At 61.1% G+C, this 230,686-nt stretch carries 194 protein-coding genes, 3 tRNA genes, 4 pseudogenes and 2 riboswitches (1 of these 203 cut by a window edge); of the genes and pseudogenes, 102 read left to right on the top strand and 99 right to left on the bottom strand.

Annotation, left to right across the window (positions count from 1 at the left end; translation table 11 throughout):
• From AC0R79_RS18025 to AC0R79_RS17990, 8 genes are all read left to right on the top strand, one after another.
• Positions 1–80 carry the final stretch of an MFS transporter gene (locus AC0R79_RS18025; RefSeq protein ID WP_007957417.1) on the top strand. 1,243 nt of this gene lie to the left of the window's left edge, so 80 of the gene's 1,323 nt are visible here — the last part of the coding sequence; its start codon lies beyond the left edge, outside the window; the stop codon is at positions 78–80.
• Positions 81–102: 22 nt separating this feature from the next.
• Positions 103–1,095, top strand: a complete 993-nt coding sequence (araD1, locus tag AC0R79_RS18020) for an AraD1 family protein (RefSeq protein ID WP_127798399.1) — start codon at positions 103–105, stop codon at positions 1,093–1,095.
• Between the two features lie 9 nt (positions 1,096–1,104).
• Positions 1,105–2,685 (top strand): aldehyde dehydrogenase (NADP(+)), encoded by a 1,581-nt coding sequence (locus tag AC0R79_RS18015; protein ID WP_474731010.1) that lies wholly within the window; start codon positions 1,105–1,107, stop codon positions 2,683–2,685.
• 229 nt (positions 2,686–2,914) lie between these two features.
• Positions 2,915–3,223, top strand: a complete 309-nt coding sequence (locus AC0R79_RS18010; protein ID WP_085605117.1) for a DUF5629 family protein — start codon at positions 2,915–2,917, stop codon at positions 3,221–3,223.
• The gene (locus tag AC0R79_RS18005; protein ID WP_085603082.1) at positions 3,220–4,395 is read left to right on the top strand and encodes a lactonase family protein; all 1,176 of its coding nucleotides are present in this window, start codon (positions 3,220–3,222) and stop codon (positions 4,393–4,395) included. Before AC0R79_RS18010 ends, AC0R79_RS18005 begins: the two co-directional genes overlap by 4 nt.
• A gap of 156 nt (positions 4,396–4,551) precedes the next feature.
• Positions 4,552–4,731, top strand: a complete 180-nt coding sequence (locus AC0R79_RS18000; protein WP_007941320.1) for a hypothetical protein — start codon at positions 4,552–4,554, stop codon at positions 4,729–4,731.
• A gap of 255 nt (positions 4,732–4,986) precedes the next feature.
• Positions 4,987–5,199: a hypothetical protein gene (locus AC0R79_RS17995; protein WP_085746241.1), complete on the top strand. Its 213-nt coding sequence runs from the start codon at positions 4,987–4,989 to the stop codon at positions 5,197–5,199.
• Positions 5,196–5,453 carry a hypothetical protein gene (locus AC0R79_RS17990; protein WP_085603086.1) on the top strand — a complete coding sequence of 86 codons (258 nt, stop codon included), beginning with the start codon at positions 5,196–5,198 and terminating at the stop codon, positions 5,451–5,453. Before AC0R79_RS17995 ends, AC0R79_RS17990 begins: the two co-directional genes overlap by 4 nt.
• A gap of 5 nt (positions 5,454–5,458) precedes the next feature.
• On the opposite strand, the gene AC0R79_RS17985 is transcribed toward AC0R79_RS17990, so the two are convergent.
• From AC0R79_RS17985 to AC0R79_RS17935, 11 genes and pseudogenes are all read right to left on the bottom strand, one after another.
• Positions 5,459–6,043, bottom strand: coding sequence for a glutathione S-transferase (locus AC0R79_RS17985; protein ID WP_375747310.1), 585 nt, complete (start codon positions 6,041–6,043; stop codon positions 5,459–5,461).
• Complete coding sequence (locus tag AC0R79_RS17980; RefSeq protein ID WP_474731004.1) at positions 6,040–9,681, bottom strand: AAA family ATPase; 3,642 nt, start codon at positions 9,679–9,681, stop codon at positions 6,040–6,042. Before AC0R79_RS17980 ends, AC0R79_RS17985 begins: the two co-directional genes overlap by 4 nt.
• Positions 9,678–10,922 (bottom strand): exonuclease SbcCD subunit D C-terminal domain-containing protein, encoded by a 1,245-nt coding sequence (locus AC0R79_RS17975; RefSeq protein WP_127798394.1) that lies wholly within the window; start codon positions 10,920–10,922, stop codon positions 9,678–9,680. The genes AC0R79_RS17980 and AC0R79_RS17975 overlap by 4 nt, the downstream gene beginning before the upstream one ends.
• Positions 10,923–11,137: 215 nt before the next feature.
• A pseudogene (locus tag AC0R79_RS17970) lies at positions 11,138–11,611 on the bottom strand (BatD family protein); the annotation flags it as partial.
• A gap of 118 nt (positions 11,612–11,729) precedes the next feature.
• Complete coding sequence (locus AC0R79_RS17965) at positions 11,730–13,370, bottom strand: BatD family protein (protein ID WP_474731002.1); 1,641 nt, start codon at positions 13,368–13,370, stop codon at positions 11,730–11,732.
• Positions 13,367–15,103, bottom strand: a complete 1,737-nt coding sequence (locus AC0R79_RS17960) for a vWA domain-containing protein (protein ID WP_127798392.1) — start codon at positions 15,101–15,103, stop codon at positions 13,367–13,369. The genes AC0R79_RS17965 and AC0R79_RS17960 overlap by 4 nt, the downstream gene beginning before the upstream one ends.
• Positions 15,100–16,179, bottom strand: coding sequence for a vWA domain-containing protein (locus AC0R79_RS17955; protein WP_085603098.1), 1,080 nt, complete (start codon positions 16,177–16,179; stop codon positions 15,100–15,102). Before AC0R79_RS17955 ends, AC0R79_RS17960 begins: the two co-directional genes overlap by 4 nt.
• Positions 16,172–16,669, bottom strand: a complete 498-nt coding sequence (locus tag AC0R79_RS17950; protein ID WP_474730997.1) for a DUF4381 domain-containing protein — start codon at positions 16,667–16,669, stop codon at positions 16,172–16,174. The genes AC0R79_RS17955 and AC0R79_RS17950 overlap by 8 nt, the downstream gene beginning before the upstream one ends.
• Positions 16,666–17,610 (bottom strand): DUF58 domain-containing protein, encoded by a 945-nt coding sequence (locus AC0R79_RS17945; RefSeq protein WP_007959332.1) that lies wholly within the window; start codon positions 17,608–17,610, stop codon positions 16,666–16,668. The genes AC0R79_RS17950 and AC0R79_RS17945 overlap by 4 nt, the downstream gene beginning before the upstream one ends.
• A 5-nt stretch (positions 17,611–17,615) precedes the next feature.
• Positions 17,616–18,575: an AAA family ATPase gene (locus AC0R79_RS17940; protein WP_007913915.1), complete on the bottom strand. Its 960-nt coding sequence runs from the start codon at positions 18,573–18,575 to the stop codon at positions 17,616–17,618.
• Between the two features lie 280 nt (positions 18,576–18,855).
• The gene (locus AC0R79_RS17935) at positions 18,856–19,209 is read right to left on the bottom strand and encodes a hypothetical protein (RefSeq protein WP_003225678.1); all 354 of its coding nucleotides are present in this window, start codon (positions 19,207–19,209) and stop codon (positions 18,856–18,858) included.
• A 516-nt stretch (positions 19,210–19,725) separates the two neighbouring features.
• Here AC0R79_RS17935 and AC0R79_RS17930 point away from each other — a divergent pair.
• Complete coding sequence (locus tag AC0R79_RS17930) at positions 19,726–24,612, top strand: NAD-glutamate dehydrogenase (RefSeq protein WP_474730993.1); 4,887 nt, start codon at positions 19,726–19,728, stop codon at positions 24,610–24,612.
• Positions 24,613–24,696: 84 nt separating this feature from the next.
• Here AC0R79_RS17930 and AC0R79_RS17925 read toward each other — a convergent pair whose 3' ends face one another.
• The 5 genes from AC0R79_RS17925 to pdxR form a co-directional block, all read right to left on the bottom strand.
• A complete protein-coding gene (locus AC0R79_RS17925) occupies positions 24,697–25,242 on the bottom strand; it encodes a hypothetical protein (protein ID WP_085603102.1) in 546 nt (181 codons plus the stop codon).
• 243 nt (positions 25,243–25,485) lie between these two features.
• Positions 25,486–26,199: an ATPase gene (locus AC0R79_RS17920; RefSeq protein WP_474730990.1), complete on the bottom strand. Its 714-nt coding sequence runs from the start codon at positions 26,197–26,199 to the stop codon at positions 25,486–25,488.
• Between the two features lie 228 nt (positions 26,200–26,427).
• On the bottom strand, positions 26,428–26,847 hold the full coding sequence (locus AC0R79_RS17915) for a cupin domain-containing protein (protein ID WP_127798388.1): 420 nt from the start codon (positions 26,845–26,847) through the stop codon (positions 26,428–26,430).
• A 224-nt stretch (positions 26,848–27,071) separates the two neighbouring features.
• Positions 27,072–27,365, bottom strand: coding sequence for a putative quinol monooxygenase (locus tag AC0R79_RS17910; RefSeq protein ID WP_007959339.1), 294 nt, complete (start codon positions 27,363–27,365; stop codon positions 27,072–27,074).
• Positions 27,366–27,485: 120 nt separating this feature from the next.
• Complete coding sequence (gene pdxR, locus AC0R79_RS17905; protein WP_207982991.1) at positions 27,486–28,922, bottom strand: MocR-like pyridoxine biosynthesis transcription factor PdxR; 1,437 nt, start codon at positions 28,920–28,922, stop codon at positions 27,486–27,488.
• 198 nt (positions 28,923–29,120) lie between these two features.
• Here pdxR and AC0R79_RS17900 point away from each other — a divergent pair, with 198 nt between their 5' ends.
• Positions 29,121–29,561: a carboxymuconolactone decarboxylase family protein gene (locus AC0R79_RS17900; protein WP_096820026.1), complete on the top strand. Its 441-nt coding sequence runs from the start codon at positions 29,121–29,123 to the stop codon at positions 29,559–29,561.
• A gap of 147 nt (positions 29,562–29,708) precedes the next feature.
• On the opposite strand, the gene AC0R79_RS17895 is transcribed toward AC0R79_RS17900, so the two are convergent.
• Entirely contained in the window at positions 29,709–30,023 is a 315-nt protein-coding gene (locus tag AC0R79_RS17895; protein WP_443576418.1) for a hypothetical protein, read from the bottom strand.
• Between the two features lie 195 nt (positions 30,024–30,218).
• On the opposite strand from AC0R79_RS17895, the gene AC0R79_RS17890 reads away from it, so the two are divergent.
• From AC0R79_RS17890 to AC0R79_RS17880, 3 genes are read left to right on the top strand one after another with little or no spacing between them, the layout of a single operon-like run.
• Positions 30,219–30,893 carry an STN domain-containing protein gene (locus tag AC0R79_RS17890; protein WP_474735138.1) on the top strand — a complete coding sequence of 225 codons (675 nt, stop codon included), beginning with the start codon at positions 30,219–30,221 and terminating at the stop codon, positions 30,891–30,893.
• Positions 30,890–31,441: an RNA polymerase sigma factor gene (locus tag AC0R79_RS17885; RefSeq protein ID WP_474730983.1), complete on the top strand. Its 552-nt coding sequence runs from the start codon at positions 30,890–30,892 to the stop codon at positions 31,439–31,441. Before AC0R79_RS17890 ends, AC0R79_RS17885 begins: the two co-directional genes overlap by 4 nt.
• 33 nt (positions 31,442–31,474) lie before the next feature.
• Positions 31,475–32,413 carry a FecR family protein gene (locus tag AC0R79_RS17880; protein WP_474735136.1) on the top strand — a complete coding sequence of 313 codons (939 nt, stop codon included), beginning with the start codon at positions 31,475–31,477 and terminating at the stop codon, positions 32,411–32,413.
• Here AC0R79_RS17880 and AC0R79_RS17875 read toward each other — a convergent pair whose 3' ends face one another.
• Complete coding sequence (locus AC0R79_RS17875) at positions 32,414–33,022, bottom strand: prepilin-type N-terminal cleavage/methylation domain-containing protein (protein WP_474730982.1); 609 nt, start codon at positions 33,020–33,022, stop codon at positions 32,414–32,416. It abuts the gene before it with no gap.
• Positions 33,019–33,471, bottom strand: a complete 453-nt coding sequence (gspH, locus tag AC0R79_RS17870) for a type II secretion system minor pseudopilin GspH (protein WP_011334577.1) — start codon at positions 33,469–33,471, stop codon at positions 33,019–33,021. The genes AC0R79_RS17875 and gspH overlap by 4 nt, the downstream gene beginning before the upstream one ends.
• 132 nt (positions 33,472–33,603) lie before the next feature.
• Between gspH and AC0R79_RS17865 the strand changes: the two genes are divergently transcribed.
• The 4 genes from AC0R79_RS17865 to AC0R79_RS17850 all read left to right on the top strand — a co-directional run bounded on the left by AC0R79_RS17865 (position 33,604) and on the right by AC0R79_RS17850 (position 36,647).
• Entirely contained in the window at positions 33,604–34,035 is a 432-nt protein-coding gene (locus tag AC0R79_RS17865) for a type II secretion system protein N (protein ID WP_474730980.1), read from the top strand.
• Between the two features lie 102 nt (positions 34,036–34,137).
• A complete protein-coding gene (locus AC0R79_RS17860) occupies positions 34,138–34,743 on the top strand; it encodes an AlbA family DNA-binding domain-containing protein (RefSeq protein ID WP_474730977.1) in 606 nt (201 codons plus the stop codon).
• Between the two features lie 131 nt (positions 34,744–34,874).
• Positions 34,875–35,786 carry an ATP-binding protein gene (locus tag AC0R79_RS17855; protein WP_474730974.1) on the top strand — a complete coding sequence of 304 codons (912 nt, stop codon included), beginning with the start codon at positions 34,875–34,877 and terminating at the stop codon, positions 35,784–35,786.
• A gap of 147 nt (positions 35,787–35,933) precedes the next feature.
• Positions 35,934–36,647: a hypothetical protein gene (locus AC0R79_RS17850; RefSeq protein WP_474730972.1), complete on the top strand. Its 714-nt coding sequence runs from the start codon at positions 35,934–35,936 to the stop codon at positions 36,645–36,647.
• A 142-nt stretch (positions 36,648–36,789) separates the two neighbouring features.
• On the opposite strand, the gene AC0R79_RS17845 is transcribed toward AC0R79_RS17850, so the two are convergent.
• The 3 genes from AC0R79_RS17845 to AC0R79_RS17835 form a co-directional block, all read right to left on the bottom strand.
• On the bottom strand, positions 36,790–37,377 hold the full coding sequence (locus AC0R79_RS17845) for a hypothetical protein (RefSeq protein ID WP_474730969.1): 588 nt from the start codon (positions 37,375–37,377) through the stop codon (positions 36,790–36,792).
• An 84-nt stretch (positions 37,378–37,461) separates the two neighbouring features.
• Entirely contained in the window at positions 37,462–38,211 is a 750-nt protein-coding gene (locus tag AC0R79_RS17840) for an HNH endonuclease (RefSeq protein ID WP_474730967.1), read from the bottom strand.
• 235 nt (positions 38,212–38,446) lie between these two features.
• Complete coding sequence (locus AC0R79_RS17835) at positions 38,447–38,929, bottom strand: GNAT family N-acetyltransferase (protein WP_474730964.1); 483 nt, start codon at positions 38,927–38,929, stop codon at positions 38,447–38,449.
• A 548-nt stretch (positions 38,930–39,477) separates the two neighbouring features.
• On the opposite strand from AC0R79_RS17835, the gene AC0R79_RS17830 reads away from it, so the two are divergent.
• On the top strand, positions 39,478–39,837 hold the full coding sequence (locus AC0R79_RS17830; protein ID WP_474730962.1) for a DUF6124 family protein: 360 nt from the start codon (positions 39,478–39,480) through the stop codon (positions 39,835–39,837).
• A 176-nt stretch (positions 39,838–40,013) separates the two neighbouring features.
• On the opposite strand, the gene AC0R79_RS17825 is transcribed toward AC0R79_RS17830, so the two are convergent.
• From AC0R79_RS17825 to gspI, 5 genes are all read right to left on the bottom strand, one after another.
• Entirely contained in the window at positions 40,014–40,583 is a 570-nt protein-coding gene (locus AC0R79_RS17825) for a LemA family protein (protein ID WP_474730959.1), read from the bottom strand.
• A gap of 3 nt (positions 40,584–40,586) precedes the next feature.
• The gene (locus tag AC0R79_RS17820; RefSeq protein WP_474730956.1) at positions 40,587–41,696 is read right to left on the bottom strand and encodes a hypothetical protein; all 1,110 of its coding nucleotides are present in this window, start codon (positions 41,694–41,696) and stop codon (positions 40,587–40,589) included.
• A gap of 763 nt (positions 41,697–42,459) precedes the next feature.
• A complete protein-coding gene (locus AC0R79_RS17815) occupies positions 42,460–42,822 on the bottom strand; it encodes a DUF6124 family protein (protein WP_007959368.1) in 363 nt (120 codons plus the stop codon).
• A gap of 445 nt (positions 42,823–43,267) precedes the next feature.
• Entirely contained in the window at positions 43,268–44,419 is a 1,152-nt protein-coding gene (locus AC0R79_RS17810) for an integrase core domain-containing protein (RefSeq protein ID WP_474730954.1), read from the bottom strand.
• Positions 44,420–44,719: 300 nt separating this feature from the next.
• Positions 44,720–45,100 carry a type II secretion system minor pseudopilin GspI gene (gene gspI / locus AC0R79_RS17805; RefSeq protein ID WP_474730952.1) on the bottom strand — a complete coding sequence of 127 codons (381 nt, stop codon included), beginning with the start codon at positions 45,098–45,100 and terminating at the stop codon, positions 44,720–44,722.
• Between the two features lie 146 nt (positions 45,101–45,246).
• Between gspI and gspG the strand changes: the two genes are divergently transcribed.
• The 9 genes from gspG to AC0R79_RS17760 all read left to right on the top strand — a co-directional run bounded on the left by gspG (position 45,247) and on the right by AC0R79_RS17760 (position 67,471).
• On the top strand, positions 45,247–45,705 hold the full coding sequence (gene gspG / locus AC0R79_RS17800; protein ID WP_474730950.1) for a type II secretion system major pseudopilin GspG: 459 nt from the start codon (positions 45,247–45,249) through the stop codon (positions 45,703–45,705).
• A gap of 8 nt (positions 45,706–45,713) precedes the next feature.
• Complete coding sequence (gene gspK / locus AC0R79_RS17795; RefSeq protein ID WP_474730947.1) at positions 45,714–46,667, top strand: type II secretion system minor pseudopilin GspK; 954 nt, start codon at positions 45,714–45,716, stop codon at positions 46,665–46,667.
• Positions 46,664–47,809 carry a type II secretion system protein GspL gene (gspL, locus tag AC0R79_RS17790; protein ID WP_474730946.1) on the top strand — a complete coding sequence of 382 codons (1,146 nt, stop codon included), beginning with the start codon at positions 46,664–46,666 and terminating at the stop codon, positions 47,807–47,809. The genes gspK and gspL overlap by 4 nt, the downstream gene beginning before the upstream one ends.
• Positions 47,802–48,347 carry a type II secretion system protein GspM gene (gspM, locus tag AC0R79_RS17785; RefSeq protein WP_474730944.1) on the top strand — a complete coding sequence of 182 codons (546 nt, stop codon included), beginning with the start codon at positions 47,802–47,804 and terminating at the stop codon, positions 48,345–48,347. Before gspL ends, gspM begins: the two co-directional genes overlap by 8 nt.
• Positions 48,344–50,695, top strand: coding sequence for a type II secretion system secretin GspD (gene gspD / locus AC0R79_RS17780; protein WP_474730941.1), 2,352 nt, complete (start codon positions 48,344–48,346; stop codon positions 50,693–50,695). Before gspM ends, gspD begins: the two co-directional genes overlap by 4 nt.
• The gene (gene gspE, locus AC0R79_RS17775; protein ID WP_039768906.1) at positions 50,692–52,098 is read left to right on the top strand and encodes a type II secretion system ATPase GspE; all 1,407 of its coding nucleotides are present in this window, start codon (positions 50,692–50,694) and stop codon (positions 52,096–52,098) included. Before gspD ends, gspE begins: the two co-directional genes overlap by 4 nt.
• Positions 52,098–53,309 (top strand): type II secretion system inner membrane protein GspF, encoded by a 1,212-nt coding sequence (gene gspF / locus AC0R79_RS17770; protein ID WP_085603127.1) that lies wholly within the window; start codon positions 52,098–52,100, stop codon positions 53,307–53,309. The genes gspE and gspF overlap by 1 nt, the downstream gene beginning before the upstream one ends.
• Positions 53,310–53,658: 349 nt before the next feature.
• Positions 53,659–54,768: a substrate-binding domain-containing protein gene (locus AC0R79_RS17765; RefSeq protein ID WP_375747285.1), complete on the top strand. Its 1,110-nt coding sequence runs from the start codon at positions 53,659–53,661 to the stop codon at positions 54,766–54,768.
• A gap of 190 nt (positions 54,769–54,958) precedes the next feature.
• Positions 54,959–67,471, top strand: a complete 12,513-nt coding sequence (locus tag AC0R79_RS17760; protein ID WP_474730937.1) for a filamentous haemagglutinin family protein — start codon at positions 54,959–54,961, stop codon at positions 67,469–67,471.
• A gap of 48 nt (positions 67,472–67,519) precedes the next feature.
• On the opposite strand, the gene AC0R79_RS17755 is transcribed toward AC0R79_RS17760, so the two are convergent.
• From AC0R79_RS17755 to AC0R79_RS17745, 3 genes are all read right to left on the bottom strand, one after another.
• Positions 67,520–67,861, bottom strand: a complete 342-nt coding sequence (locus AC0R79_RS17755) for a type II toxin-antitoxin system RelE/ParE family toxin (protein ID WP_096820007.1) — start codon at positions 67,859–67,861, stop codon at positions 67,520–67,522.
• Positions 67,794–67,988 (bottom strand): type II toxin-antitoxin system RelB family antitoxin, encoded by a 195-nt coding sequence (gene relB / locus AC0R79_RS17750; RefSeq protein WP_085745848.1) that lies wholly within the window; start codon positions 67,986–67,988, stop codon positions 67,794–67,796. Before relB ends, AC0R79_RS17755 begins: the two co-directional genes overlap by 68 nt.
• Positions 67,989–68,241: 253 nt before the next feature.
• Complete coding sequence (locus tag AC0R79_RS17745; RefSeq protein ID WP_085603133.1) at positions 68,242–69,189, bottom strand: SphA family protein; 948 nt, start codon at positions 69,187–69,189, stop codon at positions 68,242–68,244.
• A 212-nt stretch (positions 69,190–69,401) separates the two neighbouring features.
• Between AC0R79_RS17745 and AC0R79_RS17740 the strand changes: the two genes are divergently transcribed.
• From AC0R79_RS17740 to AC0R79_RS17690, 11 genes and pseudogenes are all read left to right on the top strand, one after another.
• Entirely contained in the window at positions 69,402–70,436 is a 1,035-nt protein-coding gene (locus AC0R79_RS17740) for an AraC family transcriptional regulator (protein ID WP_007959404.1), read from the top strand.
• Positions 70,437–70,492: 56 nt separating this feature from the next.
• Positions 70,493–71,380, top strand: coding sequence for a Dyp-type peroxidase (locus AC0R79_RS17735; protein WP_474730933.1), 888 nt, complete (start codon positions 70,493–70,495; stop codon positions 71,378–71,380).
• 9 nt (positions 71,381–71,389) lie between these two features.
• Positions 71,390–72,358, top strand: coding sequence for a Gfo/Idh/MocA family protein (locus AC0R79_RS17730; RefSeq protein WP_474730931.1), 969 nt, complete (start codon positions 71,390–71,392; stop codon positions 72,356–72,358).
• A 95-nt stretch (positions 72,359–72,453) separates the two neighbouring features.
• Positions 72,454–73,200 (top strand): GntR family transcriptional regulator, encoded by a 747-nt coding sequence (locus tag AC0R79_RS17725; protein ID WP_085603142.1) that lies wholly within the window; start codon positions 72,454–72,456, stop codon positions 73,198–73,200.
• A gap of 2 nt (positions 73,201–73,202) precedes the next feature.
• On the top strand, positions 73,203–74,933 hold the full coding sequence (locus AC0R79_RS17720) for a fumarate reductase/succinate dehydrogenase flavoprotein subunit (RefSeq protein ID WP_127798366.1): 1,731 nt from the start codon (positions 73,203–73,205) through the stop codon (positions 74,931–74,933).
• 25 nt (positions 74,934–74,958) lie between these two features.
• Positions 74,959–75,204: a 4Fe-4S dicluster domain-containing protein gene (locus tag AC0R79_RS17715; RefSeq protein ID WP_007959413.1), complete on the top strand. Its 246-nt coding sequence runs from the start codon at positions 74,959–74,961 to the stop codon at positions 75,202–75,204.
• Positions 75,205–75,314: 110 nt separating this feature from the next.
• Positions 75,315–76,718 carry an ABC transporter substrate-binding protein gene (locus tag AC0R79_RS17710; protein ID WP_375747282.1) on the top strand — a complete coding sequence of 468 codons (1,404 nt, stop codon included), beginning with the start codon at positions 75,315–75,317 and terminating at the stop codon, positions 76,716–76,718.
• Between the two features lie 125 nt (positions 76,719–76,843).
• Positions 76,844–77,617 (top strand): ABC transporter permease, encoded by a 774-nt coding sequence (locus tag AC0R79_RS17705; protein WP_375747281.1) that lies wholly within the window; start codon positions 76,844–76,846, stop codon positions 77,615–77,617.
• Positions 77,617–78,465 carry an ABC transporter ATP-binding protein gene (locus AC0R79_RS17700; RefSeq protein ID WP_375747280.1) on the top strand — a complete coding sequence of 283 codons (849 nt, stop codon included), beginning with the start codon at positions 77,617–77,619 and terminating at the stop codon, positions 78,463–78,465. The genes AC0R79_RS17705 and AC0R79_RS17700 overlap by 1 nt, the downstream gene beginning before the upstream one ends.
• Positions 78,462–79,424 (top strand): HEAT repeat domain-containing protein, encoded by a 963-nt coding sequence (locus AC0R79_RS17695; RefSeq protein WP_474730927.1) that lies wholly within the window; start codon positions 78,462–78,464, stop codon positions 79,422–79,424. The genes AC0R79_RS17700 and AC0R79_RS17695 overlap by 4 nt, the downstream gene beginning before the upstream one ends.
• Positions 79,421–79,690, top strand: a pseudogene (locus AC0R79_RS17690) (DUF971 domain-containing protein); the annotation flags it as partial. The gene AC0R79_RS17695 and the pseudogene AC0R79_RS17690, both read left to right, overlap by 4 nt.
• A gap of 7 nt (positions 79,691–79,697) precedes the next feature.
• Here the strand turns inward: AC0R79_RS17690 and AC0R79_RS17685 are convergent.
• The 3 genes from AC0R79_RS17685 to AC0R79_RS17675 all read right to left on the bottom strand — a co-directional run bounded on the left by AC0R79_RS17685 (position 79,698) and on the right by AC0R79_RS17675 (position 84,115).
• Positions 79,698–81,356 carry a phosphoethanolamine transferase gene (locus AC0R79_RS17685; protein WP_474730924.1) on the bottom strand — a complete coding sequence of 553 codons (1,659 nt, stop codon included), beginning with the start codon at positions 81,354–81,356 and terminating at the stop codon, positions 79,698–79,700.
• A 164-nt stretch (positions 81,357–81,520) separates the two neighbouring features.
• Entirely contained in the window at positions 81,521–82,258 is a 738-nt protein-coding gene (locus AC0R79_RS17680; protein WP_474730922.1) for a TorF family putative porin, read from the bottom strand.
• Positions 82,259–82,360: 102 nt separating this feature from the next.
• Positions 82,361–84,115, bottom strand: coding sequence for an amidohydrolase (locus AC0R79_RS17675; RefSeq protein WP_474730921.1), 1,755 nt, complete (start codon positions 84,113–84,115; stop codon positions 82,361–82,363).
• Positions 84,116–84,218: 103 nt separating this feature from the next.
• On the opposite strand from AC0R79_RS17675, the gene AC0R79_RS17670 reads away from it, so the two are divergent.
• From AC0R79_RS17670 to AC0R79_RS17635, 8 genes are all read left to right on the top strand, one after another.
• Positions 84,219–85,136, top strand: coding sequence for a LysR family transcriptional regulator (locus AC0R79_RS17670; RefSeq protein ID WP_273901140.1), 918 nt, complete (start codon positions 84,219–84,221; stop codon positions 85,134–85,136).
• 206 nt (positions 85,137–85,342) lie between these two features.
• Positions 85,343–85,960, top strand: coding sequence for a transcriptional repressor LexA (gene lexA, locus AC0R79_RS17665; RefSeq protein WP_007959430.1), 618 nt, complete (start codon positions 85,343–85,345; stop codon positions 85,958–85,960).
• Positions 85,960–86,577 (top strand): translesion DNA synthesis-associated protein ImuA, encoded by a 618-nt coding sequence (gene imuA / locus AC0R79_RS17660; protein ID WP_011334534.1) that lies wholly within the window; start codon positions 85,960–85,962, stop codon positions 86,575–86,577. The genes lexA and imuA overlap by 1 nt, the downstream gene beginning before the upstream one ends.
• Positions 86,578–86,584: 7 nt before the next feature.
• Complete coding sequence (locus AC0R79_RS17655) at positions 86,585–88,000, top strand: Y-family DNA polymerase (protein WP_474730918.1); 1,416 nt, start codon at positions 86,585–86,587, stop codon at positions 87,998–88,000.
• A complete protein-coding gene (locus tag AC0R79_RS17650; protein WP_474730916.1) occupies positions 87,976–91,074 on the top strand; it encodes an error-prone DNA polymerase in 3,099 nt (1,032 codons plus the stop codon). The genes AC0R79_RS17655 and AC0R79_RS17650 overlap by 25 nt, the downstream gene beginning before the upstream one ends.
• A gap of 285 nt (positions 91,075–91,359) precedes the next feature.
• Entirely contained in the window at positions 91,360–92,046 is a 687-nt protein-coding gene (locus AC0R79_RS17645; RefSeq protein WP_162130490.1) for a CsgG/HfaB family protein, read from the top strand.
• 29 nt (positions 92,047–92,075) lie between these two features.
• On the top strand, positions 92,076–92,438 hold the full coding sequence (locus AC0R79_RS17640) for a DUF4810 domain-containing protein (protein ID WP_007959442.1): 363 nt from the start codon (positions 92,076–92,078) through the stop codon (positions 92,436–92,438).
• Positions 92,435–93,094, top strand: a complete 660-nt coding sequence (locus AC0R79_RS17635; protein WP_127798354.1) for a DUF799 domain-containing protein — start codon at positions 92,435–92,437, stop codon at positions 93,092–93,094. The genes AC0R79_RS17640 and AC0R79_RS17635 overlap by 4 nt, the downstream gene beginning before the upstream one ends.
• Positions 93,095–93,271: 177 nt before the next feature.
• Here the strand turns inward: AC0R79_RS17635 and AC0R79_RS17630 are convergent, their stop codons facing one another.
• The 7 genes from AC0R79_RS17630 to AC0R79_RS17600 all read right to left on the bottom strand — a co-directional run bounded on the left by AC0R79_RS17630 (position 93,272) and on the right by AC0R79_RS17600 (position 100,628).
• Positions 93,272–93,931 carry a flavin reductase family protein gene (locus tag AC0R79_RS17630; protein WP_011334531.1) on the bottom strand — a complete coding sequence of 220 codons (660 nt, stop codon included), beginning with the start codon at positions 93,929–93,931 and terminating at the stop codon, positions 93,272–93,274.
• Positions 93,932–93,942: 11 nt separating this feature from the next.
• Entirely contained in the window at positions 93,943–95,430 is a 1,488-nt protein-coding gene (locus tag AC0R79_RS17625; protein WP_474730913.1) for an amidohydrolase family protein, read from the bottom strand.
• On the bottom strand, positions 95,427–96,623 hold the full coding sequence (locus tag AC0R79_RS17620; protein WP_474730911.1) for an amidohydrolase family protein: 1,197 nt from the start codon (positions 96,621–96,623) through the stop codon (positions 95,427–95,429). Before AC0R79_RS17620 ends, AC0R79_RS17625 begins: the two co-directional genes overlap by 4 nt.
• A 144-nt stretch (positions 96,624–96,767) precedes the next feature.
• A complete protein-coding gene (locus tag AC0R79_RS17615; protein ID WP_474730909.1) occupies positions 96,768–97,820 on the bottom strand; it encodes an extracellular solute-binding protein in 1,053 nt (350 codons plus the stop codon).
• 18 nt (positions 97,821–97,838) lie between these two features.
• On the bottom strand, positions 97,839–98,627 hold the full coding sequence (locus tag AC0R79_RS17610) for an ABC transporter permease (protein WP_064597101.1): 789 nt from the start codon (positions 98,625–98,627) through the stop codon (positions 97,839–97,841).
• A complete protein-coding gene (locus tag AC0R79_RS17605) occupies positions 98,624–99,541 on the bottom strand; it encodes an ABC transporter permease (protein WP_007959454.1) in 918 nt (305 codons plus the stop codon). Before AC0R79_RS17605 ends, AC0R79_RS17610 begins: the two co-directional genes overlap by 4 nt.
• 1 nt (position 99,542) lies before the next feature.
• Positions 99,543–100,628, bottom strand: coding sequence for an ABC transporter ATP-binding protein (locus tag AC0R79_RS17600; protein WP_474730906.1), 1,086 nt, complete (start codon positions 100,626–100,628; stop codon positions 99,543–99,545).
• A 141-nt stretch (positions 100,629–100,769) separates the two neighbouring features.
• Between AC0R79_RS17600 and AC0R79_RS17595 the strand changes: the two genes are divergently transcribed.
• The 3 genes from AC0R79_RS17595 (at position 100,770) to AC0R79_RS17585 (ending at position 106,362) form a co-directional block, all read left to right on the top strand.
• Positions 100,770–101,459 (top strand): GntR family transcriptional regulator, encoded by a 690-nt coding sequence (locus AC0R79_RS17595; RefSeq protein ID WP_085603191.1) that lies wholly within the window; start codon positions 100,770–100,772, stop codon positions 101,457–101,459.
• Positions 101,460–101,591: 132 nt separating this feature from the next.
• Positions 101,592–103,703 carry a hybrid sensor histidine kinase/response regulator gene (locus AC0R79_RS17590; protein ID WP_474730904.1) on the top strand — a complete coding sequence of 704 codons (2,112 nt, stop codon included), beginning with the start codon at positions 101,592–101,594 and terminating at the stop codon, positions 103,701–103,703.
• A 28-nt stretch (positions 103,704–103,731) separates the two neighbouring features.
• Positions 103,732–106,362, top strand: a complete 2,631-nt coding sequence (locus AC0R79_RS17585) for an excinuclease ABC subunit UvrA (protein ID WP_474730902.1) — start codon at positions 103,732–103,734, stop codon at positions 106,360–106,362.
• A gap of 122 nt (positions 106,363–106,484) precedes the next feature.
• On the opposite strand, the gene AC0R79_RS17580 is transcribed toward AC0R79_RS17585, so the two are convergent.
• The 7 genes from AC0R79_RS17580 to AC0R79_RS17550 form a co-directional block, all read right to left on the bottom strand.
• Positions 106,485–108,428, bottom strand: coding sequence for a response regulator (locus AC0R79_RS17580; protein WP_474730900.1), 1,944 nt, complete (start codon positions 108,426–108,428; stop codon positions 106,485–106,487).
• Positions 108,418–109,293, bottom strand: coding sequence for a sensor histidine kinase (locus AC0R79_RS17575; protein ID WP_085603199.1), 876 nt, complete (start codon positions 109,291–109,293; stop codon positions 108,418–108,420). Before AC0R79_RS17575 ends, AC0R79_RS17580 begins: the two co-directional genes overlap by 11 nt.
• Positions 109,286–110,296: an ATP-binding protein gene (locus AC0R79_RS17570; protein ID WP_085605127.1), complete on the bottom strand. Its 1,011-nt coding sequence runs from the start codon at positions 110,294–110,296 to the stop codon at positions 109,286–109,288. The genes AC0R79_RS17575 and AC0R79_RS17570 overlap by 8 nt, the downstream gene beginning before the upstream one ends.
• Positions 110,293–110,697, bottom strand: coding sequence for an anti-sigma regulatory factor (locus AC0R79_RS17565; protein WP_085603201.1), 405 nt, complete (start codon positions 110,695–110,697; stop codon positions 110,293–110,295). Before AC0R79_RS17565 ends, AC0R79_RS17570 begins: the two co-directional genes overlap by 4 nt.
• Complete coding sequence (locus AC0R79_RS17560; RefSeq protein ID WP_007959463.1) at positions 110,694–111,056, bottom strand: STAS domain-containing protein; 363 nt, start codon at positions 111,054–111,056, stop codon at positions 110,694–110,696. The genes AC0R79_RS17565 and AC0R79_RS17560 overlap by 4 nt, the downstream gene beginning before the upstream one ends.
• A gap of 3 nt (positions 111,057–111,059) precedes the next feature.
• The gene (locus AC0R79_RS17555; protein WP_085603203.1) at positions 111,060–111,911 is read right to left on the bottom strand and encodes an STAS domain-containing protein; all 852 of its coding nucleotides are present in this window, start codon (positions 111,909–111,911) and stop codon (positions 111,060–111,062) included.
• 229 nt (positions 111,912–112,140) lie between these two features.
• Positions 112,141–112,662: a DUF4142 domain-containing protein gene (locus AC0R79_RS17550; protein ID WP_221534878.1), complete on the bottom strand. Its 522-nt coding sequence runs from the start codon at positions 112,660–112,662 to the stop codon at positions 112,141–112,143.
• Between the two features lie 205 nt (positions 112,663–112,867).
• Here AC0R79_RS17550 and AC0R79_RS17545 point away from each other — a divergent pair, with 205 nt between their 5' ends.
• Positions 112,868–113,110 (top strand): HP1242/YdcH family protein, encoded by a 243-nt coding sequence (locus AC0R79_RS17545; RefSeq protein WP_007959466.1) that lies wholly within the window; start codon positions 112,868–112,870, stop codon positions 113,108–113,110.
• A gap of 109 nt (positions 113,111–113,219) precedes the next feature.
• Positions 113,220–113,390: a hypothetical protein gene (locus AC0R79_RS17540; protein ID WP_007959467.1), complete on the top strand. Its 171-nt coding sequence runs from the start codon at positions 113,220–113,222 to the stop codon at positions 113,388–113,390.
• Positions 113,391–113,405: 15 nt separating this feature from the next.
• Here AC0R79_RS17540 and AC0R79_RS17535 read toward each other — a convergent pair whose 3' ends face one another.
• The 4 genes from AC0R79_RS17535 to AC0R79_RS17520 form a co-directional block, all read right to left on the bottom strand.
• Positions 113,406–114,422, bottom strand: a complete 1,017-nt coding sequence (locus AC0R79_RS17535) for an SMP-30/gluconolactonase/LRE family protein (RefSeq protein WP_474735133.1) — start codon at positions 114,420–114,422, stop codon at positions 113,406–113,408.
• A gap of 56 nt (positions 114,423–114,478) precedes the next feature.
• Positions 114,479–115,624: an SRPBCC family protein gene (locus tag AC0R79_RS17530; protein WP_474730895.1), complete on the bottom strand. Its 1,146-nt coding sequence runs from the start codon at positions 115,622–115,624 to the stop codon at positions 114,479–114,481.
• A 109-nt stretch (positions 115,625–115,733) separates the two neighbouring features.
• Complete coding sequence (locus tag AC0R79_RS17525) at positions 115,734–116,597, bottom strand: LysR family transcriptional regulator (protein ID WP_474730892.1); 864 nt, start codon at positions 116,595–116,597, stop codon at positions 115,734–115,736.
• A gap of 60 nt (positions 116,598–116,657) precedes the next feature.
• Positions 116,658–118,376, bottom strand: coding sequence for a hydrogenase maturation protein (locus AC0R79_RS17520; RefSeq protein ID WP_474730890.1), 1,719 nt, complete (start codon positions 118,374–118,376; stop codon positions 116,658–116,660).
• A 298-nt stretch (positions 118,377–118,674) separates the two neighbouring features.
• Here AC0R79_RS17520 and AC0R79_RS17515 point away from each other — a divergent pair, with 298 nt between their 5' ends.
• The 10 genes from AC0R79_RS17515 to AC0R79_RS17470 all read left to right on the top strand — a co-directional run bounded on the left by AC0R79_RS17515 (position 118,675) and on the right by AC0R79_RS17470 (position 132,782).
• Positions 118,675–119,181 (top strand): sigma-70 family RNA polymerase sigma factor, encoded by a 507-nt coding sequence (locus tag AC0R79_RS17515; protein WP_127798342.1) that lies wholly within the window; start codon positions 118,675–118,677, stop codon positions 119,179–119,181.
• Positions 119,178–120,125, top strand: a complete 948-nt coding sequence (locus AC0R79_RS17510) for a FecR domain-containing protein (RefSeq protein ID WP_375747265.1) — start codon at positions 119,178–119,180, stop codon at positions 120,123–120,125. The genes AC0R79_RS17515 and AC0R79_RS17510 overlap by 4 nt, the downstream gene beginning before the upstream one ends.
• A gap of 91 nt (positions 120,126–120,216) precedes the next feature.
• Positions 120,217–123,141, top strand: a complete 2,925-nt coding sequence (locus tag AC0R79_RS17505) for a TonB-dependent receptor domain-containing protein (protein WP_474730888.1) — start codon at positions 120,217–120,219, stop codon at positions 123,139–123,141.
• Between the two features lie 254 nt (positions 123,142–123,395).
• Positions 123,396–123,887 carry an antitoxin Xre/MbcA/ParS toxin-binding domain-containing protein gene (locus tag AC0R79_RS17500; RefSeq protein WP_474735131.1) on the top strand — a complete coding sequence of 164 codons (492 nt, stop codon included), beginning with the start codon at positions 123,396–123,398 and terminating at the stop codon, positions 123,885–123,887.
• Positions 123,884–124,387 (top strand): RES family NAD+ phosphorylase, encoded by a 504-nt coding sequence (locus AC0R79_RS17495; RefSeq protein WP_474730886.1) that lies wholly within the window; start codon positions 123,884–123,886, stop codon positions 124,385–124,387. The genes AC0R79_RS17500 and AC0R79_RS17495 overlap by 4 nt, the downstream gene beginning before the upstream one ends.
• Positions 124,388–124,504: 117 nt before the next feature.
• The gene (locus tag AC0R79_RS17490; RefSeq protein ID WP_474730884.1) at positions 124,505–127,159 is read left to right on the top strand and encodes a TonB-dependent receptor; all 2,655 of its coding nucleotides are present in this window, start codon (positions 124,505–124,507) and stop codon (positions 127,157–127,159) included.
• Positions 127,160–127,273: 114 nt separating this feature from the next.
• Positions 127,274–129,124 carry an extracellular solute-binding protein gene (locus AC0R79_RS17485; RefSeq protein WP_474730883.1) on the top strand — a complete coding sequence of 617 codons (1,851 nt, stop codon included), beginning with the start codon at positions 127,274–127,276 and terminating at the stop codon, positions 129,122–129,124.
• On the top strand, positions 129,111–130,175 hold the full coding sequence (locus AC0R79_RS17480; RefSeq protein ID WP_039768842.1) for a microcin C ABC transporter permease YejB: 1,065 nt from the start codon (positions 129,111–129,113) through the stop codon (positions 130,173–130,175). The genes AC0R79_RS17485 and AC0R79_RS17480 overlap by 14 nt, the downstream gene beginning before the upstream one ends.
• The gene (locus AC0R79_RS17475; RefSeq protein WP_474730880.1) at positions 130,175–131,197 is read left to right on the top strand and encodes an ABC transporter permease; all 1,023 of its coding nucleotides are present in this window, start codon (positions 130,175–130,177) and stop codon (positions 131,195–131,197) included. The genes AC0R79_RS17480 and AC0R79_RS17475 overlap by 1 nt, the downstream gene beginning before the upstream one ends.
• Before the next feature lies 1 nt (position 131,198).
• A complete protein-coding gene (locus tag AC0R79_RS17470; RefSeq protein ID WP_127798334.1) occupies positions 131,199–132,782 on the top strand; it encodes an ABC transporter ATP-binding protein in 1,584 nt (527 codons plus the stop codon).
• Positions 132,783–132,834: 52 nt separating this feature from the next.
• Here AC0R79_RS17470 and AC0R79_RS17465 read toward each other — a convergent pair whose 3' ends face one another.
• Positions 132,835–133,152, bottom strand: a complete 318-nt coding sequence (locus AC0R79_RS17465) for an SCP2 sterol-binding domain-containing protein (RefSeq protein ID WP_127798333.1) — start codon at positions 133,150–133,152, stop codon at positions 132,835–132,837.
• Between the two features lie 48 nt (positions 133,153–133,200).
• Positions 133,201–133,911: a histidine phosphatase family protein gene (locus AC0R79_RS17460; RefSeq protein ID WP_127798332.1), complete on the bottom strand. Its 711-nt coding sequence runs from the start codon at positions 133,909–133,911 to the stop codon at positions 133,201–133,203.
• Positions 133,912–134,118: 207 nt separating this feature from the next.
• Here AC0R79_RS17460 and sohB point away from each other — a divergent pair, with 207 nt between their 5' ends.
• A complete protein-coding gene (gene sohB / locus AC0R79_RS17455) occupies positions 134,119–135,141 on the top strand; it encodes a protease SohB (protein WP_127798331.1) in 1,023 nt (340 codons plus the stop codon).
• Between the two features lie 193 nt (positions 135,142–135,334).
• Complete coding sequence (locus tag AC0R79_RS17450; protein WP_474730876.1) at positions 135,335–140,212, top strand: NEL-type E3 ubiquitin ligase domain-containing protein; 4,878 nt, start codon at positions 135,335–135,337, stop codon at positions 140,210–140,212.
• Between the two features lie 42 nt (positions 140,213–140,254).
• Here AC0R79_RS17450 and AC0R79_RS17445 read toward each other — a convergent pair whose 3' ends face one another.
• Both AC0R79_RS17445 and AC0R79_RS17440 read right to left on the bottom strand, forming a co-directional pair.
• Positions 140,255–140,749, bottom strand: a complete 495-nt coding sequence (locus tag AC0R79_RS17445; RefSeq protein ID WP_007959510.1) for a DUF934 domain-containing protein — start codon at positions 140,747–140,749, stop codon at positions 140,255–140,257.
• On the bottom strand, positions 140,733–142,391 hold the full coding sequence (locus AC0R79_RS17440) for a nitrite/sulfite reductase (protein WP_127798329.1): 1,659 nt from the start codon (positions 142,389–142,391) through the stop codon (positions 140,733–140,735). Before AC0R79_RS17440 ends, AC0R79_RS17445 begins: the two co-directional genes overlap by 17 nt.
• 524 nt (positions 142,392–142,915) lie before the next feature.
• Between AC0R79_RS17440 and AC0R79_RS17435 the strand changes: the two genes are divergently transcribed.
• Positions 142,916–143,989: an ABC transporter substrate-binding protein gene (locus AC0R79_RS17435; RefSeq protein ID WP_127798328.1), complete on the top strand. Its 1,074-nt coding sequence runs from the start codon at positions 142,916–142,918 to the stop codon at positions 143,987–143,989.
• A 5-nt stretch (positions 143,990–143,994) separates the two neighbouring features.
• Here AC0R79_RS17435 and AC0R79_RS17430 read toward each other — a convergent pair whose 3' ends face one another.
• Complete coding sequence (locus AC0R79_RS17430) at positions 143,995–144,213, bottom strand: DUF2970 domain-containing protein (protein WP_127798327.1); 219 nt, start codon at positions 144,211–144,213, stop codon at positions 143,995–143,997.
• 123 nt (positions 144,214–144,336) lie between these two features.
• Positions 144,337–148,047, bottom strand: a complete 3,711-nt coding sequence (gene metH, locus AC0R79_RS17425; protein WP_474730873.1) for a methionine synthase — start codon at positions 148,045–148,047, stop codon at positions 144,337–144,339.
• A gap of 158 nt (positions 148,048–148,205) precedes the next feature.
• On the opposite strand from metH, the gene AC0R79_RS17420 reads away from it, so the two are divergent.
• The 3 genes from AC0R79_RS17420 (at position 148,206) to nfuA (ending at position 152,237) form a co-directional block, all read left to right on the top strand.
• The gene (locus tag AC0R79_RS17420; protein WP_474730872.1) at positions 148,206–150,500 is read left to right on the top strand and encodes a fatty acid cis/trans isomerase; all 2,295 of its coding nucleotides are present in this window, start codon (positions 148,206–148,208) and stop codon (positions 150,498–150,500) included.
• A gap of 59 nt (positions 150,501–150,559) precedes the next feature.
• Positions 150,560–151,561 (top strand): acyltransferase family protein, encoded by a 1,002-nt coding sequence (locus tag AC0R79_RS17415; protein ID WP_474730870.1) that lies wholly within the window; start codon positions 150,560–150,562, stop codon positions 151,559–151,561.
• Between the two features lie 91 nt (positions 151,562–151,652).
• Positions 151,653–152,237 carry a Fe-S biogenesis protein NfuA gene (gene nfuA, locus AC0R79_RS17410; RefSeq protein ID WP_474730868.1) on the top strand — a complete coding sequence of 195 codons (585 nt, stop codon included), beginning with the start codon at positions 151,653–151,655 and terminating at the stop codon, positions 152,235–152,237.
• 106 nt (positions 152,238–152,343) lie between these two features.
• Here the strand turns inward: nfuA and cobM are convergent, their stop codons facing one another.
• The 4 genes from cobM to AC0R79_RS17390 form a co-directional block, all read right to left on the bottom strand.
• Complete coding sequence (cobM, locus tag AC0R79_RS17405; protein WP_474730866.1) at positions 152,344–153,090, bottom strand: precorrin-4 C(11)-methyltransferase; 747 nt, start codon at positions 153,088–153,090, stop codon at positions 152,344–152,346.
• 91 nt (positions 153,091–153,181) lie between these two features.
• Entirely contained in the window at positions 153,182–153,595 is a 414-nt protein-coding gene (locus AC0R79_RS17400; RefSeq protein ID WP_011334491.1) for a cobalamin biosynthesis protein, read from the bottom strand.
• Entirely contained in the window at positions 153,592–154,293 is a 702-nt protein-coding gene (locus AC0R79_RS17395; protein WP_375747255.1) for a CbtA family protein, read from the bottom strand. The genes AC0R79_RS17400 and AC0R79_RS17395 overlap by 4 nt, the downstream gene beginning before the upstream one ends.
• An 11-nt stretch (positions 154,294–154,304) precedes the next feature.
• A complete protein-coding gene (locus AC0R79_RS17390; RefSeq protein WP_007959524.1) occupies positions 154,305–154,502 on the bottom strand; it encodes a CbtB domain-containing protein in 198 nt (65 codons plus the stop codon).
• A gap of 122 nt (positions 154,503–154,624) precedes the next feature.
• Positions 154,625–154,846: riboswitch (cobalamin riboswitch) on the bottom strand.
• A 710-nt stretch (positions 154,847–155,556) separates the two neighbouring features.
• Positions 155,557–155,766, top strand: a riboswitch (cobalamin riboswitch).
• 99 nt (positions 155,767–155,865) lie between these two features.
• On the opposite strand from AC0R79_RS17390, the gene cobW reads away from it, so the two are divergent.
• Genes cobW through AC0R79_RS17365 form a run of 5 tightly spaced genes read left to right on the top strand, consistent with a single transcriptional unit; the run spans position 155,866 to position 164,078 of the window.
• Positions 155,866–156,939: a cobalamin biosynthesis protein CobW gene (gene cobW / locus AC0R79_RS17385; RefSeq protein ID WP_064381326.1), complete on the top strand. Its 1,074-nt coding sequence runs from the start codon at positions 155,866–155,868 to the stop codon at positions 156,937–156,939.
• A 3-nt stretch (positions 156,940–156,942) separates the two neighbouring features.
• The gene (gene cobN, locus AC0R79_RS17380; RefSeq protein ID WP_474730864.1) at positions 156,943–160,716 is read left to right on the top strand and encodes a cobaltochelatase subunit CobN; all 3,774 of its coding nucleotides are present in this window, start codon (positions 156,943–156,945) and stop codon (positions 160,714–160,716) included.
• 8 nt (positions 160,717–160,724) lie between these two features.
• Positions 160,725–161,726, top strand: a complete 1,002-nt coding sequence (locus AC0R79_RS17375; RefSeq protein ID WP_474730863.1) for a magnesium chelatase ATPase subunit I — start codon at positions 160,725–160,727, stop codon at positions 161,724–161,726.
• A 2-nt stretch (positions 161,727–161,728) separates the two neighbouring features.
• The gene (locus AC0R79_RS17370) at positions 161,729–162,391 is read left to right on the top strand and encodes a vWA domain-containing protein (RefSeq protein ID WP_240665010.1); all 663 of its coding nucleotides are present in this window, start codon (positions 161,729–161,731) and stop codon (positions 162,389–162,391) included.
• Between the two features lie 40 nt (positions 162,392–162,431).
• Positions 162,432–164,078, top strand: a complete 1,647-nt coding sequence (locus tag AC0R79_RS17365) for a phospholipase D-like domain-containing protein (protein ID WP_127798319.1) — start codon at positions 162,432–162,434, stop codon at positions 164,076–164,078.
• Here the strand turns inward: AC0R79_RS17365 and AC0R79_RS17360 are convergent.
• Positions 164,075–165,298, bottom strand: coding sequence for an NADH:flavin oxidoreductase/NADH oxidase family protein (locus AC0R79_RS17360; RefSeq protein ID WP_474730861.1), 1,224 nt, complete (start codon positions 165,296–165,298; stop codon positions 164,075–164,077). The two genes, AC0R79_RS17365 and AC0R79_RS17360, sit on opposite strands and share 4 nt — an antisense overlap.
• A gap of 79 nt (positions 165,299–165,377) precedes the next feature.
• Here AC0R79_RS17360 and AC0R79_RS17355 point away from each other — a divergent pair, with 79 nt between their 5' ends.
• Together AC0R79_RS17355 and AC0R79_RS17350 are read left to right on the top strand one after the other, a co-directional pair.
• The gene (locus tag AC0R79_RS17355; protein WP_474730858.1) at positions 165,378–165,782 is read left to right on the top strand and encodes a MerR family transcriptional regulator; all 405 of its coding nucleotides are present in this window, start codon (positions 165,378–165,380) and stop codon (positions 165,780–165,782) included.
• A gap of 301 nt (positions 165,783–166,083) precedes the next feature.
• Positions 166,084–167,640, top strand: a complete 1,557-nt coding sequence (locus AC0R79_RS17350; RefSeq protein ID WP_127798317.1) for a TerC family protein — start codon at positions 166,084–166,086, stop codon at positions 167,638–167,640.
• A 5-nt stretch (positions 167,641–167,645) separates the two neighbouring features.
• Here AC0R79_RS17350 and AC0R79_RS17345 read toward each other — a convergent pair.
• The 5 genes and pseudogenes from AC0R79_RS17345 to wecB form a co-directional block, all read right to left on the bottom strand.
• Positions 167,646–168,722: pseudogene (locus tag AC0R79_RS17345) on the bottom strand (GGDEF domain-containing protein).
• Entirely contained in the window at positions 168,706–169,584 is an 879-nt protein-coding gene (locus tag AC0R79_RS17340) for a DUF4434 family protein (protein WP_375747250.1), read from the bottom strand. Before AC0R79_RS17340 ends, AC0R79_RS17345 begins: the two are co-directional and overlap by 17 nt.
• Entirely contained in the window at positions 169,584–172,742 is a 3,159-nt protein-coding gene (locus tag AC0R79_RS17335; protein ID WP_474730855.1) for an NfrA family protein, read from the bottom strand. The genes AC0R79_RS17340 and AC0R79_RS17335 overlap by 1 nt, the downstream gene beginning before the upstream one ends.
• Complete coding sequence (nfrB, locus tag AC0R79_RS17330) at positions 172,739–174,913, bottom strand: cyclic di-3',5'-guanylate-activated glycosyltransferase NfrB (RefSeq protein WP_474730854.1); 2,175 nt, start codon at positions 174,911–174,913, stop codon at positions 172,739–172,741. Before nfrB ends, AC0R79_RS17335 begins: the two co-directional genes overlap by 4 nt.
• Positions 174,910–176,064 (bottom strand): non-hydrolyzing UDP-N-acetylglucosamine 2-epimerase, encoded by a 1,155-nt coding sequence (wecB, locus tag AC0R79_RS17325; protein WP_127798312.1) that lies wholly within the window; start codon positions 176,062–176,064, stop codon positions 174,910–174,912. The genes nfrB and wecB overlap by 4 nt, the downstream gene beginning before the upstream one ends.
• 612 nt (positions 176,065–176,676) lie before the next feature.
• On the opposite strand from wecB, the gene AC0R79_RS17320 reads away from it, so the two are divergent.
• From AC0R79_RS17320 to AC0R79_RS17285, 8 genes are all read left to right on the top strand, one after another.
• The gene (locus tag AC0R79_RS17320; protein ID WP_085603277.1) at positions 176,677–177,525 is read left to right on the top strand and encodes a transporter substrate-binding domain-containing protein; all 849 of its coding nucleotides are present in this window, start codon (positions 176,677–176,679) and stop codon (positions 177,523–177,525) included.
• Between the two features lie 51 nt (positions 177,526–177,576).
• A complete protein-coding gene (locus AC0R79_RS17315) occupies positions 177,577–178,239 on the top strand; it encodes an amino acid ABC transporter permease (protein ID WP_474730850.1) in 663 nt (220 codons plus the stop codon).
• Between the two features lie 9 nt (positions 178,240–178,248).
• A complete protein-coding gene (locus tag AC0R79_RS17310) occupies positions 178,249–178,911 on the top strand; it encodes an amino acid ABC transporter permease (RefSeq protein ID WP_007960241.1) in 663 nt (220 codons plus the stop codon).
• Positions 178,908–179,705, top strand: a complete 798-nt coding sequence (locus tag AC0R79_RS17305) for an amino acid ABC transporter ATP-binding protein (protein WP_007960239.1) — start codon at positions 178,908–178,910, stop codon at positions 179,703–179,705. The genes AC0R79_RS17310 and AC0R79_RS17305 overlap by 4 nt, the downstream gene beginning before the upstream one ends.
• A gap of 31 nt (positions 179,706–179,736) precedes the next feature.
• Positions 179,737–180,126, top strand: a complete 390-nt coding sequence (locus tag AC0R79_RS17300) for a RidA family protein (RefSeq protein ID WP_039768794.1) — start codon at positions 179,737–179,739, stop codon at positions 180,124–180,126.
• Between the two features lie 78 nt (positions 180,127–180,204).
• Positions 180,205–180,969: an IclR family transcriptional regulator gene (locus AC0R79_RS17295; protein ID WP_085745508.1), complete on the top strand. Its 765-nt coding sequence runs from the start codon at positions 180,205–180,207 to the stop codon at positions 180,967–180,969.
• A 39-nt stretch (positions 180,970–181,008) separates the two neighbouring features.
• Positions 181,009–182,229 (top strand): amino acid deaminase, encoded by a 1,221-nt coding sequence (locus AC0R79_RS17290; RefSeq protein WP_474730845.1) that lies wholly within the window; start codon positions 181,009–181,011, stop codon positions 182,227–182,229.
• Positions 182,229–183,164 (top strand): sugar kinase, encoded by a 936-nt coding sequence (locus AC0R79_RS17285; protein WP_474730840.1) that lies wholly within the window; start codon positions 182,229–182,231, stop codon positions 183,162–183,164. Before AC0R79_RS17290 ends, AC0R79_RS17285 begins: the two co-directional genes overlap by 1 nt.
• 49 nt (positions 183,165–183,213) lie before the next feature.
• Here AC0R79_RS17285 and AC0R79_RS17280 read toward each other — a convergent pair whose 3' ends face one another.
• Together AC0R79_RS17280 and AC0R79_RS17275 are read right to left on the bottom strand one after the other, a co-directional pair.
• Entirely contained in the window at positions 183,214–183,489 is a 276-nt protein-coding gene (locus tag AC0R79_RS17280) for a peptidylprolyl isomerase (protein WP_007952044.1), read from the bottom strand.
• Between the two features lie 50 nt (positions 183,490–183,539).
• A complete protein-coding gene (locus AC0R79_RS17275) occupies positions 183,540–186,077 on the bottom strand; it encodes a PAS domain-containing hybrid sensor histidine kinase/response regulator (RefSeq protein ID WP_474730834.1) in 2,538 nt (845 codons plus the stop codon).
• Positions 186,078–186,204: 127 nt separating this feature from the next.
• Here AC0R79_RS17275 and AC0R79_RS17270 point away from each other — a divergent pair, with 127 nt between their 5' ends.
• Positions 186,205–187,314, top strand: a complete 1,110-nt coding sequence (locus AC0R79_RS17270; RefSeq protein WP_433897875.1) for a PilT/PilU family type 4a pilus ATPase — start codon at positions 186,205–186,207, stop codon at positions 187,312–187,314.
• 6 nt (positions 187,315–187,320) lie between these two features.
• Here AC0R79_RS17270 and AC0R79_RS17265 read toward each other — a convergent pair whose 3' ends face one another.
• The 10 genes from AC0R79_RS17265 to AC0R79_RS17220 form a co-directional block, all read right to left on the bottom strand.
• Positions 187,321–189,276 carry an acetoacetate--CoA ligase gene (locus AC0R79_RS17265; RefSeq protein WP_474730830.1) on the bottom strand — a complete coding sequence of 652 codons (1,956 nt, stop codon included), beginning with the start codon at positions 189,274–189,276 and terminating at the stop codon, positions 187,321–187,323.
• Positions 189,277–189,339: 63 nt separating this feature from the next.
• On the bottom strand, positions 189,340–190,113 hold the full coding sequence (hbdH, locus tag AC0R79_RS17260) for a 3-hydroxybutyrate dehydrogenase (protein WP_474730827.1): 774 nt from the start codon (positions 190,111–190,113) through the stop codon (positions 189,340–189,342).
• Between the two features lie 7 nt (positions 190,114–190,120).
• Positions 190,121–191,512, bottom strand: a complete 1,392-nt coding sequence (locus AC0R79_RS17255; protein WP_007952055.1) for a GntP family permease — start codon at positions 191,510–191,512, stop codon at positions 190,121–190,123.
• Between the two features lie 273 nt (positions 191,513–191,785).
• Positions 191,786–193,201 (bottom strand): sigma-54 interaction domain-containing protein, encoded by a 1,416-nt coding sequence (locus AC0R79_RS17250; RefSeq protein ID WP_474730822.1) that lies wholly within the window; start codon positions 193,199–193,201, stop codon positions 191,786–191,788.
• Positions 193,202–193,241: 40 nt separating this feature from the next.
• Complete coding sequence (locus AC0R79_RS17245) at positions 193,242–194,816, bottom strand: ABC transporter ATP-binding protein (RefSeq protein WP_474730817.1); 1,575 nt, start codon at positions 194,814–194,816, stop codon at positions 193,242–193,244.
• Between the two features lie 13 nt (positions 194,817–194,829).
• Positions 194,830–195,852: an ABC transporter permease gene (locus AC0R79_RS17240; RefSeq protein ID WP_007952058.1), complete on the bottom strand. Its 1,023-nt coding sequence runs from the start codon at positions 195,850–195,852 to the stop codon at positions 194,830–194,832.
• Positions 195,852–196,913 carry a microcin C ABC transporter permease YejB gene (locus AC0R79_RS17235; protein ID WP_007952064.1) on the bottom strand — a complete coding sequence of 354 codons (1,062 nt, stop codon included), beginning with the start codon at positions 196,911–196,913 and terminating at the stop codon, positions 195,852–195,854. The genes AC0R79_RS17240 and AC0R79_RS17235 overlap by 1 nt, the downstream gene beginning before the upstream one ends.
• Positions 196,913–198,781 carry an extracellular solute-binding protein gene (locus tag AC0R79_RS17230; protein ID WP_127798303.1) on the bottom strand — a complete coding sequence of 623 codons (1,869 nt, stop codon included), beginning with the start codon at positions 198,779–198,781 and terminating at the stop codon, positions 196,913–196,915. The genes AC0R79_RS17235 and AC0R79_RS17230 overlap by 1 nt, the downstream gene beginning before the upstream one ends.
• A gap of 135 nt (positions 198,782–198,916) precedes the next feature.
• Complete coding sequence (locus AC0R79_RS17225; protein ID WP_007952068.1) at positions 198,917–199,198, bottom strand: peptidylprolyl isomerase; 282 nt, start codon at positions 199,196–199,198, stop codon at positions 198,917–198,919.
• 97 nt (positions 199,199–199,295) lie between these two features.
• Positions 199,296–200,165, bottom strand: coding sequence for an esterase/lipase family protein (locus AC0R79_RS17220; RefSeq protein ID WP_474735128.1), 870 nt, complete (start codon positions 200,163–200,165; stop codon positions 199,296–199,298).
• 334 nt (positions 200,166–200,499) lie between these two features.
• On the opposite strand from AC0R79_RS17220, the gene AC0R79_RS17215 reads away from it, so the two are divergent.
• On the top strand, positions 200,500–201,621 hold the full coding sequence (locus tag AC0R79_RS17215) for a hypothetical protein (protein WP_474730811.1): 1,122 nt from the start codon (positions 200,500–200,502) through the stop codon (positions 201,619–201,621).
• Between the two features lie 66 nt (positions 201,622–201,687).
• Here AC0R79_RS17215 and AC0R79_RS17210 read toward each other — a convergent pair whose 3' ends face one another.
• Positions 201,688–202,758, bottom strand: coding sequence for a 3-deoxy-7-phosphoheptulonate synthase (locus AC0R79_RS17210; protein ID WP_375747237.1), 1,071 nt, complete (start codon positions 202,756–202,758; stop codon positions 201,688–201,690).
• Positions 202,759–203,407: 649 nt separating this feature from the next.
• On the opposite strand from AC0R79_RS17210, the gene AC0R79_RS17205 reads away from it, so the two are divergent.
• The 7 genes from AC0R79_RS17205 (at position 203,408) to AC0R79_RS17175 (ending at position 207,578) form a co-directional block, all read left to right on the top strand.
• Positions 203,408–203,851, top strand: coding sequence for a GNAT family N-acetyltransferase (locus AC0R79_RS17205; protein ID WP_085605134.1), 444 nt, complete (start codon positions 203,408–203,410; stop codon positions 203,849–203,851).
• A 127-nt stretch (positions 203,852–203,978) separates the two neighbouring features.
• Positions 203,979–204,620, top strand: coding sequence for a response regulator transcription factor GacA (gene gacA, locus AC0R79_RS17200; RefSeq protein ID WP_032829778.1), 642 nt, complete (start codon positions 203,979–203,981; stop codon positions 204,618–204,620).
• Between the two features lie 2 nt (positions 204,621–204,622).
• Complete coding sequence (gene uvrC / locus AC0R79_RS17195) at positions 204,623–206,446, top strand: excinuclease ABC subunit UvrC (RefSeq protein WP_085603310.1); 1,824 nt, start codon at positions 204,623–204,625, stop codon at positions 206,444–206,446.
• Positions 206,447–206,478: 32 nt separating this feature from the next.
• Entirely contained in the window at positions 206,479–207,039 is a 561-nt protein-coding gene (gene pgsA / locus AC0R79_RS17190) for a CDP-diacylglycerol--glycerol-3-phosphate 3-phosphatidyltransferase (protein WP_007958898.1), read from the top strand.
• Between the two features lie 60 nt (positions 207,040–207,099).
• Positions 207,100–207,175: transfer RNA gene (locus AC0R79_RS17185), tRNA-Gly, on the top strand.
• Between the two features lie 47 nt (positions 207,176–207,222).
• Positions 207,223–207,296 (top strand) — tRNA-Cys (locus tag AC0R79_RS17180).
• 195 nt (positions 207,297–207,491) lie between these two features.
• Positions 207,492–207,578 (top strand) — tRNA-Leu (locus AC0R79_RS17175).
• Between the two features lie 82 nt (positions 207,579–207,660).
• Here AC0R79_RS17175 and AC0R79_RS17170 read toward each other — a convergent pair.
• The gene (locus tag AC0R79_RS17170; RefSeq protein WP_474730804.1) at positions 207,661–207,888 is read right to left on the bottom strand and encodes a site-specific integrase; all 228 of its coding nucleotides are present in this window, start codon (positions 207,886–207,888) and stop codon (positions 207,661–207,663) included.
• 297 nt (positions 207,889–208,185) lie between these two features.
• Here AC0R79_RS17170 and AC0R79_RS17165 point away from each other — a divergent pair, with 297 nt between their 5' ends.
• Positions 208,186–208,572 carry a hypothetical protein gene (locus tag AC0R79_RS17165; RefSeq protein ID WP_474730802.1) on the top strand — a complete coding sequence of 129 codons (387 nt, stop codon included), beginning with the start codon at positions 208,186–208,188 and terminating at the stop codon, positions 208,570–208,572.
• 227 nt (positions 208,573–208,799) lie between these two features.
• Positions 208,800–208,946: a hypothetical protein gene (locus tag AC0R79_RS17160; RefSeq protein WP_474730799.1), complete on the top strand. Its 147-nt coding sequence runs from the start codon at positions 208,800–208,802 to the stop codon at positions 208,944–208,946.
• A 37-nt stretch (positions 208,947–208,983) separates the two neighbouring features.
• Here AC0R79_RS17160 and AC0R79_RS17155 read toward each other — a convergent pair whose 3' ends face one another.
• Complete coding sequence (locus tag AC0R79_RS17155; RefSeq protein WP_127798298.1) at positions 208,984–209,322, bottom strand: YceK/YidQ family lipoprotein; 339 nt, start codon at positions 209,320–209,322, stop codon at positions 208,984–208,986.
• A gap of 235 nt (positions 209,323–209,557) precedes the next feature.
• Between AC0R79_RS17155 and AC0R79_RS17150 the strand changes: the two genes are divergently transcribed.
• A complete protein-coding gene (locus AC0R79_RS17150; protein WP_127798297.1) occupies positions 209,558–209,851 on the top strand; it encodes a hypothetical protein in 294 nt (97 codons plus the stop codon).
• A gap of 85 nt (positions 209,852–209,936) precedes the next feature.
• Here AC0R79_RS17150 and AC0R79_RS17145 read toward each other — a convergent pair whose 3' ends face one another.
• The 9 genes from AC0R79_RS17145 to AC0R79_RS17105 form a co-directional block, all read right to left on the bottom strand.
• On the bottom strand, positions 209,937–210,221 hold the full coding sequence (locus tag AC0R79_RS17145) for a hypothetical protein (RefSeq protein ID WP_127798296.1): 285 nt from the start codon (positions 210,219–210,221) through the stop codon (positions 209,937–209,939).
• 83 nt (positions 210,222–210,304) lie between these two features.
• Complete coding sequence (locus AC0R79_RS17140; protein ID WP_007958902.1) at positions 210,305–210,535, bottom strand: hypothetical protein; 231 nt, start codon at positions 210,533–210,535, stop codon at positions 210,305–210,307.
• A 120-nt stretch (positions 210,536–210,655) separates the two neighbouring features.
• A complete protein-coding gene (locus AC0R79_RS17135) occupies positions 210,656–210,886 on the bottom strand; it encodes a hypothetical protein (protein WP_127798295.1) in 231 nt (76 codons plus the stop codon).
• Positions 210,887–210,957: 71 nt separating this feature from the next.
• Entirely contained in the window at positions 210,958–212,583 is a 1,626-nt protein-coding gene (locus AC0R79_RS17130) for an ABC-F family ATP-binding cassette domain-containing protein (protein WP_474730793.1), read from the bottom strand.
• Between the two features lie 142 nt (positions 212,584–212,725).
• The gene (locus AC0R79_RS17125) at positions 212,726–213,763 is read right to left on the bottom strand and encodes a DNA topoisomerase IB (protein WP_474730790.1); all 1,038 of its coding nucleotides are present in this window, start codon (positions 213,761–213,763) and stop codon (positions 212,726–212,728) included.
• 73 nt (positions 213,764–213,836) lie between these two features.
• Positions 213,837–214,916 (bottom strand): molybdenum ABC transporter ATP-binding protein, encoded by a 1,080-nt coding sequence (gene modC, locus AC0R79_RS17120; RefSeq protein WP_474730787.1) that lies wholly within the window; start codon positions 214,914–214,916, stop codon positions 213,837–213,839.
• Positions 214,917–214,919: 3 nt separating this feature from the next.
• Entirely contained in the window at positions 214,920–215,600 is a 681-nt protein-coding gene (modB, locus tag AC0R79_RS17115; protein WP_474730784.1) for a molybdate ABC transporter permease subunit, read from the bottom strand.
• On the bottom strand, positions 215,601–216,356 hold the full coding sequence (modA, locus tag AC0R79_RS17110) for a molybdate ABC transporter substrate-binding protein (protein WP_127798291.1): 756 nt from the start codon (positions 216,354–216,356) through the stop codon (positions 215,601–215,603). It abuts the gene before it with no gap.
• Between the two features lie 173 nt (positions 216,357–216,529).
• Entirely contained in the window at positions 216,530–217,591 is a 1,062-nt protein-coding gene (locus AC0R79_RS17105; RefSeq protein WP_474730781.1) for an NAD(P)H-dependent flavin oxidoreductase, read from the bottom strand.
• 214 nt (positions 217,592–217,805) lie between these two features.
• Between AC0R79_RS17105 and acuI the strand changes: the two genes are divergently transcribed.
• Positions 217,806–218,789: an acrylyl-CoA reductase (NADPH) gene (acuI, locus tag AC0R79_RS17100; protein ID WP_474730777.1), complete on the top strand. Its 984-nt coding sequence runs from the start codon at positions 217,806–217,808 to the stop codon at positions 218,787–218,789.
• Here the strand turns inward: acuI and ada are convergent, their stop codons facing one another.
• The 5 genes and pseudogenes from ada to AC0R79_RS17075 form a co-directional block, all read right to left on the bottom strand.
• Positions 218,790–219,863: a bifunctional DNA-binding transcriptional regulator/O6-methylguanine-DNA methyltransferase Ada gene (gene ada, locus AC0R79_RS17095; protein WP_474730774.1), complete on the bottom strand. Its 1,074-nt coding sequence runs from the start codon at positions 219,861–219,863 to the stop codon at positions 218,790–218,792.
• A gap of 88 nt (positions 219,864–219,951) precedes the next feature.
• A complete protein-coding gene (alkB, locus tag AC0R79_RS17090; RefSeq protein ID WP_474735126.1) occupies positions 219,952–220,617 on the bottom strand; it encodes a DNA oxidative demethylase AlkB in 666 nt (221 codons plus the stop codon).
• Positions 220,618–220,619: 2 nt separating this feature from the next.
• Positions 220,620–221,332, bottom strand: a pseudogene (locus AC0R79_RS17085) (2OG-Fe(II) oxygenase).
• A 90-nt stretch (positions 221,333–221,422) separates the two neighbouring features.
• Complete coding sequence (locus tag AC0R79_RS17080; protein WP_007958927.1) at positions 221,423–221,593, bottom strand: hypothetical protein; 171 nt, start codon at positions 221,591–221,593, stop codon at positions 221,423–221,425.
• A gap of 34 nt (positions 221,594–221,627) precedes the next feature.
• Positions 221,628–221,930 (bottom strand): DUF1883 domain-containing protein, encoded by a 303-nt coding sequence (locus tag AC0R79_RS17075; RefSeq protein ID WP_007958929.1) that lies wholly within the window; start codon positions 221,928–221,930, stop codon positions 221,628–221,630.
• Between the two features lie 211 nt (positions 221,931–222,141).
• Between AC0R79_RS17075 and AC0R79_RS17070 the strand changes: the two genes are divergently transcribed.
• Both AC0R79_RS17070 and AC0R79_RS17065 read left to right on the top strand, forming a co-directional pair.
• Positions 222,142–222,498, top strand: coding sequence for a hypothetical protein (locus AC0R79_RS17070; RefSeq protein WP_007958931.1), 357 nt, complete (start codon positions 222,142–222,144; stop codon positions 222,496–222,498).
• 73 nt (positions 222,499–222,571) lie between these two features.
• Positions 222,572–222,802 carry a hypothetical protein gene (locus AC0R79_RS17065; RefSeq protein WP_011334337.1) on the top strand — a complete coding sequence of 77 codons (231 nt, stop codon included), beginning with the start codon at positions 222,572–222,574 and terminating at the stop codon, positions 222,800–222,802.
• A gap of 2 nt (positions 222,803–222,804) precedes the next feature.
• Here the strand turns inward: AC0R79_RS17065 and AC0R79_RS17060 are convergent, their stop codons facing one another.
• The gene (locus tag AC0R79_RS17060) at positions 222,805–223,101 is read right to left on the bottom strand and encodes a hypothetical protein (RefSeq protein WP_007958935.1); all 297 of its coding nucleotides are present in this window, start codon (positions 223,099–223,101) and stop codon (positions 222,805–222,807) included.
• Between the two features lie 140 nt (positions 223,102–223,241).
• Positions 223,242–223,430, bottom strand: coding sequence for a hypothetical protein (locus AC0R79_RS17055; RefSeq protein ID WP_007958936.1), 189 nt, complete (start codon positions 223,428–223,430; stop codon positions 223,242–223,244).
• Between the two features lie 247 nt (positions 223,431–223,677).
• Between AC0R79_RS17055 and galU the strand changes: the two genes are divergently transcribed.
• The 3 genes from galU to gorA all read left to right on the top strand — a co-directional run bounded on the left by galU (position 223,678) and on the right by gorA (position 227,783).
• Positions 223,678–224,517, top strand: a complete 840-nt coding sequence (gene galU / locus AC0R79_RS17050) for a UTP--glucose-1-phosphate uridylyltransferase GalU (RefSeq protein WP_007958937.1) — start codon at positions 223,678–223,680, stop codon at positions 224,515–224,517.
• A 342-nt stretch (positions 224,518–224,859) separates the two neighbouring features.
• Positions 224,860–226,320, top strand: coding sequence for an MFS transporter (locus AC0R79_RS17045; protein ID WP_474730766.1), 1,461 nt, complete (start codon positions 224,860–224,862; stop codon positions 226,318–226,320).
• 104 nt (positions 226,321–226,424) lie between these two features.
• Complete coding sequence (gorA, locus tag AC0R79_RS17040) at positions 226,425–227,783, top strand: glutathione-disulfide reductase (RefSeq protein WP_474730764.1); 1,359 nt, start codon at positions 226,425–226,427, stop codon at positions 227,781–227,783.
• Here the strand turns inward: gorA and AC0R79_RS17035 are convergent.
• Positions 227,780–228,784 (bottom strand): DNA-binding protein, encoded by a 1,005-nt coding sequence (locus AC0R79_RS17035; protein WP_474730761.1) that lies wholly within the window; start codon positions 228,782–228,784, stop codon positions 227,780–227,782. The genes gorA and AC0R79_RS17035 overlap by 4 nt on opposite strands.
• Positions 228,785–228,961: 177 nt before the next feature.
• Between AC0R79_RS17035 and AC0R79_RS17030 the strand changes: the two genes are divergently transcribed.
• Both AC0R79_RS17030 and ahpC read left to right on the top strand, forming a co-directional pair.
• Positions 228,962–229,900, top strand: a complete 939-nt coding sequence (locus tag AC0R79_RS17030; protein ID WP_474730758.1) for a site-specific integrase — start codon at positions 228,962–228,964, stop codon at positions 229,898–229,900.
• Between the two features lie 136 nt (positions 229,901–230,036).
• Complete coding sequence (gene ahpC / locus AC0R79_RS17025) at positions 230,037–230,600, top strand: alkyl hydroperoxide reductase subunit C (RefSeq protein ID WP_003224621.1); 564 nt, start codon at positions 230,037–230,039, stop codon at positions 230,598–230,600.
• Positions 230,601–230,686: the final 86 nt, after the last annotated feature.

The raw sequence follows: 230,686 nt of genomic DNA, 5'->3' as shown, positions 1-230,686 counted from the left end.
TCTATCGCTTGCTGGAGCGCAAGCATGTGCTGCCAGTCGAGCAATTTGCAGCGAGCGCACGCGGTGCGACACGCACCTGATTTGTTTTAACAGGAGAACATCATGCATCTGGTTCAATTCGAATTGAGTAGCGGCGAGCGCCGTGTCGGGGTGGTCGAGGACGGTCTGGTGCGTGAAGTGCAGGATGCGCGCACGGTTCGCGATCTGGCCCTGGCCGCGATCGAGGCCGGTAGCACCCTCGCGCAGCAAGTACAAACCCTCGGCCTGGGCATCAGTCACGATTACGCCGAATTGCTCGCCAAACTGCGCATCCTGCCGCCGTTGGACCACCCAGACCCGGCGCACCTGCTGGTCAGCGGCACCGGCCTCACGCACCTCGGCAGCGCCTCGGCCCGGGACAAGATGCACCAGCAGGCTGGCGATGAAGCGGCGATGACCGACACCATGCGCATCTTCAAGTGGGGCGTGGAGGGCGGAAAACCGGCGGCGGGGCAGGCCGGCGTGCAGCCGGAATGGTTCTACAAGGGCGACGGCAGCATCGTCGTGCGCCCCGGTCAGCCGTTCCCGCTGCCGCCGTTTGCCGAAGACGCCGGCGAGGAACCGGAAATGGCCGGCCTCTACATTATCGGCCACAACGGCAAGCCGTATCGCCTCGGTTTTGCGGTGGGCAACGAGTTCTCCGATCACGTCATGGAGCGCAAGAACTACCTGTACCTGGCCCACTCGAAACTGCGCAGTTGCAGCTACGGCCCGGAACTTCGCACGGGTGAATTGCCTCAACACCTGGCGGGCACCAGCCGCATCCTGCGCGACGGCGAAGTGCTGTGGCAGAACGAGTTCCTCAGCGGCGAGGCCAACATGTGCCACAGCCTGGCGAACCTCGAATACCACCACTTCAAGTACAGCCAGTTCCTGCGTCCCGGTGACGTGCACATTCACTTCTTCGGCACCGCGACCCTGTCGTTCGCCGATGGCATTCGCACTCAGCCCGGCGATGTATTCGAAATCAGCCAGGCCGAATTCGGCGCCCCGCTGGTCAACGGCATCGCCCCGGTCGCAGCGGCATTCGAACCGGACAGCATCGGCACCCTTTAAGGAGATCCCATGACTCAGATTCTCGGTCACAACTACATCGGCGGCCGTCGCAGCGCGGCGGGCGACGTCAAGCTGCAAAGCGTCGACGCCACCACGGGCGAGGCACTGCCTCACGACTTCATTCAGGCCACGGAAGCGGAAGTAGACGCCGCCGCCAAGGCCGCTGCGGCGGCATATCCGGCGTATCGCAGCCTCAGCGCCGAACGCCGCGCGCAGTTTCTCGATGCGATTGCCGATGAGCTGGACGCACTGGGCGATGATTTCGTCGCCGTAGTCTGCCGCGAAACCGCACTGCCGGCCGGGCGGATTCAAGGTGAAAGAGGGCGCACCAGCGGCCAGATGCGCTTGTTCGCCAAAGTCCTGCGGCGCGGCGATTTCTACGGTGCGCGCATCGACCTGCCGTTGCCGGATCGTCAGCCGCTGCCACGTCCGGATCTGCGTCAGTACCGCATCGGCCTGGGGCCGGTGGCAGTGTTCGGCGCGAGCAACTTTCCGCTGGCATTCTCCACTGCCGGCGGCGATACCGCATCGGCGCTGGCGGCCGGTTGCCCGGTGGTGTTCAAGGCCCACAGCGGCCACATGGCCACCGCTGAGCTGGTCGCCGATGCGCTGATCCGTGCAGCAGAAAAAACCGCGATGCCGGCCGGTGTGTTCAACATGATCTACGGTGGTGGCGTCGGCGAATGGCTGGTCAAGCATCCGGCCATTCAGGCGGTTGGTTTTACTGGTTCGCTGCGGGGCGGACGGGCGCTGTGTGACATGGCCGCCGCGCGCCCTCAGCCGATCCCGGTGTTCGCCGAGATGTCGAGCATCAACCCGGTGATTGTGTTGCCTCAGGCACTGGTCGAGCGTTCGGAAATCGTCGCCCGCGATCTGACCGCATCGGTAGTGCAAGGCTGCGGTCAGTTCTGTACCAACCCGGGTCTGGTGATCGGCATCCGCTCGCCACAATTCACGGCATTCGTTGAGCAAGTCGCGGCGCTGATCGGTGATCAACCGGCGCAAACCATGCTCAATGCCGGCACGCTGGGCAGCTACGGCAAGGGCCTGGAAAAACTCCTGGCGCACGCCGGCATCGAGCATCTGGCGGGCAATTCGCAACAGGGCAATCAGGCGCAGCCGCAGTTGTTCAAGGCGGAAGTCAGCCTGCTGATCGATGGCGATGAAGTGCTGCAGGAAGAAGTGTTCGGCCCGACCACGGTGATCGTCGAAGTGGCCGACAAGGCGCAGCTGAGCGCGGCGTTGCAGGGCCTGCATGGACAACTGACGGCGACAATCATCGGCGAGCAGGCGGATTTCGAACGCTTCCCGGAGCTGACGCCTTTGCTGGAGCAGAAGGTCGGGCGAATCCTGCTCAATGGTTATCCGACCGGTGTCGAAGTCTGTGATTCGATGGTTCACGGCGGGCCGTATCCGGCGACGTCCGATGCCCGCGGCACCTCGGTGGGTACGTTGGCGATCGATCGTTTCCTGCGTCCGGTGTGCTTCCAGAACTACCCCGACAGCCTGCTGCCGGAACCGCTGAAAAACGCCAACCCGCTGCGCATTCAGCGGCTGGTCGACGGCAAACCATCGCGCGACGCCCTCTAACTCACGCCACATGATCGTTCCCACGTCGAGGCGTCGAACCGTCCGCGTGGGAATGCCTCGAGGGACGCTCCGCGTTCCAGCTCTGGAAGGGACGCGGAGCGTCCCGGGCTGCATTCCCACGCAGAGCGTGGGAACGATCAAGAGCTGGAGCGTTGGAGCGATCAGGGCGGGAGCTCGGCGGCTGCTTTGAGCTATCATTGGCCCTTTCCCCCTGAAAGACATGATTGCCATGACTGCCGTAACCGACACCCTTCTCAACGCCCTCGAACACTGCGGTATGGTCGAAATCGACGGCCTGCACGCTTTCGAATTCGCCCTCGACGAAGACGACAACCTGCACATCGAATGCATCGATGGCCGGGCAGCCAAGCATTGGGAGTTCACCCCGGCGCAGGTGGCAGCGGCGACGTTTGATGAAGATCTGCAGAGCTGGCTGATCGTCGGTTTTTCCAGCGACACCAAAACCGTTGGCGAACACCGTCTGGTCTGCCTCGGCGATGTACTCAGCAGCGCCGACGACGAGGATGAAACCGAATGAACATGCGTAAATTCTGGCCATTGTTGATGGCCGGCAGCGTTGGCGCGATGGGCCTTTCCAGCGCCTCGGCCGAAAGCTTCCAGTTGCTGGTCGGCTCCTACACCGCCGGCACCAGCGAAGGCATCTACCGGATGAACTTCGACAGCGCCACCGGCCAGATCGACGCCAAGCCGCTGCAAGTGATCAAGAGCGAAAACCCGTCGTGGCTGACCCTGTCCAAGGATCAGCACCGGGTGTTCGTGGTCAATGAAAACGGTCCTGGCCAGACAGATCCGGTCGGCCGCGTCAGCAGTTATTCCATCGATCCGAAGACCCACGCGCTGACCCTGATCAATCAGGTCCAGAGCCTGGGCAACGAGCCGACCCATTCGAGCCTCAGCGGCGACGCCAGCCATCTGTTCGTCAGCAACTACTCGGTGGTTGAAGATCCGGGTGGCACCCTCGCGGTATTGCCGGTGGGCAGTGACGGCAAGCTCAAACCGGTGGTGCAGATGAGCGCGCACCCGGCGAGCCGGGTCAATCCCGAGCGTCAGGCCTCGAACCACGTGCACTCGACGGTGTCCTCGCCGGACGGTCGTTACGTGTTCTCCAATGACCTGGGCGCCGACAAAGTCTTCATCTACCAATTCGACCCGAAAGCCAACCCGGACCTGCCGCTGACCCCGGCGAAAACCGCGTCGGTGCAACTGCCAGCCGGCAGCGGCCCGCGTCATCTGCTGTTCAGCGCTGACGGCAAACATGCCTGGCTGACCATGGAAATGAGCGCTCAGGTCGCGGTATTCGACTACAAGGACGGCGTGCTGACCCAGACGCAAATGGTCGATCTGGCTGCCGGCCAGCCGACTTCGGACAAGGCTGCCGCCGCGCTGCACGCGTCCGCCGACGGCAAATTCCTCTACGTCAGCAACCGTGGCACCGCCAATCAGTTGCTGGTGTTCGCCATCGACCCGGCCAGCGGCCAGCTCAAGGAGCTGCAACGACGTTCGGTGGAAGGCGATCACCCGCGTGAGTTCAGCCTCGATCCAAGCGGCAAATTCCTGCTGATCGCCAACCAGAAGAGCAACCAGATTGTCGTGGTCGAGCGCGACGGCAAGACCGGTCTGCTGGGCAAAACCGTGCAAAAACTGCCGATGGACGCCCCGAGCGATCTGAAGTTTCTCGTGCGTCAATAAGCCGCAGGCCCCGGTCTACGGGGCCTGAAGCGTTGTATTAATCCTGCTGATAACAGGTAATGTTGCAAAGCATTTCAAGCGATCAACCCTCGAGCGTTAAGTTTGCTTCACGGCCCAACCGGGCAAGCAAGCCAACTGAACACGAGGGTTACCGCCATGAACTTCAATCTCTTCTCCGTGATTGCCGCTTCCGCCATCTCCGCCACCGTGGCCCTGCCTGCCAGCGCCAACGTTGAAATCAGCGACAAAAAATCCCACACCCAGAGCTACACCCAGAAATACCTGCAACAAAGCGCCAACTTCTACGCCGCGCTGGATCACAAAGCTCAACACTGAAATTTCCGTCACGCCCTGGAACTGCCCAAGGCTGCGATCCTTTGATCTTGTTTCTCAAAAAGCAAAATCAAAAGATCGCAGCCTTGGGCAGTTTTTTGCCTGCGTAATGACCGGCGATAGCTATTTTCAAACGGCGAGATACGCCGGCTAAATAATCAACGAAGCTGATGGTTACTATGGAAAACCCTGAGTGGTTACCCCGGCTTTTTTGATCGATTCTGTGGACCTCGAAACATTGTCCACGGAGCACACATCATGGCCAGTTCAATCATCACTTCCGCCAAACGCGGCGCCTACGTGGCCATCGGTCTGTACCTGGTCATGGTGCTGTTTGTCAGTCTGGCGTCGCAGTCGCAACACAGCTTCGAAGCACCGATCGACGTCGCCCATCCCGGCATCCAGTTTGAACTCCGCTCGCAAAACGCGACGGTGGATTCAGCTGAACTCGCGGGAGTCGGCGGAGCATGAAAGGCTACAGACTCTGGGTCATCGCCGGACTGGCGTTCATGACCAACGGCGCTTCCCTGTTGGGATTCGGCCAGGGTTCAGTCGGCGGACTGGCCCGGGCCATAGAGGCCAACCACAGCATCGCTCACAACATCGAACGGGCCAATGCGCTGGGGCTGCTGGCCGGCAATCCGCCGGTGAAAACCCCCAGCGGTTTTCTCGGCCCGTTCGAAGTGGATTGCTCGGCCATCGGCATGTGTGAAGTGCTGGCGTAACGCGCTTACTTCTTCATGATGCCGGTGAACAGCTCCGACTCCAGAAACCGCTGCAACCAGGCCTGCAACCGCACGTAAGGCGTCTGCGCAAACCAGTCACGATCGACATGGGCGAACTGGCGAACGAAAGGCAGCAACGCGATATCGGCCAGGCTCGGATGATTGGCCAGCAAGTAATCGCGTCCTTCGAGCAACTCATCGAGCTGCTGCAAGAACAACGCACCTTCCGCCCGATAAACCTCCATCGGTTGTTCCGGATAACGCTCGGCGTACTTGTAGCGATTCAAGTGAACCTTGAACACTTGATCGTTGGCTTCGATCAACTCGGCGATCCTTGAATCGCCACCCAGCAACCAGTCATCCGGATCGTTCTGCGCCAGCGCCCAGCGCATGATCTCCAGGCTTTCATCGATCACCTGACCGCCCGCATCCAGCACCGGCACCGTGCCCTTGGGCGAGATCGCCAGCATCTGGGCCGGTTTGGCTTTCAGGCTGACTTCGACGATCTCCACCGGCACACCCGAATAACGCAGGGCCATCCGCGCCCGCATCGCGTACGGGCAGCGGCGGAAGGAATACAGCGTGTTCATTTCACCTCCAGTGTGCTCAGACCGTTGCCCTGGCGCTGTACCTGAATCTGCACCGGAATCCGCTCGTGCATTTCCTGCACGTGGGAAATCACCGCGACCTTGCGGCCCTGCGCCTGCAAGCCGTCGAGGGCGTCCATCGCCAGTTGCAGGGATTCCGGATCGAGGCTGCCGAAGCCTTCGTCGATGAACAGTGATTCGATCTTCAATGTGCTCGACGCCATCGAGGCCAGACCCAGCGCGAGGGCCAGCGACACGAGGAAGGTTTCGCCGCCGGACAGCGAATGCACCGAACGCAGTTCGTCGCCCATTTCGGTGTCCATCACCAGCAGGCCGAGCATGCTGCCGCCACGCTTGAGGCGATAACGCTTGACCAGTTGTCGCAGCTGCACGTTGGCGTGGTGCACCAGCAGGTCGAGGTTGTAGGCCTGGGCGATCTTGCGGAAGGTATCGCCGGTGGCCGAGCCGATCAGCGCATTGAGCCGCGCCCAGCGCTGATACTCGGCATAGGCGTCGGCGATCTGCTGCGCCAGCGCCTGATTGGCGTTCTGGCGGCGCTGGTCTTCGGCCTGCTCGGCGCGCAGTTCGGCGCATTGTTGTTCGCTGGCCGTGCACTGGTTTTGCAGGTCGGCGAGGGCGCTGGCGAGTTGTTCGGCATCCAGATTGCCGTTGTGTTGAGCCTGATGATCGAGCAGGCGCTGATCGCGTTCCTGCAACAACACCTTGGCCTGCTCAACGGCTTTTTCGTTGCGCTGCAAGCGCTGGCGCAGTTCATCGACTTGCGCGTCATCGACCCGCAACAAGTCTTCGAGGCCGCCGTCATCCAGTTCCGGATGGCGAGCGCGCCAGTCGGCAATCTTGCCGGCCAGATCGCGGTCTTCGGTTTTCAGCGCTTGCAGACGCTCTTGCTGCGCTTTGAGCTCGGCGGCGATTTGCACGAGCTGCGTACGCGCGTCTTGCAGCGCCTGAGTCGTCGTGGATTCGGCGTTACGCGCCTGTTCTACCGCCTGTTCCAGTTGCTGCTGCCAATGCTCGGCGCAGGTGTGCTCGCCCAGTAATTTCGCAAGCTTGTGCTGGCTGGCGAGTTGCTGTTCGGTCAGCGCGTTGAGCTGCTGCTCAGCGTTTTGCAGCTGTTGCACACGGCCCTGTTGGCGATCCTGTTCTTTCTCTAGCGTTTGCTGGCGTTGTTGCTGTTCGGCCAGCTCTTCCTTCTGCTGATCGACTTGCGCCAGACGCTCGGCAATCTGCCGGTCAAGCTGCATGAAGGTCGCGGCCGGTTCGGCGCGCAAGGCGTCGAGGGTGTCGCTCGGCAGCAGGGTGGCGAAGGCCGCCAGTTCTTCGTCCAGGCGCTGGCGGTCAGCGCTCAGCTCGCGCTGCTGATTGCTTAGATGCTGGTCCGCTTGCAGGTGCGCCGTCTCGGCCTGACGCAATTGCTGGGTCAGCCGCGCCGCATCCTGTTGCAGCGTGAGCAGGGCGGTCTGGCGCTGTTCGTCCTGGGTGATGCTTTGATTTAGCTGTTCATTTTGGCGGGTGAGCCACGCAGCGCGTTTGTCACTGTCCTGACTCAGCAACGATGCCGCCAGCGGATGCGCCTTGATGCTTGGCGTCAGCGTTTGCTGTTGTGCCGCCAGTTGTTCCTGCTGTTGCAGCAACTCTTTCTGTTGGGCAATCACGCCACCGACACTGGCACGTAGCTCGGTCAGTTTTTCTTTCAACTGATCGACCGCTTGCTGCGCGCTGGCCTGCTCGCTTTCATCGTGACGGCCGAGGCTTTGCAGCAGGGCCTCTGGCTGGTGATACGGGTGCTCGTTGCTGCCGCAGACAGGGCATGGCTGGTCGTCCTGCAACTGCGCGCGCAGCTCTTCGACACTGGCACTGCGGGCCAGACGCTGACGCTCGAGCAGTTCACGGGTGACGCTAAGAGTCTGTTCGGCGACGGTCAGCTCGGACTTGGTTTTCACCCCGTCCTGGGTCAGGCGCTCGCGCTCCTGTTGCGCATCAAGCTGACGTTGTTGCAGCTCGGCACTGCGCTTGTCCAGATCCTGCTGACTGGCCCACAGGCGCGTCAGGTCTTCGATAGCGCGCAGTTGTTTGCGGTTGTCCTGCAACAGAGTGCCGAGAATGCCGATCTGCTCGGCGACCGCGTCCGGTTCGGCGCCAGCTTCCTTGAACAGCACTTCCAGTTGCTGCTTTTGCGTGGCGAGCGCTTCGCTGGCGCGGGTGGCGTTTTCTTCGAGGGAAGCGAGTTCGCCTTGGCCCTTGTTCAACCGATTGCCGATCAGCATCAGTTGCTGCAAGCGGTCGCGATAGGCATTCCACGCTTCGCTCAACGGTGCCAAGTGAGCGCTTTGCTCAAGATCGGCGGCAATGCGCTGCAAGCGATCGGCGACCTGTTTTTGCTGATCGAGCAGGGCCTGAATCGTGCTCTGGCCCTGAGTGCAGGCTTGCTCAGCGGCTTGCTTCGCTTCGGTGCCGGACGCGACATCCTTGGCGAGGCGGGCGAGGGTGCTTTGCTCCTCGAACGCCTGACGCAACAGCGGCGCGCTTTCGCTTTGCTGCGTTTGTGCCTGGGTCAGAGCGATCTGCGCTGTGGCGAGATCCTGTTCCAGCCGCGTCTGGCGCTCAGCCAGTTCGCCTTGTTGCCGGGTGTGCGCATTGATCTGTTCCGCCAGCGGCGTCAGCTGTGCATCCAGTTCGGTTTTGCGGGCGAACTGGTGCCGTTGCGGGGCGAGTTGTTCGAGGCGGGTGAGCTTCAGACGCTCACCGGCCAGCGACTCCTGTTCGTGCTCGGCGCTGCGCAGTTGTTCGGCGGCGGCTTGTTGCGAGTCTTGCAGCCGCAGCAGTTCCTTGAGCCAGTCGTGCTGCTGCTCGATTTGCTTGAGCTGCGCCTGCTGCAACTTGAGTTGTTGCTGGGCGGCATTGAAGCGCTCGTCCAGTTCCGCGCGAGCCTCGGGGGCCAGCGGGGTCACGCCGGTGGCTTGATCCTGCAACTGCTTGTGGGCTTCGCGGGCCTCTTTGGTCTTGTCGAATGCGCGCCGGCCGAGGCGGGTGTAGAGCGCGGTGTCGGTGAGTTTTTCCAGCAGTTCGCTGCGGTCGTTGTCGTCGGCCTTGAGGAAGGCGCTGAACTCGCTCTGGGCCAGCAGCACGGCGCGAGTGAACTGTTCGAAGTTCAGGCCCAGCGCAGCTTCGAGCTGAGTCTTGTACTCGCCTTTCTGGCTGGCGAGCAGTTGATCCTGATCGATGTCGCGCAGGCTCTGACGGCTGGCCTGCAACTTGCCGCCGGCCTTTTCCCGAGCGCGGTTGGCTTCCCAGCGCGCGCGATAGCGACGGCCATCGACGCCGACAAAATCCACCTCGGCAAAACCTTCGCCGGTGCCACGACGCAGCAGGGTGCGCGGGTCGCCGGTGGCGATTTCGCCGTCGGCGTCCGGCACCTTGGCGTCACGGCTAGTGTTGTTCAAACGCGGCACAGAGCCAAACAACGCCAGGCACAGCGCATCGAGCAAAGTACTCTTGCCGGCGCCGGTCGGTCCGGTGATGGCGAACAGGCCAGCGCTGGCCAGCGGTTCGGCGGTGAAATCGATCTCGAACGGGCCGGCCAGCGAAGCGAGGTTCTTCAAACGAATGGCGAGAATCTTCATGGCTGCTCGCCCTCCATCTGTACGTCTTGCAGCAGCTCGGCGAAGTCCTTGAGGGTTTGCTCATCGACCTCGCTGCCGTAGTTGTCGAGCCAGGCGCGGCTGAACAATTCCTGCGGTGTGAGCTGGTCCAGTTCGATCAGCGCGCTACCGTCTTCGGCGCCGTCAGCGCCACGGTTGCCGGCGTATTCGGCAGCGATCCGCACCAGTCGTACGGCTTTGCCTTGCAACGCGCTTTCAACCTGATGGCGCAAGTCTGGTTGTGGCTCGTCGAGGCGCACCCGCACTTCCAACCAAGGCTGGCGCTGGGTTTCGGCCAGCAGGTCGATGTTCGGCAGGTCCGCCAGTTGCAGCAGGATTTCCGCCAGCGGCGCAGGGCCGAGGCGCTGCAGATTGACGGAGCGGGGGATCAGCATTGGCTCGACGCTGACCAGGGTTTCGCCGTCCAGAACGACGTCGAGCACCTGGTGCTGATAACTGATTTCCGAAAACGACAACGGGATCGGCGAACCGCTGTAACGAATCCGTTCTTCACCGTTGACCTTCTGCGGCTTGTGCAAATGGCCGAGCGCGACATAGCTGATGCTCGGCCCGAACAGGCTGGCGGGCAGGGCTTCGGCGTTGCCGATGATCAGGCTGCGCTCGGAGTCTTCCGACACCGAGCCGCCGGCCATGTGCGCGTGGCTGATGGCGACCAGCGCCTGGCCCGGTTGGCGCTTGGTGTTGGCTGCTTCGATCAGCCATTCATGCACCTGACCGATGCCGCGCAGATAGTTGTCGCCCAGATGCGCGCCGGTCACTTCGGCAGGCCGCAGGAACGGCAACGCCAGGCACCACGCGGCGATCTCGCCGGACGCATTCGGCAGCGGCAACAAAAGACGTTCTGCATCCAGCTGCCCGTCATCCAGCCACAACACCCGGCCCAGAGCATGGGTGCGCAAACGCCGCATCAACGGCGCGGGCAATTCGATCCGTGAACCGGAATCGTGGTTGCCGGCGATCATCACGATGGTCAGCAACGGCTGTTGTTCGTGGGCGCTGACGATGAAATCGTAGAGGCGTTCCTGGGCTTTGACCGGCGGATTGACCGTGTCGAAGATGTCGCCGGCGATCAGCAGCACGTCCGGCTGCGCCAGCTTCAATTGGCGCAGCAGCCACTCGAGAAAACAGGCGTGCTCGAAATCGCGCTCCTGGCCATGCAGGTTCTGCCCAAGGTGCCAGTCGGAGGTGTGAAACAGACGCAAGGCTGACTCCGCAATATAAAGAGGTGATGGCCGCCGGGATGAGAGGGCGGCGAAAGAGGGGAGAGTTTACAGATTATTGCGACTGACAGGCTTGTCCGGGAGGCGGCGGCCGCGATCTCTGTAAAGGAAAAGGGGACAGATTTATTTGATTAAATAAATCTGTCCCCTTTTTAGCGTCAGTCTCTTGAGATGTCAGATTCTGACGATCACCCAATCTACTTCGGATAAAGCGGCGGCAACCCACTATCACCGACCGGATCCTGAACCCGCTCCGCCGTCGGGATCGTCCGGATCGCCCGCCACAGATCCTCACCTTGCCAATGCTGCCCGGTCTCGCTGTACAGCGCTCCGTTCAAACCATCGAGAGCATCCGACAGGGGCACAAACCGCGCCGCCATGTCCGCCAGGGTTTCCGGCTGTTGGCGGGCCCAGGCGTCGAGGGCCTGGCGGGTGGCGTGGGGGTCGTTGGCCTGGCTGGCGCGTTTGATGTCGTCGAGCAGGGTGCGCGGGCTAGGGCCGGTTTGTGCGGCGCGCAGGATTGCCGGTTGCCAGCGGGCACGCCACCAGAGGCCGAAGCCGAGCAGGGTGGTGCAGGCGAAAACGAACGTGCTGAGTTTCCACCACCACAAGGCTTCGCTGTCGGCCGCGCTGAGCGGTAGTGCGTTGCCCGCCGGGGTGTCGACTTGCAGGAAAAGGGGACAGATTTATTTGATTAAATAAATCTGTCCCCTTTTTATGACTTGAGGCCGGCTAATGGGTGTCCCCTTTTTAGAATCTTGAGATGTCAGATTCTGACGATCACCCAATCTACTTCGGATAAAGCGGCGGCAACCCACTATCCCCAACCGGATCCTGCACCCGCTCCGCCGTCGGAATCGTCCGGATCGCCCGCCACAGATCCTCACCCTGCCAATGCTGCCCGGTCTCGCTGTACAGCGCGCCGTTCAAGCCGTCGAGTGCATCCGACAGGGGGACAAACCGCGCCGCCATGTCCGCCAGGGTTTCCGGCTGTTGGCGGGCCCAGGCGTCGAGGGCCTGGCGGGTGGCGTGGGGGTCGTTGGCCTGGCTGGCGCGTTTGATGTCGTCGAGCAGGGTGCGCGGGCTCGGGCCGGTTTGTGCGGCGCGCAGAATTGCCGGTTGCCAGCGGGCACGCCACCAGAGGCCGAAGCCGAGCAGGGTGGTGCAGGCGAAAACGAACGTGCTGAGTTTCCACCACCACAAGGCTTCGCTGTCGGCCGCGCTGAGCGGTAGTGCGTTGCCCGCCGGGGTGTCGACTTGCAGGCTCGGGTTGTTCGCCACTTGCAGGGTACGCGCCGGCAGGCTGGTGTGTTCCAGGTGATCTTCGAAAGTGTTCCACCAGACCACGTCCACCGTTGGCAATTCGATCGAGCCACTGCGGCTCGGCACCAGCGCTTCGCGTTCTTCACGGCTGCCGATCAGGCCGCGGTCGCTGCTCTGGTTGTTCAGTACCGGTTGATCCGGATAGCGGCGCAGGCCGTTGGCTTCGGTGGCGGGCAGGGCGGGCAGTTGCGAGCTGGCCAGGCCTTCGACCTTGAGGGTCAGGCTGCGGGTCAGGGAGTCGCCGACCTGGGTATGTTCCGGCTCCGGGTTCCAGCTCTCGCTCAGGCTCAGGCTGCGGGCCGGCAGCCACGGTGCGTCGCTGGGGTAGGTCATCGGTTTCGGTTTGACCGTCAGCGACGTGGCGCTGGAGCTGACGCGCATCAGTTTGCCGGGCTTGGGCCCCTGCGCCGTGGCGTCCTGCGATGTTTGGGTATCGACCAGTGTGGCGCTGAAAGTCTGCGGCGCGATGCTCAGCAATCCACTGTGCTGCGGATAAATCGCATAGCGCATCTCGATCACGCCATGGCGCACGCCGTTGATGTCTTTTTCGTAGGTGCGCATGTCGCCCAGTTGCTCGATGCGCGCGTCGGCGATCTGCAACGGCGTCAGGCTGCTGTCGTCGTACAGCGACACCGAATGGTAGATGCGCAACGTCAGGATGGCCTGGGCCTGCACGTAGACGCTGGTCTGGTCGAGGCTGGCTTCAATGAACACCGGTTCGCGGGCATTGTTTTCTTCGCGGGTGTCGCTCTCGATCACCTGCACGGTGATCGGCTGGCTCTCGACGTCGCCCAGTTTTAGCGGCGGAATTTCAACGCTGCCGTTCTGCTTGGGCAGCAGGGTGATGATCCAGCGAGTGGTGGCGCGGTTGTCACCGTTGAGCGTGTTCAACTGGTTGACCTGACGTGTGCCGCGCACTTCGAACAGCGGCTCCAGCGGGCTCAGGTCCGGTTTGCCGAACTGCGTGACATCGTTGGATTCGAGGGTGAGTTCGACCGTCTCGCCGGAGTTCAGGCGACTGCGATCCACACTGGCCGTCAGCTCGACCGCCTGGGCGGTGGCCGTGCAGATCAGCAGGGGCAGCAAGAGAGCGGTGAAACGGGTCATCGAATGTTTTCCTGATCCTGATGTTGTTGCTGTTCGTACCAGAATTTGCGTCGCAGCAGTTCGCCCGGATCATCCGGGATCTTGCCCAGCCATTGTTCCAGCGCCTGCTGTTGCTCGCCTTCGAGGTTGTCCTCATTGGGGCGCAGCAGCGGCGGAGTGTTCTGTTCCTCGCCCGGTTCGCCGTCCGGCAGCTCGTTGGCACCCGGCAACGGCGGGGTGGTCGGCGGCGGCTCGTTGGCGGACTCACCGGTTTGCGGCTCGCTGTGGGTTTCGCTTTTGACCGCTGGTGGTGGAGCGGTCGCTGGCGGAGGTTCATCACCTGGCACGTTTTGCTGCGCCGGTTTGTCTTGCGGTTCGGCCGGCGGCGGGGCGTTTTTCTGTTTGAGCAGGTTTTCCACCAGCGCCTTGTTGGTCAGCGCCGGGCGTAGATCCGGCTGGCGTTCCAGGGCCTGTTCATAGGCGTCCAGCGCCGCTTCCAGCTCGCCGCTTCTGGCCAGGGCGTTGCCACGATTGTAGTGGGCGTGGGCGTCATTGCCCTCGGCGAAACGCTGAGCGGCGCCACTGTAGTCGCCGGCCTCGTACAACGCCACCCCTTGCCATTGCGGATCCTCGAAATGCTTCGCCGCTTCGACCGGGCGCTTCTGTTTGAGCAGGTGCAAGCCTTGTTGATCGGGGCGCAGCCACAGGTCTTCGAAGTCGAAGGCATAGCTCGGTTGCGGCAATGCCAGCAGCAGCGGCAGGCAGAACAACCAGCCACGCCGCCCGGCGCACGCGGCGAGCAACAACAGCGGCAGCAGCAGCCAGTAACCCTGATCGGCCCATGTGTCGAGGCGCACGGTCTGACCATCGTTACGCAGGCTGCGCGGGCCATCGAGCAGGCCGAGGTCGCCCAGATCGGATTCATCCAGCCGTGCGCTGCGGTACTCGCCGCTGACCGCGTTGAGGAATGCGCCAAGGCCCGGGCTGTCGAGTTGCGGCACCCGGATCGCGCCCTGGGCATCCTTGAGGAAACTGCCGTCCTCCTGAGCAATCGGCGCGCCCTCGGCGGTGCCGACACCAAGCATCAACAACTGCGCCGATTGGCCGCTAAGCGCATGGCGAATGCCCTGGCGTTCCTCTTCCGACAGCGAAGAACCAATCAGCAGAATCCGCCCCTGACCCAGCGCACCCTGCTTGAGCAGCGCCAGCGCCTTGCTCACCGCCAGATCGGCGCGGTGGCCGCTTTCCGGCATCAGCGAGGGCTTGAGCGCGTCGAGCAGGTTGCGACTGGTCGCCAGGTCATCCGAAAGCGGCACCAGCGTATGGGCGCTGCCGGCGTAAACGACGATGGCGGTCTGGGCGTCGCTGCGCACTTTCAGCAAGTCGAACAGCTTGCGCCGGGCCTGTTCCAGCCGCGTCGGCGGCGAATCGGTGGCGAGCATTTCCGGGGTCAGCTCCAGCACCACCACCAGCGGGTCGGCGGGTTTCTGACTGGTCTGTTCGACCCGCTCCCAGCTCGGCCCGAGCAACGCCAGAATCGTCAGCAGCCAGGCCACGCTCAGGGCGACCCACGGCAACTTGCTGTCGCGACCGCTGCCACCACTGAGCAGCGTGGCATGGAAGGCCGGCGGCAGAATCATCTGCCAGCGACCGGCGCGTTTCTGCCGGTGCCAGAGCTGCCAGATCAGCCAGCCGAGCAGCGGCAGCAGCAATAGCCACCAGGGGCGGAACCAGTGCGGCCAGAGGGCAATCATCGGCGCCTCCGCAAACGCAGGCGCTTGAGGCGCTCGCGCCAGTCAGGCAGGGGGCTTTGCAGATACAGCTCCTTGGTGAACAGCCGTTGCAGCGGGTTGTCCGGCCACAACACACGGGCGACCAGCAAAATGCTCAGCAGCAGCGCGAATGCCAGCGGCCACTGATACAACGCCTGCGCCGGACGGGCCTGGGTCGGTTGCTGGGTCACCGGCTCGAGCTGGTCGAGGGTGTCCTTGATCGCTTGCAGTTGCTGGCCGTCGCGAGCGCGGAAGTACTGGCCGCCGGTGACCTCGGCGATGGCCTTGAGCGCCGGTTCGTCGAGATCGAGGGTCGGGTTGCCGCCGAGCAACGCCGTGGCGCCGCTTTCTTCAGGATCGGCACCGATACCGATCGGATAGATTTTCACACCTTCGCTGGCGGCCAGTTTTGCGGCGGTCAGCGGGTCGATTTCACCGCCATTGTTCGCGCCGTCGGTGACCAGAATCAGCACCCGGCTCTGGGCCGGACGCATGCGCAGGCGCTTCAGTGCCAGGCCGATGGCGTCGCCAATCGCGGTGTTTTTGCCGGCGATGCCGATCCGCGCTTCATCGAGCCAGACCCGAACGGTGCGTCGGTCAAACGTCAGGGGTGCTTGCAGATAAGCCTGGCTGCCAAACAGGATCAGACCGACGCGGTCGCCATCGCGGCTTTCCAGAAAATCGCCGAGCAAATGCTGAACCAGCGACAGGCGACTGACGTCTTCGTCGTTCCATTGCATGTCGGGGAAATCCATCGAGCCGGACACGTCCACCGCCACCAGCAGATCACGGCCGCTGGCGGCAATCGGCAGCGGTTCACCGAGCCATTGCGGGCGGGCGGCGGCGATCAGCAGAAACAACCACAGCAGCATGAACGGCGCCTGCTGGCGCCACGCTGGCAGATTGGCCCGGGCGCGACGGCGAGCGAGGCCTTCCAGATCACCGAGGAAACTCACTTTCAACGCCGGCTCGCCGCTGTCGGCCACCGGCAGCACGAGGCGCATCAGCCACGGCAGCGGCAACAGCAGAAAGATCCACGGCCAGGCGAACTCAAACATGTTTGCGGATCCAGGTGTCGACTGCCTGGGTCAGGCCGGCGATGGCTTTGTCGTCGAGTTTGCACTCGGGTTTGTAGGCGCCTTCGACGAGCACCATCCAGCGGGTCAGGCCGGCGGCGGGGCAACGGTTGTCGAGAAACGCCAGCCATTTGCGGCCGTTGAGGGTATGGCTCTGGCTGTAGGGATAGTGGTTGCGGCACAGGCGTTTGAGCAGGCCGTTGAGCTGCTGCAGCCAGGCCCCGGCCGGGGCGCCGTCGTAGGGCTTGGGCATCTGCGCCAGTTCGGCGAGTGCGGCGATGCGCACCGGGTCGAGCGGCAGTTCGGCGCGCACGACCGGTTTTTTCTTGACTGGAATGAAGCGCCGCAGACGCCAGACCGCGAAAACAATCACCGGCAGCAGCAAAAGCAGCAGCCACCAGCCCGGCGCCGGCGGCCAGAAGGCAATCGGTGGCGGGGAGATCAGCGGTTGCAGTTGTTCGAGGCCGTTCATCGACCTTTCCCCGGACGTTGGGGGTTCAGGAACTCGCGCATCTGTTCGACCATTTCGCTCTGAGTGCTCAGTGGCATCAGCAGTACGCGCAGCTTTTGCGCGAGCAGTTCCCAGCGTGCGATCCGCGCTTCGGCCTGGGCGCGATAAGTCTGGCGCAGGTCGAAATTGAGGGTGTCGAGTTCCAGCTGCGCACCGCGTTCGGCGAATCTCAGCAGCCCGGCGGCGGGCAGGGCGTGATCCAGCGGATCGGACAGCGGCAGCATCAGCAGGTCGCAATGGCGCGACAGCAGGCTCAGTTGCTGCTCGGCGCTGTCGCTCAGGGCGCGCTCGTCGCAAATTACGATCACCAGACTGCCCGGTCGCAGCACTTCGCGGGCCCGGCGCAACGCCACGCCAAACGCATCGCGATCTGGCTCCCGCTCGCTGTGCAGCGACTGGTTGACTTTCACCAGCCGGTTGAGCAGTTGCAACAGGCTCTGCTTGCTGCGGCGCGGTTTGATTTCGTAATGCTCATTGTCGCCGAACACCAGCCCGCCCACCCGGTCGTTGTGACCCAGCGCGGCCCAGCCGATCAGCGCCGCCGCCTGCGCCGCGAGCACCGATTTGAACATCAGCCCGGAGCCAAAGAACAGCCGCGTGCTTTGCTCGACCATGATGAAAATCGGCCGTTCGCGTTCTTCATGGAACAGTTTGGTGTGCGGTTCCTGCGTCCGCGCGGTGACGCGCCAGTCGATGGTGCGCACGTCGTCGCCGGCCTGATAGACCCGCACCTGATCGAAGTCGACGCCACGCCCGCGAAACTTGGAGTGGTGCAGGCCGATCAGCGGGCTGCGCTGGCTCGGCGTGGAAAACAGCTGCACTTCGCGCACGCGGTGACGCATCTCGATCAGCTCGGCGAGGCTGATGCGGATGCCCGGTTCGGACGGCAGGGAGGCGTTCATCGGGGTCAAGCGACGGCTACGACGTCGAGAATCCGTTGCACCACCCGATCCTGGTCGATGCCAGCGGCTTCGGCCTCAAACGACAGAATGATGCGGTGACGCAATACGTCGAACAGCACGGCCTGGATGTCTTCCGGGCTGACGAAGTCGCGACCGGCCAGCCAGGCGTGGGCGCGGGCGCAGCGGTCGAGGGCGATCGAGCCACGCGGGCTGGCGCCGTAAGCGATCCACTCGGCCATTTCCGGATCGAACTTGGCCGGGTTGCGCGTGGCCATGACCAGTTGCACCAGGTATTCCTCCACGGCGTCCGCCATGTACAGACCGAGGATTTCCTTGCGCGCGGCGAAGATCGCCTGCTGGCTGACCCGGCGTTCAGGCTTGGTTTCGCCGTTCAGGGCTTCGCCCCGGGCTTGTTGCAGGATCCGGCGTTCGACGGCGGCGTCCGGGAAACCGATTTTCACGTGCATCAGGAACCGGTCGAGCTGGGCTTCGGGCAGCGGATAGGTGCCTTCCTGCTCGATCGGGTTCTGCGTGGCCATCACCAGAAACAGCGGCGACAGCTCGTAAGTACTGCGCCCGACGCTGACCTGACGTTCGGCCATGGCTTCGAGCAGCGCCGACTGAACCTTGGCCGGTGCACGGTTGATTTCGTCCGCCAGCACCAGGTTGTGGAAGATCGGGCCTTGCTGGAACACGAAACTGCCGGTTTCCGGGCGATAGATCTCGGTGCCGGTGATGTCGGCGGGCAGCAGGTCCGGGGTGAACTGGATGCGATGGAACTGGGCTTCGATGCCCTCGGCGAGCTCTTTGATCGCTTTGGTCTTGGCCAGGCCCGGAGCGCCCTCGACCAGCATGTGGCCGTCGGCGAGCAGGGCGATGAGCAAGCGCTCGATAAGTTTTTCCTGGCCGAGAATCTGCGTTGAAAGAAAGGTTCGCAGCGCCAGCAGCGCTTCACGATGTTCCATCGATGACTGTTCCTGGAAAGGGTGGCCACAGGCGTTCGGATAACGCCGGGGCTGGGGGCGTTACTTTAATCCATCGCAGGGGGTGGCGACTAACGGCATTTTGCGCAAAGTGCGGGAAATGACCGGGGCAATTGTTGGAATTTTGTAGGGTGGGGGAGGTGCGGTGTTCTTTCGGGCCCTTTCGCGAGCAAGCTCGCTCCCACAATGAACTAAGTTCTCCTGACAGAACGCGGTCACTGTGGGAGCGAGCTTGCTCGCGAAGGGGCCAGTGCCGACACCATCAAATCTGGCTGATGTAAGTGCCAGTACCATCAAGAATGTTCTTCAGGGTTTCCTCGACCTCGGCCAGATCCACCATGTCCGGATTGAAGGTGATTTCCAGCACATCATCCCCATTCAACGCATCGGCATCGGCGGCCGCGATTTCGATCTTCAGCAGAGTCTTGGTCAAGGTGACCTTGACGCCATCAAGGGTCGACGGCTCGCCGTCCAGCGTGATCTCCAGCTCGTCCTCGTCCGGGTAGCGGCTCATCAGGAACATGTCGCCCTTGTCGCTGTGGCAGCAGAGCATGGCCATGTTGTCTTCTTCGTCGTCGCACGGGTTGACGATCAAAAGGGCGGTGGTCATTTGCATGGGGAATTCCTGCCTCGGCGGGCTTGTTGGTCGCAATTGGGCGCGATTCTGCCAGCCCCCGGGAATTTCTGCATGTGAGAGTGTCAGAGGATGTGTCGTGAACGCGACACAGGTCAATGGTCATTCCTGGCACGCCTGTACCGTAAAAACGGGCATTCAGACCGGCGTTCCGCCCCATGAATGCTAGTGTTTACCGATGCGCAGGCCTTGGTTTACGTGCCAATGACCGAATATGTCGCAGCACCGCAAGCAGACACATTGTCGCACCCATTAAGCTGCGCAACGGATGAGCACCCGTAAAGGCATTGCCATGGCCCCGCGAGCGGCGCCGGGCAGTCGTTTTTGCAGATGCCCATTCATGGAAGGTGAATGTGACCTGAGTGTCTCGTCCAGCTTCACCCACCTGTCACCCTGTTTCCTCTGCCCGAGAATCAGGAACAGGGCGACGGAACGCCCCGAAAGGGGTTTTGTACGCGACGCTTTCCATCAATAACAAGCCCAAGCGGAGTACCACAGATGGCGTTCTTCACCGCAGCCAGCAAAGCCGACTTCCAGCACCAACTGCAAGCGGCACTGGCGCAGCACATCAGTGAACAGGCACTGCCACAAGTGGCGCTGTTCGCTGAACAATTCTTCGGCATCATTTCCCTGGACGAGCTGACCCAACGTCGCCTCTCCGACCTCGCTGGCTGTACTCTTTCTGCGTGGCGCCTGCTTGAGCGCTTCGATCACGCGCAACCACAAGTGCGCGTCTACAACCCCGATTACGAACGTCACGGCTGGCAGTCGACCCACACCGCGGTCGAAGTGCTGCACCATGACTTGCCGTTCCTGGTGGACTCGGTGCGTACCGAGCTGAACCGTCGCGGCTACAGCATCCACACCCTGCAGACCACCGTGCTGAGCGTGCGTCGTGGCAGCAAGGGCGAGTTGCTGGAAATCCTGCCAAAAGGTTCGACCGGCGAAGGCGTGCTGCACGAGTCGCTGATGTACCTGGAAATCGACCGCTGCGCCAACGCGGCCGAGCTGAATGTGCTCACCAAGGAACTGGAACAGGTCCTGGGTGAAGTCCGCGTCGCGGTCGCCGATTTCGAGCCGATGAAGGCCAAGGTGCAGGAAATCCTCACCAAGCTCGATAACAGCGCATTCGCCGTCGATGCCGACGAAAAGAACGAAATCAAGAGCTTCCTGGAATGGCTGGTGGGCAACCACTTCACCTTCCTCGGCTACGAAGAATTCACCGTGACCGATGAGCCGGATGGCGGCCACATCAAGTACGACCAGGATTCCTTCCTCGGCCTGACCAAACTGCTGCGCACCGGCATGACCTATGACGAGCTGCGCATCGAAGACTACGCCGTCAATTACCTGCGCGAACCGACGCTGCTGTCGTTCGCCAAAGCCGCGCACCCGAGCCGCGTGCACCGTCCGGCTTACCCGGACTACGTGTCGATTCGCGAAATCGATGCCGACGGCAAAGTGATCAAGGAACACCGCTTCATGGGCCTGTACACCTCGTCGGTGTATGGCGAAAGCGTGCGTGTCATCCCGTTCATCCGCCGCAAGGTCGAGGAAATCGAGCGCCGCTCGGGCTTCCAGGCCAAGGCTCACCTGGGCAAGGAACTGGCACAGGTTCTGGAAGTGCTGCCGCGTGACGACCTGTTCCAGACCCCGGTCGACGAGCTGTTCAGCACCGTGATGTCGATCGTGCAGATCCAGGAACGCAACAAGATCCGCGTGTTCCTGCGCAAAGACCCGTACGGTCGTTTCTGCTACTGCCTGGCGTACGTGCCGCGCGACATCTACTCCACCGAAGTTCGCCAGAAGATCCAGCAAGTGCTGATGGAGCGCCTGAAAGCTTCCGACTGCGAATTCTGGACTTTCTTCTCCGAGTCCGTGCTGGCCCGCGTGCAACTGATCCTGCGCGTTGACCCGAAAAACCGCATCGACATCGACCCGCTGCAACTGGAAAACGAAGTGATCCAGGCCTGCCGCAGCTGGCAGGACGACTACGCCGCCCTGACCGTCGAAACCTTCGGCGAAGCCAATGGCACCAACGTGCTGGCCGACTTCCCGAAAGGCTTCCCGGCCGGTTACCGCGAGCGTTTCGCTGCGCATTCGGCCGTGGTCGACATGCAGCACCTGCTCAACCTGAGCGAGAAAAAGCCGCTGGCCATGAGCTTCTACCAGCCGCTGGCCTCCGGCCCGCGCGAGCTGCACTGCAAGCTGTATCACGCCGATACCCCGCTGGCACTGTCCGACGTACTGCCGATCCTGGAAAACCTCGGCCTGCGCGTGCTGGGTGAATTCCCTTACCGTCTGCGTCACACCAACGGTCGCGAGTTCTGGATCCACGACTTCGCGTTCACCGCAGCCGAAGGTCTGGACCTGGACATCCAGCAACTCAACGACACCCTGCAGGACGCGTTCGTCCACATCGTCCGTGGCGATGCCGAGAACGATGCGTTCAACCGTCTGGTGCTGACCGCCGGCCTGCCATGGCGCGACGTTGCGCTGCTGCGTGCCTACGCCCGCTACCTGAAGCAGATCCGCCTGGGCTTCGACCTCGGCTACATCGCCAGCACCCTGAACAACCACACCGACATCGCTCGCGAACTGACCCGGTTGTTCAAGACCCGTTTCTACCTGGCCCGCAAGCTCGGCAGCGATGATCTGGACGACAAGCAACAGCGTCTGGAGCAGGCCATCCTGACCGCGCTGGACGACGTTCAAGTCCTCAACGAAGACCGCATCCTGCGTCGTTACCTGGACCTGATCAAAGCGACCCTGCGTACCAACTTCTATCAGACCGACGCCAACGGCCAGAACAAGTCGTACTTCAGCTTCAAGTTCAACCCGCACTTGATTCCTGAGCTGCCGAAACCGGTTCCGAAGTTCGAAATCTTCGTTTACTCGCCACGCGTCGAAGGCGTGCACCTGCGCTTCGGCAACGTTGCTCGTGGTGGTCTGCGCTGGTCCGACCGTGAAGAAGACTTCCGTACCGAAGTCCTCGGCCTGGTAAAAGCCCAGCAAGTGAAAAACTCGGTCATCGTGCCGGTGGGTGCGAAGGGCGGCTTCCTGCCGCGTCGCCTGCCACTGGGCGGCAGCCGTGACGAGATCGCGGCCGAGGGCATCGCCTGCTACCGCATCTTCATCTCGGGTCTGCTGGACATCACCGACAACCTGAAGGACGGCAAACTGGTACCGCCGGCCAACGTCGTGCGTCATGACGACGATGACCCGTACCTGGTGGTCGCGGCGGACAAGGGCACTGCAACCTTCTCCGACATCGCCAACGGCATTGCCATCGACTACGGCTTCTGGCTGGGTGACGCGTTCGCGTCCGGTGGTTCGGCCGGTTACGACCACAAGAAAATGGGCATCACCGCCAAGGGCGCGTGGGTTGGCGTTCAGCGCCACTTCCGCGAGCGCGGCATCAATGTTCAGGAAGACAGCATCACAGTGGTCGGCGTGGGCGACATGGCCGGTGACGTGTTCGGTAACGGCCTGTTGATGTCCGACAAGCTGCAACTGGTTGCCGCATTCAACCACATGCACATCTTCATCGACCCGAACCCGAACCCGGCCACCAGCTTCGTCGAGCGTCAGCGCATGTTCGACCTGCCGCGTTCGGCGTGGTCCGACTACGACACCAGCATCATGTCCGAAGGCGGCGGCATCTTCTCGCGCAGCGCGAAGAGCATCGCCATCTCGCCACAGATGAAAGAGCGCTTCGACATCCAGGCCGACAAGCTGACCCCGACCGAACTGCTGAACGCCTTGCTCAAGGCGCCGGTGGATCTGCTGTGGAACGGCGGTATTGGTACTTACGTCAAAGCCAGCACCGAAAGCCACGCCGATGTCGGCGACAAGGCCAACGATGCCCTGCGCGTGAACGGCAACGAACTGCGCTGCAAAGTGGTGGGCGAGGGCGGTAACCTCGGCATGACTCAACTGGGTCGTGTGGAATTCGGTCTCAATGGCGGCGGTTCCAACACCGACTTCATCGACAACGCCGGTGGCGTGGACTGCTCCGACCACGAAGTAAACATCAAGATCCTGCTGAACGAAGTGGTTCAGGCCGGCGACATGACCGACAAGCAACGCAACCAGTTGCTGGCGAGCATGACCGACGAAGTCGGTGGTCTGGTGCTGGGCAACAACTACAAGCAGACTCAGGCCCTGTCCCTGGCGGCCCGCCGCGCTTATGCGCGCATCGCTGAGTACAAGCGTCTGATGGGCGACCTGGAAGGCCGTGGCAAGCTGGATCGCGCCATCGAGTTCCTGCCGACCGAAGAGCAACTGGCCGAACGCGTTGCCGAAGGCCATGGCCTGACGCGTCCAGAGCTGTCGGTGCTGATCTCGTACAGCAAGATCGACCTCAAGGAGCAACTGCTGGGCTCCCTGGTGCCGGACGACGACTACCTGACCCGCGACATGGAAACGGCGTTCCCACCGACTCTGGTCAGCAAGTTCTCCGAAGCCATGCGTCGTCACCGCCTGAAGCGCGAGATCGTCAGCACCCAGATCGCCAACGATCTGGTCAACCATATGGGTATCACCTTCGTTCAGCGACTCAAAGAGTCCACCGGCATGACCCCGGCGAACGTGGCGGGCGCTTACGTGATCGTGCGTGACATCTTCCACCTCCCGCACTGGTTCCGTCAGATCGAAGCGCTGGACTATCAGGTCTCCGCTGACGTGCAACTGGAGCTGATGGACGAGCTGATGCGTCTGGGCCGTCGCGCTACGCGCTGGTTCCTGCGTGCCCGCCGCAACGAGCAGAACGCTGCCCGTGACGTCGCGCATTTCGGTCCGCACCTGAAGGAGCTGGGCCTGAAGCTGGACGAGCTGCTGAGCGGCGAAATCCGCGAAAACTGGCAAGAGCGTTATCAGGCGTACGTCGCCGCCGGTGTTCCGGAATTGCTGGCGCGTATGGTGGCGGGGACTACCCACCTCTATACGCTGCTGCCGATCATCGAAGCGGCCGACGTGACCGGTCAGGACCCAGCCGAAGTGGCCAAGGCATACTTCGCCGTGGGCAGCGCGCTGGACATCACCTGGTACATTTCGCAGATCAGCGCCTTGCCGGTTGAAAACAACTGGCAAGCCCTGGCCCGCGAAGCGTTCCGCGACGACGTCGACTGGCAGCAACGAGCGATCACCATCGCCGTTCTGCAAGCGGGCGGCGGTGATTCGGACGTGGAAACTCGTCTGGCACTGTGGATGAAGCAGAACGACGCCATGATCGAACGCTGGCGCGCCATGCTGGTGGAAATCCGTGCCGCCAGCGGCACCGACTACGCCATGTACGCGGTGGCCAACCGCGAGCTGAACGACGTGGCGCTGAGCGGTCAGGCAGTTGTGCCTGCTGCGGCGACTGCGGAGCTTGAGCTTGCTTGAGTAGCCGTTGAATGAAAAAGCCCCGCTCTCGAAAGAGGCGGGGCTTTTTATTTATGGCGGGTTTATGCGCGGTTCTGCGAGATATCAATCCTCGTCAATCAAATCCTCGTACGTGTCCGGCGTAGCGCCGGGGTAATCAACATTCCTTTGCAGGATTTCGAGGTTGAACTTCAGGGTTGTACCTGCGCGCTCACTGAAATATTGAGCGTTGCTATTGGACTGGATGATTCCGGCATTTCGGGCTTTCAGGTAAATATTTGCGTTGTTTGTGCCCAGGTCATCAAGTGTGATGATTCTTTTGTTGTCATCCAGCAAGTTGAAGGAAGTTGTTTTTCCGCCAGCACCCGGCATGGCGCTGAGCTTCCCGGTAGCGCCTTTGCTGATGTAGTGAGCAAAGTAACCATGACCACGAATCTCGATGTTGTAGTAATCCTCGTAACATGCGAAGTAGGCAATGAATTTGGGGTAGGTTCGGGTCGGTCCAACCGGGTGGCGCGGTTGGGACGGCAGCGTGGTGAGGACATTGGCTTCGCTGGCAGGGTAGCTTTCATTCAGCAGATTCCGGAAAGTCAAACGGCTGCCGTTATATTCCAGGTGTGCGTAAAACGATCTTTTTTGATTCAGGCTCATAATGATCTTCCATGATGTCGAGTTGGTCTTGCGTGGTGTGGCGACTAATCTAATTGAGGTTTTTTCAGATGGAAGTCTACAAGCGTTGCGAGGTATTGCTGTGTGAGGGACATGACGGCTGAGGGCACTTTTAAAGCGGGTTTGAATGTTGTTTTATACTTCTATTTTAATATGTGTATTTCGAAGTAATACCTCTCCCTGGCGATCTCCTTTTCGGGAGATGCCAGGGGTCAAAGGGGGCTGTCAGTGCAGGTTTTGCCCCTGCTTGTGATCAAGCATCGACACGTTACCTGCCGACCTGGTCAATAAATTACTGAGCGACTGGTCAAACTTCTGCAGCGCCCGAACTTGCACGTTCTGCTGTTCATTGATATCCGCCACGATATCTTCCGAACGTTTGTAATCCGCCCATAACGGACTCAGCGCTCTGGCGTCCGTCCCTTGGGCCGTGCCGATATAGTTGAACTGCCCGTCATAAAAGTCCGCACTCACATCCGCCTTGACGTCCGAACTGCGCGACGTAATCAACTGGCTGTGAGTGTCGACGATCGCCACCACATCCGGGTTGGCCGCCCGCAAGCTCTGCATGTCCGGGTACACCGTCACCGAGCCGAACTGACGTTGCAGCGAAGCTTTCACCCAATCCACCGCCATGTCCGGTTTCGAGGTGGCCACGTAGGCGTCGTGGATCGGTTGCACCAGCAGGCTCTGGCCGAAACCGGTGCCGGCGTTGGCCTGATAGTTGCGCAGGTAGTCGCGGTTGGTCTGGGTGCTCGGGCTGTAAATCACGCCCAGCGACACGCCAGGGCCGGCCTTCACGGTGGTCATATGGCTGCGGCCAACCGGGTGGGGCAGCAAGGTGTCGAGCGACGATACCGCTTTGGGCGCGGTGGGGACCGAGCAGGCCGTCAGTGTCAGCAGTGAAAGGAACAGAGTGCTGGCGAACGCAGGTTTCATGGTGTTTCTCCCGTGAAACAACTTCAGTCGGAAAGTTTAAGTTGCCACTCTTCGCGGCAGTTGAATCAGACTAAACCTGTGGCGGTTTTATGAAACGACCAATCAGTGAAGTTATCAGGAGACCAATAGTTTGATTTGCTGTAAGCCGCGCAGGTTAATTGCGACCAGCATTAAAAACGCCCAAATCAACGATTTGAGCGTTTTTATTTATGGCTGACGTAACAGCAATCAGTTTTCCAGGGGGATCAACACTTTCTCATCGGGCGACAGCACCATGAACACCAACAACTTGGCCGGCTTGCTCTTGCTGGCGTTTTTCGAGATCAAGTGCTCGGAACCGGCCGGCTCGTACCAGTATTGGCCCTTCTTGTAGGTGATCGGTTGCTCACCTTTGACCTGGGAAACGATCTCGCCTTCGAGCACGTAGGCCATGGCGGTGCCGTCGTGTTTGTGGGCGATTGAGGACTGGCCAGGCTTGTAATCGACTTCGATCATCATGGCTTTTTTGCCGGGGACGTTTTTCAGCATCTGATCCTGCAGCACCGAGATTTTCTCGGACGGGGAATCGGTACCGTGGGCCAGCGCCGAAGCGCTGATGGTAAGGGCCAGAGCGGCGAACGGGGCGGCAAGCAAGTGCAGGACTTTCATGGTGATCACCTGATAAGTGGGGGAGTCGGTAATCACAGTAGTCCGCGTGCCGGGGTATTCAAACGGCCAATGTTCGGGAAGTTTGGGTGACCAATCTGGGGAATTTTGCGCTTTCGAATACGCCATCGCGAGCAAGCTCGCTCCCACAGTGTTCTGTGTCGTTCATATTATTAGTGAACTGCACGAAACCCTGTGGGAGCGAGCTTGCTCGCGAAGGCGGCGGATCAGACGATAGGAAAGCTGTTGAAATCGACGCTATTGGCCAGACGACTGTCGATCAGGTCGATGAAGCCCTGGGCTTCCGGGCGATTGAAATGCGCCTGCATCGCCGCTTCCGACTGCCAGCGGGCGCTGACCGTCCAGCGGTGGCTGTCCTCGGGGCAGCGGTCGACCATGTAGGAATCGCAGCCCGGCGTTTCGCGCAGGGTTTCGACGATCTTCTGCAACTGCTTGCCCAGCTCCTCCGATCGGCCGGCTGCAGCCTGCACCTGTACGGTGTTGATCACTTCGTTGGACATTGCTCACACTCCTGAATCAGGCCGGACGAATCCTGCTCATTGAGGGATAACGCTTGTGCAGGATAGGCCCGCACCCCCGGATCACCAATAACCAATCGGCAGTTAATCGTTTAGTCCAATCTAACCAACAACCTGTTGCAGAATGTCGCGCAGGCGGTCGAGTGCGATATCGATGTCCAGGGTTTCGATGGCGCCGAAACCGAAGTACATCCCGCTTCTTGCAGGCTGCTGGTAATAGAAGCCATCGATGGCGTACAGCCCGACTTCGACCTTTTTCGCCAGTTCGATCACCAGCGGCAAGTCGATCGGCACCTTGCAGAACACCGCCATGTGAAATCCCGCGCTGGGCGGCACGGCCTCCAGCCATGGCGAAAGGTCGGTGGCCATGCGCGCCAGAATCCGCTCGCGGCGCTGGGCATAAATGGTGTGGCAGCGGCGGATGTGCTTGAGCAGACACCCTTCGGCGATGAACTTGGCCAGCGCCCATTGCGGCAGGGTGGAGGCGTGCAGGTCGGTGAGCTGCTTGGCGCGGATCACCGCTTCGAGGATCGCCGGCGGCAGGATCGCGTAGCCGAGCCGCAGCTCCGGCAACAAGGTTTTCGAGAAGGTGCCGACGTAGGCGACGATGCCGCGCTGATCGAGCTTGTGCAGCGAATCCGTCGGGCGACCCTCGTAGCGGAACTCGCTGTCATAGTCGTCCTCGATGATGATCGCGCCCAGCTCATGAGCCCGTTCGAGCAGGGCCTCGCGCCGCGCCTGACTCATCGGCATGCCCAGCGGAAACTGGTGCGACGGCGTCACGTAAATCAGCCGCGTGCCCTCGGGAATCCGCTCGACCTGAATGCCCTCGGCATCCACCGGCACGCCGACCACCGTCGCCCCGTGAGTGCCGAACAGCAGCCGCGCCGGCGGGTAACCGGGATCTTCCATCGCCACCAGACTGCCGGGGCGGATCAGCACCCGCGTGATCAAGTCCAGCGCCTGTTGCGCGCCGTTGCACACCACGATGTCTTCGTCCTGGCAGTTCACGCCACGGGAAAACGCGATGTGCCGGGCAATCGCATTACGCAGCGCCGGCAGGCCCTCCGGCACACTGTAAAAACCTTTGGAATTGGCCATCTGCCGCAGCGCGTGAGAGACGCAGCGGCGCCAGTCATCCTGGGGAAACTGGCCCTTGCTGGTGGCGCCGCCGATGAAGTCATAGCGCAGCGAACCCTCAAGCGTCGGATGCCGCAGGAACACCGGCAGATTGCGCCAGCTCTCGATCACCTCGGAACTGGCCAGTTCGGAATGGCTTTGCTTGCGCTGGACCGGCGTCGAGCGGGCGTTGACGTAAGTGCCTTTGCCGATCACACCGGTGAGGAAATTCTCGTAGGTGAGCTGCGCGTAAGTGTCGGAAATGGTCTTGCGCGAGATTCCCAGCTGCTCGGCGAGCAAACGGCTGGGCGGCAACTGGGTGCCGGCGGCCAGGCGCCCGGATTCAATGGCGCCGCGCAGTTGCTGGTACAACTGACCGGCCAGATCCTTGCGGCCGTTGATCACGACATGAAGTTCCATACCGAGGGGGCTCTCCGGGCGATTGAGTGTGCCGGCCAGATTACTCCCGAATGCGGGCGTGGCAGAAGTTGCGTGGTCGAAAAACCGTGAATTGGCCTCCGGTTCAGTGGTCTGCCGTTTTTTCGTGAAATTGGGGCTGTAACGTTGCCGAGCCAGCGCTTACCGTGAAATCACTCTTCTGCTGCCCGAGGCCCGCCCATGTCCCCGCGTCTGGATTACTACAGCGCTTCACCCAAAGCCATGAAAGCGATGATTGCCCTGGAAGCGCTGACCAGCAGCCTGAGCATCGAGGCGCCGCTGCTGCACCTGATCAAGATCCGCGCCTCGCAACTCAACGGCTGCGCGTTCTGCACCGACATGCATTCGGTGGAAGCGCGGCGGGCAGGGGAGACGGATCGACGGCTGTACGCCATCGCCGTCTGGCGTGACAGCGGCTTCTTCAATCTGCGCGAACGGGCTGCACTGGCCTGGACCGAGGCCGTCACGCTGCTGGCGGACAGCCGGGTGCCTGACGATGTTTACCAGCAGGCGCGGGAACAGTTCAACGAGACGGAACTGGTGGACCTGACCATGGCTGTCAGCACCATCAACAGCTGGAATCGTCTGGCGGTGAGCTTTCGCCAGATTCCCAGCGATTGATCACGAGCCATCTTCCCCCCCACATGGTGATCGTTCCCACGCTCCGCGTGGGAATGCCTCTGGGGACGCTCCGCGTCCAGTGACGCGGAGCGTCACGGGCTGCATTCCCACGCAGGAGCGTGGGAACGATCAAGACGATCTACGAAACTAGTTCGGTGGCCGCTGCGGTTTCACCGACGTGCCAAACGTGTTGCCCATCCGCGTACTGGTGGCCGCTGGCGTCGCCAGTCCCACCTGATTCGGCGGCCGCTTGTTGACCGGCACATTCATCGCTTCCTGATTCTTCTGCGCAGCCGCCGCGCCGTCGGGGTTGTTGCCCATCTGCTGGCTCAGGCAATCGTAATTCGGTGCCTTGTAGCCACCCACCGTCACCTCGACGCAGCCCAGCGGTTCCTCCGCGTGTGCGCCGCCCAACACCGTCAGCAACAACCCGCCGAGGGCGACTTTCCAGACTGATTTCATGCCTGCCTCCTGGCCGGCCCGAAGGGGCCGCTCTAGCTCAAGAGTCTAGTGCAACGGTGGCGCCGATCCCGTGATGGTTTTTTTGCAGTGGCCGTCACACCAGATTCATAAACAGCCCTCAGGATGACGGTTTTCAGGGATACATCAGCCGTGCAGCGAGGCCGTGCCAGGGAGGATGTTGTGCGCTCAGCGCTCATGCGCCAGCTCTGTCTGGGGCTGCTGCTTGGCTTGTTTCTGAGCCGCGCCAGCGCCGATCCGATGCCGGCGACGATGCGCATGACGCTGCACATCCCGGCCCAGGAACTCGCCCGCGCCCTCGATCAGTTCAGCCGCGCCACGGGCATGGCGGTGCTGGTCGACAGCCAGTTGAGCCGCGGTCGACGTTCGTTGGCGGTGGATGGCGAATTCACCGCCGCCGAAGCGTTGCGCCGGATGCTCGGCGGCAGCGGGTTGATGGCCAAGTACAGTCGCGACGACGCGTTCACCTTGCAAGTGGCGCAAGTTGAAGAAGTGCCATTGCCGGCGGAGAAACCCACCCCCGCCAGCGCAGCCGTCAACCGCAGTTACGCCACAGCGGTGCAGGCCGCGATTGAACGCAACCTGTGCCGCTCGCCGCTGACCCGGCCCGGCAGTTTTCGTGCGGTGTTGCAGCTGTGGATCGGCCGCGACGGCGTGGTGCAGCACAACCGGTTGGTCACCACCACCGGCGATGTTCGGCGCGATGCAGCGCTGGTAGACAGTTTTCACACGCTGAAAATCGACCGGCCGACACCCGGCGCATTGCGCCAGCCAGTCACGTTGCTGTTGTTACCCGAATCGTCAGGAAAGCGCATGGAATGCACAAAATGGGAAGGAGTTTCCGGGGGATGAAAGACGCCGGACAAAGTTCGATGGTCCAGCTGTTCCTGACGTCCTACGAGGACTTTCGGGTGCGCCTGCGACGCCGTCTCGGCTCGGAGGACCTGGCCAACGACGTGCTGCACGAAACCTACCTGCGGGTCGACCGGATGGAAGCGCCGCCAAACCTGCAGCGGCCCAACGCCTACCTCTATCGCATGGCCCTGAACATTGCCGCCGACCGCCGCCAGGCTGATGCGCGACTGCTCACCGGCAGCGAAGTCGAAGAACTGCTGCAAGTCAGCGACGAAGCGCTCGACCCGATGCGCGTGGTCGGCGGCCAAAAGGAAATCCAGTCCCTGCTCAGTGCCCTCTACGAGCTGCCGGCCCGGCGCCGCCGGATCTTCATCGCCGCACGCCTGGAAGAAGCGCCGCACCTGGAAATCTCCCAGCGTTTCGGCATTTCCACGCGCATGGTCGAGAAGGAAATCAAGGCTGCCCTCGGACACTGCGCGGCCAAACTGGAAAGAAAAGTGTTTCAGCGGTTCGGTCGCGGGGCCGGAAAACCGTCTAGTGAATGAAGCTCCCGATCAACCCGTCGAGTACCTGTGCGTTTGAACATCTTCCGTCTGACACCTGCCGAGCCCACGCCTGCCGAGCGTCTGCAAAGCGAAGCCCGCGACTGGCTGATCCTGCTGACCTCCGGCCGCGCCACGGTCGCCGACGCCCGAGCGCTGCGCCAGTGGTGCGCGCAAAGCCCCGAACACGCCCGCGCCTTCGAAGAGTGCAAGGCGTTGTGGCATCTGCTGCAACCGGCGGCGGAAGCGACGCAAGCGCCACGACGGTTTGGACGCCGGGCCTTTCTTGGTGGCGCGATTGCCGCGTCAGCAGCGTTCCTGCTGGTGCGCGGCACGATCCCGGGCGGGTTCTCCGGGCTTGGCGCGGATTACATCACCGAAGTCGGCCAGCAACGTCGGGTAGAACCGGCCGATGGCTTGAGCCTGGAATTGAACACCCAGACCCGCATCAACCAGCGTTCGGTGGATGAGGGCGTGCAAGGTTTTGAACTGGTCAGCGGTGAAGTCGAAGTGCAGACAGCGCGGTTGCCGATGGCGATGCAGGCCGGTGGTGGATGGCTGCGGGCGAGCAGGGCGCGGTTCAACCTGCGTAACCTTGATCAGCAGGTTTGCGTGACGTGCCTGGATGGCGCGGTGGATGTGGAAGTTGAAGGCCGCAGCCTGCGCCTGGAGCCGGGCCAGCAATTGACCTATGACGCGCAACAGGTTGGCGCCGTGCAAAGCGTCGATACGGCGGCGGTAATGAACTGGCGTAAGCAGGTGCTGGTGTTCAACGGCGCGACGCTGAGTCAGATGATTGATGAGATCAACCGCTATCGCCCGGGGATGTTGCTGCTGCTCAACCGAGAACTCGGCCAGCGCCGCGTACAAGCACGTTTCTCCCTCGATCAACTGGCCGGCGTAGGCGCACTGATCCGCGATGCCTACGGCGTCAAATGCACCGAGTTGCCGGGCGGTGTAGTCGTCCTCAGCTGATCACTGCAAGGGTCCCATGACCTGCCGGTACTTCTCCGGCCCTTGCGGTGTTTGCCGAGTCAACCGCACCTCCAACCCCAACGGATCCTCCCGCCGATTCCCACTCAACTGCCGCCACCCCTTATCCATCTCCCAAACCCGCACCTGCAAATCACTCACCTCACCCAAAACCGCCACCCCAGCCGTAGGCGCCGGCAACGGATAGCGACTGCGCGCCGGCGCGACCGCGCGATACAACGTGTCCCCCTTGAGCCACCAGCGCACCCGCTGCAACGCCCCCGGCTGATCCGCCGCGCTACGAATAATGTCCAGCCGAAACCCCTTGCTGTCACTGCTGCGCACCGTAAGGGCAGGCGGGGCCGTCGCCGGTTCATCCTCGGTGCCGACCTTCTTCGGTTCCGTCAGCACGATCCCCGCGCGCATCTCCACATCCCGCTGCATCTGATTCAACGCCCGCAACAGGCTGTCGCTCTGCTCAGCACTGGCCTGCAAATGGCTGTCGGCGCGCGTAACACTGTCCAGCCCCTTCCAGGCAATCAGACTGACCACCGCCATCAACAGAATCGCGACCATCACCTCGATCAGCGTAAAACCTTGTTGTCTGTTCATTGCACGCTAATCCGGCCCGAAGCATCGCGCAGCACACTCAATCGATTGAGCCCGTCAGACAGCGTCAACTGCAGCGGCGGATTGATCCACTCCGCGTTCAGCACCACTTTCTGCTTCGGCTCCACCCGCACCTCAAGCTTCGGACTCTGCCAGGGACGCGGCCGCAACTGCGGGTCCCGATCGAAATGATCAAAACCCTTGCCACTATCGCTACGCCGACTGAACCGAAACCCCTTGCCATCGCTCAACCACGCAATCGGCCGACCATCGGCGCGTGCCTCGGCCTGCGCAATCTGCAGCAACTGCGCCACGCGCTCGGCGTCCTTGCGCAGCAACTGCAACGGATCGGGCTTGATACTCAGACTGATCGCCGCACTGGCGATACCGATGATCACCAGCACCACCATCAACTCGATCAACGTAAAACCCTGCTGCCTGCACCGGTTCATCGAATGCGCACTCCCTTGCGTCCAGCCCGTCCCAAAAAACCATCCTGCACGGCCAACATGTAAGGCGTGTGAAATAAAACCGTGAGAATTGCCGCGTAGTCTGGTCACCGGGACTAAAAGGAGATTCAGCCCATGAGATTCACCGCACGCTTTTCACCCCCCCAAATCATCCAGGCCGCCGCACTGCTGGCCGCCCTGGTCGGCATCGCCACCTGGTCATCCCTGCTCCTGACCACCGCCGAATCCCACACCCCGGCCGCCACCCCGCAACTGCTTGCGGCGCGCAGCGACAACCCGGCGTTGCAGTGGTTTTCCAATCGCAGGGCGCCGGTGGAGATCAAGGTCAGCGGTGTGATGGCGGGGAGTCGCGGGGCGGTGGCGATTTTGAGTTTGAACGATGGGCCGCCGAGGAGTTTTTTGCAGGGGGAGCGGGTGAGTCCTGGGGTGAAGTTGGTGGCGGTGGAGGGGGATGGGGTGGTGATTGAGCAGGGTGGGGAGAGGGTGCGGTTGGGGGTGGAGAGGTTGGGGGAGGGGGTGGAGATGCCTAGGTTGGTTAGGCCGTGATTTTCTGGTGGGATTTATTTTTGCGCTTCAGTCGGATGGTGGTACTGGATCGCCGGGAACGTGATTGATTGCTTTTGACCAGCAAGAGGAGGCATGTCGTAAATGTCCTCTTCGGCCAAAATTCGACGTTATCAGCAAGCAGGAAGTGGCCAGAAGCAGTCATTCGTGAATGGATATTTTGGACCTGAACCTAGCACGCTACTAGGGCTCCCAGTGACCAAGACCATTTCGTTGATTTTGGTTTTGACAGACGGGGCTAACTGTGCTCCTCGTTTTGGAGGTTCGATAACCTCATGTTTCTTTCCCACCAGCAAATCAGGTACCCTCGCCTCATTTGACAGGCGAGACAAGGGAGTTCAGTCGATGTTGATTATGGATATTAGCGAGGAGCAAGCGCAGCGCCTTCTCGCGAAAAGTGAGGGTCACTTTCTCGATTTTAAGGCAAAAGAAATTGCGCCTGCAAAGCTGACGCGATCGATTTCTGCATTTGCTAACGCAGAGGGTGGCGATATCTACATCGGTATTTCCGAGAGTCATACTGGTTTTTCGTGGAATGGGTTCAATGACGCTGAAGACGCTAATCCATTCATTCACGTTTTCGAACAATTATTCCCAGTGGGTGATGATTTTGCTTACGAGTTCCTTTCTTGTGCTGGCCGAGATGGTCTTGTGCTTCATGTGGCCGCAAAAAAACCACACGAATTGTAATCGCAAGCGATGGTTTTCCTTATCTTAGGAGAAATGCTCAAAAGATTAAAATCGATACGGAAGAATTACGGCGCAGACTAGAGCTCGATAAAGGAATTTATTCATTTGAAGCTGAAACTATCGACGTAGATGTGGAACTGATCTCTAAGTCAAACATCATTGCGAGTTTTCTATCCGCGAATATTCCTAACCGGAAGGCCTTGGACTTCTTGAATATGGAACTTTTAATTCGTCGCGGATTACCGAAGGTTGCAGGTGTTCTCCTCTTCTCCGATTTACCACAAGCGGCACTGCCAGACAGGAGCAGCGTTAAACTCGCCAGATACCGAACCTCCGGACCAGCCCAGCGCGAGGCCCTTATTGGGGCTGCGGAGACGATTGAGGGGCCGCTTTACGACCTAATTCACAGTGCTGTTGAAAAAACCAAGAGAATGGTTGAAGCGCATCAGGTTCAAGGACGAGATGGCCTTGAGCTCGCTAAATACCCTCATGAAACTCTTCATGAAATCATCACAAATGCGATTATTCACCGTGACTACAGCCTTCCAGATCATGTCCACATCAGGGTCTTTGACAACCGGATTGAAGTTGAAAGCCCCGGGCGTCTAGCGGGTCAAGTCACTGTTGATAACATCTTGGATGCTCGGGCAATTCGTAATGGTCAGATCAATCGGTTGATTAACAAATTTCCTGATCCACCCAATAAGGATATGGGCGAAGGGCTTAACACTGCAGTCGAAGCGATGAGAGGCGTAAGGCTGAAAGATCCAGTTTTCCAAGAGCGTCAGACAGCGTTCATTGTAATCATTCCTCATGAGTCGCTCGCCACGGCTGACGAAATGATCCTTGAGTATTTGAATAAAAACGACACAATTACGAATAAGCAGGCGAGGAAACTCTACCCCGTCGAAACGCAACATCGAATGAGAGCAATCATTCAAAGGATGGTGCAGCAGCAACTACTTGAACCTGTGGAGGGGACTTTGCGTGGTGGCACGAAGTACAGGAAAAAAGTAGTAGATTTGGTATCAAGTGAGGGGTAGAAGTGATATCTGAGGCTTGATTGGTACGCACTGAAGGAAAAGGGGGGTGATTTATTTTCATAATATAAATCAGTCCCCTTTTTACTTAGGTGGGCCATTTCGTCACTGATACACTGATTTCGACTCGACGATTAGCCAGGAGCTGAGATGGATATCAAAGAGTTTTGCGTCACTCATGGATTTGACTTGAGTAAAAGTGGAGTGGCGTTAGGAGGTGGAAGTTTTGGAATGACGGATCTGAAAATTTCTCCAATGGAATTTTTGGTTTTGGCAGAGGAAGATTTTGAGCGGGGAGGGTTGGCGGCGCTTGTGAACGCAACGACCAATTTGAAACGAGCCATTGTCGGACAGCTTGATCAGTTACTGATCTCCTTTGGCTATCCATCACTTAGATGGAACGTGCCAAAAAAGATCGAGCGAGTAAGGGCACTTGGATTATTGGCGCCAAGTCTGTTACGTAAAGTTGTCGATATGCGAAATTTCCTTGAGCACGAGTACGCCACACCTGAGCTAAAAAACGTTGAAGTAGCATTGGATATTGCGAGTCTATTTGTAATGTCCTCTTCAGCTATGTTCATTCCGTTCGATGACGTCCTAGAGTTTTCACGGCCTGAGCCCCAAGTGGCAGACGGCGCTGTCGCACTTCTCACAGCCGGATTGAGAAGGGAGTCAGGCAGGGTTTTCTACAACGTCTACGCATATGAAACCGGCGGATATGCTGGACATTGTGTTGGTCAATGCCAGATTCAATCAGGGCATATCCTGTTTGAAGCAATGGTAAAGCTTTCCGCATCGCTGATGCTTCGATACAAAGTAAACAAAGCGATCAGTGATTTTGAAACTGCGTATGTTCAGTTATGAATGCTCGATAGGTGAGTGCTGCCGGTAATTGGAAAAGTAGAAAAGAAGTAGAAAAGGGGGCTTATTTATTTCTCAGAAAATAAATAAGTCCCCTTGTGGTTCCTTTTTTAGAGTGGTTCGGTACTTTTTTAATTGGTGCAGTTTAATGTTTTTCGGTGGATTTGTTTGATTGTATTGTTTGTGCTGCTTTGTTTAACGCAGCTTCCATGACGAGCGCTTTTGTCGATACCGCCCAAAATGCGAAGCTGGCAATTAAGAAGTCGATGCGAGGCTCGCCTGTTCCATGTTTTATTTTTTCATCGGGGTTCTTTGAATAAATTATGATGTATCTTTTTTCTACTGGGTGGAACTCAGGGTCAATAGCTGACAAAAGGTTCACGAGTCTCGACAATTGCTGAATGTCTCCTTTGTCAATTGCACTTTTTGATCCGTGGGCTAACTTGTTGCGCATGCCGTTTACATGATGGATCACTGCGGCAATTTGGAGGGGTAAACCGAATGCGGTGGCTAAACCTAATTTTTGCCCAAAATCTCTTGGCGGCTTTGCGTAAATAGCAATTTCACCTTTGCACTTCTCTCTTAAGTAGAAATCTAGGAGTCGTTCTAGCATTAAATGAAATCGAAGTACGCATCCCATTTCATCTTCTGTTTCTGCAGCAGCTATCAAAATTTCAGTGTTTGCTAGCTCCTTTATATTGATATCTATTTCAGTTATTTTTCCAGGTTCCATGCTTTCAGCTCCTTGTTTGTTATCTGTTGGAAAAAGGTACGGGTCTGTCTCCAGAAAATATGTCCGTCTACTTTGAGTGCTGATCTATTGCTTGTAGCACTTTTCGTTGTGATAGGTGATGAACCGTTCGTCAATCGTATGTTCGGAACTCACTGTGATGTCTTCAATACGCAGGCTGCGGGCGCCATAGTCGAGTTCGACGTGACAATTTGGACATAGGCATATGAGGTTTGCTTCGATATCGGGCCCATTATGTGGTGCGCCGAGCGGTTGAAGATGATGCGCCTCCGCATAAAATAGGCCGGTCGGTAACTCGATAGAATGCTGGCATAGCTGGCATTTGTAGTCGTGTAGTAATTTTACGCGTCGGGAGAGGAGGCTATCGCGGATGATGCGGCTCACGGTGGTTTCTACGCGACCCGGTGGCTCTGATAAGTCAATCGCTGGCGGAGTTGGGGGCGGTGGGTCGTTCGCTATAAATTGTGCCCAGTCGAACTCCTTCGCTTTCCTGATTTCGCTTTCCCACCACGGGTAGTCTTCGTCTCTTCGACCGAACAACTTGAAGTAGCCGGGACCGGGGCGCATCTTCCCGGGGTCGCGATCAATGATCAACCCTGTAATTGCAGGCAGCTCCAGTTCAGCTGTCCACGCTGCCAAATTATTCAAGCCTTGGGCTTGTAAGCTTTCGCCAAAAGTTCCGCGCTCCATTGCTAGCCCTAGATCATCGTGAACTTTTTTGTACCCCACATAACCCTGTGGTCTGCCTGGTGTTATCTGTGGGAGCTTGCCAACGAGATAGGTCAATAGGGTCCGTCCTTCGCGGTCGAGCGTCATGTTTCAACCTCCTTTGTTACAGGTTTTTTTTAGTCGACTGTAAATATCTATGATTTAGAAAAAAGGGGACCGATCTATTTTCTGGAAAATAAATCTGTCCCCTTGTTCTATGGTTGTCCTGGCTGCTGTGGGCAAATCAGGGATACTCAAATAACTTCGTTTCCGACCTATTGCCGCACAGGTGGATGCCCATCTTACGGTGCAACGTTTGACCGGCCGCCGTATCAAGATCGGCCTAGTCGCCCAAATCACCGGCATTACCGTTAGCCCGGACATAATAATTATCGAATTCACCGCTTTCGACGAACACGAAGCCATGGCGAGTATAAAAACGATTTGAAGCGCTTTCCTTGAGAGCACCGACCTTGATGGGACGCCCGATCTCATCAGCCTCTCTGAAGATCTGAGTAAGCACTTCAGAGCCGATTCCTGCTCCTTGAGCACTGGGTAACACATACAAGTGGTCAAGCAAAAGCTCGCTCTGGTGGTCTTTGATTACGACAAAACCGACCAGATCACCTGAGACTTCTATGCGGCGAGTGCTGTTAACGTCGAACCCAGCAACAAACCGTTCGCGCGCACGATCTGGGTTAAATCGTCCAAGCCGTTCAAGGCTCTCGCGCATGGCCTCAATCCTGATGGCTACCAGATCTTCCAGGTCGTTATTGGAAGCTGCGCATAAAACGACAGCGGAGTTTTGATCAGCGGAGGCTGGCATGACAAGCACCCTAAACATGGCCGGTCAGTCATTATGCAGAGAACAGATTCCGCATAACCACTACTGCTTCGGTTCAATGGAGGCGACGGCTCCGTATCAGCTTCAGGGGGATGTGTTCGCCGGACGCTTACGTTTTGTTGGGGCAAGGGGACGGGGCTGTCGTGAGATCCGGGACGCAATGAAAACTCCGATAAACACCAATGTTTAAAAAGACATCTCCAGACACTCTCTCAGGCTACATATCCTTGCGCCGTTGCCTACAGCTACGCCAGAATCCGCCGGCTTGTGCGCTTTGTACCTGGTCTTTATCGTCTACGTGTCGCTGGCAACCCAGCGACCGGGTTTAGCGACCTGACCAGGTATAAGTTCAACGACGCTCCAGTTTGTCGCAGATTTTTGCGATGACGATATGGTGGCTGTGCGTGGGAGACCTTCGGGTCTGCCGGGTCTTATACCTCTCGGTTCGCTAACCCGCGTACAGCTGCCACCCTTACTTGTTTAGCGACAGGTGTTGGTGGTTCCACCAGGTATAAAAATGGAGCTTCACCATGATCAAACCAACACCCAACCCGCCCGAAACCGAATCGGTTTCCCCCTACGAATCCATCGATTCCAAAAAACTCCACGAAGCCGCTGACCGCGCGCTCGACCATTACCTCTGTCCGCCCGGCTCCACGCCGCCCCCACGCAGAACCCGCGGGATGTATGCCGTGACTGCGGACAATAAAAACGAAGAACTGCTGATTGATGCCAGTGAAACTCTCGCTTCGGCCCAAACCATTGCCCAAAACATCGCCAGTCTGGTGCCGGCCTCGCAGCGTCGGGCATTGGTGGGCATTGCGCAGTTGATCATGCTCGGGGAGTTGGCGGTGAATCGGGCGTTGGATAATTTGCAATTGCCGGAGTGATGCGGGGCAGGGCTGGCAGCGATGGCATATGCGCTGTTTCTGTTGCCTGATATTCCGCTATCGCCAACAGGCTGGCTCCCACAAGGTTATGGGTTGGTCACGGACATCGTGTTCGGCCAAGGAGGGAGGTGGTCGACCATCACCCTCACGGGTGATGGTTTGAAGCACTACGGGTTTTAGATATTCGGGGTGTAGGAGAAGCCTTGCGAAGCTTCGGTATCAGTGAACGGTGTTACGCGGGTTTTCTTGTTGAACAGGCCATTGACGATTGAGGCTGGGAACATTTCGATGCCGTTGTTGAACAGTTCGACGTTGCGGTTGTAGATGGTGATGGCCGCTCCGACGTTTTCTTGTTGTTCGGCAATTTCACGCATCATGTTGTTGGCTGCTTCGGATGCTTTCAGGTCAGGGTAAGCCTCGAAAGCGATGTGCAAACCACCCATCACCTCCCTCGACGCGGTTTCAACGTTGGTGAGTGCGTTGCCGTTCGCGCCAGCAGGAAGGGCGTAGACGGCGCTGCGAAGGCCGGTGATTTTTTCGAGGAGGCTGGACTCAAAAACCATGAAATCTGCGAGCACTTTTTGCAGCTGATCGAGCACTTTTGTCTTCTGGCGTTCGTAAACCAGGACGTCCGACCAGGCACGTTGTACCCCGTTATGTCGGGCAATGATGTTGTTGTAGATGCCCAACCCCACCAAAATGATGATTACAGCGATAACAGCGGAGAGGATGAGTGCAATGTCCATGGCTTACTTCTCTTTGCATTTGTTTGGGGGAGAGGCGGTAAAGGAAAAGTTGTCATCGTGCAGCTCAGAGAGTGCGTGGCTCCATTGGAGCACAGACTTCAGGCGCGGCAGTTTTACGCCCGCAGCAATTTCTGCGTAAAACTCGTTGGGTGAAGCCAGCGAATACTCTGTGCTGAACGCGAGCAGGTCGCTGCTCGCGAAGCTGAGGCAGAACAAGCCATCGTCGGAGAACTCCAGGTTCGGACGATCGAGGATTTCAAATAGCTTCAACAAATGCAGCACTGTCGAAGGTTTGATGAATTTCGCGCAGAGTATCTCGCTCTGCCCTGTCAAACAGAACGATTTATTGAAGTCCGGAGATGCCGTGTCCATCGGCCATGAATAGTCGTTCTCTGATTGGTTATCGGATCTGACCGATATCCCGGTGATCCAGGGAAAGTCGAAAACCAGACTGTACCGGTCGTAGTGGTCATACACCACTCGAGTCTCCGTTCTGGTTTTGCCATCTTTGTCGGTCACCGTGACTTGCTCCGTCCGTTTGTTGACGTAGTGCAAATGGCGGTAGTGATAAGGGAGATCGCGCAGCTTGCCGGTAAACACGCCCTCTAACGACTCAACCAACTCGCGGCTGTAGTTGCCCCGCCTGTAGTCACCAAATTGCGTATCCAGTTCGTGGAGGGTGCAGTGCGAGTTTTCTTCCAGGTACATCAACCTGTTGTGGAAGTAGGAGGACAGTGCAGCAATTTTGCGGCTGAGCGATGGCAAGCGATCAGCCTTGGATTTCATCCATTTCATGCTCCCAATGGCGAACCCGATGCCTAGCACACCAGTGACAGCGCCGACCAAGCCAGGCTCAATTTGCAGACGGCGAAAAAAAGAAACCACTTGATAGGTGTCGATATAGCAAAAAAGGGCTACAGCGCCCGCTATCAATAGCAGGCCAGTACCAAAAAACCACCATGCGCGTGTGCAATTGAATTTGAGCGGGCCATCGTACGAGGCGAACTCGTAAATCACCTTCAATAGGTCGGCTGTGGATTCAGCGCTGTCAGTACTGGCTTCGTTTACAGCCAGCAACTCGCTAAATCTCGCGTTCTGCGACGTGTTGGGCATGTCAGGTATCCATTGATTCAGCGATGCCCGGTGCGGTAGCAACGGCCCGGATTGAGGATTCAACGATATTCATGAACTGTCAGAAATTTGAAAAAGGAGGGGACGATACCATTTTCATGGCAATGATGGCTTCTGGCCTCTGCTTGAGAGAGATCATGTGCGACGTTGAAACCTGGGGGAATTGGGCGTTGGCTATGGAGGCGCATCCGGCAGCTCGATAACCGCTTTGCGTCAGTGCCAGTCTCGAAAACAATGCATGCATTGGCGCGCACGCCAAGTCCTCAACTGCCCTGCGCAGTATGGGCAGTGGGCAAGCTTTTGCTCGCACTGAGTTGCGATTCGATGGCGGAAGTACTCCCAAACGACATCCGGATTAACATTTTCTCGACGGACTATCTCATCTACTACTGCCTGGTCACCCTTCTCGTGGAAGACCCCAATGATCGCTAGTGTTTCAACCGATGGGCAGTAAGCCGTAATGAGCTCGCCGCATCGATTACAAACACGTTGACCATGGCCATTAATCATAAATTCGCTTCAGTATCGGGAATTGGATAACCCGTTTTACTCGACGCTCGGTGTAGAGACAACGGTCGCTAATGGCCAAAAGCAGTCGATCGTGAATGGCGGAAATGGGTGATGTCTCAATATGTCGTTGAAGCGTGCCGGAAAAAATCTCACCGTCTCTTTGGCGGAGCCTGTCAGTTACACCTGACAAGCTCCGCGATTTCTTTCCGCCTATTGAGCTATAGCGGTCAACCGCTTACGCCTTCACCTCAACATGATCCAGCGCCTGATTCACCGCCAACTCGCTCAACATCACCAACTGCGCAATCCCGATCGCAGTCTTGCGATGGGCAGGCTCCAATGTAGCTGCAAAGTTATTGAGCATTTCGCTCGCCGATCCCAATGATTCGCTGGCATTGGCCAGGAGGGATTCGGTGTTGTAGGCCGGGTTGGCCAGGTACATGGGATCGTGTTTGTGGTGGCTGCCCATGATGCGTTGTTGCGGAGTGAGGTAGTGGTCGAGGGCGCGTTCGGCGGCTTCGTTGAGGGTTCGGGAGTCGGGGAATTTGTAGGGGGAGACCGGGTCGGTTTCTGGTGGGTTTGGTGTTGGTTTGAACATAGATGTAGCTCCATATGGGACTTAAGGAGCCATCACTCTCGCTACCAAACGAGTGGTGGTGGCCATACGAAGGTTGGTAGACCGGCCCATATGGAAAATCCGGCGCGCCCGAGGGCGCCCTGCGCATGGCCACCATAAGACAAATGCCGAAAGGGCAACTGCGCTAGGTGACGTTATGCGTCATATGGGAGGTCGGGCTACCAAACCCGATCACTGTTTTTCAGTGACCCGGGAACGATAAGACCCGCGCATTAGACGCACAAGCCGGCGGATTCTGGCGTAGTCGTAGGTAATGACGCAAGGTTGTGTAGCCTTGGGGAAGTAACGGTGGGTGTCTTTTAAACGGGGTTTTTGGGGTGGGTAAACGGGTGGTTCAACAAGCGGCCCTCACTGTAGAGACCGGTACATCCTTTACACATTAGACCGGGGACATCGTTTACACCTTTTACAGGCTTGATACGCGCTTAGCATCGCGTTCAAGCCTGCCTAAACAGAAGTTGCAAAGGTACAACTCCCACACGTCATCAGCCACTTCCTTCAGCGCGATGTCCTCGCCGATCAGCGCCTCGCCCAGAAACATTCGTTGCCCCTTCCACTTGAACTCGCCGTTCGAGCGAACCTTGCGTACCTCAACATCAGGACCATATTCGACCGCGGGCAAGTAGCCCGGGTACGGGCGCAACGAAGGTCTGTAGACGGAAGCCGGCGGTTTCATACCCAGTGCGGTGTGTGGTCGATCATGGTTGAAGTCCTGAACGAACTCTTCAAAGGCCAGCTGCTGGCGTACGAGATTTTCCGCAGGTGTCCGCAGTACCGCTGCTTTGAGAGTGCGATGCATCCGTTCGTGTCGACCGTTCTGGTCAGGACGCCCTGGCGTGATTGTCTCGATGTGAATGCCATGCCTGATGAACCAGACGGACAGCTTCGACAGCCGCGCCAAACCTGTCGATGCGAAAGGCGCCCCGTTATCGGTGCGGATTACGTCCGGCAATCCAAACTCCCGGAAAGCCCATTCGAATCCCTGCCGCGTCGGCTCACTGTGCGTGCCGGGCAGCGCCCGGCAGAGCAGCAGATAGCGGCTCATCTGATCGGTAATGGTTAACGGATAGCACCAATTACCGTCCTGCATCCTGAACTGCCCTTTGAAGTCGGCACACCAGGTCTGGTTGGGTTCATCGGCCGGGCGTAAATGCGTCGGAGCACGCGGGCGCAAAGGATAGGGGCGCCGCGCAATGACCAAGCCAGCCTTCTTCAACCACTCCCCAGCAGTGCTCGCGGCCGGCCATGGGATCTGTGGATCGGACTTTCGCAGGCGATCAATGATCTGTTTGGGGCCTCGATCAGGATGCTCGTTTTTCTTGGCCAGCAATGTGGCGATGATTTCATCCGGGGTTTGATGAGGGCAGTTCAAAGGCTTGCGGGATTGCTCTTTCAAGCCATCCACACCGAGCGCTGCATACCGATCCAGCCATTTATCGACGGTTGGCCGGCTGACCCCATAACGCCGGCTCAATTGGCTCTTGGTGTAGCTGCCACTGAGCCAGTCACTGACTAATTTCACTCGTTGATCCATCGGGGACTCTTGATTCCAGGGCATGGTCAGCACCTCCTGACCATGATTGATACCTGTAAACCATGTCCCCGGTCTCAAACGTAAAGGATGTACCCGGTCTTTACCCACCCCAGCCCTCTCCCGGAGGGAGAGGGGGCCGACGGAGGTGTCTGGCGTTGTACATCGACCTGGGCGACCGAGTTGATTATGTATTTGGAGGCAAGCGCTCACGTCGATTTTGGGTTCAACACGGTTGGTGCGAGTTGGTGAAGATCTTCAGGTTGGTATCGGAAATTTCCCACGGTCGATTCGCTTACATACGAGCGGTCTGACGCTTTGGGAGGCTTAGGGATTCTCGGGGCGGCTAAGCAACGTCTCCAGCCTCGCCAGCGGCGGCGCATCCTGGTTGCGATCAAATACCTGAATGCCAATTTTGAGCAACCGCCCATTCTCCGCCCCCCCAATCACCTGCTCACACCGCAACAACAACCGCCCCTGATCACACTCCACCGCCTTAACCCCCATCGGCAATCGCCCCTCCAACCGAAGTTCCGCCATCCGACTCTGCGCCGCAATCATCGCAACAGATCGATCCCGCAAAACCCCGCTGCTCTGCGTCATCAACCCTGCCACGCGCACGGCGGCGGACATGGCCACGGCGATGATCGCCAGCGCGACGAGCACTTCAATCAGGGTGAATCCGGCTTGCGGGGAGGGGGTGCGCATCGGGGGCTCGGGCAGTCGGGCAGCCCTTGACGCTAACGCCCGTGCTTGACGGCTTGACGACGAAAACACCCGAGGATTTTCAACATCCCTGACATATCTTCTTGCAACACTGCGCGTCGAATCGAATCAAGCCAGGGAATGACGAGATGGATATCGCGCAGTTCAAACAGCCCAGTCGACCGAGCCGGATGCCCCGTGGGCAGCGGGGTTTTACGCTGATCGAAATCATGGTGGTGGTGGTGATTCTCGGGATTCTGGCGGCGATGGTGGTGCCCAAGGTGCTCGACCGGCCGGATCAGGCGCGGGCCACGGCGGCGAAGCAGGACATTGGCGGGTTGATGCAGGCGCTCAAGCTGTATCGCCTCGATCACGGCACTTACCCGAGCCAGAGCCAGGGCCTGAAGGTGCTGGTGGAGCGGCCGGCCGATGCGAAGAACACCAACTGGCGCTCGTACCTGGAGCGTCTGCCGAATGACCCGTGGGGTCGTCCTTATCAGTACCTCAATCCCGGTGCCAACGGCGAGATCGACATCTTTTCCCTCGGCGCCGACGGCCAGCCTGACGGCGACGGTGTGAATGCCGACATCGGTTCCTGGCAGTTGTAAGGCCGGTCATGAACAGCCAATCGAACCAGCAGGGGATGGCGATCATCAGTGCGCTGCTGATCGCGGCGGTGGTCGCGGTGATCGCCGCCGGCATGCTGACTCGCCAGAGCGTTTCGACCCGGGCGCTGGAAGCCGAACAACTGCGCGTGCAGGGCCGCTGGGTGCTGCACGGCGGGTTGGAGATCAGTCGGCAATTGTTGTGGGACGCACGGCAGCGCGATCCGTTGACCCGGCTCGATCAACCCTGGGCGCAGCGGTTGAACACCCAGGGTTTCGAGGGGCGGCTGGAGGACGAGCAGGGCAAGTTCAACCTGCGCAATCTGGTGGCCAACGAGCGGATCGATGATGCGCAGGTGCAGGCGTTCGAGCGCTTGTGCGAGTTGATGGGTGTCAGCAGCGGCTTGAGTCGGCGCATCAGTCAGCGGGTGATCGGCTCTTATCCGCATCTGCTGAATGCCCAAGTGGTGGACAAGCCTGTGGCGAAAAACACTTTCGACAGTGGGCGCGCCACGTCGCCGTCCGCGTCGCGCAAACCGCAACCGCCGACCTTGCCGATGCTGCGCACGCTTGACGATTTGCGCAGTGTCGACGGGGTCAACGATGCGCTGTTGGCGAAACTGGCGCCGTACCTGACGGTGATTCCGGCGACCACCTGGCTCAACGGCAACACGGCCACCGCGCCGGTGTTGGCGGCTTATGTGCCGGGGCTGTCGCTGGAGCGGGCGCAGGCGTTGATCAATGAGCGTGACGCCGGGCGCTGGTTCATCAATCGCGGGGATTTCGTCAATCGCCTGCGACTGCCGCAACTGGAGATCACCAGCGTCAAGGTCGGTATCACCAGCGACTGGTTCCGGCTGCGCGGGCAGGCGCGGCGGGATCAGCGACGGGTGAGCCTCGATGCGTTGCTGCATCGCAGTCAGGATCGTTTGCCACAAGTGATCTGGTCGCGGGTGGGCGTATGAGCCAGTTGCGCGTGAGTTTGCCGCCGCTGGCGGAGCTGAGTCTCGACAGTGAAGTGGATTGTGTTTGGCTGGATCGCCAGGGGCAGGTCGTTCGCCAGGAACGCGTGCGGCTTGGCGCGCTGCCGAAGCAACCGCTGGTGTGTTTTCTGCACCCGTCGGACAGCCTGCTGGCGAGCATTGATCTGCCGCCGCTGCCCGCGAACAAAACCGCTGCGGCGGTGCAATGTGCGGCGCAGGCGTTGATGCTCGGCGACAGCGCCGACATGCACATCGCTCACAGTGCCCGCAATGAAAGCGGCCAGGTGCAGATTGCCTGGGTCTCACGCAAGGATTTGCAGCACCTCGGGCAATTCGGCTTGAACCTCAAAGGCCTGTACCCGGCGGCCTACAGTTTGCCGGTGATGGCGGGCGGTGTCGGTTGTCTGCACGACGATCATCTGTTGCTGCGCCACGGCCCGAATGCGGCGCAGGTGCAGCCGATGATCGATGAAGCCTGGCTGCTGGAAACCGGTCTGCCGGCGCACTGGATCGGTAACGGCGCGCCGGAAGCGGTGCAATCGATATTGGCCGACACGCAACGTTGCGCCGGCCCGTTGCCGAGTTGGGGCCTGCACGGCGGCCTTCAGCAACCGGGCACCGAACATCGCGGCTGGGGCAGGGCGCTCGGTTGCTGTGCGCTGGCGCTGGGGGTGTGGGTGATCGGTTTGAACCTGTACGCCGCCCGAGAGGCCGGGCAGGGCCAGCAGCTCAAGGCGCAGATGGCGCAGCGGGTGAAGCAGGCGTTCCCGGAGTTGCCGGTGATCCTCAATCCGCTGCAACAGGCCCGTCAGCAAATCGCGGCTCGCCAGCAAGGCGCTGTGGATGCGCCGGGTCAGGACTTCACGCAGCTCGTGTTGCAGGCCGGCAGCGGCATGCCGTCGATGGCCGGCACGGTGCAGCGGCTTGAGTTTGTCGACGGCGCGTTGCAATTGAGTCTGCTGCCCGAGGCCCGGCGTTCGGGCAACGACAAGGATTGGCAAGGCACGCTGGCCCAGGCCGGTATCAGCATCAGCCCGAATGACGACGGCTGGGTCTTGCGCCCGGCCGGCGAGGCGATCGCCGCCACCGACAACGACGACAGCAGCGGAGCCGAAGATGAATAGCCCCTCGCTTGCGAAATACCGCGCCGGTTGGCAGCGCTTCAATGCTCAGTTGCAGGCCCGTTGGCAGCCATTGGCGTTGCGGGAAAAACGCATGGTCGGCGGTATGGCGGCGCTGTTGCTGGGGCTGTTCGTGTGGGTGGCGTTGGTTCAACCGCCGCTGAAGAAGATCGCCGCCTCGCAAGTCGAAACGCCAAAACTGCGCGCCCAGGCTGAAGCGCTGGAAGTGCTGTTGCGCGACGTCAGTGTGCGCTCCGACGGGCAGAACCTGGAGCAGTCGCTGCAGCAAACCTTGCAGGCCAGCGGACTGGGCGGCCATTACCAATTGGCGGCCGCGTCCGCCGGTTGGCAGTTGACCTTCGACGCGGCACCTGCCGACGCCGTGCTCGACTGGCTGCTGAGCCAACCCCGGAATTTTTCACTGCAAGTGGTCGAGGCCCGTCTGCAACGCGCAGACGACGCCGCGACCGATGACACCGCCGGCACACTGTCGGGCACCGTACGCATGGATCAGGCGCTGGGCGCTAAGGAAGCTTCATGAAGGGGTCAGGGTCCAAACGCATGGCGTTGCCGATGCTGCTGATGGCATTGAGCGCGTGCAGCAACACCACGCCACCGAATCAACCGCCGCTGCTGGTGGACAGCGAACTCGGCCGGCCGCTGGCCAACACCCAGCGCAGTGGCGACGCGGTGCTCGATCGCGAGCGTGCGCAGGCTCAGGTAAAACCTGCGCCGAAGCAGTTGCACAACATCACCGAGCGCGCCCGCAGTGGCGGTTCGGCGCGGGGCACGACGTTGCCGGCAAATCCGCTGGGCGATCAACCGGTGACGCTGAATTTTGTCGACGCGGATATTCAGGCGGTGGTGCGGGCGTTGTCGCGTTCCACAGGCCAGCAGTTTCTGGTCGATCCTCGGGTCAAGGGCAACCTGACGCTGGTCTCCGAAGGCCAGGTGCCGGCGCATCAGGCCTACGACATGTTGCTGGCGGCGCTGCGCATGCAGGGTTTCAGCGTGGTGGACGTCGGCGGCGTGGCGCAGGTGGTGCCGGAGGCCGATGCCAAATTGCTTGGCGGGCCGATCTACAGCGCCGACAAACCGGCCGGCAACGGCATGCTCACCCGCACGTTCCGCCTGCAATACGAGAACGCGGTGAACCTGATCCCGGTGCTGCGCCCGATCGTGTCGCCGAACAACCCGATCAACGCCTATCCGGGCAACAACACTATCGTCGTCACCGACTACGCGGAAAACCTGACGCGGGTCGCGCAACTGATTCAGGGCATCGACACCCCGAGCGCCATCGACACCGACGTGGTGCAGATCCAGAACGGCATCGCCGCCGACATCGCGCCGATGGTCGCCGACCTGCTCGACGCACCGGGCAATGACCCGACGCAGAAAATCGCGGTGATCGGCGACCCGCGCTCCAACACCATCATCATTCGCGCCGGCAGCCCCGAGCGCACGGAGCTGGCGCGCAACCTGATCTACAAACTCGATAACGCCCAGAGCAATCCGAGCAACCTGCACGTGGTGTATCTGCGCAACGCTCAGGCCGGAAAACTGGCCCAGGCCCTGCGCGGTTTGTTGACCGGCGAAAGCGACAGCGGCACCAGCGACAATGCGCGTTCGGTGCTCAGCAATATGGGCAGTTCCACTAACTCGGGCGGTGGTCAGAACGGCCAGAGCGGCACGCAAACCAACGGCTCGACTTCGACCACCAACAACGGCAGCACCGGCGGCAGTTATGCCCAGGGCACCAGCGCCACCAGCGGCAGCGGCAATGCGCAAAGTAGCGATCAGAACGTCGCGTTCAGCGCCGGCGGCGTGACCATTCAGGCGGATGCGACCACCAACACCTTGCTGATTTCCGCGCCGGAACCGCTGTATCGCAACCTGCGCGAAGTCATCGACCTGCTCGACCAGCGCCGCGCGCAAGTGGTGATCGAAAGCCTGATCGTCGAAGTCGGCGAGGACGACGCCAGCGAATTCGGCGTGCAGTGGCAGACCGGCAACCTCGGCGGCAAAGGCGTGATTGGCGGCGCCAACCTCGGCGGCTCGGGGATCAACGTCAACGGCAAGACCAGCCTCGATGTGTTGCCGCAAGGCCTGAACCTCGGCTACGTCAACGGCACCGTAGACATCCCCGGCATCGGCAAGATTCTCGATCTGAAAGTGCTGGCCCGGGCCCTGAAGAGCAAGGGCGGCACCAACGTGCTGTCGACGCCGAACCTGCTGACCCTGGATAACGAAGCCGCGAGCATTTTCGTCGGCCAGACCATCCCGTTTGTCAGCGGCAGCTACGTCACCGGCGGCGGGGGCACCAGCAACAACCCGTTCCAGACAGTGACCCGTGAAGAGGTGGGTTTGAAGCTCAACGTGCGGCCGCAGATTTCCGAGGGCGGCACGGTGAAGCTCGACATTTATCAGGAAGTCAGCAGCATCGACGAACGCGCTTCGGCGGCGGCCAATTCGGCGGGGATCGTCACCAGCAAACGCGCGCTCGACACCAGCATCCTGCTCGACGACGGGCAGATCATGGTGCTCGGCGGTCTGCTGCAGGACGGCTACAGCCAGAGCAATGACGCGGTGCCTTGGTTGTCGAGCATTCCGGGGATCGGCGCACTGTTTCGCAACGAGCGTCGCTCGATCACCAAGACCAACCTGATGGTGTTCCTGCGCCCGTACATCATTCGCGACAGCGCGGCGGGGCGCAGCATCACGCTCAACCGCTACGACTTCATGCGCCGCGCTCAGGGCGGTCTGCAACCGGAGCGCAGTTGGGCGATGCCGGACATGCAGGCGCCGCAATTGCCGGCCACTGCCCAAGGCGTGCCGGCGCCGGTGTCCGGCCCGCGCGCGACCATCAAAGCGGTGCCGCTGCAATGAGCGCATTGCCTTACGCCTGGGCCAAGGCGCAGCGGATTCTGCTGCGCGACGGCGTGCTGACGGTGTGCCCGTCGACGCCGGGCTGGTCGATCAGCGAAGTGCGCCGGCAGTTCGGCGCGGCGAAGCTTGAACGGGTGCGCGATGACGAACTCGACGGCTTGCTCGCTACTGCTTATGCCGATACCGGCAGCGCGGCGGCGGTGGTTGGCGCGGCGGAAAACGAAGTCGACCTCGACCGCCTGATGCAGGACATGCCGGAAATCACCGACCTGCTCGACACTCAGGACGGCGCGCCGGTGATCCGCATGATCAACGCCTTGCTCACGCAAGCGGCGCGGGACGAGGCCAGTGACATTCACATCGAACCGTTCGAAACCCATTCGGTGGTGCGCTACCGGGTCGACGGCACGCTGCGTGATGTGGTGTCGCCGCGCAAGGCGTTGCACGGTGCGCTGGTGTCGCGGATCAAGATCATGGCGCAGCTCGACATTGCTGAAAAACGCCTGCCGCAGGATGGCCGGATTGCGTTGCGCGTAGCGGGGCGGCCGATCGATATTCGTGTTTCCACGGTGCCGACCGGCCATGGCGAGCGGGTGGTGATGCGTTTGCTCGACAAGCAGGCCGGGCGCCTGCATCTGGAAACTCTGGGTATGGACGCGCAGGTGCTGGCCAAACTCGATCACCTGATCCGTCAGCCCCACGGCATTGTGCTGGTCACCGGCCCGACCGGTAGCGGCAAGACCACCAGTCTGTATGCGGCGCTGGCGCGGCTCGATGCGAGCACCAGCAACATCCTCACCGTGGAAGACCCGGTGGAATACGACTTGCCGGGCATCAGCCAGATTCAGGTCAACGCGAAGATCGACATGACTTTTGCATTGGCATTGCGGGCGATTTTGCGGCAGGACCCGGACATCATCATGATCGGCGAGATCCGCGACCTCGAAACCGCGCAGATCGCGGTGCAGGCTTCGCTGACCGGTCACTTGGTGCTCGCGACCCTGCACACCAACGACGCAGTGTCGGCGGTCAACCGCTTGGTCGACATGGGCGTGGAACCGTTTCTGCTGGCCTCGTCGATGCTTGGAGTTCTGGCCCAACGCTTGGTGCGGCGCCTGTGCAATCAGTGCAAACAGGAAGATCCGGCGACGCCCGGCACCTGGCGCCCGGTCGGTTGTGCTGCGTGCAATCACACCGGTTACAGCGGCCGCACCGGCATTCACGAATTGTTCTGCATCGATGACGACATCCGCACCCTGATTCACCAAGGGGCAGGGGAGCAGGCGTTGCGCGCGGCGGCGAGCAAGGCCGGGATGTTCAGCCTGCGCGAGGACGGCGAACGCTGGATTCGCAGCGGTGCCACGGCCCCTGAAGAAATCCTTCGTGTGACACGGGACGCCTGATGAATCGCTATCGTTTTGAAGCCGCCGATGCCAGCGGCAAGATCGAATCCGGGCATCTGGAGGCGGACAGTCAGGGCGCTGCGTTTGGCGTGCTGCGCGGTCGTGGTTTGACGGCGTTGTCGGTGGAGAAGGAAAGCAACGTCTCCCAGCATGGCGGCGGTGGAATGTTCAGTGCGCGGCTGTCGGACAACGATCTGGCCTGGGCCACCCGGCAACTGTCGAGCCTGCTCGGTGCCAGTCTGCCGCTGGAAGCGGCGCTGAGCGCCACGGTCGAGCAAGCCGAGAAAAAGCACATCGCCCACACCCTCAGCGCCGTGCGCGCCGATGTGCGCAGCGGCATGCGCCTGGCCGAAGCGCTGGCGGCGCGACCACGGGATTTTCCGGAGATTTACCGGGCGCTGATTGCGGCGGGCGAGGAGTCCGGTGATCTGGCGCAGGTGATGGAACGGCTGGCGGATTACATCGAGGAACGCAACAACCTGCGCGGCAAGATTCTCACCGCGTTCATCTATCCGGGCGTGGTCGGGCTGGTGTCAATCGGCATCGTGATTTTCCTGCTGAGTTATGTGGTGCCGCAGGTGGTCAGCGCGTTTTCCCAGGCGCGACAGGATCTGCCGGGGCTGACACTGGCGATGCTCAATGCCAGTGATTTCATCCGCGCGTGGGGCTGGTTGTGCGCGGGCGTCATGGCCGGTGCGTTCTGGAGTTGGCGCCTGTATCTGCGCAACCCGGCGGCGCGTTTGAGTTGGCATCATCGGGTGCTGAAGTTGCCGTTGATCGGGCGCTTTGTGCTGGGACTGAACACCGCACGGTTTGCCTCGACGCTGGCGATTCTCGGCGGTGCCGGGGTGCCGTTGTTGCGGGCATTGGAAGCGGCACGGCAGACCTTGTCGAATGATCGTCTGAGCCTGAGCGTCAATGAGGCCACCGCGAAGGTGCGCGAGGGCGTGAACCTGGCGGCCGCGCTGAAAGTGGAGAACGTGTTTCCACCGGTGCTGATTCACCTGATCGCCAGCGGCGAGAAAACCGGTGCGCTGCCGCCGATGCTTGAACGTGCTGCGCAAACCCTGTCCCGCGATATCGAGCGTCGGGCGATGGGCATGACCGCGTTGCTGGAGCCGCTGATGATTGTGGTGATGGGCGGGGTGGTGCTGGTGATCGTGATGGCGGTGTTGTTGCCGATCATCGAGATCAACCAGTTGGTGCAGTAGTTTTCTCAACTTTTTTTACCGGCGTCTGATCTCACCCGAGCGCCAAAAACAGCATCCTCGGGTTCTCCTTTCTGTCATCTGCAACGGCCCTTCAAGGGCTGTGGCCGATTCCCTCGAAAAGCTTGCCGCAGACGCTCCCGACAGCCACCAGAACACCCGAGAAAATCCCTCGAAAATCACCTCGCACCTCCCGAGGTTTTTTCCTTTATCTGTCACCGGAAACTGCGAATTTCTCAGTGCGACTTAACCACGGACCCCCGCTTGCGAAGGTCGGCGGTGAGTCTTCCCAGTGTCATGCAAGACCCCTGAAAACCTGTGTTCACAACCAACGTTGAAAAGGAGATTCTTCATGTTCAAGCGCACTCTGATCGCAGCTTCCCTGACCGTCGCTGCCCTGGCTTCCGCCCAGGCCATGGCCGCCAACGTTACCGGTGGTGGCGCGACTCTGCCTGCCGCTCTGTACAAAGGTTCTGCCAACAGCATCCTGCCAGCCAACTTCAGCTACGTGGGTACCGGTAGCGGCACTGGCAAGACCGCTTTCCTGACCAACAACTCGGCACTGTTCAGCACCACCGGTTCGGTTCACTTCGCCGGTAGCGACTCGATCCTCAGCGCTTCGGAAATCAGCACCTACAACGCCAACTTCGGTGCTTCGTACGGCCCGCTGATCCAGCTGCCTTCGGTGGCCACTTCGGTCGCGATCCCTTACAAAAAATCCGGTCAGACCGCTCTGAACCTGACCAGCGCTCAGCTGTGCGATGCCTTCTCCGGCGCCAAAACAACCTGGGGCGCTCTGCTGGGCACTTCCGACACCACGCCGATCCGCGTTGTTTATCGCAACGTTTCCAGCGGCACTTCGGAAATCCTGACCCGTCACCTGAACGCAATCTGCCCGACCAAGTTCGCCACCAACTCCACTTTCACCAGCGCTCGTCTGCCAGCCGGTTCGACCCTGCCTTCGAACTGGGTAGGCGTTGCCGGTACTGCTGACGTGGCCACGCAGGTCAACGCTGTTGACGGCTCCATCGGTTACGTCGGTCCGGACGGTGTGAACGCCGCCAGCAACGCAGTGGTTGCTCGCGTCAACGGCGTACAGCCAACCACCGCCAACGTTTCGCTGGCACTGGGTTCGGCTGCTCTGCCAACCACCCCTTCGACCCCTTCGCAGTGGGTACCGGTCGTTCCTAACCCAGCCAGCGGTTACCCGATCGTGGCTTACACCAACTTCATCTTCGGCCAGTGCTACAAGGACGCAGCCGTGGCCGCTGATGTCAAAGCCTTCCTGACCACTCACTACAGCAACCCGGGCAACAACGCTGCCACCATCGCTCACAGCTTCACGCCGGTTCCAACCAACTGGAAAGCGGCTGTGACTGCCAACTTCGTCACCAACACCTCGGGCAACAACCTGGACATCAACAACGCCAGCGTCTGCAACGCTGTCGGCCGTCCTTTGTAAGCCTCGCTTCACGGCAATGAAATGGCAGCAGCCTTCGGGCTGCTGCCATTTTTTTTGGCCGATCTACACCTCGTTCATGAAGTTTGTGTGACATCCGTTCGGTCGCGGCCCCCGCCAACCGCCTATGTCGTAACAGCAGGGGCAAGCCGACCTGCGGCCTCATGTGGCAAACAAAAAGGATCTCGTAGTGATGCTCGCTCGCCCATCCCGTCGCAGTACCCGTGTTCAGCCTCTGCAGCGCATGGCCGCCGATCCGGCGCAGTGGTTGCTCAAGCCCCTGGCGCAGGCGATTGCCTTGTGCCTGGTGGCGGGCAGTGCCGAGGCGGCGACCACATTCAGTTCGGGATGGTTTGCCGCCAAGGGCGCGGCGCAACAGGCTGCCGCAGCACGCCCGAGCGTGGGCGGATTGCCGGGGATGACACCACCGCTGGCGCAGCAGCAAAAGGCCAAGCAGCAGTTGCAACGCTCGATTCAAACCCTGAACAACACGGTGGCCGCGATTGCGGCGCAACAGGCAGCGCAGGCAGCCGGTCGCGCGGCGGCACTGGGCACGGTGCAGTTTGTACCTGACGGTCTGGGCGAGGGTGGCCTGAAGGTCGACAACAGCCTCACGCAAGGTTGGCAGAACGCCAAAGGCCCGCAGCAGACTCAGGCCGACGGCAAGACCACGGTGAAGATCGAGCAGACCGCCGACAAGGCGATCCTCAACTGGGAGACCTTCAACGTCGGACGCAACACCACGGTCGAGTTCGCTCAACAATCGAACTGGGCGGTGCTCAACCGGGTCAACGATCCGAATGCGCGAGCCAGCCAGATTCAGGGCCAGATCAAGGGTGACGGCACGGTGATGCTGATCAACCGCAACGGCATCGTCTTCAGCGGCACCAGCCAGGTCAACGTGCGCAACCTGGTGGCGGCAGCCGCCAACATCACTGACATTCAGTTCCGCGACCGCGGCCTGTATTTCGACAGCACCGGCAGCCAGCCGACGTTCACCGAGGCGGCCGGCAAAGTGCTGGTGGAGCGCGGCGCGTCCATCGAAACCGCACGACCTGCCAAGTCCACTGATGCCGGCGGCTATGCCTTGCTGCTCGGCAGCGAAGTGCAGAACGACGGCAGCATCAACACCGCCAAGGGCCAGACCGTGCTCGGTGCAGGCGATCGCTTTTACATCCGCAAAGGCTCGGGCACTGAAGGCAACGCCTTCTCCACGACGTTCGGCAGCGAAGTCACGCCGGGTTTCAAGACCGGCAGCGCTGCCGGCACGGTCAGCAACAACGGTCTGATTCAGGCCGCGACGGGCGACATCACCCTGACCGGCCACGAGGTCGTGCAAAGCGGTGTGTTGCTGGCCAGCACCTCGGTCGCCACTCGCGGCACCATCCACTTGCTCAACCCGGCTACCGACACCCAGGGCAGTGTGACGCTGGGGCAGGGCAGCGCGACGGCGATTCTGCTCGACAGCAGCGATTTGACCGCCCTCGACAGTCAGCATCAGGCCGCCCTGACCGGCGTGACGCCCAACAACAGGATTCGCAGCGACCAGTCGCGCATCGATATCCAGAGCGGCGGCAGCGTCGAGTTCCAGAACGGCTCGATCACCCTGGCCACCGGCGGGCAAGTGGCAGTGGCGGCGCAGCGTCGCAGCCTGGTGCGTGACGGCGCGATGATCGATGTCTCCGGGGCCATCGGCGTGAAAGTCGCGATGGAATCCAACAGCATCAAGATCAACGTCCAGGGCAACGAGCAGCGCGATGCCTCGGTCAATCGCGATAAAGGTGCGCTCAACAGCAACGACGTGTGGGTCGATGTGCGCGAACTGGTTTACGTGCCGGCCGGCACCAATGGTTACGCCACGGATCGCTGGTACACGGCGGGCGGCTTACTGGAGGTCGGCGGTTATCTCGGCACCCAAGGCCACAGTATCGGCGAGTGGATGGCTCAGGGCGGCATGGTCAGCTTTGCCGGCAACGACGTGGTGACCGAGAAAGGTTCGCTGATCAACCTGTCCGGCGGCACGCTGGATGTACAAAGCGGCGAGATCCGCCAAAGCTGGCTGCGCGGGGCCGACGGGCACCTGTATGAAATCTCCAAGGCGCCGGGGGATCTGCTCTACACCGGGCTGTACAAGGGCTTTGAAGACAGCAGTGAGCGCTGGGGCCAGACGAATTATTACTACAACCCGTTGATCGCACCGACCAAACGTCAGGAGTCGGGCTACACCGTAGGCCGCGATGCCGGGCAACTGGTGCTCGGCACCCGCAACGCTGTGCTCGAAGGGCAGATGCTTGGCGAGGTTTATCAGGGCGAACGCCAGACCCAGGCACCGCGTGCGGTACTCGATGGCTATGCGCAGAGCCAGACGGCGCTGGCGCGGCGCGGGCAGTTGATTGTCGGCAGTTATGACCCGGCGTACGTGGCGGCTTCCGGTGGTTTGCTCTATGGGCTTAACCCTTTGCTCGATCAGGTGCAGATCGGCGGCAAACGGCCGGTTGACGGCAATGATCGGGATCTGACCAGCGCCGTGTCCGATGCGCGCAGCGGCAAGCTGTTCCTTGATGCCGGGCAACTCAGCGACTGGCAACTGGGTGCGCTGAAAGTGGCGGCCAAAGAACGGATCGACGTGCAAGACGCCGTCACCGTCGACAAGGGTGGCGACATCACCCTTTACGGGCCGGACGTGCGGGTCAACGCGAACCTGACTGCGCGCGGCGGTAGCCTGCACCTGGGCAACGTGCTCAATCAGCTCAACACCGATCGTCTTACCGACACCCGGCTCGTCGCACCGACCGGCAAGGCCACCCGCGTGAGCGTGGCTGAAGGGGCACAACTGGACACTCGCGGTCTGTGGAGCAACCTGCGTACCAACCCGGATGATGCCGCGAGCCTGGCGTATCTGGACGGTGGCGTGGTGTCGATCCGCAGTAGCGGCGATATCGAAATCGGTGCCGGCAGTCTGCTGGACGTGTCTTCCGGCGGCGGGATTCTGGCCAACGGCAAGACGCGCGGTGGCAAGGGCGGTGATGTGACGCTGGAGTCGAGCGCCTTGTCCTCGCCGGGTGACAGCCACCTGACCCTGGACGGCCAGCTGCGGGGTTACGGTGTGTCCGGCGGTGGCCGACTGCTGATTCAGGCGGGCGACATCCTCATCGGCCAATCTGATAAACCCCTCGCCGACAACACATTGCAACTGCAACCGGATCTGTTCGACAAGGGCTTCTCTGCCTACAGCCTTATCGGCCTCAATCGCCTCGACGTGGCGGACAATACCCTCATTGACGTGCTGATGCCGGTCTACCGTTTTGGTGACGCAGCCGCGAATCAGGTCAGTGGCACTGCGCCAGGGCAGGCGCTGGAATTGTGGACGCCGACGCTTTATCAGGAAAACCCGCTCAAGGCGCAACTCACCCAGCGTGCCGGCGCCAGCCTGGCTTTGCAGGCCGGTTCCAGCGAGGTCGCTCTGGTCGATCCGACCCGCAACGCCCTGACCCTTGGCCAGGGCTCGCGCATCAGTGTCGATCCGGGGCAGCGCATCAATCTGCGCAGCGCCGGTCAGCTCACGGTCGATGGCGAGTTGAATGCGTGGGGCGGCACGATCGATATCCGCCAGCAGCAGTTCGGCTCGCTCGATGTTGCCGATTCCTCGCAGACGGCGGACAAGCAAATCCACAACCGTTCCCTCTGGATCGGCGAGCACGCGGTGCTGGATGTGGCCGGTCGCGTGGCTACCGGCATCGATGCGCTGGGTCGGGTGTATGGCCAGGTCGGCAGGGGCGGCTCGATCATCATCGGCGGCGAAACCGATGCGAAGAAAGCCACGGCCACATCGGCCGACGCTTATGTGATCGTGCGAAACGGTGCGCGTCTGGAGGCCTCCGGCGCACAAGCGATGCTGGACATTTCCGGACAGGGGCCGACGCTGGTTGCCACGGATGGCGGGCGAATTTCGCTGAGTTCCTATAACGGCCTGTTCATCGACGGCGACCTGCGTGCGGCGGCCGGTGGTGTCGGCGCGGCGGGCGGGCGACTGGAGATTGCACTGGAGACGCCGAGTTATCTGCGTAGCGATGCGAGCAACGCTGTTCGTGTGCCGCGCGAAATCGTCATCGGTCAGGACGCCGGCCCGTCGCTGTTGCCGGCCAGCCTGCAAGCGGGCGACGCCGCCCCTGCGTTGCAATACGGACGCGCTCGTCTGGGGGCCGATCAGTTGATGTCTGGCGGGTTCGATAACCTGAGTGTGCTGAGCAACGGTCTGCTGTCGTTCGGCGGAAAGGTCGATCTGCACATGAATCAAAGCCTGAGCCTGTATGCCGGGTCCCTGTCGCTGGCCGACGGCTCGCCAGACAACGTACGAATCAATCTGTCTGCGCCTTACGTGCGCCTGTCGGGCACGGGTAAGTATTTCGATGCCTTAGGAAATATCCGGCCGCGGGTGATGAACACTCCGACCACCAAAGTGGCGCCGGCACAGTTCACCGCCACGGCGGATCTGCTGGATCTGGGCAACAGTCTGTCGTTCGGAACGGCCGGGTCAATCGTGCAACTGAGCGGCCCGGCACTGGAAGTTGGGCGGCGTGGTTTTGAACAGGTCACGCTCGACAGCCGAGGCGATCTGCGCTTTCTGGCGCCCACCGGCAACGTTGAGAAAACCGAACTCTGGACACCGGGCGACCTGAACCTGCGTGCCGCGCAGATCTACCCCGCCAGCGATGTCACAGCCGAGGTGCGCGCGGGCTATCAGAGTGTCGAGCGTGACGCCAATCCTGAGCGGACCCTGCGAATCAGCAGTTCCGGGGCCGCGCCTGCCGCGTTGCCTTACTCGGTCTTCGGCAATCTGACGCTGGCCGCCGCCCACATCGAGCAGGGCGGGGTGATCCGTGCGCCGCTGGGCATGATCAATCTGGGTGACAACCTGGTTCTCAACACCCAGACATTGCAGCTGTTGCCAGGCAGCATGACTTCGGCCAGCGCCGCCGGGCTGGTCATGCCTTATGGCGGCACCACCGACGGCATCGACTATCGCTACAGCGGCAAGTCCGTGCTGCTTCGAGGGATCACCGCCGAAACCGCTGGCGTGACGCTCACCTCGAAGTATGTCGATGTGCAAGGCGGTGCGTTGATCGACCTGTCGGGTGGCGGTGATTTGCGCGGTGCCGGTTTCGTATCCGGGCGTGGCGGTTCCACCGATGCCCGCTACAACCCGCTGGTGCTCAATGCCAGTGACGGCACCTTCAGCCTGCCTGGCCTGGCCAGCAACCCGGTATACGCCATCGTGCCGGGGAATCAGAGTGCTTATGCGCCGATGCTTGCCGAGGCGGAGGCGGTCGATCCGCGCATCGGCCAGCAGATCACCATCGGGGCCGGCGTGCCGGGGCTGGCGGCGGGCACCTATACGCTGCTGCCCTCGACCTTTGCGCTGTTGCCGGGGGCCTTCCGGGTCGAGGTCAATGGCCAGGCGGCAGCGGGTGCAACCGCCGCTGCGTTGCCACTGCGCAATGGTTCGTGGACGAGTTCGGGGCGGATGTCGATTGCCAATACCGGCCTGCGTGACAGCTTGGCGAGCCAGGTCATCCTGACATCCGCCGACGTGCTGCGCCGTTACTCGCAGTACAACGAGACCTCTTTCAGTCAGTTCATCCAGAGCGATGCGACGCGCCGGGGCGTGCCTCGGGCATTGGCGCCCATGGACGGCAAATCCCTGAGACTGAATCTGACCCAGGGCGCCGCACCGGGTAACGCGCTGGATTTCAACGGTCAGGCGCTGTTCCAGCCCGCCACGGGAGGCGTCGTCGGGACGGCAGTGGTGCACGGCGCGCCGAACTTCGAAATTCTCGGTGCGGGACATTCGGGCACTGAAGGTTTTGCAGGCGTGTCGCTGTATGCCGACAGCCTCAATTCGCTCGGCGCCGGCCGCTTGACCCTCGGCGCGCAACCGACGATCGATTACAACACGTCGGGCAACATCATCGCGTTCAGCGGCGATACCTCAACGATAACCCTGCGTGAAGGTGCCGTGTTGTCGGCACCCGAAGTGCTGCTGCGCACCACCCGGACCGATGGCGGTATCACCCTCGAAGCCGGCTCGGGCATCAACACTCTGGGGCGTGGCAACGCGCCTTACGATTCCAGCACCGGCTTCATCTACAAACCGGGTGCGGCGGGGTTGCTGGTGGTGTCGAACGGCTGGACCAATGTGCTGGCGCCAGACGTTTCGGTCAGGACATCCGGCGCGGGTAACATTCTCATTGGCAGTTGCCCGACGACAACGTGCAACAACCCGACGCTGCTCTATTCCAGCGGCAGCATTACCGCCGCCACTGACAAGCAATTCGAACTCGACGAAGCGGTACGCTTCGGCACCCGTCATCTGACGTTGGCCGTGGGCTCGGTCAATGCCGGCAGTGCCGAGGCCTTGAGCGCCGCCGGCAACCGGGTGCCGACCGGTCTGACCCTGAACCAGAATGTCTTGAACCGCCTGTTGCGGGGCGATACACAGTTCGGCGCACCGGCCCTGGAAACCCTGAGCCTGACCAGCCGCGATGCGTTCAATTTTTACGGCAGTGTCAGCCTCGATACGCTGGATCCGCAGACCGGTGTCAGCAAGCTGCAAAACCTGATTCTCAGCACCCCGGCCATTTACGGCCTGGGTGAAAGCGGCGACGTGGCGTCCATTCGCACCGCCAATCTGATCTGGAACGGTGCGACTCAGGATCCGGGCGTGGTGATCACGGGCGGCGCCGGCACCGGTCGGGGCACGCTTGATATTCAGGCGCAACGGATCGAGTTCGGCTACGGCCCCAATCCGCAGGCCAGCGGTCTGGAGCAGAACAAACGTCTGGTATTGGGTTTTGCCGACGTCAACCTCTCTGCCAGCGATCGCATCACCGCCAACCACAAGGGCAGCCTGGCGGTTTACCAGACGCAGGGTGCTTTTGATCCGGTCAACGGTTATGCCTACAGCGGCGGCAATCTCACGCTGCGTACGCCGTTGCTGACGGGGGAGGCGGGCTCGGTCAACCTGCTCAAGGCCGGTAACAACCTGACCCTGACGGGTGCCGGTACAGCGGCTGCCGCCAATGCGCTGGGAGCCGAATTGACCCTCGATGCGCGCAATGTCCTGCTGGACAGTCGCATCGCCCTGGCCAGCGGCAAACTGGTGGTCAAGTCCGAGGACGATCTGACCCTCGCCAGTGGCGCGAATCTGGACATGGCGGGTCGCACCTTGCCGTTCAACGATGTGAACAAGTACAGCTGGGGCGGCGATGTGGCGCTGTACAGCCGCGACGGCAATATCCGCCAGGCGGCGGGTTCGCGAATCGATCTGTCGGCGCAGAACAATCAGGCCGGTAACATGAGTGCCGTCGCCCTGGCCGCCGATGCCGGCATGGTCGATCTGCAAGGCGATATCCTCGGTGCGAGCAGCGGCTATTACGATGCCGGCGGAACGCTGGTGCCTTACAAGGCCGGTGGCGTGGATATCCGCGCGCAGCACCTGAATGGCGATGCGAGCCAGCAATTCGCGGCTCTCAATCAGCGCTTGAATGCGGGGCAGGTTTTCGGCAGCCGCAGCTTGCAGCTCAAGCAAGGCGATCTGCTGATCGGCGACGGGCTCAAGGCGGGTGAGGTCAATGTGTCGGTGGACAACGGCCGGCTGACGGTGGTGGGTCTGATCGATGCCAGCGGCGAGCGGGTCGGCAGTATTCGCCTGTCGGCGCAAAACGGCCTGACCCTGGCAGGCAATGCGGTGCTTGACGCCCATGGTCGTGTGCTGCGGGTCGACAGCTACGGCAAGATCATCGACGCACCGAACCGGGCGATGGTCGAACTCAACTCCGGACAAGGCGTGCTGACCCTCGGCGCCGGTGCGCGCATCGATTTGCGCCATGGCACCGAAGCTGTTCGCGGCTCACTGCCGGGGCAGTCCGACGGGTTGCTGCGCGGCACGCTGGAGCTGAACGCGCCACGCCTGGGAGCGGGTGACATTGCCATCGATGCCGGCGGTGCGCTGAGTATTCAGGGAGCCCGCTCGATTGGTCTCAACGCCACGCGCCGCTATACCGATGCCAGCGACGGCACGGATCCGGCGGCCAGTGGACGTCCGTATCAGGTGATCGATCAGGCATATCTCGATCGCATCCACGGCGACAGCACGGCGTTCATCAATGCGGCGCTGGCCAACGGCAACTTGCTGAACAACAAACTGGCCGGCCTGAACAACGCCACTTATGCAGACGCCTTCCATCTACGGCCTGGGGTCGAGATCGCCAGTAAAACCGCCGATGGTGATCTGGTGGTACAAGGTGATGTGGACCTGTCCGGTTACCGTTACGCCAGCCTGAATCCGCACACGCAGAAGACTTCGGTATACGGCTCGGGCGAGGCGGGCAACCTGGTGATCCGCGCGGGCGGCAACCTCGATATCCATGGCAGCCTCAACGACGGTTTCGCGCCGCCGCCGGAGACCGTGGACGATGCCGGCTGGAAATTGCTGCCGGGGATTCAACCGTTCGGCGGCGATCTGATCGTGCCGGGAGCGGGCGTTACGCTCGCGGACGGTACGGTGTTCCCGGTCGGCGCCACGTTGAACTACGACCTCCCGTTGCAAGCGACGACGCTTGCCAGCGGCACGCTGTTGCCGACCGAGGCAACGCTGGCGGCGCCTTACACCTTCGGCGCCGGCACGGTGCTCGCCGGCTCGGTTCGCGATGCTTCGGGCAACGTGCTGTATGCCGCCGGCACGCTGCTCGCCGACAGCGTGACTTTGCCCGCGGGCAGCCGGCTGGGAGCGGGTATCCGTTTGAATGACGCAACAGCGTTGCAAGCCCTGCGCTGGCCCAAAGGCGTGCCGCTGCCGGGCAGCGTCGAGGCCGGCGACGCCGGGGTCAAGGGCGTACGCCTGAGCGGTTCGCTGGCCCTGTTGCGCGGCTCGCTGATTCCGTCGATGACCAATGTCGTACTGGCGGACGGCACGGCGTTCATCGAGTTGCGGCCATTGACCGGCACGACCCAGGGGCGCAATTGGGCGGTCGCCAGCATGTTGCCGGCCGGCAGCGCGTCGTGGTCGATGCGCGTGGTGGCGGGGGCCGATCTGAGCGCCGCGGACAGCCGGGCGATCAAACCGGTGTCCAGCGATGGCAATCTGCGCCTGGCCGACACCCATTACGGTCTGACCGTGACAGAAAAACCACCGACCCTGGTCTGGGGCGAGGGCAACCTGGGCGGCTTCACGCCGGGTGACCCCGTCCCCGAGGATCAAATGATGTGGTGCGACTGGGCGCCGAACTCCTGTGTGCCGGCCCCGCGCTGGGTCTGGGCGCCGGACAACTGGATGGGCATGCCGCCTGGCTCGCCGATGACCGACGATGATGTGCTCGCCTGGTGTGGTGCATTCCCGGAACTGTGCGTGGAAAACAAACCGGGTACCACCGTAAAGACCCACACACAGATGTTCAGCGTGCTGCGGACCGGCACCGGCGATCTGGACGTACTCGCCGCCGGCGATCTGAGCATGGATTCGCCGTACGGCGTGTATACCGCCGGCACTCAGTCGCAAGACATCGATCCGCGCTTCAATCAGCCTCGCGGAAAACTGTCGGACAACGGCTCGGTGCTGGGCAGTGCCGGCGGCGACTACGAAAAATGGGTCAGTGGCAGTGACAGCCTGTATCAGGCCTGGTACCCGCAAATGGGCGGCAACCTGACCATCAATGCCGGCGGCTCGATTTCGGGCGATGTACTGGGGCGTCGCGGCTTGTCGCAAAACATGGACACCCGTGAGCAGGTTCCGAGTGTGGCCGTGGGTAACTGGCTCTGGCGTCAGGGCACCGGCAACAGTGATGTGCCGACCGCGTGGTGGATCAACTTCGGCAGCTATGCGACGCAGCCGCTGCCGGATCAGAGTGTTGATACCGGCCCGTACCTGGTCGGTTTCACCGGTTTCGGCACCTTGGGCGGCGGCAATATCAGCCTGCGTGCCGGGGGCGATGCCGGCATGCTCAAGGCGATGGGCGACGGTAACAAGACCAACCTTTATCCGCGCGGGCAGGGGCTGGTCGTGGCGGTCGGCAGCACCGGGCGCGTGGACAGCGACGGCAGCCTGCAATTGACCGGTGGCGGCGACATGGACATCCGCATCGGCGGGTCGGTCAATCCGTCACTGCACGCCCGTGCCGGAGAGAACGGCATCGGTGTCGCACAACACGACCTGCAAGGCGCGTTGATCAACCTGCGCGGTGCTGCGCGACTGGCCGGCGGCGCGCTGGGCGGGATCAATCTGCAGTATGGCGCCGCAGCCTCGACCCAGGATCCTCGTGAGGTGCGTCCGCTCGACCCGTTCACGTCCACGATGGGCAGCGCCTCCGGTGGGCTAGTGCTGATTCCGGGGGATTCGGGGATGAGTCTCAGCACGCGCGGCGATCTGGTGTTGGGCGGGGCGGCGGATCCGGGTCGGGTGCGGCTGCAGAACTCCACGCCGTTCACCACGGACGACGGTGTCGTCCATGAGGGGGGCGGCCTGACGGGCTTCTCGTTGTGGACCGATCACACCGCCATCGACCTGTTTTCGGCGGGAGGCAACCTGACACCGAGCACCCAACTGGGCGAAGTCGACGGTCAGGGCCCTGTCACCGGCCGCAATACGTCGCCTACCGATGGACGCTTCGTTTACCCGTCGATCCTGCGGGCGGTGGCGGCGCAAGGTTCGATTTATGCCGGACCTTCAGCGGTCTATAGCCAAGGCAGTGGAACGGTGCCGGCAACCGGGTATTCGCTGCTGCTGGCACCTTCCAGAACCGGGCAGCTGGAGTTGCTGGCGCAGGACTCGATCTACGCGGGTGGCTATGCGATCAATCAGTCGGGCGCCAGTCCGCTGTCCATCGCCACACCGTTCGCGCCGGCCTTCAACGGGTACGGCAACAACACGTCAGCCACGCCGATCATGAGCAATCGCAACAGCGACGGGGTTTTGCCGGACAAGAATCTGCGCTATCCGTTATTCGCTTTCGGCGCCAACAGCTACTCGGGCTTGAGCGACGTCCAGACACCGGCGCGGTTCTACGCCTTGACTGGTGATCTGGTGGGCGTTCGCAGCGGTGAAACGCTGACGTTCAGCCTGTCGAAGCGTACCTGGTACGAAGCCGCAGGCCCTGTCTGGATGCTGGCCGGGCGCGATATCGTGGCGTCCGGTACTTTCCTGGGCAGCCCAACGACCGTGCCTGGTGCCGAGATGGGCATAACACCGACAGAAAGCATCACCTCGACCGGCAACCTGTTCGTGCATGACGACCCCAGGGACGTGTCGCGGGTATCGGCAGGGCGCGACATCCTCTACAGCAGCTTCGATATCGCGGGCCCCGGCGTGCTGGATATCAATGCCGGGCGCAATATCCTGATGGAAGACCGCGCCAGTATCACCAGCCTTGGCTCATTGGTGGCCGGTGATCAGCGGCCGGGCGCCAGTGTGGTGTTGCAGGCCGGTGTGGGCGCGCAGGGGCCGGATTATTCGCGGTTCATCGCCCGGTACCTGCACCCGCAAAACCTCGCGGACCCGAACGCATCCCTCAACGGGCAACCGGGCAAAGTGGTCAAGACCTACCTCGACGAGCTGCAGAGCTGGTTGACACTCGGCTACGGTTTCAGCGGCAACGCCGAACAGGCGCAAGCCTTCTTCGCAGCCCTGCCAAGTGCCGAGCAGGCGATCTTCGCCCGTCAGGTGTACTTCGCCGAACTGCGTGCTGGGGGCCTTGAATACAACGACGCCGATGGCCCGCGCAAAGGCAGTTACCTGCGTGGTCGCAACGCCATTGCTTCGCTGTTCCCGACTACCGATGTGGCCGGCAATCCGATCCGCTACGACGGCGACATCACTCTTTATGGCGGCGCCGGGGTCAAGACGCTGTTCGGCGGTGACATCCAGATGCTCACGCCGGGTGGTGGTCAGGTGTTCGGTATCGAGGGCGCGGCGCCGCCGTCTACGGCGGGGATCATCACTCAGGGCTCGGGCAACATTCAGCTCTATTCCCAAGGCAGCATTCTGCTGGGGCAGAGCCGGATCATGACCACGTTCGGCGGTTCGATCCTCGGCTGGTCCGCCGAGGGTGACATCAACGCCGGTCGCGGCTCGAAAACCACCGTGGTCTACACGCCGCCGAAACGCGTGTACGACACTTGGGGCAACGTGACCCTGTCACCATCGGTGCCAAGCACCGGCGCCGGTATCGCCACGCTCAACCCGATTGCCGAAGTGGCCCCAGGGGACATCGACCTGATCGCGCCGCTGGGCACCATCGATGCGGGCGAGGCGGGGATTCGTGTCTCGGGCAACGTCAACATCGCCGCGCTGACGGTGGTCAACGCCGCCAACATTTCGGTGCAGGGCAAGGCGACCGGCGTGCCGGTGGTTTCGGCGGTCAACACCGGGGCGATCACCTCGGCCAGCTCCGCTGCGTCCTCGGCAACCCAGGCGGCGGAAGACGTCGCCCGTCAGCAGCAAGCCGCCTCGCGCCAGAACCAGGCCTCGGTATTCACCGTGCAGGTACTCAGCTTCGGCAACGAACAACTGGCCCCGACCCGCGACGGCGCCAGCCGCGCACCGACACCGGGCTACAACCCCAACAGCCCGGTGCAGGTGCTGGGCGCCGGGGCGCTGGATGAACAGGCGAAGCAGCAGCTCACCGAAGAGGAGCGGGGGCAGCTGACGTTGTAAAGGACTCTCGTGTAGTACGCTTCGGGCGGCCGTTTGGCCGCCCTTTTTTTATGTTGCTGAAGTTGAGGGGTATTTTTGACGGGCGTGAAGCACCCTCAGTATTTTGATGTGTCCATTCACTCGATAGACCAGCAGATAGTTCGGATGAATCACCATTTCGCGAGTGCCAGGCACTCGGCCAGGTCGGTAGCCATAAGGTATTGATGAAAGTCGCTGTGCTGCTGCACCCACCTTGTGTCTTAGCGAAATTGAAGCGTTGGTATTGTGTTGCTCGATGTATTTGAAGATGTCAGCCAGTTGACGCGAGGACTTGCTGCTCCATTCAAGCTGCAGCGCGGCGCTTCCTGCGTATCTCTTCCAGCATCTGGTCGAGCATTGCCATAACTTCATCATGGGGAATGCCAGGACTTGGATCATCCAGTGCATCCTGTATCTCTGCACGAAACCAGCGATCGTAGCTCTCGGCCTCTTCTTCGGATTCGAAGTCAGAGTAATACGGGGAAAGTAATAAGCTCATAGTGATCTCCGTGATCAATCTCGGCAGTTTAAGGGGGAATGGTCCATTGTCGTCACTGGCAGACGATGCACCCCATAAGCCCTTGAAGAACCATGGGATAACGAAGCCCAGTATCTGCAAGCACCCCTTTGAAATCTGCCGGACGTTTCCCACCGTTGTCCGGCAATCTCGACCGCCGCTGTAGGCCTATTCCTGCCCTCCGTTTTTCAGGTTTTCAGCCTACAAATCCGCGCGCGCCTTCCTACAAATGCACTCAGAACGCATAGGGAATACTCACCTTCGCCCACAACATTTCCCCCTCTGGCCGGTTCTCCACGTCGAACTCCTTGGCCCAGCGAATCTCGGCGCTGGCGTACTTGAGGAAGGTGAAGTGCAGCGCCGGGCCGATGGCGAAGACCTTGCCGCGTACGCCGTCGTTCACGTCTTCGCCGGCGAACTGCACGGTGTGGCCGAACTGTTTGTCGTCGGTGGTCTGCTTGAGGTAGTAGCCGTTGATGCCGAGCATCAGGTCGTCGGTGATCTTGTAGCTGGCCGAGTAATCGAAGTGGAAGATCTGCCCGGACTTGTAGTCGGTGTCCTTGTTTTTCTCGTTGAAACTGTAGGTGGTCTTCATCGACACCTCGGTGCGCTCGGTCGGCAGCCAGGTGAAGGAGAACAGCGGTTTGTAGGTGTAGAAATTGTTGCTGGTGTTGGCCAGCCGATCGACGCTGTATTCGCCGGTGGGCACGGTGATTTCCACGGCGGCGCCGAGGGTCAGGTCCTTGCCCATGTCCCACAGGATGATCGGCGCGATGGTGGTATCGCCCATGCCTTCGCGGGTGTCGCTCAGGCCGAATACCGAAACTTCCTGCTTGAGCCACGGCTGGGCGATGTAACCGGCCAGGCGCCCGCCGAAGATCCGCACCGGGCTCAGGTAGTCGAGACGCGGGATGACTGCGGTGGATTCGATCTCGACATTCGGCACCTTGCCGCCGAACGAGCTGATGTTTAGCTTCCGCGCCTTGTAGTGGTTGTAGTAGAGGTTGAAGGCGACCATGTTCTCCGGAAGACTGTCGACTTCCATCGGCAGCATGAAGAAGCCGTCGGTGCCGGGGCCGATGTTGTCGACACCGGCTTCGGTGGCCAGCGCCGGCAGGGTCGCGGCGCAGCCGAGCAGGCTCAGCGCCAGTCGCACAGGGAATGTCGCGCGGTTCGGGGTCATGTCCGTCCTCATTATTATTGTGTTTTGGGCGCAACGCCGGCACGCAGGGCGCCCGGCCACTATAGAAATAAGCCCTTGGCGCACGCCGCGGCAGGGTATTGGCGGACACGGAAGGGGGCTTCTGCGGACAGCCCGTCAACCCTGTGCTAACTTCCTTCGACATAACCGGTAACAAAAATAACAATTCAGCGTGATCCGGAATGTCAGCCTCCATGAACGTAAAAGTCCAAGACCCGACCTTCGAACTGGCGCTGGTGTCGCCATTTCTCCTGCAAACCCTGGCCGAAGTCGCCGCCAACAAGGGCATCGAGCCGCAGAGCCTGTGCCGTGGCCTGGGTTTCGATTTCGAGGATTTGCAGGACCCGGCGCAGCGGATTTCCTACCGCCAGGCCGTGGCCATGATCCAGCGTGCGCTTAAGGCTTTACCCAATCAGGGACTGGGCCTGTGGGTCGGCGCGCAGAACGTGCTCGGCACGCTGGGCCTGCTCGGGCATGTGTTGTCGCTGTGCAAAACCTTGCGCGATGCGTTCGAAATCGGGGTCCGGCATCAACACACTTCCGGCGGAATCGTTGTTTCCAGCGTCGATGTGGTGGGCGATCAGGTGTACGTCGACGTCGAATGCCGGTTGCCATTCGCCGAAGTGCAGGTGTTTGCGGTTGAAGAGTTTTTCGCCAGTCTGCTGGTCTATGGCCGGGCGCTGGTGGGCGAGACGTTCAAGCCGATTGCCGTGGAGTTCATGCACGCCGCGCCGGATTACGTCGATGAGTACCGGCGGCTGCTGGGGCCGGAGGTGCGCTTTGGGTGTCTGCACAATCGCATGCTGATCGACGTGCAGTGGCTGGATGTGAACCTGCCCAATCATCATTCGCTGGCGCTGCGTCAGGCGGTCAAGTTGCTGGAGCTGGAAGCGGCGCAGGTTCACCAGAAACTCGATCTGATCCAGGCCGTGGAGCGGGCGATTGCCCGGGACTTGAGCCGGGGCAGCCACATTGAAAAGATCGCTGGCGATCTGAACATGAGCAGTCGTACCTTGCGTCGGCGGCTGACTGAACATTCGCTGACGTTCGAGGCGCTGCTGGAGCAAGTGCGGCAGGCACGCACCATGAGTTTGCTGGCCAATCCTGATATGCCGATCGAGCGGATTACCGAGGAAGTCGGCTATAGCGACGTGCGCAGTTTTCGGCGGGCGTTCAAGCGCTGGACGGGGAAGAGTCCGAGTGCGTGGCGCAGCGAGTGCGTCATCTGATCCCACACAAATCCTCCGGCTACAGTTAAACTCCGCGCTCTTTCCAAGGAGTTCACATGAGTTACTACCAGCCGGGCATCCTCGCCACCCCAGTTCCGCCGCAAGCACGTCATCTGTTTTTCGCCCTCGAGTCGGTTGAAGCGCTGCCGCAGGCGATCGACAACCTGCTGAACCTGGTGGACGGCAAGTCGGCGGTGGTCGGTTTTGGTGAATCCCTGGCCAAGGCCCTGAATGTGAACATCGACGGCCTGCGCAGCTTCCCGGCGCTGACCGGCGTTGGCGTGGAAAACCCGTCGACCCAGCACGCCCTGTGGGTCTGGCTGCACGGCGTCGATCGTGGCGAGCTGCTCAACCGCAGCACCGCGCTTGAGGCCGCACTGGCCCCGGCGCTGCGTCTGGTGCAGATGCAGGAAGCCTTCCGCCACAAGGACGGCTATGACCTCACCGGTTATGAAGACGGCACCGAAAACCCGCATGACGACGCCGCCATCGCCGCCGCACTGCAAAGTGAAGGCGCGGACGGTCTGGTCGGTGGCAGCTTCGCTGCGATTCAGCAATGGCAGCACGACCTCAAGGGTTTCCATACGTTGTCGGCCGAAGACAAGGACAACATCATGGGCCGTCGCCTGAGCGACAACGAAGAGATCGACGACGCCCCGGTGTCCGCCCACGTCAAACGCACCGCCCAGGAAAGCTTCGCCCCGGAAGCCTTCGTCGTGCGTCGTTCGATGCCGTGGATCGAAGGCGACCGCGCCGGCCTGATGTTCCTGGCGTTCGGTTTTTCCCTCGATGCCTTCGAAGCGCAACTGCGCCGCATGAGCGGTCTGGAAGACGGCATCACCGACGGTCTGTACCGCATCAGCCGGCCGATCACCGGCGGCTACTACTGGTGCCCGCCGCTGCAAAATGGCCACCTCGATCTGCGCGCACTGCGCATCGGCTGAGGCACAAGCATGAACGTGGTGCGTTGGGGCATGATCGGTTGCGGCAGCGTCGCTGAACGCAAGAGTGGGCCGGCCTTCTACAAGGCGCCCGGTTCTGCGTTGGTGGCGGTAATGGGCCGACGCCTCGACGCCGTGACCGATTACGCCACGCGCCACGGCATCGCCCGGACGTACACCGACGTCGATGCCTTGATCAACGACCCCGAGGTGGACGCGGTGTACATCGCCACGCCACCCGACAGCCACCACGCCTACAGCCTGAAAGTCGCCGCCGCCGGCAAGCATTGCTGCGTGGAAAAACCCATGGCCCTCAACGCCGGTCAAAGCCGCGAGATGCAGCAGGTGTTTGCCGACGCCGGCCTGCACCTGTTCGTGTCCTATTACCGCCGTTCGTTGCCGCGTTTCCAGCAGGTTCGGCAATGGCTGGAGCAGGGGCGCATCGGCGAGGTGCGGCATCTGAGCTGGACGCTGACCAAGGCGCCATCACCGAAGGATCTGGACGGCAGCGACAACTGGCGCACCGATCCGGCGGTGGCCGGAGGCGGGTACTTCGCGGATCTGGCCAGCCATGGGTTTGACCTGTTCCAGTACCTGCTCGGCGACATCGTGGAAGTCGCCGGCTTCACCGCGCGTCAGGCCGGGTTGTATGCGGCGGAAGATGCGGTCAGCGCCAGTTGGCGATTTGCCTCGGGCGCGTTGGGCATGGGCTGCTGGAGTTTCGTTGCGGACCGGCGCGAGGATCGGGTCGAGATCATTGGCAGCCAAGGGCGGATCGGGTTTTCGGTGTTCGACGAGCATCCGGTCGAACTGCACGCCGATGAGCACATCAGCCTGGAAATCCCTCACCACGAACACATTCAGTGGCACCACGTACTGGGCATGAACGCGCAGATTCGCGGTGAGTCGCAGCACCCGGCAATCGCCGTCGAAGCCCTCAAGACCGATTGGGTCATGGATCAGATCCTCATGCGCCACTGAAGGCGCATCTAAGGTTATGCCCAAACAATATTTCTCAAGCTTGTCATAACGTCTCTAAGATCACGTCATAACTCGTTATAACAAGTGATCCCGTGATGACCGATAACGTTCTCTCTCTTGGCAGCGTCCCGCTGCACACCCAACTGCGCGACGTACTGCGCGCCCGGATTCTCGACGGCGAATACCCGCAGGACAGCCAGATGCCGTCCGAAAGCGAGCTTGGCACGCTGTTCAAGGTCAGCCGCATCACCGTGCGCCAGGCCTTGGGCGATCTGCAGAAAGAAGGGTTGATCTTCAAGATCCACGGCAAAGGCACCTTCGTCGCCAAACCCAAAACCTTTCAAAACGTCAGCACCCTGCAAGGCCTCGCCGAGTCCATGACCGGCCGTGGCTACGAGGTGATCAACCGCCTGCGCAGCTTCAAATTCATCGCCGCCGACAAACTGGTTGCCGAGCGTTTGCAGGTCGCTGAAGGCGAAATCGTCGCCCAGATCAAACGCGTACGCCTGATCAACCGCGAGCCGATTTCGCTGGAAATCACCTACCTGCCCAAAGCCGTCGGCGAGCGGCTGGAGAAGGCCGATCTGGTCACCCGCGACATCTTCCTGATCCTCGAAAACGACTGCGGCATCGCCCTCGGTCACGCCGATCTGGCCATTGACGCGGTGCTGGCCGACAGCGACCTGACCCAGGCACTGAACGTCGAGGCCGGCTCGCCGATCATGCGCATCGAGCGTCTGACCCATGATGCCAACGGCCAGCCGCTGGACTTCGAACACCTTTACTACCGTGGCGATGCGTTCCAGTACCGCCTGCGGATCGACCGGCAAAAAGGGGCCTGAACATGACCCGCAACACCTTAGAGCAGGAATACGACATCGTCGTGATCGGCGGTGGCACTGCCGGCCCGATGGCCGCGATCAAGGCCAAGGAAAAGAACAAGGAACTGCGCGTGCTGCTGGTCGACAAGGCCAACGTCAAGCGCAGCGGCGCGATCAGCATGGGCATGGACGGCCTGAACAACGCGATCATCCCCGGCCACTCGACGCCCGAGCAGTACACGAAGGAAATCACCATCGCCAACGACGGCATCGTCAATCAGGCAGCGGTCTATGCCTACGCCACCCACAGTTTCGAAACCATCGAGCAACTCGACCGCTGGGGCGTGAAGTTCGAGAAGGACGAAACCGGCGATTACGCGGTGAAGAAAGTCCACCACATGGGCGCCTACGTGCTGCCGATGCCGGAAGGGCACGACATCAAGAAAGTCCTGTATCGCCAGTTGAAACGCGCAAGGGTCAACATCACCAATCGCCTGGTCTGCACCCGTTTGCTGACCGACGAGGAGGGCGCAGTCAACGGTGTGATGGGGTTCGACTGCCGCACCGCCGACTTCCATGTGATCAAGGCCAAGGCAGTGATTCTTGCCTGCGGCGCTGCCGGGCGACTGGGTCTGCCGTCCTCGGGTTACCTGATGGGCACCTACGAAAACCCGACCAACGCCGGTGACGGTTACGCGATGGCGTACCACGCCGGGGCCGAACTGGCGAACCTCGAGTGCTTCCAGATCAACCCGTTGATCAAGGACTACAACGGCCCGGCCTGCGCGTACGTCACCGGCCCGCTCGGCGGCTACACCGCCAACAACAAGGGCGAACGCTTCATCGAGTGCGACTACTGGAGCGGGCAGATGATGTGGGAGTTCCACCAGGAACTGGAAAGCGGCAACGGCCCGGTGTTCCTCAAACTCGATCACCTGGCCGAGGAAACCATCCAGAACATCGAAGAGATCCTGCACAGCAACGAACGTCCGAGTCGCGGCCAGTTTCACGCCAATCGCGGCACCGATTACCGCACGCAGATGGTCGAGATGCACATCTCGGAAATCGGTTTTTGCAGCGGCCACTCGGCGTCCGGCGTGTGGGTCAACGAGCGCGCCGAAACCTCGGTGAAAGGTTTGTACTCGGCCGGTGACATGGCCGCCGTGCCGCACAACTACATGCTCGGCGCATTCACCTACGGCTGGTTCGCGGGCAACAACGCGGCGGAGTTTGTCGCCGGGCGCGAGTTCTCCGCGCTGGATGCCGAGCAGATCGAAACGGAAAAGGCCCGGGTCTACGCACCGCTGGATCGCGAACACGGCCTGCCGCCGGCACAGGTCGAGTACAAGCTGCGGCGCTTCGTCAACGACTACCTGCAACCGCCGAAAGTGACGAAGAAAATGGAAATCGGTCTGCAACGTTTCAGCGACATCGAACGCGACCTCAACGAAATGAAGGCCAACAACGCCCACGAACTGATGCGCGCCATGGAAACCAGCGTGATCCGTGACTGCGCTGAAATGGCTGCCCGCGCCTCGTTATTCCGCGCTGAAAGCCGTTGGGGCCTGTACCACTACCGCGTCGATCACCCGCAACGGGACGACCGCGAATGGTTCTGCCACTGCCACCTGAAGAAGGGCGAAGACGGGCGCATGACCAGTTTCAAGAAAGCCGTCGAGCCTTACATCATCCCCCTCGACGCCGAGGAAATGCAGGCCTACGACCGCCTTCGGGTCGGCGCTTTCGCCGCTTGATGCATCACTAGAGAGAGTCCGAACCATGGCCTATCAAGCCCAGGAAATCTTCTTCCGCTCCAATGCCCCCGTCACCGTGGACGAGGACAAATGCATCGCCGAAAAGGGCTGCACCGTGTGCGTCGACGTCTGCCCGATGGACCTGCTGGCGATCAACCCGGCTACCCAAAAGGCCTACATGGCGTTCGATGAATGCTGGTACTGCATGCCGTGTGAAAAGGACTGCCCGACCGGCGCCGTCAAAGTCGAAATCCCGTATCTGCTTCGCTAAAACGCTATCCGGCAACACCGGACGCCTGATTCAACACACCCCTCGTTTCCCACCGCGCCCTGATCGCGGCGGAGACGAACATCCTATAAATGATTCGAGGGGATTCAACCATGTTGCGTGCAGCAATCGCCGGTCTGGTACTGGCTTCGTTCACCCTGTCGGCCTCGGCCGAAACCATCCGCATTGCCATCGGCACTCAGGACACCACCATCAATTGCGCCGCCGGCGGCCTGTTGATTCGCGAGCTGGGCCTGCTCGACAAATACCTGCCTCACGACGGTGCCTACAAGGACGCCAAGTACGACGTGCAGTGGAAGAACTTCACCAGCGGCGCACCGCTGACCAACGAGATGGTCGCCGGCAAACTCGACTTCGGCGCCATGGCCGATTTCCCCGGTGCGTTCAACGGCGTGGCATTTGAAACCGCCAGCAAACACAGCCTGTTCATCAGCGTGTTGTCGGGCAGTATCAAGGGCAGCGGCAACGGCATCGTGGTGCCGAGTGCGTCCGGCGTGCAGTCGTTGAGTGAACTCAAGGGCAAGACCATTTCCGTGCCGTTCGCGTCCACCGCCCACGGCATGTTGCTGCGCGCCGTGGCGGAGCAGGGCTGGGATCCGCTCAAGGACGTGAACATCATCGCCCAGCCGCCTGAGGTCGCAGGCTCGGCGTTGCAGGCCGGCAAGATCGACGCCCACGCCGACTTCGTGCCGTTCGCCGAACTGTTCCCGAGCCGTGGCTTCGCCCGCAAGATCTACGATGGCGCCCAGGCCAATGCGCCGACTTTCCACGGTGCGCTGGTCGATCAGGCTTACGCGAAAAAGTACCCGGAAATCGTCGTTGCTTACCTGCGCGCCAGCATCGAGGCCAATCAACTGCTGGCCGCCGAGCCGGAGAAATACAGCGAACTGATCGCCAAGGTCACCGGCGTCGATGCTGAGGTCAATTACCTGTTCCACGGCCCGCTCGGTGTGCAGACCCGTGACCTGAGCTGGAAACCGGAATATCGCCAGGCTGTGGGCACCGCGATCGACACGCTGAAGCTGTTGAAGAAGGCCGATCGTGGGCTCGATCTGAATACCTTTATCGACGATCAGTACATCCGTGCGGCGTTCAAGGCTTCGAATCTGGATTACACCGCGCAACTGACCAACTACGCGCAGACGCCGTTGAAGTCTGTCGATGCGGCGACCGGGAAAGCGATTTCGGACTTCAGTCATGTCGCGGAAATCTGGGTGCGCGGTGAGGACAAGGTCCGGCGGTATGCCTCGGCTGAAGAGGCGTTCACGGCGCTGGCCGGCCTGAAGTCGGAAGGCAAGAACATCCGGGCGGTGTATGCGCAGGCGAGTGACAGCGGGATCAAGTTGCTGGCGGAACAGGCGTGGTTTGCCAGTGATGCGAAGGGGCGCCTCAGCGCGTTTCTGCTCAAAGGCCAGGCGCAGCAATTTGCCTCGGCGCAGGGTGGGAAGGTCTTCGACTTCACCGATGCCACGACCCAGGCCGTTGCCAGTCGTTAACTCAAACGTAGATCGTTCCCACGCTCTGCGTGGGAATGCCGCCATGGACGCTCTGCGTCCACTGTGACGCGGAGCGTCACGGGATGCATTCCCACGCAGAGCGTGGGAACGATCAGAGGTGATATATGTTTTCACGCTGGATCCCCCGAGCCGCCTCACTGCTGCTCTGCCTGCTCTTCTGGCAACTAGCCGCCAGCCACCACTGGAACCTCGGCCTCGTCACCTTCGCCAACGTGCCAACCCCGCTGGCCGTAATCGAAGCCGCACTCGGCCTCGGCGACTCCGGCAAACTCATCCAGCACCTGAGCGCGAGCCTCGGCCGGGTCTTCGCCGGTTACCTCGCGGCGCTGGTCCTCGGCATCGCCCTGGGCCTGGCCATCGGCCGCTCAAAATGGGCCGAAGACCTGCTGCTGCCACCGCTGGAAGTGCTGCGCCCAATCCCCGCCGTCGCCTGGATTCCACTGGCGATCCTGATGTTCCCATCCTCCGAACTGTCGATGGTCTTCATCACCTTCACCGGCGCGTTGTTCCCGATCCTGCTCAACACCGTGCACGGCGTCGAAGGCGTCGACCCGCGCCTGATCGCCTCGGCCAAAAGCCTCGGGGCCGGGCGCCGGGCGATTCTGCTGGAAGTGATCCTGCCGGGCGCCGCACCCAGCATCATCACCGGCCTAGCGATCGGCATGGGCACGTCGTGGTTCTGTCTGGTAACCGCCGAAATGATCTCCGGCCAGTTCGGCATCGGTTACTACACCTGGGAGTCCTACACCATCCAGAACTACGCCGACATCGTGGTCGGCATGTTGCTGATCGGCGTGTTGGGCATGGGCAGCAGCCTGCTGATCAAACGCCTGGGCGGGCTGTTCACGCCCTGGCACCGACCACGAGGAAAAGCCTGATGAGCGTGATGCAAACTCCGGAAGGGCGGATCGACATCCGCCAGTTGTCCATCGTCCTCGGCGAAGGCCGGCAAGCGTTCGAAGCGGTGCAGGGCCTGGATTGCCAGATCGAGCCGGGCCAGTTCGTGTGCATTCTCGGCCCCTCCGGTTGCGGCAAGTCGACTTTGCTCGGCGCGCTGGCCGGGCATCTGCAACCCCATGGCGGACAGTTGAAAGTCGATGGCACCGAAGTGTCCGGCCCGTCGCCACAGCGCGGCATGGTGTTCCAGCATCACACCCTGTTCCCATGGCGCACGGTGCGCGACAACGTTGCCTTCGGCCTGAAGATGCGCGGCATCGATAAAGCCGAGCGCCATCGCGCCGCCGACGACATCCTCAAACTGGTCGGCCTCGAAGGCTTCGCCGAACGCTGGCCGGATCAACTGTCCGGCGGCATGCAGCAACGGGTGGAAATCGCCCGGGTGCTGGTCAACCGGCCACGGTTGTTGCTGATGGACGAACCCTTCGGCGCACTGGACGCGCTGACCCGCCTGAACATGCAGGAACTGTTGCTGGATATCTGGACGCGAATTCGCACCACCGTGGTGTTCGTCACCCATGACATCGATGAAGCGCTGTTCCTCGCCGATCGCTTGCTGGTGATGAGCGCACGGCCGGGGCGAATTATCGAAGACTTGCGCCTGGATTTCCCCCGGCCACGCACCACCGAACTGGTGACCAGCCACGAGTTCTCGCGCCTCAAGCGCCATTGCCTCGACCTGCTGCGCCACGACAACGACCGACCGCTGCCGCGCCTCAATCCGCTCGGTTTGCCTCCTGAAAACTCCTTGCCGCGATTTGCCCTATGACCTCATTTTTTGCTGTGACCGATAACGACGACATTCTCGCCCTGCAACCACGCCTGACCGCCGATGACGCCGGTGTCCGCCGGATTGCCCTGATCGATCTGGCTGACCTCGAAGAGCCGGACGGTCTGCTCTGGCTGGTCGAGCGCCTGGCCGAAGACCCCGCCGAAGAAGTGCGTGCCGAAGCGGCGCGTCTGTTGGAAGCCTGGGAAGACGAGCCGGTGGTTGAAGCGCTGTGCCAGGCGCTGACGGATCCGTCGCCGGCGGTGCAAGCCGCTGCGGCGCAGAGCCTGAGCCTGCTCAAGACCGAAGCGGCGGGCAGGGTGATTCTGCCGTGGACCAGCCATGCCGAAACCGGCGTGCGTATAGCCGCGTTCCGGGCCTTGCGTGAATTGCGCTTCCCCGGCGCTGCGTCGGCCGCGATTCAGGCGCTGAACGATGCCGATGCCAGTGTGCGCCGCGAAGCCGTCGGCGTGCTCGGCTGGCTCAAGCAACTCGACGCGTTGCCAGCCCTGGCCCGCCTGGCGAGTGATGACCCGGACACCGAAGTGCGCCGCGCCGCCACCGGCGCCTTGGGTTTGGCAAGTGACGCCGAAGTGCTGCCCGCGTTGCGTCAGGCCTTGCAAGACCAGGCCTGGCAAGTGCGCGAAGAAGCCGCGACGACCCTCGGCAAGGTCGGCCACACCGACGCCGGGCCGGCGCTGATCGAAGCCTTGGCCGACGACTACTGGCAAGTGCGCCTGCGCGCTACCCGCAGTCTCGGGCGTCTCAAGTACGTCGCTGCCCTCGACGCCCTGATCGACACCCTCGGCCATCGCATCAGCAACCTGCGCAAGGACGCCGCGCTGGCCCTCGGCGAACTGAATGATCGCGGCGCCGTGGCGGCGTTGCAGGCCGCGCAGGACGACGGCGACCCGGAAGTGCGCAAAGCCGTGCGGATTGCCTTGAGTCAGCTGCAATGAGTCCGCTGTCGGTCGGCAATTCCCAAAGTGAGCACCGGTTGCGGCTGAGCTGGCCGGATGGCCGCGAGCAGTTCCTCGACCATGCCGAACTGCGCCGCCAATGCCCGTGCTCGCAATGCCGGGCGTTTCGCCTGCGGGGCTCGCCGCCAATGGTTGACCCGCGTGTGCGGGTCATCGAATTGAACGCTCAGGGATACGGCCTGCAACTGGTGTTCAGCGATGGTCACCAGCGGGGGATTTTCCCGTGGGCCTATCTGGCGCAGCTGGAGGGGATCACTGGCCTGCCGTCATCGCCGGCCGGCAGCCATGGAAAATATCCAGCCCCGGCTGATACAGCGACGTCCTGACCTCGAACAACCCGAGCACCGAGTGGAACAGGTTGTCATGGCTCAGATCCGGCTGGCTGCTTTTGCCTTGCAGGCAACCACGGTCGATGCCCAGTTGCGCCAGGGTGTTGTTGCCGAACCACATCACCATCGGCACATGGGTCTGGGCTTCCGGCGCCAGCGCATAGGGCGCGGCGTGCAGGTACAGGCCGTTCTCGCCCAGTGATTCGCCATGGTCGGACACGTACAGCATCGATGTATCGAGGTGGTCCTGATTGCGTTTGAGCAACTCGATCACCTTGGCCAGGAAATGGTCGGTGTAGAGGATCGTGTTGTCGTAGACGTTGACCAGTTCGTCACGGCTGCAGCTGCCCAGCTGGTTGGTGTGGCAGATCGGTTTGAAGCGCTCCATGTCCTTCGGATAGCGCTCGTAGTATTCCGGGCCGTGGCTGCCGTCGGCGTGCAGAACGATGATCGCGTTGCCCTTGAGGCTGTCGATGTAGCCTTGCAGGTCGGCCAGCAACGCCTCGTCGAGGCAGTTGTTGCCGTCGCAGAACGGCCCCGGCTGGTTCTTCGCGATGTCGCGGTTCGGCACGCGCAGGCAGGTGCCCTTGCAGTCGCTGTTGTTGTCCAGCCACAGCACCTGCACGCCGGCCCGTTGCAGGATGTCCAGCAGGCCTTCGTAGGTTTTGCCTTTCTTGTCGCTGTAGTCCTCGCGCGGGAACATCGAGAACATGCACGGCACCGACACCGCCGTCGAAGTGCCGCAGGAATGCACCTGTGTGAAGTTGAGGATGTCGAGTTTGCTCAGCTCAGGGTTGGTCTCGCGCTCGTAACCATTGAGCGAGAAGTGGTCGGCCCGGGCGGTTTCACCGACCACGAACACCATCAGCGATTTCTTCTCGCGACCGGCTGCCTTGGCGCTCATCACCGCGTCTTCGCCGATGGCCTGCACCACGAAATGCTTTTTGATCCCCAGCCGTTGCTTGGTGTATTTGCTGATCGCGTAGATGTAGTTGGTCGGGTTGATGAAGTGGGTGAGCTTGTCTTCCTCGCGAAAGATCGGCGCGTAGGTCGAATAGAACGCGCCTACCGAAGCGCCGATCACCAGCACACAGGCCACGATCACCAGCACCTTGTTCAGCAAACCCCGAAAGAACGGCCGATAAACCACCGGCCAGCGCCAGATCAGCATGGCCGGCAACACGCCGAGCAACAGCACGTAAGCCAGCAATTTGCCGCTGAACAGCGCCGTGGCTTCGCCGGGATTGGTTTCGAACACGTTCTGGATCATCACCGTGTCGATGGTGATTCCGTATTCGTTCATGAAATACGCGGCGCAGGCCGAGAGCAGCGCCACCAACGTCAGCGCCGGTTTCAGCGTCCAGCGAAACGAGACCAGCGTCAGCAGCAGCGTGATCGCCGCCCAGAGAAACAGCCCGAAGGACGCGAAAAACGCCAGTTTTTGCGCGCCTTGCAAGGTAATCAGCGTTCCCAGCGCCTTCCAGGTCGCCAGGTTGTACAGCGCCACCAGTGCCAGCGAAAACAGCAGCACCAGGCGGGTCGGAGTGATGGACGGTAAACGCAGTCCTTTGCCCAAAGCCATTTCGATACTTTCCTCTACGTCAGTCGAAAACCCATGCGGTTACGCGCGTAACTGTAGAAGAGCATTAGTAAAAATTCCGTAAACATCCGGTAACAAAATCACGGTAAGTGCAAAAAAAAACGTGGGCGCCAGCAGGCCGGCTCCCACGGGAGATTTGCGGCGGGTCAGAAGGACTTGCTGACGCTGGCGACGACCGTCGCCGTGCACACGTCCTTGAAGCCCCAACTGCTCAGGCACTGGCTCTGCGAGAGGTCGGTGTCGATGTAGCTCAGGCCCAGCACCACCCCGGCCAGGTTATGGGTCAGTTTGACTTCCCACTCCCGGTAGGACTCTTCGCTGTGACCGGACGCCGAATACATATGCGGGTCCTTGAAGTCCATGTTGCCGTAGCGCAGCTTCAACCCGGAATCGAACGGCAATTCGGTTTCATAGCCGATGTAGCTGTAGAGCGAACTCTGTTTGCTGTCGATACCCGGCGCGTCGCTGGAGTAGTAGGCCGCGAGTCTCACGCCGTAAGCGCTGAGAATCGAGTACACCTCGCTCTGGTTGAACTGGCTCTCCTTGGGGTACGCGTATTTGATGTAGCCCAGATCCAGGCTCACAGCCTCGGTCGCCTGCCACAACCAGCCGGCGTAGTAATCGACTTCCTGACGGGTTTTCAGGCCGCCACCGAAATCGACGTTCGAGCTCCACGCGCCGAGGTACAGGCCGCTGCTGTGGGCCAGGGTCAGGCCGGCCTGTACGGCCGGGTCGTTCTGGGTCTGGGAGATGCCGCGGGTGCGGTAGTCGCTGGCCAGGGTCAGGTCGACCAGCACCGCGAAATCATCGTTCAGGGGAATCGCGTGGCTGCTCAAGGGCAGCAGGCTCAAGGAAGTGAGGGCGAGCAGGGGCAAGGCTTTCATGTGAAGTCCCGTTGTTGTGGTTGTTATGGGCAGGAAGCGGGCAAGGCTGCGCCTAACCCCGGCGGCTGGCGCGGGGTCGGGCAGCGGATACGGCGTTTGTTATTAGAGGGTAGGGGCGTAGACCTGACGGCCGGCGAACCAGGTTTGCAGGACCTGGGTGTCATGCAGGGCCTTGTCGTCGACGCTGAACACGTCGCGATCGAGCACGATGAAATCGGCCTGTTTGCCGGGGCTCAGCGAGCCGATCTGTTGTTCCAGGCCGATGGTCCGCGCGGCGTTGGCGGTGTAGGCGTAGAACATGGTTTCGCGGTCCAGGCGTTCGTCGGCGTTGAGCACGCCCAGCGGCCCGGTGCGGGTGATGGCCTGGGCCATGGCGTTCCACGGGTTCGGCGAGGACACCGGCCAGTCGCTGGCGCCGGCAATCGTCGCGCCCTGCTTGAGCAGCGAATGCGCCGGGTATTGATAGCGGAAGGCTAGGGCGCTGACGTAAGGCTTGATCATGTCGGTGGTGTAATCGTCGGCGCTGGCCCACAGCAGTTGCATCGAAGCAATCACGTTCAGCGGCTTGAAGCGGGCGAACTCCTTCGGGTTGACCATTTGCAGGTGGGTGATCGAGTGCGTTACGCCGCTCTGTCGGTCCTTGCGCGCCTGGGCGATGCCGTTCAGTGATTCGCGCACCGCGCGGTCGCCGATGGCGTGGATGTGCACCAGCCAGCCGCGCTGGTCGATGGCGCTGACCAGTTCGCCGAAATGCTGCGGATCGATCAGCAACTCGCCCTGTTTGTGCGAATTGCTGTAGGGATCGATCATCGCCGCGCTCTGGGCCGGGTATTCGATTACGCCGTCGGCGAAGATCTTGATCCCCGGCAGCGTCAGGTTGGGGATGCCCTGAAATTGCCGGCGCACCTTGTCGAGGGTGTCGAGATCGGCCGGGACGCTTTTCGGATTGGCCACCAGCAGCGCGGCGACGTGGGCGGTCATGCCGCCGCTTTCCGACAGGGCTTTGTAGGCCGGCAATACGCCGACGGTTTTCTCGGTGGGCTTGAGGGCGAACACCGGCTCGCCCGGCGCAGCGTTGGCGGCCGGATCCATCCACGCGGTGATGCCGAGGCTGTTGTTGAAACGCACCGCCGATTGCGCAGCCTTGAGCATGTCGGCCGGGCTCGGCACCGGCATTTTCGAGGCGACCCGATCCCAGCCGGCGTCGACCACAAAGCCGTTCGGCTCACCGTTGGGCAGTTTGCCGATGGTGTCTTTTTCTGCGTCCGGCAGGGTTTTCAGCAGCGCGGCGTCGATGCCCGCACGCTTGAGCATGACGTTGTTGGCCCACGCCGTGTGGTGGTCGCTGCCGGTGAACACCACCGGCACGTTGGCCCATTCGCCGTGGTTGAAGATTTTGCCCAGCGCTTCAGCCTTGGCCCAATACGCCGAACTCATGCCGGCCACGCTCAATACGTCGCCATGCCGGGCCTTGCCGTCGTCGCGCCAGCCGCGCAGGCGTTTTTCCAGTTCATCCAGACCGACCACGTCGTCTGCCATGTTGGCCGAGACCATTTCCAGCCCGCCGAAAATCGCGTGGGAATGGCTGTCGATCAGGCCGGGCATCAGCGCCTGGCCTTTCAGGTCGATCACCTGGGTGCCGGGTTCGATCAAGGCCTTGATCTGCGCATCGCTGCCGACCTTCAGCACCTTGCCGTTCTCCACGGCCAGCGCCTGAACCTTCGGTTGAGCGGGATCGGCGGTGAAAATCTTGCCATTGAGCAGCACCAGATCGGTGGTGGCCATGGCTTCCATCGAGGCAAAACTCATAGCGGCGATCAGCAGATTTTTTGTGAAATGCGGGATGAATCTTTTCATTGAACATTTCCTTGTTATTGCGTCTGATGGCCAGATTAGTGGCTGCCAACGCCCGATAGAACGCCTCCCTCACGAAAAACGTTTTTGCCTGAATGGAAAAAGCATGGACAAGCTGGGTGCACTGAAAATGTTCGTGGTCACCGCGCAGCTCGGCAGTTTCAGCCGCGCTGCCGAGCAACTGGGCAAGACCCCGTCGGCCCTGACCAAAGCGGTGAATCATCTGGAGTCCGAACTCGGCGCGCGGCTGTTCGAGCGCAGCACGCGGCGAATCCTGCTGACTGAAATCGGTCGTCTGTATCTGGAAACCGCACGCCAGGTGTTGCAGCGCCTCGATGAGGCGAGCGAAGAAATCGAGCAGTTGCAGCACGGTCTGCGCGGCAGCCTGAAAATCACCGCACCGCTGGCCTACGGGCGGGCGTTTCTCGATCAGGTGTGTGACGGCTTTTTGCAGCAATACCCGCAGATCAGCCTGCAGGTGGATTTGTGCGACGAATTCGTCAATCTGCTGGAAAGCGGTTACGACCTGGCGTTGCGCGAGGGGCATGACGACTTGCCGGGGTTGATCGCCCGGGTGGTCGGCAGCAATCGCCTGGCGCTGTGCGGCAGCCCCGAATACCTGGCGCGCAAGGGCTTGCCGGTGACGCCGCAAACCCTCGATCAGCATGAATGGCTGCTGTACCGGCATCCGTTGCTCAGCCGCGAATTCTGGTGGGCCGAACGCGACGGCCAGCGCCTGAGCCTGGCGCAACCGGCGGCGCCGCTGTTGCGCAGTGACAATTACGATTTGTTGCTGGCCAGCGCTCTGGCCGGGCGTGGCTTGCTGCACACGCCATTGTGGAGCGCTGCGCCGTATATCGCCGACGGGCGACTGGTGCGGGTCATGGCTGATTACGAGATCGACCCGGACAGCTTCGGCCCGCACATTCTGGCGGTGTACCCGAGCCATCGGCGGGCGACGGCCAAGGTTGTGGCGTTCATTGATTACATCGCGGAGTTTCTGGCGGAGCGCGGTTTGAGCTGACTCCGTGCTTCTGATCGTTCCCACGTCGAGGCGTCGAACCGTCCGCGTGGGAATGCAGCCCGTGACGCTCCGCGTCACTGGACGCGGAGCGTCCCTAGAGGCATTCCCACGCAGGAGCGTGGGAACGATCATCCGTGAGGGGTTCTGGCGGAGCGGGATTCGAGCTGACTGGCGGTGCTTGTCAGGAAATTCCCACAAGAGTACAAATGTACTCCATGACGACTCTGACTCCCCGCCGTACGGCCATCCTGACCTTTATCCGCGAACGCATCGCCGAACACGGTCAGCCCCCAAGCCTCGCTGAAATCAGCGAGGCTTTTGGTTTTGCCTCCCGCAGCGTGGCGCGCAAGCATGTGCTGGCGCTTACCGAAGCCGGGTTCATCGAGGTCAATCCGCATCAAGCCCGGGGCATTCGCCTGCTCGGGCAGCCGGCGCGGCCGGAACTGCTCGAAGTCCCGGTGCTCGGGCGGGTGGCTGCCGGTGCGCCCATCGGCGCCGATGCCGAGCTGCACAATCGGCTGATGCTCGATCCGGCGCTGTTCTCCCGTACACCCGACTACATGCTGCGGGTGCAGGGCGATTCGATGATCGAGGACGGCATTCTCGACGGCGATCTGGTCGGTGTGCGGCGCAACCCCGAAGCGCTCAACGGCCAGATCGTGGTGGCGCGGCTCGACGGCGAGGTCACCATCAAACGCTTCGAACGGATCGGCGATGAGGTTCGCCTGTTGCCGCGCAACCCGGCGTATCAGCCGATTGTGGTGCGGGCCGATCAGGACCTGGCCATCGAAGGGGTGTTCTGCGGTCTGGTGAGGCAAGGCTGATGGGGGCCGTCGTTGCGCTGGATACGCTGTTCAATGGCGGCCAGGTCTGGAAGGGCCGGCCTGCGCCACCGGCCGCCAGCCCGCAACCCACCGGGCACGCGGCGCTGGACGCCGCCTTGCCCAGTGGCGGCTGGCCGGAAGCGGCGCTGAGCGAAATCCTGCTGGCCGGGCCCGGTGTCGGCGAACTGCAACTGGTGTGGCCGACGTTGGCGCGGCTGTCGGCGGCGGGCGAGCGCATCGTGCTGGTGGCGCCGCCGTTCGTGCCATACCCGCAGGCCTGGGCCAATGCCGGGGTCGATCTGCGTCAGTTGTCGGTGATCCAGGCCAGCGAGCGCGATGCGTTGTGGGCGGCAGAACAATGCCTGCGCTCGGGCAGTTGCGGCGCGGTGCTGTGCTGGCCGCACAAGGCCGATGACCGCGCCTTGCGCCGTTTGCAGGTGGCGGCGGAAACCGGCCAGACCCTGGCGTTCGCGTGGCGGCCGTTGAGCGAAGCGGTCAACCCGTCGCCGGCCGCGTTGCGCATTGCCATCGATGCGCGCCCGGCGCAATTGCGCGTACTCAAGTGCCGGGGTGGTCTGGCGCGCAGCGCACCGATTGCCTTCACCGTGGGGCATTGAGGTCGCCATGCGCTGGGTTTGCATTCTGTTCCCGCAATTGGCCCTCGACGCCGTGCTGCGTCAGCGCCCCGACCCCGAGCAACCGTTGGCGCTGCTCAGCGGCCCGGCCCAGCGCCGGGTGCTGCAAGCGGTCAACCCGGCGGCGCGGGCACTGGGCTTGCGTCCCGGGCAATCGATGACCGCCGCGCAGGCCATGAGCAAAGGGTTTGCCACTGTCGATTACGATTCGGCCGAGGTCGAGCACTGGCAGCAGTTTCTCGCCGCCTGGGCCTATCGTTTCAGCGCTCAGGTCAGCGTGCATTACTCGCGCACCGTGGTGTTCGAGATCGAATCGAGCCTCGGACTGTTCGGTTCCTGGGCGCAGTTCGAGGCGCGATTACGTACCGAGCTGACAGAGCTGGGCTTTCGTCACCGCATCGTCGCCGCGCCCAACCCGGTGGCGGCGCGAGTACTGGCCAACGCCTATGACGGATTGGTGGTGCCCGACGGTGAAGCCCTGCGTCATCATCTCGGACAATTGCCGGTCGACCGCATCGGGCTTGAACCGAGCGTGGCCACGGCGCTGTCGCGCATGGGCCTGCGCAACCTTCATCAGGTGCAGAACCTGCCGCGTCAGGCCCTGGCCCGGCGTTTCGAAGCGCCGATGCTCAAGCATCTGGACACACTGTTCGGCGCACGGCCGCTGGCGCTGGCGTTCTACCTGCCGCCGGACCGTTTTGATGTGCGCATCGAACTCAATTTCGACGTGCAGTCCCATCAGGCGCTGCTGTTTCCCTTGCGTCGCCTGACGTCCGATCTGGCGGCGTTTTTGTGCGGGCGCGACAGCGGCGTGCAGCGCTTCGATCTGCATCTGGAACATGCAGGGCTGCCGGACACGTTGATCAAAGTCGGCCTGCTCAGCGCCGAGCGCGATCCGGCGATGCTCTTTGAACTGGCCCGTGGCCGACTGGAGCAGGTGCAGGTCGAAGCCCCGGTGCGCGGTTTTCGTCTGCGCGCCGAGGATCTGCCGAGTTTCGTGCCGCAGTTTCAGGAACTGTTCGACGACCGCCCGCAGCAGACCTTGCCCTGGGAACAACTGCGCGAACGTCTGCGCGCACGGCTGGGGGATGAAGCGGTACAGGGCCTGCGTTTTCAGGCCGATCATCGCCCGGAGTGCGCGTGGCAGAACGCCGATGACAAACAACGTTGCGCTGCGTTGCCGGGCGTGCAGCGTCCGGGCTGGTTGCTGGGCGAGCCGCAGTCCGTGCCGGAAGGTTCGGCGCGCATCCTCATGGGGCCGGAACGCATCGAGTCCGGCTGGTGGGACGGTGACGACGTGCGCCGCGACTATTACCTGATCCAGAACCGCGCCGGCCAGCAAGGCTGGGCGTACCGGGCAGTGGGTGAGGGCGGTCCGTTGTGGCTGCAGGGCTGGTTCGCGTGAACCAGGGTTATGCCGAACTGCACTGCCTGTCGAATTTCAGTTTTCAGCGCGGTGCCTCCAGTGCGCTTGAGCTGTTCCAGCGCGCGAAAAAACACGGCTATCAGGCGTTGGCGATCACCGATGAATGCACCCTGGCCGGGATCGTCCGTGCCTGGCAAGCGGCCAAATCCGTGGAGCTGCCGCTGATCATCGGCAGCGAAATCCGCATCGAGCACGGCCCGAAACTGGTGTTGCTGGTGGAGAACATCGAGGGTTATCAGGCCCTGTGCGGCTTGATCACCCAGGCTCGACGGCGCACGCAGAAAGGCCAGTATCAAATACTGCGCGAGGATTTCAGCGAGCCGTTGCCGGGATTGCTGGTGCTGTGGGTGCCGGATGCGGTCGATGAGGTGGAAGAGGGCCGCTGGCTGAAACAGACCTTCGGTCAACGGCTGTGGCTGGCGGTGCAGTTGCATCGCGGGCAGAACGATCAACAACGGCTGGCTGCACTGCTGAGTCTGGCGGACGAGCTGCAAGTTCCAGCCGTGGCCAGCGGTGATGTGCACATGCACGCCCGTGGTCGGCGGGCCTTGCAGGACACCATGACTGCGATCCGCCATCACGTTCCGGTGGCCGATGCCGGGTTGCGCCTGCACCCCAACGGCGAGCGGCATTTGCGCAGCCTCGATGTGTTGCGCGAGTTGTATCCGCAAACCTTGCTGGACGAATCGGTGAAACTGGCTCGCCGCTGCACCTTCGATCTGAGCGAGTTGCGCTATCAATACCCCAAAGAGCTGGTGCCCGAGGAACACAGCGCCAGTTCCTGGCTGCGCCACCTGACCGAAGAGGGCATCGCCTGGCGCTGGCCGCAAGGCGCACAACCCAAGGTGCTCAAGCAGATCGACGATGAGTTGGAGCTGATCGCCGAACTCGGCTACGAAAGCTACTTCCTCACCGTGCACGACGTGGTGCGCTTCGCCCGTGAGCAGAAAATCCTCTGTCAGGGTCGCGGTTCGGCGGCCAACTCGGCGGTGTGTTTTGCCCTGGGCATCACCGAAATCGACCCGGATCGCACCACACTGCTGTTCGAGCGTTTCATGTCGAGGGAGCGCAACGAGCCACCGGACATCGACGTGGATTTCGAGCACGAACGCCGGGAAGAAGTCCTGCAATACGTGTTTCGTCGTTATGGTCGCCGTCGTGCGGCGCTGACCGCAGTGGTCAGCACTTACCACGCTTCCGGCGCGATCCGCGATGTGGCCAAGGCGCTGGGCTTGCCGCCGGACCAGATCAATGCGCTGGCCGACTGCTGCGGCCACTGGAGCGATCAAACGCCGCCCGTGGAGCGCCTGCGCGAAGGCGGTTTCGACCCGGAAAGTCCGCTGCTGCACCGAGTGTTGAGCCTGACCGGGCAACTGATCGGCTTCCCCCGACACCTGTCGCAGCACCCCGGCGGTTTCGTGATTTCCGAGCAACCGCTGGACACGCTGGTGCCGGTGGAGAACGCCGCCATGGCCGACCGCACGATTATCCAGTGGGACAAGGACGATCTCGATGCGGTCGGCCTGCTCAAGGTGGATATCCTCGCCCTCGGCATGCTCAGCGCAATCCGCCGCTGTTTTGACCTGCTGCGCCGTCATCGCCATCAGGACCTGAGCCTGGCCACGATCCCGCCAGAGGATCGCCCGACCTACGACATGATCAGCCGCGCCGACACCATCGGCGTGTTCCAGATCGAATCCCGGGCGCAGATGTCGATGCTGCCGCGCCTGCGCCCGCAAACCTTCTACGACCTGGTGATCGAGGTGGCCATCGTCCGGCCGGGGCCGATCCAGGGCGGGATGGTGCATCCGTACCTGCGCCGGCGGAACAAGGAAGAAGAGGAAACCTATCCGTCCCTGGAACTGGAAGTGGTGCTCAAGCGCACCCTCGGCGTGCCGCTGTTTCAGGAACAGGTGATGCAGATCGCGATTGTCGCCGCCGACTACAGCCCCGGCGAGGCCGACCAGTTACGCCGTTCCATGGCCGCGTGGAAACGCCACGGCGGACTGGAACCGCACAAGGAACGGCTGGCCGCCGGCATGAAGAAAAACGGCTACAGCCCGGAATTCGCCGCGCAGATCTTCGAACAGATCAAGGGCTTCGGCAGTTACGGATTCCCTGAATCCCACGCCGCCAGTTTTGCCTTGCTGACCTATGCCAGTTGCTGGCTCAAGTGCCACGAACCGGCGGCGTTCGCCTGTGCGCTGATCAACAGCTGGCCGATGGGTTTCTACAGCCCGGATCAGATTCTTCAGGACGCGCGCCGCCATCATTTGCAGATCCGTCCGGTGGATGTGCGCGCCAGTGACTGGGATTGCAGCCTGGAGCCGATTGCCGGCGAGCAACCGGCCATCCGCATGGGCCTGCGGATGATCAAGGGCTTTCGCGAGGAAGATGCCCGGAGCATTGAAAAGGCTCGGGCGAGGGGGGCGTTTGCCGATGTCGCCGATCTGGGTGAACGTGCCGGGCTCGACAGTCGCGCCCAGGCGCTGCTGGCGGACTCCGGCGCGCTACGTGGCCTGGCCGGTCACCGCCATCGGGCGCGCTGGGAAGTGGCCGGGGTGCAGAAACAGCTCGGGTTGTTTGCCGGGTTGCCGAGTCAGGAAGAGCCGGATGTGCTGCTGCCGACGCCGAGCGTCAGCGAAGACCTGTTCACCGACTACGCGACCCTCGGCACCACGCTGGGGCCGCACCCGTTGACGTTGTTGCGCGACGAGTTGCGGGCGCGGCGCTGTCGCAGTTCCCGGGAGTTGCTGGAGGTCGAGCATGGCCGGCCGGTCAGCGTGGCGGGTCTGGTGACCGGGCGCCAGCGGCCCGGCACCGCCAGTGGCGTGACCTTTGTGACGCTGGAAGACGAGTTCGGCAACGTCAACGTGGTGGTCTGGCGCGATCTGGCCGAGCGTCAGCGTCAGGTGCTGGTGGGCTCGCAATTGCTCAAGGTCGATGGCCGCTGGGAGCGGGAAGGCGAGGTCCGGCACCTGATCGCCGGACGCTTGAGTGACCTCAGTCCGCTGCTCAACGGCATCCGCGTACAAAGCCGCGATTTCCACTGACACCCACTGAACCTGTTGTAGTGATCGTTCCCACGCTCCGCGTGGGAATGCCGCCATGGACGCTCCGCGTCCACTGTGACGCAGAGCGTCACGGGATGCATTCCCACGCAGAGCGTGGGAACGATCGGTACTGAGGGCTGCTGGCTGATTCGCAAGCCAATTTGCTGACGTCAAAAAAACCTGTCCTCAATGGTGGCACTTTGGCATAATGCCGCCCCTTTCCCGATCCCCCACGACATCACCGTGCCGGGACACATCATTTTTCAGAAGGAATGCACAGTGAGAATGATCTCCCGGATGTTGGTCTCGGGCGTTGCGATTGCCGTCCTCGGCACCCTGGCCGGCTCGCTTTCCGGTTGCGCCACCGAAAGCTCCCGCGCACTGCCGGTGGCCAAGGTGGAAAGCGCCTCCCAGGCCTGGTCCGGTGTGCGTATCCCGATGGCCGTGGGCAAGTTCGACAACCGTTCGAGCTACATGCGCGGGATCTTCTCCGACGGCGTCGACCGTCTCGGTGGCCAGGCCAAGACCATCCTGATCACTCACTTGCAGCAGACCAACCGTTTCTCGGTGCTGGATCGCGACAACATGGGCGAAATCCAGCAGGAAGCGGCGATCAAGGGCCAGGCCCAGCGTCTGAAAGGCGCCGATTATGTGGTCACCGGTGACGTCACCGAGTTCGGCCGCAAAGAGACCGGCGATCACCAACTGTTCGGCATTCTCGGCCGTGGCAAGACCCAGGTCGCCTACGCCAAGGTCAACCTGAACATCGTCAACATCAGCACCTCCGAAGTGGTGTATTCGACCCAGGGCGCCGGCGAGTACGCCTTGTCCAACCGCGAAATCATCGGCTTCGGCGGCACCGCTGCCTACGACTCCACCCTCAACGGCAAAGTCCTCGATCTGGCCATGCGCGAGGCGATCAATCGTCTGGTCGATGGCATGAACGCCGGTGCCTGGAAACCGGGCAACTGATAGACGCCCATTGCAAGGAGCAACACACCATGAATCTGTCCCTGTCCCGGTCGCTGATGGCCCTGACTGCTGGCGCCTTGCTGGCCGGTTGCAGCAGCCCGCAAACCCTGTATCAGTGGGAAGGCTACCAGCCACAAGTCTACGAATACTTCAAAAGCGAAACGCCGAAAGAAGCCCAGGCCGAAGCGCTGGAAGCCGATCTGCAAAAGATTCGTGCCAGCGGCAAGCCGGTACCGCCGGGTTACCACGCTCATCTCGGTCTGCTGTACCTGAGCATGGGCAAGGACGATCAGATGGTGCAGCAGCTGCGCACCGAGAAGACCCTGTTCCCCGAGTCCGGCACGTACATGGATTTTCTGCTTAAAAACGCCAAGACCGGAGACGCCCAATGATCTCGCGCGTCCTGAAATTGCTGGCCGCAGGTCTGGCGCTGACCGTTCTCGGTGGCTGCGTTGCACCGAAGACCGTGGACTACTCGGCGTACAAGCAAGCGCGGCCGAAATCCATTCTGGTGCTGCCGCCGCTGAACACCTCGCCGGACGTCAAGGCGTCCTACAGCCTGTTGTCGCAAGTGACGTTCCCGCTGGCCGAGGCTGGTTACTACGTATTGCCGATCACTTTGGTCGACGAGACGTTCCGCCAGAACGGCCTGACCACGCCGGATGACATCCATGCGGCGCCGGCCAACAAGCTGCAGGAAATCTTCGGTGCCGACGCGGCGCTGTACATCACCGTCAGCGAGTACGGCACGCGTTACATGGTGATCAGCAGCGAAACCGCCGTCACCGCGAGCGCCAAACTGGTCGACCTGAAAACCGGCGTCACCCTGTGGACCGGTGCGGCCCGGGCGTCGAGCGAGGAGGGTAACAACAGCAACGCCGGTGGCCTGATCGGCATGCTGATCACCGCAGCGGTGAAGCAGATCATCAACAGCTCCACCGATGCCGGCTACCCGATTGCCGGTGTGGCCAGCAATCGACTGCTGTCGGCCGGGCACCCGGCGGGCCTGCTGTACGGGCCACGGTCGCCGAAGTACGGCACTGACTGAAACCCAGGCTGCTGATCGTTCCCACGCTCAGCTGCTGTTCGGGATCGTTCCCACGCTGATCGTTCCCATGCTCCGCGTGGGAATGCATACCGTGACGCTCTGCGTCACAGTGGACGCGGAGCGTCCATGGCGGCATTCCCACGCAGAGCGTGGGAACGATCAAACAAGCAATAGCTTTCAGCGCTGTGGCCAGAACCGCTCGCCGCCCCCCGGTGCCTCTGTCCACGCTTGCAACGAGCGGGTCGGCAGGTCGAAATAATCCCGGGTCCGCGCATAACCATGCCCGCCCATGCGCCCGATCGCATCCAGCCCCAATTGATCGATGTACAGGGTTTTCGGATCGATCAACTCGTCGCGCACATGCGCCATCAACACCTCGCCAAAAATGATCTCCCGCGACTGGCCGATGTTCAGCGCCATCATCCGCCGACACTCCAGTGCAACCGGTGCTTCGCCGATTCGCGGGCATTTGACCGAAGTGCCGGGAATCGCTGTGAGGCCCGCTGCGGTCAACTCATCGAAGCCCGGCGCGAATGGCACGGCGCAGACGTTCATGGCTTCCACCAATGCGTCGCTGACAATGTTGACGGTGAATTCCTGATTCATCTGGATATTGCGCGTGGTGTCCTTGGGGCTCTGGTCGCCGTAGTTCTCGACGCCGAGCGCGAGAATGGGCGGGTCCGCCGACAGCGCATTGAAGAAGCTGAACGGTGCGGCGTTGACCCGGCCTTCGGCATCGATGGTGGTGACCAGCGCAATCGGGCGCGGCACCACGCTGCCGATCAGAATCTTGTACTTTTCCCGTGGGCTCAGTTGGCTGAAATCGAAGCTGTGCATGGCAGTGTTCTCTAAAGAAGTGGATCGATGGCGCTCAACGGCGCTTCGGCGCTGTAGTCGTCGGCGAACGGAATGGCCGGCTGGAACAGGGTTTTCCAGTCCGGTCGGCCAAAGGCCCGGTCGCTGTGGCTGCGCATCAGTTTTTCGTATTGGCGTTGGGCCTGGCGTTGCAGAGTGGGGTAGTCGACGCCGTTGACCTGACCGTCATGCATCACGCAGCGACCATCGATGTAACTGGCGATGCAGTCGTCTCCGCGCCCGGCCAGCAGCAGGTTTTTCAGTGGATCGAACAGCGGGCCCAGGTGCAGGCCGCGCAGGCTGAACACGGTGATATCCGCTTTGGCGCCTGGGGCCAGGCGACCGAGGTCATCACGGCCCAACGCCTGGGCGCCGCCGAGGGTCGCGGCGTTGTACAGATCGAGGCTGCTGGTCAGCGCCGAGCCGCCTTCCATCAACCGGGCGATGTTCAAACCGTGGCGCATGTTGGCCAGCAAGTCCGCCGGCCAGGTGTCGGTGCCGAGGGCGAAGTTGATGCCCTTGGCGCGATAGCGGCCAAACGAATTCAGCGCCTCGCCGTCTCGGGCGAACACCAGCGGGCAGTGCACCAGACTCGCGCCGCCGTCGATGACCCGCTGCAGATCGTCATCGCCCGAGGTGTAGATGCCGTGGGGCAACAGGCTGCGCGGGTTGAGCAAATCCAGCTGCTGCAACCAGCCCAGCGGTGAGGTGCCGCGCAGCTGTTCGACCATCGCCACTTCACCCAGCGCCTGACAGCAATGCAGGCGCATCGGCGCGTTCAGCTCGCGGCTCAATGCGGACGTGCGCTGAAGCAGCGCCGGGGTGCAGGTCTGGATGCGATCTGGCAGCAGCGCACCGCGAATCAAGCCGGCGTGCGCGCCGTCGAAATCCTTGAAAAACCGTTCGGCTGCGTCCAGTCCGGCCAGCCCCCGCGCCTCATCCCAGTGATGGGCGAGGGTGCCGTCGGCGCGCCAGTAACTCATGCCGCTCATGTAGCAGGGGCCGAGATAGGTGCGCAGGCCCAGTTCGCCCGCCACATCGGCCACAGCGGCAAACTCGTCGTAGGTCTCCGCCCATTCGCGGTAGTACATCGAGGTGATCGGCATCGCCGTGGTGATGCCGTTGCGGATCAACTGGGTGAAGGCGTAGCGGTATTTGAAGACTTCTTCTTCAGGGCTGAACGACTCACGCGGGCCGGCCTCCAGATACTCCGCCGACCACATCCGGCCCATGACGCGTTCGTCGCCGTTGTCCAGGGTCAGCACCGTGGAGTCAAGATCACCTAGGGCATCCAGGTCGATGAAACCTGGGCCGATCAACGCATTGCCGTAGTCGATCCACTGATCCACCGGCCCTGGGTAACCGCGTCCGACAAACTCGATGCGCGAGCCGGCGAACACCACTTCTCCGTCACGCCACAGCACATGCTGCGTGCCATCGAAGCCGACCACGCAACCGGCCTTCAGGCCGATCCGTTTCACAGACGGCTGCCCAGCAAGCGACCGCCGCTGGCGATCAGTTCGCCACCGCGATAGACCTGGCGTACAGGGCGCGAAACCACGGCTTCACCGAGCGTTTCGACCGGCATCAGCAGAAAATCTGCCGGCCGACCGATGTCGAAGCCGTAATCCTCGATCCCCAATGCGCGCGCACCGTTCACCGTCGCGGCGTCGAACGCCGCCGCCAATTCATCGTCCTTGCCCAGGTCGAAACGGAATGCCAGCAGCATCGCCCGTTCCAGCATGTCGCCGTTGCCCATCGGTGACCACGCATCACGAATGCCGTCGGAACCGAGGCACACATTGACGCCGGTTTCACGCAGCGCCAGAAACGGTGGAACGGCGCAATCGGCCGGTGCCGAACTCATCAGCGAAATCCCCAGCGCAGCAAGGCGTTCGGCGACCGGTTTTACCTGGCTCCACGGCAACATGCCGAGGCAATAGGCATGGCTGATCATCACCCGGTTCTGCAGGTTGAACCGCTCGGTGTAATCGGCGATCCGGGCGATCTGCCACAGGCCCAGTTCACCTTTGTCGTGCAGGTGAATATCGACGCCGCGCTGGAATTCGCTTGCCAGTTTGAACACGAAATCCAGCTGCGCGATCGGGTCGTTATCGATGCCGCACGGGTCGAGCCCGCCGACGTTTTCCACGCCCAGGGCCATGGCTTCGCGCATCAGCTCGGCGGTGCCGGGGCGGCTGATCAGGCCGGTTTGGGGGAACACCACCAGTTGCAGGTCGATCAGGTCGTTGTAGGTTTCGCGCAGTTGCTGCATGGCCTCGACGTGACGCAGGCCGAATTCCGGGTCGATGTCGACGTGGCAACGCATCGTCAAAGAACCCCGGGCGATGCAGTTTTCCAGCAACGCACCGGCGCGTTCGGCGATCGGCGCTTTCACTTCGCGCAATACGCGGCGCTCGTTGCTGATGTAGTCCTTGAGTGTCGGGCCGGCGCTGTTCGGGCGCCAGGGTTGGCCGTACAGGGTCTTGTCGAGGTGGACGTGGCTTTCCACCAGCGGTGCGGTCAGGAGCTGGTTCTGGCCGTCGATGTCGGTGGCGGCCAGCGAGGTGCTGGAGGCCGGGCGGCGTTGGGTGAACTTGCCGTTTTCGATCAGCAGGTCTTCGGCGGAAGCGCCGTAGGGGCGGATGTTTCTGAGCCAGCGGGGGTGGGACATTTCATACCTCTGTTTCTATGTTGTCTGGGCGGGCCTCATCGTCGGAGCGCCGCCCGGAGCAGGCTCACTCCCACAAGACGAGCGCATTTCAATGTGGGAGCGAGCCTGCTCGCGATGGCCGCGACACGGTCTTGAGTCAGGCAATCAGCCTTTGAGCTTCGACCAGATCCGATCCTGCAGCTCCCGAGCCTTGTTGCTGCATTCCTTCTCCGGCCGCAGCCGCGAGGCGTATTCCTCGGGCATGTTGATCGCGTCCATGACCTTCCATTTCGCATCCAGCAACTGATCGCTCTGAATTCCGTTGGCATAGGCAATCGCGTTGGACACGGCCGCCGCGTTCTCCGGTTTCATCATCCAGTCGATAAAAATCTTCGCGTTGCCCGGATGCGGCGCGCTTTTCGGTACGGCGAAGTTATCCTGGAACATCGCCAGGCCTTCTTTCGGGTACACGTATTTGATGGTGCTCTTCTGCAACGTGGCGCGGGCTGTCGAGCCATTCCAGTTCTGCATCATGATCACTTCGCCCGAGGCCATGCGGTCGACGGTGTTGTCGGAGCTGTACATCTTCAAAAACGGTTTCTGTTTTTGCAGCAGTTCGAGGATGCGCTTGGCGTCCTGCGGGTTTTCGGTGCACTCGTCGACGTTGAGGTAATGGCTGGCGGCGTTGATCACGCTGCTGGAAGTGTCGAGGGCGGCGAGTTGGCCTTGCAGTTCCTTGCGCGGTTCGAAGAACTCTTTCCACGAGTCGTCGAGCTTGCCGCCCGGCACCCGTGCGCTGTCATAGGAAAAACCGGTGGTGCCCCACAGATACGGCGCCGAAAACTGGCGGCCCGGGTCGAAGCTCGGGTCGCGGAACGGGCCTTTGACGTACTGGAAGTTGTTCAGGCTCGGAGCGTCGATTTCCAGCAGCAGGTCCTGCTTGATCAGCGTCTGCATGATCGACTGCGACGGCACGATCACGTCATACGCGGCGCCGCCGGCCTGCAACTTGGCGAGCAGGGTTTCGTTGCTGTCGTAGCCGTCCATGGTGACCTTGATCCCGGTCTCCTTTTCGAACTTGGCCAGCAGGTCCACCGGGTAGTAATCGGTCCAGTTGTAGAAGAACAATTGCTTGGGCTCGGCCGCGTGGGCGCTGAACGCGGTGAAACAACTCAGGGCCAGACCGGAAATTGCCAAACGCATGCTTTTGGTTTTCATGAACAGAGCGCTCCAGGTTTATTGTTGTTTGCCGCGTTGGCCAAGCCAGAAGGCCAGCACCACCAGCACGATGGAAATCACCAGCATCAGGGTCGAAATCGCGTTGATCTCGGGCGTTACGCCGGCCTTGATCGCCGAGAAGATGTACACCGGCAACGTGGTCGAACCGGGCCCGGCGACGAAGAAGGTCATGATGAAATCGTCGAGGCTGACCACGAACGCCAGCACCGAACCGGACAGCACCGCCGGCCACAGCAGCGGCAAGGTCACGCGGCGGAACACTTGCCACGGGTTGGCGTACAGATCGTTGGCGGCTTCCAGCAGGCTCTTGTCCAGATCGTTGAGCCGTGCGCGGATCGGCAGGTAGGCGAACGGAATGCAAAATCCGATGTGCGCGACGATCACTGTCATCAGCCCGAGCTTGATTCCCAGCGCCATGAACAGCAGCAGGGTAGCCACGGCGGTGACGATCTCCGGCAGGATCAGCGGCAGGTTGATCCCGCCTTCGACCATTTTCTGTCCGTAGAACGGCCGGTAAGTCGCCAGCGCCGCCAGCAGCGCAATCGCCGTGGCGCACACGGTGGCGATGGTGGCGACGATGATCGAGTTCAGCGCCGCCGTCTGGATCGACGGGTTGGCCAGGATCCGCCCGTACCAGGCGAACGAGAACTCGGTCCACACGGTCGCCGAGCGGTTGGCGTTGAAGCTGTAGGCGATCAACACCAGGATCGGCACGTACAGGTAGGCGAGGATCAGCAGGCTGATTTCCCGGGTCGCCGGGAGTTTTTTCAGGTGCAGAGAGATCATGCTTTCGCTCCCCGGTTCAGGGTTTTCGCCGCGCTGCGGCTGTAGAGGGCGTAGAGCACCAGCGACAACAGCAGAATCCCCAGCAGCAGGAACGACAGCGAGCTGCCGAGCGGCCAGTTGCGCGCGGTACCGAATTGCTGCTGGATCAGGTTGCCGATCATCAGGGTCTTGCCGCCGCCGAGAATCGCCGGGGTGATGAAGGCGCCGAGGCTCGGCACGAACACCAGCAGCGCGCCGGCAATCACCCCGGGCATCGACAGCGGCAGGATGATCCGGCGCAGCGCGTGCCAGCGGTTGGCGCCCAGGTCATAGGCGGCTTCCACCAGACGCCAGTCGAGTTTTTCCAGGGTCGAGTAGATCGGCAGAATCATGAACGGCAGGAAGCTGTAGACCAGACCGACGCTGACCGCGAAGTCGTTGTAGAGCAGGGTGATGCCGCCGGCGCTCGGGAACAGCGCATTGAGGCTCTGGGCGACCCAGCCCTGTTCGCGCAGGATGATCAGCCACGCGTAGTTGCGGATCAGCAGGTTGGTCCAGAACGGAATGGTGATGAGCAACACCATCAGGTTGCGCCGACGCGGGGTCAGGCTCGACATCCACAGCGCCACCGGAAATCCGAACAGAAAGCACAGCACCGTGGTGCCACCGGCCTGGAACACCGAACGCAACAGCGCCTGGGCGTAGACCCAGTTCAGTTCCAGTTCGCCGTCGAAACCTTCCTGGAAAAACAGCTGCACGTAACTCTGCAGTTGCCATTGGGCCTGCCAGTCGACGCCGCCGTAGGTGTTGCGCGGCAACAGGCTGATGTAGCCCATGATCCCCAGCGGAATGGCGATCAGGGCGAGCAGGGTCAACACCACCGGGCTGAGCAACAGCGCGCGGTTGAGGGAGGGGGAAGTGCTGCTGACGCTCATCTCAGGCCTCCATCAACAGGCAGGCCTGGGGCGGCAGATGCACCGCCACGCGTTCGCCGACTGCCCGACCACGGTTCAGGCCTTCGTTGTTTTCCCGCAGCATGACTTTGATGTCGTTGTTCAAGCGGCACTGGTACAGCGTCGCGGTGCCGACATACAGCACGGCCTCGATCACCCCGCGCAGATGATGCGGCTGATCCGCCGCCACCAGTTGCGAGCGCTCGGGGCGAAACGCCAGTTGCACGCTGCTGCCGCTGGCGCCCTGTGGCGGGCAGGGGATTTCCACCGGCATGCCGTTGGGCACGAAAATGTTTTCGTTGTGCTCGCCGCGCTTGAGCTGGCCGGGGAGGAAATTGATGTCGCCGATGAACTGGGCGACGAAGCGGTGCTGCGGACGTTCATAGATGTCGGTCGGGGTGCCGATCTGCAGGATCTTGCCGGCGGACATCACCGCGATCCGGTCGGACAGGGTCAGGGCTTCCTCCTGATCGTGGGTGACGAATATAAAGGTGATGCCGGCTTCCTGCTGCACGCGCTTGAGTTCGACCTGCATTTCCTTGCGCAGCTTCAGGTCCAGCGCCGACAGCGGCTCGTCGAGCAACAGCACTTTCGGCTTCGGCGCCAGGGCCCGGGCCAGAGCCACGCGTTGCTGCTGGCCGCCGGATAATTCCGCCGGTTTACGCCCGGCCAAATGCTCCATCTGCACCAGCGCGAGCATTTCATCGACCCGTCCCGGAATTGTCTTGCGATCAAGACCCTGCATCTCGAGGCCGAAGGCGATATTCTGCGCGACACTCATGTGCGGAAACAGCGCGTAACTCTGGAACACCGTGTTGACCCGACGCTTGAACGGCGGCAGGTGATTGACCGTTTCGCCCGCCAGACGGATCTCGCCGTCGCTGACGTGTTCGAAACCGGCGATGGTGCGCAGCAGGGTGGTCTTGCCGCAGCCCGAGGGGCCGAGGAGGGTGAAGAATTCGTTGTCGGCGATGTTCACCGACACGTTATCGAGGGCTGGCGCGAGGCCAGGATCATCAGAATACCGCTTGGATACGTTACGCACTTCAATGGCTATTGGTTGACCCATAATGGTGCAATCCTCTAATTATTGTATGCAATATCTGAATGCAATTTAGAAATACCCGGATTAATCTGCTTGCGCAACCCCCCCATTTCGCTGACTGAGTCGTTCGTCGGGCAGCGTTGCCAGCATCGAAGGAGTTTTTGAATGACCGAGAAGAAAACGGAAACCACGGTCGACCGCGTCTACCAAGGGGTTTACGAGGCGATCAGCAAGCGTTCGCTGCGTCCGGGGATGAAGCTGGGCGAGGCGTCGCTGGCGGAATTGTTCAATGTCAGCCGCACGTCGGTTCGTGCCGCGCTCAAGCAGCTGGAGGCCGACGGACTGGTCACCACCGAGCCCAATAAAGGTGCGTCGGTGTCGCTGCCCAGCGATGAAGAGATCCGATCGCTGTTCGAAACCCGGCGCCTGATCGAGATCGGCATCGTCACCGAACTGTGCCGGCGCAAGGACTCTGCGGTGATGCAGGACCTGCGCGATCACCTGCTGCTGGAAGACGAAGCCCACGAAGCCGGCGATCACGAGCGGCTGATCCACCTGCTCGGCGAGTTCCATATCAAACTGGCCCGCAGCCTCAACAACCCGGTGTTGCTCGACTGGTTCCAGAAGCTGATTTCCCGCGCCTCGCTGTACGCCGCCGCGCTGGATGACGACAGCCACGAAGCTTGCCGCGACGACGAGCACCTGCGGCTGATCGAGTACATCGAGGCCGGCAACCAAAGCGCGGCGATCGAGCTGACCTGCATGCACCTGGACGGCATCCAGAAGGCGATCCTCGACGTCGCTGCGAAAATGAAGACCGGCTACCATCCGCTCAAACACCTGATCGGAGTGTGAGCGTCGAGCCAGGGTGAAATCGGCTATACCTCTAATGAAACCATCGCTGCCCGACACGCTCGAAACAGACGGGCGTGGCGTTTGAACGCGCGGCGATAGAACCGGACCCACTACAAGGCGTTGAAGCAGCTGATGCAGTTTTTATCCGATAGCCATGGGTGTGACGGCTGGCAAGGCGAGATGGCCGGGCGCATTCGTGCGTTTGACTGGAGCAGGACTGATCTGGGCCCGCTCGAAACCTGGCCGGCCAGCCTGTGCAGCACGGTTCAGCTGATGCTGGCCTCGCCGTTGCCGATGGTCATGCTCTGGGGCCATGCCGGTTACATGATCTACAACGACGCCTATTCCCGATTCGCCGGCGGCCGGCATCCGTACCTGCTCGGATCACCGGTGGAACTGGGCTGGCCGGAGGTTGCCGATTTCAACCGGCATGTGGTCGACACCTGTCTGGCGGGTGGCACCCTGGAATATCGCAACAAGGTGCTGGTGCTGCTGCGCGATGGCGTGCCCGAGGACGTCTGGCTCGATTTGTATTACAGCCCGGTGGCCAACGATGCCGGCGTGCCTTCGGGCGTGATGGCGATGGTGGTGGAGACCACCGAACTGGTGCAGTCCGAACGGTTGCGCCAGGCTGCCGAAGACGCCTACCGCGCCGACAACGAGCGGGTGCGCCTGGCACTGAATGCAGGGGCATTGCTCGGCTCGTTTGTCTGGGACGTCAGGAACAACGTGCTGTCCGCCGACGAGCGATTTGCCCGCACATTCTCCTTCCCGCCTGATCAGGACCTGACCAACCTGCCGCAGCACATCGCCGAGGCGCACATTCATCCCGACGACCGCAGCTGGGTGCAGGAATGCGTCGAGAACTCGGTGCGCACCGGCGAGCCGTACAACGCCGAATACCGCGTGATCCGCGCCGATGGCAGCTTCCTCTGGGTGCTGGCCAGCGGTTGTTGCGAGTTCGACGAGCAGGGCCAGCCGTTTCGTTTCCCCGGCGTACTGATCGACATTCACGAGCGCAAGATCGCCGAAGAATCCCTGCTCAAGTTCACCCGTAACCTCGAACAGCGTGTGGCGAATGAGGTCGAGGCGCGGCTCAGTGCCGAAGAGCAATTGCGTCAGTCGCAGAAACTCGAAGCCATCGGCGGGCTTACCGGTGGCGTGGCCCATGACTTCAACAACCTGCTGCAAGTGATCGCCGGTAACCTGCACTTGCTGGCTCGGCATGAACCGAACAATGCCAACGTCCAGCGTCGGGTCAGTGCCTCGCTGGCGGCGGTGGAACGTGGCGCCAAGCTGTCCTCGCAACTGCTCGCGTTTGCCCGTCGCCAGCCGCTGTCGCCGGCGGTGTGCAATCCCCGGCAGATCTTCGAAGGCGTCGGCGAGTTGCTGCAACGGGCGCTGGGCGAAACCATTCAGATCGACGTGCAACTGCCGGACGAACCGTGGCACATCAACGTCGACCGCAATCAACTGGAAAACGCCATTCTCAATCTGGCGATCAATGCCCGGGACGCCATGAAGGGCGAAGGCACCATTGTGCTCGGCGCCTCCAATCTCTCTCTGGATCGGGCGTTCTGTTCGGGCAAAGGCATCGTGCCGGGGGATTTCGTCCGGGTCTCGGTCAGTGACAGCGGCGTCGGCATTGCCCCGCACATGCTCGAGCAGGTGTTCGAACCTTTCTTCACCACCAAGGCCGACGGTCAGGGCACCGGCCTCGGTTTGAGCATGGTGTTCGGCTTCGTCAAGCAAAGCGGCGGGCATGTGGAGATCGACAGTCGGATCGGCGAAGGCACGCGGGTGCAGTTGTACTTTCCACGCAGCCTGCGCCCCGTGCTCGATGACTCGCCGAGCGTCAATCATCAGCAGGCGGGCGGTCACGAAACGATCCTGGTGGTCGAGGACAACGAAGCGGTACGCACCTCGGCGGTCGAGCTGTTGCGTGAAGAAGGCTACCGCGTGTTGATCGCCGGCAACGGCGACGCGGCCATGCAAATGTTGATGGAAGGCGCGCGGGTCGACCTGATCTTCACCGACGTGGTCATGCCCGGTCTTATCAAGAGCTCCGATCTGGCGGCGTGGGCCAAGGTGCAAATGCCGCCGGTGGCTGTGCTGTTCACCTCGGGCCACACCCGCGACATCATCTCGCGCAACCACCAGCTAAGCCCCGACACCCATTTGCTCGGCAAGCCCTACGGCCCCGAAGCACTGCTGCAGATGATCCGTTCCGTGCTCAGCACCTGAGCTCCAATCCCTTGACCAAGGCTGGCCGATGACTTCCAGACGCAATTCCAGTTCTGCCGCCGGCATGGTTCGCGTGCGAGGTGCCCGTGAACACAATCTGAAGAACGTGGACGTCGACATTCCTCGCGATGCACTGGTGGTGTTCACCGGTGTATCGGGCTCGGGCAAGTCGTCGCTGGCGTTCTCAACGCTGTATGCCGAAGCCCAGCGGCGCTATTTCGAATCGGTGGCGCCCTATGCGCGGCGGCTGATCGATCAGGTCGGCGTGCCGGACGTCGATTCCATTGAGGGCCTGCCACCGGCCGTGGCCCTGCAGCAACAACGCGGTACGCCGAGCACGCGTTCGTCGGTGGGCAGCGTGACCACGCTGTCGAGCCTGATCCGCATGCTGTACTCGCGCGCCGGCAGCTATCCGCCGGGTCAGCCGATGCTGTATGCCGAGGATTTCTCGCCGAATACGCCGCAAGGCGCGTGTCCGGAGTGCCATGGGCTGGGCCGGGTCTACGAGGTCACCGAGGCGTTGATGGTGCCGGATCCGAATCTGACCATCCGCCAGCGTGCCGTGGCGTCCTGGCCGCTGGCCTGGCAGGGGCAGAACCTGCGCGACATCCTGGTGACCATGGGCATCGATGTCGATATCCCGTGGCGCAAGCTGCCGAAAAAACAGCGCGACTGGATCCTCTTCACCGAGGAAACACCGACGGTTCCGGTGTACGCCGGCCTGACGCCGGAAGAAACCCGCGTCGCCCTCCAGCGCAAGATGGAGCCGAGTTATCAGGGCACCTTCACCGGCGCCCGGCGCTACATCCTGCACACCTTCACCCATTCGCAAAGCGCGCTGATGAAGAAGCGCGTGTCGCAATTCATGCTCGGCAGCCTGTGCCCGCTGTGCGATGGCAAGCGCCTCAAGCGCGAGGCGTTGTCGGTGACATTTGCCGGGCATGACATCGGCGAGCTGTCGCGGATGCCGCTGCTGCAAGTCGCCGAAGTCTTGAAACCGGTGGCGGACGCGAGCTGGCTGGAACACGCCGATGAAACCGGCGAAACCCTCAGCCACAGCCAGACCCGCGAAGCCCGCCAGCAGCGCGTGGCCCATGGCGCGAGCGGCCACGCCAACGCGCCGGACGTGCGCCATACGCCGAACCTGTCGCTGGAAAAACGCCTGGCCGCGCAGCGCATTGCCGAGGACTTGCTGGACCGGGTCAGCACCCTGACCGATCTCGGCCTCGGTTACCTGGCCCTGGAGCGCAGCACGCCGACCCTGTCGTCCGGCGAGTTGCAGCGCCTGCGATTGGCCACCCAACTGGGCTCGCAACTGTTTGGTGTGATCTACGTGCTCGACGAACCCTCCGCCGGCCTGCACCCGGCTGACGGCGAGGCCCTGTTCGAGGCCTTGCAGCGTCTGAAGGCCGACGGCAACAGCGTGTTTGTGGTCGAGCACGATCTGGACACCATGCGCCGCGCCGACTGGCTGATCGACGTCGGCCCGGCGGCGGGCGAAAAGGGCGGGCAGATTCTCTACAGCGGCCCGCCGCCGGGGTTGGCGGCAATAGAACACTCGCAGACCCGCGCCTATCTGTTCGCCGAACAGCAACGGTCGACACGCGCCGCGCGTAAACCGTCGGGCTGGCTGAAGCTCGACGGCGTCACGCGCAACAACCTGAATAACCTCAGCGCCGAATTTCCGTTGGGTTGCTTTACCTCGGTCACCGGCGTCTCCGGTTCCGGCAAGTCGAGCCTGGTCAGCCAGGCGCTGCTGGAACTGGTCGGCGCACAGCTCGGGCGCAGCGTCAGTGACGCCGAGCCGGAAGAACTCAATCTGGAAGACGATACCCCGACTGCCAGCACCGGCCAGGTCAGCGCCGGGCTGGAGTCGATCAAACGTTTGGTGCAGGTCGATCAGAAACCTATCGGCCGCACTCCGCGTTCGAATCTGGCGACCTACACCGGGCTGTTCGACAACGTGCGCAAGTTGTTCGCCGCGACCGACGAGGCGAAAGCGAAGGGTTACGACGCCGGGCAGTTTTCCTTCAACGTCGCCAAGGGCCGTTGCCCAACCTGTGAAGGCGAGGGGTTTGTCAGTGTCGAGTTGCTGTTCATGCCCAGTGTTTATGCGCCGTGCCCGACTTGCCATGGCGCGCGTTACAACCCCGAGACCTTGGCCATCCTCTGGCAGGGCTTGAGCATCGCGCAGGTGTTGCAACTGACGGTGGACGAGGCGGTGACGGTGTTTGCCGAGCAACCGGCGATCCGCCGTTCGCTGGAGGTGCTGCGCGATATCGGCCTCGGCTACTTGCGCCTCGGGCAGCCGGCGACCGAGTTGTCCGGCGGCGAAGCCCAGCGGATCAAACTGGCCACCGAGCTGCAACGCAACCAGCGCGGCGCGACGTTGTATGTGCTGGATGAGCCGACCACCGGGTTGCACCCGCGAGACGTTGACCGCTTGCTGGAACAACTGGATACGCTGGTGACGGCAGGGCACACGGTGATCGTGGTCGAGCATGAAATGCGCGTGGTGGCGCAGAGCGACTGGGTGATCGACATCGGCCCGGGTGCGGGGGATCAGGGCGGCAAGATCGTCGTGGCCGGAACGCCGCATAAAGTGGCGGCGAGCAAGAAGAGCCGGACTGCGCCGTTTCTCACACGAGCCTTGAGCTAATAATCACTCTTGTGGGAGCGAGCTTGGTCCGGGCGGCGTTCCGACGAAGGCGGTGTGTCAAATTGAAACTTTTTGGCTGACACACCGCTTTCGCGAGCAAGCTCGCTCCCACAGGGAGAGTGTCAGGCGCCGTCGAGCGTGCGGCGTACCTTGTCCAGCAACTCACGGATCTGGAACGGCTTGACCAGCATCTCCATGCCCGCACCGAGGAACACCTGGCGGTTGATCGCGGTTTCCGCGTAACCGGTCATGAACAGGATCGGCAACGCCTCACGCCAGCCCCGGGCAACGTCCGCCAGTTCACGACCGTTCATGCGCGGCAGGCCAACGTCGGTCAGCAGCAGGTTGATCGACGGATCGTTCTGCAAGCGTTCCAGCGCGGTTTCGATATCGCCGGCCTGGGTGCAGCGGTAACCGGCGTCCTCCAGCACTTCGGTGACGAACAGCCGCACCGACGGCATGTCTTCGACGATCAGCACATGCTCGCCGGCCCCCTGCGGGTCGATCACGGGAGGTACCAGATCGGCGGCGGTCGGATCGGTGGTCGCCGGCAACATGATCGTCACTTCGGTGCCGCGTCGCGCCACGCTGCGGATGTGCGCATCGCCGCCGGACTGGCGGGCGAAACCGTAGATCGTCGACAGCCCCAGCCCGGTGCCCTGGCCCAATGGTTTGGTGGTGAAGAACGGTTCGAACACTTTGTCGATGACGCTGTGTTCAATGCCGGTACCGTCATCGCGCACCGACAGCGCCACGTAGGAACCATCGGTGAGGTTTGGATCGCCGTGGGAGTACGCAGCGTAGGTGCTGACCCAGATATTGCCGCCCTTGGGCAACGCGTCCCGGGCATTGATCACCAGGTTGAGCACCGCGCTTTCCAGTTGAATCGGGTCGACCAGCGCAATCGCAGGTTTAGTGGTCAGTTCAAGCTTGAGGGCGATGCGTTCGCCGATGGTGCGCACCAACAGTTCTTCGAGCGAACGCACGTGTTCGTTGATGTCCACCGGGCGGGTGTCGAGCGGTTGCTGGCGGGCGAAAGCCAGCAGGCGATGGGTGAGCGAGGCCGCGCTCATCGCCGAGTTCAGGGCGGCTTCAGCGTAGAACTGGACCTTGTCCGGGCGGGCATCGGCGACGCGTTTCTGGATCAGCTCAAGGCTGGTGATGATCCCGGTCAGCAGGTTGTTGAAGTCATGGGCGATGCCGCCGGTGAGTTTGCCCAGTGCATCCATTTTCTGCACTTGCAGCAACTGTGATTCGGCGCGAACCCGGTCAGCGACTTCCTTGGCCAGTTGCGTGGTGGTGTCGTCCAGCCGCGCCAGGTGCGAGCGTTCGCGATGGCGGTGTTCGGTGACGTCTTCGACGAACACCAGGCTGAGCTCTGGCGTTCGGTACGGCGATATCTGCCACTGGGTTTCGCGGATCTCGCCCTGCACACGCATGTTCAGTGTGCCTTTCCAGCGTTCGCCGTCCACCAGTCGCAAGCGTAGTTCGTCGAGGATCGCGCTCTGATCCTCGGCGAAGCACTCACTGAGGGTCTGCGGGTCGCGGTTGTCCTGGATCAGTTGGGAGAAGGCGTGATTGCACTCGTGGACTTTCAGGTCGGCGTCGAGCACCGCGATGGGCGCGGAAATGTTGACGAAGATCTCGCGAAAACGCGCCTCGCTTTCGCGCAGGGCGTTCTCCGTGTCGCGCACCCGCAGCAAGGTGCGCAACGTTGCCAGCAGCACATCGGGATCGACCGGGTGAATCAGATACGCATCGGCACCGGCATCGAGGCCGGTGATGATGTCGCCGGTCTGGATCGACGCCGCCGACACGTGGATCACCGGGAGCAACGCAGTGCCCGGGTCGGTGCGCAGTTTACGCACGATGTCGAATCCGCTCATGTCCGGCAGGTTGACGTCGAGAATCAGCGCATCGAGCGGTTCGCTGGCGATCAGGGCCAGGCCGTCGCCGCCAGTGCCGGCCTCGAGCACTTCGTAACCGTGTCGCTCCAGGCGTCGGCGCAAGGCGTAGCGGGTGGCGACGTTGTCATCGACGATCAACAGACGGATGTCATGTTTCATCGACGTTCTCCTGGGCAATCGCCAACGGAATGATCACGAAAAAGCTCGAACCCACACCCGGCGTACTTTCGACACCGACCTCGCCACCGAGCAATTCGGCGAAACGCTTGCACAGCGACAGGCCGAGCCCTGTGCCGCGCAGGCGTTTTTGCAGCGGTGAATCGACCTGGGAAAAGTCTTCGAACAGGGTGCCGTGCAGCTCCGGGGCGATACCGATGCCGGTGTCGCTGACCGCAAATCGCACTTTGTCCTGACCTTCAAGGCGCGCCGAGACCCGGACTTCGCCACGGGTGGTGAATTTCAGCGAGTTGGAAATGAAGTTGCGCAGGATCTGCGCCAGCTTCTTGTCGTCGGTGAAGAGGCGCGGCAGACCCACCGGCTCTTCGAAAATCAGGTCCACCGCCGTGGCGTCGACAATCGGCCGGAACATCCCCCGCAGTGCGGCGAACAGATCGAACATGTCGAACCACGCCGGGGAAATGCTGATGCGTCCGGCCTCGATCTTCGCCAGATCGAGCAGGTCGTCGACCATGTCGCTGAGTTCACGGGCGGCGCTGCTGACGAACGCGACCTGCTTGTGTTGTTCGGGGCTGAGCGGGCCGTCGAGCTCATCGGCCAGCAGGCTGTTGATGCTCAGGATCGAACCCAGCGGTGTACGGAACTCGTGGCTCATGTACGACAGGAAGCGGCTTTTCAGGTCGGAGGCCTGGCGCAGTTGTTCGGCCTGGGTGTCGAGTTCGGCGTACAGGGCGAGCACGCCCTGATTGGTCTCGTCGAGCTCTTCGCGCAGCGCGGCGGTTTCGCTCTGCAACTGGGCGATCAGCGCTGATTGTTCAGCGCTGTTCAAGGTCGGGGACTCAGCCATGGGCGGCCTCCAGGGCAACGACCAGCACCGTTACATCGTCGCGCCCGCGACAGAAATCGCGGTGCAGGACGGTGGCTATCACGGCGGGATGGCGATGCACCAGACCGGGGTAGTCTTGAAGGTTCCAACGGGACTGCAAGCCGTCGCTGTACATGATCAATAGATGTCCGTTCACGTGAGCATAGTCAAAGGGCTGGGCTTTTCGGTATTGGCCGCCGACGATCCCCGGGTGCGAGGCCAGTCCGCGGGATTTGTCGGAGGCGATCAGGCTCGCACCGATGTTGCCGATCCCGGCGAACGTCAGGCTGGCGCGGTCGGCGTGAAACTGCGCGAATGCCACTGCGCCGCCACGTGTCCCGATCATTTCGCGGTGCATGTCTTCCATCAGGACCGTTGGCGCGCCGAACGGGCTCAGGGCAAAGGCCTTTTCCCCGGCACGGGCCGCACGCTCGGCGTCTTCGCCATGGCCCAGGCCGTCGACGATCAGGGCGCTGATGTCACTGCCGTGAATCGCCAGATGCCAGACGTCGCCGCAGGCGGGATCGTTGTGCAGCGAGTGCTGGCTGACACCATACGGCAGATCCGCCTGGCGGTCGCTGCGCGGATACAGACGCGCCAGCAGCACCGCGCCGCGATGATCGGCAAACACATCGAATACATCCGCCTGTCGTGCGACCGCACCCAGACCAATGCCTTGGGTGCCGCCGGTTGAGAAACCGTCCGCCAGACACGCGTCCAGATCAAACCCCTGGGCACGGTCGACCGCAATCATCTCGATGCCGTCGTCGCCCTGACGGGGCACCAGGCGCAGGTGCAATTCCCCGTGCCCGGCATGCTTGAGCACATTGCTCGCCAGTTCCGTGGCCACCAGCGCCACGCGGCCGGCGTCGCTGTCGCCGAAACCGTGCTGTTCGGCCAGACGCTGCGCCGTACGCCGGGCATGGCCGATCTGGCTGCTGTCCTCGATCACCAACACCTGGGTCAATGTCCCGCTGATGTTCATGTCCATCGGGTGATCGTTATGCGAGTGCCTTTGCCGGGCTCTGTGTCCAGTTCGAACTCGTCCACCAGCCGCTTGGCTCCGGTCAGGCCCAGGCCCAGACCGCTGCCGGAGGTCCAGCCGTCGGTCATCGCCAGTTTGATGTCGGGAATACCCGGGCCTTCATCGCGAAAGGTCAGGCGCAGGCCGACCTTGTGGTTGTCATCGAGGATCTCCCAGTCCATGTCGCCGCCACCACCGTAGACCATGGTGTTGCGCGCCAGCTCGCTGACGGCGGTCACCAGTTTGGTCAGGTCGATCAGGCGCATGCCGCATTCGGTGGCCAGTTTGCGCGCCTGTTGCCGGGCCAGCACCACGTCCTGCTCGATGTTGATCGGTTGGGTACCACTGCTGCGCACGGTCATTGCTGGCGTACTCGTTCCTGCAGCAGTTTCATGCCGCGCTCGACGTTCAGCGCGGTGCTGACGCCCGGCAGGTTCAGGCCGAGCTCGACCAGCGTGATCGCCACCGCCGGTTGCATGCCGACGAGCATGGTTTCGGCGTCCATGATTTTCGACAGGCCGGAAATGGTGCCGATCATCCGGCCGATGAACGAATCGACCATGTCCAGCGCCGAGATGTCGATCAACACGCCGCGCGCCGAGGTTTTGCTGATGCGCTCGGACAGATCGTCCTGGAGGGTGAGGGCGAGTTGGTCATGCATGTCGACCTGAATGGTCACCAGCAGGAAGTCGCCCATCTGAAGAATCGGGATACGTTCCATTGGTTAAACCGTCTTGGCGAGGGTGATGCCCAGGCGGGTCAGCGCCAGTTTCAACGCATCAGCCAGATTGGCTTTGGTCACCACGCCTTGCAGGTCGAGGCCCAGGTGGACGATGGTCTGGGCAATCTGCGGACGCACGCCGCTGATGATGCAGTCGGCGCCCATCAGGCGGATCGCGGTCACGGTTTTCAGCAGGTGCTGGGCCACCAGGGTGTCGACGGTCGGCACGCCGGTGATGTCGATGATGGCGATTTCCGAACCGGTGTCGACGATGCGTTGAAGCAGCGATTCCATCACGACCTGGGTGCGTTGCGAGTCGAGGGTGCCGATCATCGGCAGCGCGAGGACGCCGTCCCACAGCTTGACCACCGGGGTCGACAGTTCCAGCAGTTCTTCCTGCTGGCGCTTGATCACCGCTTCACGGGATTTCTGGAAGGTACGGATGGTGTACAGACCGAAGGCATCGAACAGCTCGGAGATTTCCCAAAGCTGTTCGGCGAGCAGGGCGGGCTGGTCCTGATAATGGTTTTGCAGCAGGGCGAACAACGGGCCCTTGAGCGAGAATATGAAGCTGGCGGTCTGTTGCGAATCCTGACCGAGCTGGGCACGACTTTGAGACAGTTTTTCGAGGAACTGGCGCATGCCTTCCCAGCCCTGCGCGGTGATGTTGGTGCCGCTGTCGTTTTCCAGGCCACTGACCACCAGTTGCAGGAATTCGCCGGTCTGTTGCTGTATGTCGTGTTCTTTGAGGTTGCGGGTAGCACCGCTGGTTTGCAGTCCGTTGATCCATTCGCCCAGCAGTTGTGCCTGTTTGTTTTTCATCGCATCGAGTGTGCTGTTCTGCAGTGCTGCCATGTGCCTGTTGCTCCATTGCGAATTGGGGGCCGGTTCTTCGGAAAATGACCGGCGCGAAGTGAATGACCCTGGCCGTTCGAAATAGTTGTTTGTCCCCGCGAGGATATTTTTGATCTACCGCAAGGAACGCACCGGTAACTCTAGTCGGCGTGGCCGGGAATGCTGATCTTTCGCGTGCAATGCAAAGAGGCCGCGTCCAATGGAGGCGGCCTCTTGAGTTGTGTTGCGGTTACTTGCTCGGGTGCTTGGCCTGCAATTCCTTGGCGGCAGCCAAGTGTTTTTCCAGCCCCGGCAACATTTTCTGGGCAAAGGCTTTGAGTTCAGTGGCGCCTTTGACTTTGTCGTCGGTCACGGTATTGGCTTGTTTCTTGAACAGTTCAATGGTTTCTTCGTGGGCCTTGACCTGATTGTTGGCGTACGCCGCATCGAAGGACTCATCGCGGACTTCGAGTATTTTTTCTTTGGCTTGTTTGACCAGGGTCGTGGTGTCCGGCACCTCGATGTCGTGAGCCTTGGCGATGGTAGCCAGTTCATCGTTGGCCTTGCCGTGGTCGGTGATCATCATGTTGGCAAAGGCCTTGATGTCGGCCGACTGGCTCTTCTCCAGCGCCAGGCGGCTGGTCTCGATCTCGGCAATGCCGCCGGCCGCAGCGTTGTCGACGAAGTCATTGTCGGTGGCGGCAAAGGCCGAGCCCATGCCGGTGCTCAACGCAACGGCCAGAAAAAGATGACGCAGTTTGAATCCGTCCATTGGTGTTTCTCCACGCAGGTTTTTGTGAGCGTTATTCAATGGAGGGAATTGGTCGATCAAAGGTTTTATCGCATTCGCGAAAGGGCGACGAACGGGCACCGCTGGTCTGACAGATGGTCGACAGAACCTGCCAACCGAGGCCATTCTGATACCTGGCCAGCGCAATCGGTCGCGTTGGCTGCCGATCAACTGACGGAGGTGTTCCATGCCGGTGACTCATGATTTGTTACAGGACTTGAAACTTACGAAGGAAGAGATCCAGCAACGACGCACCGCGGATCCACATCTGGATGCACTGATCAACAAGTATTCCCAGGCGGACGCCGAAGTCGTCAAGGCCGAGACGGCGACCTCGGATGCACCCAGCGACGACACCCTGAAGAAACTCAAAGAGAAACGCCTGCAGGTCAAGGACAAGATCGTCGAGCAGTTGCAGGCCCGAACCTGACCGTCAGTCGCGCCACCGGCCCTCGGTGGTGAAACGACTGGAACGACAGCCCCGAACGGCACCTCGAATGTTAAGAGTCTTCACATAGCGACTCTCAGCGAGGTGCCTTATGAAAGATCCAAAATTTCCTAGTGAAGAGCAGGGCGCATTCGACCCGGTTCCCACGCATCCCGAGCCCAATAGCCCGGCGCACACCGTCCGTAATCCTGAAGAGGAACGCAAGAGCGAGGAAGTGCCGGAGGATGAGGATCCGGACAAGTTCGATCGGTCCAGTAACTGACCGGCTGCCATCGCCTCACTTCAAGGCTGCCTCGAGAGGCAATCGCGCCATGTGCGTCGCCTTCAGCGAGCCGAAATACAACCACTCGCCATACTCGCGCACCGTGGTGATCGGCGAGTAATTGCCGGCGCTGGCATCCTGCAGATTGGCGATCACTTTGCCGTCCAGATCCAGCCCCAGCACGAACCCGCGTTTCTCCACCGGTTTGGGCAGCACGGTCATGGCCCGGACGATCATCTTGCGTACGAACGGCTGTTCAGCGGTGCGATCCAGCAGCGGATTGCGTGGCGTGTACAGCGCAACCCAGAAGCGATCCCGTCCATTGAAGGCGAGGTTGTCCGGTAGCCCCGGCAGGTTATCGATGAACAGGTCGTGGGTGCCGGCCTTGGGCCCGGTCAGCCAATAGCGGCTGATGCGATAGGCGCCGGTTTCGTTGACCAGCACATAGGCGTCTTCCGGGCCGAGGGTCACACCGTTGGCGAATTCCAGTTTGTCGAGCAGCACGACGGTCTTGCCGGTCTGGAAGTCATAACGCAGCAGGCGTCCGTCGCCGCCGTGCTCGATGATCGCTTCGCCATCGTGACCGTAACCCCAGCGACTCGAGGCATCGCTGAAGTAGGCGTAATGCCCGGACTTGTCGATGGCCACGTCATCGGTAAAACCGAACGGCAAGCCATTGGCTTCGGTGGTCAGTGCCACCAGCCGACCCTGCGCGTCGAGGGACAGCAAACCCTTGACCCCGTCGGCGATCACCAGCAAACCGTTGGGATGCCGCGCCAGCCCCAGCGGCCGGCCGCCGGTATCCGCCAGCACCTTGCGCTGCTGGCCGTCGAGGCTGGTGCGCAGCAGGCGTCCGTCGTGCAGCCCGGTGATCAGAAAGTCGTTTTCCAGCAGCAGCGCTTCCGGGCCTTCGATGTCGCTCGGGCCGACTTGCGCCGCGCCCTTGAGTCGCTGATTGTCAGCGAATTGGCCTTCGGTCAGCGAGGGCGCCGGTTGCGGCGTCCAGGCCACGGGCTTGACCTTGGTCGGCATCAACAGCAGAAAGGCCAGAACCCCGATAATCAGCAGCAACACCAGATAACGCCATCTCACACGTGGGCTCCCGCGAGTGCCAGGTGCCGGGTCGCCATGTCACGCAGGGCCAGCATCGAAGCCGCCGATTCGCGATCGATGCGCCGCTTGAGCAGCAGGTGGTTGGCAATGCGCAGGCCGATGCCTTCGAACTGGTAATCGAGGGTGCGCACGAACCGCGTGGCATCGTTTTGCGCGGAGCATTCATAGGTCAGCAGCAACGAAAGACCCTGATCACCCTGGGCCCGCGCGCACCAGCGCCGACCGGGCAGGTATTCGGTGACCTCCCAGCGCAAATGCCCCTCGCGGCCGCCGGCGTGGATGTCCTCGTCGAATCGCGCACCGGCATGCAACGCACCGCTCGGGCCGTCGATCTTCAGCGATGACGGATGCCACTCCGGCCAGCGACTGACGGTGGCGGCGTAGGCGAGGACGGCGATCGGATCACCGGCGATGTCGACTGTGTGCTGCATGCGGGTCATGGGCGTTCTCGAATCGGTCAGAGGGGCGGTTTCCGGCTCCCAGTAAAGGGTGCCGAACAGGTAGTCCATCAGCGGAAAAACGATATTGAAATTGCGTTCCTGCATGCGCTCGCGACGGTGATGCAACTCGTGCAGACGGCGCATCTGGCGGATCCACGGCAGGCGGGTCAGCGGGTTCTGCGGCGGCAGATGCTCGCAGGCGTGAAACACTTCATAGGTCAGGTAACCGAACACCATGCAGCCGCCGAACAGCCCGGCGACGTTGCTGTTGACCTGCGCGAACAGCCACCACAGGGGCAGGGTGATCGCCAGCGTGTGCAGCACGATCAGCCAGGCCGGAAACAGAATCACCCGCCAGTCGCGGGCGCCGTCGTAGGTCATGTGGCCGGGGGTGAAGAAGCTGTGATGGTCGCCGGCATGCCGGGCGTAAAACATCCGCGCGAAGCTCTTTTTATGATGGCCGAGGTGGCGGTGCACCATGTACACGCCGAAATTGAAGAACAGCAGGGTCAGCGGCACGGTCAGCCATTCCAGCGCCTGCACCTGATGCACGCTGCTCCAGAACGCGCCGATGGCCAGCACGCCGAACAGCAGCACGAACGCGCCGTGCAGCCACGGGTTGTAGCGGGGATGGATCGCCGCGCGGTAGCGGCTGCGAAATGCCTCGGTGGTCTGCCTCACTGCGGTCACCTGCGGATATTGTCGTTATCCCGGCAGAGTAGCCGATCCCGCCGTTTGTGCAGGGGCAACCTTCAGGTCACAAGTGCCATGCTCCGGTGTATAGCGGCCGTCAGCTCAACGGGTTCCAGCGCTGCGACCAGTCGTCATCGGCCCTGATCACCTCGCGCAGCAGGTCGAACGCCTGTTGCAGGATCGCCGAGTCACGGTCGCGGGAGTAGACGAGGTAGGTCGGATAGCCGAATTCCGGGGCTTTGGTCACCGGCTCCAGCGCGCCGCTTTCCAGATAAGTGCGCACGACCCGGGTCCGGAAATAGCCGCTGCCGCCGTTCTCGAGGATGTATTGCAGGGCCAGCGGGCCGAGGTTGAAGCTCAGCGCAGCCTTGGCTTTTTCCGGCAGGGCTGCGTCGTGCTGGCGGCGGAAGTCCGGGCCCCAGTCGATGTACACGTAGGGGGCAGGGCGGCCGGGCGTGGTCACCAGAATCAGTTTCTCCTCCAGCACCTGCTCGACCTGCAGTCCTGGCCAGTATTCCGGTTGATAGACCAGCGCGGCATCGAGTACGCCTAGTTCGAGCTGGCGCAGCAGGTTTTCGCCGTCGCGGATGTCCATGCGCAAAGCGTGGCTGGGGATTTTCTCCCGCAGCTCAGCGGCCCAACTGAGCATCAGCGGGTTGCACAGACTGACCTCGCCGCCGATGTGCAGCACGTTGTGATAACCCTCGGGCAAGGGCAGGTCGCGGCGCGCCGCTTCCCAGGTCTGCACCAGCTGATTGGCGTAGACCACGAAAGCCTCGCCATTGGCGGTCAGCCGCGCACCGGCACGGTTGCGCACGAACAGCGTGCTGCCCAACTGGCTTTCGAGTTTCTGGACGCGGGCGGTGATTGCCGTTTGCGTGACGAACAGCTTTTCAGCCGCCGCGGCGAGGCTGCCGTGGCGGACGATTTCCAGAAAGGTGCGGGCGAGGTCGATGTCCATGGGCGGGCCGGTGGTTGAGGTGCCCGCATTGTACGGGCAGCCCCGGGACCGCGTCATTGTTCAGTCAGCCACTTCGACTTCACGCACCCGAGCCCAATCCTCCACCAACCGCGCCGGCGTGCAGCAGGTCTTGCGCTTGTAGACGAAGTTGCGGCACTTCTCGGCAAACTGATTGCGGTTGTACAGCATGTCTTCCTGCATCTCCTGCAACTCCGCCTCGCGGCACTGACGAATCAACACATGATCGACCCGCAGCTTGCGCTCCCGTACCGCCACATAAGTCGGATCACTCAGCACACTGTTGGCCCGTTGCAGCAGCCACAGCGAGAACTCGTCCGGGCAGCGCGGGCCGATTTCCTGGACCATGCCCAATTGCAGCGCCTGCGCCGCGCTGACCGGCAGGCAGGCCTGGGTCAATTGTTCCGCCATGGCCGGGCCGACGGCGCGGGGCAGGCTGTAAGTCCAGTATTCCGAGCCGTACAGCCCCATGCTCTTGTAGTGCGGATTGAGCACGATATCGGCGCGGGCAAACACGATGTCAGCCGCCAGAGCGAGCATCACGCCACCGGCCCCGGCATTGCCGGTAACGCCGCTGACCACCAGTTGCCGTGCGCTGAGCAATTCTTCGCACACATCATCGATGGCCTGGATATTGGCCCAGGCTTCGGCGCCCGGATCTTCGGCAGCCTGAATCACGTTCAGGTGTACGCCGTTGGAAAAGCTGCCGCGTCCGCCCTTGATCAACAGCACCTGAGTGTCGCGGGATTTGGCCCAGCGCAGGGCCTCGACCATGCGCCGGCATTGCTCGGTGCTCATGGCGCCGTTGTAGAACTCCAGCGTCAGCTCGCCGACCTGTCCGGACTCGCGATACCGGATCGGCTGATACGTCTCGTCGTTGAACGGCGCGTTGGCAATCGACCAGTCCAGCACCGGCACGCCAGACAACTGCCCGGCCAGCACATGCCGCGCCGGACGTTTGAAGGTTTCTTCGCCCGGTTGCGGTTTGCGCCGCAGCGAGCCGATCCACAGGCTGTGATCACCGGTCGCCACCAACACCGCGTCGTCATGCACCGCGAGAATCTCGCCGGGCATGCCGGTGCGCTGATCGAGGTGCGCGTCGTACACGTAATACTGCCCGCCAGCGAGGCTGGCGAGTACGCCGGGCTGACCGTCCGCCGCGTCGATGCAGCGTTTGATGAAGCGCGAGCAGTCGTGCCAGCTGAAGGTGCGGTCGTCCTGCTTCATGTTCGGCTGCAAGCGTCCGCGTACTTTCGGATCGTTGTAATCCAGCGCGATCGGCTCGAAGCCGTCGATGAATTTCTCCACCACTTCACGGATGCAACGGATCGCCGCGTCGCTGACCCGGCCGTTGTACAGCTCGGATTTACGCAGGCCCGTCGGCAAGTTGAATTCGCAGGTGGCCCAGACCGGGCCGGCGTCCATTTCTTCCACCGCTTGCAGGGCGGTCACGCCCCAGGACGGCAGCTCGCGCATGATCGCCCAGTCCAGCGCACTGGCACCGCGATCGCCGACGATGCCGGGGTGAATGATGACGACCGGGCGCTGCGGATTGCTCCACAGCGCGTGGGGAACACGATCCTTGAGGAACGGGCAGATCACCAGGTCGGCGCCGCTGTTTTCGATTTGCTCGCACACGGCGGTTTCGTCGGTGAACAGCACCACGCTGGGTGAATGCCCGGCCTGACGCAGGTCCAGCCATGCGCGCTGAGTCAGGCCGTTGAACGCCGACGACAAAAGAATGATGTTGAGTGATCGCATGATTGCTCTTCCTTGAAAGGTCAGCCGCAGGCTCCCGGTGAGCCGTCCGTGGCTATCGATGGAGGCGCAAGGTTAGAGACTGGCGTGGCCGGCGCCACTGATCGAGATCAACGTTGTGTCAGCCAATGTTGCCGTGGCGACGACGTGCCTTATTCTCAAAGGTTTGATGATCCTGATTTTTTATTACTTCAAATGTCTCAGGCGCTATTGCACAGTCGCACCCCTGATCACCGCCGGAAGATCCCGGCGTATCCATGGATTTTCGCAGCGGGTGGAGCCCGTTTTCAGGGAGTAAGGCATGGGGAGTCACAACCCGCATTACCAGGTCATCGGGCAAATGTTCCAAAAGGACTACCGATGGTTGTGTGCAGCGGTCAGCCGTACCCTCGGCTGCCCGCACAGCGCACAGGACATTGCTTCGGAAACGTTTCTTCGGGTGTTGGCATTGCCCGATCCGCTGGCGATTCGCGAACCCCGCGCGCTGCTGACCACGATTGCCCGGCGGCTGGTCTATGAAGGCTGGCGCCGGCAGGATCTGGAACGCGCCTATCTGCAAAGCCTTGCCCTGGCGCCGGAGCCGGTGCACCCGTCACCCGAGGAACGGGAATTGGTGATCGAAACGTTGCTGGCGGTGGATCGCTTGCTCAATGGATTGTCGGCCAAGGCCAAGGCTGCGTTTCTCTATCACCAGCTCGACGGCCTGACCTACAGCGAAATCGGCGAACGCCTCGGCGTGTCCACCAGCCGCGTGCAGCAATACATGGTCGAGGCGTTCAAACGTTGCTATCTGGCGATGCAGGCATGAGGCCGGACGAAACGCTGATCGACGAAGCCGCGCAATGGATGGCGCTGCTGCAATCGGGGCATGTCAGCTTGCAGGAGCGCGCCGCCTTCGATGCCTGGCGCACGGCGGATCCACGGCATCAGCAGATCATCGAGCAAATGGGCGGCGGGCTGAACCTGCTACGCCATTCGAACCTGCGCGGATTGCCGCGAGAGAGTGTGCTGCACAGCCTGAATGCACCATCCAGTCGGCGTCGATTCCTCAGTGGCAGTTTGAGTGTGCTCGGTATCGCGGTGCTGGCCGGTTTGCTCGGTCGACGTTATGGCTGGTTGCCCGAGGCTGGCGAGTTGTCGACCGGTACCGGCGAGCGTCGGGAATTCACGCTGGAGGATGGAAGCGCCCTGACCCTCAATGCCCGCAGCCGCGTGGTGCCGCGCTTCAACAATCTCGAACGTTTGCTGGACTTGCGCAGCGGTGAACTGCTGATCGATGTGGCGAAAAATCTGGCCCGGCCGTTTGTGGTCGAAACCGAGCATGGGCGGATGCGTGCGCTCGGGACCAAATTCCTGGTGCAGCGCGGTGAGGATTCGACGCGGCTGGTGATGCTGCATTCGCAGGTCGAAGTGGTCACCGCCAGCGGCGCACGGCAAGTGGTGGAGGCGGGCGAAAGTCTGCTGTTCAACAGGCAGGAATTCCTCGCGCTGGAACGCAGCAAAGGGCAGGAAAGTGCCTGGGTGCAAGGGCGACTTGAAGTGCGTGATCGGCCCTTGAGCGAAGTCATCGACAACCTGCGCAGCTACCGCCGCGGCATCCTGCATCTGAGTCCGGAGGTTGCCGGTTTGCGCCTCAGCGGTCTCTATCCGCTGGACGACAGCGACCGCACCCTGCAACTGCTGGAGCGTTCGCTGCCGATCCGTGTCACCTGGCACAACCCCTACTGGGTGAGCGTCGAAGCACGGTTATAAATCCATAACTTCCCGGTCTATCCGTCCCCCTATAAAAAGCGCCGGCCCGCTGCTCATTCCCTGCAGACGCCTTCAACAGGGAAGCCCCTCGATGTTCTCATTCAAACAACAACAATTGTCCCGCCTGACGCTGGCCATCGTGCTGGCGGCGGGCATTGTCCCGACCACCGTTCTGGCGCAAGACGCCGCCACTCAGGTCTTTACCTTCGACATTGCCGCCGGGGCCCTCGACGAGGTGCTGCTGGACATCTCGCGCCAGACCGGCGTGCCGATTTCCTTCAGTCAGAATCTGGTTCAGGGCAAGCGCAGCAGTGCGGTGCGCGGCGCATTGGGTGGTCGTCAGGCGGTAGAGAAAGCCCTGATCGGCAGCGGTCTGCAAGTCGAGCAGGGCAGCCAGGGCCTGAGCATTCGCCCGGCCGATGCGCCGAGTGCCGCGCCGGTCAAGGCCGCTGCCGTGGTACCCGCCAGCACTGCCGATTACCGCATGGAAAAAGTCACCGTGACCGGCTCGCGCATCGCCCGCGCGCAGAGCGATGGTGCGACCCCGGTCAACGTCATCACCCACGAAGAAATGGAAGCGCGCGGCTACAAGAACGTCTACGACGCCCTCGCCACGCAAACCCAGAACACCGGCATGACCCAGGGCGAAGACTACGGCAACACCTGGCAACCGGCGGCCAGCGCCCTCAACCTGCGCGGCCTCGGCCCCAACCACACGCTGGTGCTGATCAACGGCCGGCGGGTCGCCGATTACCCGACGCCGTACGACGGCAAGGTCAACTTCACCAACCTTGCGAACATTCCGTCGGCGATCATCGACCGCATCGAAGTGCTCAGCAGCGGCGCCTCGGCGATCTACGGTTCGGATGCGATTGCCGGGGTGGTGAACATCATCCTCAAGGACAAAATGAATGGCGTCGACGTCAACCTCAAGGGCGGCACCAGCGAGCGCGGCGGCGGTGACAACCAGCGCTTGCAGATCAGTGGCGGCGGCAGTTGGGGCGACTTTGACGGTTTGTTCGGACTTGAACTGACCAACCGCGACCCGATCTGGGCCGATGATCGTGGCTTCATGCAGAGCGGGCCGCTGGCGGATGTCGGCTACCGTCGCGACCTGACCAACAACCGCTATCTGGGGCCCGGCTGTGGCGCCTATCAGGGCACGTTCGACAACAAGCTGTTCAACAGCGGCGGACGTTGCCGCACCGACCAGATGTACAACGATTACTGGACGGTACAGACGCAAAAGGAAAACTACGACGGCTACACCCGTGGCACCTGGCATTTCAGCGACAGCGGCCAGGTCTTCGCCGACTTGATGTACGGCCTCGATCACATCCAGAACAACACGCGCGGCCCGAGCTTCACCTCGCCGGATTTCATCAACCAGAACAGCGGCAATCTGGAGCGCTGGTACCGGCGCTTCGGTGAAGAGGAAATCGGCGGACGCACCAGCAACAACAGTAAATGGCGCGACACCTCATGGACCGGCACCCTGGGCCTATCGGACAAGATCGCCGACACCGGGTGGAACTATGAACTGGCGGCCAACCGGTCTGAATATAAAAGCGTGCGCACCACGCGTTACACGCCGCTGTCGTCGATCCAGGATTTCTACCTCGGCCCGCAACTGGGCACCCGTGGCGGTTACCCGGTGTTCTCGCCGGATGCCTCGCGCCTCGACCGGCCATTGACGCCGCAGGAATGGGAGCAGTTTCGCGGCAACCTGACCCAGAGCAGCAAGTCGGTATCCACGAGTTACAACGCGTCGGTCAACGGCGATTTGTTTGACCTGCCGGCCGGCCCGGTGGGATTCGCCGGCGTGCTCGAGGCGGGCAAGCAGGAATACCGCATCGACCCGGATGACAGCCTCAACGACGGCAGTTTCTACGGCGTAACCCCGGCGCAAAGCTCCGGCGGTTCGCGCAGGCGTTATGCGGCCGGTGGCGAGTTCAGCATTCCAGTCACCGACACGGTACTGGCGACAGCCGCAGGGCGTTGGGACCAATACAAATTCAGCGGCCGCACCGAGCAACAGAAAACCTACAACCTCGGCCTGGAATGGCGGCCGGTGAACAGCTTGCTGGTGCGCGGCAGCTACGGCACCAGTTTCCGCGCACCGGATCTGAACTACATCTATCAGTCCGACAGCAACGGTTACTACCCGGCGCAGATCGACTATTACGGTTGCAGCCAGGGCGTGGAGGGCGCCTGTGATCGCGGGCGGGTCGATTACACCCAGAGCGGCACGGCGGATCTGGAATCCGAACGCGGCAAATCCTGGACCTACGGTTTCGTCTGGTCGCCTTCGCGCAACTTCGATTTTTCCACTGACTTCTGGCGAGTGGAGATCGATGACCTGCTGACCACCGTCGACGAAAACCGTCTGCTGCAGCAAGAGAACGAATGCCGCAATGGCACCCAGGACATCAACTCGGCCAACTGCCAGTCGACCCTGGCACGCGTCGATCGCAATCCCGGCAATGCCGCCGTCGATCCCAATCAGTTGCAGCGGGTGCGGGTGAACGCGATCAACGCCGCCAGCGAGCGAGTCAGCGGCCTGGACTTCAAGAGCAACATCCGCTGGGGCGCCGGGCAGTACGGCGCGTTCAGTTCGGCGCTGGGCTACACCCTGGTGCTCTCGCATTACTACAAGGAATCGGACGAAGCCCCGACCCAGGACTGGCGCACCTCGCGCACCAATTACGACTGGCGCAGCAAGGTCAACGCCAGCCTGACCTGGGATTATCAGAAGGCCACGGCAACGCTCATGGGAATTCGCTACGGCTCGGTCACCAACGGCGCGGGCGACGGGCGTCTGTCGCCGTGGACGGTGTTCAACGCCAGTGCACGGTACAAGCTCAGCGACCGGGCGAGTGTCGGGCTGACCGTGAACAACGTGCTCAATCAGGTCAAGCATGACGACTCGGCGGGATGGCCGTATTACCCGACCGGCAACTACGACCCGTACGGGCGCCAGTGGTGGCTGGATGTGAGTTATCACTTCGGCAGTTGAGGGCGGAATGACGCCCGGCAGCGTCCTACGGACGTTGCCGGGCTTTGGGCGAAAACGGGGATATTTCCGACGACTTTTTAAGGTTGGCCGTCGGAAGCGTGATCTATAGCATCGGCGATGACATTGAAGTCGTGAACGGCCTGATCCCTCAGGCCTCTGATAATGGATTGATCATGCGAACTGCCCACCTCGAATACGAAACGCCTGCTTATTCCGCTCGCCATCAGTGGCGCGATGATCGTGCCAGGTGCCCCATGGAGGATGTCGCCTTGCCCAGCGCAAAACTACCCCGGTTGGCGGGCTTGAAGAAAGTCGAGGGCAAGCCTGTCGAATTGCTCGTGCATGGCCGGAGCATCGGTGATGACGCCCTGCTGATTGTTCGCCTTACCGATGAGGGTTTCGAGCTGAACGACGTCGTCGACATGCTTTCAACCTCCGAGCTTTACCAGCAAGGCGACGTGGTCAAACTCATCACTGGCAAGTCGGTCAGAACGGTACGGAGGCTGCTGAAGGAAGGAAAACCGGTACGGCTTGACCCGCGGCAGAGTGTCATCGCCTACCAATATGCATTGGTGCTGGAGTTGGCCATTCGGGCCTTCGGGGGGCAACCACGGGCGGAGGACTGGCTGCAGAAACCCTCTATCTATTTTTACGGTCATGTGCCGCTGGAATTGACCCTGCATCCATTGGGTTTTCAGATGGTCGAGCAGTATTTGCAGCAGCTTATCTACGGGGTTTACCCATGAACCCCTTGCCGTGGGACGAGCATTGGTATGCGTGGCGGCTGGATCGCGAGGTTTATGGCGGTACCTGGGACAAGGGGATTGGTTCAAAGCTGAATGGCGGCCGATGGAATAGGCCCGGACGACGCGTCGTCTACGCGTCAGTCGATCCGTCCTCGGCCATTCTGGAGGTGGCAGTCAACCACAGTTTTGATGCCTTGGACCGCGAGCCTTATGTATTGACATGTTTTGAGGTCATCAGCGACGCGAAGGTGAAAATCGTGCAGCCCGAAGAAGTGCCGAACCCTTACTGGTTGAGCCCTGCACGGCCGTCACCCAATCAGCGATTGTTCGCCGACGCTTTACTGGCGGAGCATCCGTTTGTGCTGATTCCGTCGGCGGCAACCCGGCATTCGTGGAATTTGCTGGTGAGCTGCGATCTGGCGGAGGGGCAATTCAGGATGGTCTCCCAAGAACGGTTTGGGCTGGATACCCGGTTGCTCAAAGAAACGGTTTTGACCTGATGAGTCGACTTGCCGGTTTTGCATAACCTCAGCACCCAACGGTCTAAATCGCGCCCTATAAATCAACATCCGCCATCGCACATCCCTGCATAAACCAAAACGCAGGGATGGCTGTTCATGATCCATTTTTCACCCGTTAAATCCCCTTTGAGCCTGGCCTTGCTGCTGGCGATCAACACGTTGCCGGCGATTGCTGCCGACAGCCGTGCTACAGAACCGACCACCCAGTTGCAACGGGTCGAAGTCACCGGCACCGCGATTCGTCGGGTCGATGCCGAAACCGCCGTGCCGGTCACCATCCTGCGGGTGGAGGAGTTGCAGAAGCAGGGCGTGACCACCACTGAAGAGCTGGTCAACCGCATCTCGGCCAACCAGTCTTCGGTGGGCTCCGGGCGCTCGGTGGGTTCGAGCAGCGGTGGGGCGTCTTACGCCGACTTGCGTGGCATTGGCCCGAACAAGACCCTGGTGCTGCTCAACGGTCGGCGTCTGAGCAACAACGCGACCAATGCGATCAACGGCTCCGGCGTCGATCTCAACACCATCCCGTTCGCCGCTATCGACCGGGTGGAGGTGCTGCGCGATGGTGCCTCGGCGCTGTACGGCACCGATGCCATCGGCGGGGTGATCAACTTCATCACCAAGACCAGCCTCACCGAAGGCCAGATCAGCACCAACTACGATACGCCGACCCATTCCGGTGGCGGTGAAAGCCGCAACTTCAGCGGCAGTTGGGGTTTTGGTGATTTGCAGGATGATCGCTTCAACGTTTTCGGCGTGGTGAGCTACGACAAGCAGAATCGCCTCGCCGCCGACGATCGTGGTTACACCTATAACTACCAGCCGGGGCGCGGTCTGGATTACACCTCCGGCACGGCGTCGCCCGCCAACTGGAGCCAGGGCAGCAACGCCACCAACCCGTTGGCCGGTTCCGGGTGCAATGCGCCTGGGCTGCTGTCACGCAACGGCATCTGCCGCCAGAGCCTGTGGAACTACCTCGATCTGGTGCCGGAAACCGAAAAGACCTCGGCCTTCGCCAAAGCCACCGGCAAGCTGTCGGACGATCACAACGTCAGCCTTGAATACTTCTGGGCGCGCAACGAAAACCGGACGCAGATCGGCCCCGGCACTTTGATGGGCAATCAGGTTAATCCTGGCACGGCGTTCTATCCCGGTAATGGCATCACGCCTGGCCCAAGCGGTTTTGCTCTGGACCCGACGCAACCGGTGGACGTGAACTGGCGTGAAACCGCCGTCGGTGCCCGTCAGCATGAGGACGACAACACAGGTCAGCGCCTGTTGTTGAGCTTCGACGGCACGCTGGTAGGGTGGGATTACAACCTCGGCGCGTCGTACAACCAGAACAAAGTGGTCAACACGATTCGCAGCGGTTATGTGAACGACCGCGCCGTCAGCCAGGGCATCGCCGACGGTGTGATCAACCCGTTTGGTCCGCAGACCGCTGCCGGTTCGGCCTTGTTGGCAGCCAACGGAGTGGACGGCGATTACTCGACGGCGGTGGGCCGGGTCAAGGCGATTGACGGGCGTATCAGTCGCGAGATCGGCGACTGGTTTGGTGCAGGGCCTTCGGCGTTTGCATTGGGCGGTGAATATCGCAAGGAAGACTTCCACCAGGATTTTGCTGCGTTTGCCGGCGACGTGCAGAGCCTGGGTGTCGATCCCAACGGCAGTGTGCAAGGGGATCGTAGCGTCTCGGCGCAGTACGCCGAAGTCAACGTGCCGGTGCTCGACAGCCTTGAATTGTCCGCCGCCGTGCGCCACGACAAATACAGCGATTTCGGCAGCACCACCAACCCGAAATACTCGTTCCGCTTCCAGCCGTTCAAGGAACTGGTGGTGCGTGGCGCCTACAGTGAAGGCTTCCGCGCGCCATCGCTGTACGAGTTGTACAACCCGAACTTCACCTCGTTCACCGTGGCCAACTACAACGACCCGCGACTGTGTGCCGGTGGCAATCCGAGCAATGGCGGGATTGCCAACCGAGACTGCGCTCAGCAGTTCTATAACCGGACCGGCGGTAACCAGGACTTGAGCCCGGAGACTGCGCGCAACGTCACCCTCGGTTTCGTTTATCAGCCATTCGATCGCCTGACCACCGGGCTGGATTTCTGGTGGATCGACATCGCCAATCAGATCGCCGAATTCCCCGAATCGGCGGTGTTCGAGAACCCGGAGCTGTACCCGGAGCGTTTGATCCGCAAGCCTGATGGCTCCATCGATCACATCGTCACTGGCCTGGCCAACCTCGGCAAGATCAAGACCAACGGCGTCGACGTGAGCTTCGACTATCGCCTGCCGAGCACACCGTACGGCGATTTCGGCATCGGCCTGCAAGGCACTTACGTCACCCGCTACGACTATCAACAGCAGCTCAAGGGCGACTACATCGACAAGCTCGGCGATTTTCGCGGCGGCGACTTTGCCTCGGCCGGTGCCGTGGCCCGTTGGCGTCACAGCCTGACCGGCAGCTGGAACTACGGCCCGCTCGGCGCAAGCCTGACCAACCGCTACACCAGCGGTTACCACGACTCGGATCGCGAGACTCACGACTACGTCGGTTCGTACAACGTCTGGGACGTGGCCGGCACCTACACCTGGCGCAAGACCCTGGCGGTGACCCTCGGGGTGAAAAACCTGTTCGACCGTGAGCCGCCGTTCAGTAACCAGACCTACACGTTCCAGAGCGGCTACGACCCGAAATACGGCGACCCGTTTGGCCGCACGTTGTACACGCGGGTCAATTACAAGTTCTGAGAATGATCGGTCAGGGCGGGTTTTAGTAACACATCGTTCTAAACCCCGCCCTATAAAAAGGCCCGGCCTGTTGCACATCACAGTCAGGCAGGCACGTGGTGAAAGGATCTGCCCATGTTTTCCAGAGTCATTCTGTTCAGCGTCGGTCTGTTGCTGAGCCCAGCGCTGTTCGCAGCGCCCCAACACGCCCTCACGGTCTACGGCGAAGCCCCGAAATACGCTCCGGACTTCCAGCACCTGGCTTACGCCAACCCCGACGCGCCCAAGGGTGGAACCTTGCGCCGTTCTTCGCTGGAGAGCGGCCCATTCGATCACCTGATTCCTTACATCGACAAAGGCACCGGCGTTGCCGACATCGACGGCTGGCTCTATGCGCCGCTGGCCTATCGCAGCAAGGACGAGCCTTACAGCGTCTACGGTCTGGTCGCGCAACGGATGGAGCTGGACGCGGATCGGCGCTGGCTGCGCTTTTACCTCAACCCCAAGGCTCGGTTCGAGGACGGCACGCCGATCACCGCCGAAGACGTGCGCTACACCTTCGAGCTGTTCACCACTCAGGGCAGCCTCAAGTATCGCCAGCAGTTTCGCGATGTCGCCGAGGTGCAGGTCGAGTCGCCGATCCAGGTGCGTTTCGTGTTCAAGAACAACGAGAGCCGTACCTTGCCGCTGGATCTGGCGACGTTGCCGGTGTTGCCTGAGCATTGGTGGCGTACACGCAATTTCGCCGATGGCGCAGGCTTCGAGATTCCACCGGGCAGCGGGCCGTACAAGGTCAGCGCGGTGGACGCCGGGCGCAGCGTGAAATTCCAGCGGATCAAGGACTGGTGGGCCAGGGATCTGCCGATCAATCGCGGGCTCTACAACTTCGATCAGTTGAGCGTGGAGTTCTTTGCCGACACCGACGTGTCGCGACAAGTGCTCAAGGCCGGCGGCTTCGATTACAACCGCGAGTTCTCCGCCACCAGTTACACCATCGGTTATGCCGGGGCGGCGCTGGAGCAGGGCAAGTTGCTGCGCGAACATCTTGCACCCGGGGCCGCGCAAGGTGCCCAGGGGTTTGCGTTCAACTTGCAGAAGCCGGTTTTTCAGGATCGTCGGGTGCGGCAGGCGATTGCCATGCTCTGGGATTTCGAGTGGAGCAACCGGCAGATGATGCGCAGCATGTACCTGCGCCAGCGCAGCTTCTTTTCCCACAGTGCGTTGTCGGCCACCGAACTGCCGGATGCCGAAGAACTGAAAATCCTCGAACCGTGGCGCGGCAAGATTCCCGATGAAGTCTTCAGTCAGGTATTCGAAGCGCCGCGCACCGACGGCAGCGGCAACATTCGTGCGCAGCAGTTGCAGGCGCTGAAATTGCTGGAGGCTGCTGGTTGGAAACCTCGGGGCGATCAACTGGTGAATGGCGCCGGCGAGCCGTTGCAATTCACCTTCCTCAACGGCCAAAAGGGCTTCGAGCGTTTGCTGCTGCCGTTCAAGCGCAACCTGGCGCAGATCGGCATCGGTTTCGATATTCGTCAGGTCGACACCGCGCAATACACCAACCGGGTGCGCAGCCGCGACTACGACATGATCGTGGTCGGTTACCCGGTGAGTCAGGCGCCGGGGCGCGAGCTGTTCAACTATTTCGGCTCTGACGGCGCCGACGATCCCGGCTCCAACAACTACATGGTGCTGCGCGATCCGGCGGTGGATGCGCTGCTTGAAGGCGTGGTGCGGGCCGACAATCGCGAGAGTCTTCTGCGCCACGCCCATGCGCTGGATCGTGTGTTGCAGTGGGGCTATTACTGGATTCCCAACTACTACCCGCCGGGGATTTCCACGGTCTGGTGGAACCGCTTCGGCCGCCCGGCGATTGCGCCGCTGTACGACGCCGGCCTCGACACCTGGTGGGAGATCAGCCCGACCGCGCTGACCTCGACGCAAATGCAGCACCAGCAAAAGGAGTACGCCCATGTGGGGTTATAGCCTGCGGCGTCTGCTGCTGATTGTGCCGACCTTATTGGCGATTCTGCTGGTGAACTTTGTGATCGTGCAGGCCGCGCCCGGTGGCCCGGTCGAACAGGCCATCGCCCGATTGCAGGGGATTGGTGTCGGTGCGGCGGTGGGTGCCAGTCATGTTGAAAGCATTGGCGGCGAGTCCCGTGCGACCCGTGGCCTGGACCCGAAACTGGTGGCCGAAATCGAACGCCAGTACGGCTTCGACAAAAGTGCCGGCGAGCGTTTGTGGCTGATGCTCAAGAGCTACGCGCAACTGGACTTCGGCAAGAGTTTCTTCCGGGGTGCGACGGTGACCGAACTGATCTGGCAGAAGCTGCCGGTGACCTTGTCGCTGGGATTGTGGGCGACGCTGATCACTTATCTGGTATCGATTCCGCTGGGCATTCGCAAGGCCGTGCACAACGGCTCGGCGTTCGATGTCTGGAGCAGCGCGGCGATCATCATCGGCTATGCGATGCCGGGGTTTCTGTTTGCGTTGCTGCTGATCGTGGTGTTCGCCGGCGGTACGGCGCTGGACTGGTTTCCGGTGCGCGGGCTGGTCTCGGACAACTTCGCCGAGCTGTCGCTGTGGGGCAAGGTCGCCGATTACTTCTGGCATCTGGTGTTGCCGGTCAGTGCGCTGGTGATCGGCGGTTTCGCGACGCTGACGATTTTGACGAAGAACAGCTTTCTCAACGAGATCTCGCGGCTGTACGTGGTTACGGCCCGGGCCAAGGGCCTGAGTGAACGACAGGTGTTGTACGGGCATGTGTTTCGCAACGCGATGCTGCTGGTGGTGGCCGGATTGCCTCAGGCGTTGGTCACGGTGTTTTTCGGCGGCTCATTGTTGATCGAAGTGATCTTCTCCCTCGACGGTCTCGGCCGCCTGAGCTACGAAGCGGCGGTGTCGCGGGATTACCCGGTGGTGTTCGGTTCGCTGTTCATCTTCACCCTGTTCGGGCTCTTGATAAAACTGCTGGGCGACCTGTGCTACACGCTGGTCGATCCGCGCATCGACTTCACCGCGAGGACTGCCTGATGCCGACGCTTTCTCCCATCGGACAGCGCCGTTGGGCGCAGTTCAAGGCCCATCGGCGCGGCTGGTGGTCGTTGTGGCTGTTTCTCGCGCTGTTCGGCCTGAGCCTGGGCGGCGAACTGGTCGCCAATGACAAACCGCTGCTGGTGACATATCAGGGCGAATGGTATTTCCCGGCGTTCAAGCGCTACACCGAGCAGGATTTCGGCGGTGAGCTGCCGTTCCAGCCCGACTACCGCAGTGCCCAGGTACGTGAACTGATCGAGGGGCAGGGCGGACGGATGTGGTTTGCGCCGATCCCGTTCGGCTACGACACGGCCAACTACGACCTCACCGAACCGGCCCCGAGCCCGCCCACCGCTGAAAACTGGCTGGGCACCGACGATCAGGCGCGGGATGTGCTGGCGCGGGTGATATTCGGCACGCGGGTCTCGCTGTTGTTTGCGTTGGCATTGACGGCGGTGAGCGCGTTGATCGGTATCGCCGCCGGTGCCTTGCAGGGCTATTACGGCGGCTGGGTCGACTTGCTCGGGCAGCGTCTGCTGGAGGTCTGGTCGGGGCTGCCGGTGCTTTACCTGCTGATCATTTTGTCGGGCTTCGTCGAGCCGAATTTCTGGTGGTTGCTGGGGATCATGGCGCTGTTTTCCTGGCTGAGTCTGGTGGACGTGGTGCGCGCCGAGTTCCTGCGCAGCCGGGGGCTCGAGTACGTGAAAGCGGCGCGGGCGCTGGGTGTCGGCGATGCGCAGGTGATCGTGCGGCACATTCTGCCCAATACCATGAGTGCGACGCTGACGTACCTGCCGTTCATTCTGACCGGAGCGATTGCGACGTTGTCGGCGCTGGATTTTCTCGGCTTCGGCATGCCCGCCGGCAGCGCTTCGCTGGGCGAGTTGATCGGTCAGGGCAAGAACAATCTGCAAGCACCGTGGTTGGGCCTGACGGCATTTTTTGCCCTGGCGCTGATTCTTTCTCTACTCGTATTCATCGGCGAAGCCTGCCGAGATGCCTTCGACCCCAGGACTTGATATGCGCGAACATCTGATCGAAATACGCGACCTGCGGGTGGCGTTCAAAGGGCAGGAAGTGGTGCACGGCATCGACCTCGACATTTGTCCGGGGGAATGCCTGGCGCTGGTGGGCGAATCGGGTTCCGGCAAGTCGGTGACGGCCCACAGCATTCTGCAACTGCTGGACCCGAACATCACGCAGATCGACGGCAGCATCCGTTACGGCGGCGAAGAGTTGCTGGGTGTGCACGAGCGCTATCTGCGGCAACTGCGCGGCAACCGCATCGCGATGATTTTTCAGGAGCCTATGAGCTCGCTCAACCCGTTGCACAGCATCGAGCGGCAACTCGGCGAAAGCCTGGCGCTGCACAAAGGCCTGGCGGGCGCGGCGGCGCGCAAGCGGATTCTGGAGTTGCTGGAACTGGTCGGCATTCAGCGTCCGCGCGAGCGGCTGAAGGCGTATCCGCATCAGCTCTCCGGCGGGCAGCGGCAACGGGTGATGATCGCCATGGCGCTGGCATGCGAACCGCAGTTGCTGATCGCCGATGAGCCGACCACGGCCCTCGACGTCACGGTGCAACGCAAGATTCTGTTGCTGCTCAAGGAACTGCAACAACGGCTTGGCATGGCGCTGCTGATCATCAGTCACGACCTGAATCTGGTGCGCACCATCGCCCAGCGAGTGGCGGTGATGCGCGCAGGCGAAATCGTTGAGCAGGCGAGCTGCGAGCAATTGTTCCGCGCGCCGCAGCATCCCTACAGCATCGAATTGCTCAACGCTGAACCCGGCGGTGCGGCGCTGTGTCGTGATGCGGCGGAGGATTTGCTCGAAGTTCGCGATCTGAATGTGCGTTTTCCGCTGGGCGGCGGATGGCTGCGGGCGAAGTCGTATCTGCACGCGGTCAATGGCATCGATCTGAACCTGCAACGGGGAAAGACTCTGGGCATTGTCGGTGAGTCGGGATCGGGTAAATCCACGTTGGGTCAGGCGATCCTGCGCCTGATCGACGCCGACGGCAGCATCCGCTTCAAGGGTGAGGCGCTTGAGCAACTGAGCGGCAAGCAATTGCGTCCGCTGCGCAAACGCCTGCAAGTGGTGTTTCAGGATCCGTTCGGCAGCCTCAGCCCGCGCTTGTGCGTGGAGCAGATCATTGCCGAGGGTTTGCAGGTGCACAGTGACTTGAATGCGCAGGCGCGCGAACAGGCCGTGATCGATGTTTTGAAGGAAGTCGGACTCGACCCGGCGACGCGTCATCGCTATCCCCACGAGTTTTCCGGCGGGCAACGGCAACGCATCGCCATCGCTCGGGCGCTGGTCTTGAAGCCGGATCTGATTCTGCTCGATGAGCCGACCTCGGCGCTGGATCGCACGGTGCAGAAACAGATCGTCGCGCTATTGCGCCGGTTGCAGGAGGAACACGGGCTGACTTATCTGTTCATCAGTCATGACCTGGCGGTGGTGCGGGCGCTGGCCCACGATCTGATCGTGATGAAGGATGGAGAGGTGGTGGAGCGTGGTGAAACGGCCGGGTTGTTCCATTCGGCCCGGCACCCGTATACGCGGGAGCTGCTGGCGGCGTCGTTTGCCGGTGTAAACGCCTGAAACGACAAATCCCGCCACAGGGGCGGGATTTGTTTGCAGACTGGCTGCGGTCTTAAGCCGGGAACAGCTCGGACAGTTTCATCGACAGCATCATGTCGCCTTCAACGCGCAGCTTGCCGCCCATGAAAGCCTGCATGCCGTCGGTTTCGCCGCTGACGATACCTTTCAGGGTTTCGCTGTCCAGCACCAGCGTGCAGTTGGCGTCCGGGTTTTCGCCTTCCTGGATGTCGCAGGTGCCGTCTTTGACGATCAGGGCGTATTGCTTGTTTTCGTCAGTGATGTTGAAACCGAAGACCAGATCCAGACCGGCAGCGGCGGCTGGGTTGAACTTGGCTTGCATTGCTTTTACGGCATCAGCTACGGAGGTCATGGTTCGATCCTTTTTGGTTGATTGCAGCAGGGTCACAGTAATCCGGACTCAGCGAAACGTGATGAGTTCCGGGGCCTTCAGCAGTTGCAAATGTGCATGACTGTTGAAGGAAGCCAGAGCCACCTCGCGACCGCGGAACTTCAGCTGGTTGAGCGAGGTGTTGACGATTTGCCAGTTCAGTTCAAAGGCCTGCCGGGCAGGCATTTGAGTAATGAGGTGGAGCAGGGCGGTGATGGTGCCACCGGAGGTGAACACCGCGATTTTCTGGGTGTTGTCGGCCTGTTCGAGAATCCGCTGCAGCCCGGCCTTTACCCGTTCGACGAAACCCAGCCAGCTTTCCAGACCTGGTGTGTCATAGGTGCCGGCGAGCCAGCGTTCGATGATCAGGGCGAAGATGCGCTGGAACTCGCCACGGTTTTGCGCGGCGTTGCGCAGGATTTCCAGGGCTTCGGGCTCTTCCGGCAACATGGCCGGGAGCAGGGCGCGGATCACGGCGTCGGCATCGAATTCGTTGAAGGCCGAATCGATTTCCAGAGCCGGAACCGGCAAACCGACGGCGGCGAACTGTTCCAGCGCGCTGTTGGCCGTGTGTTGCTGACGGCGCAGGTCGCCCGACAGGCAGCGGTCGAAGCTGATTCCGAGTTCGGCGAGGTGACGGCCGAGGATTTCTGCCTGGCGTACACCGGTCGGCGACAGGACGTCATAGTCGTCTGCACCAAAGGAGGCCTGGCCATGTCGAATCAAGTAGATGCTGCCCACGTCCGCGTCATCCCGGTACGTTGAAGGTTGTGGCGAGGTTATGGGGATGACGGTGAGCTGTCAATGAAAAAACATACGCTTGTTTGAAATGCCCGTTCCAGCCTTGTTGCCAGAGGTTTCACGGCTGGCCGACGGGCCGGTGCATGGGTATGCTGGAGCCAATTCCCGCGTGTGTTTCACGACCGCGCATCGTTTGAAGGAGTCACTGTGGAGTTTTTCACTGAATACGCCAGTTTCCTGGCCAAGACCGTGACGCTGGTCATCGCCATTCTGGTGGTGCTGGCGAGTTTTGCTGCGTTGCGCAGCAAGGGCCGGCGCAAATCCGCGGGCCAGTTGCAGGTCAGCAAGCTCAACGATTTCTATAAAGGCCTGCGTGAGCGGCTGGAGCAGACCCTGCTCGACAAGGATCAGCTCAAGGCCTTGCGCAAGGGCCAGGCCAAATCCGAGAAGAAACAGAAGAAGAAGCCCGACGCCAAGCCTCGGGTGTTCGTGCTGGACTTCGACGGCGACATCAAGGCTTCCGCCACCGAAAGCCTGCGCCACGAGATCACCGCGCTGCTGACCCTGGCCACGCCGAAGGACGAAGTGGTCCTGCGTCTGGAAAGCGGCGGCGGCATGGTGCACAGCTACGGCCTGGCCTCGTCGCAACTGGCGCGCGTTCGTGAAGCCGGTGTGCCGTTGACCGTGTGCATCGACAAGGTCGCGGCCAGCGGCGGCTACATGATGGCGTGCATCGGCGAGAAGATCATCAGTGCGCCGTTCGCCATCCTTGGCTCCATCGGTGTGGTGGCGCAGTTGCCCAACGTCAACCGCCTGCTGAAAAAGCACGACATCGATTTCGAAGTCCTGACCGCCGGCGAGTACAAACGAACCCTGACCGTGTTCGGCGAAAACACCGAGAAGGGCCGGGAGAAGTTCCAGGAAGACCTGGACATCACTCACCAGCTGTTCAAGAACTTCGTCGCCCGTTATCGCCCGCAACTGGCGATCGACGAGGTCGCCACCGGTGAAGTCTGGCTCGGCATCGCGGCGCTGGACAAGCAACTGGTCGACGAGCTCAAGACCAGCGATGAATACCTGGCCGAGCGTGCCAAGCAGTCCGAGGTCTATCACCTGCACTACGCCGAACGCAAAAGCCTGCAGGAGCGTATCGGCATGGCGGCCAGCGGCTCGCTTGATCGCGTGTTGCTGAGCTGGTGGAGCCGGCTGACTCAGCAACGCTTCTGGTAAAGGCTTCACACGCCCGTGAGCAATCAGGCTCGCGGGCGTGCTGCATTTTCAGCGGAAGAAGGTGCGGTATATAGTTATTTTATAGTTGCATATTGTTGTTGTTTTACCGGTTGATTCATCAACTAATCGCGCTGTATTGAAAGAGACTGAAACTTTACTCTGAAAGCTCCTCTCAGAAATAAAGTTGCTAAACATGGATGTTGAAAAGAGTGATTCGATTTCGCCTGTCATGACGCCCGCTCAGCAGGGCGTTTTTTTTGACTTGTATAAAAAACAGATTCCTGGCTGGTTGCTGGAGTCTTCGGAAACTGCCCGAAACGATCTTTATGAAAGTTTCAAGACCAGTTTCAAATCCCGTCAAACCGCGCTGGAGCAATTGCGCACATTGAAATCCCCTCAGAGCTTTTGCACGCCACTGTTGGCCAAGGCCATGGCCGAGAAGCTGGGCGAAGACTTTGAGGTCGAAGGGGCGATATTTCAGCATGTGCGCTCTACGTCCAGCCTCTTGGGGCTGCGCAGAAAACTGGTGCTGCCCATCAATCGCGATTTGTTGACCGCGGCCTGCGAGAATTTCGAATTGTCGGAAACCCTGGCCAGCACTTATCACGAGAGTTCCTTGCTGTACATCCCGCAGCAGATAACCGGGCGCAATAATAAGGTATTGTCGATACAGCCTCACGAATTTGCCAGGCTTTGCCGTTATCTGGATCTGGGCAAACAATATCAGAAACATGTGGAAGGGTTCTTCGGTAGCGACAGCGAGGTCGCAAGTTTGCAGGAATCCGCTATCGCCTATTCCAGTGACCAGTTCGATGTCGAGCGGCATATCGCTTATATGCGTGGGCATATCAGTTCCGATGTTTACCACATGCTTGAGTCGGTCAGGAACTCGGATCCTTCAATTAAGCTGGGCAAGAACACCCTGGGTTATCAAAGCCTTGAAATGCTCGGGGTACAGCTCAAGGGGCCGATGTTCATCGGTCCAGTCAGTGAACATACGGATGGCGATTACCGTTGTGTGATCTATACCCCTGGCGATCCCGATCATCCTCTCAAGGAATACCCGAACTTCCAGAAATTCGAGCTGGAGTTGAGCGGGCGTTTACGCAACTCGCAGTTTCGCGGTTTTTTCATGCGCTTTATCCAGATGAAAGACCGCTCGGTTTTCCTCACCGGGCTCGATGTACGGCTGTTGAAAGCCCGACCGAATCAGTTTCCCGTTTCCACGACCTTTCTTCCGCTCTCAGGGCTCGATCTCGAGGGTGACGCAAGACAGAACCTGTTTCTCGCGATCTTCCAGCACCGCGCGGCGCAGGTCCTGGCCGATATTCGCCTGCTGGTGGTGCCGACCGATGATGAAGATGAGAAAACCCGCCTTGCCAGGCACGATACCTACAAAGCCATCGGGCTGAACACTTTGTTGTTTTTTGTGTCCTTCGTGCCGGTCCTCGGCGAGGTCATTTGTGCCGTCGCCGGGATACAGTTGCTCGGTCAGATCTACGAGGGTATTGAAAGCTGGGCCCACGGCGACCAGCAGCATGCCACCGATTGCCTGTTCGACACGCTTGAAAACCTGATCCTCATGGCGGGTTTTGCTGCCGGTGGTGTTGCGGTGGGTAAGGCTTATACCGTCGTGCGCTCGTCGAGTTTCATGCAAGGACTACGGCGCGTTCCAGTTGGCCCAATGTCTTATCGCCTGTGGAATCCGGACATGGCGGCTTACCGTCAGCGTGAGCCATTGCCCCGCAGCTTTGCAGCGGATGCGCGAGGGCTGGTATGGCGTGCAGACAATCGCTATTTGCCGCTGGGGCCCGATGCCTACGCAGTGCGCCCGGTCACTGGCACCAGCTTGTGGGAGGTCCATGACCCGCAACTGCCCGGGCGTTATTCACCGTTGCTTGAGACCAATGGGGCTGGCGCCTGGCGTCATGATTCCGAACTCCCCCACGAGTGGAATTCGCTGACCCTGTTCCGTCGCCTGGGTTTTCGCGAGGAAAGGATTTCAGACATCCGTGCCCTGCAAGTCATTGCGGCCAGCGGGATCAGCCAGGCGGCCATGCGCAAATTGTTTGTCGAACGCGGCAAGCCAATGGCGATGCTCACGGACTCGGTGAGGCGCTTTCGTGCCGATTCCGACGTCAGCCAGTTCATGGCGCAAATTGAAACGCCCGCGTCCGCTTCATTGGCGGATGCCGATCTGCAGCTGTATTTGCTGACAGGGGCAGGTCGCTGGCCACAGGACATGGCCATCCTTGTGAAGGACATCACTGGTAACGAAGTGACACGCTATGGCGCAGACAAGACTGCTCGCCAGGTGAGCCTCAGTGAGGATGCACTGCGCAACGGTCAGTTTTATGCACCTCTCCTGGCGGCACTCAGCGACAGTGAGCGCATTCGCTTGCTGGGTTCGGCCACCGTGGAGTCGAAAAACCAGATTGCGTTACTGGGCAAGCACATTGCCGGGCTGGCGCCGCGGATGCGCATGGCGATGATGGACCGGTTGTTCCGGCGGACCGACGTTTGCGAGCTTTCCAGAGGCGAGTCGATCATCAAGGCGTTTCCAGGGCTTTCAGCCAGTGTTGCCGACGAACTGGTGCAACACGCCGATGCGCGTGAATGGGCGCAGCTTGAATCCGATATCGTACCGTTGCGTCTGGCCGAGGAGGCCAGGCGCTATCAGCTGGTACAGCGGTTGAACCGCGCTTACGAGGGGCTATATCTGGACGCCGCCAGTGGGCGCGATCCCGACATGGTGGTACTCGACACCTTGAGCCATTTGCCGGGCTGGCCCGGCGATGTATTTGTCGAAATTCTGGACTGGGGTGTGTACGCCGATCAGCGGGCCGTCGTTGGCCCGAGCGACGCCACACACAAAGTGCTTGTCGAAGCCTATGCCGAGCGTTATCAGGTTCAGGATGCGCGCAACAATAGCGTCTCCAGTCATCCGTCACGCACCCGGGCGAATTTTTTCCAGGCGCTGTGGGAAAGCCTTCCTGTCCACAGTCGCAAGGCCATCGGCGTTGAAACGGACGTCGACGGCACGGGCTTGCGACAGAAAATCACCGCATTGGCGCTGCAGCGCCGCGAAGCCTTTGCCAAAGTGCTGGAAATTGCACCGGTGCGCTCGAGTTACCGTTCACCCATGAGGCTGGCAGATCCCCGGATCGAACAGGTCACCGTCGAACAATCGGCACCTTCAAGTCCATCTCTGGGCATTTCGCCCGCGCTCGTGCGTCGAGCGCAGGAGTTGTACCCGACCCAATCAACCGCACAGATCAAACGTTTCGTGACCTCACTGGGCGCCGACGAAGTGTTGGCCATCAGATCGCTTGAGCGGTTGCGCGAGCAATACCGGACGATGGTGGAAACCCTGGAGCGCTGGACTCATCGCGACACGTACTATCAGGATGAAGAAGGGCCCAGGCTCAAGGTTCCGGTCCACAGCAAGGCCCGGGCCATGCAAGCCATTCTGCGCGCGTGGCGCAAGGAAACCCGCGACGCGTCGCACCCGAGGCATCCGACCTACAATCTGACGCTCGATGCGGTGCCGTTGGGGGATATGCCGACCCTTATCGGTGACTTTGCCCACATCACCGCGCTGGAAATGAGCGGCGTTGGCGCCAGTGCAGGGTTGAACACGTTTCTGCGTAATTTTCCCGGACTGAGGGTGCTGAACCTGTCAGGAAACGGACTGACACGCATCCCTGTCGCGATCGGCGACATGCCGGGGCTGACAGGTCTGGATCTGAGCAACAACCGTATCCGGCTTACTCAGCAGACGATTGTAGAGCTGGCCGGCAAGCATCACCTGCACACACTGGATCTGGGCTTCAACCCGCTCCTGGGGCGCACTCCGGATGTCAGTGCGATGCGCAATCTGCGCCACCTGAATCTGCGCAACACCGGCATTACCCAATGGCCCGCGACCGATGCGCTTGCGCACCTGGAATCAGTCGATCTGCGCAACAACCAGATCGTCGATATCCCGTCTTCCGTGTTCACCTCCCGCGCGGTACTGAATCGGGGCACCACGATCGATGGCAATCCGTTGTCGACAGAAAGCCTGCAAGCCATCGCTGCGTACCAGCAGTCACAAGGTATAAGTCTGGGCGTCACCATCACTGAGTACACCAGCACCGCACGACTGGCCGGTGATCGGGAAGGGGCGGGATGGGTAAACGGCTTGCCGACGGTGGAGATCGGTCGGGCGAAGCAAGTGTTGTCGTCACTGTCGGCCGATCCGGACTCGAGAGACTTTTTTGAAGTGCTCATGCAACTGCGTGAAACGTCCGATTACGCCCGAACCCGCGAACAGCTTGGGCAGCGAGTATGGAATGTACTGGAAGCTGCCTGCGAGGACGACTCGTTGCGTCGCGCGCTGTATCGCATGGCCCGCACAGGCTGGAGCAATGCGCCCAATGTTGCGGGACTGTTCAGCGATCTGGAGGTCAGGGTTCTGTGTTATCGGGCAGCGGCGGCGGCCCGCACCGGTACACAGACGCTCGAAGGCGATCTGGTTCGTCTGTTGCGCGGGCTGTTTCGTCTGCAGCAGGTGGAAAAACAGGCGTTGCTCGATATCGCGCGGCGTTCCCGCGCAGGAGCCTTCACCCAGCGTCAGGCGCTGGATATCAGCCTGATTTATCGAGTGCGACTGGCGCAGCGCCTGGCGTTGCCGGCGCAACCCACGGAGCTGAATATGCCACTGGATGCCGAGGTGACCGACTCGCAGATCGATCATGCGTATCTGGAGGTCGTGAGGGCCGAACAGACGACGCAACTCTCGGAGTCAGTCAGCAGGCAGGAGTTCTGGGCCGAGTATTTGCTGACGACACGTCAGGATGCATTTACCAGCGTTCTCGATCGCAGCGCTCTAGCGTTTGCGCGACTGGAAGCGCAAGTCGGACTTTCTCGTGAGGCAGCCAGCCAGCAAATGACGACGATTTTCGACAATTTCAGAAATGAAAGCCTGGAACTGCGCAAACAGCTGACCAATGCGGCGCTGGTGAGGCATCCAGGTCTGAGCTTGCCGGTCACGCCGGGCCCGAACAGATTGGGAACAAGAGAGGGATAAACGGCAATACCCGAGCCTGCGAATGCAGGCTCGGGTACACGATCAGCGGCGACGGAACAGCGGCAGCGGTTCGTCAGTGGCGGCCTGATAGGTCACCGAGAAGTCCTTTAGGCTTTCCAGTGCGTCGTACGGGTCTTTGTCTGCGCGCAGGGCGAAGGCATCGAAACCGCAACGGCGCATGTAGAACAGCTGGTCGCGCAGCACGTCGCCAATCGCCCGCAGTTCGCCTTTGAAACCGTAACGGTCACGCAGCAGGCGGGCGTTGGAGTAGTTGCGGCCGTCGGTGAACGCCGGGAAGTTCAGGGCAATCACCTGGAACTCATTGACGTCGTCACCGATTTCTTCGGCTTCTTCATCGGCGTCCAGCCAAACACCAAGACCGCCATCGCGCGCCTTGAGCATGCGGGCGTGTTCACGCCACAGCTGCAGCGGGACGATCAGATCGTCGCAATTGCTGATTTCGTCGATGTTGAAATCCTTGGGCAGCAGGTGCCAGGTTTCGTCGACGACCTCGTTGTTCTTAATGATTCGCTGCATAGACGCGTTCCTTGAAGAGGTCGATGCCAATACGCTGGTAGGTGTCGATGAAGCGCTCGTCTTCGGTGCGCTGTTCCACGTACACGTCGATCAGCTTGGAGATCACGTCCGGCATGTCGTCCTGGGCGAAGGACGGGCCGAGGATCTTGCCCAGGCTGGCGTCACGGCTGGCGCTGCCGCCGAGCGAGACCTGGTAGAACTCCTCACCTTTCTTGTCCACACCCAGAATGCCGATGTGGCCGACGTGGTGGTGACCGCAGGCGTTCATGCAACCGGAGATGTTCAGGTCCAGTTCACCGATGTCGAACAGGTAGTCCAGGTCATCGAAACGGCGCTGGATCGATTCGGCGATCGGGATCGACTTGGCGTTGGCCAGGGAGCAGAAATCACCGCCAGGGCAGCAGATGATGTCGGTCAGCAAGCCGATGTTCGGCGTGGCGAAGCCACCTTCACGCAGTTCGCCCCAGAGGGTGAACAGTTGGCTCTGCTCGACGTCGGCCAGAATGATGTTCTGCTCGTGGGAGGTGCGCAGTTGACCGAAGCTGTAGCGGTCGGCCAGGTCGGCGACGGCGTCGAGCTGCTTGTCGGTGATGTCGCCCGGCGCAACGCCGGTCGGCTTCAGGGACAGGGTCACGGCCACATAACCCGGCTTCTTGTGCGCCAGGGTGTTGCGGGTGCGCCAGCGGGCGAAGCCTGGATGCTCTTTGTCGAGGGCGGCCAGTTCGGCGTCTTGATTGCTCAGCGCCTTATAGTCCGGGTCGACGAAGTGTTTGGCCACGCGATGCACTTCGGCTTCGGTCAGTGTGGTCTGGCCGCCGCGCAGGTGTTCCATCTCGGCATCGACTTTCTGGGCGAAGACTTCTGGAGTCAACGCCTTGACGAGGATCTTGATCCGCGCCTTGTATTTGTTGTCACGACGGCCGTAGCGGTTATAGACCCGCAGGATGGCGTCGAGGTAGCTCAACAGGTCCTGCCATGGCAGGAATTCGTTGATGAACGCACCGACCACCGGGGTACGGCCCAGACCACCGCCGACCAGCACGCGGAAACCGAGTTCGCCAGCAGCGTTGTGCACCGGCTCAAGACCGATGTCGTGGACTTCGATGGCCGCACGGTCGGAGGTCGAACCGTTGACGGCGATCTTGAATTTGCGCGGCAAGTAAGCGAATTCCGGGTGGAAGGTCGTCCACTGACGAACGATTTCACACCACGGACGCGGGTCGATCAGTTCATCGAACGCGACACCGGCGAACTGGTCGGTGGTGACGTTGCGCAGGCAGTTGCCGCTGGTCTGGATCGCGTGCATCTGCACGGTGGCCAGCTCGGCGAGAATCTCCGGGATGTCTTCCAGCGCCGGCCAGTTGAACTGCACGTTCTGGCGGGTACTGATGTGGGCGTAGCCCTTGTCATAGTCGCGGGCGATTTTTGCCATCATGCGCATCTGGCGCGAAGTCAGCTGGCCGTAAGGCACCGCCACGCGCAACATCGGCGCGAAACGCTGGATATACAGGCCATTTTGCAGGCGCAGGGGGCGGAATTCTTCTTCGCTCAGCTCACCTGCCAGATAGCGTCGGGTCTGATCACGGAACTGCTTGACGCGGTCCTCGATGATCCGCTGATCGTACTCGTCGTATACGTACATATAAGTCCTGTTCTCAGGCTTTGGCCACTCGGAAAACGCTGCGTTTTCGCTTGCTGGAGTCCGATGGTTCCTCTGCAATTCTGCGCGCACGGCCGCGCACTCCATGACGGAGCCGGGGCAATATACCCGTTTGCAGTTATGCGCAAAAGTGATGTTTGAGTATATGGAAAGCACCAAATCGCCTAACGAGAATCACTGTCAACTAACCCACATTTGTCGTGCGGACAATCATCGTCTTAACTGTGGTCGAGTCTTTCTGCAATCACCGATAAAACCGACAAGAGGCGATGCAATGAGCAACCCAACCAAGGCAAGGAAAAGCGATAGCAGTGTCGATGCATGGGCCATTCTGTTCCTGATCATTCTGGTCGTGGGCACAGCGGTGTTTTGGGTCAGTCATCAGTAAAACGACCCGTCCGGGCCCGCCTCCGACGATTGTCGGACAAAAGGCGGGATCAAGCGCCAAAGGCCAGGCGATGAGTGGCTATAATGCGCGGCCATTTTTCCCCGGGCCCGGATGATTCATGTTCAAGCTTCTCCACCTCAGCCTGCTGCTGTTCGGCGCGGTTTTCGGTACCTGCGCGCGTGCAGAGTCGGTGCTGTTCCTGAATCCGGGCTCGACGCAGGAAGCGTTCTGGGTCAGCTACTCGCAATTCATGCAGGCTGCCGCCCGGGATCTGGGCATCGACCTGCGCATCCTCTACGCTCAACGCCAGCCGGAACTGACCCTGGCGCAGGCGCGACTGGCCCTGCAGGGGCCTGAACGCCCGGATTATCTGGTGTTCGTCAACGAACAGTACGTGGCGCCGCAGATTCTGCGCATGGCCAACGACAGCGGTGTGAAGCTCTTTATCGTCAATTCGGCCCTGACGCCCAACCAGCAGGCGCTGGTGAGCGACCGCGCGGATCGCATCGGCAGCCTGGTGCCCAATGACGAGGAGGGCGGCTACCTGATGATGAAGGAGCTGATTCGTCTGCATCCAGCCGTGGCGTCCGGTGAAAGCATCGACCTGCTGGCGTTTTCCGGCCTGAAGATCACGCCCTCGGCGCAACTGCGCGAAAAAGGTATGCAGCGAGCGCTGGCTGAACATCCTCAAGTGCGTTTGCGCCAACTGGTCTACGGCGGCTGGACGCAACAGCGGGCCTACGAGCAGGCGAAGCAATTGCTGGTTCGCTACCCGAACGTGTCACTGGTGTGGGCGGCCAATGATGAAATGGCCTTCGGGGCGATGCGCGCCGCGTCCGAGGTCGGCAAGGTGCCGGGCAAGGACGTATTGTTCAGCGCGGTCAACACCTCGCACGAGGCCTTGCAAGCCATGGTCGACGGTCGCCTGAGCGCATTGCTCGGCGGGCATTTCACCCTCGGTGGCTGGGCGCTGGTCGAGTTGCACGATCACGCGCAAGGCGTCGATCTGAATCAGTACGGCGGTCGTGACCGGCAGATTCCGCTGTTGCAACTGATCGACAAGGATCATGCCCGCCGAATGCTGGCCATGGGCACCTCACCGGACTACGGCGTGCACTTTCGCAAGCTCTCGGCGAAGGGCCGTCCGGTTTCGTATCGCTATCCGTTCAATCTGCAGACGTTGATGCGGTGAGCGGATCAGGCGCCCGCCAGATGCACCACCAGTTGCACGATGCCGAACAGCGTCAGGGCAAATACCGCCGTGAATGCAATGCCCAGGAAGATGAAATGGCTGGGCTTGCCGTGGGTGAAGTCCCTTGCCCGGTTCTTGCCGCTCTGCACCCCGAACGCCGCCGCCATGACGCTGTGCAGCATCTGCCAGAAGGTCGGTGGCTTGTTGTTGACTGGATCATCCATAAATCCCCCGTCTGCCGTGTGTGTCAGACAAGCATAGCCAACCGTTTTCAGGTCGCAGAAATACCTGTGGGAGCCAATTGGCTCCCACAGGGTGTCGCGTGAAGCCGGATCGGTTGTCGTGACTTAGTTGTCGTAACCCAGATTAGGCGCCAGCCAGCGCTCGGTCAGGCTCAGTTCCTGGCCTTTGCGCGAGGTGTAGCTCTGCACCTGATCCTTGTCGACCTTGCCCACTGCGAAGTATTGCGCCTGCGGATGGGCGAAATACCAGCCGCTGACCGCTGCTGCAGGGAACATTGCGTAGTGCTCGGTGAGGAACACGCCGCTGCGACCGGCGCGCATTTCCTGGGCTTCAGGGTCGAGCAGGGCGAACAGTGTGGCCTTCTCGGTGTGATCCGGGCACGCCGGGTAGCCCGGGGCAGGGCGGATACCGGAATACTGCTCTTTGATCAATGCCTCGTTGTCGAGGACTTCATCCTTGGCGTAACCCCAATGCTCTTTACGCACCTGCTGGTGCAGCCACTCGGCGCAGGCCTCGGCCAGACGGTCAGCCAGGGCCTTGACCATGATCGAGTTGTAATCGTCGCCAGCGTCTTGATAGGCCTTGGCCACTTCTTCGGCGCCGATGCCGGCGGTGGTGATGAAGCCACCGACATAGTCGGTCACTTCACTGTCCTTCGGCGCGACGAAGTCGGCCAGCGAGAAGTTCGGTTTGCCGTCGGTCTTGATGATCTGCTGGCGCAGGTGATGCAGGCGGGCCATCGGCTTGCCGTCATCGCCGTACAGCTCGATATCGTCGTCGTGCACCTGATTGGCCGGCCAGAAGCCGAACACCGCACGGGCGCTGATCAGTTTCTCGTCGATCAGCTTGGCCAGCATCTCGCGGGCGTCCTTGTACAGCGAAGTCGCCGCTTCACCGACCACTTCGTCTTCGAGGATGCGCGGGAACTTGCCGGCCAGGTCCCAGGAGATGAAGAACGGCGTCCAGTCGATGTATTCGGCCAGAACGTTGAGGTCGATGTTGTCCAGCACGCGGGTGCCGGTGAAGGTCGGTTTGACCGGGGTGTAGGAGGCCCAGTCGAACTGCGGTTTTTTCGCGATCGACGCGGCGTAGCTCAGGCGTTCGGTACGGGCGCTGCGGTTGGCGGTGCGCTCGCGGACGTCGATGTACTCTTCGCGGGTCTTCTGAACGAAACCGGCTTTCAGTTCCTTGGACAGCAACTGCGTCGCCACGCCCACAGCGCGGGAGGCGTCGGTCACGTAGACCACCGCGTCGTTGCTGTACTTCGGCTCGATCTTCACCGCCGTGTGCGCCTTGGAGGTGGTCGCGCCGCCGATCATCAGCGGCAGGTGGAAGTCCTGGCGCTGCATCTCGCGGGCCACGTGGACCATTTCATCCAGCGACGGAGTGATCAGGCCGGACAGGCCGATGATGTCGCATTTCTGCTCCTTGGCCACCTGCAGGATCTTCTCGGCCGGCACCATCACGCCGAGGTCGACGATGTCATAGCCGTTGCAACCCAGCACCACGCCGACGATGTTCTTGCCGATGTCGTGCACGTCGCCTTTTACGGTGGCCATGAGGATCTTGCCCTTGGCTTCCGGCTTGTCGCCTTTTTCCAGTTCGATGAACGGGATCAGGTGGGCCACGGCCTGCTTCATCACGCGGGCGGATTTCACCACCTGCGGCAGGAACATTTTGCCGGCGCCGAACAGGTCACCGACGATGTTCATGCCGGACATCAGCGGGCCTTCGATCACTTCGATCGGGCGCGCGAACGACTGACGGGATTCTTCGGTGTCTTCGACGATGTGGGTGGTGATGCCCTTGACCAGCGCATGCTCCAGACGCTTGTTGACGTCCCAGCTGCGCCATTCTTCGGTCTCGGCTTCCTTGACGCTGCCGTCGCCCTTGTACTTGTCGGCGATGGCGAGAAGGGCGTCGGTGCCTTCCGGCGTGCGGTTGAGGATCACGTCTTCGACGGCGTCGCGCAGTTCCTGCGGGATCTGGTCGTAGATCTCCAGCTGACCGGCGTTGACGATGCCCATGGTCAGGCCGGCGCGGATCGCGTACAGCAGGAACACCGAGTGAATCGCCTCGCGCACCGGGTTGTTGCCACGGAACGAGAACGACACGTTGGACACGCCGCCGGAGCTCAGGGCATACGGCAGTTCGTCACGGATGTAGGCACAGGCGTTGATGAAGTCCACAGCGTAGTTGTTGTGTTCTTCGATACCGGTGGCCACAGCGAAGATGTTCGGGTCGAAGATGATGTCTTCCGGCGGGAAGCCGACTTCGTTGACCAGAATGTCGTAGGAGCGTTTGCAGATTTCTTTCTTGCGCGCTTCGGTGTCGGCCTGACCGACTTCGTCGAACGCCATCACCACCACGGCGGCCCCGTAGCGTTTGCACAGTTTGGCGTGGTGGATGAACTGCTCGACGCCTTCTTTCATGCTGATCGAGTTGACGATGCCCTTGCCCTGGATGCACTTGAGGCCGGCTTCGATCACTTCCCACTTCGAGGAGTCGATCATGATCGGTACGCGGGAGATGTCCGGCTCGCCGGCGATCAGATTGAGGAAGGTCACCATGGCCTTCTTCGAATCGAGCATCCCTTCGTCCATGTTGATGTCGATCACCTGGGCGCCGGCCTCGACCTGCTGCAGGGCGACTTCCAGGGCTTCGGTGTAGTTGTCTTCACGGATCAGACGGGCGAATTTCGCGGAACCGGTGATGTTGGTCCGCTCGCCGACGTTGACGAACAGCGAGCTGCGATCAATGGTGAACGGCTCCAGGCCCGACAGGCGGCAGGCCTTCGGAATGTCCGGAATCTGCCGTGGCGCGTAACCGGCGACGGCTTTGGCGATGGCTTCGATGTGGCCCGGCGTGGTGCCGCAGCAACCGCCGACGATGTTGAGGAACCCGCTCTGGGCGAATTCTTCGATGACTTTGGCGGTGTCTGCCGGCAGCTCGTCGTACTCGCCGAATTCGTTCGGCAGGCCGGCGTTCGGGTGCGCCGAAACGTGGGTGCTGGCCTTGTCCGACAGCTCTTCCAGGTACGGACGCAGTTCGCGGGCACCGAGGGCGCAGTTCAGGCCGACCGAAATCGGTTTGGCGTGGGCCACGGAGTTCCAGAACGCTTCGGTGGTCTGGCCCGACAGGGTACGGCCGGAGGCGTCGGTGATGGTGCCGGAAATCATGATCGGCAACTCGAAGCCCAGCTCTTCGAACACGCCTTGCACGGCGAAGATCGCGGCCTTGGCGTTGAGGGTGTCGAAGATGGTTTCGATCAGGATCAGGTCGGCGCCGCCCTCGATCAGGCCTTTGGTGGCCTCGGTGTAGTTTTCCACCAGCTCATCGAAGGTGACGTTGCGATAGCCCGGGTTGTTGACGTCCGGCGACAGCGAGCAGGTGCGACTGGTCGGACCGAGCACGCCGGCGACGAAGCGCGGCTTGTCCGGGTTCTCGGCCGTCTTGGCGTCAGCGACCTTGCGCGCCAGTCGTGCGCCTTCTACGTTGAGTTCGTAGGCCAGTTCTTCCATGCCGTAGTCGGCCATGGAAATCCGGGTGGCGTTGAAGGTGTTGGTTTCCAGGATGTCGGCACCGGCATCCAGGTAGGCCTTTTCGATACCGCCGATAACATCAGGGCGGGTGATGACCAACAGGTCGTTGTTGCCCTTGACGTCGCTCGGCCAGTCGGCGAAGCGTTTGCCGCGATAATCCTGCTCTTCGAGCTTGTAGCTCTGGATCATCGTGCCCATGCCGCCGTCGAGAATCAGGATGCGCTCTTTGAGAGCTTGCTTGAGAGCTTGAAGACGGACGCTGCGATCGGACATTGGGACTACTCGAAAAAGACCATGACGAAGGAGCGGGATCATAACAAACCTGTGCGGATTTAGAGCATGTGGCGCTTTTGCATGAATATCGCTCATGTTGGTACGGGCGTCATAACGGTAGAATCGCGGCGTTTTTATTCAGGATCAGGATCAGGGATATGTCGTACCGCGTCATCAGCATTGCATTGCTGTTTTTAAGCTTTGGCGCGGCGGCGCAGAGTCCCGCTATTTCTTCTCCTATCTCCTACACCCGAGACATCCAGCCGATCTTCACCGAGAAGTGCGTGGCCTGCCATGCGTGTTACGACTCTGCCTGTCAGTTGAACCTTGGCAGCGGCGAAGGGGCGGCCCGTGGCGCGAGCAAGATGCCGGTCTACGATGGCGAACGCACCCAGGCGGCACCGACCACGCGGCTGTTCTATGACGCCTTCGGCAAACGCGCCTGGCAGCAAAAAGACTTCTATTCCGTACTCGACGCCCAAGGCAGTCAGGCGGCGCTGATGGCGCGCATGCTGGAGCTGGGACACAAAACGCCGCTGACACCCAACGCCAAACTGCCGGAAGACATCGTGCTGGGCCTCAATCGCGAGAACCTGTGCGCGATGCCTGCCGAATTCGACGGCTATGCCGGTGCCCATCCGAAAGAAGGCATGCCGCTGGCGGTGACCGGCCTGACCGATCAGCAATACCAGACGCTGCAACGCTGGCTGGCGTCCGGCGCGCCGATCGACGAGCAAGGCCTGGCGCCGAGCGCTAAAGAGGCGCTGCAGATCGTCCAGTGGGAAAACCTGCTCAACCAGCCTGGCGCACGGGAAAGTCTGGTCGGGCGCTGGCTGTACGAGCACTGGTTCCTGGCGCACATCTATTTCAAGGACGGCGAGCCGGGCCATTACTTCCAGTGGGTGCGTTCGCGCACGCCGACCGGTCAGCCGATCGATCTGATCGCCACGCGCCGCCCGAACGACGATCCGGGCACTCAGGTGTATTACCGCCTGTGGCCGGTGCAGGGCGTGATCGTGCACAAGACCCACATCACCTATCCGCTGAGCGCGGCGAAGATGGCACGGGTCAAAAGCCTGTTCTACAACGGCAACTGGCAGGTCAACGCCTTGCCGGGCTACGGGCCGCAGAGCCGGGCCAACCCGTTCGCGACCTTCGAAGCCATCCCTGCGCAGGCGCGTTATCAGTTCATGCTCGATAACGCCGAATACTTCGTGCGCACCTTCATTCGCGGTCCGGTGTGCCGTGGGCAGATCGCAACCGACGTGATCCGCGACAACTTCTGGGCGCTGTTCCAGGCCCCGGAACACGATCTGTACATCACTGACCCGAACTATCGCGGCCAGGCCACGCCGTTGCTGGCGATGCCGGGGCAGAACGACGACGTCGGCAGCGTCCTGAGCCTGTGGCACAACTACCGCAACAAGCGAAACAAATACGAAGCCCTGCGCCGTGACAGCTACGCCGACCTGCCGGCACCGAGCTGGTCGACTCTGTGGGCCGGCAACGACAACGCGTTGCTGAGCATCTTCCGCCACTTCGACAGCGCTTCGGTCACCAAAGGCCTGATCGGCGAGGTGCCGCAGACCATGTGGCTGTTCGACTATCCGTTGCTGGAGCGCACCTATTACCAGTTGGCGGTGAATTTCGATGTGTTCGGCAACGTCTCCCATCAGGCGCAAACACGCCTGTATTTCGACCTGATCCGCAACGGCGCCGAGCAGAACTTCCTGCGCCTGATGCCCGCCGATTCTCGCGAGGATTACCTCGACGATTGGTACCAGAGCAGCGGCCAGTTCAAGATGTGGCTCGATTACGAAGCCATCGATGACGACAAGCCGACCGCGCTGAAACTCGACGAGAAAGACCCGAAACACGATTTCGCCATGCAATTGCTGGCGCGCTACGGCGATCTCAATGCGCGTCCGGATCCGATCAACCGCTGTGAAGACGCCTATTGTTCGCGCCCGAACATTGATCCGGCGTTGCAGAACGCCGAGCAGGCCCTCAGTCGCCTGACTTCGCGCCCGGCAGCCGGCCTGAAAGTGATCGATCAATTGCCGGAAGCGACCATGCTGCGGGTCGAAACCCGCAGCGGCAAACGCGAGGTCTACAGCCTGCTGCGCAACCGTGCGCACAGCAACGTGGCGTTCCTGCTCGGTGAATCGCTGCGCTATCAACCGGGGCTGGACACGCTGACGATCTATCCGGGTGTGCTCAGCAGCTACCCGAATTTCATGTTCAACGTCCCGGCGGATCAGGTGCCGGCGTTTGTCGATGCCATGGAGAGTGCAAAGGACGCGGCGCAGTTCGAGAAAATCGTCGAACGTTGGGGTATCCGCCGCAGCCATCCGCAGTTCTGGTCCTATTTCCATGACCTGAGCCAGTACATCCACGAAACCGATCCGGTGGAAGAGGGCGTGCTGGACATGAACCGGTACGAGAATCTTTGATCGTTTGAGCGATGGCGGTTGTCCCAATCCTGTGAAGTACGGGATCGGGAGCACCATCGATGTTGATTTCAGTGCAGGCCCTGCGAGCGCTCGCCGCGTGGGCGGTGGTCTGCCATCACTTCATGCAGATTTTCTTCGACTTCGAGGCGCGCGGGCCGATAGGCCAGCTGTTCATCGACAAGGGCGCCGTGGGCGTCGATATCTTTTTCGTGATCAGCGGGCTGGTGATTTTCCTGTCCACCGAAGGCAAGGCACTGCCGCCGGCGCGGTTTCTGCTGTATCGGCTGTTCCGGATTGTCCCGGCGTATTGGCTCTACACGGTGCTGATGGCGTTGCTGGTGGTGTTCGCCCGGCCATTGTTGCCGGATCAGACGGTGGACTGGAGTCATTTGCTGCTGTCGCTGCTGTTTATCCCGACCGAAAACCCTGGCGGCTACGGGATCTACCCGACCCTGAATGTCGGCTGGACCCTGAATTACGAAATGCTGTTCTACGTGCTGTTCGCCTGGGCGCTGTTGTTCCGGCTGCAACTGCGCTTGCTGGTGGTCGCGGCGCTGCTGTTTGCGGTGTGCCAGACCTGGACCGGGTTTGGCTGGGTCAGCGAGTTCTATCGTTCGGACATCGTTTATGAGTTCCTGCTGGGGATCGGCATCGGCATGTTCTACCGCCGCGGCTGGATCGGCCCGGCGCTGTGGCTGCCGATGCTGGGGATCGGTGCGGCGTTGCTGGCGATCTATCATCTGCCGCCGGAACCCCGATTGCTGAACTGGGGCGTGCCCAGTGCGGTGCTGGTCATGGCCAGCATGGCGCTGGAGCGGCATGTCGAGCGCAACAGGCTGCTCAAGCTGCTGGGTGACTGTTCTTACTCGGTGTATCTGATGCACGTGCTGGTGCTGTCGGCCGGCGGTTATCTGGCCCGACGCTACGGGATCAACCCGTATTTGATGTTTGTCGTCTGTGCGCTGGCCATCGCTATCGGTTCGTGGCTGAGCTACGAATGGGTCGAAAAACGCAGTTATCAATGGCTTAAAGCGCGGATTGACGGTGAACCTGGCGCTTAGCCGATTTGCGAACTATTCCTACGTAAATACTAGGACTTTGTGCCGCGCGCCGATTGGCGTAAACTCCGCCTCAAGCCTGCGAGGAGTCTCCATGACCGCTATTACCATTACCGACGCCGCCCATGATTACCTGGCCGATCTGCTCTCCAAGCAGAACACCCCGGGCATCGGCATCCGCGTTTTCATCACCCAGCCTGGCACCCAGTACGCCGAAACCTGCATTGCCTACTGCAAGCCGGGCGAAGAGAAACCTGAAGACACGGCGCTGGGGCTGAAAAGCTTCACCGCTTACATCGACTCGTTCAGCGAAGCGTTTCTCGATGATGCCGTCGTCGACTACGCCACCGACCGCATGGGCGGCCAGCTGACCATCAAGGCGCCAAACGCCAAAGTCCCGATGGTCAACGCCGACAGCCCGATCAACGAGCGCATCAACTACTACCTGCAAACCGAAATCAACCCGGGGCTGGCCAGCCACGGCGGTCAGGTCAGCCTGATCGATGTGGTTGAAGGCGGCATTGCCGTGTTGCAGTTCGGCGGCGGTTGCCAGGGCTGCGGCCAGGCGGACGTGACTCTGAAGGAAGGCATCGAGCGCACCCTGCTTGAGCGTATTCCTGAGCTCAAGGGCGTTCGCGACGTAACCGACCATACGCAGAAAGAAAACGCCTACTACTAAGGTGTTCGCTGCGGCATAAAAAAAACGGCGCCCCGTGAGCGCCGTTTTTTTTTGATCGTTCCCACGCTCTGCGTGGGAATGCAGCCCGGGACGCTCCGCGTCCCATTCACGGTCTAAAAAGGTGCGCATGCCCCGCGCGATACAGCGACGACTCACTGAAATGATCGCTGCCCAACACCCGCCCGACCAGAATCAACGCCGTACGCCGAAACCCCTTGGCCGCCACCTTCCCGGCAATATCCTCCAGCGTCCCGACCACCCAGTCCTGATCCGGCCACGTCGCCCGGTGAATCACCGCGATCGGGCAATCCGCGCCGTAATGCGGCAGCAGTTCGGCAATGATTTTCTCCAGATGATTGACCCCCAGATGAATCGCCATGGTCGCCCCGTGCTGCGCCAGACTGCCTAATTCCTCGCCGGCAGGCATCGAGGTCTTGTCCGCATATCGGGTCAAAATCACGCTTTGCGAGATGTCCGGCAGAGTCAGTTCAGCCCCCAACAGCGCGGCGCACGCGGCGGTGGCGGTTACGCCGGGAATGATCTCGAACGGAATATCCAGCTCGCGCAAATAACGAATCTGCTCGCCAATGGCGCCGTACAAGCTCGGATCGCCCGAATGCACCCGCGCCACATCCTGGCCCTTGGCGTGGGCGGTCTTGATCAGGTCGATGATCTGTTCCAGGTGCAGTTCGGCGCTGTTGACCACGGTTTCAGCGCAATGACCTTCCAGCACCGCCGTCGGCACCAGCGAACCTGCGTAGATGATCACCGGGCAACTGCGGATCAGCCGCTGGCCTTTGACAGTGATCAATTCCGGGTCGCCGGGGCCGGCGCCGATGAAGTAAACGGTCATCGTTGGATCCTGTAAAAAAGGGGCAGGGCAGTGCTTCACCAGCCCTTGAGATGAAGAACGCTCATGATCAAAAGCGGGGATTATCGGGAATTTACGCCGCGCCGGCCAATGCCAGAGTTGCCTGAGCGTACTTTTGCCGGGAAATCAGCAGTTTTGCCGGGCCACTGATCAACTGTTCGGCGAGCGCCAGAGCAGCACTTTCCGCTACGCCGTAGCAGCCGGTGCGTTCGAAGGCGATCTGTGAATGATGACTCAAACGTTGCTGATAACTGGCCAGTTCCTCGCTGCTGAAATACAGCAACGGCAGCGCCAGCTGGGCGGCGAGTTCCTGCAAACCGGGTTCATCGCGCTTGAGGTCGATGCTGGCGAGCGCCTTGACCTTCTCAAGATCAATTCGGTGGGCCTGCAACGCCTGATCAAGCAATGCACGCAGCGTGCTGGCCGGGCAGCCGCGCTGGCAGCCCAGGCCGACCACGAAGGTCGGCGCTGCGCTGTCATCGGTCATGCGTGGTACTGACCTTCGCTTTTGCGGCGGAACAACCAGGCGCTGATCAGGCCCAGGGCCAGCCAGAACGCGACGTTGGTCAGCTGCGAAGCGATTTTGAACTGGGCTTCGAGTGCTTCCGGGGCGAGCATCGAATGCACTTCCGGTTGCGGCGCGCCGATCACGTGCGGCACGGCAAGGATCGCCACGCCGAGGATCTTCATCAGCCAGTGACGGCTGAACGCGATCAAGGACAGGCCGACAGCGGTGGAGGCCGCAGTGCCGATCCACCACATCTGCCGCGAGGCCAGATCCGCAGCGGCAGTGCCCGGCAGCTCAGGTGGCAGGCCCATGGTCGGGGCGAGCACGAAGGTCGCGTAACCGGCCAGGCCCCAGAGCAGGCCTTGCGAAGTCTTGGTCGGCGCACGCAGGGTGTACAGGCCCGCCAGCATCAGGGCGAAACCCACGGCAACCACCAGGTTGCCGCCAGTGGTGGAGACCACGCGCTGCCAGCCGTCTTCCGGCTCCCAGGCTTCGGCATCGTGGGTGTGGGCGGCGGTGCCGGCGGCGTGTTCGTGAACTTCGGCAACCGGTTCGGCTTTCTCGAAGGTCTCGGCCTGCAAAATCAGCGGCGAAACCCAGAAGCTTTGCAGCAACGTCAGGAGCAGGGCGGCCAGAAGGCCGGTGAAACCTGCGGTCTGCGCAATACGCTTGATCATGTCGTCAGGTCTCAGTGGCACGGGAACGCGGCGCTGTGGCGGGTATCGTGCGCGGCGTTGTGCACCGCTTCGATGTGCGAGAAACCGGCGAAATACACGAGGCACGCACCGAGGATCGACGCGCAGACGGCGGCGGTCAGGCGTTGGCTCAGGGTGGTGGTGCTGGAGATCTTGTCCGAATTGCTGCCGGTGCTGCTGATGATCGACATGGCGCTTCCCTCTGGAGTGTCAGCGGGTGAATAGAGCGCATGAAAACCCCTGCGGCCGGGCACGCAGAGGTTCGAACAGCGCCCGCCCACCGCGGGTTTGTTATGTTCAGTGACGCAAGGATGCGCACTGTGTGTTGCGGGCCGGTCTCCGGGCTCACGAGGGGTTGGCGTCTGGCCGACCTGCAAGCGTCACCTTCCCATGCCTGTGGGCACAGTGGATCTGACGCTTCGCTCGCTTACCGTTGCGGGGGCAGCACCGGACTGACATGGCTTTAGAGTAAAGCACATGATTCACCGGTTTCCCGTTTCACCCTGTGAAGGGCACCCGTAACAAGTTGTGTAGGAGACCATGAGGGGGGATTTGAGTCAATTGGGAACGGGATTTGGGGGCATATCCGTTGCTTCGGGTGCTGCCGCTGGCGGTTTCGCTCTTACAGCGAGTCACTTTTGGCAGACGCCCCAAAAGTAACCAAAAAGTCTACGCCCCGGCGTACGGCACTTCGCTTAGGCTCAGTGTTCCCTCGCTACGGTGTCCATCAGGGGGCATCGCCTACGGTTTGCTTCGCTGCACCTCCTCTCGATGTGTTCGACTTCGTCGAACGGCGCTACGCGCCTACCCCCTGATGGACACCTCCGCTCGGCCTGCCGAAGGGGCAAAAAATCAAAAGCCACATCAAAAGCCAGATCAAGAGCCCTTAAACACTCAACACGATGAGCGTTAGCTCAAGTACCGCTTTTGATCGCAAAGTCCGTCGGCAGGCTGAGTGGAGGGATTGATCCGGGGGTGGGAGCGCAGCGACCGTGCGGCGCAGCCGCATGCATCGAGAGGAGGTGCAGCGGAGCAAACCGTAGGCGATGCCCCCGGATCAATCCCGGAGCGAAGGAACCCCGAGCCTCAGCGAGGGGCCGTACGTCAGGGCGCAGACCTTTTGGTTACTTTTGGGGCGTTTGCCAAAAGTGACCCGCCGTAAGGGCGGAACCCTAAGAAGCCGTTACCGCAGCAACGGATATGCCCACAAAACCAACCTCCCATTGACCCATCCCCACACCCTGCGTAGCCTTGCGCTTTCGAGGTTCTTCGGCCCACGCCGAAGCTAAGAAGGGAACGCGGTCCAAGCCGCGGCTGCCCCCGCAACTGTGAACGGTGCTGTTCGCTGCCACGCCACTGCCAACTCAATCCAGAGCCAGCGGGAAGGCGCAGTGAATACCGGGCGAAGGCCCGAACACCGTCAGCCAGGAGACCTGCCTCGTCACAGATTCTCACTTTCAACCGGGCGGGGTGATCCGGTGGCGAACTCTCCAGGCACGCACCCGCGTTGCCGGTCTCGTCCCGTATGCCCGCCACCTTGCCAAAGGGCATCCGATGAAAACACTGGCCAAACTCCCCGTCACCATCGTCACCGGCTTCCTCGGCTCGGGCAAAACCACCTTGCTGCGGCACATGCTCGACAACGCCCAGGGCCGCCGCATCGCGGTGATCGTCAACGAGTTCGGCGAGCTGGGTATCGACGGTGAAATCCTCAAGCAATGCACCATCGGCTGCACCGAAGAAGAAGCCACCGGCCGCGTCTACGAACTGGCCAACGGCTGCCTGTGCTGCACCGTTCAGGAAGAGTTCTTCCCGGTGATGCGTGAACTGGTGGCCCGTCGCGGCGACCTCGACCACATCCTGATCGAAACCTCGGGCCTGGCCCTGCCGAAGCCGCTGGTGCAAGCCTTCCAGTGGCCGGAAATCCGCAGCGCCTGCACCGTTGACGCGGTCATTACTGTGGTCGACAGCCCGGCCGTGGCTGCCGGCACCTTCGCCGCGTTCCCGGATCAGGTCGATGCCCAGCGCAAACTCGATCCGAACCTGGACCACGAATCGCCGCTGCACGAGCTGTTCGCCGACCAACTGGCCAGCGCCGACCTGGTGATCCTCAACAAGGCTGACCAGACCAGCCCTGAAGACCTCGCGCGCGTTCGTCTGGAAGTCGCCGAAGAACTGCCGCCAGCGGTGAAAATCATCGAAGCCAGCAACGGTCGTCTGCCGCTGGACGTGCTGATCGGCCTCGGTGCCGGTTCCGAAGAACACATCGACAGCCGCCACAGCCATCACGATCACCACCACGGTGAAGGCGATGACGATCACGACGACCACGATCACGACGCCTTCGACTCGATCTCCATCGAACTGCCGCAAGCTGACGAAAGCCTGTTGCTCGATGCGCTGACGCAACTGGTGGTTCAGCACGGCATCCTGCGGGTCAAAGGCTTCGCGGCGATCCCGAACAAGCCGATGCGTCTGCTGATTCAGGGCGTCGGTACGCGTTTCGACAAGCACTTCGACCGTCAGTGGGGCGCCGATGAGGTGCGCGTGACGCGTCTGGTGTTGATCGGTCAGGAGCTGGACGCAGCCCAGCTCGAAGCGCAACTGCGCGCCGCGCTCAGCGTTTAAGCCATGCACCTGCTCAGGACCCAGCCCGGCGGTTTCGTGTCGGATGACAACATTGCCGACCTTGGACAAACCCCCGCCGAGCTGGTGATCCTGTGCAGCGGCGATTCCAGCCTTGCGCTGCTCGCCGAAGCGGCGCAGCAACTGCCCGAGGATTACCCGAGCGTGCGGCTGGCCAACCCGATGCAGGTGCAGAACCATGCGTCGGTCGACCTGTACGTCGATGAAGTGCTGCGCCACGCCAAGGTCATTCTGATTTCGCTGCACGGCGGCATCGCTTATTGGCGTTATGGCGTCGAGCGGCTGGTCGAGTTGTCCGAGCGTGGCGTGCAGGTGATTCTGGTGCCGGGCGATGACCGGCCCGACCCGGAACTCAGTGACTTGAGCACGGTCGGCGCCGAGGATCGCGACCGGCTCTGGCAGTTCCTGCGTCAGGGCGGCATGGGCAATGCGCTGGACTTTTTCCGTTGCCTGGCCAATCGCTGGCTGGCGCGGGATTACGTGTGGGGCGAGCCGCAAACGCTGCCACGCACGGCGATTTACCACCCGAACAAAAACACCGCCGCACTGAGTGACTGGCAAGCCGATTGGCTACCTGGTCAACCGGTGGCGGCGGTGTTGTTTTATCGCTCGCATTTGCAAGCGGCCAATACGGCGTTTATCGACGTGTTCTGCCAACGGCTTCAGGCGGCCGGACTCAATCCGCTGCCGATCGCCGTGGCCAGTTTGAAAGAGCCCGGCTGCCTGTCGGTGGTCGAGGACTGGCTGGATGAGGTCGAGGCCTCGGTGATTTTGAACACCACCGGTTTCGCCCAGTCCAGCCCGGAAGCGCCGCATCTGCGGCCGTTTCGTCGCAACATTCCGGTGATTCAGGCGATCTGCGCCCAGGACAATGAACCCGGCTGGCGCGAGAACGAGCAGGGCCTCGGTCCGCGGGATCTGGCGATGCACATTGCATTGCCGGAGCTTGATGGCCGGATCATCAGCCGGCCGATCAGCTTCAAGGATCTGGCCTGGCGCAGCGAGCGCAGTCAGTCCGATGTCGTGTGTTATCGGGCCCAACCCGAGCGCATGGATTTTGTGGCCGAACTGGCGCGCCGCTGGGTCGATCTGGCGCGGGTGCCGAACGCTGAAAAGCGCATCGCGCTGATCCTCGCCAACTACCCGACCCGGGACGGGCGCATCGGCAACGGCGTCGGCCTCGACACGCCGGCTGCCGCGCTGAATATCCTGCGAGCGTTGCAGGCTGAAGGTTATCCGTTGCCGGCCGAACTGCCGGACAGCGGCACCGAACTGATCCGGCAATTGCTCGGCGGCGTCAGCAATGACCTCGACACCCTCGATCAGCGCCCGTGCCAGCAAAGCCTGGCGATGGACGATTACCTGACGATGTTCAATGCGCTGCCAGAAGCCAATCGCACGGCGGTGCTGGAACGTTGGGGTTCGCCGCAAAACGATCCGATGTGCCGTGACGGGCGAATGATGATCGCCGGCCTGCGCTTCGGCCTGACCTTCGTTGGCATTCAGCCGGCGCGGGGTTATCAGGTCGACCCGAGCGCGGTGTATCACGACCCGGATCTGGTGCCGCCGCACGCCTACCTCGCGTTCTATTTCTGGCTGCGCAAGACCTACGGCGCTCACGGTGTGATTCACGTCGGCAAGCACGGCAACCTCGAATGGCTGCCGGGCAAAGGCGTGGGCCTGTCGGAGAACTGCTGGCCGGACGCGCTGCTCGGGCCGCTGCCGAACATCTATCCGTTTATCGTCAACGATCCGGGCGAGGGTGCCCAGGCCAAACGTCGCACTCAGGCAGTGATCATCGACCACTTGATGCCGCCGCTGACTCGTGCCGAAACCTACGGTCCGCTGCGCAATCTGGAACTGTTGGCGGACGAGTATTACGAAGCTCAGTTGCTCGATCCGCGCCGCGCCCGGGAGTTGCAGCGCGACATCCTCCAGTTAGTGCGTGACACGCAGATTGATCGCGAATTGCAACTCGACGAAGCCCTCGACAGCGATGCCGATGCGGCGATCTGGCTGCCGCGTCTGGACACTTATCTGTGTGATTTGAAGGAATCGCAGATCCGCGATGGTCTGCACATTTTCGGTGAGTCGCCGACCGGGCGTTTGCGTATCGATACCTTGCTCGCGTTGCTGCGGATTCCGCGTGGCGATGGCAAAGGGGCGCAGTCGAGTTTGTTGCGGGCGTTGGCCAAGGCGTTTGAATTGGGATTCGATCCGCTGGATTGCGCATTGGCTGATCCTTGGACTGGCCCGCGCCCATCGGACTTGCTGTCGGTCAGCGATGAGGTCTGGCGCACGGCGGGGGATACCCGAGAGCGTCTGGAGCTGTTCGCGGCGCAATTGATCGAGCAGTCGCTGATGGGTGATGTTGCGCAACTGGACGCTTCAGGCTGGACGAATGTGCAGACGATCATCAACGCGCTTCGCGAAGTGATCGCCCCACGCCTCGACGCCTGCGGCCCGGCGGAAATGCACGGCTTGCTCGACGCGTTGAGCGGCCGATTCGTCCCCGCCGGCCCAAGCGGCGCACCGAGTCGCGGCCGCCTCGACGTGCTACCCACCGGGCGCAATTTCTATTCGGTCGACGTGCGCAATCTGCCGACCACCACGGCCTGGCGGATCGGCTTCCAGTCCGCGACCCTGATTCTCGAGCGACACCTGCAGGACCACGGCGATCACCTGCGCCAGCTCGGCCTGTCGGTCTGGGGCACGGCGACCATGCGCACCGGCGGTGACGACATCGCCCAGGCCATGGCGCTGATGGGCGTGCGTCCGGTGTGGGCCACCGGCAGTCAACGGGTCGATGATTTCGAGATTCTGCCGCTGAGCCTGCTCGACCGGCCTCGGGTCGATGTCACGCTGCGAGTCTCCGGATTTTTCCGCGATGCGTTCGCCAACCTGATCCGCCTGTTCGACGCCGCCGTGCAAGCCGTGGCGGAGCTGGACGAGCCGGACGATCTCAATCCACTGGCCGCAAAAGTGCGTGCCGAACGCGAGGCGCTGCGCCAGTCTGGGCTGGACGAAGAGGCTGCCCGACGTCAGGCCGGCTGGCGGATCTTCGGCGCCAAGCCCGGCGCTTATGGCGCGGGCGTGCAGGGCGCTATCGATGGTCGTCTGTGGCAAACCCGAGAAGATCTGGCCGAGGTCTACCTGAACTGGGGCGCCTATGCCTATGGCGGTTCCGATGAAGGCACCGCCGCCCGCGAGCAATTCGTCCAGCGCCTGAGCCAGGTGCAGGCCGTGCTGCAAAACCAGGACAACCGCGAGCATGACCTGCTCGATTCCAACGACTATTACCAGTTCCAGGGCGGCATGCTCGCCGCCGTGGAAAGCCTGCGCGGTGAAGCGGCGGCCAGTTATCACGGCGATCACAGTCAGCCGGACCTGCCGAAAATCCGCACCTTGAAGGAAGAGCTAAACCGGGTCATCCGCTCAAGGGCGGCGAATCCGAAATGGATCGACGGGGTCAAGCGCCACGGCTATAAAGGCGCGTTCGAACTGGCGGCGACGGTCGACAACCTGTTTGCCTTCGACGCCACCACGCAACTGATCGACGATCATCAGTACGCCTTGCTGGCCGATGCGTATCTGCTGGACCCGGCGACCCGCGACTTTGTGCGCGAGCATAATCCCCACGCGCTGCGCGACATGACCGAACGCATGCTCGAAGCGCAGCAGCGCGGGATGTGGCAGGAACCGGGCGCCTACAAAGAAGCCCTGGAAAACCTGCTGCTGGACATAGAAGAAGAGAGCTGAGACTGAACATGACCGACACCCCGCATTTCCCGCTCTCCGCCGTGGTCGGCGCCGATGACCTGAAACTGGCGCTGTACCTGACGGCCATTGATCCGAAGATCGGCGGCGTGCTGATCGAGGGCCCGCGCGGTATGGCCAAGTCGACGCTGGCCCGGGGTCTGGCGGATCTGTTGGCCAGCGGTCAGTTCGTCACCTTGCCGTTGGGCGCGACTGAAGAACGACTGGTCGGCACGCTGGATCTGGACGCGGCATTGAGCGATGGGCGCGCGCAGTTTTCTCCGGGTGTGCTGGCCAAGGCTGACGGCGGTGTGTTGTACGTCGATGAAGTGAATCTGCTGCCGGACCATCTTGTGGATCTGCTGCTTGATGTGGCTGCCAGCGGCACCAACCTGATCGAGCGTGACGGGATTTCCCATCGGCATTCGGCGAAGTTCGTATTGATCGGCACGATGAACCCGGAAGAGGGGGAATTGCGTCCGCAATTGCTGGATCGCTTCGGTTTGAACGTCGCACTGAGCGGTCATACGGCGCCGGCCGAGCGCGGGCAGATCATTCGTCGTCGGCTGGATTTCGACAGCGATCCGCAGGCGTTCTGTGCGCAGTGGGAGGCTGAGCAGCAAGCTCTGCGCGAGCGCTGTGAAAGTGCCCGCAATGCCTTGGCGAGCATTCCTCTCGACGATGAAGCGTTGGCGCAGATCACCGAGCGCTGCTTCGCGGCAGGCGTCGACGGTTTGCGGGCCGATCTGGTCTGGCTGCGTGCTGCGCGGGCTCATGCGGCGTGGCGCGGCGCCGAAGTTATCGCCGAGCAGGACATCGATGCCGTGGCTGAGTTTGCACTGCGTCATCGTCGTCGCGAACAGTCTCCGACCAGTACGCAGCCACCGGCGCAATCGCCGTCCGGCACTAACGCCGAACCGAGCGAAGGGCAGGGGCAGTGGGGTGAAATGCCGGCGCCGGCACTCGCCACCGGTGCCCGCCGCGAAGTGCCTGTCTGGCCAAAAAAGCCCTAGGCATTCGCCCCCGATCCGACGCGGGGGCGAATGCCAGACCCCGCGCCGGACGCCTCGATAACGGTCGCCAAGGCAAGCGACACGCGGCTCGCAGCGGCTCGGTGAACTGGCCCGGAACCTTGCTCAATGGCCATCCGAAAACCAGAGCGGATCTGCTGTTTCAACTGCGCACCCGGACACCCCATGAACTGTGGCTGGTGATCGTCGACGCCTCCGCTTCGACCCGTCGCCATCAAGCCTTGAGCGATGCCAAGGGCGTACTCGCGCAATTGTTCGACGACGCTTACCGACAGCGTGCGCGCCTTGCGTTGTTGACCGCGAGCGGCGCCGCGCCGAAATGGCAGGTGCAAGGGCTGAAGGCCTCCAGCGGGTTGCGCGCCTGGCTCGATGGGTTGGGCGCTGGAGGCGGCACGCCTCTGTTGGCAGCGCTGACGGAGGCCGGGCATTGGCTGGCGGTGCGGCGCAAGCGTTTCCCCGCCGAACAGCAACGGTTGCTGGTGATCACCGATGGCCGGTTGAAAGACTGTCCGGAACTGCCAGGGCTCGCGTGCCCGGGCCTGTTGATCGATATCGAGCGCGGGCCGATTCGCCTGGGCCGCGCGAAACAATTGGCGACAGCACTGGACGCCGATTACCGGCATATCGACGAGTTGTTGTCGGTCTGAGAGCTATGCTGCAGTGAGGCCAAATCACAGGGAGTGAATCATGCGCGTACTGGTCGCCAATCCGCAGGACGATTTTCGCGTCAAGGCCTACGCCGGCACCAACGGCGTGCTGCTCGCCATGGACCTCGCCGAACCCCGCCGCAAAGGCCTGCTGGGGTTTGCCATCGAAAAGCAGCAGGGCGACAAACCGTGGCTGTTCCTGTTCAACAGCCTGACTTTTCCCGGCAAGGTTCACACCTTCCCGCAGTTCCACGCCACGCCGAGCGACAAGGCGCCGCTGCAGAAATTTCGCTGGGCCGATTACGCGGTCAATCCGGGCATGACGATCCACTATCGCGTGCACCTGGCGTATGGCACGCCGGATGCGCCGCAATTGGGTGAAGCGCTGGAACTGACAATCCGCTCCGACGACGGTCATCCCGCCAAACAGGGCGTGATCTTTAACCGTGCCGTGGCCGCCAGTCAGGCGTTTCAGCGCAAATTTCCCGATCTCGACGCACAGATCAGCGCCAACAAAAACATGCCCATCGAAGCCTGGCCCGATGCAGCGCGTCAGTGGCTGGAGAACGGTCTGCTCGGGCGCCTGCAGGGCTTTATCGAGCGTGCGGTGGACGGGCAGTGGGCGCTGGACATCGCGATCTACGAATACCAGTTGCAAGCCATCGTTGACACGGTGAACGCGGCGTTCGATCGAGGTGTTCAGGTGCGCGTGCTATATCACGCCCGGCCCGACGACGAAGACACGACGATCAACGAAGCAAGCCTTGCGAAACTGCCTGCGACCAGCAAGCGCGGGCGGGTCACTCACAACATTTTCCATAACAAGTTCATCGTCCTCAGCCGCCTCGACGGAGGCGGCGAGCGCCAGCCAAAAGCCGTACTGTGCGGCAGCACCAACTTCACCGCCAACGGCGTGTACCGCCAGGCCAACGTGGTACATGTGCTGGACGATTCGGCGGTCAGCGCGAGTTACCTGAAAACCTTCGAACAGATCTGGGCCGAGCCGGCGGACGTCGGCACCACTCGCGACTGGATCACCCAACACAACCCGATGAACCCGGCGCAGCCCTTGTTCGCCGGGTTTTCACCGCGTACCGGCGGCGCCGATCTGCGGGAGTTCGTCGATATCATCGAGGGGGCGAAAAAAGACCTGCTGTTCGTCACCGCATTCGCCTTGCCGGACGCGATTCTCAACGCATTGCTCGGCCAGCCCCACGACGACATCCTGCGTTACGGCCTGCAAAACACCGTCAGCCGCATCACCGGGTTTCACGCCGACCGAACTGCCGAATTCGCCGCCACCGCGTTGCTCAACACCGGGCTGGAAGGCTGGCTGCGGGAGAACATGAAGGGCCAGAAAGGCAACCTGCTGGTGCACACCAAAGCGGTGGTCACCGACTTCACCAGCGACAGCCCGACCCTCATCAGCGGCAGCCACAACCTCAGTTCCTCGGCCAGCAACGGCAATGACGAGAACTACCTGATCATTCGCGGCGACACCGATCTGGCGGACCGTTATGGCCTGGAACTGCTGCGGTTCTACGAGCATTACCGTTTTCGCTACTTCGCGAAGAAACTGGCGTTGAAGCAGGTACAGCCGTTGGCGGCGGATGACAGCTGGGCCAACGACTATTACGTCGAGGACGACCTGCGTCAGTTGTCTCGCCTGCGGTTTGCCGGACGTTAGACGTCCATCGCCTGTCGGTACTGGCGGGTCCGGCGGCTGAGGTACAAGCGGTCGCGAATCAGCGCCCAGAGTGCCGACACCTCGGGTTTGGGCTGGCGGCCACGGCTCAGGCGGGCCATCTGGAAGCGCACCACGGCCATGTTCGCCAGCGCGGCCAGCGGTTTGCGTTTCCAGCGGATCGGAGGCAATTGCGGCTCGCTGTTGCGGCCTTCGCGCCAGTGCTTGACCAGGCTTGGCTCGATGGCCAATGCGGTGGCGATGCCGGCCATGGCGATGCCGCTGTCGAGCACTTGTTCGACCACGGGCAAGCGACGAATGCCGCCGGTGACCATCACCGGCATGCGCGCGACGCTGGCCAGTTCAGTGGCCATTTCCAGAAAGAACGCCTCACGGGCAAGGGTGCGTCCGTCACGCGCTTCGCCTTGCATTGCTGGGGCTTCGTAGCTGCCGCCGGACAGTTCCAGCAGGTCGGTGGGTTGCTCGTTGAGCCATTCGATCACCTGACGCGCGTCGTCGGTGTCGAAGCCGCCGCGCTGGAAGTCCGCCGAATTGAGCTTCACCGCCACGCAAAACTGCGGCGATACCGCTTGGCGGATGGCCTCGATCACCGACAGCAGCAGGCGCGCGCGGTTTTCCAGCGAACCACCCCAGCGGTCGGTGCGGCGATTGGTCAGCGGCGAGAGAAACTGGCTCAGCAGATAGCCGTGGGCAGCGTGAATCTGCACGCCGGTGAATCCGGCTTTTTCGGCGAGCGCGGCGCTTTTGGCGAAACGTTGAATGACTTCTTCGATATCGTCCTCGGTCATTGGCTTGGGCTCGGCGAACAGTTTCGAGAACGAGCCCATTTCCAATGCCACCGCCGACGGCGCCAGCGCTTGCTGGCCCATGTTGGCGAAGGTCTGACGACCGGGGTGATTGAGTTGGACCCAGACCTGCGCGCCGCCGCTGCGGGCGATCTCGGCCCATTGGCGGAAACGCTCCAGATGCCGCTCGTCTTCGAGCACCACGCCACCGGGGCCGGTCATGGCACGGCGGTCGATCATCACGTTACCGGTCAGCAGCAACCCGGCGCCGCCGTCGGCCCAGGCCTGATACAAACGGAATAGTTCGCGCGAAGGTGCCTGGTCACGGTCCGCGAGATTTTCTTCCATGGCGGCTTTGGCGATACGGTTGCCGACGGTCTGACCGTTGGGCAGATTCAAAATCTGGAAGGGCGACATTGCTTGACTCCTCATCAGTGATGGAGAGAGGCTAAGCTTAAAGTTAACTTTAATGTCAAGCGGGCGAATCGAGGCTGAAATGAAAATCGGTGAATTGGCGCAGCAGAGCGGGTTGAGCGCTTCGAGTATTCGTTTTTATGAGGCTCAGGGTCTGATTCCCAAAGTGGAGCGGCAGGGCAATGGTTACCGACGTTACCCGCCACAAGTGCTGCAGACCCTGAACATCATCCGCAGCGCCCAGCAGGCCGGCTTTTCCCTGGAAGAACTCAAACAGTTGTTGCCGGCTGCCGGAACCGGTGAGTTCAAGCACGATGAGCTGGTGGCAGGCCTGACCCGAAAGGTAGAGCAGATCGAAGTCATGCAGCAGCATCTGGCCCAGAGCAAGGCGCGGTTGCTGGAGGTGATCGACAACATTCAGTCCAAGCCCGAAGGCATGAGCTGCGCTGCAAATGCCGACCGCGTGTTGTCGACGCTTTACCCGTAAAAGTCCGGAGATGTCTGCGGCGTACAGATTTTGAAATGATTTCCAGCTGTAGGAAAAGTCATCTGAGCCTGTACGCTTCAAGGCCTTTTTTCATTCAGGATTTGCATGAACACCCTCTCGGAGCCTCCCAGTTCTATTCCAGGAACCCCGTTCCCCTCGCGCCACGGCGCGGTCTTGACGCACTCGCAACATCCAGTTTTCCGACTACCGACTATCGTTGTTGGCGCAGCCTTCGAGCTTTCGCGCCGCACTTTGCCGTGTCCGGCAGCCTGAATTCACTGACGAGAGATAGAGACAGATTATGGAATGGTTAGCGGATCCCACGGCATGGCTGGGCTTGTTGACACTGATCGTGCTGGAACTGGTACTGGGTATCGACAACCTTGTGTTCATCGCGATCCTGGCGGACAAACTGCCGCCGCATCAGCGCGACCGTGCGCGGATCATCGGCTTGAGCCTGGCGCTGATCATGCGTCTTGGCCTGCTGGCGAGTATTTCCTGGCTGGTCACCCTTACGGCGCCGTTGTTCGAAGTGTTCGGCAAGAGCTTCTCCGGCCGTGACCTGATCATGCTGTTCGGTGGTGTGTTCCTGTTGTTCAAGGCGACCATGGAATTGCACGAACGGCTGGAAGGCCACATCGGCGAGCGTTCCACCAACACCGCTTATGCGCTGTTCTGGCCGATCGTCGCGCAGATCGTCGTGCTCGACGCGGTGTTCTCCCTGGACGCGGTGATTACGGCCGTGGGCATGGTCGATGAACTGGCGGTGATGATGATCGCGGTGATCGTGTCCATTGGTGTGATGATCGTTGCCAGCAAGCCGCTGACGCGCTTCGTCAACGCCCACCCGACGGTGATCATGCTGTGTCTGGGCTTCCTGATGATGATCGGTTTTGCCCTGACGGCCGAAGGCCTGGGCTTCCACATTCCGAAAGGTTATCTGTACGCGGCCATTGGTTTCTCGATCCTGATCGAAATCTTCAACCAGATCGCCCGCGCTCGTCGCAAGCGCTCGATGCAGGGTTTGCGCCCGATGCGCGAGCGCACGGCCCATGCGGTGATGCGTCTGTTGGGTGGTCGCAAACTGGCGGTGGAAGAGGTCGGCGAGGAAATTTCCGACTTGCTGGATAACGGTGAGGCGCCGAGCGCGGAGCTGTTCGACCGTCGCGAACGGGTGATGATCAGCGGCGTGCTGCAATTGGCCGAGCGACCGATCCGCGCCTTGATGACGGTGCGCGCTGATGTCGATCACATTGATCTGGCGGACGACGCCGAGGCGATTCGTACGCGATTGATGCATTCGTCCTACTCGCGCTTGCCGCTGATTCGTAACGGCGCAGTGGATGAGCCGCTGGGCTTCGTGCACAAGAAGGAACTGCTCAAGGAATACCTGGCCGGTAACGAGCCGAACCTGGAACACCTGGCGCGCAAGACCGTCAATCTGCTGGACAGTTATTCGATCCTCAACGCACTGGAGCAAATGCGTGCGGCCTCGACCCACATTGCTTTCGTGGTGAACGAGTTCGGTGACTTTGTGGGTGTGTTGACCATGACCGACATTCTCGAATCAATTGCCGGTGAACTGCCGGACGCCAGCGAAATTGCCGGCCCGGACGTGGTCGAGGAGCAGGGCGGGTACATCGTCAATGGTGCGCTGAACCTGACCCGTATCCGCGAGCACACCGGTTTTCGCGCCGAGCCAACCGAGGATTACCAGACCCTCGCCGGGCTGGTGATGAGCCTGCTGGATCGCCTGCCGATGAAGGGCGATCGACTGGAACATGAAGGCTGGGGCATGACCGTGATGGCGGTCGAAGAGCGTCGCGTGACGCGGGTGTTGCTGGTGCGTGAGGCCTGACGGCCTCACTGATGAAAAGTGTACCGGTCCTTGCCGGTATGCTTTGACTCGTACAACGCTTCATCGGCGTTGATCAGGGCCTGATTGAGGGTGTCGCCATCTTCGACCCGGGCCAGACCAATGCTGATGGTCACCGGGTGCCGGGTCGGTTGCTCACGCACCACCCGGCACAATTCCCCGGCCAGCGCCTCGACATCCTCGCGGCGCACACCGGCCAGATAGATCGCAAACTCCTCACCGCCCAATCGTGCGTATTCGAAGCGTGACATCACGGTTTTGATGTCCGCCGCGATGCGCTAGAGGACCTCATCGCCGATGTCGTGGCCGTACACATCATTCACTTTCTTGAAGTTGTCGATGTCGATCATCGCCAGGTAATGGTCATGCTCGCGCGGCACGGCTTGCAGGGTTTTTCCGGCGCGGGTCATGAACGAGCGGCGGTTGGGGATTTCGGTAAGCGTGTCGTTGTAGGCTTGATCCAACAGCAGTTTGGACATGATGTAGTTGTAGAGCTTGGCCTCGCGCAGCTTCAAAAACGTATAGATCGTCAACCCGCAGAGAAACACGGCGTACGCGATGGTCATCACGCCTTTGAGTTCGAACAGCCCGACTTCGGTACCAAAAAACGGATTGAGCACCAGCCAGATTACCCCTTGCGAGGTGTAGAACGACCAGCGGCTGATGGGCAGAACCGAGATGCTGTAGAGCATGCTCGAGGCGCCCAGTACCAGCCACGCGGGTTGAAAGCTCGCGGGCAGGCCGTCGATCAGCAGTCGCACGCCAAGGGTCATGGCAACGACGAACAGGATGTTCAGGATATCGAAATGGGCGGCTTTACGCGTGAACAGCAGAATGACCGCCTGAATCGAAAATACCGTCAAAAACACCATTGATCGCCAGGTAAAACCCTGGCCTCCAAGGAAACTGACGATCAGATCGAAGACAATCCAGACACTGATGCTTGCCAGATAAATCAGCAGGCAGAATGTGTGCAGCCGCTCGAATTCATGCTGGATGAACTCGCTCCACAGCTCGGCAGGCGCGGTCTTCTTCAGGACTTCGTCTTCAATGGTTTTGTACATTGCTGCCCGGATGCCTGCGTTGGTTATCGAGGATTACCGAGCCCCACGGCCGATAGCGCAGGGAAAACACCGCGTTCTGATGGCAGCCGGTCGAGGTCGCATCCGGGTTGGCCGGTTCGGCACGGAAGGGCTCGCCCTCGCGGCTGACCTGTCGGAAGGCCTCGCGCACGATACCCACGGAGCAGGGCAGTGCACTGGCATAACCATTGCGCACCATCGGTGACAAACGACCGGTGCCCGCGCCGTCCTGCCACCAGACCTGCGCGCCGGCTGCTGTCAATTCGCCCAGCCATTGGCCGTTGACCGCCGGGGCCAGCTTGCCGGCACTGAAGGCGCTGACATGCAGTGGCGCATCCAGCTTCGCGGCGAAGTCCTTCAACTGACGCTCAAGCGTGGCCCGTCGATCTGCCGCCAGAAAGTGCAGGTCGTCCAGTTCCAGCGGCAGATACCAGCCGCTGACCGGCAGCTTCCAGTCCTGGCGCAGTTTCTGCTGCTGGGCCAGCGATTGCCCCAGTTGCGCCTGCCAGTAGGCGCCGAGGCCGGCGCTGTCCAGTTCATCGATGCGCTTGTAGTAGGCCGGGTCCATCGCCAGACCGAGCACCAGTTGCAGACCTTGTCGCTGAGCGAGTTTCAGGCTGTTGGCGAGCCAGCCATTGGCACCGCCGAAGTCCGAGTCGCCATAGGCCGTCCACTGCACGATCACGGTACGCGTGCCTTGTTTCGCGGTGTCTTGCCAGACTTTCTGCCACTGCGCCTGGGTCAGGCCGGCATCGACATTCAGCGGCTGGTAGAACACTCGCTCATCAGCCTTGGCGACAGTGGCGCTCATCAGCAGGCACAAACACAACATCCATCGAGCCATCAGAAATTCCACTCCACGCCCAGCAGCACACCGTTGCCGCCTTCATACAGATTGCCGCCCAGCGACTGTTGATATTCGGTGCGAACCGTCAGTTTCGAACGGTAGGCGTTGTAGCGATCCTCGTCGTACCACCATTGCCAGCGCAGACCGACACCGGTGCGCAGGTCCTGGCGCCAGTCGTTGCTCGGGTCCTGGCTGGCAAACTCGAGGAAGCCGTAAGGCATGATCGTCTGGGCTCCGCTGAACGGCAGTTTCCAGGCGTGACCTTGCTGGAATCGCGACAGCCACTGGTGATCGCCGGCCTTGGTCCACCACGCGGCGTCGAGGTAGAGAAAGCGCTCGTCCCATTCGTTCTCGTCGACCCGCCAGTCGTTGCGGTACTTGCCCTGATCAAGGAACGAGGCGGTGGTGCGCAGCAGGTAGTCGGTGCTGGTGCGGCCGAAGCGATCGTAGTCGTGACCCTGATCCCAGACTTTCACCGGGCTGAGCAACTGTCCCAGGCGCATGCCGCCGCTGCCATCGTCGCTGACCCCGGTTTGCTTGTAGATTTCGGCATACAGGTTGACGTTGGCCGTGCCCCACGGCTTGTAGCGCAGGCCGACGCCGGTAGCGAAGGTTTCGCCATAGCTGGAGCGACCTTGGCCGCCGAACAGCATCCGGCCATAAACCGACAGCGTACTGCCGGCCCGACTCGGTTCTTCACCCAGCGCGTGATCCCACTTCGCGACCTGAACATTCTGTGAGCGGGTCACCCGCTTGCTGCCTTCGCTGTCATCCTGACGCAGAAAGTCGTTGGTTGAGACCCCGGCCGGTGACCAAGTGCTGGCAACGGTAAAACTGTCACGCCGGGACAAGGTTTCATGGGCACGGCGCTGGCGATAACGGCGGGCTTCCATGCTGCCGTCTTCGTCATCGGCGGCCACCGGGTTCTGCTCCAGGTCGATCACCCGACGCAGTTCCTTGCGCGCGGAGGCGCTGTCTTCGACTTCGTCGTAGCGCCAGGCCAGGGTTTCGCCGAGACGGTAATCCTCGGGGAAATCACGGGTGGCCTGTTGCAAGTACGGGATCGCTGTGGCGCGTTCTTCGCGGGTTTCGGCGCCGGCCAGACGCATGCCGTAGTCGGCGCGATAGCGTGGGTTGTTCGGCTCGCGGCGTACCGCTTCGGCCAGCCATGCAGTGCTTTGCGGCAGGTCCCCGGCCTTTTGCGCGGTGACCGACGCGGCGTAGAAGTGCCCGGCATCCGGTGCCTGCTGCAGGGCCTGACGCTGGCGTTGCAGTGCCTGGGCGTGATCACCCCGTGCGTCGGCGATGGCTGCGCCGAGGGCCCATTCATTGGCACCGCGAGTGGCGCTCTGTTGCCAGTAGGTTTCCGCGGTCTGGCTATCGCCGACATTCAGCGCGCTGCGACTGGCCGTCAGACGCGCGTTGTCGCTGAGTTCGGCGGTCGGGAAGCCGCGCCAGATGGCCAGCGCACCGGCAGAATCACCGGCCGCTTCCAGGGCATAGGCCAGCGGCAGACGACTGCCGCGATCGCCGAGTTTTTCAGCCTGCTGGTAATAGACGACGGCCTCACCCGGGCGATCAGGCATGGCGCAGCGACCGAGCGCGCGGTAATCGCCAGCCGCTTGCGGGTGACTGCCGATGGCTTGCTGCACGGCATCGCACTGGCCGGTCTCCGCGAGTTGTGCGAGCAGTTGGCCGCGCGTGGCACCGTCTACCCGGTTGAGCAGGAGCGTCATGCGCCGCTGTTGCTCTGGTGTCGTTGATGGCGCAGCGGCATACAAACCGGCCAGACGCTGCAATGCCGTCGCCGGCAGACGACCGCCATGACGATCGAACGCGGATTCCAGCAATTGTTGAGCATGTGCGCGATCACCGGCATTTACCGCCAGATAGGTGGCCTGATTGAGCGAGGACAGGTTGTCGGTTTGCCGGTAGTGCAGTTCCCACAGGGTCTCCGCTTCGATCATCCGTCCCATGCGCTGCGTCAGTTCCGCACGGCGCTTGACGATATCGGGCGTCTGTTTCTGACCGGCCAGCCATGCGTTGACCTCGGCGCTGCGACCTTGCTCCTGCCAAATGTCGAGCACCTGCGTTTGCCGTCGGCTGTCCCAAGGCTCCGGCAGACGAGTGCTTTGCAATAGATCCGTGGCTTGCAGGCGCTGGGCGAGTACCAGCCAGGTCTGAGGATCGTCCGTCGGTGTACAGCTGCGCAGTTGCTTGAGCGCCGCTTCCGGATCCTGCCGCGACAGCCATTCGGCGGTTTCCAGGCAAGGCCGTTGCAGATCGTTGCTCAGGCGCTGCACGGTGGGCACGTCTTCGGTCTTGCGCGCCAGTTCCCACAGTCGCTGACGCTGCGCCGGATCGGCGAGGTCGCTGGCCGGCAGTGACTGCATCCAGCGTTGGGCCTGCTGCTCGTGGCCCATGGCGATGGCGCGGTCGACCATCGCCAGGCGAATGTTGCGCGCGGCCTCGGGTCTCGGCGCCTGTTGCAGCAGTTGCTGCAGCGGCTTTTCATCGAGGCGTTGCACATACGCGTTGGCCAGCCGTTGCCAGCCTTCGGCGTCCAGTTGTTTGCGTGCGGCCAGCGGCGCCAGTTGGTCGATGGTGCCGCTCCAGTCGCGCAGTTGCTCCGACCAGTTGGCGCGGGCCAGGCGCAGGATGTTGTCATCGCCCTTGGGCGCCAGTTGCGCCAGCCAGTCATGGGCCTTGGCCGCGCCGCCGAACTTGGCCAGGCTCAGGCTGTAGGCCTGCCACAGACGTACACGGTCATTAAGGCTGCTGGTGGCCATCCAGTCTTCAACTTGAGAGCTGGTCGGCGGATCCTGTTCGATCCAGGTCAGGCGCAGGTCGAGGAGAGCGTCGCTGTTGTCCGGCAATGCTTGCAGCGCTTCCTTGTAACGACGTTGCTTGGCCAGGGATTCCACCAGCAGTGCTCGGGCCTCATCGTTTTTTGGGACCTTTTCCAGCAAGTGGCGCATCAGTCGTTCGACTTCTTTCCAGTTGCCCTTTTTCGCCTCGCGATAGCTGCGGTCCATGTAGGGGTAGCTGCGGAACTGTTCAAAGTCACTCAGCGGTGCCGCTTGCAGCGGATAAACGGTGCTCAAGCCCAGCAGCAGGCTGCCCATCAACAGGGTGTGACGATGCACAGGCTTCATGCAACCTCCCGGACAATGCGGTAGGCGGCTTGCTGTTCGCTGGACTGATCGGCCAGGGCCTGCTCCAGTACTTCCTGGGTGATCATCCCCCGGGAAATCAAATGCTCGCCGAGTGACATGTTCTCGGCATCGAAGTCGATCAGCGCCTGATTGAACAGGGTTGGCGGCACCATGCCGCGCACCTGCAACAGATTGCCCAGCAGCACCTGATGGCGGCTGACCCGTTCCAGCAAGGCTTCATCGTCCTGATGGCGCTCAAGCACTTCGAGCATATGACGCACTTCCTCATTCTGGCGGGGGCTGGCGTACCAGTAACGAATCCCCAATGTGACGCGGCCCTGAGGTGCGAGACGGCTGCGCACCGGACGTTTCAATTGACGGCTGATGGCGCCCAGCGAGACCTGGCTGACCGGGCCTTCGGAGGCCAGAATCAGGGTGTCGCCTTCTTCGGCCACCGGCAAAATGCCGTAGTGGGAGGCGACCCGACGCGGTACGGCATCGATCAGGCGTTTGTCGAGCTTGAACGGATTGAGCGGCGCCCATTCAAGATCAAGCTGCTCGGCGAGTGTTTGAACCAGTTGAGTGCTGTCGATGTACTCACGCAGCAACAGTTCGCGACCCAGTCGACGGCGCACGGGGCTGGTGATCGCCGCTTCCAGTTGTTCCTCGGTAAGCAAACCTTTTTCCACCAGTCGATGGCCGAGCGGAGTACGTTGCGCCTTGGTCAGCGCCGGGAATTCGTGAGTGGTCTTGTCCCAGGCCACGCGTCGTGAATCGCCCATTTCCATTACTTGGCGCAGGGCACGCAGGTTGGCGAAGAAGTTGACGAAGTTGCTCCACATCATGCGCGGCGCTGACAATAGACCTTCAACCAATCCGTAGTAACGAGTGACGAACCAGCCGCGCTGGAACAGGCGATTGAGCAGCATCAGGCCGTTGAGCCACAGCAGCACCGAGAGCAGCGAGCTGTCGGCGAGAATCGAGGGATAGCGCCATGAGTCCGGGGAAATGATCGTCACCGCCCACATCGCCAGCAGCACCAGGAACAGCAGGTTCACCAGAAAGCTCAGCAGGTAGGCGATCAGCCCGCGACGATCGCGCCACAGGAAGTAGTTGAGCAGACCCTTGCGGCTCCAGCCGAGGTTCTTGGTGCCCTGGAACACGATGCCGACAATCCACCGCGATTTCTGCCGGATTGCGTGTTGCAAGTCACGTGGGAAGTGTTCCCGGACGCAGATCACCTGGGAAAATTCGCGGTTCATGCCGAACACCCAGGGTTGCTCCAGCGCCAGTTTCGGATCGCTGACCGAATAACGGGCGAAGATGCATTTCATGCCTTTCTGCTTGAGGCGGAAACCGATGTCGTAGTCCTCGGTGAGACTCTGTACATCGAAGGCAATGCCATCGCCGTCTTCCAGCAGGGCGCTGATGGCTTTACGGCTGAAGCAAGTGCCAACCCCGGCGCTGGGCACCTGGCCGGTGAGGGCTTCGCGGACGATAACGTCCTTGCCGTGGTTTTCCGCGAACTCATCGACGTAGTGCCCGGCGGTGAAGCCTTTCCACTCCGGCGCGTAGGGGTAGACCGGAATCTGGATCAGGTCCTTGTTCGGCAACAGATAGTTGTAGAGGCGCAATTCCATCGGCGAAATCACGTCTTCGGCGTCGTGCAGGATGAACCCGGCGAACTGGATTTTTGCTTCGCTCTCGAAGCGCAGGATTGCGTCGATGATGTTGTTCAGGCAGTCGGCCTTGCTGGTCGGGCCGGGTCGGGCGCAAACCACTTTGTGCACGTTGGGGTAGTGCTGGCAAACCGCGTCGACATCAGCCTGGGTTTCGGCGTCGTTGGGGTAGGTGCCGACGAAAATCTGATAGTTCTCGTAGTCGATGGTCGAGGCGGCCAGACGCGCCATTTCACCGACCACGCCGACCTCGTTCCACGCCGGCACCATGATTGCCAGCGGCTTCTCGGGAATCGAATACAGGCGTTCCTCGTCGGCGCGCTTGAATTTCTCGTAGATCCGCCAGCGCCGGATGAACTTGCGGCCCCAGTACACAAGATCGATGAACAGGTCATCGAGCCCGAGGATGAACATCAGCAGGGCGAGGGCAATCGCCACATATTTGAGACCGAACAGCACATACGCGAAGAAATCGACCCAACCCAGACTCATACCCCTTTACCCGCCGCCGAGCGTGCGCTCAGCCAGGCGTGGAGGCGGGTGGCGATCAGTTCGCTGGCGTGACCGTCGCCATAGGGGAAGTGCACGCGGCTCATGCGCGCGTAGGTGTCCGGGTCGTCCAGCAGTTGTCGGGCTTCCTTGACGATGCGCGCCTTGTCGGTGCCGACCAGCAGCATGGTGCCGCTCTCGAGCACCGAAGGGCGTTCGGTTACGTCGCGCAGCACCAGCAGTGGTTTGCCGATGGCCGGGGCTTCCTCCTGGACGCCGCCGGAGTCGGTCAGGATGAAGTGCGCGCGGCCCATCAGCCAGACGAAATTCGGATAGTCCTGCGGTGGCACCAGATAGATGTTCGGTTTGTCGGCCAGCATGCCGTACACCACCTCCTGCACCAGCGGATTGAGGTGCACCGGATAAACGAATTGCACGTCCGGGTATTGCTCGGCCAATTCGGCCAGGGCCTGGCAGATATTGCGGAAACCGTCGCCGAGATTTTCCCGTCGATGACTGGTGACCAGAATCATCCGGCGCTGGTCATCAATCGCCGCCAGAGGCGAATCGGCAGGCGGATGCCAATCGATTTCCTGCTGATGCTTGCGCATCCACAACAAGGCATCGATCACGGTGTTGCCGGTGATTTCAATGTTGTCTTCAGGTACGCCTTCGCGCAGCAGATTGGCGGCGGACTTGGAGGTCGGCGGGAAATGCAGGTCGGTAATCACGCCGGTCAGGCGTCGATTCGCTTCCTCGGGCCAGGGCGCGCGCAGGTTGCCGGTACGCAGGCCTGCCTCGACGTGACCGATGGGCAACTGGCGATTGAAGGCGGCGAGGGCGGCGATGAAGCTGGTCGTGGTGTCGCCGTGCACCAGGACGATGTCCGGTTTGACCCGCTCGTAGGCCTGATCGAGCTGGGCGAGCAGATGTTGCGACAGACCGTTCAGGGTCTGGCCCTGGGTCATGACTTGCAGGTCTTCGTCGACCGTCAGTTCGAACGCATCCAGCACCTGGGTGAGCATCTCGCGATGCTGGCCGGTCGAGCAGATGTTGAGTGTGATGTCGGGCCACTGACGCAGAACCCGGGCCAGCGGGGCCATTTTGATGGCCTCCGGGCGAGTACCGAAAACCATCATGACATTAAAGGACATTGACCCCTCCTGGGACGAAGCAAGGCCGCGACCAGAGGGCCGGCAGCACTCATCTCTTTCTGAGAAATAAAGAAAAGCAGCCGGATGGGAGCTTGTCCAATCCGGCTTCGAGGCTAGTTGTTACAGATCAATTGGAACGACGGTGCCATTATCTGATGGCTCTTAGGTGGCACTTTCAGGAAAAGTTCCAGCGTTTTGCGCGGGGGATGGTGCAGAGGGTGCTGAGGGTGTGGCGAAGCCAGTTCAGGTCATGGCTCGGTTTGCGCGGGGCAGCGCAGTGTCTGGTTTTGCCGAGGTGTTGGGTGAAGTTTTGCAGGAGGGATTCTTCCGTACCGATGCCTTTCAGTATTTTTGATAAGGGCTGCCCCTGAATCGATCACCCGTGCACCGACTGGGAACCTGCTACCCGCATTGTTGTAGCCAACGGTAGCGCACGCTCCGCTCTCTCACTGTTTCTCTATTTTTCCTATTTACGTATCTCTTTGATTCCTGACAATTTTCGAACGGGTGCAGATTCCCCGCGAATCCTGTGGCACACTTTCTGCTGTCTATTCCGTAGTAACAAACCGTGTTCCGGTATAGCGGAATAAACAATCCTTTGGAGTGCTTGCCATGCATCGCCGACCTTCCTTGTTCAAAGCGTGTGTTTTTGTTCTCGCGGCTTCGTCCGCTGTCATGGGCATGGCCCAGGCGGCCGACAGCAAGCTCGACAGCGTCCTGGCTCGTGGAAAGCTGATTGTGGGCACCGGCAGCACCAATGCGCCGTGGCACTTCCAGGGCGCGGACGGCAAGTTGCAGGGCTTTGATATCGACATCGCGCGAATTGTGGCCAAAGGTCTGTTCAATGACCCAAGCAAGGTCGAGTTCGTGGTGCAGTCGTCCGATGCACGGATTCCCAACCTGCTGACCGACAAGGTCGACATGAGCTGCCAGTTCATCACCGTCACCGCCAGCCGTGCACAGCAAGTGGCGTTCACCCTGCCGTACTACCGCGAAGGCGTCGGCCTGCTGCTGCCGAACAACAGCAAGTACAAGGAAATCGAAGACCTGCAGGCCGGTGGTGATGGCGTGACCGTAGCCGTATTGCAGAACGTGTACGCCGAGGAGCTGGTGCATCAGGCGCTGCCCAAGGCCAAGGTCGATCAGTACGACAGCGTCGATCTGATGTATCAGGCGGTGAATTCCGGTCGTGCCGATGCCGCCGCCACCGACCAGTCTTCGGTCAAATATCTGATGGTGCAGAACCCTGGCCGCTATCGCAGCCCGACGTACGCCTGGAGCCCGCAGACCTACGCCTGCGCCGTCAAACGTGGCGATCAGGACTGGCTGAACTTCGTCAACACCGCCCTGCACGAAGCCATGACCGGCGTGGAGTTCCCGACCTACGCAGCATCGTTCAAGCAATGGTTCGGCGTCGATCTGCCATCGCCTGCAATCGGTTTCCCTGTCGAATTCAAATGATCCCGTGAGAGTGGGGCGCCCTGATGCGCCCCGCTCAAGGTACTGCCGACCATGAACTATCAGTTGAACTTTGCCGCCGTGTGGCGCGACTTCGACACCTTGCTGGCGGGGCTCGGTCTGGGTCTTGAACTGGCGCTGGTGTCGATCGCCATCGGCTGCGTGATCGGCCTGCTGATGGCGTTTGCCTTGCTGTCCAGGCATCGCGCCTTGCGGGTGCTGGCATCGGTGTATGTGACGGTGATCCGTAACACGCCGATTCTGGTGTTGATTCTGTTGATCTACTTTGCGTTGCCGAGCCTGGGGATCCGGCTGGACAAGATCCCGTCGTTCATCATCACGCTGTCGCTGTATGCCGGGGCGTACCTGACCGAAGTGTTCCGCGGCGGTTTGTTGAGCATCCCCAAGGGTCAGCGCGAAGCGGGGCTGGCGATTGGTCTCGGTGAGTGGCAGGTGAAGGCCTACGTCACCGTGCCGGTGATGTTGCGCAACGTGTTGCCGGCGCTGTCGAACAACTTCATTTCGCTGTTCAAGGACACCTCGCTGGCCGCCGCGATCTCGGTGCCGGAGCTGACCTATTACGCGCGCAAGATCAACGTCGAAAGCTACCGGGTGATCGAAACCTGGCTGGTGACCACGGCGTTGTATGTCGCGGCCTGTTACCTCATTGCCATGCTGCTGCGTTACCTCGAGCAGCGTCTGGCAATCCGCCGATAGGAGGCTGCGATGTACGAATCCCCCAGTTGGTTGCATGAGTTGTGGATTGCCCGCGAAGCCTTGTGGCAAGGCTTTCTGACCAGCGTGCAGGTGTCGGCGCTGGCGATTCTGTTCGGCACGGTCATCGGCGTATTCGCCGGGCTGGTGCTGACCTACGGCAAGTTCTGGATGCGCGCGCCGTTCCGCTTTTATGTCGACCTGATTCGCGGCACCCCGGTGTTCGTGCTGGTGCTGGCGTGCTTCTACATGGCGCCGGCGCTCGGTTGGCAGATCAGTGCGTTTCAGGCCGGCGCACTCGGGCTGACGCTGTTCTGCGGCTCGCATGTCGCCGAGATCGTGCGCGGCGCATTGCAGGCATTGCCACGCGGGCAGATGGAAGCCGGCAAGGCCATCGGCCTGACGTTCTATCAGTCCCTCGGCTACGTGCTGTTGCCTCAGGCGCTGCGGCAGATCCTGCCGACCTGGGTCAATTCGTCCACGGAAATCGTCAAGGCCTCGACCTTGCTGTCGGTGATCGGCGTGGCCGAGCTGTTGCTCAGCACCCAGCAGATCATCGCCCGGACGTTCATGACCCTGGAGTTTTACCTGTTCGCCGGTTTTCTGTTCTTCGTCATCAACTACGGCATCGAATTACTCGGCCGGCACATTGAAAAGCGGGTGGCCCTGCCATGACTCAAGCTCAAGTTTCCAACGTCCAGAACGGTCAGCCCCTGCTGGACATCCGTGGCCTGCACAAACAATACGGCGCGGTCGAAGTGCTCAAAGGCGTCGACCTGAGCATGCAGCGCGGCAACGTGGTGACCCTCATCGGTTCCAGCGGCTCAGGAAAGACCACGCTGCTGCGTTGCGTGAACATGCTGGAGGAATTCCAGGGCGGGCAGATCCTGCTCGACGGCGAATCCATCGGCTATGACGAACTCAACGGCAAGCGCGTGCGCCACCCGGAAAAAGTCATTGCCCGTCATCGTGCGATGACCGGCATGGCGTTCCAGCAATTCAATCTGTTCCCGCATCTCACCGCGTTGCAGAACGTCACGCTCGGCTTGCTGAAAGTCAAAAAGATGCACAAGGACGAAGCCGTGGTCCTGGCCGAGAAATGGCTGGAGCGGGTCGGCCTGCTGGAACGGCGCAATCACTTTCCCGGTCAGTTGTCCGGCGGTCAGCAGCAGCGCGTGGCGATCGCCCGGGCGATTGCGATGAACCCGAGCCTGATGCTGTTCGACGAAGTCACCTCGGCCCTCGACCCGGAACTGGTCGGCGAAGTGCTGAACGTGATCAAGGGCCTGGCCGAGGACGGCATGACCATGTTGCTGGTGACCCACGAAATGCGTTTTGCCTTCGAGGTCTCGGACAAGATCGTTTTCATGAATCAGGGGCGCATCGAAGAGCAGGGGCCTCCCAAGGAACTGTTCGAGCGTCCTCAATCGCCGCGGCTGGCGGAATTTCTCAAAAGCACGCGGTTCTGACTTTTCACTTTTTCAATCAGGAGAAACACCCATGAGCATTACTCGTTACGGCACCGGCAGCACCGCCGCTGGCGGCCAGCCTCGTCCATTCGCCCGCGCCGTTGAAGCCGATGGCTGGCTGCACGTTTCCGGGCAGGTGCCGGCGGTGGATGGCGAGATCATTGTGGGCGGCATCGTCGAGCAGACGCACCAGACCATGAAGAACCTGATCGCGATTCTCGAAGAGGCCGGTTATGGCCTGGAAGACGTGGTACGCGCCGGCGTGTGGCTGGACGATCCACGGGATTTCACCAGTTTCAACAAGGTCTTCGGCGAGTACTTCAAGCCCGAACACGCACCGGCCCGGGCCTGTGTGCAGGCGAGCATGATGGTCGACTGCAAGGTCGAGATCGACTGCATTGCGTACAAGAAGAAGGCCTGAGTATCGACCGCTCCCGCGCAGAGCGTGGGAGCGATCTTTCGCGATAAACTCCCGGCACTTTGAATGGGAACCACTGAAATGACCGAAGACACCATCAAGCGCCGGGCACGCGGTCTGGACCGGGCGTTCGATATCCTCGATTTCCTCAAGGAAATCGGCCAGCCATTGCGTCCGAACGACATCGCCAACGGCATCGGCAGCCCGAAATCCACGGTCTACGAACTGGTGGCCTCGTTGCTCGAACGGCGGATTCTGGAGCCGGTGGGCAAGGACGGTCACGTCTATCTCGGTCGTCAGCTGTATTTCCTCGGCCAGGCGCATCTGCGTCACTTCGACCTCAGTCGCGAGGCCGATCACGCCTTGCAGGAGATCGTCAGCCAGACCCGGGAAACCGCGCAGATGTGCCTGCTCAACGGGCGCAAATACACGGTGGCGCTGATGAAGGAGGGCGAGCGGCATTTTCGCATTTCTTCCGATATCGGCGAAAACGCACCGATCCCTTGGACCGCCTCCGGGCGCCTGCTGCTGGCGCACTTGAGCGACCAGCAGATCAGCGACCTGATCGACCCTGACGACTTCATCCTGCCGGGTGGCGAACGCCTGCCGATGGAGACGTTTCTGGCGGAAATCCGTCAGGCCGGCATCGACGGTTTCTTCTCCTTCGACAGTGTCGCCGACACCTTCACCCATTGCTTCGCCGCCCCGGTCAAAGACCCTCAAGGCGTGGCCATCTGCACCCTGTGCATCGTCGCCCCGCGCGCCGATGCCAAGACCAATTACAACGACTATCGCCGGGTCTTGATCGAGAGCGCCAACAGCCTCGCCCGGCGAATCAACGAATAACCGCGCTTGCCTGCGGGCGCGACTGTGAGGAGTTCGACCATGACGACTGCCAACAACACTGCTGCCGTGGAAAAGGGCGATGCCGCCCTCGGCGCGCAACTGGTGCGTGACATCAGCCTGCCGGCGCTGGTGCTGCACCGCGAAGCGCTGGAGCACAACATCCGCTGGATGCAGAAATTCGTCAGCGACAGCGGCGCCGAACTCGCGCCCCACGGCAAGACCAGCATGACCCCGGCGCTGTTTCGTCGTCAGCTCGACGCCGGCGCGTGGGGCATCACCCTGGCCAGCGCCACCCAGACCCGCGCTGCTTATGCCCACGGCTTGCGCCGGGTGTTGATGGCCAACCAACTGGTCGGCACGCCGAACATGGCGCTGATTGCCGATCTGTTGGCGGCCGATTCCGGCTTCGATTTCTACTGCATGGTCGATCACCCGGACAACGTCGCCGATCTGGGTGCCTATTTCGCATCGCGCGGTGTGCGTCTGAACGTGATGATCGAGTGCGGCGTGGTCGGCGGCCGTTGCGGTTGCCGCAGCGAGCAGGAAGTCATCGAACTGGCCAAGGCCATCGGCGCGCAACCGGCGCTGGCCCTGACCGGCATCGAAGGTTACGAAGGCGTGATCCATGGCGATCACGCCGTGACCGGCATCCGTGAATTCGCCGCCTCGCTGGTGCGTCTGGCGGTGCAGTTGCAGGATAGCGGCGCGTTCGCCATCGCCAAGCCGATCATCACCGCGTCGGGTTCGGCGTGGTACGACCTGATCGCCGAATCGTTCGAAGCGCAGAACGCTGGCGGGCGTTTCCTCAGCGTGCTGCGTCCCGGCAGTTACGTGGCTCACGACCATGGCATCTATAAAGAGGCGCAGTGCTGCGTGCTCGACCGTCGCAGCGATCTGCACGAAGGCCTGCGCCCGGCGCTGGAAGTCTGGGCGCACGTGCAGTCGCTGCCGGAGCCGGGGTTTGCCGTGATTGCCCTGGGCAAGCGTGACGTGGCGTTCGATGCCGGGATGCCGGTGCCGTTGCTGCGTTACAAGGCCGGTGTGCTGCCGGCGGTGGGCGACGATGTCGGCGCCTGCAAAGTGACGGCGGTGATGGACCAGCACGCGTTCATGACGGTGGCGCCAGGTGTGGAGTTGCGCGTGGGCGACATCATTTCCTTTGGCACTTCGCACCCGTGCCTGACCTTCGACAAGTGGCGCGTGGGCCTGCTGGTTGACGAGCAGTTGTCGGTGATCGAAACCATGGAAACCTGCTTCTGATGAACACGCTCAGTCCATTGGGTCCGAACACCCCGCGCATCGCCCTGATCGGCGAATGCATGATCGAACTCCAGCAACGTGCCGATGGCAGCCTGCAACAGAGCTTCGGCGGTGACACGCTGAACACGGCGGTCTACCTGTGCCGCGCCATGGGCGACAAGGCGCAGGTCGATTACGTCACGGCGCTGGGTGATGACAGCTTCAGTGACGCGATGTGCCGCATTTGGGCCGACGAAGGCATTGGTCTGGATCTGGTCCAGCGCTTGCCTGGTCGTTTGCCGGGGCTGTATTGCATCCAGACCGATGCTGCCGGGGAGCGCCGCTTCCTTTACTGGCGCAACGAAGCCGCCGTACGCGACTGCTTCACCACGCCGGCGGCCGCACCGATTCTGGCGGCGCTGCCGGATTACGATGTGCTGTATTTCAGCGGTATCACGCTGGCAGTGCTCGGTGCGCAGGGGCGGGAAAAACTGATCGAGACCTTGATCGAAGCCCGTCAGCGTGACGCGCGAATCGTGTTCGACAACAACTACCGCCCACGCCTGTGGGCTTCAGTGGAGGAGGCGCGGACCGCTTATCGCAGCGTGTTGCCTCATGTCGATCTGGCGTTGCTGACGGTTGACGACGAGCAGGCGCTGTTCCATTTCGAAGACTGTGATGCGGTGTTTGAAGCGTACGCGCAGATCGGCACGCCGGAAGTGGTGCTCAAGCGCGGCGCTGAAGCTTGTCTGATCCGTTGCGACGGGGAAGCGTTTGAGGTGCCGGCGCAGAAGGTCGAAAAGGTGGTGGACACCACGGCGGCGGGGGATTCGTTCAGTGCGGCGTATCTGGCGAGTCGCTTGTCCGGCGCAAGCCCGGCGCAGGCGGCGGAGGCGGGACATCGTTTGGCCAGTCAGGTCATTCAAGTGCCAGGGGCGTTGATCCCCAAGGATTGATGCCGATCCCTGAAGGCGTTGGCGAAAGCCGCGCCTTCAGGGCACTGGATCAGTCGCGGTAAAACACCTGCACCAGGTGATAGCCGAACTTGCTCTTGATCGGCCCGTGCACCGTGCGCAGCGGTTTCTTGAAGATCACCGCATCGATCGCACCGACCATCTGTCCCGGCCGCACTTCACCCAGATCGCCGCCGCGCTTGCCGGACGGGCAGGTGGAAAATTTCTTCGCCAGCACATCGAACGCTTCACCGTTGGCGATGCGTTGCTTGAGTTTTTCAGCCTCTTCGGCGGTCTTCACCAGAATGTGGCGGGCTTGGGCTTTCATCGTGCAATACCTGTAGCGGGGTGACGGCGGGGCGCGGATTATGCCTCAAGTCACGGGTTTTGGCTGATCATCGTGCGGATCTTGCCGGCCAGTTGCTCGATGGAAAACGGTTTGGCGACCATGTCCATGCCGTCTTCGAGAAAGCCCTGGCGCTCGGCGGCTTTCTGCGCGTAACCGGTCATGAACAACACTTTGAGCCCCGGACGATGCTGGCGGGCGATCTCCGCCATTTGCCGGCCGTTCATGCCCGGCAGGCCGACATCGGTTACCAGCAGGTCCACCCGCAGGTCGGATTCCAGTAGCGGCAAGGCTCCCTTGGCGTCTTCGGCTTCATGGGCGCGATAACCCAGCTCCTTGAGCAGGTCCATGACCAGCATGCGCACCGCCGGATCGTCCTCGACCACCACCACGGTTTCGCCGGTTGCCACGGCGGGAGCCTCGGTGACCGTTTCGATGACCGGCCGCTCCGGTTCCAGTGCATACAAACGCGGCAAGTACAGGCGCACGCAGGTGCCTTGACCCGGCAGGCTGTCGAGGCTGACGTGTCCGCCGGATTGCTGGGCAAAGCCGTAAATCATCGACAACCCGAGCCCGGTGCCCTGGCCGATCGGCTTGGTGGTGAAGAACGGATCGAACGCTTTCGAACGTACCGAAGGCGTCATGCCGGTGCCGTTGTCGCTCACCGCCAGCATCAGATAATCCCCGGCCTTGACCGGTTCGAGGGTGGTGATGTCGTTGCCGTCGAGGTAGACGTTGGCCGTTTCGATCAGCAGCTCACCACCGTCGGGCATGGCGTCGCGGGCGTTGATCACCAGGTTGAGCAGGGCGTTTTCCAGTTGACTGACATCGGTGCTGACCGCCCATACGCTGTCGGCCAGGCGCAACTTAAGCTCTATCGGATCACCCTTGGTGCGGCGGATCAGGTCTTCCAGCGAGTGGATCAGCTCGTTGACGTCGATAGTCTTGCGATCCAGCGACTGACGCCGGGAGAACGCCAACAGTCGGTGGGTCAGTGCCGCCGCGCGGTTGGCCGAAGACACCGCCGCGTCGGTGAACCGGCCGATCTCATCGGCGCGACCACTGGCGATGTAGCGCTGCATCAGGTCGAGGCTGCCGATGATGCCGGTCAGCATGTTGTTGAAGTCGTGGGCGATGCCGCCAGTGAGCTGGCCGACCGCTTCCATTTTCTGCGCGTGGCGCAGGGCGTCTTCGGCGCGCTCGCGTTCGAACATCTCGTTCTGCAAACGCTGGTTGGCCTGGGCCAGTTGTTCGGTGCGCGCACTGACACGTTCCTCAAGGGTTTCATTGAGGTTGCGCAGGGCTTCTTCAGTCTTTTTGCGTTCGGTCTCGTCGATGACGAAGATGTAGAAACCGTTCACCGCACCGTCCGCGCCGTGGCGCGGCAGGTAGTTCATCAAGGCATGCCGCTGGCTGCCGTCGCGGTGCGGCGTGTACAGGCTGAACGAGCAAGGGCGGCCGGCGAGGGCTTCGGCGATGTACGGCGCCCGCAGGAAATAGGCCTCTTCGCCGATCACCTCACGGATCGTGCGACCGTACAGCTCTTGAGGCGTGAGCCCGTACCAGTCGAGGTACGCGGCGTTGTTCAGGCGAAAGCGTTCTTCGTGGTCGACATAGCTGATCAGGATCGGCATGGCGTTGATGATCAGTTGCAGCTCGGTCTGGCTTTGGCGCAATGCCTGTTCGGTGTGCTTGCGCTCGGTCAGATCCAGCGCGGCGCCGATAAAACGCATCGGCCGGCCATGATGATCCTTGTAGCAGCGCCCGCGCGCGAACACCCAGCGCAGCTCGCCATTGGCTTGCAGCAGGCGGTATTCCTCGGCGTATTCGGTGCCGTGGGTGATGCAGTGCTTGATGCTGCGGGCAATCATCGCGCGGTCTTCGGGGTGCACGCCTTGCAGGTATTCGCTGATCGGCAACTGACCGGCCAGCGCCGGATCGACACCGTGCAACTGGGCGAAATGCGCGTCGGCGATGAAGCGGTCTTCGCCGATGTCCCAATCCCAGGTGCCGACCGCATCGGTGGCCGCCAACGCCAGTTGCAGACGTTCTTCACTTTCGCGCTGGGCCTTGAGGCTGTCTTCGGAGCGCTGCTGCAGTTCCAAAGCGATGCGCCGGCGTTCGTTGGTTTCGATGGCGGTGACCAGAATGCCGGCGACTTGCGCGCTTTCATCGCGGATCGGGCTGTAAGTCAGATCCAGCCAGAAGTCGGAATCCTGGCCGTCCCGTTGCAGGGTAAAGCGCCGTTCGCTGTAGGTTCGCACCTGGCCTTGTAGGACGGCGCTGTAAATTGGGTCGGTAAAGTCTCGAAGTTCCGGCCATATCTGGTGCGCCGGTTGTCCGAAAGCGTGCGGATGCTTGCTCCCGGCGAGCAGTGCGAAGCCGTCGTTGTAGATCTGGGTCAGGTGCGGGCCCCACAACAGCAGCATCGGCATCGGCGAGTGAATCACGATGTCCACCGCGGTGCGCAGGCTCTGTGGCCAGGTGCCGGAGGCGCCCAGCGGGCTGCGGCTCCAGTCGGTGCGGGCAATCAATGCCTGGGCGTCGTTGGTGTTCGGTACAGCGTTCATCACATCAATCCTGGGCGTCGGTCGGTGAGGCGGCGTCTACTATCCTAGTGCGGTAGACGCTGTAAGGCCCGTCGCGTCACGACGCACGGTCTTAAGTTCATTGAAAGCTTCGCAGGTGCTTTTGGCCATGGAAATCGATGCATTGCTCAAACAACTGGCGAGCCGCCACGGTTCGGATCTGTTCCTGTCCACGGGCGCGCCGCCCAGTGCGCGGTTCGACGGGGTGCTGACGCCCTTGAGCGATCAGCCGTTCAAACCCGGCGAAGTGGCGACTGTCGCTGCCTCCCTGATGGACGCCGAGCAGCGCCGGGAGTTCGACCGGGATCTGGAAATGAACCTGGCGATTTCCCGCACGGGCATCGGCCGCTTCCGGGTCAATATCTTCAAACAGCGCAACGACGTGTCGATCGTGATCCGTAACGTCAAACTCGACATTCCTCGATTCGAAGACCTGAAACTGCCGTCGGTATTGCTCGAATCGGTGATGCTCAAGCAAGGCCTGATCCTGTTCGTCGGCGCCACCGACTCGGGTAAATCCACGTCGCTGGCGGCACTGATCGATCATCGCAATCGCCACAGCAGCGGGCACATCATCACCATTGAAGACCCGGTGGAATACATCCATCGCCATAAGAAATCGATCATCAACCAGCGAGAAGTCGGAGTCGATACCCGCAGCTTTCACGCCGCGCTGAAAAACACCCTGCGCCAGGCCCCGGACGTGGTGCTGATCGGCGAAATCCGTGATCGCGAGACCATGGAACATGCGCTGGCCTTCGCCGAAACCGGGCATCTGGTGCTGTCGACATTGCACGCCAATAACGCCAATCAGGCACTGGACCGGATCATCAATTTCTTTCCCGAAGAGCGCCGGCCGCAATTGCTGCATGCCTTGGGCAATCACCTCAAGGCGTTCGTCTCCCAGCGTCTGGTGCGAACCCGGGACGGTCAGCGCCGGGCCGCCGCCGAGGTGATGCTCGGTACGCCGACGATTGCCGACCTGATCCGGCGCAATGACTTTGGCGAGCTGAAAACCATCATGGAAAAATCGGCGGAACTGGGCATGCAGACCTTTGACGCTGCACTGTTCGCGCTGGTAGCAGAAGGGGTGATCGATGAAGACGAGGCACTGAAAAATGCTGATTCGGTCAACAACCTGCGCCTGCGTCTGAAGCTGCACGCCGACACCATGCCGTCCCCACCGCCCTCGACCGGCGAGTGGGGACTGATGGACTGACAGGCTTCAGTCGCGAAGTTCGACCCGATTGCGGAACTGCTCCAGCGCTTCAGGATTAGCCAGCGCATCGGTGTTTTTCACCGGTTCACCGTGCACCACATTGCGCACAGCCAGCTCCACCACTTTGCCGCTGATGGTGCGCGGAATGTCGGTGACCGCGACGATCTTCGCCGGCACATGGCGCGGTGTGGTGTTGGCACGGATCGCCTGGCGAATCTGCTGTTGCAGTGCGTCATCCAGCGCTACGCCGTCCTTGAGGCGCACGAACAGCACCACTCGCACGTCGTCCTGCCACTGTTGGCCGATGGCGACGCTGTCCAGCACTTGCGGGACTTTCTCCACCTGCCGGTAGATTTCAGCCGTACCGATGCGCACGCCCCCGGGGTTGAGCACGGCGTCGGAGCGGCCGTGGATCAGCATCCCGCCATGAGGCAGCTGTTCGGCGTAGTCACCCTGGGCCCAGACGCCGGGGAACTGGCTGAAATAGGATTTGCGCAGTTTTTCGCCGTCCGGATCGTTCCAGAGTCCGATGGGCATCGCCGGGAATGGTCGAGTGCACACCAATTCACCTTTTTCGCCGATCACCGGTTGCCCGGCGTCATTCCACACTTCCACCGCCATGGCCAGGCTCTTGCCCATGATCTCACCCCGGCGGACCGCCGACATCGGGTTGCCGTTGACGAAGCAGGACACGATGTCCGTACCGCCGGACATCGAGGACAGGCAGATGTCAGGTTTGAAGTCGCGATAGACGAAGTCATAACTCTGCGGCGACAGCGCGGAGCCGGTGCAAAGCAGGGTTTTCAGGTGACTCAAGTCGTAGCTTTCGCGCGGTTTGATGCCGCTGCTTTCCAGGGTCGCGAGGAATTTCGGGCTGGTGCCGAACACGCTGACCTGCTCGTCGTCGAGCAGCTCCAGCAATCGCTCGTTGTCCGGATAAAACGGTGAGCCGTCATACAGCACCACCGCGCTGCCGACCGCCAGTGCCGAGACCAGCCAGTTCCACATCATCCAGCCGCAAGTGGTGTAGTAGAACAACCGGTCGCCGGGGCCCAGGTCGACATGCAGCCCGTGTTCCTTGGCGTGTTGCAGCAACACGCCGCCGGTGCTGTGAACGATGCACTTCGGCACGCCGGTGGTGCCGCTGGAATACAGCACGTACAACGGATGATCGAACGGCACCGGGACGAATTGCGGCTCATCGCCCGGCTCATAGAAGTCGCCCCACAGCGTGACGTTGGCGGGCGTCCGGTAATCGGTGACTTGGGCGTGGGGGCGCGCATAAGGGACGATGATCAGCTGTTGCAGAGACGGCAGCTGTTCGAGGATTTCGTTGATCTTGACGGTCTGGTCGATCTCTTTGCCGGCGTAACGGTAACCGGCGCAGGTGATGAGTACTTTCGGTTCGATCTGGCCGAAGCGGTCGATCACGCCGTGGGTGCCGAAGTCCGGCGATGAGCACGACCAGATAGCCCCGAGACTGGTGGTCGCGAGCATTGCCACCAGGGTTTGCCAGGTGTTGGGCATGCAGGCCGCGACCCGGTCGCCGACCACGACGCCGGCCGCTTGCAGACTGGCCTGGAACCCGGCGACTTGCTGGGCCAGTTCGGCCCAGGTCAGCAGTTCACGCTGGCCGTTTTCCGCGATAGCGATCACGGCGATGGCATCGTCGCGGCGACTCAGCAGGTGTTCGGCAAAATTCAGGGTGGCGCCGGGAAACCACTCGGCGCCCGGCATTTTCAGGCCGCCACGCAGAACGGCGTCCGGTTGGGTGTGAAAACTGATGCCGAAGAAATCCACGATCGCCTGCCAGAACGCTTCGCGCTGGTCGATGGACCATTGATGCAGGGCCGGGTAGTCGTCGAGCTTCAGGTGGTGACGCTGATTGATGAAGCGCCGAAAGCCGTCCATGCGGGACCGGGCAATGCGTTGGGCATCGGGCTGCCAGAGAATGTCGGACATGGTTTGCCTCTTATTGTTGGTGAGAAAGCTCCCACTGTGGCGTGGGAGCGATCAGTTACGAACTTACTGCGCCAGCCACCCACCATCGATATTCCACGCCGCGCCACGCACCTGGCTACCGGCCTCGCTGCACAGAAACAGCACCAGTTCACCCAGATGCGCCGGGGTGACGAACTCCAGCGACGGCTGCTTCTCGGCCAGCAGATCGTGTTGTGCCTGCTGCGGGTCGACACCCTTGGCTGCGCGATCGTCGATCTGTTTCTGCACCAGCGGCGTCAGCACCCAGCCCGGGCAGATCGCGTTGCAGGTGACGTTGCTGGCGGCGGTTTCCAGGCCGACCACCTTGGTCAGGCCGATCACGCCATGCTTGGCCGCCACGTACGCAGCTTTGCCGGTGGAACCGACCAGACCGTGCACCGAAGCGATGTTGACGATTCGCCCCCAGCCCTTGTCCCGCATGCCCGGCAGGCTCAGGCGAGTGCTGTGAAACACCGACGACAGGTTGATCGCGATGATCGAATCCCAGCGCTCTACCGGAAATTCTTCCACCGCCGCGACGTGCTGGATGCCGGCATTGTTGACCAGAATGTCCACGCCGCCGAACTCGCGCTCGGCGTAGGCGATCATGTCGGCGATCTGCGCCGGGTCGCTGACGTCTGCCGGGTGATGGCCGACCTTGCCGCCGAACTGCTCGACTTCGGCGATCACCTTGGAGGCGTCGCCAAAGCCGTTGAGGATCAGGTTGGCGCCAGCCTTGGCCAGCGTCAGGGCGATGCCCAGCCCGATGCCGCTGGTGGAGCCGGTAACCAGTGCGGTCTTGCCAGAAAGAGTCGTCATCAATACCTCACACAATGCCAGTGGCGTAGAAAGTGCCGATCACCACGAAAACCGCCAGGGTCTTGATCAGCGTAATACAGAAAATGTCCTTGTAGGCCTCACGGTGAGTCAGGCCGGTGACAGCGAGCAGGGTGATCACGGCGCCGTTGTGCGGCAGGGTGTCCATGCCGCCGCTGGCCATCGCGGCCACCCGGTGCAGCACTTCCAGCGGAATGTTGGCGGCGTGGGCAGCGCTGATGAATTGTTCGGACATCGCTGCCAGCGCGATGCTCATGCCGCCCGAAGCGGAACCGGTGATACCGGCCAGCAGGGTCACGGTGATCGCTTCGTTGACCAGCGGATTGGGAATGCTTTTGAGCCAGTCGGCCAGCACCAGAAAACCTGGTAGTGAGGCGATGACCGCACCGAAACCGTATTCCGACGCAGTGTTCATCGCCGCCAGCAGTGCACCGCTGACTGCGCTTTTGCTGCCTTCGGCAAGCTTGCTTTTGATCGCTTTAAAACCGAATGCCAGCACCATCAGGATGCCGACCAACAGGGCTGCCTGCACCGCCCAGATCGCCGTGAGTTTGGCGATCTCGGTGGTGACCGGCGCGGCCATGCCTGGCAGCGCGAGGCTGTGGGTCTTGCCGTACCACTGCGGAATCCACTGGGTGAACAGCAGGTTCATGATCCCCACCGCCAGCAGCGGCGACAGGGCGATCCATGGGTTCGGCAGTTTCAGGTCTTCGGCGGTTTCCGGTTCGTTGCGCAGTTCGGTGCCGTAGCCTTCACCGGCTCGCTGCGCCTTGTTGCGCTGGCGCTGCAGGAACAGCATGCCGGCGCAGAACACGAAAATCGTGCCGATCACACCCAGCCACGGCGCCGCCCACGCGGTGGTGTTGAAGAAGGTGCTGGGGATGATGTTCTGGATTTGCGGCGTGCCGGGCAGGGCGTCCATGGTGAACGAAAACGCGCCGAGGGCGATGGTTGCCGGGATCAGGCGCTTGGGGATGTTGCTCTGGCGGAACATTTCCGCTGCGAACGGGTAGACCGCGAACACTACGACGAACAGCGAAACGCCGCCGTAGGTGAGCAGGGCGCAGACCAGCACGATCACCAGCATCGCCTGGCGGGTGCCGAGCAGACGAATCGCTGCCGCGACGATCGAGCGCGAGAAACCCGACAGCTCGATGAGCTTGCCGAACACGGCGCCGAGCAGGAACACGGGAAAGTAAAGTTTGATGAAACCGACCATCTTCTCCATGAACACCCCGGTGAAAGCAGGGGCAACGGCGGACGGGTCGGTGAGCAGGACGGCACCGAGGGCGGCGATCGGGGCAAAAAGGATAACGCTGTAGCCACGGTAGGCCGCGAGCATCAGCAGCGCGAGGGCTGCCAAGGCGATGATCACACTCATGGTGTGCTCCTTCGATTGTTATTTTTGTGGGTGGAACGGGTGTGGGGAGGGCTATAGCGAGAACTGTGCCAGATGGTTAAGTTGTTGAAATAAAAGGAATTAGTTTGAGTTTTAGCGGTGGTTTTATGGATTTTGTCTCTATTTTGAGACTTCTGTGAATCGGAAGGCGCTTTCGCGGGCAAGCCCGCTCCCACATTTGAATGCATTCCCCCGTGGGAGCGGGCTTGCCCGCGAAGCTTTTGATGTTGTCCTTATTTAGAGAGTCGTGTCTCTTTATTGAGACTCTACGATCCCAAGTGCAGTCATCTTCTTGTATAGCGTGGAGCGCCCAAGCCCCAACCGCTGAGCAGCCTCGATCACCTTGCCCCCGCATTGCGCGAGGGTGGATTGAATCAACTGCCGGTCAAACCGCTCGCGGGCCTGACTGAAAGTCTCGTGGATTGCGGGCTCTGACAGAGGCGCCAGCGCTCGCTCAACCGGTGTAAACGTGCCAATCGCCGCCCGAATGTCATCCGCCGTCAGCATCAGGTCGTCACTGAGCAATGCCGCTCGCTCAAGCACATTGCGCAACTCGCGGATATTCCCCGGCCAGGCATGCTGGCCCAGCAGCTCCAGCGCTTCGCGGTTCAACTCATGCTGACTGCGCAACTCCTCAAGAATCGCTTCACTGAGCGCCGGCAGATCGTCCAGCCGTTCCCGCAGCGGCGGCACCTGAATCGGCAGCACGTTGAGCCGGTAGTACAAATCCGCGCGGAATTCGCCGCGCTTGATCGCCGCTTCCAGATCCGTCGAGGTCGCGGCAATCACCCGCACATCGCTCTGGATCACATCGTTGGAGCCTACAGGTTCGAATTCCTTTTCCTGCAACACCCGCAGCAATTTGCTTTGCAGCGGCAACGGCATGTCGCCGATTTCGTCAAGAAACAGCGTCCCGCCCTGAGCGATCTGCAACTTGCCGGTGCGACCCTTGCGGTCGGCGCCGGTGAAGGCGCCGGGGGCGGTGCCGAAGAACTCGGCTTCGAGCAGCGCCTCGGGAATCGCTGCGCTGTTGATGCTGACAAACGCCTTGTGCGCCCGAGGCGAAGCGCTGTGGATGGCCTGCGCCAGCAATTCCTTGCCGCTGCCGGTTTCACCCAGCAACAGCACCGGCGACTCGGCACTCGCGCTGCGACGGGCACGGCGTTTGACTTCCAGGCTGGCAGCGCTGGTGCCGATGAAATGGGCGAAGTTGTATTTGGTCTGCCGGGCACGTAGCAGCGAACGGGTCGAGGCCAGTTCTTCCTGCATGCTCAGGTAGCGCTTGAGCATCGGCGACAGCGTGCGCAATTCGTCGAACAGCGCAAAGCCGATGGCGCCGATCACCGCCCCGGCGTCGTCATGGATCGGCAGGCGCATCACCACCAGCGGTTCTTTCGGGGTGTCCTGCATGTCCAGCAGAATCGGCCGCCCGGTACGCACCACCTCCCGCAGCAGGCTGCCGGGGATCACGCTTTCGCAGGGCTTGCCGATGGCCCCGGCGGCGGAGTCGAGCCCGAAGCGTCGCGCATAGCGCTCGTTCATCCAGACGATGTTTGCGTCGCGGTCGACAATCACCGTGCCTTCACTGGATTGCTCGATGATCTCGAACAACGAACGGATTGCCAGCGTGCGAACCCGTTGGTAATCCTTGAGGCTTTCGGTGGTGTTCATGGCGGCGTCCATTGGCGGAAGTCAGGTGGCGCGATTATGCCTATCCCGGATGCGCCGCCGCCAACAGCTCTTTGGTATAGGGATGCTGCGGTGAGTCGAACACGTCATGACTGGCGCCGCTTTCGACCACCTTGCCGTCCTTGATCACGATCATGTCGTGGGCCAGCGCTCGCACCACGGCCAGATCGTGGCTGATGAACAGGTACGTCAGGCCGTGTTTTTCCTGGAGCTGGCGGAGCAGGGCGACCACCTGTTTCTGCACGGTGCGATCAAGGGCCGAAGTCGGCTCGTCGAGCAGAATCAGCGCCGGTTTGAGCACCAGTGCCCGGGCGATCGCAATGCGCTGACGCTGGCCACCGGAGAACTCATGGGGATAGCGATGGCGGCTTTCAGGGTCGAGGCCCACTTCCTTGAGCACGCGGATCACCTGGTCGTCGCACTCGTCGGCAGTGGACTGGCAATGCACCTCCAGCCCTTCGCTGATGATTTGCGCTACCGACATGCGCGGGCTGAGGCTGCCGAACGGGTCCTGGAACACCACCTGCATCTGCCGGCGCCACGGCCGCATCTGCTTCTGGTCGAGGCCGTCGAGTGCCGTGCCTTGGAAGCGAATGCTGCCCTTGGAGTCGAGCAGCCGCAGGATCGCCTGACCGAGAGTCGACTTGCCCGAACCGGACTCGCCGACGATGCCCAGCGTCTTGCCGCGCTGGATGTTCAGGCTGATGCCATCCACCGCGCGCAGGTATTGCTTGCGCTGGAACAGCCCGCCGCCGACGGTGAAATCAACCCGCAGGTCATCGACTTCCAGCACGTTCTCGCGTTCGTCCCGGGGCAGTGCTTCGCCTTCCGGTTCAGCGTTGAGCAACACGCAGCTGTAAGGGTGTTTCGGCTCGGTGAACAGGGTTTCGCACGGCGCCTGCTCGACGATCTCACCGGCCTTCATCACGCACACCCGTTGGGCGATGCTGCGCACCAGATTGAGGTCATGGCTGATCAGCAGCAGCGACATGCCCAGGCGCCGTTGCAGGGACTTGAGCAGCAACAGGATCTTGCGCTGCACGGTCACATCGAGGGCTGTGGTTGGTTCGTCGGCGATCAGAAGTTCGGGCTCGCAGGCCAGGGCCATCGCGATCATCACCCTTTGACGCTGGCCGCCGGACAGTTGATGCGGATAAGCCTTTAGCCGTTCTTTCGGTTTCTGGATGCCCACCAGTTCGAGCAGTTCGAGGATCCGCGCCTGAGCCTCTTTGCCCCCGAGGCCACGGTGCAGCAACAGGGTTTCGCCGATCTGCTTTTCAATCGTGTGCAGCGGATTGAGCGAGGTCATCGGCTCCTGGAAAATCATGGCGATGCGGTTACCCCGCAGGTCGCGCAGGGTCTTGGGATCGGCGCCGACCAGTTCCTGCCCACGATAGCGGATGCTGCCGGTGGTCCGGGCATCGCATTCGGGGAGCAGTTGCAGGATCGAGTGGGCCGTCACCGATTTGCCCGAGCCCGACTCGCCGACCAGTGCCAGGCACTCGCCGGGGCGGATGTCCAGGCACAGGTTACGAACCACGGCCTGGCCATGGAAGGCGACGCTGAGGTCACGGATTTCGATCAGATTGTCAGTCATATCAAGGTTCCGTTCATGAGCGCGGGTCAAAGGCATCGCGCAGCGCTTCGCCGATGAATACCAACAGGGAAAGGATCAGCGCCAGGGTGAAAAACGCGGTCAACCCGAGCCACGGCGCTTGCAGGTTCTGTTTGCCCTGACCGATCAACTCGCCCAGCGATGCGCTGCCGGCGGGCATGCCGAAACCGAGGAAGTCCAGCGCGGTCAGGGTAGAAATCGCTCCGGTCAGAATGAAGGGCAGATAGCTCAGGGTCGCGTTCATCGCGTTGGGCAGGATGTGCCGGACAATCACTTTTCGATCGCTCAAGCCCAAAGCCCGGGCAGCCTTGACGTACTCGAGATTGCGCCCGCGCAGAAACTCGGCGCGTACCACGTCCACCAGCGCCAGCCAGGAAAACAGCGCCATGATCCCCAGCAGCCACCAGAAGTTCGGCTCGACGAATCCCGAAAGGATGATCAGAAGGTAAAGCACCGGCAGCCCCGACCAGACCTCCAGCAAACGCTGGCCGAGCAGATCGACCCAGCCGCCGTAATAGCCCTGCAGGGCGCCGGCTGCGATACCGATCAGGGCGCTGACGAAGGTCAGCATCAGGGCGAACAGAATCGACACCCGGGCGCCGAAAATCACCCGAGCCAACACGTCGCGCGCCTGATCGTCGGTGCCCAGCCAGTTGACCGAAGTCGGCGGGCTGGGTGCTGGTTTGTTGAGGTCGTAGTTCGGAGTATCGTCACTGAACGGAATTGGCGGAAACAGCAGCCAGCCACCATCCTTGCGGATCAGCTTCTGCACGTAGTCGCTGCGGTAATCGGCCTGGAACGGCAGTTGCCCGCCGAACTCCTGTTCGGTGTGGCGTTTGAACACCGGGAAGTACCACTGGCCCTGATAACTGACGACCAATGGTTTGTCGTTGGCGATCAGTTCGCCGCCGAGGCTGAGCAGGAACAGGCCGATAAACAGCCACAGCGACCACCAGCCCCGGCGGTTTTTCTTGAAACGTTCGAAACGGCGACGGCCCAGAGGCGAGAGCTTGAACATCAGGCGTTCCTCGCGGCGAAGTCGATGCGCGGGTCGACCAGCGTGTAGCACAGGTCGCCAATCAGTTTTATCAGGAGGCCGAACAGGGTGAAGATGAACAGCGAGCCGAACACCACCGGATAGTCCCGGGACACGGCCGCTTCGTAACTCATGCGCCCAAGGCCGTCGAGGGAGAAGATCACTTCGATCAGCAATGAGCCGGCAAAGAATACGCTGATGAACGCCTGGGGAATGCCCGACACCACCAGCAGCATTGCGTTCCGGAACACGTGTCCGTAGAGCACCCGGTTTTCGCTCAGGCCTTTGGCGCGCGCAGTGACCACGTATTGGCGGGTGATCTCATTGAGGAACGAGTTCTTGGTGAGGATGGTCAGGGTGGCGAAACCGCCGATCACCAGCGCCGTGACCGGCAACACCAGATGCCAGAAGTAGTCGGTGATCTTGCCCAGCGTCGACAGGGATTCGAAGTTGTCGGACACCAGCCCGCGCACCGGAAACCAGTTCAGCGACGTGCCGCCGGCGAACACCACGATCAGGAACATCGCGAACAGGAATGCCGGCATGGCGTAACCGATGATGATCGCCGTGCTGCTCCAGATATCGAAATGGCTGCCGTGGTGTACGGCTTTGCGGATGCCCAGCGGGATCGACACCAGATAGGTGATCAACGTCGCCCAGAGCCCGAGGGAAATGGTCACCGGCATTTTCTGCAGGATCAGGTCGGTAACCGTAGCGCCGCGGAAGAAGCTCTTGCCGAAATCCAGCTGCGCGTAGTTCTTGAGCATCAGCCACAGGCGTTCATGGGCGGGTTTGTCGAAGCCGTACTGTTTTTCGATGTCCTTGATCAGTTGCGGATCGAGGCCACGGCTGGCGCGGGACGTGCCGCTCATGGTCTCGCTTGCACCGCCGCCGACACTTGCGCCGCCAATGCCTTGCAAATGGGCGATGGCCTGTTCAACCGGCCCACCCGGTGCGGCCTGGATGATCACGAAGTTGACCAGCAGAATGATCACCAGCGTCGGGATGATCAGCAGCAGGCGCCGCAGTATGTAAGCCCACATCAGTGCGGCCCTCCGGGTCTGCCACGGCTGATTTTCTCGGCCGTCATCTGCTGGTTGGTCAGCGGCGTGCTGCTGATTTCCCACCAGCTCTCAATCGCCTCGTCATTGCTCGCCTGCACGGTGGGAATGCCGAAACGGTTCCACCACACGGTCGACGTGCCCGGCGGGTAATAGTTGGGAATCCAGTAGTAGTTCCATTGCAGCACCCGATCCAGTGCATGTGCGTAACGCAGCATGTCGGCCTGGGTCGAGGCGCGGATCAGGCCGTTGATCAAGGTGTCGACCGCCGGATTCTTCAGCACCATGTAATTGTTGGCGCCGGGATCGTTGGCCGATGCCGAACCGAAGTAGTTCAACAGTTCGCCGCCGGGGGAGGTGGTGACCGGGTAGCCGGTGACAATCATGTCGTAGTCGCGGCTCATCAGGCGATTGACGTACTGCGAGGAGTCGATGCGACGGATGTCGAGGTTGATGCCGATCTGCTTCAGCGTGCGCTTGTACGGCAGCAGCAGGCGGTCCATGCCGTTCTGGCTGACCAGGAAGGTGAAGCTCAACGGCTCGCCACGATCGTTGACCAACTGGTCGCCATCGGGTTTCCAGCCGGCCTGTTCCAGCAGCTCCAGCGCTTGCAGTTGTTTGTCGCGGATGATGCCGCTGCCGTCGGTCTTCGGCGCTTCGAAGACCTGAGTGAACACCTCGTCGGGAATCTGTCCGCGCAAGGGTTCGAGAATCTTCAGTTCGGCGGCGTCCGGCAGTTTGCGGGCGGCCAGATCAGTGTTGGAAAAGTAACTCTGCTGGCGGATGTACATGTTGCGCATCATCTGCCGGTTGCTCCATTCGAAATCCCAGAGCATGGCCAGTGCCTGACGAACGCGGCGATCCTGGAATGTCGGCTTTTGCAGATTGAACACGAAGCCCTGGGCCGACTGCGGCGCTTCGGTGGCCAGATGAGCCTTTTGCAGACGACCGTCGCTCAGGGCCGGGCTCTCGTAACCGATGGAGTAGCCGGTGGCGGAGAACTCGCGGTTGTAGTCGTAGGCGCCGCCGCGCAGGACCTGGCGGGCGACGTCGGTGTCGCCGAAGTACTCGATGCTGAAGTGATCGAAGTTGTACAGGCCACGGCTGACCGGCAGGTCCTTGCCCCACCAGTCGGGATTGCGTTCAAAGGTGATGCTGCGTCCGGAGTCGACCTTGCCGACTCGATACGGACCGCTGCCCAGCGGCGGTTCATAGCCGCCACCACCGGCGAAATCACGGGTCTTCCACCAATGCTCGGGAAATACCGGCAGCGTGGCGATATCGAGCGGCAGGGTGCGGTTTTCGTTGCTCTTGAAATCGAAACGCACGGTGAGCGGGGCTTCGACTTCGACGCCTTTGACGTCGGCGAACTGGGTGCGATAACGCAGGCTCCCTTGAGTCATCAGCAAGTCATAGGTGTAGCGCACGTCTTCGGCGGTGATTGGCTTGCCATCGGCGAAGCGGGCCTTGGGATTGATAAAGAAGCGCAACGACAGGCCGTCATCCGAGCGTTCCATTTTCTGCGCCACGAGGCCGTATACGGTGTAGGGCTCGTCGAGTGAGCGCTGGGCCAGCGGGGAGTACAGCAGGCCGTCGATCTGGCTGACGCCGATGCCTTTGTCGATGTACGGCAGGACATGGTCGAAGTGGCCGATCTCGATGGCCGAGCGGCGCATCGTCCCGCCCTTGGGCGCCCGGACGTTGGTGTAATCGAAGTGACTGAAGCCGGGCGGGTACTTTGCCGGTTCGCCATAGACGGTCATCGCATGCTGGGGTGCGGCGTCCACACCAGTGATCCCAAGCAGCAGGGTCACGGCAGTGAACATCAATGTCGGGAAAGCCAGTCGCATTGTCAGCCTTAAAGCCGGGTAATCGATAAGCGCAATTTGTACGCGAGCGGCGCGCCGTTCGCCAGCGGTGTGGTGTAACCAAAACAAAACGGCCCGCCATCAGGCGGGCCGTTGCACAGCAGGTCGGGCTGAAGATCAGTCCTGACGGCTGGTGACTTCCAGCAGGTGGTAGCCGAACTGGGTCTTCACCGGGCCTTGCACGACGTTGATCGGCGCGCTGAATACCACGGTGTCGAATTCCTTGACCATCTGGCCAGGACCGAACGAACCCAGGTCGCCGCCCTGACGGCTGGACGGGCAGGTGGAGTTGGCCTTGGCCACTTCGGCGAAATCAGCGCCACCTTCGATCTGGGCCTTGAGTTCGTTGCACTTGGCTTCGCTGGAAACCAGGATGTGGCGGGCAGTGGCTTTAGCCATGGGGAAACTCTCCAATCAAATCAGTAAAGGGGGGAGCCTACCGGATTCAGTGGCCGATTTCTCGGCAAAGTTCCATTCGCTCGTCTGATACCGGTCGCTACAGATTAGCTGCTTGCAGGCGCAAGGCGTGTTCGACGTAGAGTTGGATCGGATCGTTCTCCGTGGTGCGCTGACCGATGCCCCGACGCAGGCTGCGCAAATGGTCGAGCGGATAATCGGAGCGGATCACGGTGCCCAGGTGAGAGCTGAAGCGGCCGACAAAACCGTCGTTCTGCGCGGGTTCTGTAATGAAATATTCCGACAGGGCGAGGCAGATGCCCTGTACCGGGTCGAGGGTCTGCACGGTCAGCTCCGGCACAACACCACTCCACGAATAATAGCGAACGCCATCGACCCGCTCGGCACCCTGGCCACCCCAGGTTTCGGGAAGACCCTGCGGGTATTTGTCATTGAATTGGCCGACACCTTCCGTCGTCAGCGCATTGAGTGCTGCCAGTGCATGGCGAGGCAGTGTTTTGTGCCCGCTGAGCAGAGATAAAAAGTTGGAAAACAATGTAGCTACGTTCTGGGCCACGGTCTCCGGCAGCCGTCCGGGGATCAATGCCTTGCGCAGGAAGTCCGCCAGCTCCGAACCGTGATTGGGACCGCTGACCGAAGTGACGGAAGCGACCTTGTGTGGCGCAAGCGCCGCAGCATACCGAGCCGTCAGTGCGCCCTGGCTGTGTCCGATCAGGTTGACTTTTGTCGCGCCTGTGCCTCGGAGCACGGAGTCGATCTGCGAAAGCAATTGCTCGCCTCGCACTTCGTTGTCATGAACCGCGGACATGTGCGGCACGAATACCTGCACCCCGACAGCCTTGAGCGCCTGTTTGACGTCATGAAACAGTTCGAAAGGGCCAATGCGCTCGAATCCGAACAGACCATGCACCAACAGTACGGGATAGAGAGTTGTGGCATTTCGTTGCATTTTTCGTCCTTGATCGCAGAGATTCATCGATGTTGTCTGCGTGCCACTCTAAAACAGTCGTTGCGCAGGCGATGCCTGAAGAGTCTTTCTAGTGGGGTGGAAACTGGATCAGTGTGCGTATGAAATTTCACTTTTGAATGAAATCCGGTTCTGAATATTTAGAGGGGTCTAGCCTCGGCGAATGTGTTTTCCCCATTTTTGCCTACTCCATCCAGTGCCTTTAGCTCTGTCTCGCCGGGTGCCCGGCTGACATCGTGGAGGCGATGAAACGCGTTAAATAGAGGCTCTTTGACGCAGCCCGCCGGCGTGTCATTTCCAGGGAATGGAGCAGCGAATGAACATGACGGATGAACTGGTAACGGCTTCGCAAATGCGAGGCCTGGGGATGGATGCTGAACGGGTCGGGGTATTCGGACATTGTCGGACACGCGAACACGCTTTATCGCTGCCCGAACCCGCAATCGATTCGCTGGAGGGTGCAGTTCTTGATCCCTCTCTGAATCGGGTGGTCGTGCGGATTGCCCCCTATCCAGGAATGGCCTGTGGGGACAGGATCGTGTTGAGCTGGTGCGGCCACGATATCGAAGGTATGCCGTATCAACATGAAATCACGCGATTTGTCAGCGAAGCCCAGTTGGGCAGGGAGATCGTTCTGGTCGTGCGGGGCGCTCACATCGCGGCGCTGGACGGAGGTTCGCTGGAGGTGTTCTGGACATTGACCAGTGCCTCGCGTCCGGAGCCACTGGTCTCCTTGCGCAGGCAACTGGATGTTGGAGATGTTCGTTACAGCCTCATGCCGGTCACCCTCGAGGACGCTGTCGGGGGCAGTCTCGATCCCGCACGCGTCACAGACGGGACCTCGGTCACGCTTCAGCCCTATGCCGGAATGTGTGTCGGCGACCGGGTGCGGTTGATCTGGGAGGGGGCCGCGCATGAGACATCACTTCGAGACACGCTGATCGTCGAGTCCTTTGCTGTCGGTCGGCCTCTGGTGCTGGGGATCGCACCCGAGTTCATCACGCCGCATCTCGGCGGGGAAGTGGTGATTCGATACAGTGTCGAACAGCAAAGCGGCGCGATTCGCGAATCAGGTGTGACGCGAATCAGCATTGCTCCTCTTGAAAGGGATGTATTGGCGGCACCCCAGGTGCTCGAAGCCGATGACGGGGTACTCGATGTGCAGGATGCAATCGACGGCGTCAGTGTATTGATCAGTGATGCGCGGGTAGAGGAGGGGGAGCTGGTTTATCTCAAGTGCGACGGCGAGTCATTCTTTCACCGCGATGACCGCGAAATAATCAGCGGAATGGCCATGCAACCCTTGGTCTTCATCGTGCCATATCGATTCTGGCGCGAACATGTGGACACCCTTGTGCAAGTGTCCTATTCGGTCGAGAGGCTTGATGATGTGAGTCAGATGTCCAGCGTGACCCTGCTGCGAGTAGTGCAGGGTTGATGTGTCGACGTTGACCATCGGCTGGCCCTCCGGGTCAATGACACACACCGGAGGGCGGTTTGACTGTCAGGCCTGTTGTCGAATGCGGTGTGCGGCATCCAGCAGCAGGCGTTCTGTTGCATCGAATCCGAGGCAGCCATCGGTCACCGAAACGCCATAACGCAGCGACTCGCTCAGGGGCTGGCATCCCTCGAACAGATGCGACTCGAGCATCATGCCGATCAATGAACGATTGCCTTGCAGTCGTTGTTCCAGCACCTCGTTGAACACGCCCGGCTGGCGGAGCGGGTCCTTGCCACTGTTGGCATGGCTGCAATCGACCATGATCCGGCTCGGAATTTTCAGGCGGTTCAACTCGGTGTTGATGACGGCAACGCTTTCGCGGTCGTAGTTCGGCCCTTTGTGACCACCACGCAGCACCAGGTGGGTGTCCGGATTGCCCGGGGTCTGGATGATCGCCGGGTGGCCCTGGCTGTCAACGCCGAAGTGGCGATGGGCATGGGCTGCCGAACGCATTGCGTCAACGGCGACGGTCACGCCGCCATCGGTGCCGTTCTTGAAGCCGACCGGCATGCTCAGCCCGCTGGCCATTTCCCGGTGGATCTGTGATTCGGTCGTACGGGCGCCGATGGCGACCCAGCTCAGCAAGTCATCGAAGTACCCGGCAGCCATGGGCTGCAGCAGTTCGGTGGCAATCGGGAGCCCGAGGCGGATCATTTCCAGCATCAGTTCGCGCGACAGCGTGAGGCCGGCAGCCATGTCGTCGCTGCCATTCAGATGCGGATCGTAGGCGAGGCCTTTCCAGCCGACGGTGGTGCGAGGTTTTTCGACGTAGGCACGCATCACGAGCAGCATGTCATCACGGACTTCTTCAGCCAGGCGCGAAAGTTTGCTGGCGTATTCAAGCGCGGACTCGGGGTCGTGAATCGAGCAGGGGCCGACAATCACCAGCAAGCGCGGGTCATGGCCATCGAGAATCGCGCGGACCGCCTGGCGGTGGGCGACGACTTGCTGGTTCAGCGCATTGCTCAGAGGCAATTGCTGCTTGAGTTGCAGCGAACTCGGCAGACGCAGGGTCAATGCTTCGTTGGCAGGGTTCAGGGTGGACAGTGGCAGAGCAGAAACGGACGAGTTCATATTCGGTCTTCCTGGGCGGATGGCGGGGGCTTCCCGCTCACTCGGCCCTACTGGGGTGTTCGACAATTGGCCGGATTGGCTACGTGTTTTGGCTTGCCACCTGTGGGTGACCGATCGGAGGCGGCAGGCTGTCCCGAGCGGAGGCTGGTAAATCGCCAAGCGGTAAAACTGTCGTGACGGTAATAAGTGGCGTAGTTCATTGGTTGAATCCTCAAAATGTCTGGTGTGTTGCTGAAAAAATCAGGGCCTGAAAAAACAAAACCCCCGGTCGGGAGGCCGACCGGGGGTTGAGAAATCTCTGGTAGGCGACCCGTTCAAATGGGCGCCGTGTGGGTATCAGGCGCGCCAGTGGCTAAACCAATACCCAAAATAAAAGCTTGCAGGAGCAGTGCAGGCGCCGTTCACCCGGGCAGCCGCAACCGAGCGCGAGGCGCTGGCGGTACGAAGCTGTGAGAGGGTGTTGAACATGAGCTGTCTCCAAAGAATGCGCCGAGCTTACTAGAGGCGGCTGCGCGTCAGCAATCAGAAATTGCTATCGGAGGCACAAGAGGGCTTCTAAGGGTTGAGCGCCCGCCAAGGTGTGACACACTCTGCTTTCTGAACGTGTGCTCAAGGAAGGGGCATGAACTTGAAGAAGATCGAGGCAGGAATGAGTTTTGAGTTGCGCCAGGCAACGTCCGCCGACCTGTCGTTTGTACGAGAGCTGACTTGCCGAAACATGCTCCGCTACTACATTCACTATGACTTGTTGTGGCAGGACGAGGCATTTGATGTCGCCTGGGCCGGGCGCGAAAACTGGTTGATCCTTCGCGAAGGCGAATTGATGGGCTATTTCAGTCTGAGTCGTGATGCTCGGGCCGTGTATATCCGCGAATTGCAGATCGTCGAAAGCGCTCAAGGCCAGGGCGCGGGATCCTGGGCGATCGATCAGGTTGTTGCGATGGCTCGGCTGGAGCGTCGCCCGGCGTTGCGCCTGACGGTGTTCAAAAACAATCCGGCGCAAAACCTGTATCGAAGAAAAGGAATGTTTGTGCAGGGCGAGGACGAGTGTTTCCTGCGAATGCAGCTCGATTTCAGTACACCTGTGCTCTGAAACCCACGGCTGGCAAGCCCTCGATGAAGAATTGAAACTTTTTATATGTCGCTTGCCGCTAGGTCTGCCCGGCACTTTTTGCTAAGGTGTCCGGCATCCCAATAAGACCATATCGCGAGGTGTCTGCTTGATTAGGGTGCTAGTGGTCGACGACCATGATCTCGTTCGTACAGGCATTACACGGATGCTGGCCGATATCGATGGCCTGCAGGTGGTAGGCCAGGCCGAGTCCGGGGAAGAATCCCTCATCAAGGCTCGTGAGTTGAAGCCCGACGTGGTGCTGATGGACGTCAAGATGCCAGGCATCGGCGGCCTCGAAGCCACGCGCAAACTGTTGCGAAGTCATCCCGACATCAAAGTGGTCGCCGTCACCGTGTGTGAGGAAGATCCGTTTCCTACGCGGTTGTTGCAGGCCGGTGCGGCGGGGTATCTGACCAAGGGCGCCGGATTGCCGGAAATGGTTCAGGCCATTCGCCTGGTGTTTGCCGGCCAGCGCTATATCAGCCCGCAGATTGCCCAGCAATTGGCGATCAAATCCTTTCAGCCGACCAATGATTCGCCGTTCGATGCGTTGTCGGAGCGGGAAATCCAGATTGCGTTGATGATTGTCGGCTGTCAGAAGGTTCAGATCATTTCCGACAAATTGTGCCTGTCGCCGAAAACCGTTAACACCTACCGCTACCGCATTTTCGAGAAGCTCTCGATCAGCAGCGATGTCGAACTGACGCTGTTGGCGGTTCGACACGGCATGGTTGATGCCAGCCTCTGACCATGACTGAAGCATTCGATTCGGGCGCCTTTCTCTCGACCGTCAGCGGGCGCCCCGGCGTGTATCGCATGTTCGACAGCGATGCGCGTCTGTTGTACGTCGGCAAGGCCAAGAACCTCAAGAAACGTCTGGCCAGCTACTTTCGCAAGACAGGCCTGGCGCCGAAAACCGCGGCACTGGTCGGGCGTATCGCCCAGGTCGAAACCACTATCACCTCCAACGAGACAGAGGCGTTGCTGCTCGAGCAAACCCTGATCAAGGAGTGGCGGCCGCCGTACAACATCCTGCTGCGCGACGATAAATCCTATCCCTACGTCTTTTTGTCTGACGGACAATTCCCGCGCCTGAGCATTCATCGCGGGGCCAAGAAGGCCAAGGGCAAGTATTTCGGCCCCTATCCGAGCGCCGGGGCTATTCGCGAAAGCCTCAGCCTTCTGCAGAAGACGTTCTTCGTGCGTCAGTGCGAGGACAGCTACTACAAGAACCGGACCCGGCCGTGCCTGCAATATCAGATCAAGCGTTGCAAGGCCCCCTGTGTCGGGCTGGTCGAGCCTGAGGTTTACGCCGAGGATGTGCGTCACTCGGTGATGTTCCTCGAAGGACGCAGCCATGCGTTGACCAATGAGCTGTCGACGGCGATGGAAGAGGCTGCAATCAACCTCGAATTCGAACGCGCCGCCGAACTGCGTGACCAGATTGCCTTGCTGCGTCGGGTACAGGATCAGCAGAGCATGGAAGGCGGAACGGGTGATATCGATGTGATCGCCGCGTTCGTCAATCCGGGCGGTGCGTGTGTGCACTTGATCAGCGTGCGGGGAGGGCGGGTGCTTGGCAGCAAGAACTTCTTCCCCCAAGTCGGAATTGAAGAGGAAGTGGCCGAGGTCATGGCCGCTTTCCTCGGGCAATACTTCATCAGTAGCCCTGAACGCGATTTGCCGAGCGAACTGATCGTCAACGTCGTGCACGAAGACTTCCCTGCGCTGATCGAGGCCATTCAGGCGCTGCGCGGACGTGAGCTGACCATCAGCCATCGGGTACGCGGTACACGGGCGCGCTGGCAGCAACTGGCCGTAACCAATGCCGAACAGGCGCTGGGTGCGCGGCTGGCCAACCGTCAGCACGTTGCCGCGCGTTTCGAGGCACTGGCAGAAGTGTTGAACCTCGATGAGCCGCCGCAACGGCTGGAGTGCTATGACATCAGCCACTCCAGCGGTGAAGCCACGGTGGCTTCCTGCGTGGTGTTCGGCCCGGAAGGGGCGATCAAGTCGGATTACCGTCGTTACAACATCGAAGGCGTGACTGCCGGCGACGATTACGCCGCCATGCATCAGGCCCTGACCCGACGCTTCAGCAAGCTGAAGGAAGGCGAGGGCAAGTTGCCCGACATCCTGTTGGTGGACGGCGGCAAAGGGCAGCTGTCGATGGCGCGTGATGTGCTCAACGAACTGGCTGTTCCGGATCTGATCTTGCTGGGGGTCGCCAAGGGCGCCACGCGCAAGGCAGGATTCGAGACTTTGTATCTGAATGATGCGGCAAACGAGTTCACCTTACGGGGTGATTCGCCGGCACTGCATCTGATCCAGCAGATTCGTGACGAAGCCCACCGCTTTGCGATTACCGGCCACCGTGCACGGCGCGGCAAGACCCGCCGCACGTCGACGCTGGAAGGCGTTGCGGGCGTCGGGCCGACCCGGCGTCGGGACTTGTTGAAACATTTTGGTGGATTGCAGGAGCTGTCTCGTGCAAGCATCGAAGAGATCGCCAAAGCACCGGGGATCAGCAAAAAGCTAGCAGAGTCGATTTATGCAAACCTGCATAGTGAGTAGAATGCCCATTCACCTCGTAGCCAGTTGTGCCGATGAATATCCCTAATCTGATTACCGTTCTCCGCGTCCTGCTCATCCCGATCTTCATTCTGTTGTTCTATCTGCCTTACCAATGGAGCTATCTGGCCTCAAGTTCGGTATTCGCCTTTGCGGCGGCAACGGACTGGCTGGACGGCTATCTCGCGCGACGCCTGGAGCAAAGCACGCCGTTTGGTGCGTTTCTGGATCCTGTCGCTGACAAACTGATGGTCGCTGTTGCCCTGGTGTTGCTGGTACAAGAGCATGGCAACCTGTGGCTCACACTGCCGGCCGCTGTCATCATCGGTCGCGAGATCGTTGTCTCGGCGCTGCGTGAGTGGATGGCCGAACTCGGTGCGCGGGCCCATGTGGCCGTGTCGAATCTGGGCAAGTGGAAAACTGCTGCGCAGATGCTTGCACTGGTGATTCTCTTGGCCAATCCCAAGGTTTTCAGTTTCTGGGTTGTCATCGGTTACGCGTTGCTGATGGTGTCGGCAGGCCTGACCCTGTGGTCGATGGTTCAATACCTTCGCGCTGCCTGGCCACATCTGAAGACCGATGTTGAAAAGAAATAAAACTTTTTTGAATCAAAGGGTTGACGGGGCATCTGGAATCTATAGAATGCGCCACACCAAGCGGGAATAGCTCAGTTGGTAGAGCACGACCTTGCCAAGGTCGGGGTCGCGAGTTCGAGTCTCGTTTCCCGCTCCAAGTTTGTACAACGTTTGTTGTTGCGCTACTGACAGCAAATGTTTTGAGGCCGAGTAGCAAAATGGTTATGCAGCGGATTGCAAATCCGCCTACGCCGGTTCGATTCCGACCTCGGCCTCCACTATAAACAAGCTCCGTAGATCCATGATTTACGGAGCTTTTTTATTTGCGTTGCACTGAAAGATTTAGTCTTTGAAACGGCAACTGCAAACTTGCTTCACCGGGAAGTGATGTATATATTTCCCCCTCTGCCGCCGACGTACAGTTCCTCTCAGGACTGTGAATCGCCGTTAGAGCCAAGCAACACCGCGCTACCGCCCGAATGGCGAAACTGGTAGACGCATGGGACTTAAAATCCCCCGCTCGTAAGGGCGTGCCGGTTCGATTCCGGCTTCGGGCACCATCTTAAATCAAGGGTTTGCGGGCGAAAGCTGATGCAAACCCTTGTTTGTTTCCAGGCCGCAATTTTGACAGTGGTCCGCAATTCACTTCGTTGGCATCACTTTCTTACCCTTGTGATTCTGGAGGTACTGCTCTGTCATCACGACAGCGGTATGCCCAAGTTGATCTTTGGTCTGCATTCTATCGCCGCTGTATTCCGCCTTGTCGGTACCGGCCCGGGCGCGTAAATCACGTATTTGGAACTCGGCTTTTACAACTCCAGCGGCCTCCCGGGCCATATCAAACCGCCTGCGCAACATCGCCTCTGTCATCGGAGTGCCATCCTCTAACACGATCAGCCGTGTCGAGCGGGCCTTGTGCCCAGCTTTCTTGCCATGTTTCGATCAATCAAAAACGCTGTTCGAGCAGGACGTGCCTCTGGAACTGCTGGAATTCGCTGTTCCGTTTGCCCGAGTGCAACTAGTCGACTTCGATCCGCTGTACCGGCTGACTTCGACGGGGGAGGGAGTGACGGGTGTTTTGAATTTATGTCGAGCGTACATCGGCCGATATTTGACGTATCGACAGCGTGGTCAGATCTTTTTGCTTGAAGCCAAAAAAGGAGAAATATGGAGCAGGAAAACCGCGCTCTGAGTGCTCTCAAGCGTTTTCGTTGCTTGATCCTGAGTGTCATGATCATCGCATCCATTGTGAGCGCTTTTTGGCGTTTCACAGGCGAGTGGAGCCAGTTTTGGACATGTATTGCGGCGCAAGCATGGTTCACGCAGGCCGTCTTCGCTTACCTGCGAGGCGGTTGGGTAGCTATTGGTCCTGGCGGTCTACCGAAAGATGCGAGCCCTGTAGGTAGGGCGGTGTTGGCTGCAGTGGCTCTGGGGCTTTACTTACTGATGTTCGGTTACGAAGCGCATGAGCCCGACTCAATTTATGAGAGACGCGCCTCGGACTGGACCATGCCTACTCGTGAGGAGATTGGCAGATCTTCCGATCAGAAATGATTGATGCAACCATCTGCTGTTGTTCCTGCCGCGACGCTTCCTGAACTGCCTCGACAAGCCAGAAGCGAACACTGACTTCGTTTTCGATAAAGTCATCGGGGAATCTCATTCTCCTTATCAACGATCACCTTTTCCGGTGCCAAGGCCAAAGTGATCGTGAACAGCGGTCGCTTTATCGACGTGATAGACGCGGCCTCCATCCGCCAGCGGTTGGGGGGAGGCAACCCATGAACATTGAACTGATCAACTGCATCGCCAGCAGCGTGATTACCTTGTGGGCGACCTTGTGTGTACTGAGCAGTCGAGTACGTGACGGCGTCACTGCCCGCGCCGTGACAAGGCCCCCAGGCGGAGTCGAGCGCAGAGGCAAGTAGTAGCGATTCCTTCTCATCGAAGTGGTCAGTTCAATTGCTACTCGAACCGAGCCTTCTTGATATCGCCATGCTTGTTTTGCAGATAGATGGAATAAGGCAGTACGACAGTGTCCGCAACAGCTGACAACCCCATGTCGAGAACAATAAGTGCGGCAGCAGGGTGACCATCGAAACCGGTACTTTGCCGTGGCTCCGCGTCTAATGTGCAGTAGTTAAAGGCTGTACCACTGTAGATGCGCGGGACAGAGTCGCAGTGGGAATGCCAGCGCGCCAGTTTGTTACTGGCTACAGCATCATCCCGGAAGGTTGTGTTGATCGTGCCACATCCCGACGCCGAGGCGGTCGTGAGCATCAGCAGAATGTATTTGATTTTCATCTGGTCGACTCCTTTCGAAAAACTGGATGGCAGCTTGGTCAGTAGAGTGGAGCCTTCAATAGCGCCTCGGCCATCTCAAAGTTGGTCAGATCGGTCTCAAACTGTTTCCAGCCTTCTAAAAACTGCGCGGTGCGGCCGGCAACGTGCCGGTTCGATTCCAGACGTACTGTTCGGTCATTGCGAGCGGAGTGAGCTAGTGTTTCTTTCTGGCTCAACCGAACACAGGACAATGATGATGAAGCGACTGCTATTGAGCGTTTTGCTGATGTCTTCAGGCTTTGCTCAAGCCGGCATCCCGCTGTTGAACGCAACATGCCCTGGAAATATCGAGGTCCACGCTGACAAGGGCGGACCGATCTATATCAATGGGAAAGAAGGGAAGCTGAAGAAATTCAACGATAACGCCTTCGAAGCCAAAGACAGTGGCGTGACCATCTCGCTGACGATCATGCCCGACGGCTCACCTGATGTTTCATATACCGGCAAGAACAGAGCCAATGGCGTTTGCCAAGTGAAGGAAACCAAGTAATCCGGGTTATTCCATGTCGGGGCTTGTGTCGTAAGGGCATTCAGCGAACAGCAAAAAGAGCCGATTCAATCGGCCCTTTTTTTGTTTAGACGAAGGCTTGCCCGGTAAACCCTCTAGGCAAACGCTGAAGTCCGGCCATCGCGGTCAACCGCTCGATCCACTCGGAACGCCAGTCGGACGCCGTGTGCTGGTCTTTTGAATGGCGAGCCGCGCGCCGCGCCGCATTGCGCTGGTCTTTGCGCGCATCCTTGTATGCGTCGGTATTGCGGCAGCTGCGGCACTTCACACGATTGAGTTCGCTGCTGGAGGAGAGGTTGTTGCCCTTGTGCCCGCAGGCCAAGTGCCCGTCGACTTTGAAATGAGTGACCATAAGACGTCTCCTTGGTGACGTGTAAAGGTATTGACCTCTCACGACCAAGGACGTTCTTTTTTCGCGCACCGTGAATCGATGGCTTACCTGAAGCGTGGCAACGGCCGGTCGATCGGTTTGAGCGATGACAGGGTGCTGCGAATCAGCGGGGTATCCTTTTCGATATCGTTCAGCCGGTCGCGGATGCGCAGGGCGGTGGGGTGCCCGCCTTGATGGTCGACCCAATCGGCGATCTCTTTGCAGGCCGCGGCGAGGCGTGCTTCGCGGGCATCGAGCAAGGTGAGGAGAGTGGTGATGGACTCTCTTTCGGACATGGAACACCTCCGTTCATTAATCCGCTCGGTGGCAGCAAAAAGCCCGCGAAGGGCGAGCTTTCTGCCGTTGGGGCGCTGCTCCTTCAGCTGGTTTGAGTATAGACCCGTAAATGACAGCTATCAGCCCGACGACTCGGGGGCGGTCACTCGCGAGCTGGCGGCGTTGAGCCGATGACATTCCTTGCGGGCGTCTTCTTCCCGATCGTAGCCATCGCCGATGAAACCACCGGTTCGCGTGTCGCAGATGCGGTGCCAGTCCATGGCTTCGGCGGGCTCATGGAGAGTCTCTCCGGCGCGCCGGCCGTGGATGACGATCTTGTTGCAACGCTTCACGACGAATATGTCTTCCATGGCGTCACCGCGGCTGATTCGTACCAGATCAACTATAGAAGCCCTGAGCAATCGTGCAAAAAATAGCCAAGTCAGTTCGTCGGGTGCAGTTGCCAGCCTGATGGGTACCAGCGCAGGTGGTGGGTCGGATTCAATGCCTCGAGGAAGTCCTGATCGTGGGAAACGGCGACAATGGCGCCCGGAAATGACTGCAACGCCCGTTCGAACGCTTCCACCGATGGCAGATCCAGATGATTGGTCGGCTCATCCAGCAGCAACAGCTGCGCAGGATTCGCTCGCCACAAGGCCAGCGCCAGTGCGGCTTTCAGGCGCTCGCCACCGCTCAACGAAGCGCAGGGAGCCGTGGCGCGACTCGCATCCAGCTGCAAGTGGGCGAGATAGCTGCGCAGGGTGCCCTCGGTCAGCGCAGCCCCTTGCATCATCAGCTGTTCGGTGATGGAACGCTGATCGTCCAGCTGTGCCAGTTGCTGATCCAGGAATGCGAAGGGCACGTGAGTCGTGGCGGTTCCATCGACGGGTGTCAGTTCCCCGGCGAGCACTTTCAACAGGGTTGATTTGCCACAGCCGTTGGGACCGCTGACAGCGATGCGCATCGGGCCGTGGATCGTAAGGCTCAGTGCGCCGTTTGACAGCCAGGGCAGCTGAGCATCGATCAGCGTGCAGATCTGGCGGTTGTTCGGCACCGCGCTCCCGGGCAGGTTGATCAGCACGCTGTCCTCGGGTTGCACCTTGGCGTAAGCCTCGCGCACCTGGGCATCGAGCTCTGACTTGCGGGTCTGATGACCCTGACGGACATGCCCCATGATTTCCCGGGCGGCGCCCTTGATCGCCACGTATTCGAAACTGGCAATGTTGGCGGTTTCGGCGTTGCGCCGCGAGTTGGCAGCGTGGCGCTGTATTGTGTCGTGCTCGCGTCGTAAGCGAATCCGCTCGCGCTGGCGTTCGCTTCTGGCGTGGTCGAGACGTGCCTGCGCCGCCGCTTGATGGATTCGTTGATGCTCGCGGAATGCCGAGTAATTGCCACCGAATTCGATAGCCCCCGATGCGCTCAACTCGACGATCCGCTGCATCCGGTCGAGTAGTTGTCGATCATGGCTGACGACGATCAGGCCGGTGTGCCAGCGTTCCAGCGAGTTCATCAGCCATTGCCGTCCCGATGCATCCAGATGGTTGGTCGGCTCATCGAGGATCAGCAGCGGAGCCTGACTCAAAAACGCACCAATCAGGGCAATGCGCGCTTGCTGGCCGCCACTGAGGTTCCCGGTGTGATCGGTGAAGGCAACTTCGGCTAGGCCAGCGTCATCGAGCATGCGGCGCAGACGGTCCGCCAAATCCCATTGTTCGCCAATGAGGTCGAAATCCTCGACTGATCCCCAGCCCCGGTTCATTCGCTCCAGCGCCTGAAGAATCGCGGCGCTGCCGGTGGACTCGGCGACTGTCTCGCCGGGTGCAGCGACAAAGCTCTGCGCCACGTAGGTTGTCGCCACGGCGCGCGCCACGCTGCCGCTGGTGGGTTGCCATTCTCCGGCGATCAGGCGCGCCAGTACGCTTTTGCCAACGCCATTGCGCCCGACGATGGCGGTCGGGGTGTGATCGAATTTCAGATTGAGTGCAGTGAAAATCGTCTCGCCATTGGCGAACTGAAAACCCAGTTGATTCAGGGAGACGAGAGTAGGTGTACGCGAGACGTGAGTCATCGGCACCTCCAGAAAATGCGTGAACACTGACAAGCGCCATGAACGGCGTGTCGCGATTACATTTTTGAAGGCTTAGTTGTTCACTTCTGCGGTCGTCCCGGGGAGGTAGGAGGGCGTAGCCTAGTCGAGACGGCCGAAGGCTTCAAGGCGTGTTTGCCTGCTCGACCATCCGTTCAAGGAACAGCGCCAGCGCGACTTCTTCCTTGCGCAGGCCCTTGCGGATGCGCGGTTTCGGCAACTCGGCCAGAGCGCCGAGCATGAAATGCTCGACCACCGCCGGGTGGATGTAGCACTTGCGACAGACTGCCGGTGTGTTGCCCAGTTGGCGGGCGACACCTTTGACCATCTCGACCACATGCCGCTTGGCCTCGGTCTCGGACTCCCATTGCAGCTCCCGCAGAACCGCCAAAGCGAGGGCGCTGCCGGCCCAGGTCCGGTAATCCTTCGCGGTGAAGTCAGCGCCGGTCAGGGTTTGCAGGTAGGTGTTGACGTCAGAGGAGCTGACGGTGTGCCGCTCGCCGTTTTCATCCAGATACTGAAACAGGTTCTGCCCCGGAATTTCCAGGCAGCGCTTGATGATCCGCGCCAGGCGCCGGTCCTTCACCGTGATCTGATGTTCGATGCCGCTCTTGCCGCGAAACTGAAACAGGATCGCGCTGCCGTTGACCTCGACATGCCGGCTGCGCAAGGTGGTCAGGCCGTAGGAGCGATTGTCCCGCGCGTATTGCGTATTACCGACGCGGATCAGGGTGGCGTCGAGCAGCGTGATGACGGTCGCCATGACTTTGTCGCGGCTGAAGCCCGGCGAGGCCAGCAGCGCCTCCAGCTGTTTGCGCAGCTTGGGCAGTGCCAGACCGAATTCACGAAGGCGCGAATACTTGTCCGCGTCGCGCACCTCGCGCCAGCGCGCGTGATAGCGATATTGCTTGCGTCCACGGGCATCACGGCCGGTGGCTTGCAGATGGCCGCGCGGGTCGGCGCAGATCCACACGTCGACGTAGGCCGGCGGAACGGCCAGCGCGTTGATGCGTTTGATCTCGTTGGGATCGGTGATGCGCTGGCCTGCGGGGTCGAAGTAGGCGAACTTTCCGCGCAGTTTTTTGCGGGTGATACCGGGCTGCGTGTCATCGACGTAATGCAGATCCGAAGGCAACACTTCGGTGAGCGCAGTATCGGGCATGGCGGACTTCCTTCGCGGCAAATCAGGCTGTTAAAGCCATTGACCGCGCGTCATGACGGTCGTGCCCGCAGATTTACGCCAGTACCGCAACAGCCTTGATCTGGGCCCACAACGACTGGCCCGGATGCACGCCAAGCTGATCCCGTGAATAGCGAGTGATGCGCGCCAGCAACGGTGTCCCGCCGGCATCGAGGCGAATGAGCACGTGGGCGGCGTTATCGGCCGGCTGTTCACTGGCGACCGTGACCGGCAGGCGATTGAGGATGCTGCTGAATTCGCTGTTTTGCTGGGTCAGGCTGATATCACGCGCGTGAACCTTGCAGCGCAGTCTCTGGCCCGTCGTCATCGGCGCGTGGGTCACGCGAATGTTAAGTGACGAGTCCGGCAGTTGCAGGGTGAGCAATTGATAGTCGGCATCGTAGTCGCTGACCTGGCCTTCGATGATCACGCCGGCATCGTTGTCCATGGCCAAGGGCAGGTCGAGCCGCGCCAGGGTTTCGCCAATCGGACCGCTGGCCAGCGCTTTGCCGTCGCTGAGCAGCACCAGATGATCGGCGAGCCTGGCCACTTCGTCCTGCGCGTGGCTGACATACAGCACCGGGATTTCCAGTTCGTCATGCAGGCGTTGCAGGTAGGGCAGGATTTCGCTTTTGCGCTGACTGTCGAGGGCCGCCAAAGGCTCGTCCATCAGCAGCAGTCTGGGGCTGGTCAACAGCGCGCGAGCGATGCCGACACGCTGACGCTCACCGCCGGACAAGTGCTGCGGGTGACGATCGAGCAAGTGGCCGATGCCCAGCAGTTCGGTGGCTTGGGTCATGTCGACCCGGCGCTGCGCTTTGGGAATACGCTTGAGGCCGAATTGCAGATTGGCCAGCACCGACAGGTGCGGAAACAAGCTGGCTTCCTGAAACACATAGCCGAGCGCGCGTTTGTGCGGCGGCACGAAAATGCCTTTTTCGCTGTCCTGCCAGACCTCGTCATTGATGCGGATAAAGGCCTGCGGCGCGCGTTCGAGCCCGGCGATGCAGCGCAGGCAGGTGGTCTTGCCCGATCCGGACTGACCGAACAGCGCCGTCACACCGCGACCGGGCATCTGCAGGTCAACATCGAGGCTGAAGCCCGACCAGGCCAGTTTCAGACGTGCGTCAATCATCGATCAGCTCCAGCCCGCGCGGGTCTTGCGGCTGGAATACAGCGCCAGCAACACCAGAAACGAAAACACCAGCATCGCCCCGGCGAGCCAGTGCGCCTGCGCGTACTCCATGGCTTCGACGTGGTCGTAGATTTGTACGGAAACCACTCGGGTCTTGTCGGGAATATTCCCACCGATCATCAGCACCACACCGAATTCGCCGACGGTGTGGGCGAAGCCGAGGATTGCCGCAGTGATGAAGCCGGGACGGGCCAGGGGCAGAATCACGCTGAAAAAAGTGTCCCAAGGATTGGCGCGTAATGTCGCGGCCACTTCCAGTGGGCGAGTGCCGATCGCGGAGAAGGCGTTTTGCAACGGCTGCACCACGAACGGCATGGAATAGAGCACCGAGCCAATCACGAGGCCGGTGAAGCTGAAGGTCAGGGTGCCAAGCCCCAGCCATTGGGTGAAATGGCCAATGAAGCCATTGGGGCCGAGGGCCAGCAGCAGATAGAAACCGATGACCGTCGGTGGCAGCACCAACGGCAGGGCAACAATCGCTCCGATGGGGCCGCGCAACCAGGAGCGGCTGCGCGACAACCACAGGGCAATCGGAGTGCCGACGACCAGCAGGATCACGGTGGTCAGGGACGCCAGTTTCAGGGTCAGCCAGATCGCCGCAAAATCGGCACTCGTCAGCGACATTTACAGCTGGTAACCGTAGGACTTGATGACCGCAGCGGCTTTCGGGCCTTTGAGGTAATCAACCAGCGCCTTGGCAGCGGCGTTGTCTTTGCCTTTGTTGAGGATCACTGCGTCTTGCTTGATCGGGTCGTGCATGCTCGCCGGAACGATCCACGCCGAGCCGCTGCTGACCTTGCCGTCCTTGTAGATTTGCGACAGCGCGACGAAGCCCAGCTCGGCGTTGCCGGTGGATACGAACTGGTAGGCCTGGGTGATGTTCTGGCCTTCGACGATCTTGGCTTTGGTGGCGTCGGTCAGTTTCAGTTTTTCCAGCACCTGAGTGGCGGCCAGACCATAAGGGGCGGCTTTCGGGTTGGCGATGGACAGGTGCTGGTACTCGTTTTTCTTCAGGACGTCGCCTTTGGCATCGACGTAACCTTCCTTGGCCGACCACAGCGCCAGGGTGCCGATGGCGTAGGTGAAGCGCGAACCCTTGACGGTGTCGCCTTCTTTCTCGAGTTTTTCAGGGGTGGTGTCATCGGCCGAGAGGAACACTTCGAACGGCGCGCCGTTTTTGATCTGGGTGTAGAACTGGCCGGTGGCGCCATAGGCTGCGACCAGTTTGTGCCCGGTGTCTTTTTCGAAATCGGCGGCAATCGCCTGGATCGGCGCGGTGAAGTTGGCCGCGACCGCGACTTGCACTTCGTCGGCCTGAGCGGCGCCGATGGCGAATACCGCGAGCAGGGCAGGGGCAAAACGTGAGGCACGATTGATCATGTAACGGCTCCGTGGGTGGCAAGTGCAGTGGGCAGTTGTTATTGGAAGGTAGACTGCGCCGATGCGAGGGGGTGAAACGCTATATAGCGAAATATATAGCGAAATGCCGCCAAACGGGAAGCACTGCTTTTAAACCGGGCGAGGGCGCCACGCTCCTCACCCGTTCGGGTTCATCAACGCGTCAGTTTTGCCAGTGCGCCTTCAGCCAGTTGCCGGGTCAGTTCAGCGGTGCCGAGGTCTTTGCCAAGCGTGAACGCCTGGCCGGCCCAGAGGTTGCTGAAGTCCGCTTCACCCTTAGCACGCAACGGCATCAAGGCACCGCCCGCCAGCGGAAAGGCAGGGGCCTTGTCCGACATCGGGCCCAGTTCGCGCATCACCCGATTGAGAATCCCCCGGGCCGGGCGCCCGGTAAACAGGTTGGTCACCGCCGTCTCGCTTTCCTTGGCGGTGCGCAAGGCTTTGTGGTGAGAGGCACTGACTTTCGCTTCCGGCGTAAACAGATACGCCGTCCCGACCTGAACCGCCGAAGCACCGAGCAGGAACGCTGCCGCCACGCCGCGCGCATCGGCAATTGCTCCGGCAGCGATCACCGGCACACTCACAGCGTCGACCACTTGCGGCACCAGGGCAAACGTACCGACCTGACTGCTCAGGTCAGCGCTGAGAAACATCCCGCGATGGCCGCCGGCCTCGTAACCCATGGCGATGATCGCGTCGCAACCGTTCTGCTCCAGCCAGATCGCTTCGTCGACGGTAGTCGCCGACGAGATGATTTTCGCACCGGTGGCCTTGACCCGATCCAGCAAGGATTTTTCCGGCAGGCCGAAGTGGAAGCTCACCACTTCAGGGCGAAACTCTTCCAGCACCTCGCAGGCGGCCGCATCGAAGGGCGCGCGGTTGGACACCGGCGTCGGCGCATCGAAATCGACACCCAGTTCGCGATAGTAGGGTTCCAGCAGGTTTTTCCAGTCGCGGGCCTTTTGCTCATCGGCAGCCGGAGGCTGATGGCAGAAGAAGTTGACGTTGAACGGCTTGTTCGTGCCCTGGCGAATGGTTTTCAGCTCTTCGCGCAGCTGCTCGATGGTCAGCATCGCGGCCGGCATCGAACCGAGGCCACCGGCGTTGCACGCTGCGATGACCATGGATGAATTGGTGGCACCGGCCATGGGGCCCTGGATGATCGGCAGTTCGATGCCGAACAGGTCAAGAATGCGGGTATCAGGCCATTGGCTCATGGAATAGCTTCTCCGACGACAAAACAGGGCAGGGACGGTAGCAGCCGGTTTTTTAACGCAAAGCCACCCCCATGACCAGCACAGATTTGTAGCTTGAACAGCCGGCGCCTGCTCGGCGTTCGGGCCCGATTGGCTAAAGGTCGAGTGGGGCAAAATGTTGCAGTGTGCTATTCCAATCCCTCGACATCCTGAATTCCACCCGTGAGAGGCAGTCATGTTCAAAGGCATTTTGATCGACAAAGACGACAGTGGTTATCGCGCCAACCTGCACGAGATCAACGACGAGCAGCTGCCGGAGGGCGATGTGACGGTACGCGTCGCTTACAGCACGCTGAATTTCAAGGACGGCCTGGCGATCACCGGCAGCAGCCCGGTGGTGCGCAGGTTTCCGATGGTGCCGGGGATCGATCTGGCGGGCACCGTCGAAGTCAGCTCGCACCCGGACTACAAGGTCGGCGATGCGGTTCTGCTCAACGGCTGGGGCGTCGGTGAAAGCCACTGGGGCGGTCTGGCGCAGAAGGCGCGATTGAACGGTGACTGGCTGATTCCGCTGCCCAAGGCATTCACTGCTGCGCAAGCCATGGCCATTGGCACGGCCGGTTATACGGCGATGCTGTGCGTCATGGCGCTGGAGCGCAACGGCGTGACTCCGCAACAGGGCGAAGTGCTGGTGACCGGTGCCAACGGTGGCGTCGGCAGTTTTGCCATCGCATTGCTGAGCAAGCTGGGCTACCGCGTGGTCGCTTCGACCGGTTGGGTGTCGGAACACGAATACCTGAAACAATTGGGCGCGGGCGAAATCATTGATCGCGCCACCCTGTCCGAACCCGGCAAGCCGCTGGCCAAGGAGCGCTGGGCGGGCGTCATCGATTCAGTCGGCAGTCACACGCTGGCCAATGCCTGCGCCAGCACCCGGGCCGAAGGCACCGTGGCCGCGTGCGGTCTGGCTCAGGGCATGGACTTTCCGGCGTCTGTGGCGCCGTTCATTTTGCGTGGCGTGACACTGGCCGGGATCAATAGCGTGACCCAACCCAAGGCGCGCCGCATCGAGGCTTGGGATCGCTTGGCGAAGGATCTGGATTTTACCCTGTTGCCGCTGATCAGCCATGAAATCGGCCTCGGCGAAGCTATCGACGCGGCACCGAAGTTGCTGGCGGGGCAACTCCGGGGGCGGGTTGTCGTTGATGTGAATCGCTGATTACTGTCGGGGTTTGCCTTCACGCTCGAGCAATTCGCGCTTGCGCTCAACGCCCCAGCGGTAGCCGCTGAGATTGCCGTCGCTGCGCACCACGCGGTGGCACGGAATGGCAACCGCGAGGCTGTTGGCGCCACAAGCCTGGGCCACTGCGCGCACGGCTTTTGGCGAGCCGATACGTAAGGCGATGTCCGCGTAGCTGGCGGTGCTGCCGACCGGTATTTCGCGCAGCGCCTGCCACACCCGTTCCTGAAACGCCGTGCCGCGCACATCCAGCGGCAAATCCAGGCCGATGGCAGGCGCTTCGATGAAGCCGACGACGCGGGCGATCAGTTGTTCGAACTCGGTGTCGGCGCCGATCAGGTTGGCCCTGCGAAACTGGTCCTGCAGGTCGCACACCAATTGGTGCGGATCGTCCCCCAGCAGAATCGCGCAGATCCCGCGCTCGCTCTGTGCAACCAGAATGGCGCCGAGCGAGCACTGGCCGACGGCGAAGCGGATGTCGTTGTTCTGGCCGGCGGCCCGGAAGTCGCCGGGTTTCATGCCCAATACTTGATCGGCCGCCTCGTAGAAACGGCTGTTGGAATTGAAGCCAGCGTCATAGAACGCCTCGGTCACCGAGCCGCCGTCTGCCAGACGCTGACGAACCCGGCGCGAGCGGTGCGCGGCTGCATAGCCTTTCGGCGTCAGGCCCGTCGCTGCTTTGAACACGCGATGAAAATGGAAGGCGCTCAGGCCGGCGGTCTCGGCGAGATCGTTGAGCGCCGGCAGACTGTCCGACGCCTCTATCTGGCGACAGGCTGCCGCGACGGTCGCAGCATGCTGCGCGGCAACTTCGGTCTGATCCTTGCTCGCCCGTTTGCTGGGGCGATAGCCCGCTGCCTCGGCGTCCTCGGCGGTGTCGAAGAACTCGACGTTCTGCGGTTTCGGCAAGCGCGCCAGGCTGCTGGGGCGGCAATAGATGCCGGTGGTTTTCACGGCATAGACAAACTGGCCGTCCGCCCGAGGGTCGCGTGCGACGACAGCGGCCCAGCGTGAATCGTCTTCAGTGTTCAGCGAGGTGGAAAGCGTTTTCATGATGGAGAGTCCGTTGACCTGTTGAATTTCAGGTTAACCAGTGCCACCGGCCGGAACACTCCGACCCTTGCGGTCAAACTTTGCAGGATTATCCAGCGGTACGAAACGTCAGGTTGAAACGCTGTTCGCCCAAGCGCGGGTGCCGGCCAGGCTTGATCGGCAGGATGCCGTGATAGCGCAGGCGGTCGACACCGCCCCAGACCACCATGTCGCCGTGCAGCAGCGATATTTTCTGGCTCCTGTCGCCACGCGCGAAACCGCCGAACAGAAATGTTGCGGGCAGGCCCAGTGACAGAGAAACGATCGGGGCTTCGTAGGCGTTTTCATCTTTGTCCTGATGCAACGACATCTTCGCGCCTGGGACATAACGATTGATCAGGCAGGAATCCGGTACGAAGTCGGCAAATCCGGCGCGTTTCGCTGCCGTCTGCGCCAACTCGCGAAACACCTCGGGCATGGCCGGCCAGGATTGATGGCTCAAGGGATCTTCAGATGAATAACGGTAGCCGCTCCGATCGGTGATCCAGCCCAGTGCACCGCAACTGCTGGTGGCCACCGACATGCTGAAACCTCCGGGCGTCATCATGTGGCGCAGCGGGGCGCAGGCGATGATCGATTCCAGGGCCGGCAACAACTGCTCGATTTGCGACAGGGCAAAGCCGCGTAGCACCCGGGATTGCTCGCCGATCTGTTCGGCGCGCCGGGGCTGCTCGGATTCTGTGTCGGCGAACAGATCGAAGGTGGTTTGCATGATCGTCAGGTCGCGTCGTGGAAGATGATGCCCAGAGTATGCCGTTTTCCGCTGTGCAGTCGGCTGACACCGTGGCGCATGGTCACCCGATAGTCGCCGCGCACGCCTTTGACCGGGCGCTGGTTGACGGCAAAGATCAGCGCGTCGCCTTTTCTCAGGTCCATCACCAGCGGACGGGACTGCATTCTCGGACGTTGTTCGGTCATGACGAACTCGCCGCCAGTGAAATCTTCGCCAGGTTCTGACAGAAGAATCGCCACTTGCAGTGGAAACACATGTTCGCCGTACAGGTCCTGATGCAGACAGTTGTAATCCTGCGGGCCGTATTGCAGCAAGAGCGGGGTAGGCCGCAATTGACCGGCGGCGTGGCAGCGCTCGAGAAATTCGCGGTGTTGCGCTGGAAAGCGCGCTGGCAGGCCCATTCGTTCATGCCAGCGGTTGGCCAGAGGCACGAGTCGCGGGTAAAGCGCGCTGCGCAGGCGTTCCACCACGGGCGGAAGCGGATAGCGCAGGTATTTGTATTCCCCGCGCCCGAAACCATGGCGGGCATGATGACCTGGGATCGAAACGGTTCACTTTGTGGGTAAAGCGCACTCAACCGATCGCAAGTGTCCGGGCGCAGCAGCGTGCGGATGACGGCGCAACCGTCCTGGTCCAGTTGCTGCTCAAAAGCGATCCAGTCGAGCGCATCGAGCGGGGAGGCGGGTGAGGGTGACATGCTGATTCCCTGGCTTACATTCAGGTATCAGTCTGGGCCGTCCACCCGGTCGCAACACTCCGCCGCTTGCGGTCGAATTTCGCCCGGGTCTTACAAGGCCTTGCTGACGCTGATGTCGCTGATCACATCGTCGCTCTGGCCGTGCAGGGCATCCAGTGCGGCCTTGGCTTCTTCCGGCGTGCCGTTTTCCAGTTGGGCGAACTCGAAGCGGCGTTCACCGTTGAGTTTGTACTTGATCACGTATTTGGTCGTTTGGGCCACGTTGATGCTTACCTGTCTGCGTTGGCGGAACTGCTCAGCTGAGTTTGGAGCTGGAGCGGCGAATGATCTTGATCGAGTGCGTCAGGGTCGGCTTGCGGGTCACGCTGATCGCCCGGCGATTGACGGTGTCGATGGTGATGTTCCAGAAACCGGTGCTCGGGGCGGTAATGCGGGCCGGGAATGTGTCGAAAGCACCGCCGTGATAGGTGTGACGGCCGCCATTCTTGAAGCTGCGGAAGTTGGCGTCGTTCATCAAGCGGATGTTGCAGGTTTGCGAGCATTGAATGACGACGATGTCGTCTTCGTTGAGGTGCTCGCGCTGGTGAATGAATTTCATGGGCGCCTCCAGAAGGGCTTTTTCTACAAAATCAAAACGATAGCATTGTCGATTGGCGCAGTTTATCAGCCCGGACAGGTTATTATCCGGCTGTCAGGCACCGCTTTGACAATTAAAAACAGATATTCACGATTCTATGTGAGTTAAATGCAGCAGGCCTCGGAGAAAAACGGCATTCGTGCTGTCGGAGGGTCTTTATCGGAGGTTTTGTATGAAGTGGGGTGTGGTGATTCTGCCGTTGGCATTGGCTATGGGTGGTTGCGCAAGCGTTTCGGAAATCAATGAAACGCTGCCGACCATGAACGTCATTTCCGGCAAGAAACCCCATGAATATGCTGAGTGCCTGGCCGAAAAGCTGTCCAGCAGCCGGGGTGCCCTGCAGGTAGAGCGGAGCAAGGACGAAGTCCGGGTCATCGTTCCGGGCAAGCTGGGATCGGGTCCGGCCGCGGTGTTTGACATCGAGGATCGCTCCGGTGGCAGCAGCATCAAGCTGCACGAGCGGATGTCCAATGTGCCGCTGCGTCCATGGGATGTGCGCAAAGCCGCCACGGCCTGTATTTCCGGCTGATAGACTGTCAGCAGTCAGCATTGATGCCGTCACAGCGTTGCTGTGGCGGCATTGTCATTTCTGGGAGCGGTGAATGAAGAGAGAGCAGGTGCGTGAGCGACACAAGGAAGGGCTCATTGCGGCGACCCATGTGATCCAGAACCCGGCGAATCCGGGGGAGTGGATTGTGTTTTTCAAGAAGAGCGCCGGTCGCAGTTACTTCCTGGTCGACGATAACGACGAAGTTGAATCCTTCAACCGGCTCGACGACCTGATCGAGGTCGTGCGCGGGCTGGGGATCAAGTTCGCCGAAATTCACATGTAAGGCTATTTACACACGACCACCACGCTACGGGTTTTGTAATTACCGACATCGACGCCCAGCGTCTTGTCGTCTTCCTTGGGCGCCGGTGTGCCGTCGGTCCCGACGATGCGGTAACCGGTTCCGGCGCACGATGCGTCAGCCTTTTCATAACAGCTGGCCCAGGAGTTGGCTTCGCCGGAGCAGTCGATGCTCAACCCTTGTTCTCCGTTGTTCAGGTAGGTGGTCTGCGAGGTGGCGCAGCCGGCCAGGGCCGCGAGCGCAATCAGGGGCAGGAAGCTGATGAAGGGGCGGTTGATCATGGCAATGTCGTCTTCGAGGAGGAGGGGGCTAGACGCTATGACAGCGCCAGCATGAAAAGGTTATAGCGATTGGCCACGTCTTTGTGCGCAGTCCAAAAAAAGCCCTGCGCGAAGGCAGGGCCGGGATTCGTCGTTGCGGATCAGTCTTGATCCTTGCCGCGACGTTTCGGTGCAGGAGGCGTGTAATCAAGCACCGCGGCTACTTCAATCGCCATCGCTTCAGTGGGCAGCGGACCGGACACATCTTCGCCGTTGGCGGCGGTGATATGCCACTGGCCATCTTTCCCCTTGGCGACGGTGTACCCATTGATGATTTTTGCTGCGGACATCTAACGGCCTCGTTGGCTGGTTCAAAGGCGCCATGATAACGGTAAATCGGCGATCTGGCGCAGGTCGATGAGGTGTTCCGAGATCTTTGGGCTACGCTGATTGCGCAGCCTCTGCGAGCGGATTGAACTATCCGCCGGAATATTTCTCTATGTTGACATCGGTTAGCCAGTGCGGGGCATTGTAAGGTGCGCTCCGCCTGATTAGACTGCGCCGAAACTCGTACACACAGCCCTTTCAAGGACTTATATGATCAAGAAATGCTTGTTCCCAGCAGCCGGTTACGGTACTCGCTTCCTCCCAGCGACTAAGGCCATGCCCAAAGAAATGCTGCCGGTGGTAAACAAGCCACTGATCCAGTACGGCGTCGAAGAAGCTCTGGATGCTGGCCTGAACGAAATCTCCATCGTGACCGGCCGTGGCAAGCGTGCCCTGGAAGACCACTTCGACATCAGCTATGAGCTGGAAAACCAGATCAAAGGCACCGACAAGGAAAAATACCTGGTCGGTATCCGCAAGCTGTTGGACGAGTGCTCGTTCTCCTACACCCGTCAGACCGAAATGAAAGGCCTGGGTCACGCGATCCTGACCGGTCGCCCGCTGATCGGTGACGAGCCGTTCGCCGTGGTGCTGGCGGACGACCTGTGCGTCAACCTTGAAGGCGACGGCGTTCTGACCCAGATGGTCAAACTGTACAAGCAGTTCCGCTGCTCGATCATTGCCATCCAGGAAGTCGATCCGCAGGAAACCAGCAAGTACGGCGTGATCGCTGGCGAAATGATCCGCGACGACATCTACCGCGTACACAGCATGGTCGAGAAGCCAAAGCCGGAAGACGCGCCGTCGAACCTGGCGATCATCGGCCGTTACATCCTGACCCCGGACATCTTCGACCTGATCGAACAGACCGAGCCAGGCAAAGGCGGTGAAATCCAGATCACCGACGCCCTGATGAAACAAGCTCAGAACGGCTGCGTGATGGCCTACAAGTTCAAGGGCAAGCGTTTCGACTGCGGTGGTGCTGAAGGCTACATCGAAGCAACCAACTTCTGCTTCGAGAACTTCTACAAGACTGGCAAGGCTTACTGATAAAGACTGACTGTCTGAAGGTACGTCACACGGTCTGAATAGTTTGACGCTAAAAACAAACGCCCCGACATGTTCGGGGCGTTTGCGTTTATGGGGAGAAATAGCGCATCTCGATTCGATTCAGGATGCAATGTGAAACAAATGTTCGATTGTCAGCCAGCATGTTCGCTGCTGAACTGACTCGTCTTCGCCAGGGAGGTGCGGAGGAAAGCGTTTCATGATCGTCGAAGGACGGTTGTGAAATTTATTCTCCAGCAATAAGGAGTGTTGCTTTTGGCGTTAAAGAATATGGCTACAGCACGAAGATCAAGTGCCAGACGCTGGTCAGGGCTGGCGGTGCTCATGTTGCCAGTGCTGCTGGTGACCGTTGATAACACCGTATTGGGTTTCGCGTTACCCAAAATCGCCGAAGCCTTGCGTCCAACTGCCAGCCAGCAGCTGTGGATGATCGATGCCTATTCGTTGGTTCTCGCAGGACTGCTGGTTTCGATGGGTAGCCTGGGTGATCGGGTGGGGCACCGTAAGTTGCTGCTTATCGGCTCGTTCGGGTTTGTGGTGGTCTCGGTGCTGACCGCATATTCCGAAACATCGATGCAGCTGATTATCGGGCGGGCTTGCATGGGGATTTTCGGTGCGATGTTGATGCCCTCCACGCTGGCATTGATACGTTCGGTGTTTGAGGATCGAGAAGAGCGCAGAGTGGCAGTAGCGATCTGGGCAACGACGCTGACTGTCGGCTCGGCACTAGGGCCTTTGGTGGGAGGGGTGTTGTTGCAGTTCTTTGATTGGGGCGCGATTTTTCTGTTGGCGGTTCCCGTCCTGATTCCATTGTTAGTACTGGGGCCGCTGTTGCTCCCTGAATCAGATCGTGATGCGTCGGGTCCGCTGGACCCGATCAGCATCCTTCAGTCGATGGTCGCACTGGGTTGTATCGTTTACAGCATCAAGCATGGCGCCAGTGAGGGCATTGACGGGATTGTGTTTGGCACCTTTCTGGTAGGTGCACTGGCAGGCTGGATATTCGTACGTCGCCAGTTGCGTCTTCCTGTACCCCTGATGGACATGACCCTGTTCAGCAATGGCGCCTTCAGCGGGTCAGTCCTTATCAATTTGATGAGTCTTGCGTTTCTTGTCGGCTTCGTTTTTTTCACGACTCAGTTTTTGCAGATTGTTCTGCAAATGGCGCCCTTGAGTGCGAGCCTTGCATTGGTGCCGGGGCAAATCATGGCGATTATGGTTGGAATGGCAGTCGTCCCAGTCGCGCAGCGTATGCCGGTGCATGTACTGATACCGATTCTGGTGGCTTTCACCGGTGCGGCCTTTTTGCTGGTGGCCAGCATGGGCAGCAGTCTTGCGGTATTGGTAGTGGCGTTCGCGTTACTCAACATCGGAGTGGGGGCGATCGCTACGGTTTCCAATGATGTGATTTTGTCGGCAGCGCCCCCAGCGAAGGCAGGGGCGGCATCCGCCATCAGTGAAACAGCCTATGAAGTGGGCGTGGTGCTGGGTACGACTCTGCTTGGCGGCCTGGTGACGGCTCGCTACCGAGCAGACCTGCAGCTTCCAGCGTTTTTGAGCGATGTTCAGACGATGCTGGCAAGTGAAACGCTGGCTGGTGCTCATCATGTTGCGACGGGGTTGGCGGGGGATCAAGCGCAACAGTTGATGCCGCAGGCGGGAAGTGCATTTGAAGGCGGAATTGCATTGGTATCGTGGCTCGCTTTCGGCCTGGCGCTGATAGCAATTCTGATCGCTAGGCGTACGTTGCGCTTGCCAAAGGTTCAGCCGGCAGAATGTCATTAATCAATGCTAACCGTAGAACCTCCCGGTATTGCCCATCCCCGTGCAGTAGAGACTTGCTCAATAAGCGTCTGCGGGTATGCTGATCGCCTGCCGAGGAGATAGAAATGGCCTACGATTTTGACCTTTATGTGATTGGCGCCGGTTCTGGCGGTGTGCGGGCTGCGCGTTTTGCTGCCGGGTTCGGTGCGAAAGTGGCGGTGGCCGAGAGTCGTTATCTGGGCGGTACTTGCGTCAACGTCGGTTGCGTACCGAAAAAACTGTTGGTGTACGGCGCTCACTTTGCCGAAGACTTCGAACAGTCCTCGGGATTTGGCTGGAGCCTGGGCGAGGCGGATTTCGATTGGGCCACGCTGATTGCCAACAAGGATCGCGAGATCAATCGCCTGAACGGCATTTATCGCAATCTGCTGGTCAACAGCGGTGTGACCCTGCATGAAGCCCACGCGAAAATCGTTGGTCCGCACGAAGTTGAGGTGAACGGCGAGCGCTACACCGCGAAGAATATTCTGATCGCCACCGGTGGCTGGCCGCAGATCCCGGAGATTCCGGGGCATGAGCATGCGATCAGCTCGAACCAGGCGTTCTTCCTCAAAGAACTGCCCAAGCGTGTACTGGTCGTCGGTGGCGGTTACATCGCCGTCGAATTTGCCGGGATTTTCCATGGCCTGGGCGCCAACACGACGTTGCTGTATCGCGGCGATCTGTTCTTGCGCGGTTTCGACGGTTCAGTGCGTAACCATCTGAAGGAAGAACTGACCAAGCGCGGTCTGGATTTGCAATTCAATGCCGACATTGCCCGCATCGACAAGCAATCCGACGGCAGCTTGAAGGCGACCCTCAAGGATGGTCGCGTACTGGAAGCGGATTGTGTGTTCTACGCCACCGGCCGACGTCCGATGCTGGACAACCTGGGGCTGGAGAACACTGATGTGCAGCTCGACGAAAAAGGCTTCATCAAAGTCGATGAGCAATACCAGACCACCGAGCCATCAATCCTGGCGCTGGGCGATGTCATCGGGCGTGTACAGTTGACGCCGGTGGCGTTGGCTGAAGGCATGGCGGTGGCGCGACGCCTGTTCAAGCCTGAGCAATACCGTCCGGTGGATTACAAGATGATCCCGACGGCAGTGTTCAGCCTGCCGAACATCGGCACCGTCGGCCTGACCGAAGAAGAGGCGCGGGACGCGGGTCACGACGTCGTGATCTACGAAAGCCGCTTCCGGCCGATGAAGCTGACCTTGACTGACTGCCAGGAGCGCACGCTGATGAAGCTGGTGGTCGATGGCAAGTCTGACAAGGTTCTTGGCTGTCACATGGTCGGGCCGGATGCTGGCGAGATCGTGCAAGGTCTGGCAATCGCGTTGAAGGCTGGCGCCACCAAGCGTGACTTCGACGACACCATCGGGGTGCACCCGACGGCGGCCGAAGAATTTGTCACGATGCGTACGCCGGTCGGCGCTTAAGTCTTTTTCGGTTCTGCTGCGTCTGGCGCTGCCGCAACGGTGGTGGCCAGGCGCAGACTGTCTTGCGCCTTGGTCAATTCCTTCTCCAATGACTGATTGAGCTGCGACTGCTCGTCGACGTTCTGCTTGAGCGTCTGACTTTCCAGCAGGGCCACGCGTAGGCGTTCCTGGAGGAGGGTGCGTTCGCTGTCGACGCGAGACGCTTGCTCCAGCAATTGATCTTGACGCTGATTGCTGTGCTTGAGCTGATCCTGCATCAGGCCCAGTTCGCGCAGGCTGCCGCGATTCTCGGTCAGCAAACGTTCGTTGTCGCGGTGCAGCTGGGTGATCTCGTCCTGACGTACCAGCGCGCTTTGCTGCGCCTGGCGCAACTCCATCTGCAACTGCTGCACCTGGGTTTCGTGACGACTTTGTTCCTGCTCGCGCTGTTCCTTGATGGCGTTGCGGTAGTGCTCAAGCGCATCGCGGGCGTGCAGGTGCTTTTCTTCCAGCGAGCGGATCTGCTCGTCCTTGTCCTGCAGGCGCAATTCAAAATCGGTCAGCGCCTGATTCAGTCCGGCGTTGCGGGTTTGCTCGGTCTGCAGCATCGAGCGGGTATCGCTCAGGGCTTCGGATTCCTTGGCCAGCGCGGCAGCCTGAATGTCGTGCTTCTTCTCCAGTTGCGCGTGATCCTGACGAAGCTGATTCAGCTCGTCCTCCAGTGCCTGACGCTGTTGCTCGTACTGCTCGCGCGCCTGATCAATCGGCTCCTGCGCCTGTTCTTTCAGGCGTTGGGCAAGGCGCGTGACGAGTGCCAGCAGCTCGTCATCGATAGGTTCTGCCGAAGGATCGGCCGGTTCGCTGCCGTCATCCAGCTCCTTCAGATAACGATGAATCGTGGTTTTGGAACCCGTGTTGCCCAGCTCAATGCGTACTGCGTCGATGCTGGGGTGTTCGCCACGGGCGAGGATCGCTGCACGCGCGATCTGGACTACTGCTTTGTTAACGCCGCCACGGGCCATATCTGCTCCTACCATTTCGTACTGTGGTACATGCCACCAAAGTACGCAGTGTACCATGTTGAAAATAAAGTAAAACAAGCACCGATAAACGGGCGGGATATACTGGTATTACCCCATGTGAAACCCATAGAATCGGTTTTCGCACGAACCTTCAGTACGCCACGAGAAAATCAGCCCATGAGCGATATCGATCGCTATCTGCAAGCCGCCACCCGTGACAACACCCGCCGCAGCTATCGTGCGGCCGTCGAGCACTTCGAAACGGTATGGGGTGGGTTCCTGCCCGCGACAGCGGACAGCATCGCGCGGTATCTGGTGGCGCATGCCGGCGTGCTGTCGGTCAACACGCTGAAGTTGCGTCTGTCGGCGCTGGCGCAGTGGCACAACAGTCAGGGCTTCGCCGATCCCACCAAGTCGCCGGTGGTGCGCAAAGTGTTCAAGGGCATTCGCGCCCTGCATCCCGCGCAAGAAAAACAGGCCGAGCCGCTGCAGCTGCGCGATCTTGAGCAGACCGTCGCTTGGCTTGAGCAGGAAATGAAGGACGCGAGAGAGAATCAGGACCGGCCGCTGTTGCTCAGAGCCTGCCGTGATCGGGCTTTAATCCTGCTGGGCTTCTGGCGCGGCTTTCGCAGCGATGAACTGTGCCGGGTGCAGATCGAGCACGTGCAGGCCCACGCCGGCAGCGGCATCACCCTGTACCTTCCACGCAGTAAGGGCGATCGGGAAAACCTCGGCCAGACCTATCAGGCCCCGGCGCTGCTGAAGTTGTGCCCGGTGCAGGCTTATATCGAATGGATCACCGAGGCAGCACTGGTGCGGGGCCCGGTGTTTCGCGCCGTCGACCGCTGGGGCAATCTGAGCGAGGAGGGCTTGCACGCCAACAGCGTGATTCCGTTGCTGCGTCAGGCCCTGGAGCGCGCGGGGATCTCCGCCGAGCGCTACACCAGCCATTCCCTGCGTCGCGGCTTCGCAACGTGGGCCCATCAAAGCGGCTGGGATCTCAAATCGTTGATGAGTTACGTGGGCTGGAAGGATGTGAAGTCTGCCATGCGCTATGTTGAAGCGAGCCCCTTTCACGGGATGGCCCGGATTACGGATAAGCCGCTGTCGCCGTAGATATCGTTTTCTTCTATTAATACTCTCAGCTAATAGCGAAAACAAATCAGCAGCATCAGGTTTGCCAATGAGCCATCCGTCGAGTGACTGGGTAGGATTCACCCATCGAATTCACAACCCTGACGGAGAGTCATCAATGCCTATCATCAACAGCCAAGTAAAACCGTTCAAAGCTACCGCGTTCAAAAACGGCGACTTCGTACAAGTCTCGGACGCTGACCTGAAAGGCAAATGGTCCGTAGTGTTCTTCTACCCGGCCGACTTCACTTTCGTTTGCCCAACCGAGCTCGAAGACCTGGCTGACAACTACGCCGCCTTCCAGAAACTGGGCGTAGAGATCTACAGCGTTTCGACCGACACCCACTTTGCCCACGCTGCCTGGCACAACACTTCGCCAGCCATCGGCAAAATCGAATACACCATGATCGGCGACCCGACCCACGTCATCTCCCGCAACTTCGACGTGCTGATCGAAGAAGCTGGCCTGGCAGACCGTGGCACCTTCGTGATCAACCCTGAAGGCCAGATCAAAATCGTTGAACTGAACGATGGCGGCGTTGGCCGTGACGCTTCCGAGCTGCTGCGCAAAATCAAGGCTGCTCAGTACGTTGCTGCTCACCCAGGCGAAGTTTGCCCGGCCAAATGGAAAGAAGGCGAGGCCACTCTGGCTCCGTCCCTGGACCTGGTCGGCAAGATCTAAGTCTGTGACACACGCAATGCAGGGCGGGACTCCGCACCTACTTAAGTAAGCTGCACCGCCCAATAGAAAAGCCCGGGCGAGATTCG

This window comes from Pseudomonas sp. HD57-3, assembly GCF_056113135.1.
Note: the sequence above shows the minus strand (reverse complement) of the source record. Positions and strands in the feature narration are given on the sequence as shown.

Excerpts from the sequence above, each read along its gene's own strand:
- AC0R79_RS17550 (WP_221534878.1), bottom strand. The coding sequence starts at position 112,662 with ATGGACGGATTCAAACTGCGTCATCTTTTTCTGGCCGTTGCGTTGAGC.
- AC0R79_RS17985 (WP_375747310.1), bottom strand. The coding sequence starts at position 6,043 with ATGAACACGCTGTATTCCTTCCGCCGCTGCCCGTACGCGATGCGGGCG.
- AC0R79_RS17810 (WP_474730954.1), bottom strand. The coding sequence starts at position 44,419 with ATGCCCTGGAATCAAGAGTCCCCGATGGATCAACGAGTGAAATTAGTC.
- AC0R79_RS17930 (WP_474730993.1), top strand. The coding sequence starts at position 19,726 with ATGGCGTTCTTCACCGCAGCCAGCAAAGCCGACTTCCAGCACCAACTG.
- gorA (WP_474730764.1), top strand. The coding sequence starts at position 226,425 with ATGGCCTACGATTTTGACCTTTATGTGATTGGCGCCGGTTCTGGCGGT.
- AC0R79_RS17230 (WP_127798303.1), bottom strand. The coding sequence starts at position 198,781 with ATGCGACTGGCTTTCCCGACATTGATGTTCACTGCCGTGACCCTGCTG.
- AC0R79_RS17285 (WP_474730840.1), top strand. The coding sequence starts at position 182,229 with ATGAACACGCTCAGTCCATTGGGTCCGAACACCCCGCGCATCGCCCTG.
- AC0R79_RS17395 (WP_375747255.1), bottom strand. The coding sequence starts at position 154,293 with ATGATCAAGCGTATTGCGCAGACCGCAGGTTTCACCGGCCTTCTGGCC.
- AC0R79_RS17925 (WP_085603102.1), bottom strand. The coding sequence starts at position 25,242 with ATGAGCCTGAATCAAAAAAGATCGTTTTACGCACACCTGGAATATAAC.
- lexA (WP_007959430.1), top strand. The coding sequence starts at position 85,343 with ATGTACTCCATGACGACTCTGACTCCCCGCCGTACGGCCATCCTGACC.
- AC0R79_RS17635 (WP_127798354.1), top strand. The coding sequence starts at position 92,435 with ATGATCTCGCGCGTCCTGAAATTGCTGGCCGCAGGTCTGGCGCTGACC.
- nfrB (WP_474730854.1), bottom strand. The coding sequence starts at position 174,913 with ATGAGTCTGGGTTGGGTCGATTTCTTCGCGTATGTGCTGTTCGGTCTC.
- uvrC (WP_085603310.1), top strand. The coding sequence starts at position 204,623 with ATGACTGAAGCATTCGATTCGGGCGCCTTTCTCTCGACCGTCAGCGGG.
- araD1 (WP_127798399.1), top strand. The coding sequence starts at position 103 with ATGCATCTGGTTCAATTCGAATTGAGTAGCGGCGAGCGCCGTGTCGGG.
- AC0R79_RS17995 (WP_085746241.1), top strand. The coding sequence starts at position 4,987 with ATGGCCAGTTCAATCATCACTTCCGCCAAACGCGGCGCCTACGTGGCC.
- AC0R79_RS17150 (WP_127798297.1), top strand. The coding sequence starts at position 209,558 with ATGAAGCGACTGCTATTGAGCGTTTTGCTGATGTCTTCAGGCTTTGCT.
- gspL (WP_474730946.1), top strand. The coding sequence starts at position 46,664 with ATGAGCCAGTTGCGCGTGAGTTTGCCGCCGCTGGCGGAGCTGAGTCTC.
- AC0R79_RS17145 (WP_127798296.1), bottom strand. The coding sequence starts at position 210,221 with ATGGTCACTCATTTCAAAGTCGACGGGCACTTGGCCTGCGGGCACAAG.
- relB (WP_085745848.1), bottom strand. The coding sequence starts at position 67,988 with ATGAGCTTATTACTTTCCCCGTATTACTCTGACTTCGAATCCGAAGAA.
- AC0R79_RS17210 (WP_375747237.1), bottom strand. The coding sequence starts at position 202,758 with ATGAACTCGTCCGTTTCTGCTCTGCCACTGTCCACCCTGAACCCTGCC.
- AC0R79_RS17845 (WP_474730969.1), bottom strand. The coding sequence starts at position 37,377 with ATGGAACCTGGAAAAATAACTGAAATAGATATCAATATAAAGGAGCTA.
- AC0R79_RS17490 (WP_474730884.1), top strand. The coding sequence starts at position 124,505 with ATGATCCATTTTTCACCCGTTAAATCCCCTTTGAGCCTGGCCTTGCTG.
- AC0R79_RS17815 (WP_007959368.1), bottom strand. The coding sequence starts at position 42,822 with ATGTTCAAACCAACACCAAACCCACCAGAAACCGACCCGGTCTCCCCC.
- AC0R79_RS17205 (WP_085605134.1), top strand. The coding sequence starts at position 203,408 with ATGAGTTTTGAGTTGCGCCAGGCAACGTCCGCCGACCTGTCGTTTGTA.
- AC0R79_RS17935 (WP_003225678.1), bottom strand. The coding sequence starts at position 19,209 with ATGCAAATGACCACCGCCCTTTTGATCGTCAACCCGTGCGACGACGAA.
- AC0R79_RS17830 (WP_474730962.1), top strand. The coding sequence starts at position 39,478 with ATGATCAAACCAACACCCAACCCGCCCGAAACCGAATCGGTTTCCCCC.
- metH (WP_474730873.1), bottom strand. The coding sequence starts at position 148,047 with ATGTCCGATCGCAGCGTCCGTCTTCAAGCTCTCAAGCAAGCTCTCAAA.
- AC0R79_RS17275 (WP_474730834.1), bottom strand. The coding sequence starts at position 186,077 with ATGAACGCTGTACCGAACACCAACGACGCCCAGGCATTGATTGCCCGC.
- AC0R79_RS17485 (WP_474730883.1), top strand. The coding sequence starts at position 127,274 with ATGTTTTCCAGAGTCATTCTGTTCAGCGTCGGTCTGTTGCTGAGCCCA.
- AC0R79_RS17130 (WP_474730793.1), bottom strand. The coding sequence starts at position 212,583 with ATGACTCACGTCTCGCGTACACCTACTCTCGTCTCCCTGAATCAACTG.
- AC0R79_RS17140 (WP_007958902.1), bottom strand. The coding sequence starts at position 210,535 with ATGTCCGAAAGAGAGTCCATCACCACTCTCCTCACCTTGCTCGATGCC.
- AC0R79_RS18010 (WP_085605117.1), top strand. The coding sequence starts at position 2,915 with ATGACTGCCGTAACCGACACCCTTCTCAACGCCCTCGAACACTGCGGT.
- AC0R79_RS17105 (WP_474730781.1), bottom strand. The coding sequence starts at position 217,591 with ATGAGCCAATGGCCTGATACCCGCATTCTTGACCTGTTCGGCATCGAA.
- AC0R79_RS17495 (WP_474730886.1), top strand. The coding sequence starts at position 123,884 with ATGAACCCCTTGCCGTGGGACGAGCATTGGTATGCGTGGCGGCTGGAT.
- gspM (WP_474730944.1), top strand. The coding sequence starts at position 47,802 with ATGAATAGCCCCTCGCTTGCGAAATACCGCGCCGGTTGGCAGCGCTTC.
- AC0R79_RS17555 (WP_085603203.1), bottom strand. The coding sequence starts at position 111,911 with ATGGCAGCACTGCAGAACAGCACACTCGATGCGATGAAAAACAAACAG.
- AC0R79_RS17715 (WP_007959413.1), top strand. The coding sequence starts at position 74,959 with ATGGCCTATCAAGCCCAGGAAATCTTCTTCCGCTCCAATGCCCCCGTC.
- AC0R79_RS17695 (WP_474730927.1), top strand. The coding sequence starts at position 78,462 with ATGACCTCATTTTTTGCTGTGACCGATAACGACGACATTCTCGCCCTG.
- gspE (WP_039768906.1), top strand. The coding sequence starts at position 50,692 with ATGAGCGCATTGCCTTACGCCTGGGCCAAGGCGCAGCGGATTCTGCTG.
- AC0R79_RS17705 (WP_375747281.1), top strand. The coding sequence starts at position 76,844 with ATGTTTTCACGCTGGATCCCCCGAGCCGCCTCACTGCTGCTCTGCCTG.
- AC0R79_RS17910 (WP_007959339.1), bottom strand. The coding sequence starts at position 27,365 with ATGTCCAACGAAGTGATCAACACCGTACAGGTGCAGGCTGCAGCCGGC.
- AC0R79_RS17575 (WP_085603199.1), bottom strand. The coding sequence starts at position 109,293 with ATGGCTGAGTCCCCGACCTTGAACAGCGCTGAACAATCAGCGCTGATC.
- AC0R79_RS17430 (WP_127798327.1), bottom strand. The coding sequence starts at position 144,213 with ATGGATGATCCAGTCAACAACAAGCCACCGACCTTCTGGCAGATGCTG.
- AC0R79_RS17155 (WP_127798298.1), bottom strand. The coding sequence starts at position 209,322 with ATGAAAATCAAATACATTCTGCTGATGCTCACGACCGCCTCGGCGTCG.
- AC0R79_RS17360 (WP_474730861.1), bottom strand. The coding sequence starts at position 165,298 with ATGTCGCCCTTCCAGATTTTGAATCTGCCCAACGGTCAGACCGTCGGC.
- AC0R79_RS17250 (WP_474730822.1), bottom strand. The coding sequence starts at position 193,201 with ATGAACACCACCGAAAGCCTCAAGGATTACCAACGGGTTCGCACGCTG.
- ahpC (WP_003224621.1), top strand. The coding sequence starts at position 230,037 with ATGCCTATCATCAACAGCCAAGTAAAACCGTTCAAAGCTACCGCGTTC.
- cobW (WP_064381326.1), top strand. The coding sequence starts at position 155,866 with ATGAAAACACTGGCCAAACTCCCCGTCACCATCGTCACCGGCTTCCTC.
- AC0R79_RS17340 (WP_375747250.1), bottom strand. The coding sequence starts at position 169,584 with ATGGCTCGATGGATGTTGTGTTTGTGCCTGCTGATGAGCGCCACTGTC.
- AC0R79_RS17895 (WP_443576418.1), bottom strand. The coding sequence starts at position 30,023 with ATGAAATCAGTCTGGAAAGTCGCCCTCGGCGGGTTGTTGCTGACGGTG.
- gspG (WP_474730950.1), top strand. The coding sequence starts at position 45,247 with ATGGATATCGCGCAGTTCAAACAGCCCAGTCGACCGAGCCGGATGCCC.
- AC0R79_RS17655 (WP_474730918.1), top strand. The coding sequence starts at position 86,585 with ATGCGCTGGGTTTGCATTCTGTTCCCGCAATTGGCCCTCGACGCCGTG.
- AC0R79_RS17720 (WP_127798366.1), top strand. The coding sequence starts at position 73,203 with ATGACCCGCAACACCTTAGAGCAGGAATACGACATCGTCGTGATCGGC.
- AC0R79_RS17075 (WP_007958929.1), bottom strand. The coding sequence starts at position 221,930 with ATGAAATTCATTCACCAGCGCGAGCACCTCAACGAAGACGACATCGTC.
- AC0R79_RS17520 (WP_474730890.1), bottom strand. The coding sequence starts at position 118,376 with ATGCGATCACTCAACATCATTCTTTTGTCGTCGGCGTTCAACGGCCTG.
- wecB (WP_127798312.1), bottom strand. The coding sequence starts at position 176,064 with ATGTCCTTTAATGTCATGATGGTTTTCGGTACTCGCCCGGAGGCCATC.
- AC0R79_RS17400 (WP_011334491.1), bottom strand. The coding sequence starts at position 153,595 with ATGACCGATGACAGCGCAGCGCCGACCTTCGTGGTCGGCCTGGGCTGC.
- AC0R79_RS17730 (WP_474730931.1), top strand. The coding sequence starts at position 71,390 with ATGAACGTGGTGCGTTGGGGCATGATCGGTTGCGGCAGCGTCGCTGAA.
- AC0R79_RS17215 (WP_474730811.1), top strand. The coding sequence starts at position 200,500 with ATGAACATGACGGATGAACTGGTAACGGCTTCGCAAATGCGAGGCCTG.
- AC0R79_RS17225 (WP_007952068.1), bottom strand. The coding sequence starts at position 199,198 with ATGGCTAAAGCCACTGCCCGCCACATCCTGGTTTCCAGCGAAGCCAAG.
- AC0R79_RS17965 (WP_474731002.1), bottom strand. The coding sequence starts at position 13,370 with ATGACCCGTTTCACCGCTCTCTTGCTGCCCCTGCTGATCTGCACGGCC.
- AC0R79_RS17740 (WP_007959404.1), top strand. The coding sequence starts at position 69,402 with ATGAACGTAAAAGTCCAAGACCCGACCTTCGAACTGGCGCTGGTGTCG.
- hbdH (WP_474730827.1), bottom strand. The coding sequence starts at position 190,113 with ATGACGACTCTTTCTGGCAAGACCGCACTGGTTACCGGCTCCACCAGC.
- AC0R79_RS17980 (WP_474731004.1), bottom strand. The coding sequence starts at position 9,681 with ATGAAGATTCTCGCCATTCGTTTGAAGAACCTCGCTTCGCTGGCCGGC.
- AC0R79_RS17685 (WP_474730924.1), bottom strand. The coding sequence starts at position 81,356 with ATGGCTTTGGGCAAAGGACTGCGTTTACCGTCCATCACTCCGACCCGC.
- AC0R79_RS17045 (WP_474730766.1), top strand. The coding sequence starts at position 224,860 with ATGTTGCCAGTGCTGCTGGTGACCGTTGATAACACCGTATTGGGTTTC.
- AC0R79_RS17320 (WP_085603277.1), top strand. The coding sequence starts at position 176,677 with ATGCATCGCCGACCTTCCTTGTTCAAAGCGTGTGTTTTTGTTCTCGCG.
- AC0R79_RS17610 (WP_064597101.1), bottom strand. The coding sequence starts at position 98,627 with ATGATCTCTCTGCACCTGAAAAAACTCCCGGCGACCCGGGAAATCAGC.
- pdxR (WP_207982991.1), bottom strand. The coding sequence starts at position 28,922 with ATGGAACTTCATGTCGTGATCAACGGCCGCAAGGATCTGGCCGGTCAG.
- AC0R79_RS17645 (WP_162130490.1), top strand. The coding sequence starts at position 91,360 with ATGATCTCCCGGATGTTGGTCTCGGGCGTTGCGATTGCCGTCCTCGGC.
- imuA (WP_011334534.1), top strand. The coding sequence starts at position 85,960 with ATGGGGGCCGTCGTTGCGCTGGATACGCTGTTCAATGGCGGCCAGGTC.
- modA (WP_127798291.1), bottom strand. The coding sequence starts at position 216,356 with ATGATCAATCGTGCCTCACGTTTTGCCCCTGCCCTGCTCGCGGTATTC.
- AC0R79_RS17675 (WP_474730921.1), bottom strand. The coding sequence starts at position 84,115 with ATGAAAAGATTCATCCCGCATTTCACAAAAAATCTGCTGATCGCCGCT.
- AC0R79_RS17295 (WP_085745508.1), top strand. The coding sequence starts at position 180,205 with ATGACCGAAGACACCATCAAGCGCCGGGCACGCGGTCTGGACCGGGCG.
- AC0R79_RS17365 (WP_127798319.1), top strand. The coding sequence starts at position 162,432 with ATGCGCGTACTGGTCGCCAATCCGCAGGACGATTTTCGCGTCAAGGCC.
- AC0R79_RS17560 (WP_007959463.1), bottom strand. The coding sequence starts at position 111,056 with ATGGAACGTATCCCGATTCTTCAGATGGGCGACTTCCTGCTGGTGACC.
- AC0R79_RS17505 (WP_474730888.1), top strand. The coding sequence starts at position 120,217 with ATGTTCTCATTCAAACAACAACAATTGTCCCGCCTGACGCTGGCCATC.
- AC0R79_RS17955 (WP_085603098.1), bottom strand. The coding sequence starts at position 16,179 with ATGTTTGAGTTCGCCTGGCCGTGGATCTTTCTGCTGTTGCCGCTGCCG.
- AC0R79_RS17270 (WP_433897875.1), top strand. The coding sequence starts at position 186,205 with ATGGAAATCGATGCATTGCTCAAACAACTGGCGAGCCGCCACGGTTCG.
- AC0R79_RS17035 (WP_474730761.1), bottom strand. The coding sequence starts at position 228,784 with ATGGCCCGTGGCGGCGTTAACAAAGCAGTAGTCCAGATCGCGCGTGCA.
- AC0R79_RS17875 (WP_474730982.1), bottom strand. The coding sequence starts at position 33,022 with ATGAACAGACAACAAGGTTTTACGCTGATCGAGGTGATGGTCGCGATT.
- AC0R79_RS17500 (WP_474735131.1), top strand. The coding sequence starts at position 123,396 with ATGGAGGATGTCGCCTTGCCCAGCGCAAAACTACCCCGGTTGGCGGGC.
- AC0R79_RS17585 (WP_474730902.1), top strand. The coding sequence starts at position 103,732 with ATGACTTCCAGACGCAATTCCAGTTCTGCCGCCGGCATGGTTCGCGTG.
- AC0R79_RS17440 (WP_127798329.1), bottom strand. The coding sequence starts at position 142,391 with ATGTACGTATACGACGAGTACGATCAGCGGATCATCGAGGACCGCGTC.
- AC0R79_RS17735 (WP_474730933.1), top strand. The coding sequence starts at position 70,493 with ATGAGTTACTACCAGCCGGGCATCCTCGCCACCCCAGTTCCGCCGCAA.
- AC0R79_RS17030 (WP_474730758.1), top strand. The coding sequence starts at position 228,962 with ATGAGCGATATCGATCGCTATCTGCAAGCCGCCACCCGTGACAACACC.
- AC0R79_RS17315 (WP_474730850.1), top strand. The coding sequence starts at position 177,577 with ATGAACTATCAGTTGAACTTTGCCGCCGTGTGGCGCGACTTCGACACC.
- AC0R79_RS17350 (WP_127798317.1), top strand. The coding sequence starts at position 166,084 with ATGGAATGGTTAGCGGATCCCACGGCATGGCTGGGCTTGTTGACACTG.
- AC0R79_RS17420 (WP_474730872.1), top strand. The coding sequence starts at position 148,206 with ATGTCGTACCGCGTCATCAGCATTGCATTGCTGTTTTTAAGCTTTGGC.
- AC0R79_RS17220 (WP_474735128.1), bottom strand. The coding sequence starts at position 200,165 with ATGCAACGAAATGCCACAACTCTCTATCCCGTACTGTTGGTGCATGGT.
- AC0R79_RS18000 (WP_007941320.1), top strand. The coding sequence starts at position 4,552 with ATGAACTTCAATCTCTTCTCCGTGATTGCCGCTTCCGCCATCTCCGCC.
- AC0R79_RS17515 (WP_127798342.1), top strand. The coding sequence starts at position 118,675 with ATGGGGAGTCACAACCCGCATTACCAGGTCATCGGGCAAATGTTCCAA.
- AC0R79_RS17755 (WP_096820007.1), bottom strand. The coding sequence starts at position 67,861 with ATGAAGTTATGGCAATGCTCGACCAGATGCTGGAAGAGATACGCAGGA.
- AC0R79_RS17945 (WP_007959332.1), bottom strand. The coding sequence starts at position 17,610 with ATGAACGCCTCCCTGCCGTCCGAACCGGGCATCCGCATCAGCCTCGCC.
- AC0R79_RS17950 (WP_474730997.1), bottom strand. The coding sequence starts at position 16,669 with ATGAACGGCCTCGAACAACTGCAACCGCTGATCTCCCCGCCACCGATT.
- AC0R79_RS17245 (WP_474730817.1), bottom strand. The coding sequence starts at position 194,816 with ATGACTGACAATCTGATCGAAATCCGTGACCTCAGCGTCGCCTTCCAT.
- AC0R79_RS17160 (WP_474730799.1), top strand. The coding sequence starts at position 208,800 with ATGAACATTGAACTGATCAACTGCATCGCCAGCAGCGTGATTACCTTG.
- AC0R79_RS17335 (WP_474730855.1), bottom strand. The coding sequence starts at position 172,742 with ATGAAGCCTGTGCATCGTCACACCCTGTTGATGGGCAGCCTGCTGCTG.
- galU (WP_007958937.1), top strand. The coding sequence starts at position 223,678 with ATGATCAAGAAATGCTTGTTCCCAGCAGCCGGTTACGGTACTCGCTTC.
- AC0R79_RS17960 (WP_127798392.1), bottom strand. The coding sequence starts at position 15,103 with ATGATTGCCCTCTGGCCGCACTGGTTCCGCCCCTGGTGGCTATTGCTG.
- cobN (WP_474730864.1), top strand. The coding sequence starts at position 156,943 with ATGCACCTGCTCAGGACCCAGCCCGGCGGTTTCGTGTCGGATGACAAC.
- AC0R79_RS17590 (WP_474730904.1), top strand. The coding sequence starts at position 101,592 with ATGCAGTTTTTATCCGATAGCCATGGGTGTGACGGCTGGCAAGGCGAG.
- AC0R79_RS17265 (WP_474730830.1), bottom strand. The coding sequence starts at position 189,276 with ATGTCCGACATTCTCTGGCAGCCCGATGCCCAACGCATTGCCCGGTCC.
- AC0R79_RS17860 (WP_474730977.1), top strand. The coding sequence starts at position 34,138 with ATGTCCTCTTCGGCCAAAATTCGACGTTATCAGCAAGCAGGAAGTGGC.
- AC0R79_RS17465 (WP_127798333.1), bottom strand. The coding sequence starts at position 133,152 with ATGACCTCCGTAGCTGATGCCGTAAAAGCAATGCAAGCCAAGTTCAAC.
- AC0R79_RS18005 (WP_085603082.1), top strand. The coding sequence starts at position 3,220 with ATGAACATGCGTAAATTCTGGCCATTGTTGATGGCCGGCAGCGTTGGC.
- AC0R79_RS17065 (WP_011334337.1), top strand. The coding sequence starts at position 222,572 with ATGAAGAGAGAGCAGGTGCGTGAGCGACACAAGGAAGGGCTCATTGCG.
- AC0R79_RS17710 (WP_375747282.1), top strand. The coding sequence starts at position 75,315 with ATGTTGCGTGCAGCAATCGCCGGTCTGGTACTGGCTTCGTTCACCCTG.
- AC0R79_RS17290 (WP_474730845.1), top strand. The coding sequence starts at position 181,009 with ATGACGACTGCCAACAACACTGCTGCCGTGGAAAAGGGCGATGCCGCC.
- AC0R79_RS17565 (WP_085603201.1), bottom strand. The coding sequence starts at position 110,697 with ATGACCGTGCGCAGCAGTGGTACCCAACCGATCAACATCGAGCAGGAC.
- AC0R79_RS17415 (WP_474730870.1), top strand. The coding sequence starts at position 150,560 with ATGTTGATTTCAGTGCAGGCCCTGCGAGCGCTCGCCGCGTGGGCGGTG.
- AC0R79_RS17890 (WP_474735138.1), top strand. The coding sequence starts at position 30,219 with ATGCGCCAGCTCTGTCTGGGGCTGCTGCTTGGCTTGTTTCTGAGCCGC.
- AC0R79_RS17300 (WP_039768794.1), top strand. The coding sequence starts at position 179,737 with ATGAGCATTACTCGTTACGGCACCGGCAGCACCGCCGCTGGCGGCCAG.
- AC0R79_RS17850 (WP_474730972.1), top strand. The coding sequence starts at position 35,934 with ATGGATATCAAAGAGTTTTGCGTCACTCATGGATTTGACTTGAGTAAA.
- AC0R79_RS17355 (WP_474730858.1), top strand. The coding sequence starts at position 165,378 with ATGAAAATCGGTGAATTGGCGCAGCAGAGCGGGTTGAGCGCTTCGAGT.
- modB (WP_474730784.1), bottom strand. The coding sequence starts at position 215,600 with ATGTCGCTGACGAGTGCCGATTTTGCGGCGATCTGGCTGACCCTGAAA.
- AC0R79_RS17235 (WP_007952064.1), bottom strand. The coding sequence starts at position 196,913 with ATGTGGGCTTACATACTGCGGCGCCTGCTGCTGATCATCCCGACGCTG.
- AC0R79_RS17055 (WP_007958936.1), bottom strand. The coding sequence starts at position 223,430 with ATGTCCGCAGCAAAAATCATCAATGGGTACACCGTCGCCAAGGGGAAA.
- AC0R79_RS17255 (WP_007952055.1), bottom strand. The coding sequence starts at position 191,512 with ATGAGTGTGATCATCGCCTTGGCAGCCCTCGCGCTGCTGATGCTCGCG.
- AC0R79_RS17885 (WP_474730983.1), top strand. The coding sequence starts at position 30,890 with ATGAAAGACGCCGGACAAAGTTCGATGGTCCAGCTGTTCCTGACGTCC.
- AC0R79_RS17820 (WP_474730956.1), bottom strand. The coding sequence starts at position 41,696 with ATGCCCAACACGTCGCAGAACGCGAGATTTAGCGAGTTGCTGGCTGTA.
- AC0R79_RS17605 (WP_007959454.1), bottom strand. The coding sequence starts at position 99,541 with ATGAGCGTCAGCAGCACTTCCCCCTCCCTCAACCGCGCGCTGTTGCTC.
- AC0R79_RS17280 (WP_007952044.1), bottom strand. The coding sequence starts at position 183,489 with ATGAAAGCCCAAGCCCGCCACATTCTGGTGAAGACCGCCGAAGAGGCT.
- gspI (WP_474730952.1), bottom strand. The coding sequence starts at position 45,100 with ATGCGCACCCCCTCCCCGCAAGCCGGATTCACCCTGATTGAAGTGCTC.
- AC0R79_RS17620 (WP_474730911.1), bottom strand. The coding sequence starts at position 96,623 with ATGTCCCACCCCCGCTGGCTCAGAAACATCCGCCCCTACGGCGCTTCC.
- AC0R79_RS17580 (WP_474730900.1), bottom strand. The coding sequence starts at position 108,428 with ATGAAACATGACATCCGTCTGTTGATCGTCGATGACAACGTCGCCACC.
- AC0R79_RS17475 (WP_474730880.1), top strand. The coding sequence starts at position 130,175 with ATGCCGACGCTTTCTCCCATCGGACAGCGCCGTTGGGCGCAGTTCAAG.
- gspD (WP_474730941.1), top strand. The coding sequence starts at position 48,344 with ATGAAGGGGTCAGGGTCCAAACGCATGGCGTTGCCGATGCTGCTGATG.
- AC0R79_RS17540 (WP_007959467.1), top strand. The coding sequence starts at position 113,220 with ATGAAAGATCCAAAATTTCCTAGTGAAGAGCAGGGCGCATTCGACCCG.
- ada (WP_474730774.1), bottom strand. The coding sequence starts at position 219,863 with ATGAAAACGCTTTCCACCTCGCTGAACACTGAAGACGATTCACGCTGG.
- AC0R79_RS17915 (WP_127798388.1), bottom strand. The coding sequence starts at position 26,847 with ATGAAAGTCCTGCACTTGCTTGCCGCCCCGTTCGCCGCTCTGGCCCTT.
- AC0R79_RS17470 (WP_127798334.1), top strand. The coding sequence starts at position 131,199 with ATGCGCGAACATCTGATCGAAATACGCGACCTGCGGGTGGCGTTCAAA.
- AC0R79_RS17765 (WP_375747285.1), top strand. The coding sequence starts at position 53,659 with ATGTTCAAGCGCACTCTGATCGCAGCTTCCCTGACCGTCGCTGCCCTG.
- AC0R79_RS17170 (WP_474730804.1), bottom strand. The coding sequence starts at position 207,888 with ATGACAGAGGCGATGTTGCGCAGGCGGTTTGATATGGCCCGGGAGGCC.
- AC0R79_RS17305 (WP_007960239.1), top strand. The coding sequence starts at position 178,908 with ATGACTCAAGCTCAAGTTTCCAACGTCCAGAACGGTCAGCCCCTGCTG.
- acuI (WP_474730777.1), top strand. The coding sequence starts at position 217,806 with ATGTTCAAAGGCATTTTGATCGACAAAGACGACAGTGGTTATCGCGCC.
- AC0R79_RS17700 (WP_375747280.1), top strand. The coding sequence starts at position 77,617 with ATGAGCGTGATGCAAACTCCGGAAGGGCGGATCGACATCCGCCAGTTG.
- AC0R79_RS17070 (WP_007958931.1), top strand. The coding sequence starts at position 222,142 with ATGAAGTGGGGTGTGGTGATTCTGCCGTTGGCATTGGCTATGGGTGGT.
- AC0R79_RS17760 (WP_474730937.1), top strand. The coding sequence starts at position 54,959 with ATGCTCGCTCGCCCATCCCGTCGCAGTACCCGTGTTCAGCCTCTGCAG.
- AC0R79_RS17680 (WP_474730922.1), bottom strand. The coding sequence starts at position 82,258 with ATGAAAGCCTTGCCCCTGCTCGCCCTCACTTCCTTGAGCCTGCTGCCC.
- cobM (WP_474730866.1), bottom strand. The coding sequence starts at position 153,090 with ATGACCGTTTACTTCATCGGCGCCGGCCCCGGCGACCCGGAATTGATC.
- AC0R79_RS17125 (WP_474730790.1), bottom strand. The coding sequence starts at position 213,763 with ATGCCCGATACTGCGCTCACCGAAGTGTTGCCTTCGGATCTGCATTAC.
- AC0R79_RS17535 (WP_474735133.1), bottom strand. The coding sequence starts at position 114,422 with ATGCCGACCAAGGTCAAGCCCGTGGCCTGGACGCCGCAACCGGCGCCC.
- AC0R79_RS17600 (WP_474730906.1), bottom strand. The coding sequence starts at position 100,628 with ATGGGTCAACCAATAGCCATTGAAGTGCGTAACGTATCCAAGCGGTAT.
- gspF (WP_085603127.1), top strand. The coding sequence starts at position 52,098 with ATGAATCGCTATCGTTTTGAAGCCGCCGATGCCAGCGGCAAGATCGAA.
- AC0R79_RS17595 (WP_085603191.1), top strand. The coding sequence starts at position 100,770 with ATGACCGAGAAGAAAACGGAAACCACGGTCGACCGCGTCTACCAAGGG.
- AC0R79_RS17135 (WP_127798295.1), bottom strand. The coding sequence starts at position 210,886 with ATGGAAGACATATTCGTCGTGAAGCGTTGCAACAAGATCGTCATCCAC.
- AC0R79_RS17445 (WP_007959510.1), bottom strand. The coding sequence starts at position 140,749 with ATGCAGCGAATCATTAAGAACAACGAGGTCGTCGACGAAACCTGGCAC.
- AC0R79_RS17940 (WP_007913915.1), bottom strand. The coding sequence starts at position 18,575 with ATGGAACATCGTGAAGCGCTGCTGGCGCTGCGAACCTTTCTTTCAACG.
- AC0R79_RS17920 (WP_474730990.1), bottom strand. The coding sequence starts at position 26,199 with ATGAAACCTGCGTTCGCCAGCACTCTGTTCCTTTCACTGCTGACACTG.
- AC0R79_RS18015 (WP_474731010.1), top strand. The coding sequence starts at position 1,105 with ATGACTCAGATTCTCGGTCACAACTACATCGGCGGCCGTCGCAGCGCG.
- gspK (WP_474730947.1), top strand. The coding sequence starts at position 45,714 with ATGAACAGCCAATCGAACCAGCAGGGGATGGCGATCATCAGTGCGCTG.
- AC0R79_RS17390 (WP_007959524.1), bottom strand. The coding sequence starts at position 154,502 with ATGTCGATCATCAGCAGCACCGGCAGCAATTCGGACAAGATCTCCAGC.
- AC0R79_RS17990 (WP_085603086.1), top strand. The coding sequence starts at position 5,196 with ATGAAAGGCTACAGACTCTGGGTCATCGCCGGACTGGCGTTCATGACC.
- AC0R79_RS17615 (WP_474730909.1), bottom strand. The coding sequence starts at position 97,820 with ATGAAAACCAAAAGCATGCGTTTGGCAATTTCCGGTCTGGCCCTGAGT.
- AC0R79_RS17480 (WP_039768842.1), top strand. The coding sequence starts at position 129,111 with ATGTGGGGTTATAGCCTGCGGCGTCTGCTGCTGATTGTGCCGACCTTA.
- AC0R79_RS17725 (WP_085603142.1), top strand. The coding sequence starts at position 72,454 with ATGACCGATAACGTTCTCTCTCTTGGCAGCGTCCCGCTGCACACCCAA.
- AC0R79_RS17510 (WP_375747265.1), top strand. The coding sequence starts at position 119,178 with ATGAGGCCGGACGAAACGCTGATCGACGAAGCCGCGCAATGGATGGCG.
- AC0R79_RS17545 (WP_007959466.1), top strand. The coding sequence starts at position 112,868 with ATGCCGGTGACTCATGATTTGTTACAGGACTTGAAACTTACGAAGGAA.
- modC (WP_474730787.1), bottom strand. The coding sequence starts at position 214,916 with ATGATTGACGCACGTCTGAAACTGGCCTGGTCGGGCTTCAGCCTCGAT.
- AC0R79_RS17630 (WP_011334531.1), bottom strand. The coding sequence starts at position 93,931 with ATGCACAGCTTCGATTTCAGCCAACTGAGCCCACGGGAAAAGTACAAG.
- AC0R79_RS17375 (WP_474730863.1), top strand. The coding sequence starts at position 160,725 with ATGACCGACACCCCGCATTTCCCGCTCTCCGCCGTGGTCGGCGCCGAT.
- AC0R79_RS17570 (WP_085605127.1), bottom strand. The coding sequence starts at position 110,296 with ATGAACATCAGCGGGACATTGACCCAGGTGTTGGTGATCGAGGACAGC.
- nfuA (WP_474730868.1), top strand. The coding sequence starts at position 151,653 with ATGACCGCTATTACCATTACCGACGCCGCCCATGATTACCTGGCCGAT.
- AC0R79_RS17670 (WP_273901140.1), top strand. The coding sequence starts at position 84,219 with ATGGACAAGCTGGGTGCACTGAAAATGTTCGTGGTCACCGCGCAGCTC.
- AC0R79_RS17640 (WP_007959442.1), top strand. The coding sequence starts at position 92,076 with ATGAATCTGTCCCTGTCCCGGTCGCTGATGGCCCTGACTGCTGGCGCC.
- AC0R79_RS17825 (WP_474730959.1), bottom strand. The coding sequence starts at position 40,583 with ATGGACATTGCACTCATCCTCTCCGCTGTTATCGCTGTAATCATCATT.
- AC0R79_RS17435 (WP_127798328.1), top strand. The coding sequence starts at position 142,916 with ATGTTCAAGCTTCTCCACCTCAGCCTGCTGCTGTTCGGCGCGGTTTTC.
- AC0R79_RS17900 (WP_096820026.1), top strand. The coding sequence starts at position 29,121 with ATGTCCCCGCGTCTGGATTACTACAGCGCTTCACCCAAAGCCATGAAA.
- gspH (WP_011334577.1), bottom strand. The coding sequence starts at position 33,471 with ATGAACCGGTGCAGGCAGCAGGGTTTTACGTTGATCGAGTTGATGGTG.
- AC0R79_RS17310 (WP_007960241.1), top strand. The coding sequence starts at position 178,249 with ATGTACGAATCCCCCAGTTGGTTGCATGAGTTGTGGATTGCCCGCGAA.
- AC0R79_RS17745 (WP_085603133.1), bottom strand. The coding sequence starts at position 69,189 with ATGACCCCGAACCGCGCGACATTCCCTGTGCGACTGGCGCTGAGCCTG.
- pgsA (WP_007958898.1), top strand. The coding sequence starts at position 206,479 with ATGAATATCCCTAATCTGATTACCGTTCTCCGCGTCCTGCTCATCCCG.
- AC0R79_RS17525 (WP_474730892.1), bottom strand. The coding sequence starts at position 116,597 with ATGGACATCGACCTCGCCCGCACCTTTCTGGAAATCGTCCGCCACGGC.
- AC0R79_RS17835 (WP_474730964.1), bottom strand. The coding sequence starts at position 38,929 with ATGCCAGCCTCCGCTGATCAAAACTCCGCTGTCGTTTTATGCGCAGCT.
- AC0R79_RS17060 (WP_007958935.1), bottom strand. The coding sequence starts at position 223,101 with ATGATCAACCGCCCCTTCATCAGCTTCCTGCCCCTGATTGCGCTCGCG.
- AC0R79_RS17240 (WP_007952058.1), bottom strand. The coding sequence starts at position 195,852 with ATGTTCAAGCTCTCGCCTCTGGGCCGTCGCCGTTTCGAACGTTTCAAG.
- AC0R79_RS17450 (WP_474730876.1), top strand. The coding sequence starts at position 135,335 with ATGGATGTTGAAAAGAGTGATTCGATTTCGCCTGTCATGACGCCCGCT.
- AC0R79_RS17165 (WP_474730802.1), top strand. The coding sequence starts at position 208,186 with ATGGAGCAGGAAAACCGCGCTCTGAGTGCTCTCAAGCGTTTTCGTTGC.
- AC0R79_RS17865 (WP_474730980.1), top strand. The coding sequence starts at position 33,604 with ATGAGATTCACCGCACGCTTTTCACCCCCCCAAATCATCCAGGCCGCC.
- AC0R79_RS17840 (WP_474730967.1), bottom strand. The coding sequence starts at position 38,211 with ATGACGCTCGACCGCGAAGGACGGACCCTATTGACCTATCTCGTTGGC.